The sequence below is a fragment of the Sphingobium fluminis genome (genome assembly GCF_037723805.1).
Lineage (GTDB): Bacteria > Pseudomonadota > Alphaproteobacteria > Sphingomonadales > Sphingomonadaceae > Sphingobium.
This window is the reverse complement of the sequence record NZ_JBBJUK010000001.1, coordinates 629,631-851,812: the sequence shown is the minus strand read 5'-3', so window position 1 is coordinate 851,812 and position 222,182 is coordinate 629,631. Positions and strand designations below refer to the sequence as shown.

The following is a 222,182-nucleotide window of genomic DNA, read 5'->3' as shown; positions in this document are numbered from 1 at the left end:
TTGAGCTTGCGCTCAAAGCACCGCTGGCGAGCCCCGCCTTTACCGGAACCCCGACTGGCATCACGAAGGCCCATGTCGGCCTGGCGAACGCCGACAATACGTCGGACGCGAATAAGCCGGTATCTACCGCCCAAGCTACTGCGCTGGCTCTAAAGGCCCCGCTTGCAAGCCCCGCATTCACGGGCACGCCCACGGGGATAACCAAGGGCCACGTCGGCCTCGGCAATGTTGATAATACAGCAGATGCGGATAAGCCGGTGTCCACCGCGCAGGCAGGCCAGTTCGCGCTCAAGGCACCGTATGCCAGTCCGGCCTTCACCGGCACACCCACAGCCCCGACGCCCACGGCCGGCGACAGCACCACAAAGATTTCGACCACTAGCTTTGTCGGCAATGCCATTGCGACGCTGGCGGCCTTGCTGGCTAGCATCACGTCTAGCCAGGGCGCCGCACTCGTCGGCAAGTATAAGGCGACGGCCTCTCAGGTCCCGTCCACGGTCGAAGCGGAGATAGCGAACTTCGTCTGGGCCACCACGCAATATGGTGCGGACCCTACCGGCGCTGTCGATTGCGTCGCAAGCATCCTTGCAGCAGCGACTGAGCGGCTGCCCTATGGCGGTGAAATCCGGTTCCCCGCTGGCGTCTTCAAGATCGCCACCAGCTTCACGCTGCCCGATGGCATCGTTATTGTCGGATCCGGCACGTATGCGACGGTGTTCGTGTTCGACGCCAACGCGGTCATCACCACCGGCGCGGCCAATACCTTCCGAAATATTCGTTTGCACGGCGGGGTCACGCGGACCCTGGGCAAGCCCTTCGTCAAGGCGATCAAGAATTTCCCGGTCTTTGAGCGGGTCAACTTCACGAACTACGCGGTCGGCGTCGAAATTGGCGACTACTCACAGCCAATAACTACCCTGCCGCGCTTTGACGGATGCCATTTCTCGCAGCCGCAGGCTGGAGCCGGCAACGGCGGGATCATCGCCCACAATTACGCCGGCTTCTCGTTCAAGAACGGGTCGATGACGGGTGCCTATGGCATCCCTCAACCCGACTTCGGTATCCGCCTGCGCAATGGCGACACAGCCCAGATCGCGGACAGCAATCTTACCGGCCATGGCAAGACATTGTGGGTCGATACGCCAGCCTCCCAGAACGCCTATGCGATCACCTGCACCAACGTCTATTTCGATAGCTCGGGCGCGATCAGCAGCGGCACGAACGTCTCCAATGTCGAGATCACCCCGGCAGGCGGCGTTCACAGCATCAACTTCATCGCGTGCTGGTTCGGTCTGTCGGCAAATGCGTCGGGCTGCGTCCTTGCTCCCACGGGCGCGGGCGTCATCAATGCGCCCAAGTTCATCGGCTGTGAGGCGCTGGACAATGCGGTTGACGGCATTCTGGTCAATGGCGCCGGGGTCAAGGACCTTCAGGTCGCAGCCTCGAACTTCGGCAGCAATGGCTATGGCATTCGCTTCGTCGGCGCGCCGACGAACATCAATGTCCGCAACAACACGATGGGCACGACCTCGGGTCGCGGCGCAAACTTGATCGCTATCGAGATCGTGGCGGGGGCAGCTCCGACCGGCGTCATCGATGGCAACAACCTGAAGAACAACACCCTGACCTCGATCGAGAACCTCGGGTCGAGTACGGGTGCCCAGCTCAGAATCACGAACAATGACGGCTATAACGACCAGTTGCCGATCGTCACGGCAACGGTCGGGGCCTCGCCCTGGACCTATACCGCCGGCTGCGAGCCCGTCGACCTGTACCTGATCGGCGGGACCATTTCTGACGTGACCCTCAATGCCAGCACGATCGCAAGTTCTTCCGTACCGCTGGTCCGTCTGAAACCCGGTCAGGCTGTCGCCATCACCTATTCCGTCGCCCCCGTGGCCCGTGCCGTAAGGAACTGATCCATGACCATTCCGCAAGACGCTGACCTTTGCGTCGAAATGACCAATATGATCGCGAATGCGCTGCGCATGGCTGCGGCCCGATACCCTCATCAGCAGACCATCGAAATCGATGCAGATGGCGTCGATCTCACTATTACACGCGGCGACGGAAAGCGCGTTCGCCTGACCGTGATCGAGATCGAGGCCGTCGATCCGATCGCCATGCCCACGCCCGAAGAGATGATGGCGGCGCTTCAGGAGCGCGCGGCGGCGATGGACGCGCAGTTGAGCGGTGAGGCGGCATGATGGCCGGCCTGTCAGCGACGTGGTTCGCGGTCCTGGGTTTGATCGGTACTTTAATCGGGGGAGCCGGCTTGGGCGGCATGTTGAAGACTTGGCTCGATCATGTTCGTGGCCGGCGCAAAGATACTGACGAGGTTGCCCTCACGCTGGTCAACCAACTGCAAACGCGGGTCACCAGCCTGGAGGACAGCAGCGATCGGGAGCGCAAGCTGTGCGACGCTCAACTGGCGGTGCAGCGGCACCGGATCAACAACCTGTCGGGTAATTTCGACGCCCTGCTTCTTCTGATCGAGATGGCACCAGACAAGGCTTCCGAGATGGTCGCCAAGATCAAAGAGCGCCGGTCTGCACAAGAGCAGGCTGAGGCGGTGGAAAAGGCGACGCTGGCGGCGATCGGGCTGCATGCGACGCGCACTGAGGGAGGCGAATGATGGATTGGAGAGAAAATCTACAAGGCCGCATTGGCGTGCCACAAGATGGAGCATTTGGCCGCGTCTCGTTCTCAGCGCTGTTCAAGAAAATGGGCGCCTCGCAGGATCGCGCCGACGAGTTGGCATTGGCGGCGGCGGTGCATCTGCCAGCCTATGGGATCATGGATACCGCGCTTCGGCTCGCCCACTTTCTCGCTCAGGTCGGGCACGAAAGCGGCTCGTTCAAATATATGGAAGAGATCGCCAGCGGGTCGGCCTATGAAGGCAACACCAGCCTCGGCAACACACAGCCCGGCGATGGAAAGCGGTTCAAGGGGCGTGGTCCGATCCAGATCACGGGCCGGAACAACTATCGCTCGTTCGGCCGGCAGATCGGCATCGATATCGAGCGCTATCCTGACCTCGCTGCCTATCCCGCGATCGGCCTCCATCTCGCCTGCGCGTTCTGGGGGAACCGCAATCTGAACGGCTTGGCCGACAAGGATCTGCTGGAGGATATCACGCGGCGGATCAACGGCGGCCTGAACGGTCTTGCCGATCGAAAGTCGCGTCTCGTCGCACTGAAAGGCCTTATCTCATGATCCCGCGCGTCACCATCAAGCCGCCGACCGATCATTTCAGCGAAATCCTGCTGCTCGGCCTTATCGCAGGCGGAATGATCATGTCGATCCGACAAGCCATCAGCATGAACCATGCGGCCGAAGCGTCAGCTTACACGGCGGTCCTGATGGCGATCATCAGTGCGATTAAGGAGCGGTGGACCCAGCGCAGCGTCGACCGGATGGGCCAGAGCCTTGCCAACGCGCCGCCGTCCGATCCTCCAGCCACGGAACCAAAGCCATGATCCCCTTCAAGCCCTCGCGCGCCGGGGCGTCGCTACCCAAAATCTATATCCAGTTACCAGCGGGGAGGTTCGTCGTAAGCGACAACATCTATCTGCCCGATAACGTGGTGCTGCTAGGGCGACGGGAAAATATTGTGGGCCGAGCACTTCGAGCATTTGCAAACCACGTTTTGCACCTGGTTCTCGTGCACATTCTTAAAAAGAATCCGTTTGCACGATCCGCACCGGAACGTGAGGTTTCCGCCCGACGAGATCACGGCGTCCCCGTCAAACTCCAGCACGGTCTGTTTAGCGGGGTCCGGCGCTGGGACCACGATCATATCAATTTGCGGCACGACTCGATCCCCCAGGCAGTGAGCGACGAACATCTTCCGTCTGCGACCGGCGCGCAAGCCGCTGAGCGGCCACGAAAGGAACAGCCATGAAGCGCTTCCTCCTCCTGCCCGTCCTGCTGCTGGCCGGCTGCGCGTCAGTCCCCGCCGTCAACTGCACCAACGCGGCGAAGGTCCGCGCCGCTGCCACGCTGGCGCTACAGGCGATCGATAGGGTGTGTCCGGGGCTTTAGAGCAGAAACCCGCCCACGATCGCAAACGCCAGCATCCAAAGCGGCACCCATATCCACAGGCTATCGGACTGGTAGTTCCAGAGGCGGGTGAGGAAGCGGATCATTTGGGCAGATACCCCGCCAGCCTGTCAGCCCACCCTATCGCCCCTTCGTCACGAAGTGCTTGCGACAGTTCCCATATCTCCATCGGATGCATTTTATGCCCAGCGTCGATCTGCTTCATCAAGGCGTTGAACTCTCTTGTGAGCGGATGAGTGTCGGGGAGATTGGGCATTCCCCATGTTCGCGCTTCGTTCGCGAGTCGGTCAAGGGGGGGGGGGGAAGTGCTTGCCCTTAAGACGGACGCTTGATGGCCACGCCGCATATCTTAGCGGCAACGTCCGGCTCCAAGGCGGCGGCTGGGTCAACAATCATAAATGTGTCGTCGAGTCGGACTGCCTGGAACCTATGAAAGTCGTCCAAATTCCCCAACGTGATTGCGCTAACCGGGCTGAACCCATGTTTTGCAAACGCTCGGTTTAGGTGGATAATAGCGTCTGCTAAATCGCGTATAACTTCGTCCATCTTCATTCTCCTGTGGCGACCAGCCTAGTAAAACCTACAGTGCCGAAATTCATACGTGCCGCTATCCACCATTATCCCATAGCCGGATTGCTGGACGTAAACAGGCGTCTGCACCACAACAGGCTGCGCCGCATCCCGCATCCAGAACGGCTCGAAACCCGGATCGCGGGGATTGTCGCGCGCGTCGCCAAGCCATGCTGGATAGTTCCAGAAGTCTAGCGGGGCGTCAGGCATCGCCCATCGCTTCCAGCATATAGGCTATAAAGGTAATGCAGGACCGATACAGGATAAACACTAAGAATGCGAAATGGATGCTCTGTTGCGGCGTCCCGGCATCAAGGTTATGCGTCATGACCACGAAGGCGGCGATAGAAGTGCGGCATGACCGCAGTTTTCGGGCGAACCTTACGATCTTTTTTGGCGTGGAACCCTCAAGAGCGCCTTTCGGCACCACGCGGATTGCGAAGTCTGGTTGTTCGGTCATGGCTGACCATCCCGTGCCTGTTTAAGATCGTCCGAGAACTTGCTCAATTCCTCGAAATCCTGGGCGCAGGCGTAGCTATGGGCGTTGCGCGCTCGCACCAAGATATCCTCTAGTTCCTTCCCGCTAAGCTGATTGAGTGACCGAACGGGTTGCTTCTGCCGGAGTATGAAAGTGGCGATTGCCCGGATTACCTCTCCCTTCTCATCCTTGTCCGCCCGACACACGCCGCTATGCCCCTCCAGCAAGACACACCGCGTCCCCTCGACCTCGTTTATGATGCGATCGCATATGGACTGGATCATGGCTGTTCCGTTTCGGCGGGAGGGGTGGATAGGGCTTTTGTGGCGGTGCTGTGAATTTCGTTCACCGCCTTAACGGGGCCGCACGATGTCTGGCATGACGAACATGCGTAAGCCGCCTCTTCATAGGCTAGGATGGTGTCGCTCAAAGCCTCCCTCACATCGCTGGCAGGGGCAGGATGGGCGTAGAGCGGGGTTTCGGTCCATTCCCCGTGTGGCGGTGACTGCCGCGCCATATATTCGCTGCGTGTCTTGTAAAAAGTGACAGCACCGCTTCCGGTGACAGCCTCATACATCCAAGCCACCGCCTCCCCCTCGACGGCAGGCAGCGCGTTTCGAACCGCCGTTTCGCCGTAAATATGGATCATTGACCGGACATCGGGCCTAGCTATCGTCCCGCGCAGCATATTGGCATGGACTGCTACCGGGTCAGCCAGGGCGGCCTTGATGCCATCATCCCCCGCAGGATGGGCGTAGAGCGGGATAACTACATCGCTCTCGCTTATGGTTTTTGCCCACATGCCAGCTTTCGGAATCCACCGCCCGTTAACGAGATAACCTCCGGGTTCTGAGCGCCTTGAACTCATCAGTGCAGCAGTTGCACGCCTCCCCTCTTCTTCGGTAGGTTGAGTGCCTTGCACCCAATGCTCCAACATCATGTCGAGCGCATCGACAACAGGTTCTGACTTGAACGTGCGCCCGTCTAGATCAGGCGGCACCAAACAGGCGGACGGGCCTGCCCCGGCGGCTGCTTTAAGGTTCAGCAGTGCGGAAAGCGGAAGCATCATGCACTGCCCTTGGTGCAAGGGGCGGTCAAAACCGTATTCCTTTTCAAGCCTGTCAATTTCGCGCAAAAACGGCTCCAGCGCTTCTCGCATCGCCTCACCCTCCCCCGCAGGATGGGCCTGCGCCGTGAGGGCTGCTAGTTCCTGTTTCGCAGCGTCAACGACCACCCTTTTTAAGCCCCATTGGCCCTTGTGGTAGTCAGCGATATTGTCGCCAGCCTCGAACAATATTTGCAGATTAGGTGGCAAAGCCTCAACACTTGCGGGGGCTGGCTGGGGGCGGGATAGTGCGGCGAGGCGAGCGTTTTCCCGTTCACGAATTACGATCTCGGCTAGAGGTGCCCAAGTAGCAAGGCGGTGACTGTCGAAATAATCGAGCATTTCGCCGACGACCCTATGAGCGTGGGTCAATTCGCTTTCCTGCTCGATCAGCGGGTTTTTGTGGTTGGTCATGATCGGGGTCCTTCCAGAAGAAACGGCATGGTTTTTCCGGACGCATATTCGAGTGCCAGGGGTTCACAGACGCGCTCCCAAATCGTCGATCCATCGCTCATCACGATGTTTGGCAGAAATGCTTCGTCAAAGGTCTCAACGCCGCTTTCAACGCTTTCCAGCTTAGCCTTTATGACGAGCAACAATGCTCGCGCGCGCTGTCGGCGGATCGCATCCGCCTTCTTTTGGCGGGCCGATAAAGGAATATCTGTATAGCGGTTGTTGCCGTTGTCACGGGTCGGCATCTGATCGGCAGTTGCGACGGGAACTCGGAACCGAAGCATGCGCTCCGTAAGGAAGAATTGCACCGCCAAAGCATCGGTATCATCCATCTGCGCGACCCGAGTGCCGCCAGCCTTTTTGATGACCGCGACAATATCAGCCATCGACTTTTCAGCCGGCACGGTAGTGTTTTCAGCGTAAGCCATCATTCCTCCCCTTTCAGGTGTGCGCGGACTGCGAGGCCGAGGGGGGTGAGACTAGAAAGGCAAGTAGTCAGGCCTTTACGCTCCAATGCTTTTAGGGTTGTCGTCATGCCTTGGGTCAACAAGCGTTGCCCGTAGGAGTGTCGAATGCAGCCGGTTATGGTGAACCGCTGCGCCTCCGTCAGCCCCGCCGCGATCTCTTCCACCCCGCTCATGGCTGCACCTGGGCGCGCCGCTGGAGCGCTTCGATAGCAGCTTGCAACGTGTCATCGGTCATCACGAAATCGGCGTCTTTACCCACCGCTTCTAAATCAGGATGCCGAACAAGCAGTGTGATTTTCGGGCGGCCCTTAAAGAGCATCGCGACTTCAGTTAGCAGGCCACCGACGATGTCTCTGGTTCGTTCGAGACGTGCCTCCGCCAGTTCCATCAAGTTCGTGTCAGTCATGGGTGGGGTCTCCTGTGGCTGCGTGTTCATCAAGCACCGATTGAGCGAGGCCACGCGCATCGTTATATCCGGCTGCTATCTGTATGATCGCAGCCAGTGCGGCCTCTCGAAGCCTTTGCAGGCGGCCAGATTCGGCGCGGCGGGCTTCCTCTAAATCCCATTTTGCGCGCCACTTCTCATCCCGCGCTTTTTTGCGAGCCGCCGCCCTGATAGGATCGTGCACTCCACAAAACTCGTGGATGCCTTCGCTTCGTCCCCATGAAGTAATGGAGCATTTCACCTTGGCGGGCTTGCCGCACATGTGCGAATAATAACCGCCCGAGGAAACGGACGCGTGGCATTTTCCCTCTGGGTGCTTCCATCCCGTACCCTGCTTAGGTCGCCAGACATTTGCGGAATAAACCCCCTCACCCACGGCCCGCCCCTTTTGGGTTAGGGGTGAGGCGTTCAACGATATCGCCGTTTTCAATCGCTCTCTGGAACTGCCCTTCGATCCGCCTGGTGATCGCGGCGCGGGTGGATTGCGGGATATAGCCGTGCAGGAATAGGAGCGATGCCGCCGCGTCTAGCCGCTGCGCCCACGTCTCGTCGGTCCAAGCTGGCGCGGCCGCAATAAGCCGTTCGATTGGCATGGTCATAGCTTTGGCCCCAGCAACACGCGAGCGTCGGCGGCGATCTCGCGGATATCATCCCAGCCATTGCGGCCGGTTGCCCGCTGCTCAGCATGCTCGCCGTTCAGATACGAAGCGTCATCCGCAGGGTCGTCGGCGCGCTCAAGCCATTGCGTGAATCGATGAAGCACATTGATTAGGCCGGAGATGCAAACCGGGTGCTCGGTGCCCGCTAGACCAAAATGGCTATTCGCTTCATCCTCATTGTGCGCGGTGAAGCCGCAATGCCAACAGCACCATATACTCGTTGCTGCTGCATATTGGCGAGCCAGTACAAGCGGATCATGATGGCAACCATCTTGAGAGGCGTGACCGCTATCGCCGCAGACATCGCAACCCATCATTTGGCCAGAGAGAAGCTGATGCTTGGCAGCCAATAAATCGGTGATCGCCTCGTTATAGTCTGCGGCGGTCGGCTTGCCGTCCCGATAGCAAACGCCGGGCAATATGGTATTGGTTTCACCAGTCATCCGAAGCTTATCCCTTCGCTTGATAGGGCCGGGTGCGTTGCGTAGGCGCATTCCGGCCCGAAAAGTTTTGCCTGCCGGAGCTATGATATTGATTCATATCGGGCAGGTTTTTCGGATCAGCGCGTGAAAATGCCCGCGCCGCCTGCCTTCTTGGTAAAGGTTTGGTAAGCCATCCGGTCTATACCCTGACCCCCATGATCGGGGAATATTTCAAGCTGGCGCTGATCTGCGCTCTGGGCGGACTGCTGATCACGGCAGCGATCACCGATTTGCGATCACGGATCATCTCGAACCGGCTCAATGTCATGATCGCGGTGCTGGCCCCCTTGTGGTGGCTTAGCTGCGGTCTGCCGGTGTGGCCGGGCATGGTGACGCAATTAGCGATCGGCCTGATCATCTTCGGGCTGTTCGCGGCGCTGTTCGCGCTTGGGTGGATGGGTGGTGGAGACGTCAAGCTGCTCGCGGCCCTGTCGCTGTGGTTCCCGTGGCAGGCAGTTGTCTCGCTGCTGGTGCTGATGGCGGTGCTCGGCGGGGTGGTGACGCTCGCCACCGTGATCCATCACCGAGTGACTAAACGCTTGGGACAACCGGAAATTCCTTACGGTGTAGCCATCTCGTTGGCGGCCCTTTGGTTGCTTGGCGAACGATATTTTAACCAATTTGCGTGATGAGTGGACGGCAGGGGGCTCTGCACCCGCTTAAGGGAGGCGAATTTCGTCATGGATGCAAAGAAAATCGTGCTGTTGGTAGGGGCGCTGATCATAGCGATCACGACAGCCCTGCTGGCGCGCAGCATGCTCAGCTCGTCAGGCGCACCGCAGGTGAACGCTGCGGCGATGCCGGACGCGGACCAGCCGCATGTGCTGGTCGCGACCAAGGCGTTGCCGGTCGGCACCATCCTTGACGCGGAAAGCTTCCGCTTCCAGCCATGGCCCAAAGATCTGATCGAACAGGTCTATTATCTCAAGGGTCAGGCCGATCCCGCCAAGCTCGCAGGCAGCGTCGTCCGCAACGACATTTCGGCCGGACAGCCCCTGACACAAGGATCGCTGATCAAGCCGGGCGATCGCGGTTTTCTTGCAGCAGCGCTTGGCGCAGGCATGCGCGCCGTGACGGTCCCGGTGTCCGCGCAAAGCTCGGTTGCAGGCTTCGTCTTCCCCGGCGATCGCGTCGACCTCGTGCTGACGCAGAGCGTGGCTGGCGGCGGCGACGGAGCGCCGCTCAAAGTATCCGAAACGATCCTGCGCAACCTGCGCGTGCTTGCAACCGATCAGCGCACCGATGCGATGGGTCCGGATGGCAAGCCGGTTGTCCAGACCTATTCGAACGTCACGATCGAAGTGACGCCCAAGATCGCCGAGAAGATCGCGGTCGCACAGACCGTAGGCTCGCTCTCGCTGTCGCTGCGTTCCATCGCCGACACCGCGTCCGATCTGGATGCGGCCATCGCCGGGAGCGACGTGGCCCTGCCCGACGGCAGCGATCCCAAGGCGGAAAAGTCGATCCTCGCCAAGCTGGCCGCGCGGCCGGTTGACCGTGGGTCGACCTTCTCCACCGGCGCCGACGTATCACGCTATCAGCGCAGCTCCGTCCCCGCCAAGGCGGACGCGGCCATGCCCCAGATGATGGGTGCCGCTGGCCCGGTCGTCGGAGCAGCCGTCCCAAGGGGACCAGTCATCCGCATCGCTCGCGGCACCAGCGTGACCGAAGTTCCGGTCGGGGGGAAATGAGATGAAGACCATAGGCACTCTCGCCCGGCGTTCGGCGGTCAAGCCGCTCATCCCGGCAATCGCACTCGGCCTGGCGGTTGCGCTGGCCGCAACCCCAACCACGGCGCTCAATGCTGCTCCTTCCTCGGGCCAGGACAATGCGATCCTGATGTCCGTGGGCGGCAGCCGCGTCATCAACCTGACAGCGAAGATGTCGGATGTGGTGATCGCCAATCCGGACGTGGTCGACGTTCATGTCCGCTCGCAGAACCAGCTTTACCTGATCGCTAAGAAGCCCGGTGAAACGACCGTCTTTGCCACGGCGACCAACGGCAAGGTGCTGTTTTCCGGCACGGTGCGCGTAGGCAACAACCTGACCAGCGTCGACGATATGCTGAGGCTGGCGATGCCGGGTGCAAACATCGCGGTCAACAAGATGAACGGCATGGTCCTGCTTACGGGCACGATCAAGGCACCCGAGGATGCCGCCGAAGCCGAGCGCCTGACGCAGGCGTTCGTCGGCAAGGATGTAACCGTGGTCAGCCGCCTGCTGATGGCGACGCCGCTTCAGGTCATGTTGCAGGTGAAGATTGCCGAGGTATCACGGGACGTTGGTCACAAAATCGGAACGAACATAGCGAGCGCGGATACATCCCCTGGCGGCATGGTCAGTGGGGGGAGCCGAAACTTCGCCAACTTCAATCGCGGTACATTAACACAAACATTAAACGCGGACGGCACGGTAACAGCGACTGGGACGCCCAGTTTCTGGACATTCAATAATGTCATCGATGGGGGTTATAGCTTAGGCGGCGTGGCCCGCTTGTTTGGCATGGATATCGCTGGCGCATTAGACTTGGCCGAGTCATCAGGCTTGGCAACAGTGTTGGCCCAACCGAACCTCACCTCGCTGTCCGGCGAGACCGCCAGTTTCCTTGCGGGCGGCGAATATCCCTATCAGGTGAACAACGGGCCGTCGTCGGGCAACAGCATCGAATTCAAGCAATATGGTGTGCAGCTCGCCTTCACGCCGACCGTGCTTGCCGATGGCCGCATTTCACTTCGGGTTCGTCCGACCGTGTCCAGCCTGGACTTTTCGGTGAGCTCCACGGTGCCGGCCCTGAAAAGCCGTACGGCGGAAACGACCGTCGAACTGGGGTCGGGCCAAGCGTTTATGATCGCGGGCCTGTTGAATAACGAGACCGGCAATACGATCAGCAAGGTCCCCGGCATCGGTAATATCCCGATCCTCGGCAGCCTGTTCAAGTCGCGCCAGTTCCAGCGCAACGAAACCGAACTGGTCATCGTCGTCACGCCCTATCTGGTAAAGCCGATGAACGCGTCCGACGTGCGCTTGCCGACCGATGGCTTCCGTAACGCCGATATCGGCCAGGGCCTGTTGCTTCAGCAGGGCGCGGACGGCGTCAGCGGCGCGCGCGGCGCAATGCCGACGCGAGCGCCTGGATCGCCCGTGCCGGTAGGCCCCGGGCCGCAGGCTTCCGCTGCGCTGCCCCCGGTCGCGTCACGCGATGCAGGCAAGCGCTCCGGCAAATCGGGCGGCGCGGCCCCCGGCTTCAGCTTCTGATCGAAGGACGAAAGACATGACTTTTATGTCCCGCAAGGCCCCCTTCCGCGTCGCTGTCCGCCTCAGCGCGATCGCTCTCCTCGCCCTCCCGCTCGCTGCCTGCGAAACGACGAGCAATCGGAGCTTGGAATCGATCCATCAGCCGGTGGTGAGCTACACCTCCTACACGTTCGACGTGCAGTCGAGCCGCGATGGAGGCCTGCCCAGCTATGAAGCCCGACGCCTCAACGACTGGTTCGCCTCTATCAATCTTTCCTACGGCGATCAGGTCGCGATCGTGACCGATGCGGGCTATTACAGCCCCAGCCTGCGTGAGGGCATTGCCGATCTGGTGGCCCGGCACGGGCTGCTTGTGGGCGAGGACAGCTCGGCTGCGGCGGGCGTCGCACCGGACGGCGCAGTTCGCCTGATCGTGCGTCGTGCGACCGCGAGCGTCCCTGGCTGCCCCGACTGGAGCACCAAGAGCGAAACCGATCCGCAGTTGGGCACGTCCTCCAACTTCGGCTGCGGCGTAAACAGCAATCTCGCCGCCATGATCGCCAACCCCGAGGATCTCGTGCGGGGCCAGACGAGCGACAGCGGCTTGCGCACGGCAACGTCGAACCGCGCCATCTCCACCTATCGAGAGAAAGCGCCGACCGGATCGGGCGATCTCAAGACACTCGACGGAGGCAAGTGAGATGAACGCTCCCTGGAAACCCGGCCATGCCGGCCCGCGTGATCCCTTCCATGCCTTCGTCTGCGACGAACATAGTTTCGATCTGCTGCGATCGGTCGCGGCCGATCTCGGCTGGGCGCCCGAAAAAGTGAACAAGGGCGGCATGCGCAATGCGGTGCAGAGCCTGTCGATCACGGCCAGCCCGCAAATCCTGTTCGTCGACATGTCTGAAAGCGGCGATCCGCTGAACGATATCAACAGCCTCGCCGAAGTATGCGAACCCGGCACGGTGGTGATCGCTGCGGGCCAGGTCAACGACGTACGGCTTTATCGCGATCTCGTAGCAAGCGGCATTCAGGATTATCTGCTAAAGCCCTTTGGGGCCGATCAGGTCCGCGACGCGCTGACGCAGGCGCAGGCCGTCTTCATGGCCCCGCGCGATGCAGCGCCGGAGCGACCGCACATGACCGTCGCCGTCATCGGCACCCGTGGGGGCACGGGTGCGTCGAGCATCGCCACGTCGCTGGCCTGGATGATGAGCGAGAAAAAGAAACGGCCCACCGCGCTGCTCGATCTGGATGTCCATTTCGGCACCAATGCGCTGGCCATGGACCTGGAACCGGGACGCGGCCTGACCGACGCGATTGAAAATCCGAGCCGCATCGACGGTCTGTTTATCGAGCGCGCCATGGTGCGGGCCAGCGAAACACTGGCGATCCTGTCCGCCGAAGCGCCGATCAGCCAGCCGATGCTGACGGACGGCGGGGCCTTCTATCAGTTGCTCGAAGAATTCCGGGCAGCGTTCGAATGCAGCGTCATCGATCTGCCGCGCGGCATGCTGATCCAGCACCCGCACCTTATGAACGACGTCAATGTGACGCTTGTTGTGACCGAGCTGACGCTGGCGGCGGCGCGCGATTCGATCCGCATCTTGTCATGGCTGAAAACGCACTCGCCGCAGTCCCGCGTGCTGGTGGTCGCCAACCGCGTCCATCCCGGCGCGCCCGAAATCACCCGCAAGGATTTCGAACAGTCGATCGAACGGAAGGTCGATGTCGTCATTCCGTTCGACCTGCGCATCGCTGCGCAGGCGGCGAAACTTGGCAAGACGCTCGCGGAAACTGCCAAGGGCAGCAAAGTGGGCGCGGCCTGCACGACGCTGTTCGATGCGGTGATCGGCGCGGCTCCCGACGACAGCGCGCCCGGCCCCGGCAAGGCCGCCCGGAAAAAGGGAGATTCCCTGCTCGGCAAGATCGGCGACTTCAGGGGAATGATCCCGTCGCGGCGTAAAGCGACCATATTGGAAGATTGATGCGACGCGCCACCCGGCTGGCGACGTGAATTCCTAAAGCGGAACAGGCGGAAATATGGACGGCAAGCTCATCCTGATGGCGATACTGCTGACCACCCTCATGGGTCTGGTCTATATGGCTGTCGCTGGTCCTTCACCGGAAGCGGCGCGCAAACGCCGGATCGCCCTGATCCGCGGCCGCCACAGTGATTCCGCCGAGGCTTTGCTGGAAGCGAGAATGCGCAAGGCAATTTCCAACCGGGCGACCGGTGCTGAAGCCACGATGCTCGTGTCGCTGATCCCTAATCCCGAAAATTTGACCAAACGCATCCGCATGACGGGCAAGAAGTGGACGCTCAGCCAATATATGGGCGTGAGTGCCGGCATTGTCCTGGCGATAGCGGCTCTGCTGATGATGCGTGGCTTTCCGCCTTTGTTCGCCGTGATGATCGGCCTGGCAGCCGGCCTCGGCCTGCCCCACTGGTGGATCGGGCGAATGATCGCCAAGCGGATTCAGAAATTCAACGCGAAATTCCCCGATGCCCTCGAACTGCTGGTGCGCGGCCTTCGTTCGGGCCTGCCGATCGCCGAGACACTGGGTATCGTGTCGAGCGAGGTGCCCGGCCCTCTGGGCGAAGAGTTCAAGCTCATCACCGAGCGGATCAAGATCGGCAGGACGATGGAGCAGGCGTTGCAGGAAACCGCCGACAGGCTGGGCACGGCCGAATTCCAGTTCTTCGTGATCACGCTGGCGATCCAGCGCGAAACCGGCGGCAACCTCGCTGAAACCCTGTCCAACCTCGCCACGGTGCTGCGCCAGCGCGCGCAGATGAAGCTCAAGATTCGCGCGATGTCATCGGAGTCCAAGGCGTCCGCTTATATTATCGGCGCGCTGCCTTTCCTGGTGTTCGGCATGATCAGCTACATCAACTTCAATTATATGAGCCCCTTCTACACGCCCGACCCGGCAGGCACTTTCGGGCTCAGCCTGATGCAGGTCGTCGGCATCGGCGGCATGTGCTGGATGGGCATCGGCGCCTTCATCATGGCGCAGATGATCAATTTCGAAATCTGACGGGGAGCGCAGCAATCATGGACGGCCCTACCCCTACCGGCACTTTGTTCGGTTTGACCGCGACCGATTTCGGTACGCTGCTCGCCGCCATGGCGACGCTCGCTATGCTGTTTGCGCTCTATGCCGTCATGACGGTGCGCGATCCGATGGCCAAGCGCGTCAAGGCGCTTAACGAGCGTCGCGAACAGCTCAAGGCGGGCATCACCGCGTCCACGGCCAAGCGCCGCGCGAAACTGGTTAGGAAGAACCAGACGACCGATAATATGCGGTCTTTCCTTTCCAGCCTCAAAGTGTTGCAGGACGACCAACTCAAGGACGCGCAAATTCGGCTGGCGCAGGCCGGCATCCGTTCGAAGGACTGGGCTGTCGCCGTCATCTTCGGCCGTATGATCCTGCCGATCGTGATCGGCGGCTTTGCAGCGATCATGCTCTATGGCGTGGGCGCGATGCCCGAATGGGGCGGCGGCAAGCGCTTCATGGCGTTCGCGGTGGCGCTATTGCTCGCCTACAAGGCTCCCGATATCTTCATCAACAACAAGGTGCAGAAGCGTTCGGCCCAGATCCGCAAGGGCCTGCCGGACGCGCTCGACCTGCTGGTGATCTGCGCGGAGGCGGGCCTGACCGTCGACGCCGCATTCAACCGCGTCGCGCGCGAACTGGGGAAAGCCTATCCCGAACTGGGCGACGAATTCCAACTGACCGCAATCGAATTGAGCTTCCTGACCGAACGCCGCATGGCGTTTGAAAATCTCGCCAACCGCGTCAAGCTTGACGCCGTCAAGGGCGTCGTCACGACGATGATCCAAACCGAGAAATATGGCACCCCGCTCGCGTCGGCCCTGCGCGTGCTTTCCGCCGAATTCCGGCACGAGCGTATGATGCGCGCGGAGGAAAAGGCCGCGCGCTTGCCTGCGATCATGACTGTGCCGCTGATCCTCTTCATCCTGCCGACGCTGTTCGTCGTCATCCTTGGCCCTGCAGCCTGTTCGATCAGTAAGGCCTTCTAAAAAACCGCTACTGACCGAGGATCAGGTCGACGCCCGCCTTTGCATGGATCGAGGTGCCGTCGTAGATCGGAAGGACATTGGCCTTGAGGTCGACGATCAGTTCCAGTTCGGTGCAGGCCAGCACGGCGGCCTGCACATCTTCCTTCGCAATATCCGTGAGTTCCGATTTCATATAGCGCTCGGACTCGCGGCTGACCTTGCCCACTGTGAGTTCGTCATAGACGATGCGGTCGATCCGGTCCGCCAGTTCCAGATCCGCCGGCAACAGGGAAATGCCGTGCGACACAAGCCGCTGGCGATAGAATTTTTCGGTCATCACGTTGCGCGTGCCGATCAGGGCGACTTTCTCCACGCCATCGGCTTTCATGCGCCGGCCAACGGTGTCGGCAATATGAATAACGGGTATGGCGATCGCACCCTGCACCAGATCATAGACCCGGTGCATGCTATTGGCACAGATAAGGATCGCCTCAGCGCCCGCCTGCTCCAGTCGCCGGGCCGAGCCGATCAGCACGTCTGCGGCATGCACCCAGTCCGCCTCGCTGCTTGACCGGCCGATCTCCGCGAAATCCAGGCTTTCGATGATGAGCGGAGCGCTATGCTGGCCGCCCCTCGCGCGATGCACCGCTTCGTTGATGAGTTGATAATAGCGTGCCGTAGACGTCCAGCTGAGACCGCCGATCAAACCTAATTTGTGCATCTTCCCGCTCAATCCTGTCACTATGGCGTCGCTCCGCCTGCGCTTCCAGCCGCGGTAGGGGATGGGAGGCTCGATGGGCAAGCTCTTCCTGCCACCTTGCCTGGCCGGGCGATCATCGCAGACAGGAATGCGATCGCCATAACCCCGGCGAGGATCATCACCCAATTTTCGAGTAACAGCCCCCCAGCGACGGCTCCCGCACCGGAACATAGCGACGGCAACGTCAGGCGCTTGCCGGGTGGGGTGTGTCGCCCTTTCAACAGCAGGACGACGACGCCGGTCGCGCCGATCGCGCCCAGCCCGACACAGACCGCTATCCCCACCCGGCCGGGAAAACCGGGCACGATGCCGAACGCATCCGGGTCGAGACCAAGGGCTACCCCGAACAATAGAACCGCAAGCCCAACGAGGCCCTGTAACCAGAGCATAAGAGGGACAAGCCCCCCCCTGCCCGTGCGCCGCGCCGCGAGCCAGCCGATCCCGCCGCCAGCCAGCATCGTGCCGATCATTTCCGGCAGGCTCAGGGCGTCGAGCGTGCAGACCGTCGTCGCGAGCGACAGCATCAGCCCGGCCAGGCCAATGCGGCCGGCGATCGGGCTCGGCGCCGGTGCCATGCTCCGCAGCAAAGCGGCGAGGAACAGGCATCCGGCCACCAGATAGCATAGGCCGACAAGCGGCGATGCGATCGCGGCCTCGCTCATTCGTCACGCTCTTCGGACGAGGCAGCCGCCATTCGCTCCATTGCGACGAAGCCGCCGACGAGGCTGGTCGATGCCAGCAGGACGGCGGCGAGGCCTAAGTAGCGCGCGATCATCCGCCCGGCCTCGGCCGAAGCGACCAGCGCCCCGATCAGGATGATGCAGGACAGGAGGCCGCACAGCATCACGAGCGGCGGAAAAGCCGGGACGGAAGCGCACCGCATGTCGCTAGGCCAAAGTCGGCAACGGGTGCAGCATCGCGAGGCGGGACGTCATGCCAGTCGCGAAGGATGCACAGCCACCGCCATCAGGAAATCAGCAGCACCACCAACGCGGCCAGCGCCACACTGACGATCGTGCCCCATTTCACCACCGACACGAAGCTGGAATAGGTCTGGGTCGCGCTCTTCATATTGCCGTCGGTCGCCATATCAAATCCCCTAAAAGCCGATGTCAGGCCGCCCTCTTATCGCCAAGGCGGCTGGCTCTCAACCCGTGAGCCCCAAGAAATTCCGTTTAGATTAAGGCGGTATTTACCCCCTTCGCGCTAGGGTTACGTCCTGGCCGAAACGAGGGGACCGATGGCGCGAGACGGCGTTCCGATGCTGATGCTGATCGACGACGAGCCCGCCCAGCGGCGGCTCGTCGCGGCGCTTGCGGCGCGTGCGGGATGGCGCACATTGCTGGCGAGCGACGGCGAAACAGCGATCGCCATGCTCGGCACGCAGGATGGCATGCGCCTGGATGCGATCGTGCTGGATCAATGGAGCCCGGATTATGAGCCATCCGGCCTGATCCGCGAAATCCGGGCGCGTCGACCAGCACTGCCGATCCTGATCCTAACCGCCCATAACAGCGTCGCCGTCGCCGTCGAAGCGATGCGCGCGGGGGCGACCGATTATCTTTCCAAGCCGATCGCGCCCGAACGGCTGCTCGCTGCGCTCAACGCGACGCTGGCCGATGACGTCAATGGCGAATTGCGCCCCCTGACCGAAAAGATCACCGCCCCCCTCTCGTTCGAGGATGTGGTCGGGTCCGCGCCCTTGTTCCGCACCGCACTGGCCATCGCCGCCAAGGCGGCCCGCGCGCGCATCCCCGTCCTGATCGAGGGCGAGAGCGGCGTTGGCAAGGATGTCATCGCCTGCGCCATTCATGCGGCCTCGCCGCGCCATAAACAGGCGATGGTCACGGTCAATTGCGGCGCGATCCCCGCGAACCTCGTCGAATCGGAACTGTTCGGTCATGAGCGTGGCGCGTTCACCGGCGCTTTCGAACGGCATATCGGCAAATTCCTGGCCGCCGACATGGGCACGCTCTTCCTGGACGAGGTGAGCGAGATGCCGCTCGACGCGCAGGTCAAACTGCTACGCGTGCTTCAGGACGGGGAGGTCCAGCCGATCGGCGCGCGTCGTCCGGTCCATGTCGACGTCCGCGTCATCGCAGCCACGAACCGGCGATTGCAGGACGAGGTCGAGGCGGGGCGTTTTCGCGAAGATCTCTATTATCGGCTCAACGTCGTGCAGTTGACCGTTCCGCCACTGCGCGAACGGATGGGCGATGTCCCCGCGCTCAGCCGCCATCTTCTGGCGCGAATCGCGGCGCAGCCGGGATTGCGGAGCCTTGGGCTGACCGGGGATGCGCTCAACCTGCTGATGCAGCATGACTGGCCGGGCAATGTCCGCCAGCTGCAAAATGCGCTGTTCCGCGCCGCCGTGCTGTGCGAGGGCGACGCGCTGACACCGCAGGATTTCCCGCAGATCGCCGCCCATATCGTGATGCGCGGACAGGGCGACCCGCACGGCGCGCGCAGCAAAGTGTCGCGCCAGTCACAGGAGGGCGCGGGCATCACCCTGTTCGAGGGCGACGGCCATGTTCGCCAGCTAGCGGAGATCGAGGCCGATGTCATCCGCCTCGCCATCGGCCATTATCGCGGACGAATGACCGAGGTTGCCCGGCGACTGGGCATCGGGCGTTCGACACTGTATCGCAAGCTGACCGAACTCGGCATCGACAGCGCGGCATAAACCGCGATTTGCCGCCGACCGGCATGACGGCGCATCGCAGCGGCGTTGAAAATGTCGGTCGCCTATGCTTTTGGTCGGGAATGAAAAGCGCTTCCCTCGCCCCGCTCCTTCCCTTCCTCCTGCTGGCCGCTTGTGGACGGGCGGAACCCGTCGAAAATATGCCGAGTCAGGACGAGTTGGCGGCCGCCGCCAATGCGGCTGCGGCGCACGCCCTTGCCACCGCAAAGACCGACGAGGTCGTAGACAGTCGCAACTATGTGAACCTGGCGCACGGCTTTTCCGTCACCCTGCCCGAAGGCTGGGCCAAGGATGCGGGATCGAGCACGGATGCGGGCGTCGTCTTTCAGGACCCGGGCGCGGGCGCGGATGTGCGCGTCTTCTGGCAGGCCAATGACAATGACAAGACGCTGCAGGAAATCGTCGAGGCGGTCAGCAGCGGGTCGGACACCGTCGATGGCGATTTCGTCGGCACGAACGAATATCGCGGCACCGCCAACGACGGCGAGGGCAATAATGTCGCCGTGCGGTTGCTCCGGCAGGCGGACGGGTCGATCGTTACCGCGACGTTCGTCTATCCCGAGATGCTGAGCGAGCAATATCGGTCGATCGCGCAAAAGGTGCTCGACAGCCTGCGCGTCTTTGCGCCCAAGGACGAGGCGACCGCCGAGAGCCCGGCCGAAAACAGCGCGGCGCCGGCCAAGGCGGACTGAGGTGCCCGGCCTCGAATTGGGGCGCCTGCCCCGATCAGGGTGACACAGGTTACACAACAGCGCGCACGGGCCAACAGGCGCGCGCCTGCGCGAAGCGATGCATTATCTCGACACGTCAAGAGCCGGGCGGACATACTGGATCGGACGGCGTGTAGGACAGCGCAGCGCAGGAATAGGATGTTTTTATCGCCGCCATGGCAATTGGGTCGCGGTGCCGTCCTGTCGGCTAACGACCATTTGCGGTCTTCAAAATGCGGCGCCATTGCTTGCAAGCGGCGCTTCCCCTTATCGTCACCCCAGCGAAAGCTGGGGTCTCAGGCGGTCAGAGGATGACGTCCGTCATATCGCGCCAGTCAGGATTTCTTTCTTCGACACGCCGGATTTTCCATTCGCGTTTCCAGGCTTTCAGTGCTTTCTCGCCGTGACGTCATCATGTGGCTCGATCAGAACAAGGCGGGATCAGCCGGTATTTTTTACACAAAGCCGAACCCGTGCCGTGTCGATGTTGTTCGGCGCGCACGGCCATGTCGGCTGTGACACCAACATAGAGAACGCCTGTGGGCTTGTTGGTCATGATGGAGGTGTAGCCGCCTCGCGCCATATCCAGCTGTAGCGCGTCGCCGCCTGAGACCCCAGCCTTCGCTGGGGTGACGGTGGGTTATACGACACGGCGCTTGCGACGTAAACCTGTCGGTCCCCTAACCACCCAAGCCAGAGTCCAAACACCCACATACCTAAGCCGTGTGCGTCCCTTCAGACTTCGCCGAACACCCGGCGGAAGATCGTGTCGACCTGTTTGAAATGATAGCCGAGGTCGAATTTCTCTTCGATCTGGCTCGCGGTCAGCGCGGCGGACACATCGGGATCGGCCTTGAGCAGTTCCAGCAGCGACAGCCGGCCGTCGGATTCCCAGACCTGCATCGCGTTGCGCTGGACGTAGAGATAGCTGTCCTCGCGCGAGACGCCGGCCTGGGTGAGCGCCAGCAGGACGCGCTGGGAGTGGACGAGGCCGCCCATCTTGTCGAGATTCTTCATCATCCGCTCGGGGTAAACGAGCAGCTTGTCGATGACGCCGGTCAGGCGGCCGAGCGCGAAGTCGAGCGTGATCGTGGCGTCGGGGCCGATATAGCGTTCGACCGACGAGTGACTGATATCGCGTTCATGCCACAGCGCGACATTTTCCATCGCCGGCATCGCATAGCTGCGCACCATGCGGGCAAGGCCGGTCAGATTTTCGGTCAGCACCGGGTTGCGCTTGTGCGGCATCGCCGACGAGCCTTTCTGGCCCGGCGAGAAATATTCTTCCGCCTCCAGCACTTCGGTGCGCTGGAGATGGCGGACTTCGACCGACAGGCGCTCGATCGAGCTGGCGATGACGCCCAGTGTCGCGAAGAACATGGCATGGCGATCGCGCGGGATGACCTGGGTCGAGACCGGCTCGATCGCAAGGCCGAGTTTCTCCGCGACATGCTCTTCGACCTGCGGGTCGATATTGGCGAAGGTGCCGACCGCGCCCGAGATCGCGCAGGTAGCGACTTCGGCGCGTGCGGCGATCAGGCGCGCCTTGCAGCGGGAAAATTCGGCATAGGCTTCGGCCATTTTCAGGCCAAATGTGACGGGCTCGGCGTGGATGCCGTGGCTGCGGCCGATGGTCGGGGTCAGCTTATGTTCGAAGGCGCGGCGCTTGATGACGGCCAGCAGCTTGTCGAGATCCTCGATCAGCAGGTCGGACGCGCGGGCCAGCTGCACCGCGAGGCAGGTGTCGAGCACGTCGCTCGACGTCATCCCCTGATGCATGAAGCGGGCTTCGTCGCCCACCTGTTCGGCAACCCAGGTGAGGAAGGCGATGACGTCGTGCTTAGTGACTGCTTCGATCGCGTCGATCGCGGCCACGTCGATATTGGGGTTCGTGCTCCACCAGTCCCACAAAGCTTTGGCGGCGGAGGGCGGCACGACGCCCAGTTCGCCCAGCTTCTCGGTCGCGTGCGCCTCGATTTCGAACCAGATGCGAAAACGCGCCTCCGGCTCCCACAGGGCGGTCATTTGCGGGCGGGCGTAGCGCGGAACCATGGCGAATCCTGACGATGAGTGAATGCTGTGGCGGGCCGCGTAGCAGCGTCGCCGCGCAGGGGCAAATCTCTCGAAGCGGGCAAAGACAGCCACGAACCGGCAACGGCTGGTCCCGGATTGGGCCATGTATCGGGTCCAGCCGACCCGCGCAGGCCGACGAAGCGTGGGGATGAACAGATGTTCATGCAACAAAGCTGGCTAACCGTCATTCTATCATCATAGTTTGCAGAAAGCGCCCTTATGACGCTTCAGATCATCCGCAGGAGACAGCCATGATCCGCACGATTTTATTCTCAACGGCGCTTGCCGTCACCGCGCCGGCGCTGGCGCAGGCCCCGACGACGCAGCCGGCCGCGACATCACAGGCGGGAGCGCCGCAGAGTCCGGCCGCTGCGGTCGCGTCGATCGTGGACACCGAGTTCCCGGCCTATGACGGCAATAAGGACGGTCAGCTCGACCAATCGGAATTTTCACGCTGGATGGTTGCACTGAAAGATCAGGAGATGAAGGCGACGGGCAAGACCCTGCCGGCCGATCAGGTTTCGGCCTGGGCCAGCGGCGCCTTTACGACCGCCGACAAGGATAAGAGCGTTTCGATCAGCAAGCCTGAACTGATCAGCTATCTGAGCGGCGGCGCTTAACCGATCCCCCAATATGTCTGCTTGTCACGAAGGCAGGACATAAGAGCCCGAACGGGTCGCATCAGAGGCGGTATGGAACGAAGGCCATACCGCCTCTTTTTATGCGCCCCTTTGCTCAGCGCTTGTTTCGCCCGGTATAGAGGAGCGCGGCGACGATCGCCGCCGAACCGATTCCGACAGCCGTGCCCATCCAGACCCGGCCGGTAGATTTGCGCGCCCCGGAAGCCGGATTGGGTGTGGATTGAGCCGCCGGAGCGTCGGTGAGGGTTGCACCGCTGACTGGTGCTTCGTCTTTGGTTTTGCTCATGATCCTGCCGTTATGGCGCAATCGGATTCTCCGTTAAAGGGGGAAGTCGCCCCAGGATGGCGATTTTGCCACTCTATTTTCATGAGTTTCCCGCATGATGCGAGAGTCGCCCGGGCTGCCGGCTAAATATCGGGCAGAAGCTGCTTGGCCTGCCCCCACCCGCGCAAGGCGCGCGATCCGGCGCGTTCGACCAGCACGTCCACGTCGGCGATGGTGAACATGCCGGCGCTCTTTATACCGTCAAGCTCATCCCAGGTCACCGGCGTGGAAACCGGCGCATTCTCCCGCGCGCGCACGACATAGGGGAGGACAGCCGTTGCCCCGCGCTGATTGCGCAGCCAGTCGATGAAGATGCGGCCCTTGCGCTTGGCCTTGCTCATCGTCGCGGTGAAGCGATCGGGCTCGGCCTGCGCCAGTGCGCGCGAGAAGCGATCGGCGAAATCCTTGACCTGCGGCCATTGCGCGTCGGGCGTGAGCGGCACGACGACGTGCACGCCCTTGCCGCCGGACAAAAGCGGAAAACTGACGAGGCCGATATCGTCGAGCATGCGACGAATGTCGCGCGCGGCTTTCTTGACGTCCTTGAAGTCCAGACCTTCATCGGGGTCGAGATCGAACACCATGCGGTCGGGGCGCTCGATATCGGCGATCAGCGCGCCCCAGCCGTGAAATTCGATCGTCCCCATCTGAACGCAGGCGAGCAGGCCGTCGATGCCCTCGACATAGAGATAGTCTTCGCTGCCTCCATCCTTTTCGAGAATGGGAATATGCTTCACATGATCGCCGAAGCTGCCGCTGTCATGCTTTTGAAAGAAGCATTTCTTGGCCCGTCCCTGCGGGCAGCGGACGAGGCTGATCGGTCGCGATGCGATCCATGGCAGCAGGCAGGCGCCTGCCACTTCGTAAAAGTCGGCAAGCTGCCCCTTCGTGATCTTCGCTTCGGGGAAGATCAGCCGGTCGCGGTTGCTGATGCGAACGTCGCTATGCGTATCGGGCGCAGCCATCGGTTCCTCCCTCGTGACATCGGCCGCCGCCTTGTCCTCGCGCAGGGCGAGGAAACTGGCGTGGCGCACGACCTTGTCGGCGGTGAATTCGGCAAAGGCGATTTCCGCCACCAGATCCGGCGCCACCCAACGCGCGCCCCTTGCGTCGGCGCGCGGGACGGCGACCGGCGCATCCTTGCGCGCGAGCCTGCTCAGTTCCTCCGTCAGTCTTTCGCTGTTGCCGGCGTTGAAGCCGGTGCCAACCTTGCCCGCATAAACGAAGCCGTCGCCCTCATATTGGGCGAGCAGCAGGTTGCGGATCGCGCGCCCGCTCGCGCTGCTGGGCGTCCAGCCGACGATCACGAACTCCTGCCGCCGGGTGCATTTGACCTTCAGCCAGTTTTTCGAGCGCGTTCCATAATAGGCGGCGTCCGCGCGCTTGGAAATGATCCCCTCCTGCCCCGCGCCGCACATCGCCGCGAACAGCTTCTCGCCGGCGCCGATGACATGGTCGGACGCATGGATATGCGGGCTGCCCGCGCCCAGCAGGCCGGCGAGCTTTTCCTTGCGGGCGATATTGGGCAGGCTCGTCAGATCCTCCCCGTCCAGTTCGAGCAGGTCGAAGGCGAACAGGTCTAGCGTGCCGGCATCCTCCCCCTTGAGCCGCTTTTGCAGGGTCGAAAAATCGGGATTTCCCTGCGCGTCCAGGGCGACGATCTCGCCATCGATCAGGGCTGGCGGCAAGTCCAGTTCCCCGGCCTCGGCCGCGAGGGTCGCGAAGCGATCGGTCCAGTCGAGGCCGGTCCGCGTGAAGATCTTCGCCTTGTCACCGGCAACGGCAAGCAGGCACCGATAGCCGTCATATTTGATCTCGTGCAGCCATCCGCTGCCGGTTGGCACCGCGTCGACCAGCGTGGCGAGTTGCGGCTTGCGGAAGGCAGGGAGTGCGCCGGCCCCCGCCTTCGCCCTTTTCGGCCGGACTGCCGGGATCGCTCCGTCGGCCTTCTTCATCGCGGCGTCGAAGGCCTTGCCCGTCTTGCCCTTGAGCGACACCGCGGGCGCATCTGCGGCTATCTCGCCCATGGTGCGGCCACTACGGATGCTCGTCAACTCGCGCGCGACCAGATCCTCCGCGCCGCCCGCATACGCATCGTCGATCTTGCGCAACAGCCAGTTTTCGCGTTTTTCGCCGCCCCGCGGCTTCAGGCGAATAAGCAGCCATTCGCCCTTCATCCGCTGGCCACGCAGGATGAAGTGGAGATGCCCTTTTTCAAGGTCTTTCGCGCTCTTGCCCGCTATGGGCTCCCATGTGCCCTCGTCCCACAACATGACGGTGCCGCCGCCATATTCGCCCTTGGGGATCGCGCCTTCGAACGTCGCATAGGAAAGGGGATGGTCCTCCGTCCGCACCGCGAGCCGCTTGTCGGCCGGGTCGGGACTGGGGCCGCGCGTCACCGCCCAGCTTTTGAGCACGCCATCTATTTCGAGCCGGAAATCATAGTGGAGGCGCGTGGCGTCATGCTTCTGCACGATGAAGCTGTTGCCTGGACCTTTGCCCCGCTTGCCCGCCGGCTCCTTCGTCCGCGCGAAGTCGCGCTTGCGATTATAGTCGCTGAGCAGATCGCGGGCCATCGATCATGCTCGCTTGCGCGGGGGGGATTTGACAGGTCGCTTGGCAGCAGGGTCCTTTTTTGGTGCGGCAGATTTCGGCGCGGCGGCGCGTTCCGCCCTGCCCCCGCCGCCGACCGATTTTTTCAGCGCGGCCATCAGATCGATGACATTGCCACCCGGCTTGGCCGGGGCATCGTCCGTATCTTCGAGGATTCGCCGGCCCTTGGCCTTTTTCTTCTTTTCGATCAGGCGCTGAAGCGCATCGACATAGCGATCGTGGAACTTGTCGGGATCGAATGTGGCGGTCTTCTTCTCGATCAGTGTCTCCGCCAGATCGAGCAGGTCGGTATCGGGCTTCACATCGTCGATTTCGCGGAAATAAGTTTGCGCACGGTTGACCTCGTCGGCGTAGCGCAGCGTTTCCAGCACCATGCCGCGCCCGCAGGGTTTGAGGGATACGACATATTCGCGGCCGCGCATGGCGAGCTGGCCCAGCCCCACTTTTTTAGTACGGCGCAACGCTTCGCGCAGCACGATGAAGGCTTCTTCGGCCAGATCGTCAGCCGGCACGACATAATAGGGGCGCTCATAATAGAGCACGTCGATCTCGCTGGCGTCGACGAACTGGGTGAGTTCGAGCGTCTTCTTGCTTTCCAGCTTCACCGCTTCGATTTCTTCTGGTTCGAGCAGGACATAGTCGCCCTTCGAAATCTCGAAGCCTTTGACGATATCCTCCGGCTTGATCGCGCCGAGGCCGGGTACGGTCTTTTCATAGCGGACCCGCTTGCCGCTCGGCTCGTGGATCTGATGGAAGGCGATCTGGGCGCCCGATTTGGTCGCGGCGTAGATTTCCACGGGAATCGAAACCAGGGCCAGCCTGATCTGCCCCTGCCAATATGCGCGCGCTGCCATGCCATGATACTCCCTCGCTACGTCAATGCGCGGCCGCATCGCGGGTTCCGTTATGGCCTCGCGCTCGCTTCGTCCGACGAAGCGCTTCCGCCTGCCGCTAAAATCGCCTAGGTTGTGCAAAATCAGCAGCTAGAGACCATGAGATGCAATTTTTGCGAACTGCCTTCTGGGTTGTCATGGCCGTCGCGGTCGCCCTGTTTTGCAAGGCGAACAACCGGCCCATGGAGATCAAGATCTGGGGCGACATCATCTGGGAGACCCGCATCTGGTTCCCGATGCTGATCGCTTTCCTGCTGGGTGCCATCCCCTTCTGGATCATGGCGCGCGCCACGCGCTGGCGGCTCAAGCGTCGCCTTGAAAGCGCGGAGCGTGCGCTGGCCGCCGTCACCACCGCCGCCGCGCCGCCTGTCGTGGTCTCGATCGAGGACGAACCCATCGTCACCCCGCCAATCGTGTCAGGACCAGCATGAGCAGCCCCCTCTATGTCGCCATCGACACGCCCGATCTCGTCAAAGCGCAGGATCTTGCCCGGCAGGTGCGGAACCATGTCGGCGGGCTGAAGCTGGGCCTCGAATTTTTCTGTGCGAACGGCCATCATGGCGTGCACGAGATGATGAAGTTCGGCCTGCCGATCTTCCTCGACCTCAAGCTGCACGACATCCCCAATACCGTGGCGAAAGCGGTGCAGGCGCTGCACATGCTGGAGCCTGCCATCCTGACCGTCCATGCCGCCGGCGGGCGAGCGATGCTGGAAGATGCCAAGGCGGCCGCCGGCGTCAGGACCAAAGTCGTCGCCGTGACCGTGCTGACCAGCCTCGATGATGGCGACCTGCTCGACATTGGCGTTGGCGGAAAGGCGCAGGACCAGGTCGCGCGCCTCGCCGATCTGGCACAAAGCGCCGGGCTCGACGGGATAGTCTGTTCGGGCGAAGAGGTCGCGCTGGCCAAAAAGGCGTGGCCCGATGGGTTTTTCGTCGTTCCCGGCGTTCGTCCGGCGGGCGGCGCGATGGGCGATCAGAAGCGAGCGGTGACCCCACGCGAGGCGCTCGATCGCGGCGCGTCGATCCTGGTGGTCGGGCGTCCGATCAGCCTGGCGGAAGACCCCGACATGGCGGCGCGGGCGATCGAGGCGACGCTTTAAATATTTGGTCCAAGCATGTGCTGGTATGCCTGGTTTGATTTCCAGAGTTGCTGGGCGGCCCCGTAGGGGGTAGCTTGCGATCGCTGTAGCTCGCCTCAAATGGCGTGCGTGGTCCTGGCTCTGCTGTTGAGCATCGCGTAGGCGGGCGCCGCCCGGCATATCCCGCCACGCCGGACTTTCGGCTCGGCCAATCTGCTGCGGTCGGCGGCAGACGGCTTTCGATTTGACTCTACCCGGCCGCATCCATATCCGTGCGCGAAAGCATAATTAAGGAGGATGCCTTATGGTCGAAGGATCTCGCCCCGTTGGTCCATTATTTGCGCCCTTTCGTCTGAAGGCTCTGGAACTGCGCAACCGGATAGTGTTGCCGCCGATGAGTTTCCATGCCGGTCTGGAGGGCGTTCCCGGCCAGGATGTGCTCGATTATTATCGCAAGCGAGCGGAAGGCGGCGCTGGGCTACTGTTGACAGAAGGGATTTACGTCGACCATCCGTCGGCCAGCGACAAGGGCCACGTCCTGCGCTTCCATACCGACGCTGCCTTGCAGGCCTGGGGCGAACTCGCCAGGCAGGTCCACGGCGTAGGCGGGCTGATCATGCCCCAGCTCTTCCACAACGGCCTGATGTACGATCAGGTCGAAATGGTGAAGGGACGCGAGGTCGGCTATGATCCCGCCAAGGGCGAGATCGGGCCGTCAGGCTATATCCATCCGGGCGTCAAGGTGAAGGACGAGATGACCCAGGCCGAGATCGATGGCGCGGTCGACGCCTTTGCGCGCGGCGGCGAAAATGCCAAGCGGATGGGTTTTGACGGTGTCGAAATCCATGGCGCGCATGGCTATCTGGTCGATCAGTTCTTTTGGGAAAAGACCAATATGCGCGAAGACCGCTATGGCGGCTCGATCCGGAATCGTGCCCGGTTCGCCGAGGAAATCGTGCGGGAAATCCGCCGTCGGGTCGGCCCCGACTTCCCTATCCTGATGCGCCTGTCACAATGGAAATTGCAGGATTACGGCGCAAAGGTCGCCAACAGCCCGCAGGAACTGGAAGAACTGCTCGCACCGCTGATCGACGCTGGCGTCGATATGTTCGACGGTTCGCAGCGCCGCTATTGGTTGCCCGAATTTCCGGATAGCGATCTGAACTTTGCCGGCTGGATCAAGAAGATTTCGGGCAAACCCGTCATTACCGTCGGCTCCGTCGGACTGAGCGCGGACATGACCCAGAGCTTTGAATCGGTGATGGATGCCGAAATCGTCAATCTGGATCGCTTGATGGAGAGGTTCGAGCGGGACGAATTCGATCTGGTGGCGGTAGGCCGCGCGCTGATTGCTGACGCCGAATGGCCCAACAAGATCCGCGATGGCCGAACCAGCGAATTGCGGAAATTTTCGGTGTCTATTCTGGCCGAATCGCCCGGCAACGCTGACGTCCTGCGCTAAGACGGATGGCGTGAACCTGACTATCCCCGGGCACGAGCGATGATGCAGGCGGGGTGTTGCGACCGGATGTTGTCCGGCCCCACTTCATGCTAGGCACGGTGCCAATATCGCGTGATGTCGGCTAGCTTCCGACGATAAACCCGCAACCGGACTGAAAGGCATTGATGCGCGCTCTCCAGGTCACTGCTTTATCATCCGATTTCAGCGGATGTTCGCTCAAAGAGGTGGCTACGCCGGAGATCGGCCCCGGCCAGATTCTCGTACGCGTCGAAGCCGCTTCGTTGAATTTTCCGGACTTGCTGATGGCGCAGGGGCTGTATCAGTTCAAACCCGAATTGCCCTTCATCCTTGGCATGGAGGTGGCTGGCACGGTCGAGCGCGTGGGATCGCCCTGCGCCTTCAAGGTCGGCGACGCGGTCGTTGGCACGACGAGAGTGGGCGGCTTTGCCCGTTATGTCGCGGTGGATGCGCATGTGTTGCGGCCCAAGCCGGCCAATGTCAGCTTCGCCCAGGCGGCAGCTTTCGGCATCGCTTACCTCACCGCCTATGTCGCGCTGGTCCGGTTGGGGAATCTTCAGCGCAATCAGTGGCTGCTCGTCCACGGCGCGAGCGGCGGGGTCGGGCTTGCCGCGGTCGATTTGGGGAAGGCGCTCGGCGCGCGGGTCATCGCGGCTTCGGGATCGCCAGAGAAGCTGGACGCGATTGCAGCCCGTTACGCGCCCGATGCGATACTCGATACCAGCAAGCCGTTCCGCGACGAGGTAAAGGCCCTGACCAACGGCGGGGCGGATTGCATTTACGATCCGGTGGGCGGCGACATTTTCGACGAAAGCACGCGCTGCATCGCCTTTGGCGGCAAATTGCTGGTCGTTGGATTTGCGTCAGGGCGCATTCCGGTCATCTCCGCCAATATGCCGCTTATCAAGGGATTTTCCGTGGTCGGCGTTCGGGCCGGAGAGTTTGGGCGAAGGTTCCCAGAACTTGGCCATGAAAATCTGGATGCGATATGGCAGATGGCGGCGGAGGGACGACTGACGCCCTATGTCCATTGCGAACTGCCACTTGGCGAATGGCGCGAGGCTCTTCGGCTGATGAGCGAGCGCAAGGTGACCGGCAAGATCGTCCTGAGACCGGAGTGATGCATCGGCCGCGATGGGTCACCTTTCCGGCGCTCGCATCAGGGCGACCTGAGTCCCATCATCTTTGGCGCAACGCCAGGCTGGGGTAGGAGACATGTCGAAATGAAGTCCGGGAGTTCTATTTTGCCCAACTGCGAGAGCATCGCCGGCCGGCGCGTCCTGTTCGTGATGGCGGCGGAAGCCGAATATGGCGCACAGCTTTCCCGCCGGTTTAAACCGCTGATGACCGGTGTCGGCCCGGTTGAAGCCGCGTTGGCGACGGGCATTGCCTTACGCGACCTTGAGCGGGCCGAAAGCCTCCCCGATCTCGTCGTCAGTCTCGGCTCGGCGGGTTCGCGCGTCTGTACATTGGGCGAGGTGTATCAGGTTGCGAGCGTATCATGGCGGGATATGGATGCATCACGGCTGGGATTCACCAAGGGGGTGACGCCGTTCGTCGACCATCCGGTCGACCTGCCCCTGTTCGTGCCGCTGGATATACCGGCCATGCGCCTGTCCACCGGTGCTAATATTATAGGCGGGGAGGATTACGCCGCGATCAATGCCGACATGGTGGACATGGAAAGCTTTGCAGTCGCGCGCGCATGCCAGCGCTTCGATGTGCCGTTAATGGGCCTGCGCGGCATATCGGACGGTCCGGGCGAACTTGCCGGGATGCTCGGCTGGACGCAGCTGCTGACGCTGCTGGACGAACGGCTCGCGATCGCGGTCGATAGGCTGGCCGACACGCTTTAGGGTTGATGCTCTAGAACGAAAGAAGGGGCCGCAAGGGGCGGCCCCTTCCCCTTCATTCAGAAGCGATAGCCGACGCTTGCCACCACCTGATGCCGGTCGGTGTCGACGTCGAACCGGCTGCTTGTCGCGCCGTTGCGGAAGTCGATATGGCCGTCATCATATTTGGAATAGCGATATTCCAGCTTGGCGAAGCTGTGCTCGCCGATCGCCCGTTCGGCGCCGCCGCCGATCCGCCAGCCGTCCAGCTTGAACGCCGTGTCGGTGCTTTGGTTGGTATCCCCTGCCAGCACGTTCAGTTTGGTATTGGTGTAACCGCCCTTTACGTAAAGCAGCGTCTGGGGATTGGCGAGGAAGCCGGCCCGTGCGCCGACATACAGATCCCGGCCCTGGCTCACCCGGCCAAATCCGAACGTGTCGGTCGGATCGCGGCGGTCGCTTTTGGCGGTCGAGTCGGTGAATTCGCCTTCCACGCCGACGACGGCGCTGCCGAGATTGACGTCATAGCCCGCACCGACACCATAAAGCAGGCCGTCGATCGACTGATCGTCCCGCCCATTATTATTATCGATCGAACTGCCTGCACCGATATGGTCATAGCCAAGGATCGCTTCGACCCGAGGACCGGTAAAGGTGGGGCCGGTTTCCTGCGCCATGGCGGGCGCCGTGGCGATGCCGGAGGCGAGCAGCGTTGCGACCATTATTTTACGCATAAGTTTAACTCCGTTGGTCATTCATCCCCGTGGGGAGTGACGCTGAAGTCCCGGATGCGCCGCGGGTTTCATGAACCTAAGATAAACACAGGTCTATGTGGCGAAAGTGTCACGATTTGGAGCCATTCGTCGCAAAGACGTGGCTGGATTTGGACGAGCCGAAATCATCGCCGGGAACGGCTGCTCAATAATCTTTCGAGACGCGGATGTTCGCGCTCTGACGGCCCAGGGTGGAAATCGCACCGAGCAGCGAGAGCCAGCGCGTGACCTGATATTCCATGCGGGTCGCGGAATAGCCCTGACCATCGGTGATGAGTTCGACATAGGTTTTGCGCGTTAGATATTTGCCCGCCGCGATCGCGGTGCCCTGCTGCTGCGTCGGATCGGCCGGAAGGATGCGCAGGCGATCGAGCCCGGCCGCCTTGCGCACCGCGTTGATCGGGTCGAGCCCGCCGCCGCCCTGCAACGACCCGACCGCCGACGCCAGCTGAAGCGCTTCGGGCGCCGACAGGCTGGTGATCGAGGTGCCGAACAGGATGCGCGACAAAAGTTCGTCCTGCGGCAGGGCGGGCACGCTGGTGAAGGTGATTTCGGGGGCAAGGCCGGTGCCGCCGACCTGAATCGTCGCCGTCAGATCATTGACGTCCGCTTCCGCCTGGATGTCGAGCGTGGGGTTGATCGGGCTCCTGCCATCGAACTGGATCTTGCCTTCGCGCAGATCGAACCGCCTGCCGGCAAATTCATAGCCGCCTCGCACTAGCTGGGCCGTGCCGGCGATCGCGGGACTGTTGACCGTACCGCCGATATCGAGATCGGCGCGCCATTCGCTGTCGAGGCCAAGGCCGGTCACCGTCAGCCGGTTGCGCGCCCGCGCCTTGATAGCGAGCGCCCAGGGGACGTTAGGGCGCAGGCGGTCGAAATCTTCGGCGCCGCGATTGACCTCGATCACCTTGAGCTCGGGAATTTGCGCGACGGCAGCGGCCCGGCCGAGGGTAAAGCGGCTCTTGGTGAGTTGCAGGTCTCCCGCGATGGTGCCGCCCACGCCGCTGGAGCGGAGGGTCAGCGGGCCGGTCACGGTAGCGGCGATGTCATCGCGCTCCAGCAAGGCCGCATTGTTCGCGTTGAACGACAGGTCCATGCCCACCCCGCCGATGCCGGCGAATGTGAAGCGCCCCGAGCCGCTGACCGACCCGCCATTTTGCGCCGTGCCGGAAAAGCCCGACATTACCAGTTGCGCGCCGGAAAAGCTGCCCCGCGCCTTTACCCCCGTGAGCCGCATGCCGGTGACCGGACTGGTGATCGCGGCATTATCGGTCGCGAGCTGGCCGGTGATGACCGGATCGCCCAGCGTACCGCGCGCATCCGCTGACACGGTGACGGGGCCCGATATGTCGACGATCTCGACACCCGTCAGCCGCCAGAGCGTGTCCGCCGTCCCGCTGAAGCGCACCTGCCCGAAAAACGTCGCCCGGTTTAGCCTGTCGACCAGACTTCCCTGATCGCCGAGCGGCGAGAGCAAGGCCTGACCACGGCCGATCGTCTGGCCGTCGGCAGCGAAAATCATCCGGGTCGCCAGCCGATCCTGAGTCAGGACGGCGTTGATGCCGACATCGACGGGGCGGGAGCTGAGCGAGAGCCCCGAACGGGACAGCCCCCGCATGCGCAGTTCCGCCGTGCCGGTCGGCATCCCCACCCGCGGTTGGGCGAAACTGAGCGAACCGGTCGCGACACCGCCCAGCCCCAGATCGTCCGAAGCGATGTCGAGAAGGCTGAGCGGCAGCTTGTCCAGTCGCGCCTCGATATTCGTCATATCATGCCCGCGCGCGCCCGACAGTTGCAGGGAACCCCCGGCATAGCTGATCGTCGCCGGCGACAGCCGCCAGCCATCGTCGGTGCGCAGGAACAGCGCCGGGCGCGTCAGGCGGATGGCCCGCTTGTCGATCGTGCCCGTGGCCGATACCCGCACGCGATCCTGCTCGACCAGCGCTTCGCCCTGAACATCGAACAGGCGACCACGCTGGCCCGACAGGCTGGCGCGCACCTTGCCCTTGCCGTCGAGAAGATCGGCGTTGAGCGCCATGCGACCGATCTGCACCGCGCCGATGCGAAGGCCCCGCGCCTGCGCGGTCGCGTTGATTGATGTCCCGGCGGGATCGAGCAACAGCGTCGCATCGAGTTTACCCCGCCGCACGGCGATGACGGTCGGTCCGTCGAAGCTGGCGTCGCTGGCGTCGAGTTTGAGCGTGACCTGCTGGACGCCCCTGACCGGGGTCAGTCCGACCGTGCCGGTCACCGGCCCCGTCACGTCGAGCCTGCCGTCGAGGCCATCGGCCAGCGGACGGATGTCGCCGCGCGCCGTGATGCCCGAAACGCCAAGCCGCGCGACCCGGATGATCGCCTGGGCATTGGGCGGGAGCAGGATAACGCCGTCGCCCTTGAACGGGCCAAGGGTCGAGCCGCCTTCCGCGGTGAACGCATAGCCAGCATCGTCGGGCACGAGATGCGCGCGGACGTCCGCCAGCCCCAGCGCATCCATCGGTCGCCGCAGCAGCAGGTCGACGGTCGGCCGCTCGATCTTGCCATTCAGCGTCAGGGTGAGCGGCCCATAGCGCCCGTGCCGTCCGGTCCCTTCGAGATGGAAGCTGCCATCGCGGCGACGATAGCCATTGGCCGCGAGCGTGAGCAGCGGCGCATCGAGCTTCATATCGGTCAGCGCGAGTTGCCCGCCCGGCTGGAGCGCCAGCGCGCTGCGCAGCGTCGGCAGTCCTCCGCCCAATGATCGCAGGAAACCATTATCGAGCCTGCGCATGCGGGCGAGCGCATTACCGCTGAGGCCGAATGCGCCGTTGGGGCCGGGAACGGCGCGCAGCTTCGAGTTGATATCTACGATGCCCAGGCCCCGGATCGCGAGACCCGTAATCTGCCCGTCTAAGCCGAAATCATAGCGGCCGGTCTTGAGGTCGGCGAGCATCACCAGCTTGCCGCGCAGCTTGTCGGATCGCACCGGCATCGGGTTGCTGACGATCTGCTGCCCCATGATCTGGAGCACGCCGTCGAGCGCGAAGTTGCGGACTATGCCTTCGACAAGCTGTCCCTGCCCCTGCAGCGTTCGCGCACGCAGCCGCAAGGGAATGAGTGCTGGCCCGCTCGCCGCGCGCCGGCCCTTGCCGTCGATCCGCACGTCGCTGATGACGGTCTTGTCGAAGGCGATCTGCCGGGCCGTCACCAGATATTCGAAGCCCGGCTGCGCCATAGGACCATCGAGGCGAATGCGCGCGGCGACATCGCGCCCACGCATATTGCGCAACAGGGCATCGGGCCGGACAAGCTTGAGGTCGACGAGCAGATTGTCGAGCGCATTGTTGCGCAGGTCGATCGCGCCCTTGGCGCTCACGTCCATCGCCTGTGACCGCAGCGAAACGCGCCCCGCAAGGATGCGGTCTGTCAGCGTGCCGTTCGCCCGCAGCGCGAGGCGCGGATCGGACAGGCGGCGGATCAGGCCATTGCCGGCGATCGCCGCGCCTTCGATGGACCCCACCGCAGAATAGGCGCCGCTGCGAACGGCCAGAGCGAGATCGGCGGCCGGCTGCGCATCGAGGGTCGCCGCAAGCCGTCCGTCCCAGCGCGTCCAGCTGCCCTTGCCCTGAATACGCAGATTGCCATCCTGCCTCAGCCCCGCCATCTTTGCCAAAACGCCACCGGCGGGCGCGTTGGCCGTAACGTCAAGGTCGAACCTGTCGGCATCGGGACGGCTATCCAGGGCAAGGTGCAGCGCATCTTCGCCACCCGCGACGCGCGCGGATAGATCGATGATCGCCCGCCCGCCCCTAATATCGGCATCGCCGGACAGGCTGGCCACCTGCACGCGCCCGGTAACGGCCTTGGCGATCGTCAGGCGGCCGACGGAAAATTCCATCAGGCGGATGTCGAAACCGGGCAGGATCGGCCCCTGTCGCGTGCTGGGGTTGAGTCTGGGCAGCCGGTGCAGGGTGGCGCTCGGGATCACCAGCCGGTCGATATCGAGACGATTGGAGAGCCAGGCGAACGGCCACCAGTCGAGTTCGACCCGAGGGGCATCGAAGAAGCGACCCTTCCCATCCGAAAGCGCCAGCCCCTGCAACACCGCCTTGCGGTAGATGCTGCCATCGATGCCGTCGACCGCGATGCGCAGCCCCGAAGGGGGCTGGAGCGCCACGATGCGCGAGACGAGGAAGCGATGGCCGGCCCCGCTATCGAGCCAGACGAGCGCGCCGACCATGATCAGTAGCAGCGCGCCCAGAAACGCGGCGAGCCGGCGTTGCCATGCCCCGTCCCAGACGCGACGGCGCGGCGGCGGGGCGCTTTGCTCCCGTTCCATCAAAACGCCTGCCCCAGCGAAACATAGACGGCGACGCGGGGATCGCCCGGCTGCGGATTGAGCGGCGTGCCGACATCGAGGCGAATGGGGCCGAAGCTGCTATAGTAACGGACGCCCACGCCCGCGCCGATGCGCAGGTCGCGAAAGCGCGGCACGAAACTGGTCGAGATATTGCCGGCGTCGACGAAGGGCACCACGCCGAAATTGCCGAGGCGAATGCGGGTTTCCAGCGAGAATTCGGCGAGGCTCTTGCCGCCGACCGGGTCATTGTCGACGTCGCGCGGCCCGATCCTCTGATAGCCATAGCCGCGCACCGACGCCCCGCCACCGGCGTAAAATCGCCGCGACGGCGCGATCCGATCGACCGTCGAGCTGAGAATGGTCCCGAAGCGGGTTCGCGCCGCTACGACGACGCGATCGCTCACCGGCTGATAGACGCTGCCGTCCACCTGCACCCGGGTATAGGCGAAGGTCGAATTCTGGAAGGACAGTTCAGGGCTCACCCTGCCGCCCAGCCGAAAGCCGGTGGTGGGGTTGAGTAGATCGTCGCTGCCGTCATAGGTCAGGCTGAGCGGCACGGCGGCGATCAGGAAGGTGCGCCGGTTGCCGCCGCTAAAGGCATCGGCCTCATCCGACGCGACCAGTTCGCCGCCGATCCGCCACACCCATTTTTTCTGGAACAGGATATTGGTCTGGCGCTCCAGCGCGCCCGACAGGGTGATGGTCCGCGCGTCATAGGCGTCGCGCTTGATGTTGCTGACCGACAATAGCCCGGTCAGCACATGATCGCGCTCGCGGAAATTATTGCGGCGATAGGTAGCCGAAGCGGTCTGTTCCTGCGTACCCAATACGCCGCGGAAGGTGACAGCGCCTTCGGGCGGGAAAAAGTTACGGTGCTGCCAGCTGATTTCGGCGCGATAGCCCTCGCCCGTGCCATAGCCCAGTTCGCCCGCGATCGTTCGCAATGGCGCCGGCCGGACATCGACGGCGAGATCGACATGCTCGCCATCGCCCGCATCCTTAGGCCTGAGCGAGACCGACGAGACGAGGCCGGTCGCGACGATTGCGCGGCGCAGATCCTCGACATCGGCGGCGTTATAGGCGTCGCCTTGCCGGAATCGCGCGATCCGGGCCAGATGACCGGCGCTGAACAAGGCGTCGTCGTTCAGTTCGATTGAGCCGAAAGTGCGATAGCCGCCCGCCGTCACGACGATGTCCAGATCGCCCTTGCGCTCTTCATGGTCGATCCGCACTTGCGGTTCGCCGACTTTCGCGAAGGGAAATCCGCCCTGGGCGAGCGCGCTCGACAGGGCGTCGCGTCCCGCCAATATGCGGTCGGCATCGACCGGATCGCCCGCCACCACCGGAAAGGCCGCCCGTAGCCGGGCCTCCCGGTCGCCGGTCGGTTCGAGTCCCTCGACCGCAACAGAGGAGAGCAGATATTGGATGCCGGGAATGATATCGAACGCCACGGCAAGCCGATCATTGCCGGCGGCAGGCGCCGTCACCCCACCCCGGATGCGCGCCGCATAATAGCCCTTGGCCCGCAGCAGCCGGTCGAGCACATCATTATCTTCTTTGATGCGCCGGTTGATCTGGGCGAGATTGGCGGGCTTTCCTTCGCCCTGATGCAGTGCCGACAGGGCATTGAACCGTTCCAGAAACTGGCTGTCGGCGATCGCATCCAGTCCGTCGAGCCTTACCCCATAGCGCCGCTCTTCCCCGGTGCCGGCGAAGGCGGCGGTTTCATCCGCCGGTTCGGGTGGACTGGAGACCGCGCTTTCCCCCGGGACGGCGTCGGCGGCTAGGTCGGCCTGCGGGTCGGGCGGCAGCGCGACGACCTTATCGGGCGACCCCATGTCCGGCCAGTCGATGCCGATGTTCGGCATCGCATCGAGCGGCTGTTCCGGCCGGGGGGGCTGCGCCACGGGATCGACCGGCTGCGCATGTGCGAGGCCCGGCGCCAGCAGAAGCGGCGGCAGAATCAGCCGGGCGGCGAGCGGAAAGCCTGAAGCGCGGCAAAGGGTCCGCAAACCGGTGGTCATGACTGCGGTCTAGACCAGTTTCCGTGCGCAACGCCAGCCAAGATGATGAAAAGCCGCGCTCAAAAAGCGGTGTACAGACGATCCATCAAAGCGCGCGCCGGACCCGTTTCGGTGATCCGCACCCGGCGCGCCATCATGTCCATCCGGTCTTGAAGCCGGGCGACCCTGCCGTACAGTTCCTGACTGGCTTCGACGAGCGCACGCGCCGCGAAAGGAAAGGACGTAGCCAGTTCCGGCTCCGTCGTCGTCGCCCGACCCAGCCGGTATTTCTCGTCGAGCAGTTCGGCATCGTCGATTTCGCCACGCTCCCACGCCCTCTGACTCAGCAGCCAGGCGATGACATGCATCAGCCGCGTCGTGACCTTGAGCGATTCACAGGTGAAGGCGACGCGACGCAACGGATCGTCCACGCCTTCCTCCGCGGCTTCGCTGGTGTCGAAGTAGGCGCGCGCCTCGTCCGCCATGATCATGGCTTCGAGATAAAGGCCATCCACCAGACGACGGTGGAGTCCACGATCAAGGAAAGGGGCAACCTGCATGGCTCTTGCTTGCACAAATCCGCGATCTTGTCAGGCCTGTTACGCATTTTTGCGCCCGTTGTCCCATTCAGGGTCGGTTATCAGGTCGTTAACCACTAAATGCAGGTCAGGCGATAATGTCGGGGACCAGCGCATCTTCCAGTTGGGCGATTTCGTCGCGGAGGCGCAGCTTGCGTTTTTTCAGACGCGCCAATTGCATCTGATCGGCGGACGCCGCAGCGATCAGCGCCGTGATCGCGCTGTCCAGATCCCGATGTTCCACGCGCAAAAGTTCGAGCCGGCGCATGATGTCTTCCTGACTCAATTCACACCCGCTTTCCAGAGCACCGCATTCATCCCTGCGTGATAACCGGAGCGCGAGGCGCGGACCATCGTAAATTTGCTTTAGATCGTCGCAAAGCCGCAATCATGGCGAGACAGGACGCACGATCCATGATCTATTCAGTCTTCCATCACCCTCTTGAGGAGAATGTCATGGAAAATAGCCATATTTCAGCTCTTTCGGCGAAGCATGCCGGCCTCGATGCCCGAATCAAGGCCGAGACGAGTCGGCCCATGCCCGACGCCATATTGGTAGCCTCCCTCAAGAAGCAGAAATTACGGCTCAAGGAAGAGATAGTCGAGCGGCACTGAGCCGCGCGATATCCGGAAATCCAGTCGGGACGGGCCAGCGATGGCCGTCCCGCGTTCCGTTCTGCTATCCGATCCTTTTCTCTGCCCGCCGGCAGCGGCACTTGGAAGGGATCCAGTTTTCCGGCATCGGCGTCGAACGCGATAAGGTCTGCGGCCAGGCGGACGATAGGCTCGTCCCGGCTACAAGCAGGCGATCGAAGGGCTCAGCCCGAACGGATGAGTGACGATCTGATTTGGGGCGCGATGCCCTACGCGTCTGAAATGCTGACGCCACGATGCGTCTGAGGTCGGTAAAAAGTTCAGCGGCGCCGAAGCTGCGTGCGCAGATAATCGGGCGTACCGGCACGGTCGCCGGCTGCGACCGGCTTGCGCGCCAGTTGCGGGTCGATATCTTCATCGAACGCGACACCGATCTTGTCCGCCCGCGCCCAGGCGATGACGCCCTTCACTTCGCCGATGCCGCGCAGTTCCAATATGATGCTGGTTCCGGCGGGGACGGCGCGTTCGCAATCGGCCATCAGGCCGGTGGCGGAAAGGTTACGGATGCGCGCTTTGCCAAGCGGCGCGCCCTCCGGCGTTCGCAGACTGGTCAACAGGAACAGGCTGTCGCGCGGCGCCGATCGCGCCGGTCCTCGATCGGAATTGTCCTGTCCGCCGTTCATAGATAAAAATCTCGCGCAATGCTGCTTATTCCACGGCGACCTTGTCACGACTTGGTGGAAAAACGGTTAATCGTCGCGCGAGATCTTTTCCTGCCGCTCATGGCGTTCCTGCGCCTCGACGGTCATGGTCGCGATCGGCCGGGCTTCGAGCCGGCCGAGCGAAATGGGTTCGCCGGTCACTTCACAATAGCCATATTCGCCATCTTCGATGCGGCGCAGGGCAGCGTCGATCTTGGAGATCAGCTTGCGTTGCCGATCGCGGGTGCGAAGCTCGATGGACCAGTCGGTCTCGCTCGATGCGCGGTCGTTGAGATCCGGTTCCCGCAAAGGCTCGTTCTGCAACACCGCCAGCGTGCCTTCGGCTTCGGTTAGTATCTGCTTTTTCCAGTCCCACAGCCGCTGCCGAAAATATTCGAGCTGTCGGATATTCATGAACTCCTCGTCCGGCGATGGGCGATAGTCCGCTGGCAGTGTAACGGCCGATTTGGGCGGGCTTTCGCCGTCCGCACCGGAATTCAGGAGCGATGCCATCTGGCTCTCCGACTCGATTGGCCCCGGCGCTAAACGTCCCGGGCGCAATGACTGGTGATTGAGGGCGCCTAATAGCCATCGTGGCGGACCGATACAAGCGCCCATCTCTTCACTCGCCATGCCGGGCCGGGCGCCGGGCGCGCCGCGACTCCGGCCCGGGCCGATCACGCGGGATATGCGAAGCTGGGACGGATGCGGCGGCTGGCTTCATCAATGACTCACGGCCCGTTCCATTATGGGACGTTAACCATATGGCTTGAGGATAGCGGTGGAATTCTATCGACTTGCACCCGTGTTTCAGGGTTAACAGTGTTGCAGTTAACGCTTTCTTTTGCGTTCCTGCGCATAGGCAATATCAGCTGATCATCTTCTGGATACTCCAGCGGCAGATCAGCGGTAACGAAATAAAGAGTGGATCCTATGTCGGTTCGAATGGCCCTGGCAAAATTGTGCGCCTGTACCTGCGGTGGCGCGATCATCGGCGGCGGTGCCGTCCATGTCGCCGAAAGCGCACGGCCGGCGGTGGTCCACAGCGTCAAGAGCGAGAAGGCTCAGCCGCGCAAGCGCTATGCCGTCCGGCAGGTGAAGCGGCGCGTGGTCAAGACGGTAACGGCCTGCGCACCATCGGTGGTGACCGTCACCAGCCAGGGCGCGCCCATTCCCCTTCCCGCCCCGCTGTTGCCGGCTGAAATGCCGATGATGTCGGGCGGCGGCGGCGCTGTCCCCATGGTGATGGGTGGCGGTGGCGGCTTTGGCGGCGGCGGCTTCATCGGCGGTTTCTTCGGCGGCGGCGGCGGTAGTGGCGGCGGCTCGGTCGTCATTTCCTCGACCAGCAGTTCCACAGGCGGCATCAGCAGCTCGACCAGCTCGACGACAGGCGGGGTTTCGACCTCGACGGGCGGCGTCAGCACGTCGACAGGCGGGGTGTCCACCTCCAGCGGCAATGTGACCAGCAGTTCGTCGTCGTCCAGCTCGTCCTCCTCGTCGAGCAGTTCGTCTTCGTCGTCGAGCAGCTCTGGCGGGTCGGGTGGCAAGGATCATGGCGGCAAGGATCACGGCCATGGCGGCCACGGATCGAGCAATGGGGGCAGCAGCGGAAGCTCTGGTAGTAGCGGAAGCTCCGGTAGTTCGGGGTCCAGCGGCAGCAGCGGATCGAGCTCGTCTTCGTCGAGCGGCAGTTCGTCCTCGTCCGGCGGATCGTCGAGCTTCGGCAGCACGGGGTCGACCGGAAGCACGGGGTCGACCGGCTCGACCGGCAGTTCGGGGTCCAGCAGCTCGTCCTCGTCGAGTTCCTCGTCGTCGAGCAGCAGTTCGTCGAGCGGCGGCAGCTCGGGAAGCAGCGGCGGCACCGATGTACCGGCACCGCCGATGGTCCTGCTGTTCGGCGCGGCTGCGGTGGCGCTGATCGCTCGCAAGCGCTTTGCCGACCGGAAAATTCAGAACGCAGCCTGATTGGACGGCTGCATGGGGCAGAAAGGGCGGACCCGCGAGGGCCCGCCCTTTTCATGTCCGGCGAAGGACGGTCTTAACTGCCGGCGATGATCCGCTCGATTTCAGGCAACGGATGATTGGCCAGGTCCTTGGCGATCTCACCCACGAGTCGGCTCGACACTTCCTTGTGATAATGTTTGCGCATCTCGCCGAGCGCCGTGGGCGGTGCGACGATTATCAGCTTTTCATAGTCGTGCGCCAATGCGCGCCGCTTGAGGATATCGGCAGCCTCGGCGGCGAAGCGCGCTTCTTCCAGATCATGAAAATTGGTTTGTTCGAACGATCCCTGGCGACCGCCGACGGGAGAGGATGACCGCCCGGCGGCATCCGACGCCTGATCGCGATCGGCGGGATTGTCCTGAACCTTGACCGACTCGGCTTCGAGCTGGGGGAATGCACTGTCGCCCTTGTTGCGGAAGAACAGCAGCTTGCGGCCATCCGCCACCAGCACCACCGTGTCGTGATCGATCTGCATCGTCTATCTCCTTGTCATGCGGGGGATCAACGGATGGACGGACGCGGGGTTGCATGGCGCAGGTCCGGGCGGCATAGGCAAGGCCATGCACGACATCCGTTTCATCCGCGAAAATCCTGCCGCTTTCGATGCGGGTCTCGCTCGCCGGGGGCTAGCGCCGCTTAGTGCAGACATCCTCGCGCTCGACGAAAAGAGTCGCGCCCTCAAGACGCAGTTGCAGCTGGGTCAGGCGCGCCGCAACGAAGCCAGCAAGGCGATCGGGCAGGCCATGGCGGCGAAGGATATGGACAAGGCGGAGGCGCTGAAGGCCGAAGTCGCGGCGCTGAAGGAAACGACGCCCGCGATCGAGGCACAGGATCGCGAGACGGGCGATGCCTTGCAGGCGATGCTCGCCGCCATTCCCAACCTGCCCGCCGATGACGTGCCGGAAGGTGAGGATGAGGCGGGCAATGTCGAGGTGAGCCGCTGGGGCATGCCCCGCGCGTTCGGTTTTCCGGCGCGCGACCATGCCGATTTCGGCCCGGCGCTGGGGCTGGATTTCGAGGGCGGCGCCGGCCTGTCCGGCGCGCGGTTCACGGCGCTGCGCGGTCCGATGGCGCGGCTGCATCGCGCGCTTGGCCAGTATATGATGGATCGCCAGACCAGCGACAATGGGTATGAGGAAGTGAACCCGCCCCTGCTCGTGCGTGACGAGGCGCTGTTCGGCACCGGGCAATTGCCCAAATTCGCCGACGACCTGTTTCGCACCACCGACGGGCGCTGGCTTATCCCCACGGCGGAAGTCAGCCTGACCAACCTCGTGCGCGAGCAGATCGTGGCGGCGAATGGCTTGCCGCTGCGGCTGACCGCGCTGACCCCCTGTTTCCGGTCCGAGGCAGGATCGGCCGGGCGCGACACGCGCGGTTTCATTCGCCAGCATCAGTTCGAGAAGGTCGAACTGGTCGCGATCTGCGCGCCCGAAGAGTCAGAAGCCGAACATGCGCGGATGAGCGCGGCAGCGGAGGGCATATTGCAGGCGCTGGACCTGCCCTATCGCAAGATGCTGCTGTGCACCGGCGACATGGGTTTCGGCGCGCGCAAGACCTGGGACCTCGAAGTCTGGCTACCGAGCCAGCAGACCTATCGCGAGATCAGTTCGATCTCCAACTGCGGCGACTTTCAGGCGCGGCGCATGAATGCGCGCTTCAAGCCCGAGGGTGAGAAGCAGACGCGCTTTCTGCATACGTTGAACGGATCGGGGCTGGCGGTCGGTCGGACGCTGGTGGCGGTGCTGGAAAATTACCAGCAGGCGGACGGTAGCGTGACGGTGCCGGACGTGCTTGCGCCCTATATGGGCGGCGTCACGACATTGACGCCGCGATAAATGCGCATCCTCCTTACCAATGACGATGGCGTCCATGCGCCTGGCCTCAAGGTGCTGGAGGCGATTGCCCGCGCCCTGTCGGACGATATCTGGATCGTCGCGCCGCATGAGGAACAGTCGGGCGCGGGACACAGCCTGACGCTGACCCGGCCGTTGCGCATCCGTGAGCATGGCGAGAAACAGTATAGCGTGACCGGCACGCCGACCGACGCGGTGATGATGGCGGTCGGCCACCTCATGAAGGACGAGAAGCCCGACCTCATCCTGTCGGGCGTTAATCGCGGCGCGAACCTAGCGGAGGACGTCACCTATTCGGGCACGGTCGCAGCGGCGATGGAAGGCGCGATATCGGGCATCCGCTCGATCGCGCTCAGCCAAGTCTATGCGCGCGAAGGGATGGGCGATACTGTGCCTTTCGCCGTGGCGCTGGCCTGGGGAGAGCGGGTCATCCGTCGCCTGATCACAATGCCCGCGAGCCGCCGGATGCTGTTCAACGTGAATTTCCCGGCGATCGATCCAGCCGCCGTCAAGGGCGTCAAGGTTGCGCGGCAGGGCTTTCACGATGTCGACCGCACCGCGATCATCGCGGGCACCGATCCGCGCGGCTATCCCTATTACTGGTTCGGGCTGGGGTCGAGCGACGCCGTGCCCGAAGGAAGCGACCTTGCGGCGATCGCGGACGGCTATGTCACGGTCACGCCGCTTCATTATGACCTGACGCAGGACAGCGCGATGGCGGCGACCCGCGCCGCAATCGAAGGCTAATCCCGGCGCGGGGATGACAATCGATAGGCGATAGGGTTAAGCATGGGCCGATGTCGCGTCCCCTCCTGAAGTCAGCCCTGATACTGACCCTCTTGTTGATCGCTGGGTGCATTCCCAATCGAGGGGGCAGCCCGCAGGAGACGCCACCACCCCGGCTGGACGCCGATGCCGCCGCCGTCGACGTGATTGAATCCGAACCCGTCTGGACGGCCCAGCAGGTGGTGGCGAGTGCCCGGACAGTGGCGGCGTCCATTTATGTCGTCCAGCCCGGCGACACGCTGCGCGGCATCGGCAACCGCACCGGCGCCGGATCGGAGATCATCGCCAGGGCGAACGGACTGACACCGCCCTATATGGTCCGGGCCGGCCAGAAACTGTCCATTCCCGCTGGCCGCTACCATCAGGTCGCCGAGGGCGAGACCGGCATCGCCATCGCCGCCGCCTACGGCGTCCAGTGGAGCCGGATGGTCGAGATCAACGGGCTGGACGAACCCTTCGTGCTGCGCCGGGGCCAGCGGCTGCTGCTGCCCGACGATGCACCACGCCGGCCGCCGACGATGGAACAGCGCGCCGCCGCTTTCCGCATCAATATCGATGACGTGCTGACCGGCGGGCAACCCGCTGCCGCAGAGAATGCGCCCGTTGCCACCGCATCGCGCAAGCCGCGCCCCCTGCCCTCCAACGTGCCGATCGCGACGCCCGATAGATTTGCCGGCCATTTCGCCTGGCCATTGCGCGGCGCTATCCTGTCACGCTTTGGCCCCGGCGAAAGCGGCGCTCGCAATAACGGCATCGACATCGCCGCTCCCGACGGGTCGGCGATCCGGGCTACCGCCGATGGCGTCGTCGCCTATGCGGGCGACAAGGTCGCGGTGTTCGGCGGGCTCGTCCTGATCGCGCATGGCGGCGGCTGGGTCAGCGCCTATGGCCATGCCAGCCGGGTCGACGTGGTGCGCGGGCAGAAAATCAGCCGGGGCCAGATTATCGGCCTTTCGGGCGACACCGGCTATGCGAGCCAGCCCAAGCTGCATTTCGAGTTGCGCAAGGACCGCGTGCCGGTGAACCCGCTCGGCCAGTTGCCCGCCGCGCCATGAGAATGGATCAGCGCCTGGCGGGATCGCCGCCGACGGGGTTCCTGCGCCGGCGATCCGCCATGCCGGTGTGGGCCGACCTGGTATGGCGAGTCGCGCTGGTATTCGGGCTGATCGGGCTGGTGCTGCTGATCCACTGGCTGGGGCGCGCCGGGCTTCACGACAATTTCGACAAGACGATCAGCTTCATCGACATCCTCTATTTCACGACCGTCACCGTGACGACGGTCGGATATGGCGACATCGTGCCCGTCAGCCCGGAAGCACGGCTGTTCGAGGCGATATTGGTGACGCCGATCCGGCTGTTCGTCTGGTTGATCTTCCTTGGCACCGCCTATCATCTCTTTTTCCGCAACATCCTCTACAGGTGGCGCATGGCACGCATTCAGGCCGATCTGCACAATCATATCGTCGTCACCGGCTTTGGCACCAGTGGGGCGGAGGCGGTGCGGGAATTGCTGGCGCGGGGAACCGATCCGCGCGCCATCGTGGTCGTGGAGATGAGCGAAAAGGCGCTGGGCGAGGCGGAGGCGCTGGGCTGCAACATATTATGTGGCGATTCGACCCGCGACCGCACCTTGAAGGATGTGGCGATCCACCGCGCCCGATCGATGATCGTGTCGGCCGGGCGCGACGACACGTCGATCCTCATCACCCTGACCGCCCGGCATCTGGCCGCGCGCTTGCCGATCAGCATCGTCGTGCGGAACGAGGATAATGAGCTGCCCGCGCGACAGGCCGGCGCGACCACCGTGATCAATCCCACGAGCTTCGCGGGACTGTTGCTGGCGGGCAGCACGAGCGGCCGGCATATCGCCGATTATATGGCGGACCTTGCGGCGTCCGGCGGGCGCGTGAAGCTGAACGAACGGCTCGCCCGGCCGGACGAGATCGGCGCGCCATTATCGGCGATCACGACCGGCATCGGCCTGCGCATCCATCGCGGCGACCAGACGATCGGATCGCGCGAAGAGGGCGCGCAACGGCTTCAATCGGGCGATCTGGTGATCGAGATTACAGAAGGCGATGCCCCCGGCTGACGCGCCTCGTGACAATGGCCGCGAAAATCCCTATGTGCGCGGCGATCATGGCAACCAAATTTCCGCAAGCCCCCAAGGTGGGCATGGTGTCGCTCGGCTGTCCCAAGGCCCTTGTCGACAGCGAACGCATCCTCACAAAGCTGCGTTCCGACGGCTATCAGATGTCCGCCGACTATGCCGGCGCCGACGTCGTGCTCGTGAACACCTGCGGTTTTCTGGATTCGGCCAAGGAAGAATCGCTCGAAGCCATCGGCGAGGCGATCGCGGAAAATGGCCGGGTCATCGTCACCGGATGCATGGGGAATGAGGCGGAGATGATTCGCGCGAAATTCCCGCAGGTGCTGGCCGTCACCGGCGCGCATCAATATGAGGCCGTGGTCAATGCTGTACATGAAGCATCGCCGCCCGTGCCCAACGCCTTTGTCGATCTGGTGCCCGAGGGCGGCCTGAAGCTGACGCCGCGCCATTACAGCTATCTCAAGATTTCCGAAGGTTGCAATCATCGCTGTTCCTTCTGCATCATTCCGTCGCTGCGCGGCGACCTCGTGTCGCGACGGATCGATGCAGTGCTGCGCGAAGCCGAAAAGCTGGTTCATGCCGGGACCAGAGAATTGCTGATCATCAGTCAGGATACATCCGCTTACGGCGTCGACACCCGCCATGAATCGCGGGTGTGGAAAGGCCGCGACGTGCGCGCGCACATGACCGATCTGGCGCGCGAACTGGGCCAGTTGCGCACCCCGGAGGGCGCGACGCCATGGGTGCGGCTGCACTATGTCTATCCCTATCCGCATGTGGATCAGGTCATCCCGCTGATGGCCGACGGGCTGCTGACCCCCTATCTCGATATTCCGTTCCAGCATGCCGCGCCCAATGTGCTCAGGGCGATGAAGCGTCCGGCCAACGAGGCTAAGGTGCTCGACCGGATCCACAAATGGCGCGGCATCTGCCCCGATATCGCGATCCGCTCCAGCTTCGTCGTCGGCTTTCCCGGCGAAACCGAGGCGGACTTTCAGTATCTGCTCGACTGGCTGGACGAGGCGCAACTCGATCGGGTGGGCGCGTTCCGGTTCGAACCGGTCGAGGGCGCGGCCGCCAATGATCTGCCCGGCGCCGTGCCCGAGGAGGTCAAGGAAGAACGCTACCAGCGGATCATGGCCAAGACCGCCGCGATCAGCGCTGCCAAGCTGGCCGCAAAGGTCGGCCGCGTGCTGCCGGTGATCCTCGACGAGGTGGGCGATCCCGACGAGGAGGATGGCTCCATCGGCGCGACCGCCCGAAGCCAGGCCGACGCGCCCGAGATCGATGGCAATGTTTTCCTGCGCGATGTCGGCGAAGGCCGTCAGCCGGGCGACATTTTCGACATATTGGTCGAGGATGCCGACGAGCATGACCTTTACGGCGTGCCCGTCGCGCCCTGACGATCAGCCGGCGGCGAAGCTGTCCTGATATTCGGTTTTGATCGCCTTGCGCATCGCCGCGTCGACGGGCAGCGCAATGCCGTAACTGCCTTCCGCATAGGGACCCGCGCTATAGGGGCCGACGACGACCTTGATACCGTCGATCAGCTTGCCGTCGCTGGACGTGGGCACCAGCACTTCCTTCATCGGATCGATGCATTTGGTGAAATCGTCATCACCGGGCACCACCGGCGCGCCGCGCTTTTCCGCACGCGCCTTGTCCAGCGCCTTGCAGAAGCGAGGCCCGATCGAGGCGGCGAATGCGGAGGGTGAGGTCATCATCGCGGGAAAACTCGTCTCCCGGCTCCGCTCGCGATCCCAGACCAGCGCGTCGAAGCCGGTCATGCCATGCGCGCCGCCGGTGAAGACATAGGTGCTTGCCTCCAGCACCAGCAGTCGCGGCGTGTCCGCCGCCACGGTCCAGCGGGTCCAGACTGTGGGCGTGAAACGGAAATCCGGATTGTTTGGCGGCGTCGCTGTCTTCTCGCGCCATTTTAAGTGCATCGGCGCGGGATACCGTCATGGCCTTGTCGAACCGCGCGACGAGCGCCGGCACAGACGCTGCCGGCGACGGATAGGCGTAGACGAATTCAAGCAAGTCGCTTTTTTCAGCCTTTTCAAAAGCCTTGGCCGGCGGCGTAGCGGCAGGCTTACCCGCCATCTGTTCGGCGAAATTGCGCGCCTGCGCGTTCGTCGCCGCGTTTCCGGCGGGGCTATCAGCGTCCTTCGCCGGGCCGCAGGCTGACAGTAAAAGGGCCGCCAAAGCCAGCGGCCCTTTGCATCCAATCGAGGTGCACAGTTGCATCAATGGACCTTGGCGGCCTGGCATCGTTCGCTGATCGCCTTGCGGGAATATTCGCTTTGAAGCGCCTCGGCGGCGTTGGGCCAGCCTTCGGCGATCAGAGCCTGTTCGACGGCATGGGCGCTGTCGAACTGTCCGGTTTCGGCAAGGCTGTAAGCGCGAGCGCGCAGCGCCTGAAGCGCCTCATTTTCAGCATGGATCACGATCTTGTCCCTTCCATGGTTTGATCGGGCGACGATACGCCTTCTCGGCACGATAGGCAAAGCGGCGGTCGACCGGGCGGGCCGCCAATGCGATGAGCAAATTGCACTTTCCATCGCGGGCGGCTTTCACCTACATCCGATGCATGACCGACTTTGCCGACCTGCTCAAACCCGATAACAACCAGAGCGCTCATTCGATCCATCTGCTCGATAGCAGGGGATTCGACGCATGGCTTGGGGGGCAGCCCGAACGAAATCGCGCCATCGTGGGCGCGCAGAAATTCCATGGACGGCCGAATGAGTTTGCGATCCTGCCGGGGGAGCATCCATCGCGATGGTCGGTGGTCGCGGGCGTGGCCGACGCCGAAACATTGGGGGCCTGGTGTCTGGCCAAACTCGCCGAAGCCCTGCCCGAAGGCAGCTACCGGCTGGACGATGCGATGCCGGGCGCAGCGGCGTTGGGCTGGTTGACGGCGCAGTATCGTTTCGACCGATATCGCAAGGAAGACCATTCAGCCGGCCCGCGCATCCTGTTCAGCCGCGACGCCGGCCGGATCGACGCGACGGTCAGGCTGGCCGAGGCCGTCGCGCTCGTGCGCGACCTCGTCAATACACCGGCCGCGGACATGGGACCGCCAGATCTGGAGGCTGCGGTGATGGACGTTGCCGCCGCCTTCGGCGCCGATGTGCTGGTCACGCGGGGCGACGACCTCGAACAGGGCTATCCCATGCTCCACGCTGTCGGCAAGGCGGCCGAACGCGTCTTTGCGCCGCGCCTGATCGAATTGTCATGGGGCGACCCCCAACACCCCCGCTTGGCCATCATCGGCAAGGGCATCTGCTTCGATTCGGGCGGGCTGGACATCAAGCCGTCGTCGGGCATGCGCCTGATGAAGAAGGATATGGGCGGCGCCGCCCACGCGCTTGCACTGGCCCGGCTGATCATGGGCGCGCGCTTGCCGGTGCGGCTGCACCTGCTGATCCCGGCGGCGGAAAACGCGATTGCGGGCAATGCCTTTCGGCCGGGCGACATTTTACGGAGCCGCCAGGGGCTCACCGTCGAAATCGGGAATACCGATGCGGAGGGGCGGCTCGTGCTGGCCGACGCGCTCACCAAAGCGATCGAATGCGGGCCAGAACTGATCATCGACTTCGCGACCCTGACCGGTGCGGCGCGCGTCGCGCTGGGGCCGGACCTGCCCGCCCTCTTCACCAATGACGATGCGCTCGCGGCCGAAATGGATGCGGCAGGATCGGCGGTTGAGGACCCGAGCTGGCGCCTGCCGCTCTGGGATGGCTATGCCGATATGCTGAAGTCGGACGTGGCGGACATTAACAATGCAGGCGAAGGCGGCTTTGCCGGCGCGATCACCGCCGCCCTGTTCCTGCGCCGGTTTGTCCCCGATGGCATGCCATGGCTTCATCTCGACACCTTCGCGTGGCGGCCGGCCGCCAGGCCGGGACGCCCCAAGGGGGGCGAGGCCCTGGGGCTGCGCGCCGCATTCCAGATGTTGCAAGGTCGCTACCCGCGACGCTAACGGAAAAAGCGAAAACACGCGTTACCCGTTACGCAACCGGATCAGCCATGGTGCGTTAGGGTGGACATGAGTGCGCAAGCCATCAAGGAAGAGGTTGCTCAGGTGAACGAACCGGGCAGAAAACCGCTAAACGAGTGGATGCGGACACTGGTCGACTATGTGCGATCGGGAAAACCCGATCTCACCAATCGCCAGATGGCGCTGATGATGACGGTCTATATGGGCGCGGGTCCGCATACAGTGCGCGGGCTGGCCGAAATACTCAATGTCTCCAAACCCGTCATTACGCGGGCGCTCAACAAGCTGTCGGCTCTGGGCTATCTCCGCCGGGAGCGCGACGCTGCAGACCGGCGGAATATTTTTATCGCCCGGACGCCCAAAGGGGCGGAATTTCTTGACGCCTTTCATAATTTCATCGCAGGAACCGGCCGCGATGAAAGGCTCAGTTTCTCCCACGCGTAACGCATCTGCGGTTAGGATCCATTTCCGGCTGGAAGGCCGGTCGGTCGCGCTCGATGGCCGCATACACGCTGCGCGCGGTGACCTTGCGGATATTTCGCTCGCTGGCACATTATTTTCCGCCCATTATGCACGCGCCGTAGAACTGACCTGCGTGGCTGGTGGCGCGCCGGTCTTGTCGGCTCCCTCGACGAGCGCGACGGCGGTCAGCGAATTGTTGCGGGGGGAAAGTTTTCACGCGCTCGATATCACGACCCGGTGGGCCTGGGGATTTTGCGGGCATGACGGCTATGTCGGCTATATCCGGCGGGATGCTCTGGACCGGCTGGAAACACCGACCCATCGCATAGTGGCCGATATGGCGCCCCTGTTCAGCACGCAGGATATAAAGGCCCCGATCGCGGACCATTGGCCCGCCGGAGCGCTGTTTTCGGGTCAGGCTTCCGACGATTTCATCGCCACCGGCGAAGGCTTTGTTCATGAACGGCACGCCCGCCCGATCGACGCGCCTGAACGGGATTGGGTCGCCGTAGCAGAGCGGTATCTGGGGCAACCCTATATCTGGGGCGGCCGCGGCCATCATGGCGTCGACTGTTCGGGACTGGTGCAGGTCGCGCTCGGCCGGTGCGGCATGGCGGTGCCCAGGGATACCGACCTGCAATGCGAAGGGATCGGCGCGCCGCTCGCAGCCCAGGCAAAACTGCGCCGGGGCGATCTTATATTCTTTGCCGGCCATGTCGGCATCATGATGGATGGGGAAAGGCTGTTGCATGCCAATGCCCACTGGATGGCCGTGGTGGTCGAGCCGCTCGCCGACGTCGTTGCGCGACTGGCAGTCGATCAAGCGGACCCCATCGTCGCGCGGCGGAGAATTGGGGCATGACGACGCAGATATTCATCGATGGGGCGGTCGGCACGACCGGACTTGAGATCGCCGAACGGCTGGCCGGTCGCCCTGAATTGTCGCTTATCGTGATCGACGAGAAGGACCGCAAGGATGCGCGCGCGCGCCGCGCCGCGCTCAACGATGCAGATGTGGTCATCCTGTGCCTGCCCGACGATGCCGCGCGGGAAGCGGTTGCTCTGATCGATAATGACCGCACCCGCATCATCGATGCGTCCACCGCGCATCGAGTCGCCGACGGCTGGACCTATGGCTTTCCCGAACTGGAACCGGGACAAGCCGAGAGGCTGGCCGGCGCGCGCTTCGTCACCAACCCCGGCTGCTGGCCGACCGGGTTCCTGGCGCTTGTCCGCCCGCTGGTGCTTGCCGGGCTGATCCCCGCCGACTGGCCGGTCACGGTGTCGGGCGCATCGGGCTATTCGGGCGGCGGTAAGGCGATGATCGCGGAATATGAGGGCGCTGGCAGCGCGCCTACCGGCTTCCGCGCTTATGGTCTGGGCCTCGCGCATAAGCATGCGCCGGAGATGCTGCGCTATTCGGGACTGTCGCTTCCGCCGCTGTTCGCGCCTGCGGTCGCCAATGCCTATCGCGGTATGCTGGTGGAGGTGCCGTTGCACCTGCGCGCCCTGCCCGGCGCGCCCGCTGTCGAGGACGTCCATGCGGCGCTTACGGCCGCCTATGCGCACTCACCGATCGTCAGCGTGGCACCCCTGGGCGAAAGCGACGCTTTGTCGCAGCTGCATATCGAACATGTCGGCGCGACCGACCGGCTCGCGCTGTTCGTGTTCGGCAATAGAGATACGGGTCAGGTCCGGCTGGTCGCCGCGCTGGACAATCTGGGCAAGGGCGCGGCCGGGGCAGCGGTGCAGAACCTGAACATCCTCGCGGGCCTGCCCGAAACGGCAGGTCTAAGGCTCTGACGCCCCGTCAGTGGACGGTCCCGAGCGGCTGGTCATAGGCAAGCAGCACGATGAGGCGCTCAATCTGTCGCCAGTGACAAAAATGGATGTGATTACCCAGGTCCCGGCTGCGATCGGCACGGGCGGCGGCTTCATAGCCGGCATCGGCGCCGAAATGCGCGATGAGATCCGCGGCATCGTCGAAGCTCTTGCGGTCCGAAAGATATGGCAATTGCATTCAACCCCCTGATTTTTGCGACCTTATTATTCGAAGCACCATCCAAGTCGCATGCCAGTTGTCAGGATGGCCGTCCACCGCCCGATACGAGGGTAAAGGACGCATTAGCCAAGTCCCATTCTGGCACGCGCGTCCTATCGAGGGACCTGCGGTCCGGATATGGAGCAGAACAAAGCGGCTGGCCTTGGAATGGCTGCCGTGGCAAGGCGCAAGCATGACCACTCCCCGACAATCGCCCCCCACCGGTGCCGGCGCCATCATCGCCTCCCTGATCCTGGCCGGTGCGATCGGCGGCGGCATGCTGGGCCAGCCGAGCGCCGGCCTGCTCGCGGGAGCGGGCCTTGGCATCCTGATCGCGCTTGTCCTGTGGTTACGCGAACGCGGCCGGTAAGTCCGCCGCCCGCCTTGCCGACCGCGTCGCCCAAGCATAAGTGAGGGACATGAAAAAGCATTTGATCGCCTTCAGCCTGATTATCCTCGTCCTTCTGGCCGGCGTGATCTTCTATCTCGCGCAGGGTGACACCGCCCAGTTGCCCCCTGGCGCGGATGTCGGGCGCGAACCGACATTCACGGCGGCGCGCAGTGAAATGGTTCCGACGATCAACGTAGCGGAGGCCAAGCCGTGGCATGCCGGCGAACATCCGACCGCTGCCCGGGGCCTGTCGGCCAGCCGGTTTGCCGATGGACTGGCGCATCCGCGCTCTCTGCTGCGCCTGCCCAATGGCGACATATTGGTGGCGGAGACGAATAGTCCGCCCCGACAGACCGGCGGCATCGTAAGCCGGGTGATGAATTATCTGATGGGCAAGGCCGGTGCCGGCGTTCCGTCCGCCAACCGCATCACCCTGTTGCGCGACGCGGACGGCGACGGCCGTGCAGAGGTGAAGACCGCCTTCCTCACGGGGCTGCATTCGCCCTATGGCATGGCGCTGATCGGCGACACGCTGTTCGTCGCCAATACCGATGCGCTGATGGCCTTTCCCTATAAGACCGGTGACACCCGGATCGTGGCGAAGGGCCGCAAGATCCTGAACCTGCCCGCGCAAGCGCCCAATATGCACTGGACTCGCAGCCTGGTCGCCGGGCCTTCCGGCCTGCTCTATGTGGGCGTCGGCGCCAACAGCAATATCGGTGAAAACGGGCTGGAACTGGAAGAAAACCGCGCCAATGTGCTGGAGGTCAATCCCAAGACGGGCGACTATCGCATCTTCGCCAGCGGCCTGCGCAATCCCGTCGGCCTCGCCTTCGAGCCGGAAAGCGGCGTGCTGTGGGGCGTCGTCAATGAACGCGACATGCTCGGCAGCGATCTTGTGCCCGATTATCTGACGCGCGTCGAATTTGGCGGCTTCTATGGCTGGCCATGGAATTATTGGGGCGGATATGAAGACCGGCGGGTCCAGCCGCAACGGCCCGAAGTGCGCGAATATACCAAGCGTCCCGATTATGCGCTGGGCAATCACGTCGCGCCGCTGGGCCTTAGCTTCGCGGCTGGCGCAAAGCTCGGCGACGCCTTCCGTAACGGCGCTTTCGTGGGCCTTCACGGCAGCTGGAACCGCAAGCCGGCGGCGGGCTATAAGGTAGTGTTCGTGCCGTTCGCCGACAATGGCGAAGTGGGCAAGGCCAAGCCAGTGGACGTGCTGACCGGCTTTCTGGACAGCGACGGGGACGCACGCGGTCGCCCGGTCGACGTGACGATCGACGCGGCGGGCACGCTGTTGGTCAGCGACGATGTGGGTGGCGTCGTCTGGCGCGTCGCGTCAGCGCGCTGACTTCGGCTTAGAGCGGCTTACAGGGGCAGCCCGTTCCGGCCGGCCAGTTCCACGACAAATTGCCACGCGACGCGCCCTGACCGGCTACCGCGCTGGGTCGCCCACCGGATGGCTTCGGCAGGATCGAACGAAAGGCCAAGGCTTTCGGCATAGCCCGTGACGATGGCGACATAGGCCTGCTGGTCCATGGCGTGAAAGCCAAGGCTGAGCCCGAAACGGTCCGAAAGCGCCATCTTGTCATCGACCACATCGCGCGGATTGACCGGGTCATCCTGCTCCGACAGGTGGCGAGGCACGATATGCCGGCGGTTCGAGGTGACGTAGAGCCGGACATTGGCCGGCCGCGCCGCGGTGCCCCCCTGAAGCAGGGACCGCAATGCACGGGCGTCGCCGACCCCCTCCTCAAACCCCAGATCGTCGAGGAACAGCACGAACGGCCTGTCGGTCTCGCCCAACAGCGCGAAAAGCCGGGGAAGGCTCGCCAGTTCGTCGATCGCACATTGCAGCAGCGCGATATCTGTTCCCTCGCTCTGCAGTTGGCCGACCACGGACGCGACGCTCGCCGACTTGCCCGTGCCCCGCGCACCCCATAGCAGCACGTCATGGGCGGCGTGGCCCGCCGCGTGCCGACGCGTATTTTCCAGCAGGACCGATTTCTGCATGTCGATGCCCGACAACAGGGCATAGTTCACCGGATCGAAAGCCGTGACCGCAGTGATCGCCGCCCCGTCCCACACATAGGCGGGCGCTAAGGCCAGATCGGCAGGCGTTGGCGGTGGCGGCGCTAGCCGTTCCAGCGCCTGGGCGATACGGGTCAGCACAGTGTCGGTCATCGGGCGCGCTTAGCCCCCACGTGCACCGGCGGCAAGCATGCCCTTTTGCGCAGCCGCGTTGCACGCTATAGCGCCGACGCCGTGACCCCGCTTCCCCCCGCCCTTTCGACCGGCATTTTTCCCTACGGTCCCGATGCCCTGCGCGAAGCGGCAGATCGCCTGCGCGCCGGGCAGCCGGTCGCGGTGCCGACGGAGACGGTCTATGGTCTCGCGGCCGACGCAACCGACAGCCGCGCTGTAGCTGCGATCTACGCGGCCAAGGGACGGCCGAGCTTCAACCCGCTGATCGTCCATGTTGCAGACCGTCCCATGGCGCGGCGACTGGCCATCTTCTCGCCGCTGGCGGCGAAGCTGGCCGATCATTTCTGGCCGGGACCGCTGACACTCGTCCTGCCGGTTCGCGCAGACAGCGGCTTGTCCCCGCTCGTGACCGCCGGCCTCGCGACGGTCGCGCTGCGCCTGCCGGCCCATCCGGTCATGCGCGCCCTCATCGAAGCGAGCGGCAGACCGCTTGCCGCACCATCAGCCAACCGCAGCGGTGCGATCAGCCCGACATGCGCAGAGCATGTGCGCGCCAGCCTGGCGGGGAGGCTCGGCATGATTTTGGATGGAGGCCCGGCCACGCAAGGCCTTGAATCGACGATCGTCGCGCCGGAGACGGATCATCTGCGCCTGCTTCGCCCCGGCCCGGTGACGGCCGCCATGCTGGAGGCGGCGACGTGCCTTCGCGTGATCGAAGTCTCACATTCAACGAGCATCGAAGCGCCCGGCCAACTCGAAAGCCATTATGCGCCGTCCAAGCCGATGCGCCTGAACGCGCTTGAGGGGGATGGGGCCGAATATATGATAGGCTTCGGGTCGGTGCATGGCGACATCAACCTGAGCCCGACCGCCGACCTGAATGAAGCGGCGGCGATGCTGTTCGCGGCGCTGCACATCGCCGACGCGAGCGACGCCAGCCAAATCGCGGTAGCCCCGATCCCGATCGAAGGGATCGGCGCGGCGATCAACGACCGGCTGAAGCGCGCGGCGGCCTGAGACTAGTCAGTCGCAGTCGCGGCAAGCGCGGCGGCGTTCCTGATCGGCTTTCTTTCGCTCCCTGCCTTCGCGCGCTTCCTGCTTGCGCATCTTGCGGCCATAATTGCGGTCTGCTTCGTCTTGGCTAGTGGTCGCCCAGTCCGCCGCCTGCGCGCCGGCGCGCACCGGCGCCGTCACGACACTGGCCACTGTCCGGACGCAGCCCGGCAAAACGAGCATCATTAACGGCGCTGCGATCAAATAGCTCTTCTTCACGTCCTGGTCCCCCGACTTTGCCAAATCCGCGCCCTCATCGCACGGCCGACATTAACCTCGCCCTAAGCCGGATGACATCAGCTTTCGACCCGTTCGGCAAAATTCTTGCGCAGTTTGGCGAGCTTGGGCGGAATGAGGGCCATGCAATAGGGATTACGATCGCCGACGCGGTCCCAATATTTCTGGTGATAATCTTCCGCCGGATACCAGGGGGCGTCAGCCTCTATCGTCGTCACGATCGGCCGGGCGTGATCGGGTGCCGAGCGCAAGATCGCCGCTTTCGCCTCCTGCTCCTGATCGGGTGAATGCGGAAAGATGGCGGAGCGATATTGGGTGCCGACATCATTGCCCTGACGATTGAGTGTCGTCGGATCGTGCGTCGCAAAGAAGATATCGAGCAGATTGCCATAGGAAATCACATCGGGGTCGAACGTTACCCGGACCGCCTCGGCATGGCCGGTCTTGCCCGAACACACCTGTTCATAGCTGGGATCGGGATTGGCGCCGCCAATATAGCCGCTTTCGACCGATGCGACGCCCTTGAGATTCTGATAGACCGCTTCGGTGCACCAGAAGCAGCCACCCGCTAGCGTCGCGATTTCCTGCGCCATTGATCGTTCCTCAATCTGCTGAGCGATCAAGATAGGAAAGGTCAGGCCGGCGTTCCAGTCTCCACTGCCGGCCTTTCCGCCTTGGCCCGCTCTTCCGCGACCAGTTCCTTGCGTGACAGCTTGCCGACCAGCGTTCTGGGCAGGTTCAGTCGCACCTCGACCTCGCACAGCTTTTCATGCTTTCCCAGTTGCGGATTGAGCCAGTCCTTGAGCGCCGGGCCGTCGACGACCGCGCCGTCCTGAAGCGTGACGAAAGCCTTTGGGCATTCGCCGCGATAATGATCGGGAATGCCGATGACGAGCGCTTCCTTGACCGCCGGGTGATGATAGAGGAGCGCCTCGATCTGGCTGGGAAAGACCTTGAAGCCGCCTACCGCGATCATGTCCTTCAGTCGATCGACGATCTTCACATAGCCGTCGGCGTCGATCAGGCCAACGTCGCCCGTGCGAAGCCAGCCATCGATAAAGACTTCGCGATCCGCATCCGGGCGCTGCCAATAGCCCTTCATGATCTGCGGCCCGGAAAAGATAAGTTCGCCGGGTTCGTCATCGGGGGGCGGCCGGGTCGGGTCCTCGCGATGGACCAGCCGGACCAGCGTGCCGGGCACTGGCTGGCCCACCGTGCCGGTCTTGTTCAGGCCCTCATAGGGATTGGAACAGACCACCGGGCTGCTTTCGGTCAAACCATAGCCTTCGACGAGTTTCGACCCCGTCACTGCTTCGAATCGCTGCTTGAGTTCTAGCGGCAGCGGCGCGCCGCCCGATATGCACAGGCGCAGTGACGAAAAATCTATATTGCCCGTCGCCGGATGGTCGAGCAGCGCCTGATACATGGTCGGTACGCCGGGAAGCGACGTCGCCTTCGTCCGCTGGATGGCTGCCAGGACCTGTACCGCTTCGAACCGGGGCAGCATCACCATCTCGCCCCCGTTCAGCACCGTCCGGTTGAGCGTACAGGTGTTGGCGAAGACGTGAAAAAAGGGCAGAACCGCGATGATCCGGTCATCCAGGTCGGTATGCGGGTCCATCATCCGGATCTGTCGCGCATTGGCGGTGAGATTCTGGTGGGAGAGCATGGCGCCCTTCGGCGTTCCTGTCGTTCCACCGGTATATTGCAGCAGCGCGATATCTTTGTCGGGATCGATCGCGACCGGATCGGGATCGTCGCCATGCTGGAGCAGCTTGGCGAAGCTCGTGATGCGCGGATCGTGGGGGACGGGCGCGGTCTCCGCTCGCTTGAACATCCGGAACAGCAGCGACTTTGCCGGTGACAGCGCTTGCGCGACGCTGCCCACGATCAACCGTTCCAGACTGCTGTTGTTCAGCACCTTGGTCGCCGTCGGCAAAAGGGCTTTGGCCGATAATGTGAAGAGGATCTTCGTTCCGCTATCCTCGACCTGATGCTCCAGTTCGGCGGCGGTATAGAGCGGCGAGAAATTGACGACCGTCGCCCCCGCCATCATCGCCCCATAATAGGCCGCGACATAGTGGGGGACGTTGGGCAGGAAAAGGCCGACCCGGTCGCCCTTGCGCACGCCCATGGCCTGAAGCCCCTTGGCAATGCGACGGATCGCCGGCAGCATTTCACCATAGCTGGTCTTGCGCCCCATGAAATCGATCATCACGGCGTCGGGCTTCGCCGTGGCGCTCTCCACTACCATATCGACGACCGACAAGGGCGGAAAATTCTGATCCCAGGCAACGGGGTGGCTATAATGGGCCACCCACGGCTTTGCTATGCTCTCCATGGGGAGAGTGTATGGGGCAGCCCTGCTTTACGCAAGCGTAAAGGGCGCGACATTAGCGGTAGGCCGGTTTACCCGCCAGCGCGCCGTCACCTGCGGGCAACGGCGCCATGAGATCAGACATGACCATTATTGTCGCTGAATGGATCGAGGATCTTGGCGGCCTCCGAAATCAGGTCGCTTTCCATCCTCAACGCCTCTTCGGCGCGACGCACGCCCTCGGCGCGCTCACGGCGCAGCTCCTCGATCAGGGCCGCGCGATCGCCGTCCAGACGCGAGTCCGTGGGTGCTTCGATACCGGCCTTCTTTGCCGCCTTGGCGACCAGCGCATCCAGTTCACGCTGCGAACACAGGCCCAGCGTCACCGGGTCCTTGGGCGTGATGTTGGAAATGTTCCAATGGCTGCGATCCCGGATCGCGGCGATGGTGGTCCGCGTGGTGCCGATCAGCTTGCCGATCGCGCCGTCCGAAATCTCCGGATGGTTGCGCAATATCCAGGCGATGCCATCCGGCTTGTCCTGCCGCTTGGAAACCGGCGTGTAGCGCGGCCCCTTGGTGCGGCGGACGGGCTCGGGCCCTTTGAGCATCTTGAGGCGATAATCCGGGTTCTGCTCGCCCTTGTGGATTTCCTCCATCGTGATTTCATGCGCGCGTACGGGATCGCGGCCGGTATATTTGGTCCCGGCGGTATCGTCGGCGATCGCCTGAACCTCCAATATGTGAAGCCCGCAGAATTCCGCGATCTGGTCGAAGCTCAAAGCGCTATTGTCGACCAGCCAGCTGGCGGTCGCGTGGGGCATCAGGGGCTGGGACACGAACATTCTCCGGCACGCAAAAATGATAAGGGCCGCCCAATCAGGGCGGCCACGATGCGTGAGGGATAGTGCATGATGCCCCATGGAGCAAGGAAAAGCGTCAGGCCGCGCTATCCAGGCATTGCGGGTCGATCGCATGCAGGCCCGCCAGGAACTCTTGCGCACTGCGTTCCCAGCTGAAGGTCCGGCCATAGGCGGCGCAGGCGGCACGGTCGCATCGCAATGCTGCTGCGATCGCATCTTCCAGTCGGTCCGACAGAGCGCCTGTTTCGGGCGTCAGAATGTCGACCGGCCCGGTTACAGGATAGGCCGCCACGGGGGTGCCGCAGGCCAGCGCCTCGATCATCACGAGACCGAACGTATCGGTCCGGCTCGGAAAGACGAACACGTCCGCCCCGGCATAAGCGCCCGCCAGCGCGGGTCCGAACATCGATCCCAGAAAATGCGCCTCGGGATAGGCGCGTTCCAATGCCGCGCGCGCGGGCCCGTCGCCGACCACGACCTTCGACCCGGCATGGCCGTTCGCCAGAAATGCTTCCAGATTTTTTTCGACCGCCACTCGTCCGACATAGAGCTGGATCGGATGTTCGAGCGTGGCGAAGATCGCGGGCGGCGTCGCTCCGGGCGTGAAAGCGTCCAGATCGACGCCCCTGCCCCATGGGCGCACCCGCACGATCCCGTGGGCGCGAAGCTGTGCCCTGACCGATCGCGTCGACACCAGCACAGCCTGCGCGGCACCATGGAACCAGCGTATATAGCGCCAGAACCACGCAGCAGGCAGCCCGGTCCGGCTGGCGACATATTCAGGGAAATGGGTATGATAGGCCGTAGTGAATGGCACGCCCATGCGCAGGCACCAGCGCCGCGCCGCAAGGCACAGCGGACCTTCGGTCGCCAGATGCACCGCATCGGGATGAAAGCCGGCGATCGCCGCTCCCACTACGGCGGGCCGGACCAGCGCCAGGCGAATCTCGGGATAGGTGGGACAGGGAATGGAGCCGTACAGATCGGGAGAGATCATCCTGACCTGGTGCCCCAGCTTTTCCAGTTCATCGCGCATCGTCAGCAACGTGCGGACCACGCCGTTGACCTGTGGCAGCCAGGCGTCGGTAACGATCGCGATGCGCATCGGTCCGCGCTGCCGTCAGGCCGCGATGCGCGCGGGTTCGGCCGGCGCGCGGGCCGCAATCTCGTCGGCCCAGTGCAGCACTTCCATCCGCCCGTCGAAATGTTCGACCAGCGCGGTGCATCCTTCGACCCAGTCGCCGTCATTATAATAGGTCACGCCGCCGATCTCGCGGATTTCGGCGTTGTGGATATGACCGCATACTACCCCGTCGACGCCGCGCGTTCCGGCTTCGTGCGCCACCACTTCCTCGAAGCGGGAAATGAAGGCGACGGCATTTTTGACCTTATGCTTGGCCATTTTGGACAGCGACCAATAGGACAGCCCCATTCGCTGCCGCACCGCGTTCACCATCACATTGAGCCGCATCAGCATGGAATAGGCCGCGTCGCCGACGAAGGCGAGCCAGCGATGGGCCAGCATGATCGTGTCGAACTCGTCGCCGTGTAGCACCAGCAGCTTCCGCCCATCGGCGGTCTGGTGAATCGCTTTGCGGCGAATTTCGACGCCACCAAAACTCATGCCGGTGAACTGGCGGAACATTTCGTCATGATTGCCAGGGATGTAGACGACCCGCGTTCCGCGACTGGCGCGCTTCATGACCCGCCAGACCACGTCATTATGCGTGGCGGGCCAGTAGAAACGCTTTTTGAGCCGCCAACCGTCGATAATGTCTCCGACCAGATACATGGTGTCGCTGTCCACGCTGTCGAGGAAATCGATCAGCATCCGGGCGTTGCATCCACGGGTGCCCAGATGAATGTCGGAAATCCAGATGGTGCGATAGCGACGACGCTCACCCTCGTTCCGCTCGGGGACATGGGGTCCGCTCCGGTACGCTTGCGCGATGTCCGATGCAAAAGGCAGGCGCGTGATGGCGTTCATGATGGAGCCTCGGGCTATTGTCCTTCGATGCCCGCTTTAGCGCCCCAATGTGACAAGTCCGCGCCGAACATGACGGAAATGCGTCACTCGGCATGGTGGTGCATGCTCAGGGGATCAGCACGATCTTTCCGAAATGCTCGCCGGCATCCATTCGCGCATGCGCCTTGGCGGCATCGCTCAATGCAAAGCGCTGGTCCATCGCCGGTCGCAGCCTGCCATCCTCGACGAACGCCCAGGCCGTCCGCATCAGTTCGTCCGCGACCAGCCCCTTGAAAGCGACCGAGCGCGGCCGCAGGGTCGATCCGGTCAGCGTCAGTCGTCGCGCCATCAGCGCCGGCAGAAAGATATCGGCCTTGGGACCGCCCAGGGTAGCGATCGATACATGCCGGCCGTCGTCGGCAAGGCATTCGATGTTGCGCGGCACATAATCGCCACCGACCATGTCGAGCACGGCCTGGCACCCGCGCCCGCCGGTGATCCGCTTCACTTCTTTCACGAAATCCTGGGTTCGATAATTGATCGCATGGGTCGCGCCCCAGCCTCTGGCAGCCTCGCATTTCTCGTCCGTGCCGCAAGTCACGATGATGGTGATATCGAAAAGCCGGCACAGGCTGATCGCCATGGTCGCGATGCCGCTCGTCCCGCCATGCACCAGCACGGTGTCCCCCTCGACCGCATAGGCGCGCTCGAACAGGTTGGTCCACACGGTAAAAAGCGTCTCGGGCAGCGCCGCCGCTTCGACTATGTCGTAATCGTCCGGCACCGGCAGGCAGAGCGCCGCCGCGGCCACCGCATATTCGGCATAGCCTCCCCCCGGCAGCAGCGCGCATACACGCTGGCCCACAAGCATATCGGCGCCCTGCCCCGCTGCCACGATAGTGCCGGACACTTCCAGCCCCGGAATGTCGGACGCCCCCGGCGGCGGCGGATATTTGCCCATGCGCTGCATTACGTCCGGCCGGTTCACCCCAGCGGCCGCCACCTGGATCAGCACCTCGTCGGCGCCGGGGATCGGCACCGGCCTCCGCTCGGGCACCAATGCGTCCGGGCCACCCGGCACCGGTACGCCGATCGCCACCATGTCGCGCGGCAATAAGTTGTCGTGACCCGTCATGCCCGCCCCCGGTCGTCATCATGCTGCACCGCACCGAAATCGACGGACGGAACACCCATCCTTATTGACAGACTGGAAAGCAGGGTCAACATTGCCATTATGGACATGGATAATGATCTGCCGCGCAAGGCCGATGATCCGCTGGCCCGGCTCATCCAGCAGGATCTGGGGCCATTATCCGTGGCCGATCTGGAAGCGCGCGTAACGGCGTTGGAAGGCGAAATATCTCGCACCAGAGCAAAATTGAAAAGCGCCGTTAACCATAAGGCAAGTGCCGAGGCGTTATTCAGGCGATGAACCCGCGCCTTGCCCCTTGCGGTCTGCAAACGGACTTCACCGGGCATGGGCAGTCTGGCAATTCCGGTGATCAGGGACGCGTCCTTGATCTGCCGTCGAGCAATGCCGACATATGGTTCCACACCGCCCCTCATCGGGGCCAGGAGTAGACGGACATGCCATCTTTCGCGACCGCCCTTGAAACCACCCTGCACAACGCGCTGACGCACGCGTCCGAGCGCCGCCATGAATATGCGACGCTCGAACATCTGCTGCTGGCGTTGATCGATGACGAACATGCGTCGAAGGTTATGCAGGCTTGCGGCGTGGAACTGGGCGAACTGTCCGATGCGGTAACCCAGTATCTCGATACCGAACTCGACAGCCTCAAGGTAGAGGGTGCGAGCGATCCTTCGCCCACCAGCGGCTTCCAGCGCGTCGTCCAGCGCGCCATCCTCCACGTCCAGTCGTCCGGCAAGGATGAGGTGACCGGCGCCAACGTGCTCGTCGCGCTCTTTTCCGAACGCGAAAGCTATGCCGTCTATTTCCTGCAACAGCAGGATATGAGCCGCCTCGATGCCGTCAGCTTCCTGAGCCACGGCGTCGGCAAGGGCACCCCCGCACCCGAACGTCAGGAGACCAAGGGCGCTGCCGAGGAGGAAAAGAAGGTGCAGGACGGCAAGGGGAAGAAGGACAGCGCGCTCGACCAGTTCACCGTCAACCTCAATGAGAAGGCGGCACGCGGCAAGGTTGATCCCCTGATCGGCCGTGCGGCCGAGGTGGATCGCACGATCCAGATCCTGTGCCGCCGGTCGAAGAACAACCCGCTTTACGTGGGCGATCCCGGCGTCGGCAAGACCGCGATTGCGGAAGGCCTCGCGCGCAAGATCATAGAGGGCGAGGTGCCCGACGTGCTCAAGGAAGCAGTCATCTATTCGCTCGACATGGGCGCGCTGTTGGCCGGCACCCGCTATCGCGGCGATTTCGAGGAGCGACTGAAGGCGGTCGTCACCGAACTGGAAAAAATGCCGCACGCCGTCCTCTTCATCGATGAGATTCATACCGTCATCGGCGCCGGTGCGACCAGCGGCGGGGCGATGGATGCCTCCAATCTGCTCAAGCCGGCTCTGTCGGGCGGGACGATCCGCTGCATCGGCTCGACCACCTACAAGGAATTCCGCAATCATTTCGAAAAGGACCGGGCTTTGCTCCGGCGTTTCCAGAAGATCGACGTCAACGAACCGACGGTCGAGGATACGATCAAGATCCTCGCTGGTCTCCGCTCGGCGTTCGAAGAGCATCATCACGTCAAATATACGCCCGACGCGATCAAGGCGGCGGTCGAGCTATCGGCGCGCTACATCAACGACCGCAAGCTTCCCGATAAGGCGATCGACGTGATCGATGAAGTCGGCGCGATGCAGATGCTGGTTGTGCCGTCCAAGCGGAAAAAGACGATCACCCCCAAGGAGATCGAACAGGTCATCGCGACCATGGCCCGCATCCCCCCCAAGACGGTATCGTCCGACGACAAGAGCGTGCTGGAATCGCTGACGACCGACCTCAAGCGCGTCGTGTTCGGCCAGGACAAGGCGATCGAGGTGCTGTCCAGCGCGATCAAACTGTCGCGCGCGGGCCTGCGCGATCCCGACAAGCCGATCGGCAACTATCTCTTCTCGGGCCCCACCGGCGTCGGCAAGACAGAGGTCGCGCGCCAGCTCGCCACCTTGCTCGGCATCCCGCTCCAGCGTTTCGACATGTCGGAATATATGGAACGCCATTCGGTCAGCCGCCTGATCGGCGCCCCTCCAGGCTATGTCGGCTATGACCAGGGTGGCCTGCTCACCGATGCCGTCGATCAGCAGCCGCACAGCGTCCTGCTGCTGGACGAAATCGAAAAGGCGCATCCCGACCTGTTCAACATCTTGTTGCAGGTGATGGATAATGGCCGCCTGACCGATCATCACGGCAAGACCGTCGATTTCCGCAACACCATCCTCATCATGACGACCAATGCCGGTGCGTCGGACATGGCAAAGGAAAGCATCGGTTTCGGCGAACTGACCCGCGAGGACGTACAGGAGGACGCGGTGAAGAAGCTCTTCACCCCCGAATTCCGCAACCGCCTCGATGCGATCGTGCCTTTCGGCTATCTGCCGCCCGAAATCGTCGCGCGCGTCATCGACAAGTTCGTGCTTCAGCTGGAGATCCAGCTTGCCGACCGGGACGTCCACATTACCCTGGACGAAGATGCGAAGGCATGGCTGACGAAGAAAGGCTATGACAAGCTGTACGGCGCGCGTCCCATGGGTCGGCTGATGCAGGAAAAGATCAAGCAACCGCTGGCGGAGGAGTTGCTGTTCGGCAAGCTGGTCCATGGCGGCGAGGTGCATGTCCGCATGAAGGATGAAGCGCTGGCCTTCGAAATTACCCCGGCCGCTCCGAAAAAGAGCAAGAAGGGTGGCAAGGCGAAGACCGACGAACAGGCGAAATAGGGCGCATCACTCTTGAAGCCCGCGCCACGGAATGGAGGAGAAGGATTGCCTGAAGGGGTCGTTCTCCTCCATGGTTTTGGTGGCATGCCTGTTCAAATGGCGCTACTGGGCCGGCGGCTGCGACGCACGGGTTATGCGATAATCAACCCGCATTATTCCTCCTGGCACTGGCCGGTAGAGCGGATCGTCGACGACCTGGCACCCCGGTTTGCACGCTTCGCCGATCAGGTCTCCACCATCCATTTCGTCGGCCACTCCATGGGCGGGCTGATTTTGCGCGCCGCCATCGCTCATCGGCGGCCGGACAATCTGGGGCGCGTCGTCACGCTGGGCACACCGCATGGCGGTAGCGAACTGGCCGATTTTCTTTACCGTTTGGGAATGCACGGTCCCTTCCTCAATCGCGCCGGACGGCTTTTGCGTTCGGCGCGCAGGCCGGGCGTCACGGCAATGCTTGGCGCGGTCGATTACCCCCTTGGCGTCATCGCGGGCAACCGGCCGCTCAGCCCGTCGCTCGCTGGTCTTCTCCTTCAGTCGCCGCACGACGGGCTCGTCAGCGTGGCGGCGACCCATATTGAAGGACAGACCGATCATCTCGTCCTGCCGGTTGACCATATGACGATGATTTATAGTGGCACCGTCGCTCGTCAGATCATTCATTTCCTCGCTGACAGACAGTTCCTTCGGGCCTGATCACAAGCCTATGGCGGCTCGGCACCTGGCCTGACTTCGTCCATGCGAACCTGCTAGAAGCACCTGACCCGACACCGGCGCAGGAGAACCGATCATGACCGACAGCATCATTTTCTACCATAATCCCATGTCGAGGGGGCAGATCGTACGCTGGATGCTGGAAGAGGTCGGGGCCGCCTATGAGACCGTCCTGCTCGACTACGAAGGTGGCATGAAAACGGCGGACTATCTCGCCGTCAACCCCATGGGTAAGGTGCCCGCGATCATCCACGAAGGACATATAGTCACCGAGTGCGCAGCAATCTGCGCCTATCTCGCCGACACCTTCCCCTCGGCGAACCTCGCACCCGCGCTCGACGACCGTGCCGACTATTATCGCTGGTTGTTTTTCGCCGCAGGCCCGGTCGAATCCGCCGTCACCAACAATGCGCTGGGTTTCGAAATTCCCGAGGGGCGCGAGCGCATGGCGGGCTATGGTTCGTTCGAGCAGGCGATAGCGACCCTGGAAAAGGCCGTATCGGGCGCAGCGTGGATTTGCGGCGACCAGTTCACCGCGGCAGACGTCTATGTCGGATCGCAGGTGGATTTTGGCCTGACCTTCAAGTCGATCCCCGCCACGCCTGTGCTGGAAGCCTATGCCAGCCGTCTGCGCGAGCGGCCGGCCTATAAGCGCCAGAAGGCATTTGATGCCGCACTCATCGAAGACATGCAGAAGCCGGCCTGACCGAAATAGAAAAGGGCCGGAGGATACTCCGGCCCTTTGTCTGCCTAATCTTGATTAGGGTATCAGTTGCGGCTGCTGCCCATGAAGCGCAGCAGGAACATGAACATGTTGATGAAATCGAGATAGAGGTTGAGCGCCCCCATCACCACCGACTTGCCCATCATGTCGGTGCCCGCAACATGCGCATAAATGCCTTTGATCTTCTGCGTGTCATAAGCGGTCAGCCCGGCGAACAGCAACACGCCGACGAAGCTGATGATCAGGTTCATCATGCTGGACTTGAGGAAAATATTGATGAGGCTGGCCACGAGCAGGCCCACCACGCCCATGATCAGGAAGGTGCCGAAACCCGAAAGATCCTTCTTCGTGGTATAGCCGAACAGGCTGAGGCCGGCGAAAGCCGCCGCCGTTGCAAAGAAGGTCTGCGCGATCGACGAACCTGTATAGACCAGAAAGATCGAGGACAGGGACAGCCCCATCACCGCTGCATAGGCCCAGAACAGCGCCTGAGCCGTGAATGTCGACATGCGCTGAATGCCAAAGCTCAGCGCCATAACGAAACCGAGCGGCGCGAACATGATCACATATTTGAGGATGCCGGGACCGGCGAGCAGCTGATAGGCAAGGCCACTCGACGCGAACAGCATCGCGACAAGGCCCGTCAGCAATACGCCGCTCGCCATATAATTATATACCGACAGCATATAGCTGCGCAGGCCCGCATCGAACGCCTCGCCGCGCGCGACGCTTGCGCCGCCGAAGCCGGCAATATCGGAACGGGGGTCAGACCAGTTGGCCATGGAATATCTCCTTCGTCGGCAATCTTCTGCCGGTCCGCTTATTATCGGCCACTACGGCCCGCAATTCAAGCATTGGTGTAAAAGACTTGCTGCCGGACGCTCCGGCTCTACCGCCGGTCATAACGACCAAATCGCTCGGTCGGCGGAACGAGCCAGAGCCATTTACTCAAGCGGCGTATCAGGCGCGCGATCAAATCGCAGGTCCGCTCTCCGCCCGCTGCGCTCCATCGCCGAAGCAGCCATCGTCGCCTGTACGCCCCAGCCTATTGAACTTTCAGCACGCCACAGGCGACCCGCCCGCCTGCGTTTCCGGCCGGATCGCTCACATTGTCGTCAGGCTTTGCGTGAACGACCACAGCCGCGCCGTCGGCATCCAGCAGGGGCGTGGCGCCAGCCGCCAGTTGACCGTCCGGGATCACATAGTCCAGGCGCCCCGTTCCGTCCACCGCAGCCAGCATATTGGGCATGTCGCCCATATGCATGCCAGCGGGATTATCCTTGCCATGCTTGTGCCCGGTCGGGTTCCAGTGCCCGCCCGCGCTGGCGAAATCGGGTGGGGAACACAGGCCGATCATATGCAGATGCACGGCGTGAACCCCGGGGGTCAGACCCGTCGCCATGACGGTGACATGCAAGCCATCCTCCGCCTGAACGATGGTCGCCGATCCGTGACTGGCGCCGTCGCTGCCGGACAATTGCGCGCTGGCGGACGGCCCGGCGGCGGGCTGCGCCGTCGTTGCGCAACCACCAGCAGCCAGGAGTAAGGGCAGGCTCAAAAATATCGGCGCGATTCTCATAAGCTGCTCCCACGTGGCGATGATATGCCGAACGTTATGACGGCATATTTGTTGCGAAGCCGATAATATTTGCGATGCCACTGACCCGCGTCCCGCGAGCGCCGCCAATCTGCAAAAGCGCACATCCACACATCCGCACATCCGCGAGTTGCACCTCAGTCCGCGGCTTGCGCAAAGAAAAAGGGCCGGTCTTTCGACCGGCCCTCTTCTGCTTCCTCCATTGCTGAAGGAAATCTGATTACTGACCCGAACCCGGACCGTAGGTGATTTCCACACGACGGTTCTGCAGTTCGCGAACACCATCGGCAGTCTCGACGCGGGGGTTCGATTCACCGAACGCCTGGGTCGTGATCACACCATCAGGGATGCCCTTCGACGCGATATATGCCTTAACAGCATCAGCGCGACGCTGCGACAGACCGACGTTGTACGATGCCGAACCCGAGCGATCCGCATAACCCGCCAGCATGACCTGGGCGCTGCCGCAGTTGCTGTAGGCCGAAACCGCGTTGTCCAGAATGGTGGCAGCGTCAGGCGTAACGTCCGACTTGTCCCATTCGAAGAACACGATGTACGGTCCGGGGCTGCATTCCGCGACTGGCGGAGGCGGCGGCGGAGGCGGCGGAGGCGGCGGGGGTGGCGGCGGGGGCGGCGGAGGTGCCGCCGGTTCGCCGAAGTTGTACGTCAGACCCAGCAGCAGGCTGTGCGTGCGCAGCTTGGTTTCCCCAGTCGAACCAGCGGCACCGTAGATGCTCTGATAAGCCGGGATGACCTTGATCTTGTTCTGGTTGAAGAAGCGATACTTCAACGACAGATCGACATGGCTGGTCAGCGGATAGCGAACGCCAGCCAAGCCCTGCCATGCGAAACCGGTGTCGGTGTCGTTCACGATATCGTTGGCAAGCTTGGCGCGCGAAACGCCCGCACCGCCGCCGACGAAGCCCTGAAGGCCATCATCCGAACCGAAGTCGAGCAGGCCGTTGACCATGAACGACAGGGCCGAAGCCGCACCGCCAAAACCGCCGCCGGTCTTGTCGAAATCGATCTTGGCGCGCTTGTAGGCCGCTTCGGCTTCCAGACGGAAACCACCGAAGTCGTAACCGATATTCGCGTCGAAATCATAACCCTTATGATAATCGATCGACGGAACGGCACGGGGGCCGAACGCGCTCGCCGGAGGCAGCGTGTCGAAGGTCAGGTTCTGGTCTTCAACCAGCATGACGCCGGCATCGACGCCGACATACCAGCTGTCGTCGCGCGCAAAGGCCGGTGAGGCCAGAACGCTGGTCGCAAGAGCAGCCGCGAGGGCAAGCTTCCGCATATGAATTCCCCTTTCAAAAGTGTCACGAAGGACTGCTGAAACCCTGTATATTCAAGAAGGTTTCATGGCAAGTCGACATTTGCGGGAACCGTTGCAAAAATGGCGCAGTGGCAGGCGTTTCAGGAGTATATATTCGCTATGATCATATAGGATGCAAAGAATCTGTAATATTAAATTCCTCTTAAGAAGCAATGAGGCCGTGATCGCGCAGCGCAGTCAAAATGGCGTCGATGGTCGTCCGCGCATTCTCATCAATAGTCGCGCCGCCGGCTGGCCCCGCTATGGCTGCCCTTTGTTCACCAACAACTCTGTGTCCGGCCAGATATAGTCCTTCCTCGCGCAGGCGTTCGTCCAGCCAGGCCGATCCGTCCCAGCTCATTCGGTGTCCCCTGTCGGCTACCAGCACCGACAATCCCTCGCAGGCAGCGAAAAAGCGCCATCCGCCGTCGGTCCAGCACGCCACACTGTTCGCCCGCCCTGCCCATGCGCCGCTCGCGCCGGGCGCCACGATCCAGCATTGTCCGACGATCGGCGATCCCGGCGGCGTCGCCAGATCAGCGCTCGCCGCCACCCCATGCAGCAGGGCATCGATAGCGGTCAGTGCTTCATTATGGAAAACTTCCTTCTGCGCCTGGCCCGCGAACAGCAGCGGCAGCGCCAAGCGGGCGGTGGCATCGGTCGTCATGGTCGAAATCCTCGGTCTGGAGAAAAGTTCACGCAATCACAGATTGATCATGATGGTCGCCGCCCGGCCCATGGCGCGCGCACCGATCTGGCGGATTTCCACGGTCACGGTGCCCGAAGCGCCGTCATCCGCAATCATCGCGGAGTCATAGCTCCAGACGGGCAAAACCGATTCCGCGCTTCGAATCGGCACCGCGCCATCCATTATCCGCAGCGCATAGCGCTCGCTTTCCTCGGCGAGCGGCACGTCGCTGCCGCTGCTCCAGCGCCAGCCGGCGCGGCTCCGCCTGGTCCAGCCGATCACCCAGCCGCCGCTTTGCGCCCGCGCGGTCAGATGCACCGGCGACGGCGGGATCAACGCTTCGCCGGTCAGCGTCACCGCCGCCTCCGCCGGTTCGACATCGCCGATGCCGATCGCCGCCAGTCGCACGGGTTCGCCGATGTCGCCGTCCATGCCCATCGCCGCGAGCGGGTCGATCACCCTGTCCTCCTCCAGCACCAGAAAGGCAGCGCCGGATGCCTGACCCATCGCCCATTCGGTCCCGCGCAACCCCCGGCGCAACCTGCTCAGGCGAAAGCGCGCGGGGCCAATCTGCACGGCATGGCCGAACTGGATAAGTTCCTTCCCGACCAGACACAGGTTTCGCCCCAGTGAAAGCGCTGCCTCGTCGGCCGGCAGCAACAGCATATCCTCGGCCAGCAAGGTGACGGTCATGCTATTTTTCTCGTCGACCAGCGTGATGCTGCCGGCGTCAAGCGCGGCATCCAACGTCCCCATGACGGCACGCAACGGGGTGCGTCCGATCGGTACGGCCTCACCGCTGGCGCTCGTGGCGAACAGTGCCGCACTCCGCCAGCCGGGCCCGCCGCTTGCCGCCGCCACGACGGCCGGCGCGCTCGCCACGCCGTCCTTAAGCGCCGGCAGGTCCGCCAGCATCAATGTCGTCTGCCCATGCGGCGCATCGGTCTGGCGCACGATCACCCCGGACGAGGCCCCTACAGGCACGCTGCCGCCGACGCCCCGCGTCCGGCGCAGCGCCAGCCGCACCGCCATCGCCTCCCATTCGCGCTCCTCGATCCGCCAAAGCCCGGACTCGCCCTCGACCGTCACGACCGTGCCGGGTTCGAACGCCAGCGCTTCCCACCCGCAGCGCAGCGTCATCGTCGCCCTGCCCGTCCACATTTCGCCCAGCCGCCGCCCGGTCAGCCCGCGCGCGGCATCGGCGGACAGCACGGCAGGCAAGTCGACGCCCCGCTCCGCCCGGCCCGGTCCCGGTCGTGTCGACCGTTGCACACCCGTGCGATAATCTCGCTCCGCGTCATAATAGCGCATCGAAAGCGCGACCGGCGCCGTTTCCGCCGCCTCGACCGATCGCTCGATAGCGTCGAGTGCCCGACCGTTCACCGCCCGGCACAATATTTCCCCGCCGATCTCGCCCTCGCCCGTCAGCGCCGCCGCTTCCAGCACAAGCCCATCCTCGCTCGCCAGCAGCGCCAGCCCCTGCGCCTCGATCAGCGGCGCGATCGCCTCGCCGATATCGCGCCCTTCCGCGGCATAGCCATCGACGCTCGCCAGTCCGGCGCCGGAAAGCGCGCCCTCGCTCAGCACGGACGCGATCTCCCCGATCGACATCGCGCCGTCATCGGCCTCCACCTCGAAGGTCAGCGACGGAATGCGATTGCCATAATCGGCCAGCGCCAGATCCTCGAACAATGCATAGGCGACCCCGCGATGCGCCGACGTCCGCGCCACCCCCTGCGCCGAAGCGATCAGCGGATCGACCGGCTGATCCTCGCCGCCATCATGCAGGCGGAATGCCCCCAGCTCGGTCTTGAAGTCCCCCGCCGCCCCGCGCAACAGATTGCCATCGGCCCAGATGCGCTTCACCGACCGCACCTGGCGCGCGGACAACGCCACCGCAAAGCTCGCCGAATAGGCATAGGTGGTGACACTCGGGCGCCCCTTGCCCCCGCCGCTCTTGCTCTTGGTCTCGCGCAGGTCGGTGGCCCAGACGACGGTGCCCGCGACCCGGATAGTCCCGAACAGCTTCGGTATCTGCGAGCCATAGGTCGATGTCTGCAATTGCAGGTCGTTGAGGCGCGGCCCCTCGCGGCCCTTGGGCTTGAACAGCACGGCATGATCGAACGCGTTGCCGATCAGCCCACCAAGAGCCGCCCCGATCGGCCCGAACACCGATCCCACGGCGGTAAGCACCAAAGTGGCCATTCCTTCACTCCTCGATTGCGCGCCAGATGCCGATCACCGGCCAGGGCGAAGCGCCGGGACATTCCACCACCCGGCCCAGTCCCGCATGGGCGTGGACAAAGCCGCCCGGCACGGCGATCATCAGATGCAGTTGCACCGGCCCCGGCCGCACCAGCGCCAGATCGCCGGGCCGCATCTCCGCGACCTCGGCCAGCCCCGCCGCAGCCAGCCACGCCCGGACCCGCGCGATATCGTTCAGCCGCAGCCCATAGGCCGGGGGCAATGCGCCGCGATGCCCGGCCCGCTCGAAGGCCAGCGCCGCAATCCCGACGCAATCCACGCCCCGCCGCTCGTCGCGGCCATGCAGGCGAAACGGCGCGCCGATCAGCCCGCGTGCCTGCGCAGCCACCGCCGCGCCCAATATGTCGCCCCTCACGCGCCGGGATAGCGCGTCAAAAGGTCTGTGCCCGGCAGATAGGGTTCGCCCCGGAAATTGAGCGCATTGGCAAAGCGCGTCGCGCAGGTCTCCATCTGCCGGTCGCAGCCTTCGGTCAGCAGCGCCAGCGTCCCCGCCTCGACCGCGTAGGGCGGCGGATCGACCAGCATCACGCTGTCCGCGCCATTATCGGCCACCCCCTGCACGATGCCGCCATTCGCCCCGCTCAGCCAGCGCAGCGTGCCAAAGGCATAATCGCCCGCCGTGAGGCCCGAGGCCGCCACATCCGCACCCTCGACCCCGGCGACGGTCACGATCCGCCGCCGCGCGGCCAGGTCCACCCGGCACTGCCGGTCCCCCAGCGCCGCCCGGCAGTCGGGCGAGGTCGACGGCGCGACCGCCTGCCCCAGCACCGCCGCCGCGCCCACCAGTTCGGCGGTGAACGCCCCGCCCCTGCGCCCCACCGCGCCCAGTTCGCCGCGCGCCAGCAACAGCCACAGCGCGCCGGGCGACTCCCACTCGGTCAGCCGCAATTCCAGCGCCGCCCCGTCCCAACGACCGGCGGTCAGGTCGGCCTCGTTGATCGCATCCGCCACCAGCGCGCCCTCGACATCGGTATCGCCACCCTCGGCCGTTATTCCGCCGCGCACCGCCGCCGGCCGCATCCCCGGCGCGGCGCGATAGCGCATCCCGCCGATCACGAGGTCGCGATCATGGCTGGTCAGCCCGATACAGACCCCGTCGCGCCGCTCCAGCCGCCAGCAAAAAGCCAGCGTGCACAAGGGCTTGCCCAGTATCGTTTCAATGCTCTCTTCCCCGCCGCTCATTCGCGGATCTCCACCAGCGGCACCGATGGCGCCTCGCCCGCCGCAAAGGTCGCGCGGTTAATATCCAGTCGGTCCTCGGCAAAGCGCACCGGTACGTCGAAGCGGAACCCGGCGGTCAGCACCGCGCCCACCGCCGGCGCATGGTCGAACGCGATGACGCCCAATGCGCCAAAGCTCCAGCCGGCCATCGCCTCGACGCCATCGACCGCCACCCTGACGCTCCCCGCCACCGGCCGGGTGACGATCCGGCTTTGCGCCTCTTCGCCTTCGCCATAATAGCGGGTCAGCTGGAAATGCGTCCGCACCCCGTCGCCGATCCCCAGCCGCTGGTCGATCGGCCCCGGCGCCTCGCCATGGCCGCAACTGCGGTCGTCATAGGGATCGGTAAAGCGAAATCCCCGCGCCGCCCCGCGCCGCGCCCGGAAAAAGGTGATCAGCGCGGCGATGTCCGCCTCCGATCGCACCCCCGGCCCGGCATCGAAGGACAGCCGCGCATCGGCCCAGTCGCTGCTCCGCCGCTCATGCCCGGACGGGCTTTCCACAATCTGCGTCGAAAAGGCCGGCGACAAGCTCGCCTCGCGCCCGATCGCCAGCGGAAACGCCACATCGTCAAAGGCTTGCATATCCTTGTCCCCACTCAATCTGAAACAGGTAAAGCCATCGCGCGCGACCTGCGGCAGCGCCCAGATGAAAGTCGCCGCCGTGCCTCGCTCCACCGACGCCTGCGCCGCCGCCGCGATTGCGCGCCACTGCGCCGTCTGGTCGGGCCGCAGCACGAAGCCGGAAAAATAATGCTGCTCCGCGATCGGATAGCCCAGCCGCGCCGTCGCCAGCGCCACGCCGCGCGCGGTCTGCCCCGGCCGCTCCTCCGTCACCCAGTCATAATCTTCCAGTTGCAGCACGTCGAAAGCCGGCGACGCCCAGCCGACCGGCATGTTCGCCCGCTTGGCCTCGGGCGCCAGCGGGTCGAGGATCGTCGGCAGATAGGCCAGAAGATGCGTCACCGCTTCGGGCGCCACCGCCTTCACCGCCGCGCACAGCGCCGCCGTCGACGCCGCCAGCATTGCCCCCGCCGCATCCAGCAACGCCAGTTGCGGGCCGCTCATCGCCTCCCGCACGTCCGGGATCGCCACCGGGCTGCCCCCGAACGCCGCGCGCGCCGCATCGTCATACAGGCAGATGCGCCCATCGCCCGGCATCACCCACCACCATGGCTCGCCGACCTGAAACAGAATCGGCAAATCCGCCGACAACCCGATGGAAACAAAGGCTCCGGCGACCGCCTGCAAATAACCCATCGCCCCGCCATGGGCCGGCGATAGCAAGGTCGATGGCGGCGACCAGCCGGTCAGCGCCGGGTCGCCATTCGCCGCCCGCTGCTTCCAATCGTTCCAGCAATGTGCGTCGAACAGCTCATAAGAGAGCGACCAGATCACCCCCAGCCCCAACGCCTTTGCCCGCTGCGCGAAGTCCGCATGCCACGCCGCGCAAGGCGCATTCAGCACGCCGCCTGTCAGGCTGACATACAGCCCGCCGCCTGCCCGTTCGAGCCGGAAATAATGGCTCATGCCGACATAATGATTGATCGCCCCGCGATAGCCGAGCGCATGGATCGCCGCGACGATCCGCTCGGGCGTCTGGTTGAACCCGTCATCATAGCCGGTCGCCATGCTGAGCCCATGTTCGGGCACCATCACATCGCCTACGCTCAGCACCGATCCCGCGCCGTCGCACCGCATCTGCGACAGTTCCGCCCAGCCCTCCGCACCCGCCGCAAAGGGCATGTCTCCCGCATCATAGCCCGGCGCGACCAGCGAAATGAACATGCGATCGACATCGCCCGCCCACACCGGATCGGCCTCGCCCGGCAACAGGAAGCCACCGTCCAGATCGGCGAAATCGATCGCAATCTCGGCATCTTCCGGCGATCCGTTCGCATAATTCCACAACCGCACATACCAGGCCCGCGGATTTCCCTCCACATCGCGCCCCTCGATCGTCAGCGTCGGCCCATGCGTCTCGTCCAGCCGCCGCAGCCCGCCGCTGCGCCAGCGGAACCGCAGCACGCATTGGCGAAAATCCCGCGCCGTCTCATAGGCCAGCAGCGGATGGCTCCATACATCCTCCGCCTCCCAGATCAGCCCCGCCAGATCCCCCGACCCGTAAAAGACGCAATCCACCCGCAATGCGTCCGCCGCGGTCGTGACGACGCTCGCCATCATCGGCCGGGGAAAATTGACGGTCCAGTGCGTCGGCGCGAACCGCTTGATAAAGCGCGTCTCCTGCCCCCGCCGCGCGTCCGCCAGCCAGTAATCGATGCCGCTCATCCGTTCAGTGCTCCCCTCACCGCCCGCGCCACCTGCCGCGCGCTGCGCGCCAGCAGTCTCGGCTCGCTGTCCCCGCCCCGCCCGCTGACGGCAATGCTCACCCGCACATCGCGCCCGCCGCCCGCGCCATGCGCCAGCACCTGTCCGCTCATCGTAGGTACGAACAGCTCCGGCCCGCGCTCGCCGACTATATAAGCGCGCCCCGGCGACACCGGCCCGCCGGTCGCCCGGCCCGGCAGCCCGAGCGCCGATCCCAGCAGCGACGACCCCATATTGAGCAGCCCCCCGCCACCGCCGACGCTGCCCATCGCCGTCTTGAGCGCGCTCGCCGCGATATCGTCCAGCACGCCGATCGCGATGCGCTTCAGGTCCTCGAACCCGAACTTGCCGGTGCGCGCCGCGCGCAGCAGCCCCTGTTCGATCCGCCGCCCCGCCCGCTCCGCCCCCGTCGCCAGCGGACCTTCCATATCCGCCCGCATCGCATCGACATCGCGGCTCAACCCCTGCGTGTCGGCGCGCACGCGCACGACCAGCGTCTCGATTTCCTCGTCCATCTCGCCCTCCCATCCAGATCAGTCCGGCATCCCCGCCATCAGCCGCGCCAGATCGCCGGCGTCCACGCCCTCGCCGGCGACATCCTCGCTCCGCGCCGCCAGCAATACGCTTTCCAGTTCCGCCGGGGTCGCCCGCCAAAATTCATGCGGCCGCCATCCGAGCAGCCACCCCGCGACGCCGGCCAGCCGCGCCGCGTCCTCGGCAAAGCGCTTCACTTGCCCGCCAATATCTTCTGCAAAATGGCCTTGAGCACCGGCGTCACCCGCGCCAGCCCCACCGCGACGATCGCCTCGCCCAGCCCCTCGCGCGTCAGCCCCCCGTCGCGCTCGACCAGACAGTGCCAGAACAGCCCGGCCATCTCGCCCAGCGTCAGCTTCCCGTCGGCCGCCCGCTCGACCAGCGCGAACAGCGGCCCCAGTTCCTCCTCCGCCGCCACCAGCGCGCCGAAGCTCGGCCGCAGCGTCAGCCGCGCCCCGCCGATCTCCAGCGCCACCTCGCCCCGCACCGGGTTGGCCCCGCTCACAGGCTCACCACCGCACCGGAGCTTTCCAGGCTCAGCGCATAATTGCGCTCGCCATTATAGTCCCCGGCATAGTCGAGCCGCGTGACCAGGAATTTCCCCCGCATCCGCTCGCCGCTCTCGAAGCTCAGTTCATAATCGTCGATCGTGCCCGACAGCGCATGATTGCGAATGCGCACTTCCGCCGCCGATCCGGTGAATATCCCCGCCGCTGATACGCTGACCGATCGCACGCCCGCGCCCGACAGCAATTCGCGCCAGCCCCCTGAATCCTTGCTGGTGATGTTCACCGCCTCGCCATTGACGGACAGTTGCGTGGTGCGCATCCCCGCCACCGTGGCATAGGCGACCGGCGACCCGCCATCGCCCACTTTCAACAGAAACGCGCTTCCTTTTTCGACGCCCATGGCGCATTCTCCTTCTCAGATAAACCGGTTCAGAATCGGGATGAGGAGAGGTTCAGATGTTGATTGCCGCACCGCTTGCGATGATGCTCGCCACCGCGCCTTCGGCTGATGCCGTGGGCGCCGGGCGCAAGGCCTTTTCGGCCTGCCTGGAAGCGCAGATCGAACCCTCGCTCAAGACGAAGCCGACGCTTGCCGACTTCACAGCCTTGCTCAAGGCCAAATGCGGCGACAAGGAAGCCGCCTTCCGCACCGCGATCCTCGCCGCCGACAAGGCGGACGGCATGTCGCTCAAGGACAGCCAGTCGGACGCGGACGATCAGGTCACCGAATATGTCGACAAGATCACCGCCGAATATGAGGATTATGCGAAGTCGCCCTGAGCGGCACTTCTCGCGCCCTTAAGCGGGATGCGTCACCTCAGATCGTCTTGTTCCCCGGCGCACGCCGGGGCCCATGAGTCCCGCAGAACGACACTTGTGCGACACCCAAAATCCCTCATACGTCCCGCACCACGCGCAGCCGATAATCCACCACCGCCTGCCACGCTTCCGCGCCGCTCTTTGCGACCCGCGATCGCAACAGCCGCGTGGCAACGATCCGCCATCCGTCCGCAGGGGCCTGCATCGCCCGCAGCACCGGATCGATCCGCGCCAGCAGCGGCGCGAGCCGCCCCGGCGCGGGTCCCGCATCATGCAGGCTGATCGACAGGCGCAACTCGCGCCCGTCCACATCCTTCGCCCCCCAGTCCGCGCCCAGACAGTCGCCGACCACGCCATAGGGCGCACTCGCCCGCACCGGCGCGCCGTCGAACAGGCCGTTGAGCCGGTCCATCAGCGCGGCGTCGCCCCGTAAAGCGTCGATCACCGCGCCCCGAATCGCCAGTTCCGCGCTCATCGCTCGCCCCTCCCCGCCCCGCGCAACGCAAGGTCATTCATCCACCGCCGCATCAGCCCACGCCCGGACAGGCGCACGCGCTCGTCCTCCACCGCCACCTGCTCGACCCCCTGCCCGATCATCGCGAGCGCGATTGCCTCGCGCAGGCGCGCCGCCCGCGCCTCTGCCAGACCCGCGATCCGCCGCACCAGCCCCGCCCTCATGCCAGTCGCATCCGCCGCCACGGCCGCCACAGCGCGCTCACCACCGCCGGCGGCGTACCGACATCGCCGTTGCGCGCCGAAAAATGCTCCGCCGCCAGCCGCACGATCCCCTGCCGGATCGGCTCGGGCAGGCCGTTCAGCTCCAGCGCCAATCCCGCGCGATAGCGCACCGTCAACAACCCGCTGCCCACCGGTCGCACCGCGCGCACCCACCCTTCGCCCAGCGCATCGATATCGACCGCATAGGCATCGACCGGCAGCACATCGCCCGCGCTCGCAACGGACAGGATTTCGACCACCGGACGCGCCGACAGCCGCCGCCACGCATCGGCCGCCACCGTTTCCTGGCCTTCGCGAATGATCAGCCACTGGCCGATAAACTGCTCGCACAGCGCCGTGGCGCCGCGCAGCAGCCCGGCCAGCACCGCATCCTCGTCCCCGGTTTCGATCCGCAGATAGGCTTTCAGTTCCGCCAGCGCCGCGCCCGGCGCGCCCTGCTCTGTTTCCGCCAGCATCAGCGCTCCTCCACGCGAAAATGGATCGACCGCTCGTCGATCTGCCCATCGGACAAGGTCACCTGGTTGGTGACGCGATACAGCCGCCCGGCCAGACCGCCGCTCATGCGGCCGCTGGTCCGGGTCGGCTCGAAAGCGTGGTCGATCACGGCAAGTCCGCCATCCTCATCCGGCGTGACCGACCAGCTGCTGGCGATAATCTCCTGCCCCGCCAGATAGGCGGACCAGTCGATCGCATGGTCGATCCGCCCGTGCGGGTCCTTGATATGCAGGCTCATCGGATCTTGCTCCCCTGTTCCGTCCCGACCATGTCGGTGCGGACGTCGCCGACGGCGCGCGTCTGCTGCGACGGCCGCACCCCGCTTCGCCACGGTCCGCTCCATCTGTCCTCGCCCCGAATGTCGCCCATCGGGCGCGCCCCTACCGGCTCACCCTGCGGCATCGTCACCTCCGGAAATCATCGCTTCGATGCGGTCCATTCGCCGCCGCTGCCACGCGGCCTCGACAGCGAAACATTCCTCATAACGCAGGCCCCACCGGTCGCCCGCCTCACGCGCGGGCTGAACCGTCGCGCCCAGCGCGTCGCATTCTTCCGGGATCGCCTCCCATGCGTCGTGGCACACCAGCCCCAGCCGCACCGCCGCGCCCGCGCCAAGCCGCCCGTCGATCGCGTCGCGCACCTGCTGGGCGACAAGCCCGAAATGCCATCGCGCTCCCTCGCCCTTCTGCTCGAACGCATCGCGAAAGCGGTAGCGCCGCCACTCCACCTCGCCCCACGCGTCCAGCAGCCCATCGTCCACCGCCCCGATGTCGCGCTTGTCACGCGCGTCGGACGTGTTGATCGTACTGGTGCCCGCATAGAGGACGGACCAGCGCTGGCTGCCGAGCCCCAGCGACCGGCTATTGTCCGTCGACGGATAGGCATGGCCTTCGAGCACGATATTGCCGCTCGCTCGGCCGACCGAAATCGCCGTGCCCAAAAATACGCCGCCATCGGAATAACGGTTTACGATCAGGTCGGACCCCGCATTGCTGCCGCTTTCCGCGCCGTTGGTGCGGCCGACCGACCAGCGGTTGAGGCTGCCCGTCTGGAAATTCAGTCCCACCGAATAGCCCGCATCGGCGGCCAGCGGAATCGCCACCGCACTTGCCGCGCCCGCGCGCGTCACGCCCAGCGACGCCAGTCCCGTAACCCCACCGCCGGTGATGGATATGCTGGCGCTCGCCTGCGTGGCGATGCTGCCCAGACCCAGCGTGCCGCGCGCCGTGGCCGCATCGGCATCGTCGATCAGGCTCCGGCCGAATCCCGTCAATGTCGCGAGCGCGGCCGTCCCGCCACCGGTCCAGTAGGCGATGCGATCCGCGACCGTCGTAAGGCCGGACAAGGCCGCCAGATTGGCGGACCAGCCTTGCACGTCGCTGCCGATCGCCAGCCCCAGATTGCCCCGCGCGCCCGCCGCGCTGACGGCGCCCGTGCCGCCGCTGCCGATCGCCAGCGTTCCTCCCAGCGTCAGCGAACCGCTGCCCGTCACCGGCCCGCCGGCCACGGTCAGACCAGTGGTTCCCCCGCCAATGCCGACGCTCGTGACGGTGCCGGCGGTGCTGCTGGTGCCAGCGCCGATATAGGCGCGCAGCCCCGCCGCGTCCGCCTGCGTCAATGCGCCCCGCCCAAAGGCCGTGGTCGGCAACGCCGCGATCGCCGCCAGATCCGTATCGAAAGCCTGCACGTCGCTGCCGATGACCAGTCCGATCGCCGCCCGCACCGCACCGGCGTCGACCGCGCCGATCATCGCGCGCCCCTGTGCGCTCACGGGCGTCAGTCCCGCCGTCCCCGCGCCGGTCCAATAGCTCATATGGTCGGCGGCGCTTGCCTGACCAGCGATCGCGCTCAGATTTGCGCTCGCGGCCTGCTTGCCCGCCAGCGCCGCAGGCAGGCCGACAATCTCGGCCATGGCGTGGCCATGCTCCTCGATCGCCCGCGCCCAGGCCGCATGCAACGCCAGCCCCACGCGTTTTTCGCCGGCCGTGAAATCCACCGCCATCCCGTCTGCGGATGACGCGGCGGGCAGGCGCACCAGTCGCCCGCCATCGTCCAGCACGCCCGTCCCCGCCTCCCATTGGGACGGATCGGCAATCCCCACGATCACATAGGGAAATTCCACGCCCTCGTTAACCGCATCGGCAAAGGCGCGATAGCCCGACAGCGGCCCGCCCAGCACCAGCGGGCCCGCGCCCATATCGTAACAGACCTCGCGCACCAGGTCCGCCATCTCAAGATCGGTGATCGCCACGCCCGTCCCCCACAAAAAAAAGGGGGAGCGCCCGTGGACGCTCCCCCCATCATTTCAACCAAGCCGCGTGGGGCCGATCAGGACGTGGCGAACTTCATCAGCTTGATCGCCTCGCTATTGGCGACCGCACCGCCGATTCGCTTGACCGCATAAAAATGCACGAACGGCTTGTTGCTGAACGGATCGCGCAGGATACTGGTCTCGCTTCGCTCAGCGATCACATAGCCGGCGTGGAAGTTGCCGAACGCGATCGACAGGCTGCCCGCCGCGATATCGGGCATGTCCTCCGCCTCGACCACCGGATAACCCAGCAGCGTCGTCGGCTGCCCCGCCGCCAGCGACGGCTGCCACAGGAATGCGCCGTCGCTCGTCTTCATCTTGCGGATGGTGGCGAGCGTCGCCGCATTCATGACGAAGCTCGCGCCCTGACGATAGGGTGCGCGCAGGCTCTGGACCAGGTCGACCAGCTTGTCCTGCGGCCCCGCGCCCGCAAACGCCCCGGATGCGCCCGACGCCACATATTGCAGCGATCCGAACGCCCGCACCCCGTCCCCCTCGCTGGTAGTGGTATAGGTCAAGAAGCCCTTGGGCTTGTTCGTGCCATTGCCATTGACGAAGGCCGATCCTTCCGCCGTGGCGAACTCGCGCGCGATCTCGCTGGCGAGCCACCCTTCGACATCGAACTGCGCATCGTCCAGCATCGCCTGGCTCGCCGCCGGATTGGCGTACAGCTCGCCCGATGGCGGCGCAATCTCGTTGAACACCGGCGTACCCGTTTCGGCCCGCGCGCCCGTCTCGCTCGCCCAACCCGATACGATCCCGCCCGCCGTCACCAGCTTGCGATAGCCGGCCGTACCGGTGCGCACGACATTGGCGATGGAACGGATCGGCGACATGCTCTTGAGCGTCGCATCGATCAGCTGGTCGATCTCGCGCGGCACGGCATAGCCCCCCGCCCCGCCGGAAGCGCCCGAAAAGCTCTTCAGCTCCACCCCCGCCTCATGCCCCTGCCGCACATAGCGATCGACAAAAGCCGCCCGCGCCGGATCGACGCGACCGCCCTTCACCCCGTCGAGCGCCGGCCGCTGCATCTGCACCCGCATCGCGGAAAGATCGGCCTCCAGCGCGGCAATCCTCTCCCCCTGAAGCACAGCGTCAAACGCCCCCTCCAGTCCGTCCAAAACGACATCCGTCATATGCGTCTCCTGCTTGTGAACATGAAAAAGGGCGGCCCCGGAAGGACCGCCCTGAAAATCCTCGACCGATGGCGGGCATCTAATCCTCCACGGCAATAACCCGCGCCGCATCCTGCATCGGATGCGTCACCAGACTCACCTCCACCAGCTCCAGCGCCAGCAATTCCCTGGGCCGCGCCCCTCGCGCCGCCCGTACCCGATAGCCGAAGCTCAACCCGTCGAGCGCCCCTGCCTTCAGCGCCGCCGCCGCCTCGCGCCCCGCCGCCGTCCGCGCCGACACCCGCCCGATCACGCGCAGGCCGCGCTTATCCTCCTCCAGTCGCTCGACCGTCCCGATCGCGCTTCCCGGCGCATGCTGCCACAACAGCGGCACGCCCCGCGCGCTCACGCCCGCGAACGCCCCCGCCCGCACCACGTCACCGCCCCGGTCGACCCGGTCGAACACCGCCGCATAGCCGGCAAAGCGCACCTCTCCCCCGCTCATGCGCGCACCAGCCCGAGCAGCCCCATCTTCACCGCGATCCCCAGCAGCACCAGCGCCAGCCCGATCCGCACGACCCAGCCGACCACCGCCCCGCGCGCCGCCTTCTTCGCGTCGCGCCAGGCGCCCAGCAGTTCGCGCAGTTCCCGCATATCGTCCTCGGCCCGCCGGTCGCTCAGCCCCAGCCGCTCCAGCGCCCGCCCTGCGCCCAGTTCGCTCGCCTCCTCGATCAGCGCCCGGATCATCACCATGTCGCCGGCGCCTGGCACGCCTTCCGCCTGCGCCACCAGCCGCGCCAGCATCTCGCCATCATATTTCATGCCCGCGCCCCTCCAATCCCCAGCATCGCCCTTTTCTCGTCCGCGCTCAGAAAGTCCGCACCCGCGACCCGCTCCCACAGCGCGACGCGTTCGTCCGACAGCGCCGGCACCGCATCCAGATCGACGCTCAGCCGCAACCCCGGCCACCATCCGCCCAGCCCCTGCGCCAGTCCCCCGCAAATCTTCCCCACCAGGGGCAAGATCGACTGCCGCCACAGCGCCTTGTTCGCCTCGCGATAATTGGCGTAACTATTGTCGCCCGGCAGCCCCATGAGCATCGGCGGCACGCCGAAGGCCAGCGCGATCTCGCGCGCCGCCGCAGCCTTCAGCCCCACGAAATCCATCTCGGCAGGAGTCAGGCTCATCGCCTTCCAGTCCAGCCCGCCCTCAAGCAGCATCGGCCGTCCCGCATTGGACGCACCCGAAAAAGCGACCTCCATCTCGCGCTTCACCCGGTCGAACTGCTCCGGGCTCATCACCGATCCGTCGCCCGGATCATAGACCATCGCCCCCGATGGCCGCGCAGCATTGTCGAGCAGCGCCTTGTTCCACACCGTCGCGGCATTGTGGATCGCCACCGCGCCCGCCGCCGCGCCGGCGCAGCCCAGCCCGTAATGATCGTCCAGCGGATGCAGCGCCTTAAGGTGCATCACGCCCGTCCGCCCTGCGCCGTCCTCCGAGCAGAGCCGGGTCGCGCTCTCGCCGACGCGATAGAGATAGGCCATCGGCCAGCCGCGCGCATCGGCCTCCACCGACACCCGCTCGGGCCGCAGCGCGAACAGTTCCGCCGGCATCCCGTCCGCCCCGGCGATGATCTGCACATAGGCATTGCCATGCAGCAGCAGATGCGTGGCCAGCGTCTCGACCAGTCCCTGCCCCGCCGACGCCCGGTTGACGATCGCGAGCACCTGCGCGCTTGCTTCACCCGCAACCCCGTCGGCCACCAGCGTACAAGCGCCCGCGCCCTCCGACACCAGCCGCCACGCCCGCTGCGCCACCGGATTGCCGATCACCCCGCTACGAAGCTGCGCCTCATAGCTCGCGGGCCACTCGCCCAGCGCCGCCGCGCCCGAACCCCATGCGCGCGCCAGCGCCGGCCGCGCGTCATCACGCGCCGCTTTCGTCCCGAACCATTTCATGAAAACCCCCGCGCACAAAAAATCCTCGCCCCGGTGGGACAGGATGTGGAAGTCGGCGGCGTCACCCGCCTATTAAAAGCTCAAACAAGGGGCCGCCTCGCGCGCCCGTCCTACCAAACGCCGCGCACCCGCGCCTCGCCCCGCCGCCCCAGCATCAGCTCGGTCAGCGCCCACACCAGCGCGTCGGCGCGATCGGGCGACCGTCCCGGCCCGACATAGCCGCCCCCCATGACGAGGCCGCACATTTCATCCTCAAGCTGCGGAAAGGCCCCGCGATGCGCGACCCGGCCGGCCTCATAGAGCGCCGCCACCGGCTCGGCCCGCGCCACCTTGCCCCGGCTCGCATGGACCAGCCGCACCGGCAGCCCGGCGTCGGCGGCGCGCAACACGCTCTCGACCATCGCCCCGCCATTATTCGCCTCGGCCACCACCTTGTCCGCGCCATGCGTCGCCGCCGCCACCGCCACTGCCCGCGCCCAGCCTTCGGGCGACTGACCCCCGATACTCGCATCGGCAATCACATAGGCGCGCCCGTCGCCACCCGTCCCCGCGACCACGATCCCGCACGCATCACCATGCGCCGATGCCGGCGGATCGACCGCCACCACCACCCGCGACAGCGCCAGCGCGTCCCCGCGACCCGGTACATGCGCCACCCGGCACCGCTCGATCAGGTCGCGCGTCCACAGCGCGCCCTCCACCTCCTCGATCAGCTCGCCGTCCAGCTCCTGCCGCCCCAGCCGCGTCCCGCCATAGCTTGCCATCATCGCTTCGACGAAACCGTCCGCCAGATGCGCGGCATTATCCGCCGTCCGCCCCCGCGTCACGATGGCGTCAAACCCCTCCCGCGCCACCAGCGCCCGCACCAGCGGCACCGGGCGCGGCGTCGTCGTCGCCAGCACGCGGGGTTTGCGCCCCAGCCGCAGGCCCATCATCATATTATCCCATGCCGTCACGCCGCCCGGCCATTTGGCGATTTCGTCGGCCCAGCCATGGCTGAACTGCGGCCCGCGCAACGCCTCGGGCTCCGCCGCGCCATAGAGCGTCGCCATCGCGCCATTGGGCCAGATCAGCCTGCGCAGCGCCGGCGCAAAGGCCGGCCGGTTCCACCAGGGCGCGATCGACAACAGGCCCGACGCGCCCTCCACCATCACGCTGCGCGCCTCGCCCAGCGTCGCGCCGACGATCGCGATCCGCGCGCGCGGATCGCCCTCCGCCACCTCGCGCACCCATTCCGCCCCGGCCCGCGTCTTGCCGAACCCGCGCCCCGCCATCATCAGCCAGATACGCCATTCGCCGTCCGGCGCGATCTGCTCGGGCCGCGCATGCCATCGCCAGTCGAGCGCCAGCCGTTCCGCCGCCGCTTCGTCCAGCCCCGCCAGCACGCGATCGCGCTCGACCTGTGGCAACAGCGCCAGCCGTTCGAAATCCGAAACCCCGCCCATAATGTGAGCGCCCCCCCTAGATGCGAAAGAAAATCACGGCTTGCGAACCCTCTCCGTTCCCCGGCGAAAGCCGGGGCCCAGGGGCCTAGCCACAACGCTCAGTGGCGCCCGCCTCCCAGCCCCAGACCCGAACGCCGCAATATGGCGAAAACCCTCGCCCTCACTCCTCCCGGTCCGGCGCCACCCGCGCCCGCACCTCCAGCAAGGCCGCGCGCAACCGATCCATCGCATCCTCGCCCTGCGGCTGGTCCCGCATCTCCTGCGCCCGCGCCGCTTCGGCCGAGCTCCGATGCGCCAGGAACAGGCGCACCGCGACGGCATGAGGATGACCGCGCCGGATCTTGCGGCTCTTCACCACGCCCTCGCCATCCAGCGTCACATCCTCCTGCTCGCTCCCGAACAGCGACTGGCGCAACAACAAGGCTTCCAGTTCGCCATAACCCACGCTCAGCGCCTGCCCCCATTCGCGAGCAAAGGCGGGATCGCGCCGCCGCTGATAATAGGCGCTCGACAGATTCTTGCCCGCGACCCGCGCCGCCTCGCTGACATTGCAGGTCGAGGCCAGCGTCTCCATGAACAGCTTGCGCCGCATCGGCGTCCACCCGTTTTTGCGGATCGCCTTCACCTGCGGCCCGTTGACGCCCCCGCTCCGCAGGCTGCCCGCCACCGTCAACGCCCGCTCGACCCCGCCGTCGCTCGCCTTGCCGGAAAAGCTGCGAATCCGTACCTTGCCATGCGCCCCGCCGTCCTTGCCATCCGCCATGCCATCCCCCGATCGCCTACACGCCCCACGCCAACGCAAAAGGGCCGACCCTTGCGGATCAGCCCCATACCGTCGCCGGCGAGTCACAATTTCTCAGTGTGCCCATAGCTGCCAGAACAGCGTGACGCTGTCAAGAGAAATGTTCCAAATAGGTTATTTTATATAGCATGCCCGGTACGTATTGCACGGCGATCGGGCCTATGGCAGCAAGGCGGGACGGGACGAGGCGACCTCCCGTTCAGGCGTTCCCCGCCCAAGCGTCGTAGCAATGGGCGGCATTCGTGCCGTTGGGGAACCTATGTCCGAACCTGATTTCCAGCAAATGACGCGCGTCTTCGGGCGCATCGGCCTGCTCAGCTTTGGCGGGCCCGCCGGCCAGATCGCACTTATGCACAAGGAACTGGTCGACGACCGCGACTGGATCAGCGAAGAGCGATTCCTTCAGGCGCTGAACTTCTGCCACCTGCTCCCCGGCCCCGAAGCCCAGCAGCTCGCCACCTATATCGGCTGGCGTCTCCATGGCGTGCGCGGCGGACTGGTCGGCGGCGGCTTGTTCGTTCTGCCGGGCGCGATCGTCATGCTCGGCCTGTCGATCCTCTATGTTTACGCTGCCCATCTCGGCTGGTTCGCCGCCCTGTTTCTCGGCATCAAGGCGGCGGTGCTGGCGCTCGTGGCGCAGGCGCTCCTGCGCATCGGCAAGCGGGCGCTCAACACCCCGTTCAAATATCTGCTCTCCGCCTTGTCGTTCGCGGCTCTGTTCCTTTTCGACCTGCCCTTCCCGCTCGTGGTGCTGGGCGCGGGCCTCATCGGCATGGGGGTCGCCGCGCTCGCGCCGCAATGGCTCAAGCTCAAAATGGACTCCCCGCCCCCGCCCGCGCGGTCGGCGCGATCCCTGCTCGTCGCGACCCTTGGCACCATCCTTCTTTGGGGGGCGATCTGGGCTGCGCCCATGCTGTTGGTGGCGATCTGGCTCAGCCCCCAACACCCGCTGTTCGAAATCGGCGCCTTCTTTTCCAAGCTCGGCGTCGTGACCTTCGGCGGCGCCTATGCGGTGCTTGCCTATATGGCGCAGGAGGCGGTTCAGGCGCACCACTGGCTGAGCGCGGGCGAAATGGCCGACGGCCTCGGCCTTGCCGAAACGACACCCGGACCGCTCATCATGGTGACGCAGTTCGTCGGCTTCCTCGGCGCCTATCGCGCGCCCGCGCCATTTTCACCGATGCTCGCCGGCATCCTCGGCGCGGCGGTCACGACATGGACCACCTTCGCACCCAGTTTCCTCGGCATTTTCGCCTGCGCTCCGTGGATCGAGCGCCTGTCCCACGCCCGCCGGTTGCAGGGCGGCCTCGCCGCGATCACCGCCGCCGTCGTCGGCGTGATCGCCAATCTCGCCGTCTGGTTCGCGCTCCATCTGCTGTTCCGCCGCGTGATCATGGTCGACGCCGGGCCATTCAAATCACAGCTTCCCGACCTGGGCAGCATCGATCCCCTTGCGCTCGGTCTGGCCGCGCTCGCCTGTCTCCTGCTGTTCAGGACAAGGCTCGGCGTCCCTGGCACGCTGGCCGTCTGCGCGACAGCCGCGATCCTCGCGCATCTAGGCCTCGGCACCCTCGTGCATTAAACACACCTTTCGCCCTGAGCGAACACATCCGAACCGTTCGCCCATAGCGAAAACTTCCAGCCGTTCGCCCTGAGCGAAGTCGAAGGGCTCTGCTGAGCGGAGGCGAAGCACGCTTCACCTCCGCTCAGCCCGACCAACGCATCACTGCCCGGCGTCGCCCCCGCCGTCCGCGCCACTATCACCCTCCCCGCCACCGGCGCGCGTCACCGTCTGCGAATAGTCGATCCTGATCCGCACCCAGCTTCCAACCTGCGGCTTGCCGTTGATGCGCGGCGGCAGGACGAGGAACTGCCACGCCGCCAGCCGGACCGCGCGCGCCAGTCCCGATCCCAGCGGGGATTCGCCCAATATCTGGCAATTCTCGACATGATAATGGTCGATTGTCTTGCAGGCGACCATGCCCCACCCACGTGGCGGCCCGTTGCCCGGCAGGAATGGCGACAGTTCCGCATTGGTGGGCCGGCGATACCATTCGGCATTGAACAATTGCACCCCGCCCGGCCCCTCGCCGGGGCCGGATACCGCGCCGCTGTTCCCGCTCGCGCCACCGCCCGCGCCCGCATCGGATTTGGCCATCTTGCCGATGTCCGCTGCCGCCATCTGCTTGCTGTCGAGCGTCATGAACGGAAAGGGCGATGGGGGCTGGTCCTCCTGCTTCTGAACAGGCTTTGGCTGAACGACCGGCTGCGCCGCGCTACGCGCCTCGCGCTCGTCGGCGCGCTTGGCCGACCTGGCCTTCTCCCGCTCCGCCTTTTGCGCCGGTGCCATCTCGAACGTCACCGGATTGCGATCCTCGACCGGCGGCGACTCCGAATGCGGGGCCAATGTGAACAAGGCCAGCAGCAGGAGCAGATTGAACACCAGCGCGAACGCGAGGCCGCCGATCCGCTCGCGCAGTTTCGTCCGGGAAATAGGAGACAGGATCACATAGTGCCGATCGGACAGGGTTTGGCAGGCAGGGGTCTTGCCCAGACGCCGCCGAAACGTCAACGCCGTCGCCCGGCCAGATGCCCAAAAGCGCTGGCGGCCCGAAACGATCTCGGCTAGTCCCGCGCCCGATGCTCACCCGGCTCTACCAATGGATGCTCGCCAAGGCGGCCCACCCCCATGCGGAACGCTGGCTGTTCGCCTTCAGCTTCTTGGAATCGAGTTTTTTCCCGATCCCGCCCCATCCCCTTCTCGGCCTGATGTGCCTCGCCCGCCCGGAACGCGCCCTCCGCTTCGGCATCATCTGCACGATCGCCTCCGTCCTCGGTGGCCTGCTCGGCTACGCCATCGGCCATTTCGTCTATGAGACGGTTGGCCAGCAGATTCTCGGCGCGCTCGGCCTTTCCGCGAAATTCCCGGTCGCCGCCTGCTATCTGCGCCAATATGGCGCGGAGATCATCCTGATCAAAGGCGCGACACCGATCCCGTTCAAGCTGATCACGATCACCGCGGGCTTCGTCGGCCTGTCGCTCTTCACCTTCCTGTGGGCCAGCATCGTCAGCCGGGCGTTCCAGTTCATGCTCGTGGGCTTGCTGTTCTGGAAATTCGGCGCAACCATAAAACCCTTCATTGAAAAATATCTCGCCCCCCTCTCGGCGCTGTTCATCGTGCTGATCGTCGGCGGTTTCATCGCCGCGTCGATGCTGTCGGGCGGCGGCAAGAAGGATGATCGGTGCAGCCACGCCACCTTGGCGACGCTGCGCTGAGCCGCGCCGCGATGCTGGCCATTCTCCTTCGTCATCCCAGATGCTCCGCGCTACTGGCAGGCTTTTTGTCCGCCGCCGGCTTCGCGCCGCTCTCGCTCTGGCCCGTTACGCTCGCCTGCTTTTTCGCTCTTTTGCTGCTCATCGAAGCCGCGCCAGATCGCCGCACAGTCTTCACTCGCGGCTGGCTGTTCGGCCTCGGCCACTTTACCCTCGGCCTGAACTGGATCGCCCACGCCTTCACCTTTCAGGACGCGATGCCGCACTGGTTCGGCTATGGCGCGGTCATCCTTCTGTCGCTTTATCTCGCCGTCTATCCCGGCCTCGCCGCGCTCACAGCCTGGTGGGCAAACCAAAGGATGCGATCAGGCGGGCCGCTTCCCCTCATCCTCTTGTTCGCCGCCTTCTGGATCGCCACGGAATATCTCCGCGCCGTGGCTTTCACCGGCTTCGCGTGGAACCCGCTCGGTGCGGTGCTTCTGCCGACAGGCGTCGCCATCGCCTCGACACTGATCGGCACATACGGGCTCGGCGCGCTGGTGGTGCTGGCGTCGGGCGCGCTGATGCTCGCCAGCCGTCGGCATTTCGCATCGGCACCCGCAATCCTCCTGCCGCTCTGTGTCATAGCGCTATGGGGCCAGATCGCCGCAGCGCCGCAAGCCCCTGCCGGTGCGCCCCGCATCCGCGTGGTACAGCCCAATATCGGTCAGGGCGAAAAATACTCGCCCACCCTGGAAGCCGAACATTTTCGCGCTTACGCCGCCCTGACCGGTGCGCCCCGCCCGGCCCCGCGCCTCATCTTCTGGCCCGAAGCCGCGGTCCCCGCCTATCTCGATATGGAACCCGAATGGCGCACGCGCCTCGCTGGCCTGCTTGGCCCCGGCGACCTGCTGATGACCGGCGGCGACAAGGTCTATTACAAGGAAATCGACAAGGGCCTCTATGTCGACCGCGTCCTGTCCGGCGCGAATAACAGCCTGTGGGTGGTCACGCCCGACGCCCGGATCGCCGCGCGCTATGACAAGGCGCATCTCGTCCCCTATGGCGAATATCTGCCGATGCGATCCATCCTCCAGCCGCTGGGCCTGTCACGCCTCGTTCCGGGCGATGCTGATTTCTGGCCCGGGCCGGGGGCCCGCAGCCTCGACCTGCCCGCCGCCCTTGGCCGTCCGGCGATGAAGATGGGCGTCCAGATCTGCTATGAGATCATCTTTTCGGGCCATGTCGTGGACCGGGCGAATCGGCCCGCTTTCCTGTTCAATCCCTCCAATGACGCCTGGTTCGGTAGCTGGGGACCGGTGCAGCATCTGGCTCAGGCGCGCCTCCGCGCGATCGAGGAAGGATTGCCTATCATCCGTTCCACCCCCACCGGGGTGTCGGCGGTCATCGACGCCCGCGGCCATGTGCGTCATGCATTGAGCCTCGGGCGGGCCGGCTTCCTCGACACCAGCCTTCCGCCTGCCCGTCCACCGACATTATTTTCACGGACGGGCAACTTGGCGCCCATGGCCTTTCTGATCTTGCTGATCGCGGTTGCCATTGCCACGCGCGAAAGCAGGCGCTAACAGGGCACATAAACAATTCTTTATATCGCTTTTCAGCCCCTTCATCTTGCGGGAGTCACATGCGCAGCAATTATCTCTTCACCTCGGAGTCTGTGTCCGAAGGTCATCCCGACAAGGTCGCCGACCAGATTTCCGACGCGATCGTCGATCTGTTCCTGTCCAAGGACCCCGAAGCGCGCATCGCTTGCGAGACGCTGACGACGACTCAACTCGTGGTGCTCGCCGGCGAAATCCGGTGCAAAGGCGTCTATGAAGACGGGCAATGGGCACCCGGCGCGCAGGAGGAAATCGAAAAGACGGTTCGCGAAACCGTCAGGCGCATTGGCTATGAGCAGGACGGTTTCCACTGGGAAAGCTTCCGCTTCGAAAATAATCTTCATGCCCAGTCGGCCCATATCGCGCAGGGCGTTGACGCCAGCGGCAACAAGGATGAAGGCGCGGGCGACCAGGGCATCATGTTCGGCTTCGCGTGCGACGAGACTCCCGACCTGATGCCGGCGACCCTCTATTACAGCCACCGCATCCTGCACCGGATGGCGCAGGACCGGCATTCGGGCGCGGCCGCCTTCCTTGAGCCGGACGCGAAAAGCCAGGTCACCCTGCGCTTCGAAAATGGCAAGCCGGTGGCCGCGACCGCGATCGTCGTCTCGACCCAGCACGGCAAGGGCTATGACGAGGGCGAGAAAGAGGCGGAACTGCACGCGTATGTCCGTCAGGTCGTCGCCGACCTGCTGCCCGCCGACCTGCTGGGCGACGAGACCGTCTATCACATCAATCCCACCGGCAGCTTCGAGATTGGCGGGCCTGATGGTGATGCCGGCCTTACTGGTCGCAAGATCATCGTCGACACTTATGGTGGCGCTGCGCCCCATGGCGGCGGCGCGTTCAGCGGCAAGGACCCGACCAAGGTGGACCGCTCGGCCGCCTACATCACCCGTTACCTCGCCAAGAATATCGTCGCCGCCGGCCTCGCGTCGCGCTGCACGATCCAGCTTGCCTATGCGATTGGCGTCGCCAAGCCATTATCGCTCTATGTCGATACCCATGGCACCGGCACTGTCGGCGACGACGCGATCGAAGCCGCGATCGGCAAAATCGAAAAGCTCGGCGGCATGACCCCGCGCGGCATCCGGACCCATCTGGGGCTCAACAAGCCGATTTATCAACGCACCGCCGCTTATGGCCATTTCGGCCGCGATCCCGAAGGCGATTTTTTCCCATGGGAAAAGACCGATCTCGTCGAAGATCTCAAGGCCGCTCTCGCCTGATCTGAAGCGGACAAATGCTGGAGGCGTCGGGGTGCAAGCTCCGGCGCCTTTTGTTGATCGCCAGGTTATCCCCTCTCAAACATGACGAAAAGTTCACTAGGATGGTCCGTCCGCTGCGCTCATAAGGCCCTTGTCGGGCTCGCACCCCTGTCGAGCCCGGCACCCCCGTTTTCGGGAATGCTGCCATGACCTGCCAGATCGCCACCCTCTTCCTCGGCCTGGCGTTGTTCGCGGGTGCGCCCTCACCCGCTCTTGCCGCGCCGTGCAAGGACGCCAGGGGCAAGTTCGTCAAATGCCTGCCCAAGCCCACACCGGCAAAACATGCGCCGTGCAAGGATACGAAGGGCAAATTCATCAGGTGCAAATGAACTGATGCTCTTGGCAGCGTCATGGCAGGCCGTTATCGGCCCGACATGACTGCTTTCAAATCAGGCGATCCCACCACGCTCAACCGCCTCTACGGCCGGCAGACGGGGCATAAATTGCGCCTCGGACAGCAGGAACTGGCCGATACCCTGCTTCCTGCCCTGTCGGTGCCGGACGAAGGTTCGGTTACCGCCGCATCGCTCTTCGGCTATGATCGCCCGCTTCATTTTGAGATAGGCTTCGGCGGCGGAGAGCATCTCGCATGGCGTGCCGACCTTCTCCCCGACCATGGTTTCATCGGATGCGAACCGTTCCTCAATGGGGTCGTCACCGCGCTCGGCCATATCCGTGAGGCCGGACTGGCCAATATCCGCCTCCACATGGGCAACGCGCTCGACGTGCTCGCGCGTATCCCCGACGGCAGCCTTAGCTTCGTCTACCTGCTCCACCCCGATCCCTGGCCCAAGGCGCGCCATGCCAAGCGCCGGATGATGAATCCCGGCCCCGTCGCCATGATCGCGAGGAAACTCAAACCGGGTGGCGAGTTCCGCTTTGGCACCGATCATCCCATCTATCTCCGTTGGGCGTTGATGGTGATGAACGGCCACCCCGATTTCGAGTGGCTGGCGAGCGAGCCGGCCAACTTCCTCACGCGCCCCGGCGGCTGGCCGGAGACCCGTTATGAAGCCAAGGCCCGCCGCCTCGGCCATGAGGTCTGGTATTTTCGGTACAGGCGGATTTAGATCAATAGCTTACCGCATAAAATGAATATTTTTCAGTAGGTTAAACCAAAATGCGCCGCCGCCTGTCGCCGTCCGTTTCCGTTCCGGTGATTCCCGGGTGATTACTTTTCTGGTACATGAGGTTCGTCATGGCCACGGGAAAAATCACCGAGCGAACCCTTGATGCTCTCCAAGCAGGTGCTGTTACCGGCTTCCTTTGGGATGACGAACTGAGGGGTTCGGACTCAAGATCACCGCGGGCGGCTCTGCATCCTATGTCGTCCAGTATCGGATGGGTGGCCGCGAGGCGAAGACGCGTCGCTACACGATCGGCGGTCATGGCTCGCCATGGACACCCTTCACCGCTGCGAGGAGGCGACGAGACTCCTCCGCCTAGTCGCACAAGGGATCGACCCCGTCGAGACGGAAGCAGCGACGGCGCGAGGCTGTCGATCTTGCCTTTTCCAACTACACCGATCGCTTTGCGGCAGATTGCAAAGGGAAAGGTTGATCGACGCTCGTAACGCGATCACTTAAAGCTACGCGTCAAGCCCGTCTTGCGGGACAAGGCGCTTCCTACAATTACGCGCATTGATGTGGTGGCCGTGTTCGATCGCATGCCGGCAGACCAGGCCGCCAATCGTCGCAACGTGTTTGCGGTGCTGAGGCGCCTATTTCGATGGGCTGTGAGCCGCGGCGACATCGACAGAAGTCCGATGGAAGGCATGGAAACGCCGAAAGCCGTCAAGCCTCGCGAGCGCTGGCTAAGCGATAGCGAGTTGGCGAGAGTTTGGGTTCAGGCCCCGGAATGCCATCGTTGCTTCGGTCCCATCGTTCGGCTCCTCATCGCTACTGGCCAGCGGCGAGAAGAAATCGGTGGTCTTCACTGGCACGAATTGAGCCGTTCGGAACGCGAGATGCGGTTGTCCGGCGATCGAACGAAGAATGGCGAGCCGACCACGATACCACTCAACGACCTCGTGATCTCCGAACTCGACACGGTCGCGGGTGGCGAAAAGTGGCCAAGTCGCGGCAGGGTGTTTCCAACGGCGACCGGCGCCGCTTTCACGGCCTATCACAAGGGCAAGACGAAACTCGACAAGCTGATGGCGGCAGTTCTATGCCGCCTTGGCGCCTCCACGACCTTAGGCGAACACTAGCGACCGGCTTTCAAAGGCTTGGAGTCCGATTCGAGGTAACTGAAGCGGTTCTCAATCACGTCGGCAGTTCGCGTTCTGGAGTGGCAGGCATCTATCAACGGCACGACTGGAAATCTGAAAAGCGTGAAGCACTAGCGATGTGGAATGATCACCTCTCCGGCGCCATCGAAGCGGCCCAAAATGCTCCCGCATGATCGATACGTCTCCGACCGATTACCGCCGCTATCTGTCCTCCGAGCAACGGCATCAGGTGAGTTGGCTGCCCTGCTACCGCTCCCGATAGAGCACCAATTCCTCATGGTAGAGCACGCCATTGATCACGTCGCCGGTCGCGGTGAAACCGGTATCGTCGATATAGTCGATATGGTTGCCGGTGACGGTGTAGCTGCCCTGATAGGCGCTCTTTTTTGTTCCACGCGCTTCGTCATAGCGGCCGTTGGACAATAGCTCCTGACGGATAGGGGCATCAGACAGGTTCCCGGAGCCAGACGTTCATTCATACACGCCGCGTGGCCAGCCTTATCCGCCGCCAAGGCGATGCGACCGATCGTGGGTGGGACAGACGGAAACGATAGGGCTTGCCGCCTGACACAGGATTTTTGAATCACGCCAACTGATCGCCGCACAACGAGGTGTTCCTTTTATGTTCTTGACGGATCAGGCACAGAAATGCACACTCTTACTCACTTGTGAGCAAGGAGTGGACTTGGTATGGCATCTTCCCTAAGTGCCGTCGGGGGACCGGCTATGACGAAGAATGCGCGCGTGCATGTGCTGTTGCCCGATGCGGAAGGCGATCGGTTTGAGGCCTATTGCAAGGTTAAGGGCTATAAGAAATCGACGCTGATCGCCCGGCTCATCCGGGAGCATCTCGATCGCGAGCGATTTGCCGTTCAGCAAGAGCTGTTTCGGGGATCGCAGGCATGAGGTCGCGTTATCTTCTGGCCCAGCCATACCCGCGCGGGAACCGGCTCACGGCCGTCGATTTGTTTTGCGGAGCGGGCGGCTTGACGCTCGGTCTGGCCAATGCGGGGTTCGACGTGGTGTTCGGCTCCGACATCGATCTGGCATGCGCTTTGACCCACGCACGCAATTTTCCGCATATTCCGTTTGTCCAGGCCGATGTCAGCAAACTGAGCGCACGGGAAATCATGGATCGCACCGGTCTTGAGGTCGGTGCACTCGATCTCTTGGTCGGCGGGCCGCCGTGCCAAGGGTTCAGTATCATCGGCCAGCGTGAAATCTGGGATCCCCGTAACGGCCTTTTCAAACATTTCCTCAACGTGGCGACCGACCTTCAACCGCGCGGCGTCGTCATCGAAAATGTCCCCGGGCTCGCCACCTTGAATGGCGGCGCTGTCCTGGGAGAGATTGGTCGGGCCTTTCGGGAAGCCGGCTACCGGGTCGAGTGCGCCGAGCTGTTGGCCGCGCAATATGGCGTGCCGCAGATGCGCTGGCGGATGTTCTTCATCGGCTGGCGCCTGGATCAGCCCATCGATGGCGGCTTCCCGCTCCCGACACATGGACGCCGTGGCATTGGCGAACTCGTGCCTAATCGGACGATCGCTCCGGCCGACACCGAAGGGTTCGTATCAATCGAGGCGGCAATCGCCGACCTACCGGCGATCGCGGCGGGAGGCTTCCAGTCAACCTACGACAGGAAGCCCAAGGGCCCCTACCAGCTTGCCATGCGCAGCGGATCGACGGGCTTGCACAATCACTATGCTGCGCGACTATCTGAAGCCAACATCGCGCGCATCAGCCTGCTGAAGCCCGGACAGGACTGGCGCGATCTGCCGCATGATCTGCTGCCGCCCGGCATGCAGCGCGCGCACCGCAAGGATCATACGCGCCGCTATCGCCGCATGCAGTGGGATGGTGTCGCACGCTCGATCATCACGCGTTTTCGTGATCCCAAGTCGGGCGAATATACGCATCCGGACCAGCACCGCACGATCAGCATCCGTGAAGCGGCCCGCATACAGAGTTTCCCGGACTGGTTCGTGTTCGAAGGCAATCATTCGCAGCAGTACGACCAGGTGGGGAATGCCGTTCCGCCGTTGCTAGGCAAGGCGGTTGGTGAATCGCTGCATGCGCTGCTGAGCGGTAACGCGCTCGATGGCACCGCACGCGTTCGCTCACGGTATCGCATTCCCGAGCTGGTGGCGGCTGAATAATGTCGGGGAAGCGGTCGGGCGCACCCGGGAATTTCGTCAGCGAATGGTTCGGCCACCGGGTTCATCCCACGGTGATCACGACCTCAGATTCTGTCGCCGATCAGCAAAGCGAGCGTTGCCGGTTTCTCAGCGACGCGACCAGCGAGATGCGCCAGTGCATCAAGGCCGACGCGGCGCGCGGCGTCTGTACGATCAGTAGCGTGAGCAACGGACCGCGCCAGGATTGGCTCGTCTGCCCGTACCGGGCGCTCAGCGACAACCTCGTCAAGCAGGCAACCCGCCAGTTGTTCGCGCTGTCGCCAGACATCGATCCCTATGTCACGCCGGCGCTCACGCTCCGACATAACGATGTGCGCGAAGATATTGCGACCCGCCTGAACGCCGGCCAGCCGGTTTTCATCTATTTCGACAAGAAGACGAGCGGTGAACTCTCTATCCCTGCGACCGACCAATCTCCGGAATTCTCATTCGACGTGACCATCGTCGAAATGACGATGGAGAATGGCCATCCGCACATCGGGCGGTTCGGTATCCTTGAGATACAGACGATGGATTTCCACGGCTCATACCGCGATGCCGTGCGTAACCTGCGCGAGGGGCTGCGCATGCACCCCACCAACTTCGGCAAGACCGTGCAGGAGAATCAATGGTGGCTGTCCGAGGGTGTCGAAGGGCCCAACATCGCCAATGTGTTCAAACGCACATTCTACCAGATGATGTTCAAGTTTCAGCTTGGCCATCACGAGCGCTGCGCCGGTTGCGTGCTCGCCATCCCGACTTCGGTCTGGGATAGCTGGCAATGCCATCTCGGATCGCCGGTGCTGGCCGATGCCGGCGATGGTACGGTGAGCCTGCTTGCGCCTGGCAGAAAGCGGCAAGATCCGTGTCCAGCTTGGATCTACGTCTTCGAACCCGATGTTGCGTCGGGTGCGACCCCATCGCCAATCATCACCCGCGCCATGATCGGCACGGACGCGGCGGCGATCTCGCACTGGGCGCTGGAGGTGGCACCCGCGGCGGCCTTGTCCAATATCGATTCCGAATTGGGCTTGCTTGCCGGGCTGTCGCGACGCCTAAAACGCTTTTGGCCGGAGCTTGCACGCACGGTGATGGCCGAGGTTGCTACCACGCCATCGGCGGTGCGCACGGCGAAGAAAGCCAGAACACCTGCCGATACCGAGATTCCCTTGACCGAGGCCGAACGGCTCTCCGACTATCGCGGCCCCAGCGAAGGCGCGGTTTCGGGCGACGCGTCAGACGTCTGATCGAAGCGAAGGGGCGACTTCATGGCGTAGCGCTCCCGCAATGGGGCGGAAAGATGGGAGGTTTCGATCACGAAGCGAACCGTTGCCGCCCTTATCTGACATCAGACAGTGCATGTGCGAGCGACGCCAGCGGACCTGCCGCCGATGGGCAGAGCGCTGCGGCCTTGTCGGAATCCAGCAGCGCGTTCGCGCCGCCTGCGGCTGCGCTCTTCAGCGCGGTCGTCGTCTCGATGACCTGTTGGAGGTCAATGCGGAACTCCGGCATGCACGCTACGCGCACGAGGCCCGCGCCCCACGGATCGGTGGTCAGCGACAAGAGGCAGAGCAGGTCCTTGATCTCGGGCCGTTCGAAGATGCTGCCAAGAAAGAGCACCGGAATTCCGAGCGCTTCGAGACCACGCCCGATGACGGCGAGGCGGTCGTTGCCGGTCACCAGCACACAATGGTCTCGGTAGCGTCCACCCGCCGCGACGTCGGCGAGGATTTCGTCCGCGATGACCGGCGCGAGGCACGCGTTTTCGCGGACCACGATCAACTCAGGCGTAACACCGGAAGGGCCGCGCACCGACTCCAGCGGCTCGAACGGCGGCGGCTCCGGATCGCCAACGCCCCGGACCGGCGTCATGCCTTGCCCGAGCTGCGTGAACAGTTGCACGACCTCCTCCGTCGAGCGGTAGTTCTCGATCAGGTCTCCATGCTCGGCACCGGTGAAGTCGCGAGCGAACAGCGCCATATTGCGAGAAGACGCACCGCGGAAGCGGTAGATCGACTGCCGCGCGTCACCGACGACCCAGAGTCCCTGGCCGTCGGGGTTCATGCACCAAATCGCAGGCCTCGTTGATCGCCAGCTATGAATTTCCGATCGGAACATGAAAGGCCAATGTTGCCGGTGCGGCGCTGAACCGTAGAGCGTTGATTCGCTTGGCGAAGTTATAAGCAGTCAGCCAGTCACGGACATGGCGTCCCAGTTCCTGAACCGAGGTATAGTGAACCGGGCCCGTCCGCACAGGGCTACGGTCGCGCCCTCTTCCATGGGCGAGAGCACGGTGCTGCAAAGCTCCTTTGGCCCCATCGGCAGATTATCCACCGACTGACGCGAGCGCCATTTGATCACCGTCTTTTGATCCCGGACCGCTTCGCGAGGTGCGTGACCGAAGCTTCCGATCACTGTAGCTCGTCTCGTATGGCGCGGGTTAGCCTTGGCACACCCATGGACAATCTGTCTCATAAAGCCCGCCGCAGGGATGACGACAATTCCACACCATCACATGCTGGGACTAAACACCTAGTCGCCCTCGAACGCGACGATCGCAGCGGCAGTGACGCCATCGGCTTCCAGCGCCTTCTTGCCTCCCAGATCCGGCAAATCGACTGCAAAGAGCGCCATCAGTACGCTCGCTCCCTGCTCTCGCAACAATTGTGCCGCCGCCAGCGCGGTCCCGCCGGTCGCGATCAGGTCGTCGACCAGAACGACCCTTGCGCCCTGCGGCACCTGCCCTTCATGCAGTTCGAGACGGTCGGTGCCATATTCCAGCACATAGTCGATGCCGACTGTCTTGCCCGGCAACTTTCCTGCCTTGCGGACGGGTACGAACCCCTTGCCCAGTGCCAGGGCGAGGGCAGCGCCCAGAATGAAGCCGCGCGCTTCGATGCCGACGATCAGATCAGGCTCCAACGGCCTCGCGATCGCCGCCATTCGCTCGACCAGTTCCGCAAGACCCGCGCCATCGGCCAACAATGTCGTTACATCGCGGAACTGGATGCCGGGCTTGGGGAAATCGGGAATGGTGCGGATCAGAGCGGAAAGACTGTCGGTGCTCATCTGGTGCCTCACAAGAAAAGGGGCGCGATCCTTGCGGACCACGCCCCCTGTTCACGCATTTGCCAATGCGCAGGACCTTCAGGCCGCCTTCTTCTTGTCCGCCCAGATATTCTGGTAGGACAGATAGGCCAGACCCGTCGCGATCAACAGGAAGATGAGGGTCGCGAGCCCAGCGCTGCGGCGATTTTCCAGCTTCGGCTCTGCGGTCCAGGTCAGGAAGGCCGCGACATCCTTCGACATCTGGTCGACGGTCGGCTTGGGCTGGCCCTCGCCATAGGTCACCTGACCATCGGTTGTCAGCGGCGGCGGCATCGCCAGGTTCAGGTTGGCGAAATAGGGGTTATAATGCAGCCCGGTGGGCGTCTTGGCATCCGGGAAGTGCTTCAGCAATTCCGCTGGCTGCGCCTGATAGCCGACGAGCAGCGAATAGACATAATCGGTGCCGTCATGCCGCGCCTTGGTCATCAGCGACAGGTCTGGCGGGATCGCATTGTTATTCGCCGCAGCCGCCGCGACATTGTTGGCGAAGGGATGCGGGAAATAATCCGCCGGGATCGGCGCGCGGGTCGATGCCTCGCCGGTCTTGGGATCGACGTCGGGGGTCTTGATCTTCCAGTTCTTCGCGATCGCCTTCACCTCGGCTTCGTTATAGCCGATCTCCTTGAGATCGCGGAAGGCCACGAATTTCAGGCTGTGGCAGGCCGAGCAGACTTCGGCGAACACCTGGAAGCCGCGCTGCAACTGCTGCCGGTCATATTTGCCGAGCGGGCCATTGAAGGAATAATCCACCTCCTTGGGATGGCGGTGGAACTCGTGCTCAGCCGTAGCGGCTGGCGGCTCGGAGACATAAGCCACCGCACCCACCAGGGCCGATATCACCAGCCAGCCCGCGAAAAAGAGGCCGACCAAAAATGCGCCGATGCGAACCATGATTGTCTTGTCCCCCTTAACCGGCGTTCGACGGCTGCGGATCGCTGCCCATGCCGGGAAGCGCGTCCTGTTCGCCCTTGATAGTGTAGCGATCCAGCACCGATTCCGTGATCGAGCCCGGCAGCGGCAACGGCTTTTCGAAGCGTGCGATCAGGGGCAGGATGATCAGGAAATGCGCGAAATAATAAGCGCCGGCAATCTGGCTGATCATCACATAAGGTTCCGCCGCCGGTGCGCCGCCGCAATAGCCCAGGATCACCACATCGACGATCAGAATCCAGAAGAACTTCTTGAACGTCGGACGATAATTGCCCGAACGGACGGGGGATGTATCGAGCCATGGCAACAGGAAGAGCAACAGGATCGATGCGAACATTGCCAGCACGCCCAGCAGCTTCGCCGGAATGAAGAAGAAGTCCACCGTGAATGCCCGCAGGATCGCGTAGAAGGGCCAGAAATACCATTCGGGTACGATATGCGCGGGCGTCGAAAGCGGATTGGCTTCGATATAATTGTCCGGATGACCCAGATAGTTAGGCGCAAAGAACAGCAGGATCGAGAAGAGGATCAGGAATACGCCGGCCCCAAAGCCGTCCTTCGCCGTGTAATAGGGATGGAACGGCACGGTGTCCTGCGGCCCCTTCACTTCCACGCCGGTCGGGTTCGAGGAACCTGGAATATGCAGCGCCCAGATGTGCAGGATGATGACCGCCGCGATCACGAAGGGCAGCAGGAAGTGGAGCGAGAAGAACCGATTGAGCGACGCGTTGCCGGGGGCAAAACCGCCCAGCAGCCAGGTCTGGATCGGTTCGCCCACCACCGGAATCGCGCCAAACAGGCCGGTGATCACCTTAGCGCCCCAATAGCTCATCTGGCCCCAGGGAAGCACATAGCCCATGAATGCCGTCGCCATCATCAGCAGGAAGATGACGAGGCCGAGCAGCCATACCATCTCGCGTGGCGCCTTGTACGATCCGTAGAAAAGGCCGCGAAAGATGTGGAGATAGACGACGATGAAGAAGAAGCTCGCGCCGTTGGCGTGTGCGTAGCGCATCAACCAACCCGAATTGACGTCACGCATCGTCTGTTCGACGCTGCTGAAAGCAACCAGCGTGTTCGCGCCATAGTGCATCGCCATGATGACGCCGGTCACGATCTGGATCACCAGCGCGAGGCCCGCCAGCACGCCGAAATTCCAGAAATAGTTGAGGTTGCGCGGCACTGGATAACCGGCGCCGATCGCATTGTAGACGAGACGCGGCAACGGCAGCTTCTCATCCACCCACTGCATCAGCGGATGTTTCGGCGAATAATGTTCAGCCCAGGGAAAGCTCATCGTTTCTTACCTCAGCCTACGAGAATGGCGGTGTCGGAAGTGAAGCTATACTTCGGCACTTCCAGATTCTTGGGCGCAGGTCCCTTACGAATGCGGGCCGCAGTGTCATAGGAGGACCCGTGGCATGGGCAGAAATAGCCGCCGAATTCTCCGCGATTCTCGCCTTCGCCCGCGCCAAGCGGCACGCAACCCAGATGGGTACAGACGCCCATGGTGACCAGCCACTGCTTCTTGCCGTCGACGGTACGCTCTTCCAGCGTCTGCGGATCGCGCAGAGTCGAAGGATCGACCTTGTCGGCCTCGGCGATTTCCTTGGGCGTCAACTGACGCACGAACAGCGGCTGCGCGCGAAATGTCGCCTTGATCGCCTGACCCGGCTTGATCGATGAAATATCGACCTCGGTCGACGCCAGCGCCAGCACGTCCGCGCTGGGATTCATCTGATTGATGAGCGGCAGCACCACGGCCACCGCGCCCACGCCGGCGAAACTCACCGCGGCGATGTTGATAAAATCGCGACGGCGCACACCGTCCTCGCCGGCACTACCAATGGACGCGGTGCCGCTGTCCGTATGTTCAACGCTCGCCATGCATCTTAACCCTTGCAAGAACGTCCCTGATCCCCCGCCGCATTGCCTTGAATGGCCCTGTTTATCAAGAGACAGAGGGCAACCCGTGCGAACGGAGCCCCGCTTTCCCCCGGCGTGGTTCGCGGGCCTGATAGCCGCAGGATACGCCTTTTGCCAACAGCAATTTGGCCAAGGCTATGACAATTTGCCGCAGTGCATTATGCGGCCCCCATGCGTATCGCCCTTTACCAGCCCGAGATTGCGGGCAATGTCGGCGCCATTTTGCGCCTCGCCGCCTGTTTTGGCGTACCCGTGGACATCATCATGCCGACCGGATTCGCCTTTTCCGATACGCGCCTCAGGCGCGCCGCCATGGATTATGGCGCAGCCGCAGACGTTACGCGCCACGCCAATTTCGACGCGTTCGATGCCGCCCGCCGGGCAGAGGGTCGCCGCCTGCTGCTGATGAGCAGCCATGCGTCGCAGCGTCTGCCGGACGTGGGCTTCCACGAGAATGACGTGCTGCTGATGGGGTCCGAAAGCGCCGGGGTGCCCGACGCGGTGCGGGACCTCGCCGATATTCGGGTCCGCATTCCAATGGCGCCGGGCTTTCGATCCTTGAACATCGCCGTATCTACGGGCATCGCGATTGCCGAAGCGCTGCGCCAGACCGGAAGATTTCCCCAATGAGCTTGACCCTCGATTCTCGTCAGCAGGCCGCGCGCGCGTGGTTCGAATCGCTGCGAACCCGCATCTGCGCCGCGTTCGAGGCGATCGAGCGCGAGGCAGGGTCGGCCGCGGCCTTCGTTTACACCTCCTGGGACCGCGAGGCCGACGGCTTGGCTCCGGGCGAAGGCGGCGGCGGTGTGCGCGGCGTGATGAAGGGGAAGATTTTCGAGAAAGTCGGCGTCAACGTGTCGACGGTCGGCGGCGCATTCGCTCCCGAATTCGCCAAGACCATGCATGGCGCGTCGGAAGACCCCGCCTTCTTCGCGACTGGCATCAGCCTGGTCGCGCATATGGCCAATCCGCATGTGCCCGCCGTGCATATGAATACGCGCTATCTGGTGACGGCGAAAAGCTGGTTCGGCGGCGGCGCGGATCTTAATCCTCCGCTGCCGCGCGAGGAAGATACGGCCTATTTCCATGCCGTGCTGAAAAATGCCTGCGACGCGCATGGCCCCGATCATTATCCGCGCTTCAAGGCCTGGGCCGACGACTATTTCTTCATTCCCCATCGCGGCGTCCATCGCGGCGTGGGCGGCATATTCTACGATCATCTGGAGGGCGATTTCGACGCCGATTTCGCCTTCACCCGCGCCGTGGGAGAGGCGTTTCTAGAAGCCTATCCGCCGATCGTGCGGCGGCGCATGGACGAAAGCTGGACGCAGGACGACTATGCGCGGATGCTCGAATGGCGCGGGCGCTATGCCGAATTCAACCTTGTGCATGACAGGGGTACGCTGTTCGGCCTCAAGACCGGAGGCAATATCGACGCGATCCTGATGAGCCTGCCGCCGATGGCGAGCTGGAGCTGATGAGTCTGACGCCCGTCCCCGATCACCAGATCGCGACCATCGTCACCCATCTGGAAATGCGGAACCGGCCCCGCCCCGCACCGCTACCGGATTCGCCGCTGCGGCTGGTGCCGTGGAAATCGCCGTCCCTCGCCGCCTATCGCGCGCTGTTTCGCCGCGTCGGGGAGCCATGGCTGTGGTTTTCGCGGCTCGTCATGCCCGATGAAAGCCTGACCGCGATTATTCACGACCCCGCCGTCGCGATCTATGCGGTAATCGATCCGAGGGGGATTGAGGTCGGCCTCCTGGAACTGGACTTTCGAATCGCACCGGACTGCGAATTGTCCTTTTTCGGGCTGGTCGCGGAACTGACTGGCCGGGGGAATGGCAAGTGGCTGTTGGCGCAGGCCAGGTCACTGGCGTGGCGCAAGGGCATCGAACGCTTCTGGGTCCACACCTGTACGCTAGACAGCCCGGCGGCGCTCGGCTTCTATATCAGGGGCGGCTTCACGCCGTTCGCGCGAGATGTCGAAATATTCGCCGACCCGCGCCTGACCGGCCATCTGCCACGAGACGCCGCTCCGCACGTGCCGCTGCTGGATCAGCCCGCCTCGGCCTGACGGTAGAGCCGCGCCAGCATCACCAGAAGATAGACCTGGATCACGGTCGAGGCGGCTGCGGCGGCGAGTCCACCTATGAATTTCGCCGCCGATGCGCCCCCGACGAGCCCCGCAAGAACGCCGAAGACGGCCTGCGCCGCCGATGCGGCGATCGCCGATATCAGCGTCAGGATTATGAGGAGGCCGAGCAGACGCCAGAAATGCCCTTTCGTCAGCTTCCATGCGTGACGAATCGATCCGGTCGCCCCCTCGGTCCCGTCGACCACGACCAGATTGAGCAGAATCAGCCGCGTTCCCATGAACCCCGCCACAAGGATGATCACCGCAAACGGAGCGGCCGGCCCGACCAGCAACATCAGCGGGATGGCCAGAAGCAGAACGGCCAGAAGGACGAACCCACCCGCAAGCAATGACGCCCCGAGCAGGACCGGCAGCCGCACGAGGCTGAGCCGAAGCGCTTCGGCAACGCTGATGCCCGGGCGCGACGCCAGCGCGAACAGCGCTAGCGATCCGAACCACATCAGGATGACGCTCAGCATCAGACCGATGGCGTAGCTGGGCGGCACGTTCGGCATCGTGCCCGCCTGGGGCGCGAGCGACCAGGCGGCCAGTTCGGGCGGCGTCAGTTCCTGAAGCACGAGCCCCGGCAGCGCGATGAACAGCAGTGCGACGGGGAATAGCAGCGCGGCTTCGCGGGAAATGAAGACGAGCGCCTCTTCCCATGCCTTGCCGATCGACATCGTCGTCATATGTTACTCTTGCCTCAGGTCCGGGAGTGCGACGAGACTTGATCGCTCGCCCCGGCCAAGTCAAGGAAGCGCCATGCCCGTTTCTTCCATCCCCCTCGCCGCAGCCACGGATGCCGGCTCGTTCGAGTGGCGCTCGCAGGACGCGCCGGTCGACTATCCCGCCGCGCTGGCCGACATGGAGGCGCGCGCCGCCGCCATTGTCGAGGGCGAAGCGCGCGAGCGGGTCTGGCTGCTCGAACATCCGCCGCTCTACACCGCCGGCACGAGCGCCGATCCGGCGGAACTGCTCGACCGCCGGTTTCCCGTCTTCGACGCCGGGCGTGGCGGGCGTTATACCTATCATGGTCCGGGGCAGCGGATCGGCTATCTCAATATCGATCTGCGCGCGCGCGGACGCGACGTGCGCAATTTCGTCCACCATCTCGAAGGCTGGATGATCGATGCGCTCGGCGCGCTGGATGTGCCGGCACGGCGGGCGGAGGGACGCATCGGCATATGGACCGACGATCCGGCCGGGCGCGAGGCGAAGATCGGCGCGCTCGGGATCCGGGTGCGGCGCTGGGTGACGCTGCACGGCTTTTCGATCAACGTCGCTCCCGACCTGTCGCATTTCGGCGGCATCGTGCCGTGCGGGATCGCCGAATATCCGGTGACCAGCATCGCCGCGCTGGGCAAGAAAGCCTCCATGGCCGCGCTCGATGCGGCACTGTTCGCCCATTTCCCCGCTTTTATCGGGCGATTACAACGATGCGGCTCGGGGGTTGAGCAATGCGAGACGGGCCGCTAGGGTCGCGCCTTCGCCGGGCGGGCTGCCGGGCATGCAAAAGCATATGAGGGACAGCCGAATGCGCCTTGATATCCGGACCATTATCACCGCCGCGACATTATGCGCGGCGCCGCTGGTCGCGGGGTGCGGCAGCAAGGACAAGGCGGGCGGCAATATTCAGATGAAGGATATGGAAGTCGTCGACGGCACGGCGACCGACGCGATGACCGATCTGGATGGCGTTCAGGGCGAAGGTACGGCGATTGCGCCATCCGCCGCCAACGCCAGCAATGCGGGAGAGGCGGCGCCTGCGCCACAGGACGCCAAGCCAAAGGCGGCAGCGGCTGGCGACGCGGAAATATTGTCGGATCAATAGGTTGGACATTCATTCGCGATACAGCGATGGCCATCGAATGTGAATGCGCGAGGGGGCGACGCGATGCACGCCCCGGTCGGAGAGGACGAAGTGAATATGGTTAGTCCAATGATGCGCCGGGCGTTGGCCGGTCTGGCGTTCGTCGCCCTGCCCCTGCTGCCCCAGCCGGCCGCTGCGCAATTTTTCTGGTCGCCGCCCGACCTGTCCGCTCCGGCGCTAAACGACACGACCGCAGCAACGGCGCTCGGCCTGCCAGGCGCTACGTCCGCCGAAATCCGCGCCGGGCTGGTCTGGAACCTGCGCGCCGCGCTCAATGTCGCCGCCTTGCAGTGCCAGTTCGAACCGACGCTGCTGGCGATCAGCAATTATAATGCGATGATCGCGCATCATGATGCCGAGCTCGACGCGGCGCAGGTAACGTTGCTGGGGTATTTCCAACGCACTTATGGCAAGGGCAAGCCGGGTCAAAACGCGTCCGACCAATATGGCACGCGCATTTATTCGGGCTATTCGACGGTGCAGGCGCAGCGCGGTTTCTGCCTCGCGGCGGCCGAAGTAGGGCGCAAGGCGATCTTCGCCGATCGCGGTTCCTTGCATGAGGTCGCGCGCGAAGGTCTGGGATCGATCAAGAAGTCGCTCGTCATGATGGGCGAGCAATATTATGGCGATCCGGGCCGCAGTTACGCGCTTGCTTTGCCGTCACTCGACAAGAAATGCTGGAAAAAGGGCCGGCTGACCGCCCCCTGCCAGCAGGCATGGGATCAGAAGACAGGATCGACCCAGCCCTGATAGCGGCTTAGCGCCGCTTCAGCGCAGGCCAAGATATTTATGCGCCTGAAGCGTCAGCCGCCAGCGCGGCCGGGCCATGACCAGATCGATCGCTGCCGCCTGATTGTCGGCGGCGTGGGCGTCGTCGAGCGGCTGGACGAGCAGATGTTCGAACGCCCAGCCCTCCATCGCCGCCACGTCGGCGATGCCATAACCGGGCGATGGCTGCGGCCAGACCAGCTTCAGTTCGTTGCCTGCCGTCTGCACGACCACGCCGCCCGCCTTGGGGCTGACGCAGACCCAGTCGATGCCGGGATGGACGGGCAAAGTCCCATTGGTTTCGATCGCGATCGTGAAACCCCGGCGATGGAACGCGTCGACCAGCGCGTCATCGACCTGAAGCATCGGTTCCCCGCCGGTCAGGACGATATAGCGGCCCTCCGCGCCTCCGCCCCAATGCGAGAGCACGGCGTCGGCCACCGCATCGGCGTCGGCGAATTTACCGCCTCCAAGGCCATTGGTGCCGACGAAATCGGTATCGCAAAAGCGGCAGACGGCACTGGACCGGTCCTGTTCGCGGCCGCTCCACAGATTGCAGCCGGCAAAGCGCAGGAACACCGCCCGGCGTCCGGCCTGCACGCCCTCACCCTGAAGCGTCAGGAACATTTCCTTGACGGCATAGCTCATCGCGAACGCCTCAGGGCTTGGCCGCATAGACGGTAGGGTCCGGCAGTCCGGCCTCGTCGAAGCCCTTGGCGCGCAGGCGACAGCTGTCACACAGGCCGCAATGGCGGTCGCCCGGCGCAGGATCATAGCAGGACCAACTCATCCCGGCGTCCAGCCCCAGCCGGTCGGCCTCGCGCACGATATCGGCCTTGCTCATGAACTGAAGCGGCGCGTTTACGCGCAGCGGATTGCCTTCGACGCCCGCCTTGGTGGCGAGCGCCGCCATCTTCTGAAACGCATCGATAAATTCGGGACGGCAATCGGGATAGCCGGAATAGTCGAGCGCATTGACGCCGATGAAAATGTCGTTCGCGCCGGCCACTTCTGCAAGGCCGAGCGTCAACGAAAGGAAAATGGCGTTCCGAGCAGGCACATAGGTGACGGGAATTTCGCTGCCGACGCCGCCCTTGGGCACGGCGATATCGGCGGTCAGCGCGGAGCCGCCAAAGGCCGACAGATCGAGCGGCAGGACGATGTGCGACATCGCGTTGAGCGCCTTCGCGACTCGGCTGGCGGCGCGCAGTTCGACCCGGTGCCGCTGGTTATAATCGATCGATAGCGCCAGCACGCGATAGCCGGCTTCGCGCGCCAGCCCGCCTGCGACCATCGAATCCAGCCCGCCCGACAGCAGGACGACGGCGAATTTTTTATTATTTGCGACCATGGCGACGCGCTAACCGTCCCCGCCATGCAGTGCAAGGGGGCGGACCGTTACCGGCAATCACCGACCCGTCGCCCCTCGAGCGCAAAGGAAAAGGGCGCGCCGCCGGCAACGCCCTGCGAATGAATCTGCACGAGGCGCGGGGTTTCGGTCCGCAATTCGGTGCGCCCGCCCCCCGCTGCGCCGCATTCATAGGTGACGATCAGCATGGCCGGGCTGTCGCTCAACACGAACGTCTTGCAGCTGTTTCGCGGGTGCTGGATCTGCAATAATTGCCGCCGGTCCATCACGCACAGCCTGCGCGATCCGGCATCTTCGCCACGCCCGCGCAATTCCCATTCGCCCGGTTCCAGCTGTCCCGATAGCTTCGATGGCGTCGCCGCCATAGCGGCGCCCGCCGCTAAAATCATCGCCGTTCCCGCGCCGAATGCGCGCAGCCACGTCGTCGTCATGATGCCCAGGACCTCGCTCAAGATGGACGTGCCCGGTGTCCGGTTAGCACGAGGTTATGCAGACCCACTTGCGTCCATGCCCGCCAATTACGGCAAATTGATAGCGTGAAATGCGTGATGCTGCCCAAATTATGAACAGGCCGCCGTGGTCCGCCTCTCAGGATTCCGCGAAACTGTCGAGCGCGAGCGGGAAGAGGCGCGAACAAAAGGCGCAATCGACGCTGATGATGCCGCTTTCGTCGGCCATGTCCGCGCGTTCGCTGATCGGAAAGCGGCCGATCACGTCGCGGATATGCGCCAGATCGCATCGACAGCCCTTGGCCAGCGGGGTCGGCTCGGTCACGCGGATCTCCTTTTCCTCGTGGAACAGCCGCCAGACGATATCGGTCAGCGACAGACCCTCGTCCGTCAGTTCCGCGTCGCTCAGCGTTGCGGTCAGCGCCTGCACATGTTCCCATTCAGGGTGATCGTGGCGGACATGGAGCCGCTCGCGGCCCACCTCGCCCTCCGGCAGATGTTGCAGCAGCATGCCCGCCGCCACGCACCCTTGCCCTGCATCATGGCGGGTCGCGATCTGGATGACGCTGGGGATTTGTTCGGATTGGAAGAAATAATGCTCCGCCGCCTGCGCCAGCGATTCGCCGTCGAGCGGCACGATCCCCTGATAGCGTTCGCCGGTCAGCGCCTGATCGAAGGTGATGGCGAGATAGCCCTTGCCGAACAGGCCGAACAAAGTCGGGTCAGGCCCGAGTTCGGCTAGCCGGTCGCCGTCGAATTTCGCATAGCCGCGCACTTCGCCATTCTTGTAATCGGCGACGAGCAGGCTGACGACGCCATGTTCGGTCTGCGCCTGAAGCGTCAGCTGCCCGCCAGCGCCCTTGAGCGTGCTGCCGAGCAAAGCCGCCAGCACCAACGCGGACGCGACCAGCCGTTCGATCGGCGGCGGATAGGCATGCGCCGCCAGCACCTCGTCCAGCAAGGGCCCAATCCGCACGACCCGCCCGCGCGCATGCCTGTCGGTGATGGTGAAGCCGATAGCCTGATCGAAAGTGGCGACAGAGTTCAAATCACATTTCCTTTGTCATTCCCGCAGCAGCGGACACCCATCCTTCGACCCGCAGCGGGGTCATAGCATCAGAGATGGATTGCGCCGACGTGGCGATGACGATGAGTTCGAAGCCGAATGTAGGTGCCGATCAAAGCTTTCCAAGCGCCCAGAGCAACACCGACTTTTGCGCATGGATACGATTTTCCGCCTCGTCCCAGATCAAAGATTGCGGCCCGTCGATCACTTCCGCGACTACCTCCTCGCCGCGATGGGCGGGCAGGCAATGGAGGAATTTAGCGCCCGGCTTCGCTCGTGCCATCAGGGCAGGCGTGACCTGATAGGGCATCATCGCCGCCAATTTTTCGTCCGCATGAGCCTGGCCCATCGAAATCCACGTGTCGGTAACGATGATGTCGGCGTCTGAGGCGGCGGCCAATGGATCACGAGTCAGGGTGATGCGTGCGCCCTGCGCTTGCGCGGCCGCAGCGAAGGCCGGGTCGGGTTCATACCCCTCCGGCACGGCGACCCGCACGTCGAAGCGCATCAGCCCCGCCGCCTCGACGATCGAATGCAGCACATTATTGCCATCGCCCAGCCATGCCCACTGACTGCCGGGCAGCGCCACGCCATGTTCGACCACGGTCAAAAGGTCGGCCACGATCTGACAGGGATGCGACAGGTCGGTTAGCCCGTTGATGACAGGGACCGTTGCATAATGCGCCATTTCCTCGATCTTGGCGTGATCGTCGGTGCGGATCATGATCGCGTCACTCATCCGGCTGAGCACGCGGGCGGTATCCGCGATGCTCTCGCCACGCCCGAGTTGGCTCGTTCCGCCGTCGAGGATCAGGGAGGAGCCACCGAGCTGCCGAATCGCCATGTCGAAGCTGACGCGCGTGCGGGTCGAGTTTTTCTCAAAGATCATTGCGAGCGCATGGCCTGCGAGCGGCGCATCGGCATCGACGCGACCCTTGGGCCAGGCCGCGCGCGCCGCCTTGCGATCGATGGCATCCGCGATCATCGCGGCGATCGCATCGCCGCCGGCATCGGATAGGTTCAGGAAATGTCTGGTCATGAAAATGATCCCATCATCTAAAACCGTTCCTGCTGAGTAGGAGCTGAGCCAGTCGAAGGCCCGTATCGAAGCATTCGTGCCGGCTGATCCTTCGATACGCCATTTCGACTGTGCTCAATGGCTACTCAGGACGAACGGATAGAAAAGCCGTCAGGCCGCCGCTTCCGCGGCGACGAAACTCCGCGCGCCGGCGGACATCCGCTCGATACATTCGGCGATATGGCTTTCCTCGATCACCAGCGGTGGCAGGATGCGCACGACATTCTGGCCGGCGGAGACCGTCAGCAGCCCATGATGATCGCGCAGATGGGCCACGAAGCTTCGCGCGTCATGGGCGTCCTTCATCTTGACGCCCAGCATCAGCCCCATGCCGCGCACATCCTCGAACATGCCGTCATGATTGGGGATGAGCTGTTCGAGCGCGGACCGCAGGCGCGCGCCCATGGAGCGTACATGCTCCATGAAGCCTTCGCTCTCGATCTCGTCCAACACCGCCATGCCCGCCGCCATGGCGAGCGGATTGCCGCCATAGGTGGAGCCATGGGTGCCAGGAACCATGCCCTTGGCGGCTTCCTCGGTCGCAAGGCAGGCGCCGAGCGGGAAGCCCGCGCCAATGCCCTTGGCAACTGCCATGATGTCGGGCTTCAGGCCATATTGCTCATGCGCGAAGAAGGTGCCGCTGCGGGCGTAACCGCATTGCACCTCATCCAGGATCAGCAGCGGGCCCTGCTCGTCGCACAGTTTGCGCAAGCCGGTCAGGAACGCGGCCGTCGCGGGCGTTACCCCGCCCTCGCCCTGCACCGGCTCCAGCAGGAAGCCGGCGGTATTCCCATCCACGGCCGCAGTGGCGGCGTCGAGATCGTTGAACGGCACCACGGTGAAACCGGGCAGCAGCGGTTCGAACCCGTCGCGCATCTTGGGCTGGCTGGTCGCCGAAATCGTGCCCAGCGTCCGGCCATGAAAGGCGTTGTCGAAGCTGATGATCTTGTGCCGGTGCGCCTGCCCATTAGCATAATGATAGCGGCGCGCGGTCTTGATCGCGCATTCGACCGCTTCCGCGCCGGAGTTGGTGAAGAACACGGTATCGGCGAAACTGCTGTCGACCAGCCGCTGCGCGAATTTTTCACCCAGCGGCATGCCGTAGAGATTGGACGTGTGCATCAAGGTCGCGGCCTGATCGGCAATCGCCTTCACCAGCCGCGGATGGCCGTGGCCAAGCAGGTTGACCGCGATACCGCTGGCAAAGTCGAGATAGCGCTCGCCGCGCTCCCCGATCAGGTAGCAGCCTTCGCCTCGAACGGGACGCACATCGCACCTGGGGTATACGGGCATGAGCGGCGTGATCGACATGGGCCTTCCCTTCCTGGGCTGATTGCAATGCGTCCAAAACGCAAAAAGGCGACCCCCGCCGGGCCGCCCTGATGCGAGCAATGCCTATAGTGAGGGGACGGAACCCGCGCAACCCCGGCCGCGGGGCCAGTTCAGCCGATTTGACTCCACGCTTCGGCGATCTCCGCGATCATGATGCGCGCCTGATCGACCGGCTCGGCGGCCCGCTCCTTCGCGCCGACCAGCAGCAGCCGGCGCGCCTCGCGATATATCTGCGCGAGGCCCATGGCGATGTCGCCGCCCTTGTGGAAATCGAGGCTGGATTCGAGCGCGAACAGGATCGACATGGCGCGCGCCTGCTTGTCCGACACTTTCAGCCGGTCGCCATTGCCCTCGGCCAGCGACGCCGCGTCGAGCGCGATCTGCAATTCGTCGAACAGGATCTTGACCAGTGCATGCGGCGTCGCGCCCTCGGTGCGGCTGCCCGAATGCACGGCCGCATAACGCCGCGCCGCCGTAGAACCTGCATAACCCTGATTATAGAACATGATACGTCCCGCTTAATTATTGTTGCTGTTGTTCCAGACTTCCATCTGCTGGGTCAGATAGCTTTGCGTCGCCTTGAGCGCGGACAGGCGCGTACTCATGGCGGAATAGAGAGATTTGAGCTGATCCTCGTAACTGGCCATCTGCTCGTCCAGCTTGGCGAGTTGCGACGTCAGGTTCGCGGTCTCCGCATCGTAGCGCTTTTGCGCGATCTTGAGCGGCCCATCGTCCTTTTCGATCGAGTCACGCACCGAATCCATCAGCTTGGACAGGCCGGGGCTGGTGGGGGTCGGCACGGCCGGGTTCAGCATTTTGGTGATGGCTTCGGGGTCCGCCGCCATCGCCTTGTCCAGCAGCTTGCTGTCGAGCGTCAGCGTGCCGTCGCGGTTCGTGCCGATGCCGATATCCGCCAGCGTCTTGTAACTGCCGGTGGAAGAAAGCTGCGTCGACGTCATCTGGCCAAGCTGCCGCTTCATGTCGCGAACGCTCGCCACGCCGTTCAGCACACCCGAGTTGGATTGATCGGTGCCAAGCGAGGTCGCCGTGTTCAGCGCCTTCATCAGCGTATTATAGGCATCGACATATTCCTTGAGCAGATCTTTCATCGTGCCCGTGGGCTGGGTCATCGACAGGGTGACGCTGCTATTTTCGTCCGCCTTGTTGAGGTCGATCCGCAGATAGGGGACCGCGTCGTCGATGCTGTTGGTCGCATATTCATGCTCGACGCCATCGAGAATGATTTTCGCATTTTTCGGATCGGATGATGAAGCGATGGTGCTGTTGTCCGTACCATTCCACGCCAGCCCACCAAGAACGCTCGCCGAATCGTCGGCCGCTACGCTTATGGCAAAGTCGCTGGCGACGCCGGTCTGCCCCTTGAACATCAGCCGCGTGCCGTTGGCGTCGGTCACCACGGTGGCGGTGACGCCCGCATCGGACGCGTTGATCGCGGCGGCGAGGCCCGCATAGCTGTTATTGGTGCCGTCGATCGTGATCGGCTTGCTGCCCGATGCAGTCGTAATCGTCAGCGTGCCGGTGCCGACGGGCGAGCCGCTGGTCGCGCCACTTGCGGAGGATGAGGCAAGGACGCGTGCGGAGGCAAGCGACTTGACGACCAGTTGCGCGGGCAGGCCGGTGGGCGTGCCGCCACTGCGCAGGCTGACCGAAGCGATCGCGCTGTTGTTGGACAGAGGCGCGGCCGAATAGCTGCTGTCGGCCAGGACATTGGTCAGCGCGTTGGCGAACGTATCGAGCGAGCTCACAGCCGATGCCAGCGCAGAAACGCGCGCGCTATTCAGCGACTGCTTGCTGGTGATGACCTGTTGCTTGGGATCGCGCGTCGCGCTCACCAGACTGGTCACGAGCGAGGCCGTGTCGATCGAGCCGGCGCCCAGCGCTGTCAGGATATTGCTGCCAACAGAGGTAGTCATCGACCGTCCTTTCAGGATGAGAGAACGGCGGTAGCGGGCAGACCTTTAGGAATGATTTTCGTGTCGGGATCGGCGGCGATTTTCTCTCAGTTCGCCGGTGACAGGAGCTGGTCTACGGTGCCGCGCTTCACATGGGCCTGTGCGGCGTGCGCATAGAAGGATTGCTGCACGAGCCGCCTGGCAAGGCTCGCCGCCTGCTCCACCGCCTCCTTGGAGGCCGGCGGCAGCGGCACGATGACCGACCGCTCGGGCAGCATCGACTGGACGGCCTGCGACGCCGCATCGATCGAGGGCGGCATGTCCGATCGCATGTCGGCGAGGATCATCGTGATACGGGCATGGACCCTGGCATATTCGGCCGCGCCCGCGACATTATCGTCGATCGCGGCGGCATCCTGCTCGGAGACCGGCGGAACATTAGTTGCGCGCGTGGCCCTGTCCGCGGCTTTGGCCAGCGCGCCCACGGGCTGAACGGCCGTCGGCCGGACCCCTGCCCGCTCGATCGGCGTCACCTCGTTTCGTGAAGCATAGTCGTTCATGACGCACCATCATAATGCGTCCCCATGAAGACATTACGGACAGATGCGGCTAAACTTTAATTCACCATCCGGTTTTGAGGTCGTGTCAAACCTTCTTGCCCTCGGCGTCGAAGCGCAGATCGTCGGGCACCTTGATGAACGGACGATCCATCTCGCTCGCCAAGCGATTTTCGACGCGGAACACGAAAGCCAGCACGGTCGCCACCGCCATGTAGAGGCCTTCATTGACGATCTGCCCCGCGCGCGACGTGAAGTAGATGGCGCGGGCGAGTTCGGGATATTGCAGCACCGGCACGCCGTTGCTGTCGGCCAGCTCGCGGATGGCGGCGGCGATCGCGTCGCAGCCGCGCGCCACGACGATAGGCGCGGCGTCCTGCCCCGGCTTGTAGCGTAGCGCGACCGCGAAATGCGTCGGGTTGGTGATGATGACGCTGGCTTCGGCCACCGCCTTGCGGCTGGAACCGCTCAGCACCTCGAACTGGCGGCGGCGAATCTGGCCCTTGAGTTCGGGCGAGCCTTCGCTCTCCTTATGCTCGTCCTTCACCTCCTGCTTGGACATGCCTAGGCGCTTGGATCGCTGCATGATCTGCGCCGGCACATCGATGCCGGCTATCACGAACAGTCCACCCGCCATGATGAGGCAGGTCATGATGAACATGTCGCCCAGCCCAGCCAGCGCGGACGCGTCCCCAGTCTTGCCCAGATTGACGATCGCCGTCAGCCGGTCCCAGATCACCCAGATACCGACCGCGCCGAGCAGGCCAACCTTGGCGACAGACTTCAGCAACTCGATCAGGCCCTGCGTGCCGAACATGCGCTTTAGGCCGGATGCCGGGTTCATTTTGGACGCCTTGGGCGCGAACGCGCCGGGGCGGAAGCCGAGCGATCCCAGCACGGCGGGCGCGGCGATCGCGGCGATGAGCGTCGCCAGCATGATCCCCGCCACCGGAAAGGCGACGCCCGACAGCAGATGAAGGCCACGCGCGGCCGGGGCGAAATCGACGATATCCTCGCGTCCAAAGCGCAGGCCCTGGACCAGCATGTTCGACATCGCCCGTACCAGCGACGGACCGCTGACCGCGATCATGCCGATGCCCGCCAGCACGACCAGCGCGGTGGCGAGGTCGCGCGACTGGAGGATGTCGCCATTTTTGGCGGCGTCCTGTAATTTTTTGGCTGTCGGTTTCTCGGTCTTTTCGCCGCCGCCGGTGGAGCCGCCCGCCATCGTTCAGCGCCCTTCCGAAATGAGCTGCGCCTGTTCCAGCCCGCTTTTGAGCGAAGCGGTGATGCCCTCGCCCATCACCGGCGCCGCGATGGCCAGCAGGATGAGGCCAGCCATCAGCGCAACCGGCATGCCCACCGCGAACAGGTTGAGCGACGGCGCGGTGCGCGCCAGCATGCCCATGACGATCTGGACCAGCACCAGCGCAAAGGCGACGGGCAGCGCGATGGTCACGCCAGCCCCCAGCAGCGATCCGCCGAAAGTGATAAGGTGCCAGACCGAGTCATTGCCCATCAGCGAACCGCCCGGCGGCATTGACTGATAGCTTTGCACGACGAAGCTGACGAGCAGCAGATGCCCGTCCATGCCGAGGAAAAGAAAGGTCGCGAGGATCGACAAAAACTGGCCGACCGCCTGCGTCGCGGTGCCCGATTGCGGGTCGACCATGGCGGCAAAACCCAGCCCCATCGCGTTGGCGACCGCCTCGCCCGCGACGAAGGCCGCCGCATAGCCGATCTGAACCGCGAAACCCATGGCGAGGCCCGCCAGCACTTCGCCGGCCACCAGCATGACGCCCTGAAAACTGGCGATGCCGTCATGCGGCAGTTGGATCGCGACGCTGTTGAGCGCCGCCATGCCGAGCGCGAGACTGAGGATGAGGCGCAACTGAAGCGGAACGGCGGGCGCACTGAAGATCGGCGCGGCGAGAAAGGCTGCGCCAGGCCGGATCATCGCGATCAGTAATATCCATAATTGCGTCTCGACGCCTGAAAAGCCCGGAGCGATCATGGTTGCGCAATCACTGGAGAAGGTCCGGGATGCGTTCGAAGATTTCGCGGGTAAAATCGGCGACCAGCACCATGATCGATCCGCCGAACAGCACTAGCATGCCGCCCACGACAAGGATCTTGGGGATGAAGCTCAATGTCTGTTCGTTGATCGAGGTCGCGGCTTGCACCATGCCGATGAGCACGCCCGCGATCAGCGCGGGAATGAGGATGGGCGCGGCGGCAAGCGCGGTGATCCACAACGCCTGCTGGGCGAGGCCCATGAAGAAATCGGCGTTTTCCATCTGTGGCGGCTCAGGTTGCGAAGGAGCCGGCGAGCGACCCCATCGTCAGCGCCCAGCCGTCGACCAGCACGAACAGCAACAGCTTGAACGGCATCGAGATGATGGTCGGCGACAGCATCATCATGCCGAGCGCCATCAGCGTGGAGGCCACAACCAGATCGATAATCAGGAACGGCAGGAAGATCATGAAGCCGATCTGGAATGCGGTCTTCAGTTCGCTGGTGACGAACGCCGGCAGCAGGATCGAAAAGGGCACGTCGGCGGGTGAGCGGAACGCAGGAGCCTTGGCCATATTGGCGAACAGTTTGAGGTCGCTCTCGCGCGTCTGCTTGGTCATGAAGCCGTGCAGCACCTTGCCGGACCGGCCGACCGCTTCCTCGATGCTGATCTGGCCCTTGCCATAGGGATCGAAAGCCTGCCCGTTGATCTGGTCGATCGCGGGCCGCATCACGAACAGCGAGAGAAACAGGGTCAGGCCGACCAGCACCTGGTTGGGCGGCGTCTGTTGCAGACCCAGCGCCTGGCGCAGTAGCGACAGCACGATGATGATCCGGGTGAAGCTGGTCATCATGAGGATCAGCGACGGCAGCACCGTCAGCAGGCTCATGAGGACGAGGATTTGGAGCGACAGGGACAGTGGCGCGCCATTGCCCGACAGCGCGCCCATCGCGCGCGTCAGTGCGCCGCCATTGTCGACAGGCGGCGACGCGGGCGGGGCGAGAGCCGGCACGGCCTGAGCCAAGGCAGGCTGCGCGATGATGAGGATCGCGGTGAGCGCGATCAGGCCCCAGAACGCCCATTTCGTGAAGGCGGCAAGCGCCGAAGCCATGCGTGACGTCGTGAAACCGGGGTTAGAAGCGCGCACGATGCTCGCCTTCCGCGATCTTCTCGATCTTGCCGCGCGTGATCGATAGGAGAATTTTCTTTCCCTCGAAATCCACGACCGCGAGCTTGCCGGACGTGCCCATCGGCAGTGCTTCGACGATCTTGAGGATGCGGTCGCCCTGCCCTGCACCGATCATGCCGGGCTGATATTTGCGCCACAGCCACAGCGCGGCAAAGGCCATGCCGCCGATCATCGGCAACAGGATGATGAGTTTCAGGAAATACCAGAACATGATCTGGATCACCCGCGCCGTTCGATACCGGCGAGCCGGGTCTCGGTGGCGGCGATGTCGACGATGCGGATGCCGTAGCGCCCATTGACGGTCACGACCTCGCCCTTGGCGATCAGCGCGCCATTGACCATGATGTCGAGCAGATCGTCGGCCTGGCGGTCGAGTTCGACGATGCTGCCTTCGGCCAGATCCATGACCTCGGCGAGGCGCAGCGATGTCGATCCTACCTCCACCGACATGCGGACCGGAATATCGGCGAGCAGCCGGAATTGTCGGTTGCCCGCCATACGGCTCGCGCCGTCTTCGCCCTTGCCGTCGATCTGCGGCGCTTCGCTCATATCGCTCATCATTATGATCCCTTATTGATCCTGTGCCTGGGCAAGCTTTTCTATCTGGAATGCGGCGCGGCCATCCTGTTCGCCGATGGTACCATGGGCGACGATGCGGTCGCCGACGATCAGCGGCAGGCTGCGGCCGATGGTGACCGGAATGACGTCCCCGGCCTTGAGCGCCATCAGTTCGGCCAGCGAGAGATTGGGGCGCGCCAATATAGTGCGCGCGGGCAGGCGGATGTCGCGCATCCGCCGCGCGATCCGGGTGCGCCAGACCGGATCGACCCGATCCTCGTCAGTGGGCATTTTCATGGCCGTAAGCCCTTCGACCGCACGCAAGGCGGACAAGGGGAATATGATGTCGATCGGCCAGGACTGGTCGCGGGTCAGCGTGACCGAAAATCGTTGCAGCACCATCTGGTCGGCGGCCTGGGCCGATGCAGTGAACCCGACGCCGGCTTCGCGGGCGATCAGCGCGGGTTCCAACGCGAGCACCTCCCCCCAGCATTCGACCAGTCGAGCGATGATGGTTTCGGACAGGCGGGCGATCAACCGGTCCTCGGTCGGCGTGAACTCGCCACGCGCGGGCAGCGGGCGATTACCGATGCCGCCATAGAAACAATCGACCAGCGTCGAGATCATCGCCGCGTCCAGGCGCAGCAATATCTGGCCCTTGAGCGGCAGGAGGCGATATATGCTGATGCTGGCGGCGGCAGGCACCTGGGCCGACCATGCGCCGAATTCGACCAACTGTGCGTCTTCGCTCGTCACATGCGGACGCACGCCGGAAATCGGCTCGACGATTGCCCGGATGCGCCGGCCCAGCTTATCGCCAAGCCGGTCGATCCCCGATAGCATCACCGGCGCTTGCGGTTCCCCACGACCAAAGGCGTAGGTCTGAACATCGTCCATGATAGTCCCCTGCCTGCGCGTCGGGGGGCTTCCCGGCATTCAGACAAGGCTATAAAATAACGAAATTGGTAAAAAACCGGTTAACGATACCGTAGCGACACGGCTGTCCCTGCGGTCACTGGATCACGAAATTGGTGAAATAGACATTGTCCACGCCGCCATAGCCGGTCTTTTGTTTGAGGATATCGTTGATGATCGTCCTGATCCTGCCCTGAAGCCGGCGCTTGCCCTCGGGCGTCGCCAACATCTCTTCGGGCTGCTGAGCGAGGAGCATCAAAACCTGGCTGCGGATCGCCATTTCATGCGTCTTGATCGCATCGATCACGCGCATATCATAATAGGTCGAAACGGCGACGGAAATCTGCGCGAACGCGTCCGTATCCGACATGTTCGACGTAAAAGGCGTCGTCATCTGGAAATAAGTGGCCTGATAATTGGCGGGATTAACGGGTGCCGGCAGGTCTATGCCCTTGCCCGGCCTGTGGCCGCCAGCGGCCGCGCCGCCCTCATGCCCTTCGCCGCCGCCGTGCGCCTTGGCGACATCCTCGGCCTTCTCGCCCGCCAGGACGAGCACCGGCTTATTCGGGTCCTCCTTCGGGCCTTCTTCCTTATGGCCGAAGAAACCGGCGGCGTAGAGTCCGCCGGCAGCCCCGGCGCCACCGATCAGCATGGCGACGACGAGCAGAAGGATCATCTTCATCCCCCCGCCCTTTTTTTTCCTGGCCTTGGCGTCGTCGCTCATGAATCATGTCCCCTGAAAGCTGCCGCGTCACGCATAGCGCGTGCCGCCCGCGTCCCGGCGCGCGCCATGGGCAGCCGATTCGCGTAATTCCGCATGGTTAAGAACGGCGACGTCCGCGCTCGCTTTATGGGCCGGCGCGAAATTCTCGCGCGTTTGCCATCGGCCCTGCCCAGCGGATTGACCCATGCCCTGCCCGGTGGCCTGCCATCCCGTTCCGTCCTGCGGCCCGCTCTGCTGGCTGGAGGGATCGGCGGCAGTGACCTTTTCCACTGGCGGCGCGCGTTCGATCCTGAGTTCGGTGATTCGGACGGTGCCAGGCCCAGCGTCGATTTGCAGCCGATCCCGGTCCTTGTGCAGCGCCAGTTCCGCCGCTTCCGTCGCGACGGTCAGGCTCACGGCCGCGCCATCGACGTCCCGCCGGATGTCCACCTGCACACTGCCCAACTGTTCGGTATTGATCTGGAACCGCCCCTGCGCGCCATTGGCCGACAGCCCGGCGATATCGCGCGCCAGCCCGTCGATCCACTGGCCCGATACGCCCATGTCGACCAGCTGCGTGCCGATGCTGGCGGACAGGTCGATCACCGGCGGGGCCGCCTGCAAGGGCGTCATCACGGGCGGGGCGTTAGGTGTCTGGACCAATGGCGGCGGCTGGGAAGATTGCGGCAGGCTGTCCGTTGCCACAGCGCTCGCGATCGTGGCGGCAACACCAACGCGCTTTGTCGCCGGATCTCTACCAACTTCATGATCGCCATTCAGTCGTCCCCGGAACTGGTCACGAACCAGTTGCAGCAGTGACAGCGCTTCGAATTTAACCGGTTTGTCCGTGCCTGATGTCAAATTCAGGGCTGGCGGCGGGACCACATCCGCGCTCGCAACGGGCGAGGGAAGCGCGACTTCGGCAAGGCCCTCGCTGTTCGCGTGCGCTGCCGTGCCACCAGCCGCACGGGCCTGAATGCTCGATGGCGCTGCCATGGCGGGCTGCGCGGTCTGTTCGGGCGCGGCCAAGCTGGTGGGAATTACCTGGATTGGGAGATCGGGCGCTTGCCGACCTGCATCCGCACTCGCCAATTGGGATGGTGCGGCTATCGTCAGCTGAGGTTTCGATGTGTGAGCCGGGAAGCTGGGGCCGGGACTCGCGGGCTGGTCTGTAACCGATGGAACAGGGATCGGCGCAAAAGAGGGCATATCCGAAACCGGCGCTGCGTGCGCGAGGGGTGGGGCAGCCGGAATGAAGGGCTGTGCCGGCGTACCCGACCTGATATTTCCGGTTGCTTGCGATAGCGCATTAGCGTCAGACACGTTCGGGCGCGGCGGCATCGCCGGTGGGACAACAGGGCTCGCCGCCAGCAATTTTTCCGGCGCGAACTGGCCCGGTGGGGGCACTGGCCCAGCGGGCTTCTCGAGAGCCTCGACCAATGAAAGGGGGATAGATGGAGCGACCAGCGCTGCATCAGCGACCGGCAGAGGTCCCCTCACAGCGGGCGAGGACGCAGGCGCTTCTGATCGAATAACTGGCGTTGCGACCGGTGGAGGGTCAAGCGCTTCGGTCGAGGTAGACGGCGCCGCCGCGTTCCGGGTAGCGATGGGCTCACGGATCGGGAGGACGCCATCATCCGACACCATGGCAGCCGGGCCCACTGCTGTATCGGGAGCAGATGCCGGCAAGGGCAAGGTTGCGCCCCCGACACCGTTCGAAGACAGCGAAGCAGCTACAGTGCGGGCAGGTGTAATGGAGGCTTGCGGCCCCACCGGAACGACAGGCGCCGCCACCATGAGGGGGAGCGGCTCCGAGCCCGGCACAGGCGCGCCCGGCGCATCCTTTGACTCCGGTCGTTTGACGTCCTCGTCGTCGAGCTTACGGACGGGTTCGTCTGCCGGAGCGGCCACCGGGGCCCGCGCCGGGAGGCCCGGCTGTTCGACGAGCGCGCGCGCGATGGTCCCGTCTGATGGCTGCACGATGGCATCGCCATCAAGCATCATGGAATGAATTTCCGGGGATGGCGAGCCTTCGATGGGCGTCGCCATCGCCTCGGCAGCGGCCGGTTCGCCCGCAGGGGAAGGTTCGGACGCCAGCGTCCGCTGGACGCTGGTCCTGCTTTGGCCGGGCATCCGCGCCGGGGTCTCCGTCCGGCTGTTGTCGACGGGCAGCTCAATCCGCTCCGGGGGCGTTGCAACCCGCCGCTGGATCGATCCGGCCGAAGCCGCGTCGGCATCGATGACGAAGGTGACGGCGGCGCGACTGGGCGTGACCTGCGCGGCCTCCTTTTCTGCTGCCGGGGGCGCAGCCGCATCGGTTCCCTTCAGCGCCCCAGGACGGCTAACGCGATCCTCCGCCCGGCCTGCGTTACCAACCGGACCGTCCGGCACGATGGGAGCCATAACCGGACCAGTGGTCGCCCCGACCGTTTCAGCCCGGGAAATCAGCGGCGGTCGGCTTGCGGCGTCGGTCAGAAAAGCTTCGGTCGAAACCCGTTGGTCTACAGTCGACGGGGTGATCTCTTGAGGCGCATCCATGGTCGCCGCGTCGGCTGCCGGGTCGGCGCTGTCCACCGGCGCGGCCGGCAATTGCATCATCGTTCCGCTCAGCAAAGCCGCAAAATCGCCACCGTCGCTCGCTGGCACGGCGACCGCGCGCGCCGGCATGACCGAAGGGAAGAGCAAAGCCTTAAGGCTGGTCAGCATGTTCACGTCAGGCATCCCCCGTCCGCTGCATCCGGCGATAGCGCGGCAGCGCCGCCAGCCTGTTTTCGCGCCATTCCTCCAGCGCCGCATGGGCGCGGTCCTTCAGGCGAACAGCGATTTCCTTTTCGCGATTGGTGGCGAGGCCGATCGCTTCCTTGGCCTCCACCTTTCGCCGGGCGTCATACAGCGCGCCGTCGAGTTGACGGCCCGCTTGTTCGAGCCGGCTGGCCAATTCCTGCATCGCGGCGAAGGATGCACCGGTCGCTGCGCCCTGCGTGCTGAACAGGTCACCGCGTACCCGGCGCAAACGGTCGGAGTTGCGAGCGATGCCGTCGGCCTCGTCGCGGGCCCGCGCCGTTTCGGCCACCGCCATCGCATGCTGCACATGGCGAACACGAAGGACGCGCTGCCGCCTTCCGAGCAGGCCCTTCACGCGCCGAACTCCGCGATCAGCGCGTCGGCGCTGGTCTCAAGGTCGATGCGCGTCTTCTGGTCCTGGCGAATGAAATCGAGGATCTCCTGTCGGCGCTGCACCGCTTCGTCGATCACGGGGTCGTTGCCAGGGCGATAGGCGCCCATCAGGATGAGGTCGCGATTTTCCTCATAGGCAGCCCACAGGCGGCGATAGGCGGCGGCGGCGGCTTTATGCTCGTCGCTCACCACATCGGCCATGACGCGCGACAAGGATTTGCCGACGTCGATCGCGGGAAAGATCGCCTGTTCGGACAGATGGCGCGACAGGACGAAATGGCCGTCCACGATCGCCCGGGCGGCGTCGACGATCGGATCGTCGGTATCGTCGCCATCGGCAAGGACGGTATAGAGCGCGGTGATCGAGCCGCCGGTGCGGCTGTCCACCCCGGCCCGCTCGACAAGACGCGGAATGAGCGCGAGCGCGGACGGCGGATAGCCCTTCATCGCCGGCGGTTCGCCGAGCGCGAGGCCGATCTCGCGCTGGGCATGGGCGCAGCGGGTGAGGCTGTCGAGCAGAAGCAGGACCTTCTTGCCCCGCGCGCGAAAATATTCGGCGATCGCGGTAGCACGTGCGGCCGCCCGGAGGCGCAGCACCGGCGGATGGTCGGCAGGCACGGCGACGACGATCGATTTGTGCATCGAGTTTTTGAGCTTGGTTTCGAGGAAGTCGCTGACCTCGCGCCCGCGCTCGCCGATCAGGCCTGCGACCACGATATCGGCTTCCGCGCCATTGATCATCTGGCCCATCAACACCGATTTGCCGACGCCTGAACCCGCGATGATGGCGATGCGCTGGCCACGCCCGGCGGTCAGCAGCGCATTGACGGCACGTACGCCAAGGTCGAACGGTTCGGTTACCCGGCCCCGGTCGAGGACATTGCCCTTGACGCCGTTCAGCGGCCAGCTGCCACCGGCGATGATCGGTCCCTTGCGGTCGAGCGGCTGGCCCATGGCGTCGATGACGCGGCCGATGAGGCCGTCGCCGACCTGCACCATATTGGCCTGGCTGTCGGGTTCGACCCGCGCGCCATTTTCGAGCGGCGCGTCGCTGTCGAGCGGCACCAGCATGGTGCGCCCGCCGCGAAACCCGGCCACCTCGGCCCGCGCGACCGTGCCGTCGCTGGCGATCACCCGCGCGCCCGCACCGATCGGGCGGCGAAAGCCGGTGACCTCCAGCATGCCGGCATCATGGCTGACGAGTCGCCCGACATGGCGCGGCTGGCGGTTCTGAACCTGAAGATGATCGAACAGGGTTTCGGCCTGAGCCAGCGATGCCCGGATCATGGCTTACCCTCCATATCGTCCAGCAGCGCGCGAAGGCGCGACAAGCGCACATCGGGTCCATCCTCGACCCAGCCGTCGGCGGTTTCGAGCCGCACGCAGCCACGGCGCATGGCGGCGTCGGGCACCAGCTTGACGGCGATATTCTCGCCCTCCAACAAAGTTATGTCGTCGGGATGAAGGTGCAAAGCCCCCTTCCCTTCGCTATCCTCGACAAAAGCCGACACGATGTCACAGCGCTGCACCAGCCGCTCGATGTCGATCTCCACCTCGCCCACAATCTGTTCGACCAGTCGAATGACCGTGGCCGACAGCATCGTGGAGAGCATGCCGCTCGGAACCGGCGCGAGCATCGTCAGCGCCTCGGCCAGCTGAATGCGCGCGGCGTCATCGGCGCTGGCGGCTTCCTGCGTCACGCGGCTGCCTTCATCGAAACCCATGGTGAAGGCTTCCATCTGCGCCTGTTCGACCGGGTCGAGTTCAGGTTCCGCATCGGCCAGGCCAGCGCCGCGCATCGCAGCGGTTTGCGCACCGGGGGGGGCGGTATAGAGGCTGCGAAATCCGCTGCCCACACCCTGCCCCGCACCCACGATCGATACGGCGTCGAAGGCAGGAAGGCTGGCGGCGTTCCAGACCTTAGACAAAATCATTCCCCTTGCCCCCAAGCATGATCGTCCCGGCATCGGCCATGCGCCGGGCGGTGGCGATAATGAGCTTCTGCGCGTCGATCACTTCAGCAAGGCGGATCGGCCCGCGCTCCTCGATCTCGTCGGCGATCGCCTGCGCGGCGCGGGCGGACATGCAGCTGAAGATCTTGGCCTTGAGCATGTCGTTCGCGCCCTTGAGCGCCACGACCAGCACCGCGCTGTCGACGGTGCGCATCAGCGTGCCCAGATTCTTGTCATCCATGTCGATCAGGTTATCGAAGACGAACATCTCTTCCTCGATCGTCTGCGCGATCATCTTGTCGCGCTTGGCCACGGCCTTCATGATCCGCTGCTCATTATCCTTGCGGACATTGTTCATGATCGCCGCCGCTTCGATCGTGCCGCCGCGCTGCGACGCCGCACCCTGTTTCTTGACCGGGCCGCGCAGCAGAAGCTGTTCCAGATCGTCGAGCGCTTCGTTCGACACCGGGCCGAGCGTGGCGATGCGATAGACGATTTCCTCCTGATATTCCGCCGGCAGCAGTTGGAGCACATCGGCCGCGACCGGCGCTTCCAGATGCGCCAGAACGATCGCCATGATCTGCGGATGCTCCATTTCGATGAGCGCCGCTATCTCCTTGGCGTCCATCCATTTGAGCATTTCGAGCTGGGTCGAGCGCGTCGGCGGGGTGATGCGCGCAAGGATCGTCTCGGCCCGCTCCTCGCCCAGCGCCTTGGTCATGGCGCCGCGAATGTGGCGGGTTGCGCCGTATCCAATGGTGGTGCGCTTCTTCGCCTTGGTCACGAAATGGTCGAGCGCCTCGTTCACCTCTTCAGGGTCGACGTCGGCGACATCATACATGGCGTAGCCGAGCTGACGCACTTCCTCGGGCTCCAGACGCGACAGGATCTGCGCCGCCTCATCTTCGTGGAACAGCATCAGCAGAACGGCGGCGGCGGCGCTGCCCTTGAGGGCTTCGGGTCTACCAGGAACGATCTCAGGCATTTTCCTTCTTCCCCTCCTTAAGGAGGTCGCGGACCACGAGCGCGGCGCGATCGGGGTCCTGCTTCACGAAATTGCGGATAAGGTCGGCGCGCTGGGCATAATCATAAGTGGACGAGATCATGTCGAGCGTGACCGGCCGGGCCGGATCGGGATTTTGCGTCACCTGCTTGTGCAGTTCGCCCGAAATTTCGCGGCCGATCTTCTGCCCCTGGACCGCGACATTGGCGACCTGGGCTTCCTGAGCTGCGGCGCGGCGCTTAAGCAGCGGGCGACCGATACCGAAGATCAGCAGCAGGGCGACGATCAGCGCAGACACGTTGCGCGCCAGCGGGGACACCCAGTCGGCTTCATACCATGGCGCCTTGACTTCCACCGCCTTGGCGAAGCCGCGCGAGGACAGGGCAACCACGTCGCCACGGCTCTGATCGAAACCGACCGCGCCCTTCACCAGCGCTTCGAGCGCGGCGATTTCCTGCGCGCTGCGCGGTTTGCCGTCCGCGCCGATGTCGAGGGCGACGGCGACCGACAGACGACGGACCGTGCCGATCGCATCCTTGGTAACGGAGACTTCACGGCCCAGCTCGAAGCTGCGGTTGAACGTCTCCTGCGTTTTCATCAGCGGGTTGGGCGGCGTGCCGGGAGCCGCGCCATCGGCCGCGGTCTGGGCCTGGCTCACCGCCTGCCCGTTGGGGTTGGTCTGGGTGACGGTCGGGTTCACCGGCGCCTGATTGCTGAGCGCGCCGGGAATACCGGAAGCCTCGCCGCCCTTCTGGCCCCGCTCGTCGGACGCCCAGGTCCCCTGTTCGGTACGCAGCCGCGCTTCGTCCTGCGGATAGGTTTCGCGGGTCGCCTGACGCTCGGCAAAGTTCAGTTCGGCATGGACTTCGGCCGAAAATTTGTCGGTGCCAAGGATCGGCGTCAGCAGCGCGACGACCGACTGGCGATAGCGATCCTCGATCCGCGTCTGGATCGCAAGCTGGCGGTCATCGGCCGCATTGCCGTCATTATGGCTGAGCAGCCGGCCATTCTGGTCGACCACCGAAATATCGTCGGGGTTGAGTTCCGGCACCGACGAGGCGACGAGGTGGACGATCGCGCTCACCTGTGCATCGGTCAGCGTCCGGCCGTTGGCGAGGCGCAGCATCACGGACGCGGACGGCTTGGCCCTGTCGCGCAGGAACACGCTGGGCGGTTCGACCGCAAGATGCACCTTCGCGGTCTCGACGCTGTCGATCGCCTCAATCGTACGGGCCAGATCCATTTCGCGGGCGGAGCGCAGCTTTTCGCCCTCCACCGCGCGCGATGCACCCATCGGCAGGCTGTCGATCATGCTGTTGCCGTCGGGCGCGCTCTTGGGCAGGCCCTGCGCGGCGAGCATCATCTTGGCCTTGAAATAATCGCTGTCGGAAACGGTCATGCCGCCGGCGCTGCTGAAGTCATAGGCGATGCCGTTCTGGTCGAGTACCTGCGCCACCGCCGACTTGTCGCTGTCGGGCAAGCCCCGGAACAGGTCGCGCTGCGGCGGCTCGCGCAGCGCCAGCCAAGCGAGGCCCGCAAGAGCCACGACGCCAAGAAGGCCGAGCAGCGGCAGGCTTTTGGCCACGGCGGGCTGCCTGAGCAATCCCATGAATCGGGCCTTGACCGCGTCGAAGCCCCTGGGGCCGCCATAGGAGGGTGAGGCCATGACCGGGAGGCCGGGCGAAACGGCGGGAGCGCCGTCAAGGGTGAGTGCGTTCTCGCTCATCGATTATACCGGCATGCTCATAATGTCCTTATAGGCGGACAGGAGTTTGTTGCGGACCTGAAGGGTCGCTTCGAAACTGATCGACGCCTGCTGCTTGGCGAGCATGACGCCGGCGATGTCGGTGGTCTCGCCGCGCTCGAACGAGGCGGCGGCTTCGCCGGCCTGATTCTGGAGGCCGTTGACCGATTGCAGGGCGGAATTGAGCGCCTCGGTAAAGCCGCCCGGTTGCGTAGCCCCACCAACGCCAGGCGCGCCGGACGCGCCGCCGGTCGAGGCGACATCGCGCAGCGCCGCATTTTTCTGAAGGATGGCGTTGCGGATCGCCATCACGCTGTCGGTCGGGGAAATGCCTGCCATGTCCTACGCTCCCTTCAAGCCGCTGCCAGCTCGCGCATCTCGGCGAGCCGATAGCGAAGCGTGCGTTCGGAAATGCCGAGCTTGCGCGCGGCGGCGGCGCGGTGGCCGTCTGTCTCGCGCAGCGCGAGGCGAATGGCCTCCAGCTTGGAATGATGCGCGACGTCGCGCAGCCGGACGGCCTCTGGCGCCGCCGGAACCGGCGAGACCATGCGCAAACGGGGTGCCGTCGCGATATGGAGATCGTGCCCATCGATCCGGTCGCCGTCCCGCAAAACGAGCGCGCGCTGAAGAACATTGCCCAGTTCGCGGGCATTGCCCGGCCAGGCATGATCGACGAGTTTGGCCACGGCCGCGGCGGTCGGCCAGATGAACGGGCCTTTCGCATTGTCATGATGGCGCAACAGGATGGCGGCGGCGATCGCGGCGATGTCGCCGGGGCGCTCGACCAGCGGGCGCATTTCCAGCGGCATCACATTCAGGCGCCAGTAAAGATCCTCGCGGAACCGGCCCGCTGCACATTCGTCGGCGAGATTGCGGTTGCACGCCGCGATCACGCGGACATTGACCGGCACCGGATGGCTCGCGCCGACTGGCAGGACTTCGCCTTCCTGAAGCGCGCGCAGCAGCTTGGCCTGAAGCGCCAGCGGCAGTTCGGCGATCTCGTCGAGGAACAGCGTGCCGCCGTCGGCCGCAAGGAACAGGCCCTCGGACGCGGCGGCCGCGCCGGTGAAGCTGCCCTTGCGATGGCCAAACAGCATCGCTTCCATCATCGTTTCGGGCAACGCCGCGCAATTGACCGCGATAAAGTCGCCGCTGGTGCGGCCCGACCGTGCGTGAAGGAAGCGCGCCATGCCCTCCTTGCCGGTGCCGGTATCGCCCTGGATCAGCACGGTGGCGTCGCTGCGCGCGACCCGGCTGGCGAGCGCCATCAGGCGGGCGCTGGCGCTGTCGCCGACGGCGGGCACGCCGGCGGGCCGGGCCAGTTCGGCGATCAACGCGAAGGCAAAGCCCATATCTTCAAGACCAAAGGCGACCCGGGCAGGCAGGCCGTTGGCGGCCGGCACCAGCGAGGGAGCGCCCTCGGCGATGGTGATTAATATGTCGCGATGAGTCGCATGGCCGATCTCGGTCGCCAGCAGGATGCGCCGGTCGTCCCGTTCGCGCGGCACAGCGGCGTCGATCGCTCGCACCGCGAAAAAGACATTTTCGAGCCAGTGCTGCAGGCCCGGAACGAGCGCGCATACTCCACGGCTCACGTCCACAGATGACATGGTCAGTCCCCAATAAATCGGCCGGTTAGTGCCCCCGCACGATCCTGACCCCTTCGATAGGGGCAATTTGCCGTCGCATGGTTATCATCTGGTTAACGATGTGCGTCCTTGCCGCTTGGGCGGCAATTTTATTCCGCCCGGCCGGCAAGCCGATCATACTCCTGTTCTACGCGCGCGCGTAGAGACCGGTCTTTTTTGGCGTCGTTCGGAGAAATTTCGATTTCTTCCTAAAGCCCTGCCCCACCCCGTCGTTATCCCCCCTGAGGCCGCAAGCGCCGCGTGGCAGCGACCTGATATTGAATGGAAAGGGAAACCCATGACTGTTATCGGAACCAACACTGCAGCGCTGCGCTCGGCCAACGCCTCGTCGATGGCCTCCAAATCGCTGCAAACCGCGATGGAGCGCCTGTCGACCGGCAAGCGCATCAACAGCGCGAAGGACGACGCCGCCGGCCTCGCCATCGCCTCCACCATGACCGCCTCGATCAAGGGCATGACCCAGGGCATCCGCAACGCCAATGACGGCATCAGCCTGGCGCAGACGGCGGAAGGTTCGCTCAACGAAGTCGCCAACATGCTCCAGCGCATGCGGGAACTGACCGTCCAGGCGCTGAACGGCACCAACGACACCAACGCCAAGACGAACATCACGTCGGAACTCGACCAGTTGTCGACGCAGATCAGCACGACGATGACCAACTCCAAGTTCAACGGCATCTCGCTGTTCCCCGCATCGGCCGCCACGGTCACGATCCAGGCCGGCGCGACCGCGAACGACACGGTCAGCCTGTCGCTGGGCGGCATCGGCCTCTCCGCCGTCGTTGGCGCCAGCACCGCGACCGTCAGCGCCGCATCCGCCACCACGTCGACCCTGGCGCTGTATGACACCGCCCTGTCGGACATCTCGACGGCGCAGGCCAAGCTCGGTGCGGCCCAGAACCGCCTGGAATCGACGGTCAACAACCTGACCACGAACGTCACCAACCTGACGGATGCCCGCAGCCGCATCGAAGACGCCGACTTCTCGGCCGAAACGACGGCGCTCGCCAAGCAGCAGATACTGAGCCAGGCGTCCACCGCGATGCTCGCCCAGGCGAACCAGAGCCAGCAGGGCGTGCTCAAGCTGATCGGCTAAGCCGACAAGAATTGACGGGTTGAGGTCTGGCCACCGCCAGCCCGTCAAGTCGCCCCGCCTATCAACAGTCCCCACCGGGCCGGACGCGACATCTTCGATCGAACGGTCACATCCGAAGCCTCCGTCCCCCCGGGCGGAGGCTTCATCGCGTTTGGGTGCCGCAATGGCTTGCAAAGCGGGCTCCAGCACCCATGATGGGGGCATGACCCTGATCGACCGACGCGCCATGATCGCCGCCTCCGGCGCGGCGCTGCTCCTGCCCCGCCCCCTTCTCGCACAAGACCGACCCGACATATTTTCATGGGACAGGCTGGTCGCCCGCGCGCAACGCCAGTCGCGAACTCCCTTCGAGGATATGCCGCCGCATCCGCGCGCGGCTTATGTGGATTATGACGCGATCAACCAGGCCCGCTTTCGTGACGAGCGGACGATCTGGGGCGATCTGCCCGGTGACACCGGCATCCGCCTGTTCCCCTTGAGCGCCACCGCGCCGCAGCCGGTGACGATCGCGCTCGTGGAGAACGGCCACGCCACGCCGCTTCGTTACGACCCCGCCCTGTTCGAAACACCCGGCGGCAATGCCGTGGCGGCGCTCGGCCCCGATGCGGGTTTTGCCGGCTTCCGCATCATGAACGCGGCGCGCGACGCCGACTGGCTTGCTTTTCTGGGTGCGAGCTATTTCCGCGCGGCCGGCGCGCAGAAGCAGTTCGGCCTGTCGGCTCGGGGGATCGCGATCAACACCAGCCTACCGGGCAAGGAAGAGTTTCCGCGCTTCACCCATTTCTGGCTTGAGCGCTCCGGCCCGACCAGCGTCACCGTTCATGCCTTGCTGGACGGCGCATCGATCACGGGAGCCTTCCGCTTCGTCAACAGCCTGACGCCGCAGGGCGTGCGGCAGGATGTGACGGCTGCGCTCTTTCCTCGCCGCGCGATCGAGGAACTGGGACTCATGCCCATGACCAGCATGTTCTGGCACGATCAGGCCAGTCGCGCGCAAGGCGCGTCCGACTGGCGACCCGAAGTGCATGATTCCGACATGCTCTCCATCCGTTCCGCAGATGGCACGGCGCATGCGCGACCGCTCGTCAACCCATCCCAGCCGCGCGCCAGCATCTTCGTCGAACCATCGAACCCCGGCTTCGGCCTGCTCCAGCGCGACCGGGATTTCGACCATTATCAGGACGACGGGGTCTTTTACGACCGCCGTCCCTCGCTGTGGGCAACCCCGGCCGCACCGAAAGGTGGCGGGCAGGTGCGCCTCTATGAATTCCCAACGACCAGCGAATATGTCGATAATGTCGCCGCCTACTGGACGCCTGCCGTTCCGCCGCGCGCCGGTGCGCGGATCGATGCCCGCTATCGGCTCGACTGGTCGTCGGCAACCGCGCCTGCGGCCGGTGGCATCGCACTGGTCGACGCGATCCGGCGAGGCGCGGCCGACGACCAGGGCGTTGAGCGGCTGGTCGTCGATTTTTCCGGCGTGCCGGACGGCGCGAAGCCGGATATCTGGACCGATGTAAACGGTGGCAGCCTGATGAAGCGCGCTGGCTATCCGATAGTGGGGAAGCGGGGTTTCTATCGTGTCGTTCTCGACGTCCGCCATGCGCAAGGCGGCACGGCGGATATTCGCCTTCAATTGCGGAGCGGACAGACCCCGTTCAGCGAATATGTGCATTATCCGCTCGGTGCGTAAACGGAACCCGCAGGCGGGCGATCGGTTTCGATATCGAATCAGTCATGAACGGAATCGCAATGAAAGCCACCGAAGGCCGAACCGCGGCGGAAATAGCGGTGGATAACAGCGCCCTTCCCCCGGCGTTCGAAAATGTGCCGGCGCCAGCCCCGATCGCGATGCCGGTGCAGGATTTTTCGGCGCGCCCCGCCCCCGGTCCCTCGCGTCCCGTCAATATCGACCTGTGGGCGCGGCGGATGCTGGTCGTACTGCTCGCCCTGCTGCCGGCGTCGATGGCTGCGCATGAAATGCGCCGCTCGATCGGCCTCGATGGCATTTCGCTGTGGGAGGGCGTCTATCTCGCGCTGTTCATTCCTTTGTTCGCGTGGATCGCTTTTGGTTTCGCGACCAGCCTGATCGGTTTCCTGTTGCTGACCATAGGCAAGGGTCGGGGGGTTCGCCCTTATTCGCCGCGTGTCACGACGCCGCTAGCGGGGCTGACCGCGATCCTGCTGCCGGTATGCAATGAGGATTTTCTGGGCGTGCTCGGGCGGCTGTCGATCATGGAGCGGTCGTTGACGCGGGTGATGGGGGGCGAACGGTTCGAGTTCTTCATCCTGTCCGATTCCAACCCGGAAAATGGCGCGGTCGAGCGCAAGGCCTATGAGGAAATGCGCGCCGCCTTCTCCCGCCCGGTCTATTATCGTCGCCGGGCGCTGAACATTGGGCGCAAGCCCGGCAATATCGCCGAGTGGGTGCAGCGGTTCGGCGGCGGTTATGACCATATGATCGTGCTGGATGCCGACAGCGTGATGAGCGGGCAGACGATGGCGCGGCTCGCCGTCGATATGGAGCGCCATCCGCATGTCGGCCTGATCCAGACGGTGCCGACCGTCATGGGGGCGACGACGCTGTTTGCACGCTGGCAGCAATTTGCGAGCCGTCTCTATGGCCCGACCTCCGCCGCCGGGATGATCTGGTGGGCGGGCAGCGAGGGCATGTTCTGGGGCCATAACGCCATCGTCCGGGTACGGGCTTTTGCGGAAAGCTGCGGGCTGCCCGAACTGCCGGGGCGCGCGCCGTTCGGCGGGCATATCATGAGCCACGACATGCTGGAGGCGGCGTTGCTGCGGCGGCGCGGCTGGGATGTGCATATGGTGAGCGCCGACGATAGTTTCGAAGAATTTCCGCCGGCGATGCCCGACCTGTTCACGCGCGACCGGCGCTGGTGCCAGGGCAATATCCAGCATGTGCCGCTGATCGGCAAGATCGCCGGTCTGCATCCGGTCAACCGGTTCCAGTTGCTGGTCGGGGCGTCCGCCTATTGTACATCGCCCTTGTGGCTGGCGCTGATGCTGGTCGTGCTGGGCGGGGCGGTCGCGGGGATGTGGCCCGCCGCCGCCGTGCTGCCATCGGGCGGGTTGCTGGCGCTGACCGCCATCCTGTTATTTGGTCCCAAGCTCTTCGCCATGATCTGGGCCGTGGCCGATCCCGCACGGCGCATCGGCTTTGGCGGGGCGGGGCGGATGGCGCGGGGGGTGATCGTCGATATCGCCCTGTCGATCCTGATGGCTCCGGTCGCGATGCTGACCCAGACGATCAACCTGTTCGGCATATTGCTGGGGCGCAAAAGCAGCTGGAACGGCCAAACCCGCGATCGCGACGGGATGGCCATCACCAGCGCGATCTGGCTGTTCAAATGGCATCTGATGCTGGGCGCCGGCCTGCTCGCGCTGGCGATCCGGGCGGATTCCGTCGGCTGGATCATGCCTGTGGTTGCGGGGCTGTTCGCAGCGCCCGTGCTGGCGGCGGTGACGGCACGTAAGGATATGGGCGCGCGCGCCGAACGCAGCGGACTGTTCCAGGTGGCCGACCCCTGGTGGCAATCGCAGGGCTATAAGCCGCTGCGGCATCGCTGGACTTTGGCGCGGCGGGTGTTCGCGCGGAAAAAGGATGAGGCGGCGCCGGCCAATGACGGGTGATCCGGGCTTAACTTCGCATATTTCCCGCACATCGTTGGCATTTATTGCTTGATCGCGTAATTTTCGAAAAGTCATCGACCGCCGGAAATAGGAGCGCGGCCGCCATCATTGCCGGACAATTTAAAGAACCGCATTCAGTTTACATGGTTCGGACGAAATAGGACAGCGCCGTGGTTAAGCCTAACGCTGTTCGACCTGGGGCAGTATTTCGGTCGCCACCAGGCGCGTTTGTTCGAGCAGGTCGGCCGGGTCGTGCGCGATCGGCAGGGCGACGAATTTCGAAATGCCCGCCTCCACGAAGCGGCGAAACAGGGCGACGACCTGCTCGGGACTGCCGGTGGCGAACAGATCGGCATCGGGTATGTCGTCGGCGATTTTCAGCCGCGCGCGCAGTTGCGCCGTGACCGCCGGGTCCTGCGCGCCGCCGATCCGGACCGGCACCGTCACGCCATAATGATCGGCGTCGATGCTGCGCCCCGTTTCCAACAGCGCCGCCCTGATCCGCGCGACCACATCGGCCGCCGTCGCGGGCGTGGTGAAGCCGCCGAGCCAGCCGTCGCCCATCGCCGCGCTGCGCTGGATCGCAGCCTCTGAATCGCCGCCGATCCAGAGCGGCAGCGGCTTGGCCGGCCGAGGCGAAACGCCCGCGCCCTCATAGCGGAAATGCGCGCCGGTAAAGGACACGTTTTCCTGTTCGAGCAGGGCGCGGATCAGGATGATCGCCTCGTTCGAGCGTTGGCCGCGAGTTTTGGGCGGCTGGCCGGTCGCGGCCCAATAGGGGTCGAACGGCCCGCCGACCCCGAACACCGGCAGGAGTCTGCCCGGCGCGAGGAAAGCGATCGTCGCGAACTGCTTGGCGACGACGAGGGGGTCGCGATAGGGCACCACCAGCGCGTTGGTGCCAAAGCGCAGCCTCTTCGTCCGCGCGGCAAGGGCGGCCAGCATCGCGATCGGCTCAACGCCCGGGCCGACAAGCTGGTCCGAATGCCAGATGCTGTCGATGCCCGCCTCCTCGCACAGATCGACCCAGCGCCAATAGTCGTCCGGCGAGTGGGGCGCCGTCAGGCCGCTGCTGATGCCGATCCTGATGCTCATAAGGGGCTTTCCGTTTGCTGGTTCGGGTCAAGAGGCGCGAGGTATTGCGCCAGCGCGCTATGTAGTGTTTGATTTGCGCTGGACCATAGACAGTGGCTGAAGATATAAAGTAAACATTGTGCGCAAGTATTCCTTGCCGGTCTGTCTAATACCCTTATTCCAGTCAGTGTGACTGCGAGGGATGAGAGGACAGACGATGGCGGACGGTGTTGTAGTCACAGACCTGGGTGGTTCCGACGAAGGGCTCAGCCTCGTCCGCCAGTCCGACGGAAAATTCCTGGCGGGGGGCAATTCCGACGGTAATTTCGCCCTTGTCCGCTATAATGCTGACGGAACGCTCGACACTTCCTTTGGCAATTCAGGCCGGGTCATAACCGCCATTGGCGGGCAAAATCATCTGAGCAGCATCGCCTTGCAGGGCGATGGCAAGATCGTGGCAGCGGGCGTCGCGGACGGTAATGTCGCGATCGTTCGCTATAATGTGGATGGGTCGCTAGACAGCAGCTTTGATGGCGACGGGCGGGTTACAACCGACCTGGGCGGCAACGAGCTGATCTACGACGTCACCCTCCAGGCTGACGGAAAAATTCTGACGGTCGGTCAGGGCGGCGGCACGACGGGCGTGATCTTGCGCTACAACAACGATGGCTCGCTCGACAGCAGCTTCGACAGCGATGGCATTTTGAGCCCCCCGTTACAGGGCACGCAGCCCTTCGTGCTTTATAACGTCACAGTGCAGGCAAATGGCCGCATCCTCACTGGTGGCATCACGAGCAGTTCCGACATCTTTGTTCTAGGGCTCACACCGGACGGTATAGCTGATACAAGCTGGAGTGGTGATGGCCGGGCCGATCCTGATGGCGGCGGCCCGCGATCATTCAGACATTATATCGGCGATCTTGAAACAGATGCACAGGGCCGTGTCACACTCGGCGGCACCTATATCAGCAATTCGTTTGGCTTTTCGACCAATTATGTTGCGCAATTCAACGCCGACGGGAGCAACTATGCGCGGTCGTTGGTGGGGACGCCAGAGTTTGATATTCGCGGTGATTCCGGACTGATCCTTCTGGGCGGATACTTGAGCGCGCTGAGCCCGAATTTCACCTACGACACCAATTTCGGCAATAATGGTACGGCGGTGTTTAATCAGGCCGTGCACGGCATCACAAGCGGTGCCGACATCGAAATATTGTCCAATGGGCAATTCATGGTGCTTGGCGGCTCGGGCAGCGATTTCGTGCTTGAGCGCTTCTATGCGAATGGCGCGCTCGACAGGAGTTTTGGTGGTGGGGTGATCGGCGGATCCCTTAATCAGTTGGTCGGAACTAATGGACCTGATCCAATTGTGGGCACGGACGGGGGCGACAAGATATCGGGCCTGGATGGCAACGACTATCTGGCTGGTGGCGGTGGTGACGATGTGCTGCTGGGCGGCGCGGGCGATGACATTCTGGCTGGCGGCGAAGGCAATGATTATCTGGACGGTGGCGACGGCAACGACACGGCCGACTACAGCATGACCGGATGGAGCATTGATATCAGATTGTCGAACGGCATGCCTTCCGATGCCAATTTAGGCAACACCAATGGCTTCGACGGACTGGCATCAATCGAGAACATCGTCGGCGGCATCGGCAATGACAAGCTGACCGGCAACGACCAGGCCAACATCCTGACCGGCGGGCGTGGCAATGATTATCTACTGGGCGGGGGCGGCGACGACATATTGATCGGCGGTAGCGACCAGAATATTCTTGACGGCGGCACAGGGGCCGACCTGCTCAACGGAGAAGGGGGATATTCCTACGCCGACTATACAAACGCAGCAACCGGCGTTCATGCCTACCTCACCTGGCTGGACGGCAATATGGGCGAGGCGGCGGGCGACAGATATGTCGGCATCGGCGGCCTGATCGGATCGAATTTCGGCGATATATTGAGTGGGGACGGCGCCGATAATACCATCATCGGTAATGCCGGTAACGACTGGTTGCTCGGGCAGGCGGGCGCTGATTATCTGGTAGGCGGCGCGGGTAACGACGTGCTGATTGGTGGCGCGGGCAACGATCTGATGGACGGCGGCGACGGTATGGACGTCGCCTATTATCGTGATGCAACCGCATCGGTTTATTCGGTCGCCGCGCATGGCGCGAAGGACAATATGGTCGATGGCCAAAACTACGGGATCGCGATCGACCTAAACAACATCAATAATAATTTCGGCGATGCATTGGTCGACGGGCTTGTGAACGTCGAAAGCATCTGGGGATCGGCGTTTGACGATGTCATCGGCGCTGACAATTCTGGCAGCCAGCTCGCTGGGTTCGAAGGAAATGACCATCTTGACGCACGCGGGGGTGATGACAGCCTCTATGGCGGTGCCGGGCAGGATATCTTGACGGGTGGTTCGGGGTTCGACGATTTCTACTACCTGTCCCATTATGATCATCTAAACGAGTTTGGCACGCCGGAACCTAATGAGGGCGGTGACATCATTACCGATTTTCTCTCGGGCGTCGATCACATCACCGTTAGCCGCTACTGGTTCGGCTTCGGCAATATCGCAGGCCCCGCGGCTGCGCTGACGATCGCCGAAACGGACTTCGTCACCAATGACCAGGCAAGTACGTCCAAACCCACTTTCCTGTGGAACGCAGCAACCCATGAACTGAATTTCGACGCTGATGGCAGCGGGGCTACATCGGCCGTGCTGTTGGCGACATTGTCATCAACATCGAGCCTGATCCTGAGCGATATTTGGACCGCCTAACATTATAATTAATTGCAGTCATCCAGCGACGTAAAAAACGCTGGTGCGCAATTGGTGGGTTCCTCGATCGTGCACCCGATAGTCGCCCGTCAGCTGAACCTCCTTCCCGTCATCTCCGTGCAGGCGGGGACTCAGCTTTCCTTGAGTGGAGCAGCTGTGGGGGCACCATGGATGCCCGCCTTCGCGGGATGACGGGTGGAGTTGGGGGGTGCTGGTCCTGTCCGGTGTTCAGTGGGCTGGACGGTTGGGAGATATTCAGACGGGGTGGCTTTTAATCGCGTGGGGACGCTAACGAGCCCCCTCAATCCCAGTCACGCAGCTTCTCGCGCAATTTGTCGAGCGCCGCCTTCTTGATCTGACATACGCGGGCCGCGCCGATGTCCAGCGTCTGGCCGATTTCCTCCAGGTTCAGTTCCTCGACGAAATAGAGTTGCAGCACCAGCGCCTCGCGCTGGGGGAGTTCGCCGATGCAGGCCGCCAGCGCCTTTTTCAGGGACTCGCGCTCCATAACGTCGTCGGCGCGGTCCTCGACGTCGGCGAACCACATCGACTGGTCGGAATAGACCTCGTCCATGCTGGTGTGCTGGATCATTTCGACGCCGTCGGCCATTTCGCGATAGTCGGACGGCTCCATTTCCATGGCGGCGGACATTTCCGCTTCGGTGGGCAAACGACCCAGCTTCTGTTCGAGCGCGTTGCGGGCGGACGCCAGTTGCTTGCGCTGCGCCATGGCGGAGCGGCTGAGCGTCGCCTGACGGCGCAGATGGTCGATCATGCCACCGCGCACGCGCAGTTGCGCATAGGCGGCAAAGCCAAGGCCGCGATCCTCGAAACTGTTGGCTGCCTCGACCAGCGCGACCATGCCGATCTGGAGCAAATCCTCGATCTCGATCGCGCTCGAAACCCGGCCATGGACGTGCCAGGCAATCTTGCGGACGAGCGGCATATATTGGCGCGCGAGCCGTTCGGGGCTGTTGTCGCCGGGCTTGCCATAGGTGTGGGCGCCAGCCGAAATCTTGTTCAAATACATAAGGCGGCTCCTCTTTACGCCACGCGTTCGCGGGTCGGCGCCGGATCATGGCGCGGCACGGGCCGCTGTTCCCCGCCGACGACGGCGACGACCTCCACGCCCTTGCCGTCGGGGATCTCGAGGAAGGACAGCACCGGCGTTTCGGGCAGGTGCGGCTTGAACAGGCGGGCGAGCGCACGACGCGCCACGGGCGAGGTGACGATGGCGAAGTTGCGCGCCTGCCCCAGGATGGGCCGCGCGGCGGTGATGACCGCTTCGATGATGCGGTTGGCGAGCGCGGGTTCGATCGGGTGGCGGGCGTCGCCCGCGATGCGCATCGCCTGCGCCAGCAGCGCTTCGAGATCGCCATCGAGGGTGATGACGGGGAGCGGCATCTTGACCGGCACGAGGCCCTGGATGATGAGCGCGCCGATCCGCTGGCGCACGGCTTCGACGAGCTGGTCGAGGTTCATGTCGGGCCGGGCGGCGTCGACCATCGCCTCACAGATGCGGCGGAAATCCTTGAGCGCGATCCCCTCGGCGAGGAGTGCGCGGCACAGCGCGCTGATCTGCGCTAGGCTGAGGATCGCGGGGGTCAGGCCGTCGACCAGTTGGGGCGCGGCGTCCTTGAGATTGTCGAGCAGCTTGCGGGTTTCGTCCAGGCCGAACATTTCGGCGGCGTTCATCGCAATCAGCTGGTTGAGATGGGTCGCGACCACCGTCGGCGGATCGACCACGGTATAGCCCGCGACCACCGCCTCGCTGCGCTTGGCCTGCGAAATCCACACGGCGTCGAGGCCGAAGGTCGGGTCCTTGGCGGCGCGGCCGGCGACGGTGCCGTCCAGCGCCCCGCTGTCGAGTGCGAGCAGGTCCTCGGGCCAGATTTCGTCCTCGCCGACGACCACGCCGGCAATGGTAATGCGATATTGATTGGGTTCGAGCGCGAGATTGTCCTTCACCCGGACCATCGGCACGACGAAGCCGAGTTCCTTCGACAATTGGCGGCGGATGCCGGTGATGCGCGCCATCAGCGGCGCGCCCTTGCGCTCGTCGACCAGGCCGATGAGGCCATAGCCGATCTCAAGGCCCAGGATCGCGCCGTCGGAGACGTCATTCCATTCGATCAGCGCGGGATTTTCGGCGGGCGGCGCGGGTGCGGGGGCGTTCGCCTTGGCTTTGGCGGTCTTGCGCAACTGCCAGGCGATGAAGCCGGCGAAGGCGGCGGCGGGCAGGATGATCATATGCGGCATGCCGGGCAGCACGCCGAGGAAACCCATGATCGCGGCCACCGGAATCCAGGCGCGGCTGGAGCCGAACTGGCCCGCGACCTGACCCGACAGATCCTGTTCGCTCTTGACGCGGGTGACGATGGAGGCGGCGGCGATCGACAGCAGAAGCGCGGGGATCTGCGCGACGAGGCCGTCGCCGATGGCGAGCAATATATAGGTCTGCGCGGCGTCGGCCATCGACAGGCCGTGGCTGACGACGCCAAGGATGATGCCGCCAAGAATGTTGATCGCCAGGATCAGGATGCCGGCGACCGCGTCGCCCTTCACGAATTTGCTGGCACCGTCCATCGAACCGTAGAAATCGGCTTCGGTCGCGACTTCGGCGCGGCGCAGCTTGGCTTCTTCGGGGGTCATCAGACCGGCGTTGAGATCGGCGTCGATCGCCATTTGCTTGCCCGGCAGGGCGTCGAGGGTGAAGCGCGCGCTGACTTCGGAGACGCGGCCCGCGCCCTTGGTGATGACGACCAGATTGATGATCATCAGGATCGCGAAGACGAAGATGCCGACGACATAGTCGCCGCCGATCAGGAAATGGCCGAACGCCTCGATCACATGACCCGCCGAATCGGTGCCTTCATGCCCGTTCACGAGCACGACGCGGGTCGAGGCGACGTTGAGCGCGAGGCGCAGCAGGGTCGCGAACAGCAATACCGTGGGAAAGCTGGAAAAATCGAGCGGCTTGGCGGCGTTCAAGGCCACCATCAGCACCGCAAGGCTGATCATGATGTTGGTGATGAAGCCGATATCCAGCATGACCGCGGGCACCGGGACCATCATGAACAGCACGACCATGAGCGTGGCGACCGGCAGCACCGCGCCCTTGGCGGCGCTCATCCAGATCTTCGCTTTGACTTGGGCAGGCGTCATATCGGGCCGTTACCTTCCGAGGGTGGCGAGCATGAGATAGGCGAGGCGCGCGGTGTGCGGCTGGGGCACGGCGGTCACGTCGGCGGCGCTGGCGAGGCGTTGGGTTTCGATGCGGACATAGTCGGCCGGTTGCACGGTCTTCGCGCCGTCGGGCAGCGATGCGTCGGCATATTGGATCGCGCCGCCGCCGATCGAATCGACGCCCTTTTGCAGCTTGGCGGCGAAACGGTCGCGAATGTCGGCGAAGCTCCGCGCGTTGCCGGCACGATCGTAGAAGATCGAGCGGTTGGCGCGCGCGGCGGCGGGGAAGATCGAGGCGGCGGTCGCGTTGGGCGACCGGTCGTTTACCGACAGGAATTTGGATGCGCCGCCCAGCCCGAGAAAATGGGCGAGATAAAGATCGACGGGCTGCGCTTCGCGGCCGAGGCGCGCTTCGAGATAATCCTTGTTGTCGGCGGCATGCTGCGCCGCCATGACCGAAGCGGTCTCGGGGTGCTTGCGCAGGTCGAGTATCTGCTGGCGCAGTTCGGGGTCGGCGACATAATAGCGGCCATTGGCCCCCCGGCTGATCGCATCTGCGGCCCAGCCCAGATTATAGTCGCTGCCATGTTTGTCGATGACGGCGAGCCAGCTCTGGTCCACGAACTGATAAAGGCCGGTCGCGGAGGATGTCGCGGCGCGGGCGTTGGGATTGAGGCTGCTCTCGATCTTGGCCTGCCCGAGCAGATAGGAAAAGTCGACGCCGGTGCGGCGCGACGCCATGGCGATCGCGTTGGTCACGCGGTTGCCTGTCGATGCCCCCGATACGGCCATGTCTGCAAATGCCGACAATTGAACAATCCCCACTTATTACGGGGATCATTAGAGCAAGGCTTGTGCCAAGATTTGGTTAACGCGCGCTTATTTATATTGGCGCGGCGCACGCGCGCGCGGCGAGGAGCGCGCTTTACAGCGCTTATAACGACCGAAATTAATTGGATTTAGCGGCGGTAGACGAGCGGCGCGGACTGGGCGCCATGGGCCGCGAGCAGGGCTAGCCGCTGGGCGGCATGGTCGTGCAGCAAGCTGGTGCGGATGCGCGCCGATTCGAGCAACGGCAAAAGCGTGCTCAGTCGTTCGAGAATAGCGGGGTCGGCGCGCCACGCGCCGATCGCGCGAACCGTGGCGGCGGCCTGGGACACGCGCGCGCTCGCGGCGTCGATGGCGGCGGCGTCGAACCCGTCGAGCACATCACGCAGATCTTCGAATGCGTGAAAAAGATCGTCGAGGGCGGCGAGGCCGAGCGACATGATCTTAGCCGGCTACCGGCAGATCGAGGGCGAGCATGCGGTCGGCGATCGCCGCCGCATCGACCGGATAATTGCCCGACGAGATCGCCGCCTTGATCGCGGCGATGCGGTCGAGGTCAACAGGCGCGCCTTGCGCCGCCATGCGGGCCGCCGGGCTGGCCGATTCGGTCGAGGAGGCCGTGGCCGATCCGGCCGGTGCAGCCGAGCGGGTCTTGCCGCTTTCGCGCAAGCGGGTCGCCTCGATGGCGGCGCTGATGCCCTGGCCGACTGACTTGATCATGCTTCTATCCTTCGTTCGTCCCATGCAGACTATATACGGATATGTTCAAAAATCATTAAATCCCGGAATGCGGACGATACCGGCGTCGACAACCTGCGCGGAAATGGGCGCGGATTTCTTGTCCTCGCGCACGCGGATCGTCTCGCCGATCGCGCCATCCTCATCCGCCAGCATGACGCGCGAGACGCTGAAGCTGCTGTTGCCGGCGGTGAGCTGGACCGGATCGCCGCGCCTGACCACCGCCTGTTTCGGCAGGGCGCGCGCGGCCGAAGCGTAACGGCCGACGGGTCCGGTTACGCCCGCTGCACCACCGGCTGCCAGCGGCACGCGGATGCGCCAGCCGAGCGCGTCGCATTTGACGATGGCCGCGCCGAAGACCGGCCCGTCGACAGCAGGCGTGGTCGGACAGGCCGCGAGGCGAAGACGGCGATCGACCGGCGCGATCGGCCCGCCCGGTTCGCCCATATTCGCGCCTACCGTCATCGCGACGAGGCCGTCCAACCGGTCGAGATTTTCGAATTTCTGTTGCGCCACGGCGGGCTGCGCGGCGATGGCGGCAAGCGTCACGGCAAGAATGGCGGTCAATCTGGTCACGGGCGGCTCCGATATGGGCACAGTCATGACATTGATACAGCAATATTCATGCCAGTTTATCGACGGACCCTGCCCGGCGCGATGCGAATGATCTGCCCCTCGCTGGCGCGCTCGCCGCCCTGATCAAGCCCCCGGATCAGCAGACGTTCGCCGGCAATGCCGTCGGCCTTCAGCGCGCGCGCGACGGCGCCCAGCCGGGCGGCGGCGAGATCCCAGTCGTCGAAACGCTGGTGCGCCGCGTCGGAGCCGTGGCTGCGCACTTCGAGGCCCCCCGGCTCGCGTGCGAACTGACTCGCCACTTGCCTGAGGCGCTGCTGGCCGGCGATCGTCAAAAAGGCTTCGCCGGGGGTAAACAGCTCCGCCGCGCGCAGTTCGACGCCCGCGCGCATCGCAGGTCCGCCAAATTGCCGGCTGAGGCCCGCGAGCATGGCGTCGCGCCGCTGACCGCTGGCCTGCAACAGCACGAAAAAGGCGAGCAGCAGCAGGGTCAGATCGGCGAAGCTGATCGACCAGCGATTGCGCCGGGCAAGCGAGGGGGCTGCGCTCATGCGACTTCGCGGATCGCGGCCCGGCGCACCGGCGCATGTTCGCGGCGCGCGATGGAGAGCATGCCGTCGATCACCTCCTGCTGCCAGGCCAGCTCGCGCTCCGACAGGTCGGCGAGGCGCGCGGCGACCGGCGCGGCGATGATGTTGGCGATGACGACGCCGTAGAAAGTGGTGAGCAGCGCCAGCCCCATGGCGGGGCCGAGCGCGGCGGGATCGTCCATCGCCGCGAACATGCCGACCAGACCGATGATCGTGCCCGCCATGCCCAGCGCCGGAGCGGCGTCGGCGATCGACAGCCAGGCGTTGCGCGCGCTGGCGTGGCGTTGTGCGCGATCGGCGAGCGATTGCGCCGCCCAGCGTTCGAACAGGTCGATACGATCGCTGTTGGCGAGCTTGCGCGCCGCCTGCGTCAGGAAGGGATTGGCGGTCTTGACCCGGTCGGTGCAGGACAGGCCGCGCAACTGCGCCACCTGATCGATCTTGAGCATCGCCGCGCGCGCCGCATCGCGATCGCGAGAGGGGTCGGCGGTGCAAAGCGGCCCGATCGCGAAGAAGGCGCGGCCGAGCGCCGCCAGCCCGTTCTGGAACAGCGCGACCAGCCCGATCCCGGCGACCATGGCCGCCAGCGTCAGGGGATCGAAGAGATGGCCCATGGTTTCGATCATCGAAAAACTCACCCCCGCTGCGCGCCATCGGCAAGGCGGCAAGCCGCTGCCGCCGACCGGCAAATTTCTGCCGCCCTTGCCGCCAGCAGCCGTGAAAGCCGCAGATTTGCGCGACATTCAACGTGCCGGGCCACGCCAGATCAAAACTGGCACGGCTCTTGCGGATATCAGGCTGGAACACCCTCGCCGGACGCCCTTGAGCATCAGAACGGCAGGAGTGGGCCAAGCTTTAGCGCCTGCGGGCAAAAGGGAACGGAAGTCGAAATGTCGTTGGATGACAATCTGTTCGGGATCCATGGAAAGGCGCTGGCGCTTCGCTCGCAACGCCTGTCCCTGCTCGCGTCGAACATCGCCAACGCCTCGACCCCCGGATACAAGGCGCGCGACATCGATTTCGACGCTGCGCTGAAGAAAGCGACCAGCGCCGCCGGCGGCACGGCCGCCAGCCTGTCCAAGGCGGCAGACGACAGCATGGGCTATCGCGTGCCGCTGCAGCCCAGCCTGGATGGCAATACGGTGGAACTGAGCACCGAGCAGACATTGTTCGCTGAGAACGCCGTCAAATATCGCACGACCCTCTCCTTCCTCGAAGGTCGCCTCAACACCATCACGCGCGCGCTGAAGGGAGAATGAGCATGAGCGGTTCGGGACCCATGAACGTGTTCGACATCGCCGGCCGGGCCATGAGCGCTCAGCTGATGCGGCTCAATACGACAGCGTCGAACATGGCCAATGCCGGCAATGTCACCGGCAGCGCGGCGACCGCCTATCGTGCGATCAAGCCGGTGTTCGAATCCGTGACCGACAGCCCCGGCGTTTCGACCGTCAAGGTCGCCAATGTCGTCACCACCAGCGCGCAGCCGACCAAGCGCCACGACCCCAATCATCCGCTCGCCGACAAGAATGGCGATGTCTGGGAAGCGGCGGTGGATAGCAATGCCGAGCTGATCGACATGATCGAGACCGCGCGGATGTACCAGAACAACGTGCAGGTGCTCAACACCGCCAAATCCCTGATGATGGAAACCATAAGGATCGGGAAATGACGACGACCTCCACCGTCACCGACAGCGCGGGCCTCAATGTCTATAATGGCAACAAGACCGTGGGCACCGGCAAGTCCGAAATGGGCCAGGCCGATTTCCTGCGCCTGTTGACCACGCAGATGCAGACGCAGGACCCGTTCCAGCCGGTCGACAATGCGCAGATGGTTTCGCAGATGGCGACCATCACCAATTCGAGCGGCATCGCCGAAATGAACGCCAACCTCGCCGCGATCAAGTCGCAGCTTGGCGGATCGCGCATCGGCGACGCGGCGAGCTGGATCGGCCGGTCGATGCTGGTCCAGAGCAATATCGCCGCGCCCGACGCCAACGGCCTGTACGCAGGCCAGATCACCCTGCCCGCCGCCACCAGCGGCGCGAGCGTCGATCTGGTCGATGCCAGCGGCAATGTCGTCAAGTCGATCGCGCTTGGCGACCGGCCGGCCGGCGACGCATCCTTCTATTGGGACGGCAAGGACGATAGCGGCCAGACCGTCGCTTCGTCCGCACTTCGGGTGCAGGTCAAGGGCGCGACGCCAAGCAAGGTCGCGACCTGGGCTACCGTCGCCGCCGTGCAGTCGCCGGCGGACGGTTCCGCCTCCAAACTCATCACCGCGCTCGGCACCTACAGCCCGTCCGACGCACTCAGCCTCAGCTAACTTCACCTAAGGAGCAACGCCATGTCCTTCTACATCTCGCTTTCCGGTCTCAAGGGTGCGCAGGCCGACCTGTCCACCATTTCCAACAATGTCGCCAACGTGAATTCGACCGCGTTCAAGAAGAGCAAGGCGCAGTTCGGCGATATCTTCGCCGCCGCGCCGATGCAGACCACCAACCAGGTCGCGGGCCAGGGCGTGCGCGTCCAGGGCATCACCCAGCAATTCACGCAAGGCACGCTCGAAACCACCGACAAGACGCTGGACATGGGCATCACCGGCGAAGGCTATTTCACCGTCAAGGGCGAAGATGGCACGATCAGCTATACCCGCAACGGCGCGTTTGCGGTCGATGACGACCGCTATGTCGTCGACACGACGGGTTCGCGCATTCAGGTGCTGGCGGTCGATCCCGCGACGGGCGCGCTGACCACGCCGCCGACCAATACGACGACCCCGGCCAGCCTGACCGATCTTCAGGTGCCCACCACCTATCTGGGTCAGGGCACTGTACAGCTGACCAGCGTCGGCGTGTCGAAGGAAGGCCTCGTCTCCGCCATCTACGCCGATGGCAGCACCGCCTATCTGGGTCAGGTCGCCATGGCATCCTTCAACAGCCAGGAAGGCTTGCGGCAGGAAGGCGATGCGCATTGGTCCGCAACCGTCGCCAGCGGCAACGCGATCATCGGCACGGCCAACACCGGCATGTTCGGCGCGGTTAACTCAGGCTCGCTGGAGCGCTCCAACGTCGACATCACCGACGAACTGGTCTCGCTGATTTCGGCGCAGCGCAACTTCCAGGCGAACGCGAAGGCCATCGAGGCCGCGAACACGCTGACCACGACCATCGTCAATATCCGCGGCTAAGGCGGACGGGACAGAAGGATAGCCCATGGACCGGCTCGTCAACACGGCACTTACGGCAATGCGCGGCGCGATGGCGCGGCAGGCGTCGATAGCGAACAATCTCGCCAACGCCAACACCATCGGCTTTCGCGCCGAAATCGCCAATGCCGAGACGCGCTGGATCAAGGGCGATTCGTTCGATACGCGGGCGCAAGCCTCCGAACAGGTGATCGCGGCCGACATGGCGCAGGGCGCGATCACCCAGACCGGCAACCCGCTGGACGTCGCCATGAACGGCGACGCGCTGCTGGGCGTGCAGGGCGCGGATGGCAACGAAGCCTATACGCGCCGGGGCGACCTCAAAGTTTCCGACAGCGGCCTTTTGACCACCGGCGACGGCCTGCCCGTGCTGGGCGACGGCGGTCCCATCACCCTGCCCGCACTCAGCAGCGTGTCGATCGCGCAGGATGGCAGCATCTGGGGCGTGCCGCTGGGCGGCGACCCGGCCAGCCCGCAGCAGGTCGACAAGCTCAAACTGGTCAGCCCGGTCGGTTCGTCCATCGCCAAGGGCAAGGACGGTCTGTTCCGCGAGGCCAATGGCGGCGCGTTGCCCGACGATCCACTCGCCACCGTCACCGCCGGCGCGGTCGAAGGATCGAACGTCAACGCCACGACAGCGCTGGTGCAGATGATCGAGGCGAGCCGCGCCTATGAAACGCAGGTCAAGATGATCGACACCGCCAAGCAGCTCGATGACGGCGGCGCATCGCTGATGCGCCTCGATTCCTAAGGGAGACATGAAATGAGCAACGCAGCCCTTCAGGTCGCCCGCACCGGGCTCGACGCGCAGAACACCAAGATGCGCGTGATCGCCAACAACCTGGCGAACGTGAACACTACCGGGTTCAAGCGCGACCGCGCCGATTTCGAAACGCTGGCCTATCAGCAGATCGTCGCGGCTGGCGCGAACAGCGACAGCGAGAACAAGTTCGCGACGGGCCTTAACCTTGGCTCGGGCGTGGCGCTTCAGGGCACCAGCAAGATCAACACGCAAGGGACGCTCCAGGAAACCGGCAACGCGCTCGACATGGCGATCGAGGGCGCAGGCTATTTTCAGGTGCAGCGGCCCGACGGATCGACCGCCTATACCCGCGCCGGCAATTTCAGCGTCACCGCAGAAGGCACGGTCGTCACCAGCGATGGCCTGCCGCTGATCCCCGCGATCACCGTGCCGCAGGGCGCGACATCGGTGTCGGTCGGCAATGACGGCACCATATCGGCGACATTGCAAGGGGAAGCGGCGCCCACCCAGCTTGGCCAGATCGAACTGGCGAGCTTCATGAATTCGGCCGGGCTGCAATCGATCGGCGGCAACCTTCTGGTCGAAACCGCCGCCAGCGGCACACCCCAGGTCGGCGTGGCCGGCCTTGAGGGGCGCGGCAATATCCGCTCGGGCAATCTCGAAACGTCCAACGTCAATGTCGTCGAGGAGCTGGTCGACATGATCGAGACGCAGCGCGCCTATGAGGTGAACAGCAAGATGATCAAGGCCACCGACGAGATGCTGCAATTTGTGAACCAGAATATATGAGCCGCCTGATCCGCCTCGCCCTTCACACCGTGTCGGCACTGTCGCTGATCGCGCTGGCCGCTTCCCCGGCGATCGCCGGCCGCAAGAAGCGCGACATCGAGCGCGACTTCTACGCGCCGGCCGTGGTCGCGCCGGCCGCCGCGCCGGTCGCGAACGGATCGATCTTTCAGGTGTCGATGGGCTATACCCCGCTGACCAGCGGCGCGCGCGCCACCAGCGTCGGCGATATCATCACCATCGTGCTGGTCGAACGGACGCAGGCGACCAAAAGCAACAGCGCCGACACCAGCCGCAGTGGTAGCCTGGGCCTGACCCCGCCGTCGACGGGGGTGCTGTCCAAACTGTTTTCCGCGAGCGACGTCGCGATGGGCGGCCAGAACGCCTTCACCGGCAAGGGCGCGGCGACCCAGTCCAACGCGCTGTCGGGCGAGATCACGGTCACGATCGCGCAGGTCTTCCCGAACGGCACCATGCTGGTGAAGGGCGAAAAGGCGCTGACGCTCAATCGCGGCGACGAGTTCATCCAGCTGAGCGGCCTCGTGCGGCAGGCGGATATCGGCCCCGACAACCGCATCGCCTCGACCCGCGTGGCCGACGCCAGGATCATCTACAAAGGCAAGGGCGAGATCGCCAATGCCAGCCGTCAGGGCTGGTTGCAGCGCTTCTTCTCCGCGATCAGCCCCTTTTGATGGGACACAACCGCATCATGACCCGCCTGCTCGCTTTTATGCTGCCGCTGATGGCACTGGTTGCCGCGCCCGCCCATGCCGAGCGCATCAAGGATCTGGGCACGTTCCAGGGCGTGCGTCCCAACCAGCTGACCGGCTATGGCATCGTCGTCGGTCTCGCGGGTACGGGCGACGACAGTCTCGACTATGCGACGCAAGGCATGAAGGGCGTGGTCTCGCGCTTTGGCCTGTCGCTGCCGCAGGGGGTCAATCCCGCGCTCAAAAATGCGGCCGCCGTGCTCGTCACCGCCGATCTGCCCGCCTTCGCCAAGCCCGGCCAGCGGCTCGACGTGACGGTATCGGCGCTGGGCAAGGCCAAGTCGCTGCGCGGCGGCACGCTGATCATGACGGCACTGCGCGGCGCGGATAACGAGATTTACGGCATGGCGCAGGGCAATCTCGCCGTGGGCGGTCTCGGCGTGTCGGGCGCAGACGGCAGCCAGGTGTCGGTCAACATTCCCTCGGCAGGGCGCATTCCGGGCGGAGCCACGGTCGAGCGCGCGGTCGCCACCGGCTTCGACACCGCGCCCACGCTGATCTTCAATCTCGCCGAAGCGGATCTGACCACCGCATTGCGCGTAGCCGACGGCGTCAACCGCGCGTTCGGCGATCGCCGCGCCCGCGCCACCGACGCGGTTTCGGTCGCGATCGACGCTGCGCCGGGGGCCGAGGACCGCATCATGATGATGGGGATGATCGAAAATATCGAGGTCAACCCCGCCGAAGCGCCCGCCAAGGTGATCGTCAACGCCCGTACCGGAACGGTAGTCATCAACGGCGCGGTCAAAATCCATCCGGCCGCCGTCGCCCACGGCAAACTGACCGTCAGCGTCAGCGAATCGCCGCAGATCGTCCAGCCGGCACCCTTCAGCCAGGGGCAGACCGCCGTGCAGCAATCGAGCAGCATCGCGATCGACGAACAGAAAAAACCGATGATCGCCTTTAAAGGCGGCGCGTCGCTGACCGATATAGTCAAGGCGGTGAACGCCATCGGCGCATCGCCGGCGGACATGGTCGCTATTCTGGAAGCGCTCAAGCAAGCGGGCGCGATGAAAGCCGAACTGGTGGTATTGTGATGCAGGTATCGACGGTTTCAGCAGGCGCGGCCCAGCCAAGCGCGGCGAACAAGGCCAGTCTTGAAAAGACGGCGCAGCAGTTCGAGGCGATCTTCCTGCGTCAGATGATCGGCGCGATGCGATCGTCGAGCATGGGCGAGGGCATTACGGATTCGAGCGCGACCGAGCAGTTTCGCGACATGGCCGACGCGCGCACCGCCGATTCGATGGCGACCAAGGGCAGCCTTGGCATCGCCGAGCTGCTGCTGAAACAATTTGGCGGCAAGGCGAGCGTGGCAACGCCACCCGCCGCCGCGACCGGGCACAAATGAGCGATCTCTTCATCATCGGTGCGTCGGGCACGAAAGCCTATCGCACGGCGATGGCGGCGGTCGCGGAAAATATCGCCAACGCCAGCACCGACGGCTATTCGCGCCGGTCGGTGACGACGGTCGAGTCCGGTTCGTCCACCGCGACCATGGCAGCCTATACCACCAAGGCCAATTTCGGCGGCACGCAGGTGTCGAGCGTCAATCGCGCGACCGACCCCTATCTCGACGCAACCGTCCGCATGACCGGCATGGCGCTCGGCGGTTCGACCGCGCGGCTGCGCTGGCTGGGCGATACGGAAACCGCGCTCAACGACACGGATACGGGCGTCGGCAAGTTGATGACGGGCATGTTCCAGAATATCGACAAGCTGGCCGCATCGCCGAGCGACACGTCGCTGCGGGTGACGACGCTCGACAGCGTGACCCGGGTCGCCGAAGCGTTTCGCCAGACCGCCGCCGACCTCGCCAATGTATCGAGCGGCATCCATACCGAGGCGCAGGCTGGCGTCCAGACCGCCAATCGCGCGCTGGCCAACCTCGCCGACATCAACAACAGCCTGTTGCGGGCGCAGCCGGGCACATCGGCCTATGCGCAACTGCTCGACGGTCGCGATGCGGCGCTGGGCGAACTGACCGACAATCTCAATGTCACGATCAGCTTCGGCGCGCATGATTCCGCGCAGGTGAGCTATAATGGCCAGCCGCTGGTGCAGGGCATCACCGCCACCTCGATCGCGGTCGCCGCCAATGCCGACGGCACGCTGGCCTTGACGACGAGCGACGGCACGGCGCTGGCCGCGCCGGCGAACGGCGCGCTGGGCGGGCTGTTTTCCACCGCCAGCACGGTGACCGGGCGGCGCGCGAGCCTCGATTCACTGGCGGGGCAGTTCACCGCCGATGTGAACGCCTGGCACGCGCAAGGGCGGACCGATGCGGGCGCGGCCGGCACGCCGCTTTTGTCCTTTGGCGGCAGCGCCGCCACCATCGCGGCGCTCGTCACCGACCCTAAGGATCTTGCGACCCGATCGGCCGATGGCACGCTCAACGGCAATCTGCTGACCGCAGGCTCCGCCCTGCGCGGCGCGGGCAGCGTGGAACAGGGCTGGACGTCGCTGATCGCGATGCACGGCAATCTGCTCGCCTCGACCAAGGCCGAACAGACGACCGCGCAGGGCCGCAGCGATCAGGCCGTGGCCTCGCGCGAAACGGTGAGCGGCGTCGACCTCGACATGGAGGCGGCCGATTTGCTGCGCATCCAGCAGGCCTATTCGGGCTGCGCCAAGATTTTGCAGATCGCCAAGGAGGCGGTCGATTCGATCCTCCAGATCATGAATTGAGAAGGCTAAAGCCATGGTAGGAATCACGGCCAAGACGGCGATTGCCGAAATCCGGCGGCAGCAGGCGCTCTCGCAGAGCATCATCGAAGGCCAGACCGCGATTTCGAGCGGCATCACGCTCAACAAGCCGTCGGACAATGCGCTCGCCTGGGTCCAGGTGTCGGACATCGGCCGCGCGCAGGCGCAGCAGGCCGCATGGCAGGCCAATGTCAGCTATGGCGCCGGGCGCGCCGCGACCGCCGAGGCCAATCTGGAAGAGGTCAATAATCTGATGGTCCGGGCGCAGGAGCTGATCACATCGGCCCGCAACGGCGCGCTCAACGATACCAGCGGCGTCGCCATCGGCGAGGAATTGAAGACCATCCGCGCAACGGTCGGCGAATTGCTGAACCAGAAGGATTATCAGGGCATACCGGTGTTCGACGATGGCCAGAGCGTGCTCGTGCCCGTCAGTCGCGGCCTCAATCTGGCCGTCGTGGGCACACGCCAGTCCGTGTCCGAAGGTATCGACGTGGGCGGTTCGCGCAAATCGCTCGACGATATCTTCGCGCAAGGCCTCGCCGCGCTCGGAGGCGGCTCCGATGCCGATCTGTCCTCCGCACTTGCCGCGATCCAGGCGGGGCAGAATCACATCGCGGTGGAACAGGCGAAACAAGGCGTGCGCGGCGACCGGCTCGACGTAATCGGCACGCGCCTGACCAGCGTCGATCTCGACCTGACCGATCGCCGGTCCGACCTTGAATCCACCGACCTGACGGAGGTCATCTCATCGGTGAAGAGCAAGCTGCTGCAACTCGACGCCGCGCAGTCGGCCTTCGCGCGGATCAACCAGAAGACGCTGTTCGACCTGATCAGCTGACGGGGTCGATCGGTTCGTCCTAAAGCGACGCCTGATCGAGCCGTATTAACCATCTGACAGCCTCTACATGCGATGCTGACGGAATTGACGCCCTTGGGGCAGATAACGGGGATTTTTCATGTTCGCAGTCATCGGACTGGTCATCCTGCTCGTCATGGTGTTCGGCGGTTTCGCCTTCACCGGCGGCGACCTCGGCCCGGTGCTCCACGCCCTGCCCCACGAGATGCTGATCATCGGCGGCGCCGCCGTGGGCGCGCTCGTCATCGGCAATTCAGGTGCCGACCTCAAGGCGCTGGGAGGTGGCCTGGCCAAGGTGTTCAAGGGCGCGAAATATAAGAAGCAGGATTTTCTCGACTGCATCTTCCTCGTGTCCAAGCTGATGAAGACGCTGCGGGTCGAAGGGCCGGTGGCGCTCGAACCGCATATCGAGGATCCGTCCAGCTCCACCATCTTCACCGAATATCCCAAGCTGATGAAGGACAAGGCGCTCATTCACCTGATCAGCGACACGCTGCGACTGGTGGTGATCTCGTCCGGCACGCTCGATCCGCATGCGGTCGAGGAGGTGATGGACAACAGCCTCAAGACCCATCATCACGAAGCGATCAAGCCGGCCGACAATCTGCAGGGCCTCGCCGACGCCCTGCCCGCGCTCGGCATCGTCGCGGCGGTGCTGGGCGTGGTCAAGACCATGGGGTCGATCGACCAGCCGCCCGCCATTTTGGGCGCGATGATCGGATCGGCGCTGGTCGGCACCTTCCTTGGCATTTTGCTCGCCTATGGCATGGTCAACCCGTTCGCCAACCGCTGCCGCAGCGTGATCGAGGCGGACGGCGCGATCTATCATGTCGTCAAGCAGATCATCATCGCCTCGCTCCACGGCCATCCCCAGCCGCTGGTGATCGAAGCCGCGCGATCGGGCCTGATCCACGCCAACCAGCCCGGCTTTGCCGAAGTGTTCGACGGCATGCGGGGCAAATAAGCCATGGCCGACAAGAAGCGCGGCGCGAACGAGCCCGAACCCCGGCCGATCATCGTCAAGAAGATCATCGTCGAAGGGCATGGCGGCCATCATGGCGGCGCGTGGAAGGTCGCCTATGCCGATTTCGTGACGGCGATGATGGCGTTTTTCCTGCTGATGTGGCTGCTGGGCGCGACCACCGAAAAGCAGCGCAAGGCGCTCGCCGATTATTTCACGCCGACGCTGGTGGAGCTTAAAATGGCCTCGGCCGGTTCGACCGGGCTGATGGGCGGCGACAGTATCATGGGCAAGGAAAATTACCCCACGACCGGCGGTCAGGGCAACCTGTCCATCACCATCCCACGCGACGCCACCGGCACCAAGGAAGAAGGCGGCAAGGCGATGCGCGCCGCCGACCGCCAGAAATTCGAATCGGTCAAGAAGGCGCTGGAAGCGCGCATGGCGCGCCGGCAGGGCATCAACAAATTGCGCAAGAATGTGCGCTTCACCGAAACCCGCGAAGGGCTGCGCATCGACCTGATCGACGAAGCCGATTTCGCGATGTTCGCGATGGGGACCGATACCCTCGTGCCACAGGCGCGGGCGCTGATCGGCGAGGTCGCGGGCGTGCTGGCGACGATGCCCAATCCGCTGATCGTGCGCGGGCATACCGATGGGCTGCCCTATGCGGCGGGCCGGTCGATGAACAACTGGATGCTCTCGTCCTCGCGCGCCGAAGCGACGCGCAAGGCGCTGGCGGAGAACGGCATTGGCAATGCCCGCTTCGCCCGGATCGAAGGCGTCGCCGACCGCGAGCCTTTCGCGAAAGGCAACGCCTATGATCCCCGCAACCGGCGCATGTCGATCATCCTGGGCTGGACCCGTGGCGGCGGCGATGGCGGCGATGATGTGGGGTTGGACGCGGAAACCAAGGCTGCGGTCAAGGAGCGCGACGACCCGGCGAACGTCGCCCGACGCGAGGTGCAGCGAATCGACATGGGCGGCACCGGCATGCCGACCGGCGCGCAATTCATCAACCCCACCGCGGCCGGGACATCGGCCAAGCCGGGGAAGCATTGAGGCGGGCACGGGCTCAACCGACCTTCACTCCTGCCATTTACATGCCCCGGCGCGCTGCCCTAGGCTGATTGCAAGAGACTGTTGGGACGATGGCATGAAGCGTGAATTTTTGTCTTTGGTCTCCATCTTCCTCTCGATGTTCGTGGCCGGCATAGCCGCGGCCCGTCCAGCGTCTGCGCCGCCATTATCGGTCTATGGCCGGCTTCCGGGTTTCGAGCGGGCTGCGCTCTCGCCTTCCGGTGAACGGGTGGCGATCATAGGCGTTCTCGACACGAAAAGACTGCTGATCGTCGTCGATAAGGATGCGAAAATGATTTTTTCGACGCCGCTCGATGACATGAAGATACGTTCGCTCAACTGGGGCGGCAATGACCGAATTCTTATCTACAAGTCCGATACGGTTTCGCTGGGCGCTGGTTTTTCCACGGACAAGACAGAACTGGCTTCGGTATTCGTCATTCCACTGGACGGGTCGAAGGCCTGGTCGATCTTCCAGGGCAAGGACGATATTTCCGGGGGTGTCAGGCAATTTTTCGGCGTCAATGAGCGGGATGGCAAGTGGTATGGCTATTTCAGCGGCATAACGCTTGACCGTGATACCGGTGGGGAACGCTTTCTAAAGTCTACCAACCCGGTCCCGTACGAAGTAGACCTGCAAACTCAGGCGGTGCGAAAAATTGGTTTGCGTGCCGGGGACGGCATCTTTCGAAGCTGGATCATCGGCGCAGGCGGTACAGTCGCAGCATCACTGGACTACCAGTCGAAGAGTGGCGACTGGCAGCTACGGGGTAGCGCGGCAGCGAAGATCAACTCTGGCAACACTAAGCTCGGCGGGATCGACCTTGTGGGCCTTGGCAACGCCGCCGGCACGATTATCTACAGTCAGACCGACGACGAAGATGGCGAAACGCGCTGGTTCGAACAACCACTGGCTGGCGGAAGTGCGAAGGAAATACTCGCCGACACTTATGTCGAACGACCCTTTTTCGATGACCGATCGCGCCAGTTGATAGGATATTCCATCGTCGGCGATACGCCATCCTATCGATTCTTTGACGCCCGCAGACAGAAGATCATGGATGCGACGCAAAGAGCCTTTCCGGGCCTCGCCGTAAACCTCGTCGATGGGAACGAGAGTTTCGACAGACTGCTTGTGCAGACCGAGGGGGGCGACGATCCGCAATCCTGGTGGCTTGTCGACATCAAAACTGGCGCCGCCGCTCCGATTGGCCAATCCTATGCCGTGCAGTCGGCTCAGGTCGCCACGACGCGTCTCGTTCACTATGTGGCAGCCGATGGCAAGAAAATCGCAGGCGTGCTGACCCTGCCGCCCGGCACAATTGCCAAGTCGCTGCCGGTAGTGGTTTTTCCCCATGGTGGCCCGGCGGCGCGAGATACTGTCGGATTCGACTGGTGGGCACAGGCGTTCTCGGCGCAGGGCTATGCCGTGCTGCAGCCGAATTTTCGCGGCTCCACCGGCTATGGCGCGGAGTTTCGACGCGCCGGTTATGGCGAATGGGGTCGCAAGATGCAGACCGATATTTCTGACGGGCTCGCCTATCTGGCGAAGGAAGGCATTGTCGATCCCAGCCGTGCATGCATCATGGGAGCTAGCTATGGCGGCTATGCCGCACTCGCTGGCGTGACGCTCCAGCAAGGGATCTACAGATGTGCCGTGTCGGTGGCTGGCATCGGCGACGTCGCCAAAATGGCGAGGACGGACCAGGCCCAAAGTGGCCACGATCCTACGCTCCGGCGCGCTTTGGCGCAGGAAATCGGCAGCGGCCGCGATCTGGCGGCAATTTCTCCGATACGCTTTGCCGACAAGGTGACCGTGCCCGTCATGCTCATCCACGGCAAGGACGACACGGTCGTGCGCTATGAGCAGAGCCGCGACATGGCCGGCGCGCTGCGGCGAGCCGGCAAAGCCGTCGAATTCGTCACTCTGGATGGCGAAGATCATTATCTATCGAGGGGAGACACGAGGCTTGCCATGCTGGAAGCGGCAGTGCGCTTCATCAGGACCCATAACCCGCCCGGCGCAGCGAGCGGCCAGGCGGCAGGCAGTGCTACAGCTGCGGCCGGAGCGAGATAAGGCGGAGATGCACTCCCCTACTCCACAGGAATCTCCAAACTAGCCTCCAGCCCGCCCCCTGCCCGGTTGGCGAGCCTGAGCGCGCCGCCATGTTCGGCCATGATCGCGCGGACCAGCGCGAGGCCCAGCCCCGCCCCGCCGGTGTCGCGGTTGCGCGAGCCTTCCAGGCGGGTGAAGGGCTCCATCATCTCCTCCATCCGGTCGTCCGCGATGCCCGGGCCGTTGTCCGTGACGATCAGGCGGATGACGCCCTCGCCGCGCGCGACGCTGACATGGGCATGGTCGCCATAGACGATGGCGTTTTCGATCAGGTTGCGGAGCGCCCTGCGGATCTGGCGGGGGCGGACATTGGCGACAGCGCGGTCGCTTTCCGCGAGGTCGACCGGCGATCCCAGCTCGATGAAATCCTCCACCACGGCGTCGGCGAGAGCGGACAGGTCGACCTTCTGCGGCGCTTCGGCCCCGCGCCCCGCGCGGGCGAGCGAGAGGATATCCTCCAGCATGCGGTTCATTTCCTCGATGGTTTCGGACATGCGGGCACGTTCGCCTTCATCCTCCACCGATTCGGTGCGGACGCGGAGCGAGGCCAGCGGGGTGCGCAGGTCATGGCCAATCGCGCCCAGCATCCGGTCCTTTTCATTGAGCATCGCAAAGATGCGGCCGCGCATCGCGTTGAACGCCATGGTGAGATCGCGCACGTCGCCGGGCCCGCGCTCGTCCACCGGATCGCCGGCACCCGTCCTGGCGAACTGCTCGGCGGACGACGTCAACTGTTTGAGCGGTCGCGCCAGCCGCCGCCCGATCCACAGCAGGGGCGCGAGGACGATGACGTACAGGATCAGCGTCTGGACCATCAGCCAGCCGCCAAAACGTGGTGGCCGGTCGCCCGAGCGGGCCTGCGTCACGACCCATTTGCCCGGCTGATATTCAGCGGCCATGACGAGGCGGCGGCGCGATGGCCCGTCCATTTCATGGCCCGGTCCTTGCGCGCGCTGGCGAATCTGCGCCCAGCGCCGATTGGGCCTGCGATCCTCATCCTCGACGACGCGCACAGAGCGGATGGCCAGGCCGATGTCCTGGAACATGGTTTCTGCCCGCCGTTCGATATCGGGGCGCGCCTGTCCGGCCAGAGCAGGCGCACCGGTGATGAACCGCGCGCGCGGCCGATCCCCGCCCCGGCGGTCCGGGCGATTGTCGAGCGCGTCGACAATGCGATAGACGGCCGGCGCGGTCTGGCCCGTGAGCTGCAACCGGTTACGTTCCTGCAGCAGCAGCGCGAAATTGATCGCCTGCGCGACGAACAGCGCGATGGCGACAAGGATGATGATCTGGCCAACGAGGCTGCGGGGCCAAAGTCGGAGGGCTTTCACAATCTGCGCACCTCGGCGGACAGGGTGTAGCCGCCACCCCAGACGGTCTTGATGAGCGTCGGGTTCTTGGCGTCGGGTTCGATCTTCTTGCGCAGGCGGCTGATCTGATTGTCGATCGCGCGATCGAACGCATTCGCCTCCCGCCCCTGGGTGATGTCGAGCAGTTGATCGCGGCTCAGCACCTGATTGGGCCGGGTGGCGAAGGCCAGCATCAGATTATATTCGGCGGTCGAAAGCGGCAGCGAGACCCCTTCGGCATCGACTAGCACCCGCTCTTGCGACTTGAGCAGCCAGCCGGCAAAGGCGTAGGTCGCGCCGTCGGGCGCGGTGACGCGCTGGCCGCCGGTCGCGACGCGGCGGAAGATCACCTTGATCCGGGCGACCAGTTCGCGCGGAGAAAAGGGCTTGAGCACATAATCGTCCGCGCCCATTTCCAGGCCGACGATCCGGTCGGTCTCCTCCGACTTCGCGGTTAGCAGGATGACGGGAATTTCGCTCGTTTCGCGAATATGACGGCACAGCGACAGCCCGTCCTCGCCCGGCATCATGATGTCGAGGATGACAAGGTCGATGGCGTTGGCGTTAAGGCGCAGACGTGCTTCCGACGCGTTTTCCACGGCGGTCACGCGAAAACCGTTGCGGCTAAGATATTGCGCCAGCGGCTCGCGGATCGATCGCTCGTCGTCGACGAGCAGGAGATGGGGTCGTTCGCTCATGGCCATCTGTCTGTCATGGGTTGAAGAAGGTTGGAAGGGCGAAGGCGTTAAAGGGGGAGGCCTTCGCCCTTCCCGCCGGCGGCGCGGTTCAGGGACAGGGGGATGTCTGGTCGCGCCGGCGACGATAGCGGATCAGCCTGCGGGCGGCGGCGGGCCTTTGCGGTCGTGCCACTTGCCGCGCATCTGACCGCGCATGGTTTCGCGAGCGGCCTTGAGTTCGTCGGCGCTCACCGTGCCGTCATGATTGGCGTCGGCCTTGTCGAACATGGCGAGCGGGCCGGCCATGAATTCCGCCTTGGTCACGACGCCATCCTTGCCGGCGTCGCGGCCGGGACCCATCATCATGCCGCCACCGGGGCCGCCATGATGACGGCCGCCCCAGCGGCGGCCTTCGGGACCACCGGGCCTGCCGTCCGCATTCTGCCGGTCATGGCGGGCCTGCGCCCCGGCGACGAATTCCGCCTTGCTGACCTGGCCGTTTCGGTCGGTGTCGAGCGCGGCAAAGCGCGCGTCGAGACGCTCGGCGCGGCGTGCTTCGCGGTCTTCCCTGGTCAGCTTGCCGTCCTTGTTGGCGTCGAGCTTGGCGAAGCGGGCTTCGAGTGCGGCGGTGAGTTCCGCCCTGGTGATGGCGCCATCCTTGTTCGCGTCGACCAGCGCCATCAGCCCGCCGCCGCGCGGCCCATGCGCGCCGTCGCGGCCATCGGGCTGCGCGAAGGCAAGGTGCGAGGCGGCGAGGCCGCCGACGAACAGCGAGCCAAGCGCCACCGTGCCAAAAAATCTGCGGATCATGCCAGTCTTCCTTTCGAGCATTTGTCTGGACGGCGTTGGCCATCCTTGACGATGCTTATCGGGGGAGATTGTCCGTAAACTTTGTCAGGTCATGCGCGATTATGTCGCAATTTGTAATGGCGACGCCCGCGTTACCGATCGCGCCGTCCCAGCAGCCGCAGTCGCAGCGCGTTCAATTTGATGAAACCCGCTGCGTCGCGCTGGTCGTAAGCGCCGGCGTCATCCTCGAACGTCACGACCTTTTCGCTGTAGAGCGAATAGGGCGATTTGCGGCCGACGACCTGGACGCTGCCCTTGTAAAGCTTGAGACGGACCGTGCCCGTGACCTTTTCCTGGCTGTGGTCGATCGCGGCCTGAAGCATTTCGCGTTCGGGGCTGAACCAGAAGCCGTTGTAGATCAGTTCGGCATATTTGGGCGCGAGTTCATCCTTGAGGTGCGCCGCGCCGCGATCCAGCGTGATCTGTTCGATGCCGCGATGGGCGAGATGATAGATGGTGCCGCCGGGCGTTTCATACATGCCGCGCGACTTCATGCCGACGAAGCGGTTTTCGACGAGGTCGAGCCGGCCGATGCCATGGTTGCGGCCATAGTCGTTCAGCGATTCGAGCAACGTCGCGGGCGACATGCCGACGCCGTTGATCGCGACACCGTCGCCCCGCTCGAAATCGATCGTGATATATTCGGGCATATCGGGCGCGTCTTCGGGGTTCACCGTGCGCGAATAGACATAGTCAGGGACTTCATCCCACGGGTCTTCCAGCACCTTGCCCTCCGACGAGGTGTGCAGCATGTTCGCGTCGGTCGAAAACGGGCTTTCGCCGCGCTTGTCCTTGGCGATCGGGATCTGATTCTGTTCAGCGAATTCGATCAGCTTTGTACGGCTGGTCAGATCCCATTCGCGCCAGGGGGCGATCACCTTGATGTCGGTCTGGAGCGCATAATAGCCAAGTTCGAAGCGGACCTGGTCATTGCCCTTGCCGGTCGCGCCATGGGACACGGCGTCGGCGCCGACCATTTTCGCGATCTCGATCTGGCGCTTGGCGATCAGCGGCCGGGCAATCGAGGTGCCGAGCAGATACAGGCCCTCATACAGCGCGTTGGAGCGCATCATCGGAAAGACATAGTCCTTCACGAATTCCTCGCGCAGATCGTCGATGAAGATATGCTCTTCCCTGACGCCCATCAGCCGCGCCTTGGCGCGCGCGGGTTCCAGTTCCTCGCCCTGCCCCAGATCGGCGGTGAAGGTGACGACCTCGCAATTATAGGTTTGTTGCAGCCATTTGAGGATCACGCTGGTGTCGAGTCCGCCCGAAAAGGCGAGGACGATTCGGTTGACGGACTCGGACATGCGGCGGCGACCCTTTTCATAATGGCGCGAATGACCGGCGGGCCGGTATCAGGCGCGACGCGCAAGCGCAACTATGGGGTGGGCGACCACAAGAAAGGGCGACGCACAGGCGCCGCCCTTTCCGCTTCGATGACGGTGCGGCCGGCCTAGCCGATGCCGGGCACCCAGCCCTTGCGGCGGCCATCGGCCTTGCCGAAGCTGAAGATGGTCTGCGAACGATCCGGCGCAGGGCCGGCCGCAGCGACGGGGCTCGTCGGCGATGCGGGCGGGATATCCGCCTGGCGCTCCTCACGTTCCTGAAGCAGCGCGATCGCTCTCCTTTTGCGCTTGGCGTGGGTGAGGAACGGATTTTCCGCACTCGGCGGTGCGGCGATCATCGCGTCAAGCGTCGTTGCAGGCACCGTATCCGCGTGCGCCATGGCTGGGCTCGCGGCGGGCGCGACAAGCGGGGCGCTGTAGGCCGGGGCCGGGGCGACCGAATCGACCGGCTCCAGCGACGCACTATCCTGATCGATCAGCGCGTCGTCGGTGCGACGACGACGGCGCATCATGATCGCCGTACCGGCCAGCCCGGCGAGCAACAGGGCTGCGCCACCCAGACCGACGGCCACGGCCTGGCCACTGTCGTTCGAGACAGGAGCCGCCGTTGGATCGGGCGAGACAATGGGCGACGGTTCCGCCCTATTGATGGGCGCGACGAGCTGCCCCGCAGCCACCGGGCGAGCCACTTCTATAGGTTGGGCAGGTTTTGCTGGCGCTGCCGCGCGATCGGCTTGAGCCAAGCGTGCAGGCTGCTCCCCTGTTTGCCGAGACACGGGCGAAGCGTTACGCCGGACCGGCACGGCTGATTTTTCAGCCTCCGACTTCGCGACGGCTTCGGCCAGACGGGCTTCGACCGAGGCGGTTTGCTGCACCACAGGAGCAGAGGGCGCCATTACGGGTGCGGCGGCTGGTGCAGCGGCCGGCGTCGGAGGTGCGACCGGGGTCGCCGCCAACGGCGCGACGCCTTGCGCGACAGGCGGGGCAGCGACCTCTTGCGCAAGCACAGCGGTTGAACTGAAGGCCAGAACAGCGGCAATCGCGGCCCTGGCGGGGCGGGTTGAAGACATATGTGCAGTCATAGCACAATAATTAACGGGCAAATGATCCATTCGACGCACTGATATCGTCATGTTCGGGACGAACGGTTGTCTCAGACCGTTAAATCGAGATTATGAACATGATTTATGAATATCCGTTCATGACGATCCCACGTTTCCGACAATAACGACTTTAACTTCTGCCATAGTCAGCTTCAATCTTCTTGAGCCTGGATATCTGTCGCCCCGTCTCGACGCGCGCCATCGATATGAGCGTTCAGCCGCGCGGCATCGGCCGCCTCAGCCTGTTTTTGCGCCTTGGTTCGCCCGAATTTAAGGCGATTGGCCTGAGCAACCGACAATCTATCCTGCCGCGCCTTCGCCTTGCGTGCCCGCCTGAGGTTTATAAGGTCACCCATTCACGCCCCTTCCGACTGGTTCTGATGGAATATAGCGATATGTCGGGATGAAATCACCCGGCAGCCTGCCGCCTTCACTAAGACATCTCGATACCATCCGCGCCCGGTACGCGCCGTCTGGTCCGAACCGGCTTCATGTCGTCGCGTCGGTAGGAAGCTGTTAACTTTCTGGCCCGATTTTGGGAGCATGGAGAGACGTGAATCCCGCATGCCGCGCCCTGCGCCTTCGACCAGCGGTCGGGCGAGGCTACCCGACGCTGTCTATCGCGATTTTATCGCGACCTTATTCACGATGACCGTACCGATCGTCGGGTTCGGCATCCTCTACGCGGCAGTCGGCGCTTTGATCTGTCTCAAATGGCGTGACCCGGTGATCGGCTTTCTGACCACGGCCGCGATTGCGGTGACGTGCGCACGCGTCCTCCTGATCCGCGGTTATCACCGGGCCGGAGGGGCTGCGCAAGCCATCCCGAAGCTCAGCCAGTGGGAGAAACGCTATGCCCTCATGACCTATGCGTTCGCAATACTGCTGGCCGGACTCAACGTCAGGGCGTTGACGGTGCATCAGCCGCTGATCCATCTCACCACGATCAGCCTCGTTTTCACCTTCGGCGCGGGCATCGTTTCGAGAAACGCCTCTCGCCCCCGGCTTTGCGTCGTCAGCCTTCTGCTGGCCGTCGTTCCTACCGCCGCCGCATTGTTGCTGCATGCATTCAGCCCCTATGACGAGTTGCTTCATGCGCAATTCTTCGCACTGGAAGCGATCCTCCTGCTGGCGGTTACGGGAATGAGCTTCGCCTCGGTGCGGCATCTCTACGATGCGTCGGTCGACCATCTGACCACCAAACATGATCTGGCCAAGCTGGCCCGTTTCGACGCCTTGACCGGACTGCCCAACCGGCTGCTGCTGCGCGAAGCCTTTCAGGCCAACCTGAAACTGGGCGCGTCGCCCGATCATCTTGCGGTTCATTATCTCGATCTCGATGGCTTCAAGGCGATCAACGACCGCTATGGCCATCCGGCCGGCGACCAGATGCTCGTAGAAGTGGCGCGCCGCCTGAAATCCGCTGTCCGGTCTACCGATACGGCATGTCGCCTGGGCGGTGATGAATTCCTGCTGCTTCAATCTCACGTCCAGCATGCCCATCATGCCGACTTGCTGGCGCGCCGGGTGATCAAACAGCTTGGCGAACCCTATCTGATCGACGGCATAGAGATGCGCATCTCGGCAAGCGCGGGCATCGCGATCGCCCCTGACCATGGCAGCGACCTGGAACGCCTGATCCGCTGCGCCGACGCGGCGTTGTATCGCTCGAAGGCGCGGGGAAAGGCGCAATTTCAATTTTATTCGATTGAAGATGATGAGGAAGTCGGGCGCGCGGTCGCCTGATAAATCCTGTTCTTCCAACCCACGGCCGTTCAAGCCGTCGTCGGAAAGCGCTGGCGGGCCCTATCTGCCCATGCCCTTATCCGCAATGCTCGCCACCGGCTCGACAAGCCTTTCCCATTCCTCGATGATCATTCGCGCGGATAGACCAGCGCCCGCTTCTCATCCTCCACCGCATCGCTGCTGATGCTTTCCACGCGTCCGGACACGACGCCGAAACGCGTGAAGGGAAAGGCGGCGATCTTTACCGCGACCTCCTGGCCCGCGCGGACGAAGCCGACATCCTTTGGCGCGCTAGCCCAGAATGGAAGGGCTTGGCCGCTAGCACGCGATCGGTTTGGGGCTTCGCATTCGACCTTATTGAAAGGCGATGGGGCGATAAGCCAATTTCGGTCTGGAACGACCCCCGGATGGTTGGAAAGGTGATGAAGTGGCGCGATGAACGCGCGGCCACCGCCCGCGCCCCCGACACGGGCATCACAGTCCTTCGGGAACTTCTAAAGTTCGGTCGCCTGCGCGGTCGCATCAATATCAATGTCACAGACGGTATTCCCCGCCTCTACAAGGGCGGCGACCGTGCGGCCATCATATGGACCCCGGAGGACATGGAAGCTTTCGGCGGCAGCAAGAGTTTCGGCATGGTCCGCGACAAAGCGAAAATCGTTCATTTCGAGGAGGGCGAGGACGGGGAGCCGGTGGAGCGAGCGAAACATCTGCACGACGTACGAGGAACGTTCTGCACCTATCTCCTGACCGATTGTGAGTTAACGGATGAACAAGCAGCTTTGATCATGGGATGGTCGTCTGCCCGTGTGGGCAAAATTCGCAGCACTTATGTCGACACCGCTGCTGTTGTAATTTCGCTCGCGGAGAGGATGCGAGCAAAGCACGGAGCAAAACAAACCGGGAGCGCAGCCTAGAAACGGCGGAAAAGCGTGGAGCGGGTAGCGGGGATCGAACCCGCATCACAAGCTTGGAAGGCTAGTGCTCTACCATTGAGCTATACCCGCTCGGCAGGCCAAGCGCCCTGCCATCAATCGGCCCCGCTCGTCAATATCGCATTATGGCGGCGCCAGCCAATATCGCCCTTAACCCGGCGCGGCATTTCCTCTATCTGATGGCCATGGCTTCCCCCTCCCTGCGTCAGTTCGACATCTTCGCGCAGATGGTGGCATCGGGAAGCATCATGGATTGCGCGCGGATGCTGGGATTATCGGCCGAAGAGGTCGAACGCGACATCACGTCCCTGGAAATGCGCCTAGGCTATCGCCTGTTCGACCGGACCGTCGCACCGGCGCGCCTGACCCCGGCGGGCCGCAAGACCGCGCAGGTTATGGCGCTGCTATCACAAGGCGATGCAGAGTCGTTCGCACGCGATGCCGCGACCATCGAATCTGCTATCCCCGATCCGCTACCTGCGGCCAAAGCCCCTTCTCATGGCCGCCAAATGATCACGCTGGCCGCGCCGGCCCCCGTCTTCGGTCATTTTCAGGATGCCCTCGCCGCGTTCGAGGAGGCCAATGAGGACATCGCCATCGCGCTCGACCTCAATGTTCAGTTTGCGGAAGACGCGGCGGCGGCTCTTTCCGGGGGCCGGGTCGACATCGCCTATTTTTATGCTCTTGTCGCGCCGGCGGCCTTTCCATCACGTTATGGCTGGTCCGAACAACTTAATCTCTATGTCGGGGAAGAGCATCCACTTGTCCGGTATGCCACCGTTTCGCGCGACGACCTCATGGCGACGTCCATGCTCGCGATGGATCGGCACAACGGCCTGCGCCATGTGATCGACGACGCCCTGGCAGGCGGGCGCATAATATTGGGTCGGGCCGTGCTGGAAACGGATAATATGTTCGACATCATCGCGGGGCTGCGGGACGGGCTTGGCTGTTTCGCCGCTTTTGGGCCGATGGCTCGGGATTTGGGGCGCATGTCGGGCATTCGTCGTCTGGCTCTGGATGCACCGCTCCCGGCGATCGAGGTGCGACAGGCAGTGAACGAGAGCGCGGCGGGCAAGGCCGGGGTTCAGGCGCTGGCGGACTATCTGTTCCTCTAACCTGCACCAATTGCGATATGTGACAATTTCGTTACAAGGCGCGGATGCGGGGCAAGGGACCAATGATCGGCGGGGCGGACGAGCCTCGATAATGCGCCAGATCGCCGCCCTGCCCTATGCGACCGATCCCGACGGGTCGATGCGCATCCTGCTCATCACGTCACGCGATACGCGGCGCTGGGTGATTCCCAAGGGCAACCGGATCAAGGGGCTGGCGGGCCATCGCGCCGCCGAGATCGAAGCCTATGAGGAAGCCGGCATCCACGGCATTGCCTGTCCCGCCCCGCTTGGCCGATATCGATATGAAAAGCGACGGCGCAACGGCGGGGCGCGCGAAGCGACGGTCGAGGTTTTTCCGCTAGCGGTCACCGGCCAGTTGAAGCAATGGCCCGAACAGGGCCAGCGCGAACTGCGCTGGTTCCCGGTGGCGGAGGCGGCGCGCGTCGTCGACGAACCCGACCTGCAATCGATCATCGCGGCGTTCCGCGAACCCCCGACCGATCCCGGATGGTTTTTCCGCATGCTGTTGTGGATCCGGGATAAACGAACCGAAAGGACTGGAATGCTGCGCTGGTTTCAGGCGTTGATGCCCAAACAGGGGCGCTTCTTCGATCAGTTCGAAGATCATGCGGCGATGCTGGTCGCGGGCGCCGACGCGCTCGCCCGCCTGCTCAAGGGCGGCCCGGATATGGACCGCCACATCCAGGAAATTTCGGACCGCGAGCATGAGGCGGACGACATCATCCGCGACGTGCTGCAGGATGTGCGCCGTATTTTCGTGACGCCGTTTGACCGGAGCGCCATTACCGGCCTGATCGGCGTGATGGACGACGCCATCGACCAGATGAACCAGACCGCCAAGGCGATCGCGCTGTTCGAGGTCAAGGCCTTCGCGCCGCAGATGCAGGATATGAGCGCGCTGATCGTCGAATGCGCGCGCATCACGTCGGAAGCGATGCCGCTGCTGCGATCGCTCAATATAAATTCGGCGCGGCTGCACGAACTGACCGAACGGCTGGTCAAGCTCGAAGGCCATGCCGACTCGCTGCACGAAGCGGGCCTCAAGGCGCTGTATCAACAGGCGCGCAAAGGCGACACGCTGGATTTCGTGGTGGGCAACGAGATTTATTCGCATCTCGAAAAAGTGACCGACCGGTTCGAGGATGTCGCCAACGAGATTTCCGGCCTCGTCATCGACCACGCCTGAGTCAGGACTGGTCATGGACGCTCATCTCGCTTTCCCGCTGCTCGTCGCGCTGATCGGAGTCGCGCTCGCCTTCGATTTCCTCAACGGCCTGCACGACGCCGCCAATTCGATCGCGACCATCGTGTCGACCCGCGTGCTCAAGCCGCAATATGCCGTCGCCTGGGCCGCCTTCTTCAACTTCATCGCGTTTCTGTTTTTTGGCCTGCATGTCGCGGAAACGGTCGGCAAGGGGATCGTCGACGCCAATATCATCGACCCGCAGGTGATTTTCGGTGCGCTGATGGGGGCGATCGCGTGGAACCTCATCACCTGGGCGCTCGGCATTCCTTCCAGCAGCAGCCATGCGCTGATCGGCGGGCTGCTGGGCGCCGGCACCGCGAAGGCCGGCTTTTCCGCGATCGTGTGGACCGGCGTGTTCAAGACCAGCGCGGCGATCGTGCTGTCGCCGGCCATCGGCCTGCTGCTCGCGCTATTGCTGGTGCTGATCATCAGCTGGATATTTCGCCGGTTCACGCCGCAGGGTGCGGACCGGGTGTTCCGCAAGCTTCAGTTGATTTCCGCCGCGTTCTATTCGCTTGGGCATGGCGGCAATGACGCGCAAAAGACGATGGGGATCATCGCCGTCCTGCTCTATTCGCAGGGCATTCTAACCGGCGACTTCCATGTGCCGCTGTGGGTCGTGATCTCCTGTCAGGCGGCGATGGGCCTGGGCACCTTGCTGGGCGGATGGAAGATCGTCCATACGATGGGGTCGAAGATCACGAGGCTGACGCCCGCGCAGGGCTTCTGCGCGGAAGCGGGCGGCGCGATCACATTGTTCCTTTTCACCCATCTGGGCGTGCCCGTATCGACGACCCATACGATCACCGGCGCGATCGTCGGCGTGGGCGCATCGCGGCGGCTGTCAGCCGTGCGGTGGAACGTGGCGTCGAGCATCATCGTCGCCTGGGTCGTGACGTTGCCCGCGGCTGCGCTGATCGGCGCAAGCTTTTATGGGCTGACCCGGCTGTTTTGAAGGGGCAAGCCGCTTCCTCATTGTGACTGAGGTAATATTGAAGTGCATTGAATGCGACTTGCGGCGGGATGTTTCCCCGGCGCATGCCGGAGAACGATATCGGCCCAAAGGAGCCATGCTCCGTGATTTGAACATCGGGGGCCGATCAACCTCTGTCACCCCGTGTTGAGCGGGCGTCGCGCGAGCGGAATATGCAGCGCACAAAAAAAGGGTCGCCGGGCAAGGCGACCCTTTTCCTATTCATTCGGCCTCCGACCAAGGCCGCGCCCGTCAGTCTGCCTTGGTTTGCAGATTGACGGCGGCATATTTACCGCGACGATCGACTTCCAGCTCGAAATCGAGGCGGTCGCCTTCGTTGAGCGCGCTCATGCCGGCGCGTTCGACGGCGCTGATGTGCACAAAGGCGTCGGGCTGCCCGTCATCGCGCTGAATGAAGCCGAAGCCCTTCATCGCGTTGAAGAATTTGACCGTACCACTGGAGCGTTCGCCGGTAAGCTGGCGCTGCGGGCCGCGATCGCCACCAGGGGCGGCGCCGAAACCACCAGCACGAGGCTCGCGCGCTTCACGCGGCGGACCGCGATCGGTGACGGGTAGCGGTTCGCCTTCGATCTTGAGGTCCGTCGCCGACACCTTGCCGCCGCGATCCACAAGCGTGAAGCCAAGCTGCTGTCCTTCGGCGAGGCCGGTCAGACCGGCTTGCTCGACCGCGCTGATGTGCACGAACACGTCCTCGGCACCGTCATCGCGAACGATGAAGCCGAAGCCCTTCTGGCCATTGAAGAATTTGACGACACCCGTGCCTTCGCCAACGACCTGGGCAGGCATGCCGCGACCACCGCCGCCGCCGCCGCCGAAACCACCGCCACCGCCGCCGCGGAAACCACCGCCCCCGCCAGCGCCGCCGCCAAAGCCGCCCCCACCGCCGAAGCGATCACCGCCGCCGCCGCCGCCGAAACGATCACCGCCACCGCCGAAACCACCACGATCACCGCCAAAGCCGCCGCCACCGCCGAAACGATCACCGCCGCCCGCGTTGCCACCACCGTAGAAATTATCCTCGCCGAAACCGTCGCGCTTGTCCTTGCCGCGACCGCCGCGGCGCCCTCTATCAAAACTCATGCCCTGTTAGTCACTTTCGCTTCGCCCAAGACAAAACCGGACAAACATGTCGGGCGAATGACATGCACAATCCACCGCAACTGTGCGGTTTGGGAATCACTATATCAAGTTTTCCGGGCAGCGCGAACGATTTTAGCCCGATTGTCGCCATATTCGTCACCCCGCCCTGGAACATCGGCGAAAGCGCGCATTGAGTATTGGCGGTTTTGCCCATAGAGGGACGGCATGACCGTATATTTCCACGAAGAAGACCTGCCCGAAGGCGTCCTCGCCGCCGGCCCCATCGCCATCGACACCGAAACAATGGGCCTTATCACGCCGCGCGACCGCCTGTGCGTCGTCCAGATCAGCGACGGTCAGGGTCATGAGCATCTGGTGCGATTCGGGCCGAAAAGCGATTATGCCGCGCCCCATCTCAAAGCTGTGCTGGCCGATCCCGAACGCCTTAAACTCTATCATTTCGGCCGGTTCGACATCGCCGCCATCCGCCATTATCTGGGCGTGGTCGCCGCGCCCGCCTATTGCACCAAGATCGCGTCCCGCCTTATCCGCACCTATACCGATCGCCATGGCCTTAAGGAACTGGTGCGCGAACTGCTGGGGCAGGAACTGAGCAAACAACAGCAAAGCTCCGACTGGGGCGGACCTGTGCTGTCGGATGCGCAGAAGGAATATGCCGCGTCCGACGTGCGCTATCTCCATGCCCTGCGGGAAGAGCTGAACCGGCGGCTGGTGCGCGAAGGCCGCATGGAATTGGCGCAGGCCTGTTTCGATTTCCTGCCGCATCGCGCCGAACTGGATCTGGCGGGCTGGCCCGAGATCGATATCTTCGCGCATATGTAAGGGACGGGAAGCGTCGTTCATGTCCATTCAGGCCGATCAGCAACGCCATGCGCGACGCCACTGGGCGCGGCCGGGCGGCAGGCATGACCGGCTGGTCCGGGCGCTCAAAAATTATCTGCCCATGGCTGTCGGCGCGCTGACGGCCTTGCTCGCGACCGCGCCCTTCACCGGCGGCGACAAGGTCAGCTTCGTCCTAGACAAGAACAAGGTCGAGGTCGCCAGGGAACGCATGCGCGTGTCGGAAGCGCTGTATCGCGGCCAGGACAGCAAGGGGCAGCCCTTTTCCCTGCGCGCCCGTTCGGCCGTGCAGAAAAGCTCGCGCGAGCCATTTGTGGATCTCAACGATATGACCGCCCGCATTTTGCTGAGCGACGGGCCCGCGGTGCTCAATGCGCAAAAGGGGCGCTACGCCATGGAAACGCAGCGCATGGCGATCGTGGGGCCGGTGCAGTTCGAATCGGCGGGCGGCTATCGGCTGACAACGCGCGACGTGGGCATCGACCTGCAATCGCGACGGATGCGCAGCGCCGGCCGGGTGGATGGACGCATGCCGATCGGCACGTTCAGCGGCGATCATCTGGAAGCCGACATGAACGCGCGCACCGTTACGCTGAATGGCCGGGCCAGCTTGCGCATCGAACAAAATGGCCTCAAAGGGCAGAAACGATGAAAAGCCCGTATCGCCTGATCGCCCCTGCCTCGCTCATTGTCGCCGCTGTTGCAGCGGCGATGGCCGCCGCGCAGGCCCAAGGGGTCAAAAATCACGACAGCAACGCCCCTGTGAACTTCACCGCCGACCGGATCGAGGTGCAGGATCGCGCCGATCGCGTGGTCGTGTCCGGCAATGTCGTCGTGAACCAGGCGGGTATGACGCTGACGGCGGCGCGCATGACGGTCGCCTACCGACAGCAACGCGGGGCGGGTGCCGGGGCCAACAATGTCGAGGTGGACCGGATCGACGCGTCCGGCAATGTCGTCGTGACCAAGGCCGATCAGCGGGCGCGCGGCAATGTCGGCATTTATGATCTCAACAGCCGGATCATCACCATGCTCGGCAATGTCGCGCTCGATCAAGGTGCGAACCATTTGACCGGCGGGCGGCTGATCATGGATCTGAACTCCGGCCGATCCACGGTGGACGGCCGTTCGTCGGGTGGCGGGAGCGGCGTTGCGGGCGGCGGCGGTGGCCGCGTGTCGGGCACCTTCTCCGTTCCCCAGCGTAATAATTAGGACAGCGGGCGCTCGTCCCAGCGGATCAGGCGAACCGTACCGCCGCCTTCTACGGACAACTCGCCGAACGCGCCTGTGCGCAGTTTGAGCGACACAAGCGGCAAGCCCAGCGCCAGCAGCGCGAATCGCGCCGCGCCATTGCTGGTCACGAGCAGGTCGCTGCCCTCCCCCGGCTCGGCGAAATAGGCGCGCCACGCGGCGATGCGCGACTCCGCGTCGACGCGCCAGCCCGAGGGCGCGATGCCCTTCTCGTCCCACGCAATCAGCGCCTGCGGACCGAGCCGGGCGAGTGTCTCGGCTTCGGAACGGCCTTCATCAGGGCCGTGATCGATCTCGTTCAGCCAGGACATCGCGCCATCTATCGAGTGGCCAATCGCCGCGCCGATCCGGTCGGCTGTTTCGCGCGCGCGCAGCAGCGGGCTGGAGAGCAAGCGGCGAACGGTCAATCCTTCCGCCGCAAACCACTTGCCGAGCCGATCGGCCTGGACTCGGCCGCTCGCTACCAGCGGAATGTCGGTGCCCGCGCCGATCCGGCGGGCGCTGGCGCTGCTTTCGAACGTATTGCCATGGCGGATGACGAAAACCCGACGGGTCATGGCAGTGGCGGCGTCGGATCGCCATGAGCTGCGATCAGTCTCTCGACGCGCGTGATATCGGCCTGGGTATCGATGCCGGAGCTGTCGAACGAGGGTGGATCGACGCGCACCGTCATAATGGAAATGCCCAGTTCAAGCAGGCGCAGCTGCTCCAGCCCTTCAAGCTGTTCCATCGCTGACGGCGGCTCCGCCTCGAACCGCTCCAGCGCGTCCAGGCGATAGCCATAAAGGCCCACATGGCGCAGCACCGGCGAAAGAGGCTGGCTTGTCCGCAGGGCGCTTTCGCCGCGAATGGCGGGGATGATCGCCTTGGAAAACCACAGCGCGCGACCGTCGGCGGCGCAGGCGCAGGTCGTCCCGCTGAAGGGCGAGCGCCGCTTATGATCGCGCAGGGCGTCGAGCGCCGGCCAGTCGAGCGCGATCACCGGGGTCGCGACATGAGCGCCAGCATCCAGCGCTGCGACGACCGCGCCCAGCGCGCCTTCCGGCTGGAAGGGCGAGTCGCCCTGCAGGTTGACGACGAACCGGGGAGGCTGCGCGCAGCCGCGAGCGGCGGCCAGCGCGCGGCCCGATCCGGTGGCGATACCATGGTCGGTCATTACCGCCTCGCACCCGGCCGCCCGGGCATGATCGGCGATCTCATCGTCATCGGTTGCCACGACCAGGTCGATATCGGACAGGCTCCGTGTCGCCGCCCGTGCCATGGCGATCGTCCGGTGCAACAAGCTACGACCCGCGATCATGGCCAGCGGCTTGCGCGGCAAGCGGGATGATCCCGCCCGCGCGGGGATGACGACCAGAGTGGTCAGGCGACCCCGGCGTGGAGCAGATCATGCATATGGACGGCGCCCACCACCTTGTCGCGCTCGCACACGAACAGCAGCGTGATATTACGCTCATGCATCAGCCGCAGCGCTTCGGATGCAAGATCGTCCGGCTCTATGGCGAGCGGCGTCACGGTCATGAACTGCTCGATCGGCTCATTGAGGTTCCGCTTGCCGGTGACGGTGCGGCGAAGGTCGCCATCGGTGAAGGCACCGATAAGCCTGGTCTCATGATCGACGACCGCTGTGCCGCCAAGCCGGGCGCGGGTCATCTCGATGGTCGCGTCGAGCAGCGAGGCATCGCCGCGCACCATCGGCACGGCGTCCCCATTGGCCATCAGTTCGCGCACCTTGATGAGTTGTGCGCCCAGTCGGCCATTGGGATGGAATTTGTGAAAATCGTCGGCCGAAAAGCCGCGCATTTCCATCAGCGAAATGGCCACCGCATCGCCAAAGGCCATCTGCACGGTGGTCGATGTCGTTGGCGCGAGCGAATTGAGGCATGCCTCGCGCACGGCGGGCAGGCGAATGCAAATATCCGCCGCCGCCGCCACGGTGCTGCGCGACTGTGCCGTCATCGCAAGCAAGGGGATCGCGAAGCGTTTGCAATAATGGATAATCGGACCCAGTTCGGTCGATTCGCCCGAATGGGACAGCATCAGCACGACGTCATCGGGCGTTATCATGCCCAGATCCCCATGACCCGCATCGGCGGGATGCAGGAAAATGGCAGGCGTTCCGGTAGAGGTGAGGGTCGCCGTCATCTTGCGGGCGACGATCCCGCTCTTCCCGATGCCCGTCACGATGACGCGGCCGCGAATTTTCATGAGGACGCCGATGAGGCGAACGAATGTAGCGGCAAATTCACTGTCGGCGAACTGCGCTTCGAGCGCGTTGAGTCCGCTCGCCGCGATGGACAGGCTGCGGCACGCCGTTTCCACAATGCGCCCCCCGGACCCTAGAGGCACGATCTTCGTTGCTGTCGACACGCATTTGCCCTTTTTTCCGCGCCATCACTGGCTTACGCCAGCCGAAGGACACGGGAACGGATTGCCGCATTCGGCCTGCCGTTCCTTCCCTTGTTCCGCGACCTGCGCATTCGTCTTTGGGAATGCTGTGGACCGTCTACGCCGTTTCAGAGACTTATGGCAATCTCTTTCGCAACTGCGAACACTCGCATCGCAACGGTTTTCCACCGTTAAGCCACAATTTTCAACGGCGAACCGTCCTGTTTCGAGGATCAGCCGCTTTGATTCCGGCTTCGTGCAGTTCTTCTATTTGGCTTATCGGGCATGATAATCGCGATACCAGGATACGAATCGGGGGACGCCCGTTTCGATGGATGTTCCCGCCGAAAAGCCGACGTCCCGGGCGATGGCGCTGATGTCGGCAAATGTCGCCGTGACGTCGCCAGGCTGCATCGGCTGAAAGTCTATATGCGCTTTGCGCCCACAGGCATTTTCGAGAACCTCGATGAGATGCATCAGCTCTTCAGGCCTGTTATTGCCGATATTGTAGAGCCGGTGGGGCGCGCGGCTGCCCCCGGCCTTTATCGCGCCATCATCCGCCGGAGCATGATCGAGGCAGCCGATGACGCCCCGCACAATATCGTCGATATAGGTGAAATCGCGCTGCATCCGCCCGTGGTTGAAAACCGGGATGGGCTCCCCCGACAGAATTTTGCCGGTAAATATCCACATTGCCATGTCTGGCCGGCCCCAGGGACCATAGACGGTGAAAAAGCGCAGGCCCGTCATCGGAATGCGGAACAGATGCGCGTAGGTCTCGCTCATCAATTCGTCGGCGCGCTTCGTCGCGGCATAGAGCGACACCGGATGATCGGCCCTGTCCTCCACACGAAACGGCAGCTCGTCATTGCCGCCATAAACCGATGAGGACGACGCATAGACCAGATGACGCACGCGCCGTTCGCGCGCCAGTTCCAGCATATTGACATGGCCCGCCAGATTGGACCGGACATAGGCATGCGGGTTGACCAGCGAATAGCGCACCCCCGCCTGGGCACCCAGATGGACGATCGCCTCCACGGCGTGGGCGGCGAGCGCGGCGCGCACCGCGTCCATGTCCGCAAAATCCAGCTCCAGGAAGGTGAACAGCTTCCCATGCCGCTGCTGGAGCGCGGCCACCCGGTCCTGCTTGAGCGAAACGGTGTAATAATCGTTCATATTGTCGATGCCGATCACCGCGCGGCCTTGCGCCAGCAGATGGTCGGCAACATGCATGCCGATGAACCCCGCCGCACCGGTAACAAGGATCGTCATGCGGGCGCTCCGTGGGCAATCATGGCCGGACGTTTCGTGATCGCCATGCGGAACATCCCCTGAGTTGCGGCCCGCGATGCGCGAACCTGACCGTGCGACTCACAGCCAATCCGGCGGGCAAAGTAAAGGGGTTATCCCCTTCTGCGCTCGCTCCTCCCCCCACAGGTGCGGTCGTTTAGGCATTCCCTAATCTTTCGGGGCTAAGGCGAGGCGATGGACATGGCATCCCACCCGTCGGCCTTCGCCGCGCGCCCGGCGCCGCCCGCCACCGCCCAACGCGCGCGCTGGGCCGACCTGGCGCTGGATGCCGCCGAACCCAACGCCTTTTACGCGCCCGACATGCTTGGTGCGGCCATCGATCATCTGGCACCGCATGGGGCGGTGCGCCTCATCGAGGTACAGGCGGACGAACGCACGATCGGACTGCTGCCGGTCACGATCGCCCCGCGTCACGGCAGGCTGCCCATCGCCTGCGTCACCAACTGGGTCCACGACCATATTTTTTTCGGTGCGCCGCTGATCCGCAACGGCCATGAAATAGCCGCCTGGCGCGGTATTTTGGCGCAACTCGACAGCGCAAGCTGGGCGCCCGGCTTCCTGCATCTTCAGGGGCTGGACGCCGCCGGGGCCAATGCCGCGGCGCTGGAAGCGCTCTGTGTCGAACAACGCCGAATGCGCCGCGAAATCCACCGTTATGACCGGGCGATGCTGCGATCCGACCTGCCGAGCGACGCCTATTGGGAAACCCATGTCCGGGCCAAGAAGCGCAAGGAAATTCGCCGGTTGCAAAACCGGCTGGCGGAGCTTGGAACGGTTGAAAGCCGGCGACTGGAAAACCCCGTCGACCTGCCGCAATGGTGCGCGGAGTTTCTGCGCCTGGAAGCGTCGGGATGGAAGGGACAGGAAGGCACTGCGCTCGACTGCAAACCAGCGGACGCCGCCTTTTTCCGCTCCGCCTGCGCCGCCGCGCTCGATGCCGGACGGCTTCATTTCCTGCGCATCGACCTTGATGGCCACGCGATCGCAATGCTCGTCAATTTCCGTCATGGCGTGGGCGCTTTTTCCTTCAAGATCGCCTTTGACGAGCAATATGGCCGCTTTTCGCCGGGCGTGCTGATCGAGATCGCCAATCTCCAGGCGGTGCAGGAGGATCCCGGCATTGAGTGGATGGACAGTTGCGCCGCGCCCGACCATCCGATGATCGACAGCCTGTGGGCCGAGCGCCGCACGATCGTCCAATATCGCATTGCCCTGCATGGCGGTGGGATCGCCCGGTTGCGCCGCACCGCCGCCTGCGCGCTCGCCAATGGCGTCGAACGGGCCGCCGCCCGGATGAAAGGACAGGAATGACCGTGCACAGCCCTATAGCCGTCACGCCCGGCCCCGTGTTCCCGAGCGAAGCGCGGACCGCTTTTGCGACTGCCTATCCCGACCGATCGACCAGACTGACCCACGATCTGGTGGGCCACCCCCTGCTGACCGTCGCCAGCCTTGCCGCGCTTGCCGAGCGGCTGCCCGCGTCGAGCGTGGAGTATAATCTGGGCAAGCTGCCCTTAGGGGTGCGGGCCGAAGATACGCCATCGAACGGGCTCAGCCTGCGCGATACGATCCTGACGATCGAAACCAACGGCAGCTGGGCGGTATTGAAAAATGTGGAGCAGGACCCCGCCTATCGGGCGCTGCTCGACGCGGCGCTCGCCGAACTGGAGCCGATCGTTCGCGCCGGCACCGGGGCGATGCTGAACCGGGAAGCCTTCATCTTCCTGTCGTCACCCGGCAGCATCACGCCGTTCCACATGGACCCCGAACATAATATCCTGCTCCAGATCATGGGTCGCAAGACGATGACGGTCTTCCCGGCGCGCGACGACATTCTGGTGCCGCCACAGCAAAGCGAATCCTTCCACAATGGTGGCCATCGCAACCTCGTCTGGCGCGAGGATTTCCGCGCGCAGGGCGAAGCGGTTGCGCTGGTGCCGGGCGATGCTGTTCATGTGCCGGTCAAGGCACCGCATTTCGTCGAAAACGGCCCCGCGGTGTCGATCAGCCTGTCAGTGACATGGCGATCGGAACGCAGCGTGGCCGAGGGCGAGTTGCACAGTTTCAACGCGCTCCTGAGGGGCCGGGGCCTGCCGATCGGCCGGGTCAGCGCGATCCCTGAGAAACAATGGCTGCGCCGTTTCGCCTATCGCGTTATGCGGAAGCTGGGCGCCTGAACAGGCGGCGAAGCAGCGCCTCGGCCTCCAGCCGGAGCTCGAACCGCTCGATCACCCACCATTCCAGCGATTCCTCGCCAGTGGCGAGGCTCTGCTTGTAACGATCCTTGCCTGCAAGCAACGAATAGAGCGCAAGGTCCCTGCCAGCGTAATGGCTTACGGCGGCGGCGTGGCAAAGCAACCCGGGCTTGTCCTTGGGCGAGACCGGGGCAGCGAAGGCGGACTGATAATTCAGCGCCTGCCCGCGATAGACGAAATTCACGAGCAGACCGACAAGACCCCCCGCGTCGGCAAAGCGCAGCAGTTCCACCTCCCCATTGTCGAGTCCGCGCAGACACAAGGCAGTGACAAAGCCACGGAAGGCGACGTCGTCCCACGCATTATCCGCATGCCTGCCGGCGTTGAGCGCGCGCATCTCTTCGATCCCCGCCGCCACCTCGGCCGGGGTCACGGCGCGCGTGATGGATGGCGACGCGCCCCCATGGTCTTTCATGGACCGTCGGATCTGGCTGCGGCTGTTGGCGCTGAGCAGGGCAAGATAATCGCCTCCGCCCGCACGGACCTGGCCAAGGTCGACCTGATAGACCGGCGACCGATCCACCCGGTAACTTCGGTGCGCCTGCAGGGCGAGCAGGGGTGAGGAAGACACGACACCGTTCAGCCGAAAAACGCGCCAGTCGCGCCGATTCGCGATCGCCGCCAGCGTGGCCTGTGCTGCCTCCTCTTCGCGGCCCCTTGCGATCAGCAGGCCATTATATTCAACGAACGGGCGATCGGCGGTGGGATCGCCCGACTGATTGAGACTGAGCGTGGCGGTGCGGCCGAGCAGACGGCGCGTCATCGCATGGCCGACCAGCGCGAGCGCGACATCCTGTCCGTCGCTATCGACCACGGCGAGTAGTTCGGGCGCGACCGGATAGCTGTCGAGCCAGGCGCCGGTCCAGGTCCAGCCAAGGAAGAAGGACCCATCCGCACGCGCTTCCAGCGCACCCCAGCGCGCCGCCAGCGCCAGCCGATCTGCAGCCAGTGAAAAATGCGCGTCGAAAGCCATCGGGCCTTTGTGGCAGAGGCTAGGGCGCGGTCAAGCGCGTCTCTCCATAGGTCGTAATATGGATCGTGCTCGACGAGTGGGCCAAAGCCGGTATCGGCGATCTACCTGATGCGGTCCGCCAGCCCGATGCGACCCGATGGGCGCGCGCCGGCCGTCGTGACCATCACGCCAGCGGCGAAAACGAGGAGCACAATCACGGCTGGCGACATGGGCGCGCCGGAAAATCGGGAATAAAGTGACGCCATGAGGATCGCCAGGCCTGCGACAACGATCGACGCACCGAGCAACAGGCGGAAAGTCTTGGCAGCGGAACCGTAGCGCATCTTTGATGCCCCTTTTGATGGACAGGCTTAAAAAGCGGCACGGCCGCTCGCGTTCCCGCGATTACGCCATCGGGCTAACCTGCTTTAAATATTGTCTGTCCAGTCCGATATTGCGGTTAGAGCGGTCATGTCGGCCTAGTGCTGGCGGCCCAGATAGTCCGCTACCGCTCCGACACTATGGCCGACCGCCTCCACTGCCTGTTCCAGCTGCATTCGGGACACGCTGAAACGATTGGTCCAATATTGAACCTCATAATCCTCCTTGAGCGAAATGCGTTTGGCGTCCGCCGGCGCAGTCCGGCTCTTGTCATCGCTCATCGGATCAACTCCCGGCATCCAGGGTGAGGGGCGGCGCCAATGGATTATATTTCGAGTCTTCGCCTTTGATCTTCTCTGAGGAAGTGGCGGCCCGCGGCGCACCTTCTGCGGGCTGGGGTCTCCGTTCGCCTTCGATAGATCCGGCGGGCGAAGTCGGGGCTGGGTCTTGCGACATGACAATCTCCTTCGATCACCAACGGCTTAATGCGCGGTTGGTGCCAGAGATGCAGGCAATTCATGTTAATGGAATATCCGCCGCCGCCAAAAACGGACCGCGACGCCGATCGGGGTTTTAATACGCCCCGACGGTGCCTAGGCGAGCGAGCCTTCGGCGGGCTGTCGCAGGAAATTGCTTTCCATCGCCTCGCGCAGACTGGGGTCGATCGGGCGTCGCCCTTCCGCGCCGTGGGTGACGACGGTGGTGTCGCAGGTCGCGACGCAAACGCCCTTTTGAAAGGCGGCGGAACTGACGGTCCAGCTTGTCCGCCCGATATGGCCGATCGCGCAGCGCACCTCGAACGGGTAGGGAAAATGGGATTCCTCGACGAAGTTCAGGGCAAGCCCGGCCACCAGCCAGCGAACGCCCTGCTCCTGAGGATGACGTCCCAGATGATGATGGAACCGGATCCGGGCCGTTTCGAAGATGCCCGAAATCGCCACATTGTTGATGTGGCCCATGGTGTCGATATCCTGGAACCGCGTGTCCATGCTCGTGGTGAAACTGTAAGCGTCCGGGTCTAGCCGCCAGGCTTCGGGTTTGGCCATGTCCTGTCTCCGATTGCCCAATGTCTCAATGTCTTACTCTTCGCGGTCGCCGATGCAATCGCAAGGGCAAAATTGGCGAGTATGCGACCTTTTTGGCACAGTGGCGAGGCAGAGACATGGTCGCCGGGTGCAATGTCGCGGCCAACATTCCGAACCACGCCATGGACTTCACGCGTACCGCGCCATAGCATCCGCGCACCAAATTCGGGGACTGCTAATGCCACAACGCTACAGCCTTGCCGCCATCGCCCTCCACTGGCTGATCGCCGCGCTTCTTGCGTTTCAGATCAGCGTGGGCTGGGCATTGGAGGATTTGGGCGCGCGCGGCTTCTCGCTGTTCCAGTTGCACAAGTCGGTAGGGATTTCGGTGCTGGCGCTGACCCTCCTGCGGGTCGCGATCCGATATTGGAAGCCGCGACCTGCCAGGCTGGAAGGCGGATGGCAGGGCATGCTGGCGAGCGCCGTCCATTTCGGCCTCTATATTTTCATGATCGGTGCGCCGCTTACCGGCTGGGCGCTGGTGTCCACCGCCAGGGTCAAGGTGCCGACCCTCATCTTCGGGGCCATTCCGCTGCCGCATCTGCCGCTGCCGATAGCAAGCCACGGCGCGGCGGAGAGCGCGCACGGCCTTTTGGCGTGGGTGGGAATCGCGCTGTTCCTGCTGCACGTCGCGGGAGCGCTGCGCCATCATCTGCTGATGCGCGACGGACTGATCTGGCGGATGATGCCTGCGCGCAATCCGGTGCTCTTGTTTGCACTGCCAGCGCTGATCGTCGTCGGACTGGTTATCGGCAAAGCGATTTTGCCCGCGCCAGCTAAAACACAAGCGCCCGCAACGGCGATAATGAATGAGGCGGAGGAAACGCTGGCCCCCGGCACGACGGAAAACACGGCTGTCAATGCAGCTGACCCGGCGGACAATGCGGCGGTCGCCGTCAAGGACGAACCGATCGGCCCGCCGCCCGCCTGGGCCGTGCAACCGGGGGGCCGAATCGGCTTTTCACTCGGCAATGGGGGCGAGGCGATCAGTGGGTCCTTCGGCAAATGGAGCGCGAAGATCGTGATGGACCCCGCGCATCCGCAGAGCGCGGACATAAAAGTCATGATCGACCTTGCCAGCGCGAGCGTCGGCGACGCCTATAAGGACGGGATGATCACGGGCGACGAGTTTTTCGCCGTGGCGACGCACCCTACCGCGACCTTCACCGCCAAGGGCGCGGAAAAGGCCGGGACGAACGCTTACCGTGCGGCCGGAACTTTGAACTTGAAGGGCCTGTCCAAACCGCAAACGATCCGCTTCACGCTGTCGGGCGTAGGCAAGACGCGCAAGGTCAGCGGATCGGCGACCGTCGCGCGCGGGGCATTCGGCGTCGGCAACGGGGACAGCAGCGCAGGGCTGGACGCTAAGGTCGCGGTGACATTCGTCTTTTCGGCCAAGACGGAATAACCGCTTGTCGACCATCGCCTGCGCACCATCTTACTATCAGTACGGCACAAGGAAGAGCGTTATGACGCAGGCACGATGGAATGGTGCGATCATCGCCCAGAGCGACCATACGGTGATCGTCGAGGGCAATCATTATTTCCCGGCGGAGTCGGTCGACCAGTCCGTGTTACGTCCGAGTGCCACGACGAGCGTCTGCCCGTGGAAAGGAACCGCTCATTATTATTCTCTGTCGGTCGATGGGGCCGAAAACAAGGACGCCGCCTGGTATTATCCCGAACCGAAGTCCGCCGCAGACGAGATAAGAGGACGGATCGCCTTCTGGAAGGGCGTCGAGATTAGCTGACGTTGCGGCCGGTCAGCCAGCTTCCAGCGCGGCCCCGGCCTCCATCCAAACTTGCTCCGCTGCGTCGAGCCTTTTCTCGACCGCGGCACGTTTCACCATCAGTTCCGACGTCTTCATTTTGGCTTCCGCGCCGGTCGCGGATTTGGGATCGAGCAGCGCCGCGTCGATGCGGCCGCGCTCTGTGGTCAGCGCCGTCATTTCCTTTTCAGCGCGCGATACAGCGTTTTTGAGAGCCTTCTGCTTTTCGCGCCATTCCGTCGCACTGCGCTTGTCGGCCTTGCGGTCGGCCTTGGGCGCGTCGCCGCCACCGGCCTGCCCGTCGGTCTTGCGCAGGACGATGTCGGTATAATCCTCCAGGCTGCCGTCGAACGGCTGCGCCGTCCCGCCATCGACCAGCACCAGCCGGTCGGCGACCAATTCGATCATGTGGCGGTCATGGCTGACGATCACCACCGCACCCGAATAATCGTTGAGCGCCTGCACCAGCGCCTCGCGGCTGTCGACGTCGAGATGGTTGGTCGGCTCGTCGAGGATGAGGAGGTGCGGCGCGTCACGGGTGATGAGCGCCAGCGCCAGCCGCGCGCGCTCGCCACCCGACATGGAGCCGACCTTCTGGACCGCCCGCTCGCCCGAAAAGCCGAAGCGGCCAAGCTGCGCCCGCACCGCGCCCGGCGTCGCGCCTTTCATGACGCGGGTCATATGTTCGAGCGGGGTGTCGGTGACGTCGAGTTCCTCGACCTGATATTGGGTGAAATAGCCGACATTCATCTTGGACGAGCTTTGCATCTCACCCTCCATCGGCGCGAGCTGCGCCGCGATCAGCCGGGCGAGCGTCGTCTTGCCATTGCCGTTACGACCGAGCAGGGCGACCCGATCGTCGGGATCGATGCGCAGATTGACGCGGCGCAGGATCGGCACGTCGCCATAGCCGACCGCCGCCATATCCATGGTGATGAGCGGCGGGCGTAGTTCCGGCGGGCTGGGAAAGCCGAAGTGCAGCGTCGGATCCTCGATCGCGGCGGCGATCGGCTGCATGCGGGCCAGCGCCTTCTGCCGAGACTGAGCCTGTTTGGCGGTCGAGGCGCGGGCCGAATTGCGGGCGACATATTCCTGGAGCTTTTCCCGTTCCGCCTGTTGTTTATTGCGAGCGGATTCAAGCTGGGCGAGCCGTTCGGCGCGCTGCCGCTCGAACGCGTCATAGCCGCCGGGATAGAGGGTGACCTTGCCGCCCTCCAGATGCAGGATATAGTCGACGACATTGTTGAGCAGGTCGCGCTCATGGCTGATGACGACCACCGTGCCGCGATAGGCTTTGAGGAAATTTTCCAGCCACATCGTCGCTTCGAGATCGAGATGGTTCGAGGGCTCGTCGAGCAACAGCAGGTCGGGATTGGAAAAGAGCAGCGAGGCCAGCGCCACCCGCATCTTCCAGCCGCCCGAATAGCTGTCGAGCGGGCGGCCCTGCATTTCCTCGTCGAAGCCGAGGCCGACGAGGATCCGGGCGGCGCGAGCCGGCGCGGTGTAGGCGTCTATCGCCGTCAGCCGCTCGTAAATATGGCCCAGGCGATCCGGGTCGTCCGTATGTTCGGCTTCTGCGGTCAGTGCGGCGCGTTCCTTGTCCGCCTCCAGCACGGTTTCGAACGGCGTTGCGGTGCCTGAAGGCGCTTCCTGCGCGATATAGCCCAGGCGCGTGTCACGCGGCATGTCGCAGCCGCCATCGTCGGGATCGAGCTGGCCGATCATCACCTTCATCAAGGTGGACTTGCCCGCGCCGTTACGACCGATCAGGCCGACGCGGCTGCGCGGCGGCAAGGTGGCGCTGGCGCGGTCGAGGATAGTGCGGCCGCCGAGGCGCACGGTGATATTATTGATATTGAGCATGCAGCGCCTTTAGCAGGAAGTCCTGCCAAGGAAAGGCTCGTCAGCCCTTCCCCTGTTCCTGCACATAGAGCGTGAACATGCCATGCAGGCCACCGACCGAGGATTGCCCCAGCCACAGGTCGAATTCGCCGGGCTCGGCGATACGCTGATTGCCCGCGCCGACAAATTCCAGGTCCACGCGTGAAAGGGAGAAGCGCACGGTCCTGCTTTCGCCGGGCTTGAGCGTAACCCGTTCGATCCGCTTGAGCTCCCGGATCGGCCGGGTGCGGCTGGCCACGCGGTCGCGGATATAGAGCTGGACCACTTCGCTGCCTGCGCGGTCGCCACTGTTGGTGAGTTTAGCCGTCACCTCGATCGCCCTGTCCCATCGAAGCGCCGCGTCGGACAATTTGAGGTCGCTCATGGTAAAGCGGGTGAAGGACAGGCCGTGGCCGAAGGGATAGCGCGCGCTGTTGTCGGTGGTGGCGAAGCGGGCCTTATATTCGGTCTGATGCTCGTCGGTCACCGGGCGGCCGGTCGACTTGCGATCGTAGAAGAATGGCTCCTGCCCCGATTCCCATGGGAAGCTGACCGGCAGCTTGGCCGATGGGTCGGCTTTGCCGAAAAGGATGTCGGCAATGGCGTGGCCGGTCTCGCTGCCCAGAAACCATGTCGCGAGCACCGCCTGTGCATTCGCGACCGCGTCGTGCAGCGCCAGCGCACGGCCGTGACGCAGCAGCACGACTACCGGCTTGCCGATCGCTGCGATGGCTTCCGCGAGCTTCTGTTGCGCCGGGGGGAGTTCGATCACGGTGCGCGACTGCGCCTCGCCCGACATATCCTGCGATTCGCCGATCGCGAGCAGAACGATGTCGGCGGCCGTCGCGGCGACGACGGCGCTGGCGATCCCGTCCTCAATATGGTCGCGCACACCGCACCCTTGCACCACGGTCAGCAGCGCCGGATCGGCCATCGCCGCCCGGAGCCCGGTGGCGATATCGACGCCCTGATCTGGGTCGCCGTAAAAGGCCCAGGGACCGTATAGATTGGCCCGGTCGGCACCGAATGGGCCGATCAGTGCGATTTTTTGGCGCTTGCCCGGATCGAGCGGCAGGACGCCGCTATTCTGGAGCAGCACGATCGAGCGGGTTGCCGATTCACGGGCCAGCGCGCGATGCGCCGGCGTCGCGATGCGGGTCGTTTCCGCCTGTGCGTCCAGCGATCGAAAAGGATTGTCGAGCAGGCCGATCGCCGTCTTCACATAGAGGATGCGGCGGACGGCGACGTCGATCGTCGCCTCCGGCAAGGCGCCGCTTTTCACCAGTTCGGGGATGTAGCGCACGAACAGGCCGCTCTGCATGGACATGTCGACGCCAGCGAGAATGGCGAGGCGTGCCGCATCGCGATCATCCTTGGCAAAGCCGTGTGCAACCAGTTCCTCGTCGGCAGTATAGTCTGAAAAGACGAAGCCACGAAAATGCATCTCGCCACGCAGAAGGTCGGTCAGCAATTCGCGATCGGCGGTGGCAGGCACGCCGTTGATCTCGCTGAACGCCGCCATGGTGGTGAGCGCGCCAGCGGCGAAGGCCGCGCCGAACGGCGGCAAGTGGGTCTCACGCAACGTCTCGTCGCTGATGTCGACGCTGCCATATTCGAGGCCGGCCGACACCGCGCCATAGGCGGCGAAATGTTTGGGGCAGGCGAGCAGCGAATCGTCGCGGCGCAGGTCCCGTCCCTGAAAACCGCGCACGCGGGCGGCGGCGAACAGGCTGGTCAGCACCACATCCTCCCCCGCCCCTTCGACCACCCGGCCCCAGCGCTGGTCGCGCGCGATGTCGACCATCGGCGCAAAGGTCAGGTGCAGGCCGGCGGCCGTCGCCTCCAGCGCCATCGCTCGCGCCGTGCGCTGGGCCATTGCAGGATCGAAGCTGGCCGCTTCCGCCAGCGGCACCGGGAAAATCGTTTTGAGGCCATGGATCACATCGCCGGCGAACAGCAATGGGATGCCAAGCCGGCTGTCCTTGACCGCCATCTCCTGTGTCCTACGCGCGCCGGCCACGCCGATGCCGTTGAACAGGCATCCGACGCGACCTTTGCGGATTTCTTCGGCCAGCCGCTTTTCGTCCTGAATGCCCGCCTGCGGGTTGGGTGGATTAAATGGGCGGAAGCTGTCGGCAAGACAGGTCATCTGCCCCGCCTTTTCCTCCAGCGTCATGCGCGCGATCAACGCATCGACGCGCGCGACCTCGTCAGCGGCAAAAGCGCGGCGGGGAGAAGGAAGGGCAAGAGCGCCGATGGCTCCGGCCAGAACGGCGCGACGATCGAATGGCATCATGACGACCGTAGCAGCGACCAGATGAACGCAACTTGTCCGGCATGACGCCCGCGCGGCAGCCATGCAGTCAGCCGGGAGGTGCTGGCCATACTGCTGAAATTAGTTCAGTCTGTCGGCATGCCTGGCACCACCGAGGATGTTCCCACCAGCATGGCGAATCAGAAGCCCGCACTTCGCACCGGCCCACGTGCGGTCATTTGCGCCGGCATATTCAGCAGCGGATCGACCTGGATCTTCAACGCCGTGCAGGAGATTCTCCGTCATGCCGCCCCCGGCATGCCCGTGACGCCAATTTACATGGACTCGCTGGATGACGCGAATGGCAGCGATTTATGGCAGTCCAGCCGGGCCGTCATCAAAACCCACGCACCTGGCGCATTCCTGCGGCGATTCGCCGCGACAGAGGCGGTCCCCGTCATTCTGAGCGTGCGCGACCCCCGCGATGCGGTCTCCTCCCTCATGCAGCGCTTTTTCCTGTCTTTCGACCAGGCAAGCGACTTCGTTCTTCGGGCAAGCCACGGCCTGCCCTTGCTGATCGAGGGTGTCGTGCCCGACGATATCCTCGTCCTGCGATATGAAGACGGCTTTACGCGGCGGCGGTCGACGCTGGCGGACATTGCAGAACATATTGGCGTCATGCTGCCCAAAGCGGCGATCGCGCCTATCGCAGCGGCGCTCGCGCCGGGCGCCGTGAAGGCGGAGATCGCGGCGTTGCACGATCAGGGGGTTTTCGATGATCGTCCGCCTTTGACGCAGTTCGACCCCAATACCCATTGGCATCCGCGCCATCTGGGCGACGGCAAAAGCGGTAAGTGGCAATCTGCGATGACTGAAGCCCAAGCCGGAGCATTGATCGAGCGCTCCGGCTTTCTGCGACCGATTTACGGCCTCGAGCCGCCCCATCCGGTTGCATCGGGCAAGACTGTCCGGTTCGGCCCAAACGGCGATGGTGTGCAATATCTGGGCGAGGGATTTTATTATGACGAAGGATATAAGGCCTGGGCCGTAAAATCCCGCGCCGACATGATCCTGCCACTGGCGCGCCCGATAGCCGGCGCACTGTCTTTGATAATCGCGTGTCGCTCCGACGTGCCGATAATGCCACATGACGCATCGCCGCTACATGTTCGCGTCAATGGAATGGATGCCGTCCTGACACAGGTCGGACCAGCCAAGGTTGGCGGCCGCATAACGCTCACGGCACAGGTTAAGGCGCTGCCGGTCACGGCGCGACTGACCCTGGCATTCAGCCTTCCTCCACCAGAAGCCGGCAACGCGCCAGTGCCGAGGTCCGATCGCCCTAGCGCCACCATCTCCATGATGTCGATACGACTGGCCAGTGCTGGCCGTCCGCCAAAGATCTGAGTCTTTAACGACCATGCCCTGAAAACCTTCGCCGCTTTCAAGCAGTTATTCGACTCAGGCGGTCCAGATATCAGCAAGCGCCAGGCTGCTGGTTCCCGACAAAGTAGCCAGCAGAACGGGCGCGTAGCCGGCGGCGTCGCCATCACCGTCGAACGCGAGTTCGCGCGTCGCGGTGTTCCACAAGAAAGTGGGTCGCGCCGAAGCTGGCGTACCGTTCGTCACGAAATCTGCATTGTCCGTGGTGAGAGCAGCAGCCGGGCCAGCAATATTGCCAAATCCAAACCAGTACCGACTGACGGTGATATGATCGACGCCAGTGAGAAAATCGGTGATCGTGTCGCCGCCCTCATTAGGCTCGGAACCTCCGAATGCGTTCACATGGTCGTAGAAAGACAGGTAGAAAAAATCGTCCACCCCTGATCCGCCAGTCATCACGTCGAGGCCAGCACCGCCATAAATGCTGTCGTTGCCACCACGTCCATCAAGAAAATCGTCACCTTCAAATCCGTAAACCTGCCCTCCTACATTGCCAGCCCGAATGACATCATTATGGGCAGAGCCCCATATATTTTCGATTTCGAGAATAGTATCATTGGCAGCGTCTCCGAAACTGTTGGCGATGTCGTTAAGGTCAAGCGCGATCCCATAGGTGCGGCCGTCGACCAGATTCTGCTTCTGGCCAAACTGCGCCACCGTGAACAGCGACGCCCCGGCATCGCGATAGTAAGCGACATCGATGCCAGCGCTACCTACCAGATAGTCGGCTCCCGCGCCGCCAATCAGTACATCGTTTCCCGATCCGCCGACCATATTGTCATTCCCGCCCTGCCCCAACAGCCAGTCATTGCCGTTGCCGCCCTGGATATTGTTGGTCTGTTCGTCGCCCGACAAAATGTCGTCGAAATTGGAGCCGCCCAAGGCTTTAATATTAATATATCGATCTCCGGCGGCCTCGCCGGCGTTGCCATCCATCCAGGTCAGATAAGCGGCGACGTTTCCGGTAGCCTCGGTATAGTCCGCGAACGTAAATGTCCCGCCAGTGCCATCAAGAATGTCGGCGCCAGCGCCACCGTTCAGAAAATCATTGTCCACGCCACCAATCAAAATGTCATCACCGCCGCCGCCAAACAGCACATCACTTCCTTTGCCGCCTGACAATATGTTCGCTTGTGCATCGCCCCTGAGCCTGTCGTTCGCCTGCCCGCCGACGACGTTTTCAATCGATATCAGCGTATCCAGACCAGCACCCCCGCTCTCCACGAGCCCGAGGCCCAGGTCCACGGTTACCGGGTAGAGACTATTGGCATAATAGGCGGTGTCGCTTCCGGCACCGCCGTCCAGGATATCGTTGCCGAGATGCCCGTTTAGCGTGTCATCGCCGTCACCACCGAACAGCAGATCATCTCCGTCGCCGCCGCCCAAACCGTCGTTGCCGCCAAGACCATGAATCTCGTCGCCCGCGACCGTGCCTGTCAGCATGTCGGGGCCTTCCGTGCCCGTGATGAGATTATGCTGATACGGCGCTATGCCGAAATGGGCGTCCAAAGAACCATTGGCGTTCAACCGCACCAGGGTGAAGTCGTTATTATTGTAGCCCGAGCCAAGCACAACCACCTGACCGTCTTTCTGATAGACGATATCGGTTGCACTGATCGATAAAAAGGTGAGGGGATAAAAACCATAGCCGTTGAACTGGGTGTCTACATTCAGATCCGAATCGAACTTGTAAACGGAATTAGGGGTGGTCGCCGCCAGCTTGCCGTCAGGAAAGAAAGCAATGCCGCCCGGTAGCGTAATGCCCGCCCCATTAACCTGCGCGTAGGTCGTCGAATCCGTGATTATACCTGCGCCGTCCAAAGAATAAAGTGAGTACGAAGCACCGAACCCAGACCCTTGTACCACCGACAGCAACAGATTATTCGCGGCATCGGCACGAATTTCCTGAACCGCACCACTTGCATTAGGGTCTACAATTAAAATCCCGTCGCTGCTAAAATCGGTATCGAACGCTCCATCCTGAGCAATACTTGAAACGTAGAGCGCATTCGGATTAAAAAAAGTTGGTCCAGGTCCAGTGATACCGGCAACATAAATAGAGCCGTCATTGGCCTGGATCACTCTCTGCGCCGTACTCACCTTATTGACTTCGATCAGTTTGATCGAAACCCCATTGTCACCGAAGCTGCTGTCAAGCGATCCATCCACATTATACCGAACGATGGCCGTCTGAATCCCGTTAGTGCCGACGGCAAGGATTTTACCGTCGGCCTGAATTGTTATATCGTTGAGCTGATCTGATCCGCCCAGATCAGTCATCGCCCGGCCGTCGCTGTCGAAACTGGTATCGAGCGACCCGTCTGGATTGAACCGGATGAGGCCAAAATTACCGTCGACCGTGCCGCCGGCCACGATTTTACCATCGGATTGAAGGGCAAGACCGCTCAGCACCTGCGACGCGCCGACCGCCGCTATTACCTTGCCATTCACGCCGAAGTTCGAATCAATCGTACCATTGGCGTTATAGCGGGCGATAGCAAAACTGCCGTCGGACGTACCAGCGGCCAAGAGCTTGCCATCCGCCTGCAGTAAAAGATCCGTACCCTTTTCGACACCGCCTAGATCAGTGGTCACAATACCGTTGGCCATCTTGATGCCTCCATATACCGCGCATCGAACGCGCGGTGCCGTCAAGCTTCATAGCTTTGCTATGTGCCCTCAAAATTCAAGCAAATAGTAGTTACGGCTGGCCACTTCGCTGATAGCGACACGACATTATGCGCGACATGGCCATCATTTGACGAGCGCGATAAAAGTCTGATTTTCGGAAGGGTGGTGGACAGGGTTGGGTTCGAACCAACGTAGGGCGTAGCCCGGCAGATTTACAGTCTGCTGCCTTTAACCACTCGGCCACCTGTCCAGCGCCACACGCAGTAGAGGCAAGCCCTTTACCGCGCCGGAGGGGCGCTCAATGGCGAAAGGAGGCTTGCCTGTCAATGCTTCCCGTGAAATGAGCGGCTTCATGAAAAGAGGCCATCGCACCAGCAAGCTCAAGGGCGCATTCCCCCGTTTTTACGGGCGTCACGCCGTCACCGCAGCCCTCGCCAACGAACAGCGAGTCGTCCGCAAGATCTGGGGAACGCGCGAAGCCATCGGTGCGCTCGAACTGCCCCCGATCCTGCCGATCGTCTATGCCGACGTCGCCGACCTGGGCAAGATGGTGCCGTCCGACGCGCCGCATCAGGGGATCGTGGCGGAGGTCGAGCCGCTCGACGATGTGTGGCTCGGCGATGTGCTGGAGGATGGACAGGACGACAAGCGGCCGGTGCTGGTGCTGGACCAGGTGACGGACCCGCATAATGTCGGTGCGATCCTGCGATCGGCGGCCGCCTTCGACGCGCTGTGCATCGTCACGCAGGATCGGCATGCGCCACCCGAATCGGGCGTGCTGGCGCGAGCCGCCTCGGGCGCCCTGGAGATCATGCCCTGGGTCCGTGTGGTCAACCTGGCCCGCGCGCTCGACGAGATTGCGGAGGCCGGCTATTGGCGCATCGGCCTCGACGGGGAAGCCAATACCGATCTGGCCACGGCGATCGGCGAATCACGGGTTGCGCTCGTGCTCGGCGCGGAGGGCGAGGGCCTGCGTCACAACAGCATGGCGCATTGCGATATATTGGCTAAACTGCCCATCAGTCCTCGCATGGAGAGCCTGAACGTCTCCAATGCGGCGGCGATCGCGCTGTACGCCGCCGCCATCCGGTAGCGGTCCGCCGGCGCGGCATTCGAACGGGGGTTCGTCATGGCTATTTTCTGGCGTTCGGGCGGCGCGCTTGCCGCAGCGATGCTGCTCTCCGGCTGCCTGGTGACGCCGGGCAGGTTCGAATCGGCGCTCGACATCCGGGCCGACCGCAGCTTCACGTTCAGCTACAAAGGCGAGATCATCGCATCGGACGTTGGGAAGGATGCGATGACAAGCGGCGCGGTCGAGCCCACGGCGGACGACGGCTCAGCCAAAAGTCTCGAAAGCGCTTATGACGATGCGCAGATGTTCAGGATCGCCGATGCAGACCGCCAAGAGACATTCGGCGACGCCAAGACGCAGGATGATTCGGCGCAGATGCAGGCTATCGCCGCCGCGCTGGTGAAGGAAAAGGGCTTCCGATCGGCGCGCTATCTCGGACAGCATAAGTTCGCGATCGACTATGCGATCTCGGGCCGGCTGACCCACGCCTTCCTGTTTCCGTTCAACATCGACGCACAGATCATATTGCCCTTCATCGCGGTCGAGCTAAGGGGCGACGACAAGGTGCGCGTCAAGGCGCCCGGCTTTTCCAACGGCTTCGACAAGAGCCAGGGGCCGGCGATGGGCGCGGGCGGGCCGGGCGAGGATGCGGCCAAGGCGCTCGATGGCGTCTTCACGCTCACCACCGACGCAGAAATCATCAGCCAGAACCAAGAGGATGGCGCGTCGTCGATCCCCGCTGGTCAGGCGCAGACCGGCAAGCAGATCCGCTGGCGGATCACCCCACTGACCAGCGACGCCCCCACCGCGACATTGCGCCTGCGGTAGGAGCGCCGTTCTATATCAGTCTTCGGGGGCGATCGTGACTCGCAGGCCATCCAGCCCATCTTCCAGCACGAGCTGGCAGGACAAGCGGCTGGTTTCGTTACGATATTCCGAACTGTCGAGCAGATCGCTCTCATCTTCGCTGATCGCCGGCAGGGCGTCTGCGAAAGCCGGATCGACATAGACGTGGCAGGTCGCGCAAGAGCAGCACCCGCCGCACAGTGCCAGCAGCTCGTCAAAGCCACTGTCGCGGATCACTTCCATCACCGACAGGCCATTTTGGCCGTCGACGGTTTGCTCTTCACCTGAACGGTTGACCACAATCAGCTTAGGCATGTACCCAAATCCTATAAAACTCTGTCTCGCCGCTCATACGGGCGGTCGCGGGGAAATCAAGGCCGGGCGGAATATTGATGGTAAGCACGGCAGAACAATTGCGTGAAAGTCTGGACGCGATCGCCGCGATGGAGCCGGGCTTCGCCGCCGCGATCGCACGCGCGGGCTATCCCGAACCGCGCGTGCGATCACCGGGCTATGAAACCTTGCTGCGCACGATCGTAGGCCAGCAGGTGAGCGTCGCCGCGGCCGCCGCGGTGTGGCGAAAACTGGAAGCGGAACTGGGGGCGGGATGTGCGCCGGAGGTCCTGTTGGCGCGCGACTATGATGCGTTGCGCGCCTGCGGCCTGTCGCGCCAGAAACAGGGCTATGCGCGCAGCCTCGCCGAGCTGGTGACGACGGGCGCGCTCGACCTGCATGCCTTGCCCCTCGACGATGAAGAAGCCATTGCCCAGCTCGTACGGATCAAGGGCGTCGGCCGCTGGTCGGCGGAAATTTATCTGTTGTTCGCGGAAGGACGACCCGATATCTGGCCCGCCGGCGACCTGGCCGTCCAGATCGAGGTCGGGCGGCTGCTCGGCCTGCCGGAACGTCCGACCGAAAAAGCGACCCGCGATCTCGCCGAGCGCTGGCGCCCGCATCGCGGCGCGGCGGCGATCATGGCCTGGCACCATTATAATATCGAGGTTTTGTAGAGCCGATGCCCCTGCCCCATGCCCGTTATATCATCGTCCACCATGAGGGCGTCTGGAAGATCAACCTCGACAATCGCTATTATGGCCCGTTCGAAACCCAAGCGGCAGCGCAAGCCAGCGCCACCGAAACGGCCCGCAAGGCGAGCGAAGCGGGCTATCCGGCCAGCGTGCTGCTGATGCAAGGCGCCGCATTCGAGACCTTATGGCAGGGCCAGCCCGATCAACGCGACGCTTAAACTTTCGCAAGTGCTAAGGAACATAGATTAAGCTGGAGCATTGTCAGGCTTCAGTTAGGTGAGCGTGGATGAGCAAGAAAGTTCTGATCGTCGAGGACGAAATATTCGTCGCCCTGGAAATCGAGGACATTGTCCAGGATGCGGGTTTTGGCGTTCGCGCGATCGCGGCGGACCGCGAAACGGCCCTGCAAGCTGCTCAGGATTGCGACATCGCGCTCGTCGATCTCAATCTGCGCGACGGATTCACCGGGCCTGACATCGGGATGGAGCTGGCCGAGCGCCACGGCATTCGCGTGATTTACGTCACGGCCAATCCGGCGCAGATCGGCCACGCCGCCGCCGCCGCGCTTGGCGTCATCACAAAGCCGTTTCGCGCGCAGAGTATTGCAGCAGCGCTGCATCTGGCCGCTGCGGACGACCCCTTGCCCGACATGGACATTGCGGGCTTTATCCCTTTCCGGCCAGGCCCCGACGCATGGACCGGAGCGGAATCCAGAGGCTGATACTCAGACCCTCGGCCGCCCATTCCCTGCGCATCCGACCACCCAATTGCCGTTCCACGCTCAGCGACATCAGCTGGCTGCCAAAGCCTGTGCTTTCGGGTGTGGATACCGATGGACCGCCTGCTTCGCGCCAGTCCATCCGTATATCGTCGTTTTCGGTGGATATGTGCAGGTCGACACGGCCCTCTGCCGTCGACAAGGCGCCATATTTAGCGGCATTGGTAGCCAATTCGTGAAACAGCAGCGCCAGCGGCGTAGCGGATCGGTCATCGACCGCCGGATTATCGCCGGCAATCCGCACACGCGGGCCATCGGGCCCCTGATAAGGCGCGAAAATCTGATCCAGCACGCCGCGCAGCGTGCCCTGCCCATCTGGTGTCGTGGAATCGGCGCTGTGCGGACGCACGAAATCATGCGCGCGCCCGAGCGACAGGATGCGGTCGCGCAACTCGTCGGCGGCATCGCGCATTTCGGGCCGGGTGCGAGCCGACAGGCCGATGAGCCCCGCAATGACGGCAAAGATATTCTTGATCCGATGCGACAGTTCATGCGCGATCATCTCGCGCTCTTCCATCATCAGCTTTTGTTCGTGGATGTCGGTGCAGGTGCCGATCCACCGGGTTATCACGCCCGCCGCGTCCCGGATCGGCAGCGCGCGGCCCAGCGTCCAGCGATATTCGCCGCTATGATGGCGAAGCCGATATTCGACTTCATAGGGATCGCCGGTCTCGAGACTGTGCCGCCAGCGCGACCACGACAGTTGCTGCTCGTCCGGGTGGAACATATCGTTCCAGCCCTCGCCATCGGTGGATCCCACCGGCATACCGGTATATTCATACCAGCGCGCATTATAATAATCATGATAGCCGTCCGGCAGCGTCGACCAGACCATCTGGGGCATCGTGTCCGCCAGGGTACGAAACATGCGATCGCTGTTGGCGATGGCGAGCGCGTCCTCACGCTGTTGGGCGATGATGTCCTGATCGCGGCGACGCCCTTCAAGCGTGGCCATCACCTGCCGCGCGAGCAGGGCCAGCCCCTGCCGCTGGAGCGGGGTCAGGTCGGACCGTGGCGCGGCATCAATGACGCAAAGCGCGCCCAGCGGTACACCGTCGCTATCGACCAAGGGCGCACCCGCGTAGAAACGGATATATGGTGGCCCTGTCACGAGCCCGTTCCCGCTAAAACGCTGGTCTTCGCGCGCGTCCGACACGACGAAAATCTCGGCCCCCAGCATCGCATGGGCGCAAAAAGAAACATCGCGCGGCGTTTCGGTCGCATCGATGCCAGTGCGGGCCAGGAAGCGCTGGCGGGTGCTTTCGACGATGCTGACCAGCGCGATCGGTGCTTCGCACAAGGCGGCGGCGAAATCGGTAATGCCGTCAAGCGCGCTGAAACCGCCGGCGTCCAGATCGTACAGCGCAAGCATGGCCGCGCGGTCCGTTTCGAGACCGCACCATTCAGCCATCGCTGACGCGCTCGATATCCGCGCCGACTGCCGAAAGCTTTTCTTCCAGCCGTTCATAGCCGCGATCGAGATGATAGACGCGGTTGACCTGCGTCTCCCCCTGCGCGGCAAGCCCGGCAAGGATAAGGCTCATCGACGCGCGCAGATCCGTTGCCATCACCGGCGCGCCGACCAGCCCCGATACCCCCCGCACGACGGCTGTGCGGCCGTTGACGCCGATATCCGCGCCCATGCGCGCCAGTTCGGGCACGTGCATATAGCGGTTTTCGAAAATCGTTTCGGTCAGCACGGATGCACCATCGGCCAGCGTCAGCATCGCCATGAACTGCGCCTGCATATCCGTGGGGAAGGCCGGGAACGGCGCGGTCGAAAGCGTCAGCGGCCGCAGCTTGCCATCGGACGAAACGCGGATGCCGTCCTTATGTTCGTCCACCTGCACACCCGCTTCACGCAGAGCGGCGAGGATGGCGTGCATATCGTCGGCATTGGCGCCCACCAGGTCCAGCGAGCCACCCGTGATCGCCGCCGCGCAGGCATAGCTGCCCGCCTCGATCCGGTCGGGCATCACGCGATAGGTCGCGCCATGGAGCCGCTCGCGGCCGGTAATCACCAGCCTGTCGGTGCCCACGCCCTCGATATCCGCCCCCATCGCCAGCAACAGGCGGCACAGATCGACGATCTCAGGCTCGCGCGCGGCGTTCTGAAGAATGCAGGTGCCCTTGGCCAGCACCGCGGCCATCAGCGCATTTTCGGTTGCGCCGACCGAGACCACTGGGAAGGTATAAAGACCACCAGGCAAACCGCCATCGGGCAGGCTGGCGCGGACATAGCCCGCCGCGATCTCGATGATCGCGCCGAAAGCTTCCAACGCCTTCAAGTGCAGGTCGATCGGGCGGTTGCCGATAGCGCACCCGCCCGGCAGTGAGACCCGCGCTTCGCCGGCTCGGGCAAGCAATGGCCCCAGCACCAGAATGGACGCGCGCATCTTGCGCACGATGTCATAGGGTGCTTCGGTCGAAGTAACGCGACCGGCGCGCATCGTCATGACTCGGCCGAAATCCTCGGGCCGCGCGCCTTCGATCATGGTCGAAACGCCAAGCTGGTTAAGCAGGTGGCCAAAGCTGTCGACATCGGCGAGACGCGGCAGATTGCGCAGCGTGACCGGCTCATCGGTCAGCAGCGCGCAAGGCAACAGCGTCAATGCCGCATTCTTCGCGCCGGAAATGGGAAGGCGGCCGTTGAGCGCTTTGCCGCCGCGAATGTGAATGCGGTCCATCGCGCCGGTTCATAGCGCCAAATGCGGCGCGCGCAAGGCGATCGGCGGCGACGTTGGGCCGCCATTGACGCGCCGCCGCCATCCGCGCGGAACTTTTGCAATAAAAAGCCCGCGGTTGATCGAGTTTAGTGCGCCAACCGCAGATGCAGCCAAAAGGCATGAAGGGCGTTTTGCCATCGTAACGACAATTGAAAAAAGAAGGCGCATTGAGTGGCAACTAGCTGTTTTTCGGACAGACTGGAAAAGCATGTACCCCTGTCCGATGCGGAAAAGAAGGCCCTTACCAAGCTGGAGGAAAATCCCCGTAAAGTAAAGCGCGGCGCGATCATCCAGCGGGTCAATGATACAGTAACCGAATTATTCGTTCTTCGCGAAGGACGCGTGATGAGTTTCGTCATCCTGCCCGATGGCAGCCGGCAAATATTGCGGGTTTATTTTCCCGGCGATTTTATCGGCTTTGCCAGCACCATCTACAGCAAAGCGCCCGAATCGCTTGTCGCATTGTCGGATGCGATCATCTGCCCGTTCGACAAGCATGCGCTGCGCCGCCTGCTGGAAGAACATTCTCGCGTGGCAGCACTTTTGTTCCTGTTATCGAATGCAGAGCGGGTCGCGCTGACCGACCGGCTCGCGTCGCTGGGCCGCACGTCGGCAAAGGCGCGGGTCGCGTCTTTCCTGCTCGACATGTTCGACCGGCTGCGCGTGACCGACGATACGATCATCGACAGTTTCGAGCTCAAGCTGACGCAGGAGGAGATTGGCGACGCCATCGGCCTCACCTCGGTCCATGTGAACCGGATGATCCGGCAGATGGAACAGGAAAATCTTATCAGCCGCGCGCACGGCCGAATCCGGTTGATCGACATGGCGCGACTGGAGGAAATCGGCCATTATACCAATCGTCACAAGGACATGGACCTGGAGTGGCTGCCCGCAATGTCCTGAATAACGTTCAGGCCAGCAGTTCGACATCCCAATATAACCAGTCACGCCAGCTTGCGTGCAGATAGCCGGGCGGAAAAGCGCGGCCATGTTCCTGAAGTTGCCAACTGGTCGGCCGGATCGGCTGGACATAGAGCCGCATGCCGGCTTCGCGCGGGTTGCGTCCGCCTTTTTTAAGGTTGCAGGGCGAGCATGCCGTTGCGACATTTTCCCAGGTCGTCCGCCCGCCAGCACGGCGCGGGATGACATGATCGAACGTCAGGTCGCTGGTCGATCCGCAATATTGGCAGGCGAACTTGTCGCGCAGGAACAGGTTGAACCGGGTGAAGGCAGGATGCTCCGATGGCCGCACATATTGTTTGAGCGCGATCACCGAGGGGATCTTCATCTGACGGCTGGGACTGTGGACTTCGCGATCATAGCTGTCGACAATGTCCACACGGTCGAGGAATACCGCCTTGATGGCGGTCTGCCACGGCCACAGGCTCAGCGGATAATAGCTGAGCGGCGTATAGTCTGCATTCAAAACCAGCGCCGGGCAATTTTCCGGATGCCGTATCAGGTCGGGATGGTACATAAAAACCTCTAACCCCTAGCCGCCGCCCTGATCGACCAGAAACGTGACGCAGACATGACAGCATTAACCGGCACAGGCCGTCAAGGGGCAGTATGAACGGTCCCGCCGCACCGCAGCATCTTGTAACCCGCTTCGCGCCAAGTCCCACCGGTCGCCTGCACATCGGCCATGGGTGGTCGGCGCTGATGGCGATGGACCTCGCCCGGGGCAGCAGCGGATCGTTGCGACTGCGAATCGAGGATATCGACGGCGCGCGCAGTCGTGCCGAGCATGTGGATGGCATAATCGAGGATCTGCGCTGGCTTGGCATAGTCTGGGATGGTCCAGTCGTCTTTCAGTCGCAGCGGCTCGACCTGTATATGACGGCGCTGGACCGGTTGCGCGGCATGGGACTGCTCTACCCTTGTTTCTGCACTCGCGCCGACATTGCAGCCAGCACAACGGCGCCGCACGGACCGGAGGGGCCGGTCTATCCGGGAATCTGTCGCCAACTGCCCGAGCCGGAACGCGAAAGACAGATGGCGGCGGGGCAAGCGCATGCCTGGCGAATCGACATGAAGGCAGCGGTTAAAAAAGCCGGTGGGGTAACATGGTCGTCCTTCTCTCCCCCCTCCGTGGTGGCGGCCGACCCCCTCGCCCATGGCGATGTCGTGCTCGCCCGCAAGGATGCCCCCGCGAGCTATCATCTGTCCTGCACGCTTGACGATGCTGCGATGGGCATTACACATGTGCTGCGCGGCAACGACCTGCGCGCCGCAACCGACATCCACTGCTTGTTGCAGGCGTTGCTCGGCCTGCCCTCGCCTGCCTATCTTCACCATCCCCTTCTGCTCGGGCCGGATGGCAAGCGGCTGGCCAAGCGGGCCGAGTCGATCGCGCTCGCCGATCTGCGCGATCAGGGCGTCGATCCCGCCAGGCTCGCTGCCGATCTGCGCGCCGGGGTGTTTCCGGTTGGCATCTCGCTGGCCGACGCCTAGAGTGCGGCCATGAACGTCATCCTCGTCATCGCCCTCGTCCTCGCCATGGCCGCGACCCTGTTCGCGCTGATCCGGGGGATCATCGCCTTCCTGCAAACCACCAAGGAAGAGTTGAACCTGCCCGAAGGAGCGGTTCGCCCGTCGAGCCTCAAACAGAATAAGATGATGTTCAACCGCATCCTGTTTCAGGCGGTGGCGGTGATCATCGTCGCCATCCTGCTGCTCATGAAGGGCAGCGGCAACTAAAGGTGGTCAAGCTCAACAAAATCTACACCCGCACTGGCGACGCCGGCACGACGGGCCTCGTCGACGGCTCGCGCCTGCCCAAGCATGCGCCCCGCATGCAGGCGGTGGGCGATGTCGACGAGGCGAACAGCGCCATCGGCCTCGCCGTGCTGGCGATCGGCGACGCGCCCGAGGCGACGTGGCTGACGGTGATTCAGAATGATCTGTTCGACCTTGGCGCTGACCTCGCGACCCCGATCCCGGAAGGTGCGGACGAGCCTTGGGCGTTGCGCATCATCGCGGGCCAGGTCGAACGTCTCGAAGCGCAGATCGACATGATGAACGCCGATCTCCTGCCGCTCGACAGCTTCATCCTGCCCGGCGGGTCGGCCGCCGCCGCTGCCGTGCATCTGGCGCGGGCAATCACGCGTCGCGCCGAGCGCAGCGCCACGGCTGCGGCTGCGGTGATAGCGCTCAACCCCCAGGCGCTCACCTATATTAATCGCCTGTCGGACCTGCTTTTCGTCCTCGCCCGGCGGCTGAACGGCAATGGCGCGGGCGATGTCAAATGGGTGCCGGGCGCTTCGCGCTGAAAATCCTGTGCGCACTTCCGCGCTCGTCGGGCACGGTCCGTCTTGTCACGCGACATTAACTGCATTCCTTCAAAGACCATTTACGCGTCCAGACGAAGTGCATGGCCATCGCAACATCGAGGCAACGCATGCAATTCTATCTCCTGACCTCATTCCTGTTCCCGCGCAGCCTGCGCATGCGTCTTTTCGCGCTATGTTTCATCGCTACGCATCTGCCGCTTCTGGGCTATATCGGCTGGGGCATGGCGACGGGCCGGATAGCGCTGGCCGAATTCATCCTGCTGACGCTCGCTACTATCGGCGGTACGGCTTTGGCGCTCATGGGGATCGGCGCGCTGCTGCACCCGATTCACGCGCTGGCCGATACGCTGCATCGCGACGATGCGAAGTCTCCGGCCCTGCCCGAGGTCGGCGACGTCATCCACACCCTGTATAGCGGGGTCCATCGCGCCGCGAGCGCCACCCGCTCACAGATCGACGGCCTGCTTGCCGCCGCGCATGAAGATCCGCTGACCGGGATCGCCAACCGGCGTGGCTTTCTCGCGCAACTCGATGCGCTGCCGGTATCGCGGCGCACGGGATGTCTGGCGATCGTCGACATCGATCATTTCAAGCAGGTCAATGATCAGCTTGGCCATGATGCCGGCGATCGCCTGCTCGTCGATTTCGCCTCACGCCTCTCGGCACAGGTCCGACGTGTCGACCTCGTGGCGCGATGGGGCGGCGAGGAATTCGCGATTTTTTTCGAAGATTGCATCGAGGATGAAGCCTGCTGGTCGCTTGCCCGCATTGCCGGGCGGATGCGCGACCGGCCGATCGGCACAGGGAGCGAACGCGCCCTGACCTTCTCGGCTGGTGTCGCCCGGTGGACCGGCGCGTCGATCGACGAATCGCTGCGCCAGGCCGATGAAGCGCTGTACCAGGCCAAGCAGGCGGGCCGCGACCAGGTCCGGCGCGCAGGGCTGGGGTTACCCGGCGTAAGCGATCGGCCTCTTGTCGGAACCTAATCGGCATGTCATGCGATTTTCCCTGACGAGAGCGGCGCAACCGTATCGAAGGGGGCATGCATGGCAAATGGTCGAACCGTCGCGCGACAGGATGATCTTGCCGTCCGCTATCAAGAGGTCCGCCAGCTGAGCGAAGCCTTGGCCGGTCCACTTTCCGATGCGGATGCCACGGTCCAGTCCATGCCCGACGCCTCGCCCGCGAAATGGCATCTGGCCCATAGTAGCTGGTTCTTCGAAACCTTCATCTTGCGTGATCATGTGGCAGGCTACGCATCCTTCGATCCGCGCTTCGCCTTTTTGTTCAACAGCTATTATGAAGCAGAAGGCGCGCGCCACGCGCGGCCGATGCGGGGAATGCTCACGCGACCGGCACTTGACGAAATACTGGCCTATCGCGCGCATGTCGATCAGGCGATGCTGCGTGCCCTGCCTTATCTCGACGAACAGGCGCGCGCTCTGGTCACGCTCGGCCTGCATCACGAACAGCAGCATCAGGAGTTGCTGCTGACCGACCTCCTACACCTTTTCTCGCTCAACCCGCTGGAACCGGCGCTGTTTTCCGTGCCCAGCGCGATGCCCGCTCCGGTGCCCGGACCGCTGCACTGGATCGAAGGGCATCAGGGTCCAGTCGAAATCGGCGATGACGGCAAGGGCGATTTCGCCTTCGATTGCGAGGGACCCCGGCATATAGCCTGGCTGCGCCCGCACGCGCTTGCCCATCGGCCAGTCACGAATGGCGAATGGATCGCCTTTATCGAAGCGGACGGTTATCGGTCGCCGGATCACTGGCTGTCGGACGGCTGGGCATGGGTTCAGGAACAGAGCATCGAGGCCCCGCTCTACTGGCGGCGTGGCGAGGAGAGCTGGACGCGTTTCGGCCTCGACGGTCGCCAGCCCGTCAACCCGGCAGCACCCGTCACCCATATCAGCCTGTATGAAGCGGACGCCTATGCCAGTTGGGCCGGCGCGCGGCTGCCGACGGAGGCGGAATGGGAAAGCGCGGCGCAGAATATCGCGCCAGCCGGCGGCACGCAGCTGGACGGCGCGACCTGCCCCCGACCCCGAGCCGCCGAGGAGGCGGCAGGGCTGACCCAGATGTTCGGCGATGTTTGGGAATGGACCGGCAGCGCCTATCGCCCCCATCCCGGCTTCCAGCCGGCCAAAGGAGCGGTGGGCGAATATAATGGCAAGTTCATGTCAGGGCAGTTCGTGCTGAAGGGCGGCAGCTGCGCCACCCCGCGCGGCCACCTACGGCCAAGCTACCGCAATTTCTTCTACCCCCATCAACGCTGGCAGTTCACGGGACTGCGGCTGGCGAAAGATTTGTAAGGATGCTGCTGACCGACGACGCCCCGCTGGTGACGCCCGCGGCCGATCCCGCCTTTCTCCGCGACATCCTTCATGGCCTGTCCCAGCAGCCGAAGGCGACCCCGCCGATCTGGTTTTACGACCGGCGCGGATCGGAGCTGTTCGAGGCGATCACGCAATTGCCCGAATATTATCCTACCCAAACGGAGACGGCGCTGCTCGCCAGCCATGGCGCGGATTTCGCCACCGCCGTGGGACGGGGCCGCGCCGTAGTGGAATTCGGCGCCGGGAGCGCGCGCAAGACGCCGCACCTGCTGCGCGCGATCGATCCCTGCGCCTATGTGCCGATCGATATCAGCGGCGATTATCTGCTCGCCAGCAGCGCTGCGCTGGAAATGGCCTTTCCCGGCTTGACGGTACTGCCCTTGGTCGGCGATTTCAATGCTGCCCTCACATTGCCCACAGCGATTGGCGGCATGGCGCGGCTCGGCTTTTTCCCCGGTTCGACCATCGGCAATCTGGAGCCTGACGGCGCGGTCGACCTGTTGCGGGCGATGCGCCGCCTGCTCGGCGACGACGCCATGCTGATGATCGGTATGGACCGGGTCAAGGACAGCGACCGGATGATTGCCGCCTATGACGACGCCGCGGGCGTCACCGCCGCCTTCAACCGCAATCTGCTGGCGCGGATCAACCATGAGCTGGAAGGCGACATTCCGCTCGACGCATTCGTGCATAGAGCGGTGTGGAACGATGACAAGGCGCGGATCGAAATGCATCTGGAAGCAGTCAAACCGCTGCGTTTCAAGGTGGCGGGTCAGGACTTTTCCATGGAAGCGGGCGAAACCATCCATACCGAAAGCAGCCATAAATACGGGCCGCGTGACAGCCGGCTGCTGTTGCGTTCGGGACATTGGGAACCCGTCCGCGAATGGACCGACGATGAGGGGCTGTTTTCCCTGATCCTTGCGCAGGCGGCCTGACAGCCTATTCGACGACCCGCGCCGACCAGGTCGTGATCCAGCGCCACGCACCGCGACATTCCCCCATCGCGCTCGCCTCGATCAGGCGGAATCTCGTGCCATCCCACACATAGGTCTCGCTGCCGCCGCAATCGCCGAGGCCCCGGCCTTTGGCGAAGCTTTCGAGCCGGGATTTTTCGGGTGTGAAACCGGCATTGACCAGCATCGGATGGCGCGGGTCCTCGCTCCATCCGGGCTGATAGTCGAAGGCGGCGAGGCGATAGGCGCGATGGCCGGCAATGCCCGTCGCAATCACCGGGATCGACGTAAAATTATAGGCGCCCGCGCCACAGGGCACGAAAATGAGGGTTTCCGCCTTCGACAATCGATATTGACCGGGCGGCTGCGCGCCCTTCATCTCGTCCGCGCAGTTTGTGAATTTGCCGAGCGCGGCCAGTTCCTCACGCCGCAGCGGCGCAAGCGGAGGCCCGGAGGGAACAGGCGCGCGCTTGACGACGACAACCGCCGGAGCGGGACGCACGGCGGTCGCGCCCAGCGGCCCGGTCGCGATCAGCGCCGTGATGGTGCCAGCGCGACCCTGCCGCGCGTCCATATAGCGCAATGCCGCCGCCGATCCCGCGAGCGAAGGGCTGCCGACGACCTTCTGTCCGGCACGGATTTCCATTGCGCCCCCGCGCGCCATGGCGATCGCCAGCGCCGCCGCCTGTGGCCCTTCGATACGGGCCTCGCCATCGTTGCTAAGGGCACTGGCGATCTTGCGGCCGTCGATGAAGATGCTCAGATCCGAGCGACCCTTGGCATCGCGGCTGATCCAGACCTGCGCGCCTGCATCGGCTCCGGCCGCGCGCGATACGCCCAGCATCACCGGCGCGTCAGGGGACGCCGCCGCTTCAGGCAGCAACGAAACCGCCTCGCATCGGTTGCGATTGTCGCAGCCGATCGTCCAGTCCCTGTAGGTTTCCAGCGTGCCGGGCCTTGGCCCCAGCCCCGCCGGCTGAGCGAACGCTGCGCCAGCCGTCATCATGGCGGCCAGCGTGACCGCGATATTCATTCTTGCCCCCATGGGTTAACCATAGCGGCTTTTGCACGCTCGCGGTAGGCTTTCCGTTATCCCGCCGAAATGATCGCCGGAAACACCGGGACGACGCTGGCAGCCTTTTCCAAGAGCGATTACGCCCCTTTTTTCGCCTTATGCGCGGCCAGCAGCCCGTCCAGTTCGATGATGCGCAGGCGCTGCGGCGAATCCTTCGCCAGGCCCTTGAGCCGGCACTCGGCCCACAGGCTGCGCCGTTCGGATTCCAGCGCCTTGAGATAGAGGTCGGCCATGCGTGTCTCCTGGCAGGGGCGCAAAGAAAAAGGGCCAGCGCCCTGCGGCGGCGGCCCCCTCATAACAGATTTGAAGCCTGATCAGGCGGCCTTCGACCGGCTCATCCGCTTACGTTCGTTGGGATCGAGCCAGCGCTTGCGCAGGCGAATGGTCTTGGGCGTCACCTCGACCAGTTCATCATCGTCGATATAGGCAATCGCCTGTTCCAGCGTCAGTTTCCATGGCGGCGTCAGGCGGACAGCGTCGTCCTTGCCAGATGCGCGGAAGTTGGTGAGCGCTTTGGACTTCATCGGGTTGACCTCGAGATCGTCAGGCTTGGCGTTTTCGCCGATGATCATGCCTTCGTAAAGCGCCTCGCCCACGCCGACCATCAGGATGCCGCGCTCTTCCAGCGGCCCCAGCGCATAGGCATTGGCCTCGCCCGAACCGTTCGAGATCAGCACGCCATTCTTGCGGCCTTCGATCTTGCCCTTGTGGGGGCCGTATTTTTCGAACAGCCGGTTCATGATGCCGGTGCCGCGCGTGTCGGACAGGAATTCGCCATGATAGCCGATCAGCCCGCGCGATGGCGCAGAGAAAGTGATGCGGGTCTTGCCACCGCCCGAAGGGCGCATGTCAGTCATTTCGGCTTTGCGCAGATTCATCTTCTCGACGACGGTGCCGGAAAATTCATCGTCGACGTCGATCATGACGGTTTCATAAGGCTCGGTCTTGTTGCCTTCCTCGTCCTCGCCGAACAGCACGCGCGGACGCGAAATGCCAAGTTCGAAGCCTTCGCGGCGCATCGTCTCAATGAGGACGCCCAGCTGAAGCTCGCCTCGGCCGGCGACTTCGAAACTGTCCTTGTCCGCGCTCTCGGTAACCTTGACCGCGACGTTGGATTCCGCTTCGCGAGCGAGACGGTCGCGGATCATGCGGCTGGTGACTTTGGTCCCCTCGCGACCGGCCATCGGAGAATCATTGACGGCAAAACGCATCGACAGCGTCGGCGGATCGATCGGCTGCGCCTGAATCGGCTCGGTGACCGAGATATCGCAGATCGTGTTGGAAACGGTGGCGACGGTCAGACCGGCGAGCGAAATGATATCGCCTGCCTGAGCGGTTTCCACCGGCACGCGGTCCAGGCCCTGGAACGACATGATCTTGGACGCGCGACCGGTCTCTATGACCTTGCCCTCCATGTCGAGCGCATGAATCGCCTGGTTCACCTTGACCGTGCCGCTGGTCACGCGACCGGTCAGGATGCGACCCAGGAAATTGTCGCGATCGAGCAGGGTCACAAGGAAGGTGAAGGGCGCATCGACATCCAGCGCCGGCGGCGGCACATGCTCGACGATCTTTTCGAACATGGGGATCAGCGTGCCCGAGCGCGCCGATGGATCGTCGCTGGCGTAGCCGTTGCGGCCCGAAGCGTAGAGGACGGGGAAATCAAGCTGTTCGTCGGACGCTTCCAGGCTGACGAACAGGTCGAACACTTCGTCCAGCACTTCCTGGATGCGCTCGTCGGGGCGATCGACCTTGTTGACGACGACGATCGGACGGAGGCCTAGCGCGAGCGCCTTGCCGGTCACGAATTTGGTCTGCGGCATCGCGCCTTCCGACGAATCGACCAGCAGGATCACGCCGTCGACCATCGAGAGGATACGCTCCACCTCGCCGCCGAAATCGGCGTGGCCGGGCGTATCGACGATGTTGATGCGCACGGATTCGCCGCCGCCCGGAGGCGCCCACTCGACCGAGGTCGGCTTCGCCAGAATGGTGATGCCACGTTCTTTTTCGAGATCGTTGCTGTCCATCGCGCGCTCTTCGACGCGCTGGTTGTCGCGGAAGGTGCCGGACTGGCGGAAAAGCTGATCGACGAGGGTGGTCTTGCCGTGATCGACGTGCGCGATGATCGCGATATTACGCAGGGACATAATTTGCCTTTGGGATATGTGCTCCCCTGGCCGACACTAAGGCCGCGCAGAGGCTTCGGGCGCGCCCCTACAGGAATTGACGCGATGCGGCAAGGCTTGCGCTGGCGAGTCCGCAAACTCTCCCGGTCGTTGGCCGCCGATTGCAATCGCGGGACGGCCTGCCAATATCGGGCTGGAGCTTGGCGACCGACTGTCCTATATGGACATGACAGTCCGCCTGAACCCGAACGGGAGAAGATATGGCCTCCAGCGCACCCATGACGACCGCGACCGCAGACGCCTTCAACCTGACGCCGCCCGATCCGGTGCCCGTGGTCGCACCCGAAAAGGCGGCGGGGCTGGTGCCGATCGACGATGACAAGAAATCGAAGCTGGACGAGAAAGTCGATGCGTTCATCGACGATCTGGTCGCGCAGGACGCCAACTCGCCCGCATTCGGCGCGCGCGTCGATCAACTCACCAATATGGGTCGCAAGGAGATCGCGGAGGCGGCGGGGCACAGCAACCGCTTTCTCGACCGGCCGGTGCGGGCGATGGACAGCGATAACAAGGTCGGCGCGGACCTCGCCGAACTGCGCCGCACGGTCGAGGATCTCGACCCCGGCAAGCGCGGCAGCCTGACCGCGCCCAAAAAGCTGTTCGGGCTTATCCCGTTCGGCAACAGGATGCGCGACTATTTCGACAGTTATAAAAGCGCGCAAAGTCACATCAACGCCATTCTGGGCAGCCTCGCGAGCGGCAAGGACGTGCTGGTCAAGGACAATGCGGCGATCGATGTCGAGCGGCAGAATATGTGGGCGACGATGGGCCGTCTTGAACAGATGATCCATATCAGCAAGACGATGGACGCCGGACTGGAAGCGAAGGCGCTCGAACTGGACGCGACCGACCCGTCCAAGGCCAAGGCAATTCGCGAAAGCGCGCTTTTCTACATCCGCCAGCGCACGCAGGACCTGCTGACCCAGATGGCGGTGACGGTGCAGGGCTATCTCGCGCTCGATCTGGTCAAGAAGAACAATGTCGAGCTGGTCAAAGGCGTCGACCGCGCCAGCACGACAACGGTCGCGGCGTTGCGCACGGCGGTGACGGTCGCGCAGGCGCTTGCCGGACAGCGGCTGGTGCTGGAACAGATCAGCGCGCTCAACACCACGACGGCCAACATGATCGATTCGACCGGCGAGCTGCTCAAGAGCCAGACCGCGCTGATCCACGAGCAGGCGGCGTCCAGCACGATCCCCATAGAGACGCTCCAGCGCGCATTCCAGAATATCTACGATACGATGGACAATATCGACGCCTTCAAGCTCAAGGCGCTGGAAAATATGAAGACGACGGTGAACAGCCTGTCGCACGAGGTGGAAAAATCGAAGGGCTATATCGCGCGTTCCGAGGGGCAAGCGCAGGCGGCCAACGAGGCGCGGAGCGCCAATCCCCTGCTGAGCGCGATCGAGGGATGAAGGTAATCATGCGTCCCTCTGGAGGCCGAGCGTGAGCCGGTCCGACCGTGTCCTGGCCGATGCCGAGGCGGTGCTCCGCCGCCATAGCGAGCGCAGGCAGAGCCTGTCGACGCGGGCGCGGCAGCGGCGCGGGGCGGGCCTGATGCGCAAGGCGAAGCATGCTGCCTGGGCGATCCTCGCCGTGCTGGTTGCGAGCGCGGTGGCGGGCTTCGTGATCCCGCTCGGAACGACCGGCGTCATGGTCGCGCTGGCGGCGATGATCGCGGCCGTCCTGCTGATCGGCTTGCTGCCGTCCGAACCGCGCGTGCGCACCGAGGCGCTGGCCGAGAGCGAATTGTCCGCCCTCCCCCTCAAGACAGAAATCTGGCTGGAGAACCAGCGCAAGGCGCTGCCCGCGCCCGCCGTCACGCTGGTGGACAGCATCGGCGTCAGGCTCGAATCGCTCGGGCCCCAGCTCGAACGGCTGAACCCGCAGGAACCGGCCGCGCGGGAAATCCGCAAGCTGCTGGCGGATCATCTGCCCGAACTCGTCACGGGCTATCAGTCGATCCCGCCTGCCCTGCGGCGCGAGGAACGCAATGGCCGCGTGCCTGAGAAGCAACTAGTCGAGGGCCTGTCGGTCATCGATGCGGAAATCGAGCGGATGAGCGAGCAGCTGGCGAGCGGCGACCTCGACAAGCTGGCGGTCCAGAACAGGTTTCTCGAACTTAAATATCAGGAGGCGAAGGAACTGGGGCAGTAACGCCCCGTCCTTCACCCATGATTCACCTCACCCTCATCATTGTCGATTTCCTGACCGGGCTGCTGGCGGCCGGCGCATGGGCGCTCGCCTCGGCAGGCGGCGCGATCGCGGCGATGGTCGGTGGTGGCGCGCTGGGGGTCACGCTGTTCCGGCGATGGCGGCGGCGCGACGGATCATAGCTGGCGCAGCGCGCGCGCGGGGCGCACCGCCATCAGGGGCAGCGATCCTGCAAGGCCGATACCCAGCGTCACGATCGCGCCGCCGCCCAGCGTCGCCAGCACCACGCCCCAGTCGGGCGACCAGGCGAAATCGAACAGCTGCACGATCACGAACCACGCAGCTAATGTTCCCAAAGCCAGCGAAACCAGCGACAGCATTGCGGCGAGCAGGCCATATTCGATGCCCTGCGCCCCCAATATCTGCCAGCGGGTCGCGCCCAACGTCTTGAGGATCACGCTGTCATAGCTGCGCGCCTGACGCGAAGCCGCGATCGCGCCGACCAGCACCGCGATGCCGGCAAGGATGGTGATCGAAGCGGCGGCGAGGATCGCACTTACCATCTGGTCGAGCAGGCCGCTGACCTGAGCGATGAGATCGCCGACCGCGATCACCGACGCACCGGGAAAGACGGCGAGCAGCGCGCGCGTCACCGCCCCGTCGCGCGCGGGCGGCATCGTGATCGTCGCGGTCAGGCTGTGCGGTGCGGCCGCGAGCGAATTGGGTGAAAAGACGAGGACATAATTGAACCCCATCGAATCCCAGCTGATCTTGCGCAGCGATGCGATCCGCGCCTCGATCTCGCGTCCGAGAATGCTGACGGTCATGCTGTCGCCGACATGCAGGCCAAGCTTGCCGGCCTGGTCGGCATCCATCGAAAGCAACGGCGGGCCGTTGTAATATGCGGGCCACCACTGACCCGCGACCAGTTCGCTCCCCTCCGGCAAAGTCGCGCTATAGGTGACGCCCCGCTCGCCGCGCAGTACCCAGGCGCCGTCCGGCGTCCCGGCCATGTCGGCGACGCGTTTGCCCGCATAGCCGACGATCGTGCCGCGCAGCGCTGGCACGATATTGAGCTTGGCGTCCCCGGCCTGCTGATCGACCACATCGCGGAAACGGCCCTCCTGCGCGGATGGGACATCCAGAACGAAAAGGTTGGGCGCGCGACTTGGCACTGTATGCGCGATTTCGGCATTCAGACTGGTCTGAATGCCCGCCATCGTCACGAACAGGGTCAGCGCAAGGCCCAGCGCCACGACGAGCGCCGCGGTCTGCGCGCCCGGCCGGTGGAGATTGGCGAGCGCGAGGCGCAGCAGCGGGCGGCGCGGGCGCGGCAGGCGACGCGCGATCCGGCTGACCAGATGCCCGAGCAGCAACAGGAGCAGAATCACGCCGCCGGTCGCGCCAAGGACCGACGCCGCGAACAAAGGCTCGCGCGCCATAAGCAGCACGAGCGCGATCAGCACCGCCGCCGCGCCTGCAACGCGGGCGATGGTTCGCATGTCCCGTTTATGGCGCGGATCGACCAGCGCGCGAAATATCGCGGCGGCAGGCTCGGTCCGGGCGCGGGCGAGCGGCGGCAAGGTGAAAATATAGCCGATCAGCAGACCATAGATGGCGCTGGTGGCGAGCGGCATGGCGTGAAGACGAAGGCCCGGCTGTACCGGCAGCACATCGCCGGCCAGCGCGATGATCAGCGACGGGGCCAATGCGCCGATGAAAAGCCCGCAGCCGATCGCCAGCGCGGCCACTGCGCCAATCTGAAGCAGATAGATGCGCTCGATATCGGCGGCGGTAGCCCCCAGCACCTTGAGCGTCGCGATGCCGCCGCGCTTGAGCGCGAGATAGGAGGCCACGCCGCTGCTTACCCCGATGCCCGCGATTACCAGTGCGGTAAGGCCGATCAGCGACAGAAACTGCCCCATCCGTTCGATGAAACGATTGGCGCCCGGCGCGGCGCGATCTCTGTCCTTATACTGCCAGCCTTGCGATGCATGGCGTTTTTCCAGCGTCGCGCGCAGCGCCTGCGCGTCCACGCCGGGGGGCAGGCGAAGGCGATATTTGGCGGTAAACAGACTGCCGGGCTGGATCAGCCCGGTGCGGCGAAAACCGTCCAGCGAGACGATCGCCACCGGCCCGAGGGTGAACCCCTCCCCCACCCGGTCGGGCTCGTCGGCAATGACGCCGGCCACGGTGAAGTCCGCCTGCCCGTAACGCAGCCGATCGCCGGGCCGCAGCCGCAGCCGTTCGACCAGCGCCTGACCGATCAGGATACGGTCGGACGCCAGGGGCCGGCGATAGACCCCCTCCTTCAGCGTCAGCGCGCCATAAAGCGGATAGGCATTGTCGACGCCCTTAAGCTCGGTCAGCACGGCGGCCGGGCCGTCGCCCGCACCGCCGACGCGCTGCGCCATGGCGCGGGTGCGGAGCGACTCGCTGAACCGACCCAATCGCCGTAGTGCCTGTTTTTCGGCCGCGCTCGCCTCGCGCTGGGTCATCGCGACCTCGACATCGCCGCCGAGCAGGGTCTGGCCGCGCGCCGATAGATCGCCGGTAATCGCTTCGGTGAGGCTGCCGATCGCCGCCAATGTTCCAACGCCCAGCAGCAGGCAGACGAACAGCAGCCGCAACCCGCGAAAACCCGCATGCAAATCCCGCCGCGCGATCCGCCAGCTCTGTGCCCAGGGAAGGGTGCTCAAGGCCGGCGCTCGCCAACTACGCGGCCGTCGCGCATCTCGATGATCCGGTCGCACCGCTCGGCAAGCGCGGTATCATGGGTGATGATGATCAGCGTCGCGCCCGTCGCCTGACGCCGCGTGAAGAGGAGGTCGATCACGGCCGTACCCGTCGTCGCATCGAGATTGCCGGTCGGCTCGTCGGCAAAGAGAATGGCAGGGCCGGGCGCGGTCGCTCGGGCGATCGCCACTCGCTGTTGTTCGCCGCCCGAAAGCTGGGCCGGATAATGATCGAGCCGATGCCCCAGGCCCACCGCCTCCAGTTCCACGGCCGCGCGCGCGAAGGCCTGCGCTTCGCCCGTCAGTTCCAGCGGCACCGCGACATTTTCCAGCGCCGTCATCGTCGGCAGCAAGTGAAACGACTGGAGGATGATGCCGATCCGCCCGCGCCGCGCCCGCGCCAGCCCGTCCTCGTCGAGCGCACCATGATCGACCCCGCCGACCACGACCGAACCGCCGCTTGCCCGCTCCAGCCCCGAAAGCACCGCCATCAGCGAGGATTTGCCCGATCCCGAAGCGCCCAATATGGCCAGGCTTTCGCCCGTGGCCACGTCGATATCGACGCCCTTGAGGATCTCCACGGGGGACTGGCGAGTTCCGAGGGAAAGAGTGACATTGCGCGCGCGGACCGCGATAGTGGGGACATCGACGGGTGCATGCATGAAGAAAGGAACCTCCTTGGGCCACGGCATGAAGGCATATGGGGCGTTGGCGCTGCTTCTCCAACTCGCGTCGGCCTGCTCACCGTCGGCGCCGCAGCAACAGGATGCACGAAAGGGGACGAACGCGGCGGCGGCATCCGCCATGCCGAAGCCATCGACTGCCCCTGCGGCCGACCAGAAACTGATCGTGGCCTTTGGCGACAGCCTGTTCGCGGGCTATGGACTGGCGCAAGGTGAAGGCTTTGCGCCGGCGCTCGAACGCGCGCTGGTAGCGCAAGGGCTCAAAGCCCGCGTGTTCAATGCCGGCGTGTCCGGCGACACCAGCGGGGCGGCGCGCGAACGACTCGCTTTCACGCTGGGCGGCCTGCCGCGCAAGCCCGACCTGATGATCGTGGGCCTTGGCGGCAACGATCTGCTTCGCGGTCTCGACCCCGGCTCGACCCGCGCCAATCTGGATGCGATCCTCAGGGAACTGAAAAAGCGCGACATCCCCGTCATGCTGACCGGCATGGTCGCCGCGCCCAATATGGGCCCCGATTATGCAAAGGCGTTCAACCCGATCTATCCCGATCTGGCGAAGCGGTACGACGCGCCGCTTTATCCCTTTATTCTCGACGGCGTGATCGGTCATCGCGCCCTGTTGCTGCCCGATGGCATGCACCCTAACCCCTCAGGGGTTGGCGTGATGATCGGCCATGTCGCGCCGATCGTCGCGGCGCAGCTCAAGGGCTGAACAGGATGCCGCCAGCGTCCCTCGCCGACATCCACCAGCATTTTGCCCGGCTGACGCCCGACGGCGCGATGCACATAATGTCCCGCGCCGTCGCGGTCGAAACGCCGGTGGCGCTGGAATTTAACGGTATCGGCTATGCCGTGCTGATGGCCAGCCCCGGGGACCTTGGCGATCTGCTGACCGGCTTTGCGCTGTCTGAACGGCTGATCGACGGGCCGCAGGATATCATCGGCCATGATGTCCATGAAAGCGACCATGGCCTGCTGGTCCGCGCCCAGTTGGTGGATGAGCGCAGCGAACGGTTGCTGGCCCGCGTGCGGCACAGGATTTCGGATTCTTCCTGCGGCCTGTGCGGCATCGAAAATCTGGAACAGGCGGTGAGGCCACTACCGCGCGTGACGGCGGATTCGCAGGCTGGCCGCGACGCGATCTTCCGCGCGCTCGACCTGCTGCAAGGCGCGCAGCCGGGCAACGACCGCACCGGCGCGATGCATGCCGCCGCGCTCTGCGCTGCCGACGGACTGCCGCTGCTGGTACGCGAGGATGTCGGCCGCCATAATGCGTTCGACAAGCTGATCGGCGCAATGGCGCGCGGCGGCATTAGCTGGGACGGCGGCTTCGCGCTGCTGTCGTCGCGCTGTTCCTACGAACTGGTCGAGAAGGCGGCGCTCGCCAACTGCCCCCTGCTGGTCACGATGTCCGCGCCGACGAGCCTCGCGCTGAAGCGAGCGGAAGCGGCCGGGCTTCGGCTGTTCGCGCTGGCGCGGAAAGACTCTTTTATCGTTCCGGCGGGTTCGTGATCGTCAGCCCAGAAAATGGCTCAACGCGGTCGGATCGAATGGGAGCGCGGTAAAGCCGCACACCCCCATCGCGATGCCCATGGCGCCAAAGCCCCAGGCGAAGGCGAGCGGAACGAAGGCCTCGGTCAGGGCGGCCACGGCTGAGAGAGAGACCGCCGTGGAAATCAGCGCCTCGCTGGCGTCGAACTGGTCATCATGCACGTTCAGCGCATCATATTGCCGACCGAAGCCTTTGGCCTGCGTGGCAAGTATCGGCGATTCCGCCGCATAATGGACGCTCTGCCGCACGAATTCGGCCTGCGCGGCCACAAGAGCGGGGTCGCCCCGCCTGCCGGTCGCCGCCAGCTCCACTTGCGCGGTGTGGACGATATGCGCCTTGGTCCGGGTCGCCTGATATTCGCCCCAACGGTCGACGGCGTTCGATTGCGCCTGCTGCATGGCCTGCACGATATTGCCGTCCTTGATATTGCACAGCGCCATGAATACCGACAGCAGGACGACGGTAACGGCGACCAGCCGGTTGAGCCGCCTGTCCTTCGCCTCCGCGCTCAGTTCGATTTCCATCTTCGCCTCTCGCTCATGCCCGCGGCCAGTATCGAAGAAGCGCGGCTGGGCGCCAGTTACTTTTTATCCATGCGCAGGGGTGACCGGCGCAGCACAAGGAAGCCAAGCAGCGCAGACGCCACCGACCCCGACAGGATGCCGATCTTGGCCGCGTCGGCATGGTGCGATCCTTCGCCAAAGGCGAGCCCGCCTATGAACAGGCTCATCGTAAAACCGATCCCGCATAACAGCGCGACGCCGTAAATCTGGCGCCAGCCGGCATCACGCGGCCGATCGGCCCAGCCCAGGCGCACCAGCAGCCAGACCGATCCGAAAATGCCGATTTGCTTGCCGAGCAGCAGGCCCAGCGCGATCCCGAGCGGCAGGGGATCGAGCAGGTCGAACAGACCGAAGCCCGCCAGCGAGACGCCCGCATTGGCAAATCCAAAAAGCGGAACGATGCCATAGGCCACAAAGGGGTGCAGCCGATGTTCGAGCCGGACAAGCGGGGCGGATTGCGAAACGGGTTGGCCATGACGCGGCCTGAGCGGGATCGTCATCGCGACGGCGACGCCCGCCAGCGTCGCGTGGATGCCTGAGTGGAGGACCATCGCCCATACGCCAAAACCGACCAGCAGATAGGGCCAGAGCGCCGCCACGCCCCCCCGATTGAGCAGGATCAGGATCGACAGGCCCACACCCGCCCCCGCCAGCGCTGGCAGGTTCAGCCCATCGGTGTAGAAAAAGGCGATGATCAGCACCGCGATCAGATCGTCGATGATCGCGACCGCCGTCAGGAATATCTTGAGCGACACGGGAATGCGACGGCCTAGCAGCGCCAGCACGCCGAGCGCGAAGGCGATGTCAGTCGCCGCCGGGATCGCCCAGCCGCGCAGGCTTGCCGACGAATCCCGATTGATGACGACATAGATCAGGGCCGGCAGTGCCACCCCCGCCACGGCGGCGACGCCCGGCAATGATCGGTCGGACCAGCGGGCGAGCTGACCGCCCAGCACCTCCCGCTTGATCTCCAGCCCGACGAGCAGGAAAAACAGCGCCATCAGCCCGTCATTGATCCAGTGCAGCAGGCTAAGACCTCCAGCCTGCGCATCCAGTCCGCCAAAATACAGGGGCGCAAGCCGCGAATTGGCGAGCATGATGGCGGCGAACGCGGCGAGAATGAGTACGATGCCGCCCGCCGCTTCATGGGCAAGGAAGGCGCGCGCCGTGGAGAAGGGTCGCGTTAGGATGACGGCTGGAGACATGGACCACATTGGTAGCGGCGCAAGCACGGGACGGCCAGCGGCGGCTTGCCCCCGCTCCATTATCCGAATGACCAAATATTAATGCGGCGATCAGCCTCGCCTCACCTGGCCACGCCTAACAGCGCGAGCTTGACGACCATTCAGGGGCCACCGGCAATGCGCAACATCCTTCAACCGCGTCCACCTGCGCGCATCCGGTCGGAACGGCGCTGAGCCATGGCCACACCCGTCTTTTTCGATCCGAGCGGCCGCCGTGGCACCTGGGCGCTGCGGCTGGTCGCCACTTTGCTGGGCCTGCTGATTTTGGCCGCCATTGCTTTTGCAACCACGCTGGTGGCTGTGCCGCGCGGGCGGGATCTGGCCCTGCCCTTGCCGCAGCCCCATGCGACGAAACTTGTCACCGGGCGCGGCGGGCGGCATAGCCTGACCAGCTGGCTGCCGCTGCATGGCGGAAAAGACCCGCATAGCCCGCTCAGCATCGGTTTCTATCTGCCCCATGACGGTGCCAGCATCGCGTCGCTCCGCCGCCACGTGCGGTCGCTCGACTGGGTCGTGCCAGCAACCATCGACATCAGCGGTCCGCGTCACGCCCTGACGATCGAACGGGACGATGATTTCGATCATATGATCGCGGCGATGAAGCACCCCCCCAAAATCGTGCCCATGGTGCAGAATCTCTCGGAAACCCAATGGGATGGCGTGAACGCGGCCGCACTGCTCCACGACCCGGTCGCGCGCGCCGCACTGGCAAAACGGCTTTCCGCGCAGGTGGCGAACGCGCATGAAGCCGGACTGGTCATGGATTTCGAGGCGCTTCCGCCCGCCGCGATGCGCGATTATCTGCATTTCCTGGCGCAGCTTCGCCATGCCTTGCCAGCCGGATCGACGCTGGCAGTCACTGCGCCGGCGGACGATGTCGACTGGCCGCTCGCCGCACTCGGCAAGGTGGCCGACCGGGTCATGCTGATGGCCTATGACCAGCACTGGCAGGGCGGCGATGCGGGACCGATCGCTGCCCAGGGCTGGTTCGTACATGAAGTCAGCGCGGCCCTTCGCGCGGTGGGGCGCGACCGGCTGATCGTGGCGCTCGGCAGCTATGCCTATGACTGGCATGGCGGCGGTGCCGACGCGCTGTCGGTCGAGGACGGCTGGCTAGCCGCGCATGACAGCGATGCCCAGATCATGTTCGACCCCGCCAGCGGCAATGCGGGCTTTGGCTATGACGAGGCGGAACAGCGTCATCAGCTCTGGCTGCTCGATGCGGCGGCGAGCTGGAACCAGCTGCTGGCGCTCAAGCAGATGGGCATTGACGATGTCGCGCTGTGGCGGCTGGGTAGCGAGGACCCCGGTTTCTGGACCGATCTGACCGCCTATCGCGCGGGCGGGCGGCCCGACATCCGGGCGCTGCACGCGCTGCTGACCACCGATGTCGAGGGGTCGGGCGAAATCCTGCGCATCACCGCGACCCCCACGCCGGGCTTTCGCGAGCCCCGGTTCGACCCGCAGGGGATTATCAGGGACGAACGCTATCGCAGACTGCCCACGCCCTATGTCGTACAACGGGCTGGCGCGCAGCCCAAGACGGTGGCGCTGACCTTCGACGACGGGCCGGACGGCACATGGACGCCCAAGGTCCTTTCGATCCTCGAACATTATCATGTTGCCGGCACCTTTTTCGTCATCGGCGAAAATGCGCTGGAACATCCGCAGTTGCTCAACCGCATCATCGCCGATGGCGGCGAGATCGGCAACCACACCTATACTCATCCCAATCTCGCTTCCGCCTCGCCGGCCGAAACGCGACTGGAACTCAACGCCACGCAGCGGATGGTGGAGGCTTATACCGGCCGCGCCATGCGCCTGTTCCGCGCGCCCTATTTCGGCGATGCCGAACCGACCACCGCCGACGAACTGGAGCCGGCGCTCGACGCGCAGCGAGCCGGCTATACTGTCGTCGGACTGCATGTCGACCCCAACGACTGGCAACGGCCGGGCGTCGACACGATCGTGCGCGAGGTGATCGATCAGGTCCATGGGGGCACGCCGGAGCGGTCGGCTAACATCGTCCTGCTCCATGATGGCGGCGGCGACCGGGCGCAGACCGTGGCCGCGCTGCCCCGCATCATCTCGACGCTTCAGGCGGAAGGATACAGATTCGTGCCGGCCTCGCGTCTCGTCGGCCTGTCTCAGGCGGCCGCGATGCCGGCGGTGGAGGCCAGCGACCTGCTCGCGGTCCGCACCGACGTGGCGATGTTCGTCCTGATCGCCGCCGCATCGACGACGATGGCCTGGATTTTCTACGTCGCCATTTCGCTGGGCATCGGCAGGGCGCTGCTGATGACCGGTCTCGCGACGATCCAGTCCTGGCGTCGGCGGCCGACCCCGCCGATCTTCCAGCCTACCGTATCGGTTATCATCCCGGCTTATAATGAGGAACGGGTGATCGAGACCGCGGTGCGCGGCGTGCTGGCCAGCGACTATCCCGGCCTGACCATCATCGTCGCCGACGATGGATCGAAGGACGGCACTAGCGCCGTCGTCGCCAGCGCTTTCGCCAACGATCCGCAGGTCACGCTGCTCACATTGGACAATGGCGGCAAGGCTCGCGCGCTGAACCGGGCATTGCTGATGGCTAAGGGCGAGGTCGTGATCGCGCTGGATGCCGACACCCAGTTCGAGCCATTGACGATCGGCCGTCTCGCCCGCTGGTTCGCCGACCCCCGGATCGGCGCGGTTGCCGGGGACGCCCGCGTCGGCAATCGCGTCAATCTGGTCACGCGCTGGCAGGCGGTCGAATATATCACCGCGCAAAATCTGGAGCGGCGCGCGCTGGCGGGGTTCGACGCAATGACCGTGGTGCCGGGCGCGGTGGGCGCATGGCGGCGCGCGGCGCTCGACGCGGTCGGCGGCTATCCCGAAGATACGCTGGCCGAGGATCAGGACCTGACGATCGCGATCCAGCGCGCGGGCTGGCGCGTGACCTATGATCCCATGGCCGTCGCCTGGACCGAAGCGCCCGAAAGCTTCCGGACGCTCGCCAGGCAGCGCTATCGCTGGGCGTTCGGCACGCTGCAATGCCTTTGGAAGCATCGCGCGGTCATCCGCCGGCGCGATCCTGCGGGACTCGCCTTGATCGGCTTGCCGCAGGCCTGGGCGTTTCAGATCCTCTTTGCCGCCATATCGCCGCTGATCGATCTCGCCCTCATCCTGTCGCTCGTCGCCACGGCGCTGCGCGTGGTCCAGCACGGATGGGCGCAGACGCGGGGCGATGTGGGGCAAATGGGCATGTACTGGCTGGCATTCACCGCGATAGACATCCTGTGTGGCTGGGTCGCCTATCGCCTGGATACGCGACGCGTGCGGTATCCCGCGCATCTGCTGGTGGCGCAGCGCCTCGTCTACCGCCAGATCATGTACTGGGTCGTCATCCGCGCCATCGCCTCGGCGATCGGCGGCTGGGTCGTGGGCTGGGGCAAGCTGGAACGCAGCGGTCGCGTCGATGCGGAGAGCGCAACCGTCTAGCGCGGCAGGGACAGGCGCACGCGCAGTCCCGGCGCAGCGTCCTCCAGCGCGATCGTCCCGCCATGCAGCCGCGCAACCGCGCCGGCCAGCGTCAGGCCAAGCCCCGATCCCGGTGCCTGCCGCGCGGGATCGAGCCGGCCGAAGCGGCGCAGCGCGTCGGCATGGCGATCGGCGGGGATGCCCGGCCCGTCATCGCTGACGCTGAAATCGACCCGGTCATGACCTGCGTCGACCGCGAGCCTGATCCAGTGCCCGCCCGTCCCATATTTAAGAGCGTTTTCGATGAGGTTGCCGATCGCCTGACTCATCAATTCGCGGTGAAGCGGCATGACCAGCCCCTCCGGCGCGATCACGCCGATCTCAAAACCCTGATCCTCGACAAGGGGACCATAAACTTCCGCCAGATCCGCCAGCAGCCGGCGCACGTCTGCATCGGCGAAATGGACGCGCCCGATGCCGGCATCCGCGCGGGCGATCTGCAAGGCGACGGACAACATCGACAACAATGTCTCCGCTTCGTCGGCCACCCGATCCAGCGCGGCGAGCGCCAGCGGGTCATGCACATCGAGGATTGCGCGTTCCAGCACCGATTTCAGCCGCGTCACCGGCGAACGCAGGTCGTGGGCCAGCCCATCGGTCATCAGCCGCAATTGCGACACCAGCGCCTCGATCCGCTCCAGCATCGCATTAATGGCCTGCCCGAGCGCATCGAACGCATCGCCGCTGCCGTCGACCGGCACCCGATGCGTGAACTGGCCGTCGCCAACTGCCACCGACGTGGCGACGATATGTTTGATGCGGCGTGACAATGTCTGCCCAAGGACGAGCGCGCACGCCAGGCTCAGCACGATGCCAAGCGCCAGCGCAACGATCACGGCATCGCGATTGACGCGCGCGAGCGTGACCCCCGCGTCGATGACA

At 64.0% G+C, this 222,182-nt stretch carries 240 protein-coding genes, 2 tRNA genes and 2 pseudogenes (2 of these 244 cut by a window edge); 105 read left to right on the top strand and 139 right to left on the bottom strand.

Going from position 1 to position 222,182, the window contains the following annotated elements:
• The 7 genes in view from WG907_RS04300 to WG907_RS04270 are tightly spaced (at most 35 nt apart) and all read left to right on the top strand, a layout consistent with a single transcriptional unit that may run on beyond the window.
• A protein-coding gene (locus WG907_RS04300; RefSeq protein ID WP_340231375.1) for a pectate lyase family protein crosses the window boundary here: on the top strand, positions 1-1,919 show its 3' portion. 121 nt of this gene lie to the left of the window's left edge; 1,919 of the gene's 2,040 nt are visible here — the last part of the coding sequence; its start codon lies off the left edge, out of view; the stop codon is at positions 1,917-1,919.
• Positions 1,920-1,922: 3 nt separating this feature from the next.
• A complete protein-coding gene (locus WG907_RS04295) occupies positions 1,923-2,207 on the top strand; it encodes a hypothetical protein (RefSeq protein ID WP_340231374.1) in 285 nt (94 codons plus the stop codon).
• A complete protein-coding gene (locus WG907_RS04290) occupies positions 2,204-2,635 on the top strand; it encodes a hypothetical protein (protein WP_340231373.1) in 432 nt (143 codons plus the stop codon). Before WG907_RS04295 ends, WG907_RS04290 begins: the two co-directional genes overlap by 4 nt.
• A 35-nt stretch (positions 2,636-2,670) precedes the next feature.
• Positions 2,671-3,216, top strand: coding sequence for a glycoside hydrolase family 19 protein (locus WG907_RS04285; RefSeq protein WP_340231372.1), 546 nt, complete (start codon positions 2,671-2,673; stop codon positions 3,214-3,216).
• Positions 3,213-3,479 (top strand): hypothetical protein, encoded by a 267-nt coding sequence (locus tag WG907_RS04280; protein WP_340231371.1) that lies wholly within the window; start codon positions 3,213-3,215, stop codon positions 3,477-3,479. Before WG907_RS04285 ends, WG907_RS04280 begins: the two co-directional genes overlap by 4 nt.
• The gene (locus tag WG907_RS04275; RefSeq protein ID WP_340231370.1) at positions 3,476-3,904 is read left to right on the top strand and encodes a hypothetical protein; all 429 of its coding nucleotides are present in this window, start codon (positions 3,476-3,478) and stop codon (positions 3,902-3,904) included. Before WG907_RS04280 ends, WG907_RS04275 begins: the two co-directional genes overlap by 4 nt.
• Positions 3,901-4,044 (top strand): hypothetical protein, encoded by a 144-nt coding sequence (locus WG907_RS04270; RefSeq protein ID WP_340231369.1) that lies wholly within the window; start codon positions 3,901-3,903, stop codon positions 4,042-4,044. The genes WG907_RS04275 and WG907_RS04270 overlap by 4 nt, the downstream gene beginning before the upstream one ends.
• 588 nt (positions 4,045-4,632) lie before the next feature.
• On the opposite strand, the gene WG907_RS04265 is transcribed toward WG907_RS04270, so the two are convergent.
• The 9 genes from WG907_RS04265 to WG907_RS04225 all read right to left on the bottom strand — a co-directional run bounded on the left by WG907_RS04265 (position 4,633) and on the right by WG907_RS04225 (position 8,682).
• On the bottom strand, positions 4,633-4,842 hold the full coding sequence (locus tag WG907_RS04265; protein ID WP_340231367.1) for a hypothetical protein: 210 nt from the start codon (positions 4,840-4,842) through the stop codon (positions 4,633-4,635).
• Positions 4,835-5,092, bottom strand: a complete 258-nt coding sequence (locus WG907_RS04260; RefSeq protein WP_340231365.1) for a hypothetical protein — start codon at positions 5,090-5,092, stop codon at positions 4,835-4,837. Before WG907_RS04260 ends, WG907_RS04265 begins: the two co-directional genes overlap by 8 nt.
• The gene (locus WG907_RS04255) at positions 5,089-5,394 is read right to left on the bottom strand and encodes a hypothetical protein (protein WP_340231364.1); all 306 of its coding nucleotides are present in this window, start codon (positions 5,392-5,394) and stop codon (positions 5,089-5,091) included. Before WG907_RS04255 ends, WG907_RS04260 begins: the two co-directional genes overlap by 4 nt.
• Entirely contained in the window at positions 5,391-6,629 is a 1,239-nt protein-coding gene (locus WG907_RS04250) for a hypothetical protein (RefSeq protein ID WP_340231363.1), read from the bottom strand. Before WG907_RS04250 ends, WG907_RS04255 begins: the two co-directional genes overlap by 4 nt.
• Complete coding sequence (locus tag WG907_RS04245) at positions 6,626-7,096, bottom strand: hypothetical protein (protein ID WP_340231362.1); 471 nt, start codon at positions 7,094-7,096, stop codon at positions 6,626-6,628. Before WG907_RS04245 ends, WG907_RS04250 begins: the two co-directional genes overlap by 4 nt.
• Positions 7,097-7,304: 208 nt before the next feature.
• Entirely contained in the window at positions 7,305-7,541 is a 237-nt protein-coding gene (locus WG907_RS04240; protein WP_340231360.1) for a hypothetical protein, read from the bottom strand.
• Positions 7,534-7,956 carry a hypothetical protein gene (locus WG907_RS04235; protein WP_340231359.1) on the bottom strand — a complete coding sequence of 141 codons (423 nt, stop codon included), beginning with the start codon at positions 7,954-7,956 and terminating at the stop codon, positions 7,534-7,536. Before WG907_RS04235 ends, WG907_RS04240 begins: the two co-directional genes overlap by 8 nt.
• Positions 7,949-8,179, bottom strand: a complete 231-nt coding sequence (locus WG907_RS04230; protein WP_340231358.1) for a hypothetical protein — start codon at positions 8,177-8,179, stop codon at positions 7,949-7,951. The genes WG907_RS04235 and WG907_RS04230 overlap by 8 nt, the downstream gene beginning before the upstream one ends.
• On the bottom strand, positions 8,176-8,682 hold the full coding sequence (locus tag WG907_RS04225; protein ID WP_340231357.1) for a hypothetical protein: 507 nt from the start codon (positions 8,680-8,682) through the stop codon (positions 8,176-8,178). The genes WG907_RS04230 and WG907_RS04225 overlap by 4 nt, the downstream gene beginning before the upstream one ends.
• A 194-nt stretch (positions 8,683-8,876) precedes the next feature.
• Between WG907_RS04225 and WG907_RS04220 the strand changes: the two genes are divergently transcribed.
• From WG907_RS04220 to WG907_RS04190, 7 genes are read left to right on the top strand one after another with little or no spacing between them, the layout of a single operon-like run.
• Entirely contained in the window at positions 8,877-9,350 is a 474-nt protein-coding gene (locus WG907_RS04220; protein WP_340231356.1) for an A24 family peptidase, read from the top strand.
• Between the two features lie 51 nt (positions 9,351-9,401).
• Positions 9,402-10,412 carry a Flp pilus assembly protein CpaB gene (gene cpaB / locus WG907_RS04215; protein WP_340231355.1) on the top strand — a complete coding sequence of 337 codons (1,011 nt, stop codon included), beginning with the start codon at positions 9,402-9,404 and terminating at the stop codon, positions 10,410-10,412.
• Between the two features lies 1 nt (position 10,413).
• Positions 10,414-11,976 (top strand): type II and III secretion system protein family protein, encoded by a 1,563-nt coding sequence (locus WG907_RS04210; protein ID WP_340231354.1) that lies wholly within the window; start codon positions 10,414-10,416, stop codon positions 11,974-11,976.
• Between the two features lie 16 nt (positions 11,977-11,992).
• Complete coding sequence (locus tag WG907_RS04205) at positions 11,993-12,655, top strand: CpaD family pilus assembly protein (RefSeq protein WP_340231353.1); 663 nt, start codon at positions 11,993-11,995, stop codon at positions 12,653-12,655.
• Position 12,656: 1 nt separating this feature from the next.
• The gene (locus tag WG907_RS04200; protein ID WP_340231352.1) at positions 12,657-13,946 is read left to right on the top strand and encodes a pilus assembly protein CpaE; all 1,290 of its coding nucleotides are present in this window, start codon (positions 12,657-12,659) and stop codon (positions 13,944-13,946) included.
• A 55-nt stretch (positions 13,947-14,001) separates the two neighbouring features.
• Positions 14,002-15,000, top strand: coding sequence for a type II secretion system F family protein (locus tag WG907_RS04195; RefSeq protein ID WP_340231351.1), 999 nt, complete (start codon positions 14,002-14,004; stop codon positions 14,998-15,000).
• A 17-nt stretch (positions 15,001-15,017) separates the two neighbouring features.
• Positions 15,018-16,007, top strand: coding sequence for a type II secretion system F family protein (locus WG907_RS04190; protein WP_340231350.1), 990 nt, complete (start codon positions 15,018-15,020; stop codon positions 16,005-16,007).
• 7 nt (positions 16,008-16,014) lie between these two features.
• Here the strand turns inward: WG907_RS04190 and WG907_RS04185 are convergent, their stop codons facing one another.
• From WG907_RS04185 to WG907_RS04170, 4 genes are all read right to left on the bottom strand, one after another.
• Complete coding sequence (locus WG907_RS04185) at positions 16,015-16,707, bottom strand: aspartate/glutamate racemase family protein (RefSeq protein WP_340231349.1); 693 nt, start codon at positions 16,705-16,707, stop codon at positions 16,015-16,017.
• Between the two features lie 20 nt (positions 16,708-16,727).
• A complete protein-coding gene (locus WG907_RS04180; protein ID WP_340231348.1) occupies positions 16,728-17,408 on the bottom strand; it encodes a Re/Si-specific NAD(P)(+) transhydrogenase subunit beta in 681 nt (226 codons plus the stop codon).
• Complete coding sequence (locus WG907_RS04175; protein WP_340231347.1) at positions 17,405-17,629, bottom strand: proton-translocating transhydrogenase family protein; 225 nt, start codon at positions 17,627-17,629, stop codon at positions 17,405-17,407. Before WG907_RS04175 ends, WG907_RS04180 begins: the two co-directional genes overlap by 4 nt.
• Positions 17,630-17,712: 83 nt before the next feature.
• On the bottom strand, positions 17,713-17,835 hold the full coding sequence (locus WG907_RS04170) for an aa3-type cytochrome c oxidase subunit IV (protein WP_340231346.1): 123 nt from the start codon (positions 17,833-17,835) through the stop codon (positions 17,713-17,715).
• A 151-nt stretch (positions 17,836-17,986) separates the two neighbouring features.
• On the opposite strand from WG907_RS04170, the gene WG907_RS04165 reads away from it, so the two are divergent.
• Together WG907_RS04165 and WG907_RS04160 are read left to right on the top strand one after the other, a co-directional pair.
• Positions 17,987-19,429 carry a sigma-54-dependent transcriptional regulator gene (locus WG907_RS04165; protein WP_340231345.1) on the top strand — a complete coding sequence of 481 codons (1,443 nt, stop codon included), beginning with the start codon at positions 17,987-17,989 and terminating at the stop codon, positions 19,427-19,429.
• 80 nt (positions 19,430-19,509) lie between these two features.
• Positions 19,510-20,139, top strand: a complete 630-nt coding sequence (locus WG907_RS04160; protein WP_340231344.1) for a hypothetical protein — start codon at positions 19,510-19,512, stop codon at positions 20,137-20,139.
• Positions 20,140-20,461: 322 nt separating this feature from the next.
• Here WG907_RS04160 and WG907_RS18175 read toward each other — a convergent pair.
• Positions 20,462-20,740 (bottom strand): annotated as a pseudogene (locus WG907_RS18175) (GIY-YIG nuclease family protein).
• Between the two features lie 152 nt (positions 20,741-20,892).
• Positions 20,893-22,209, bottom strand: coding sequence for an adenylosuccinate lyase (gene purB, locus WG907_RS04155; RefSeq protein ID WP_340231342.1), 1,317 nt, complete (start codon positions 22,207-22,209; stop codon positions 20,893-20,895).
• 272 nt (positions 22,210-22,481) lie between these two features.
• Between purB and WG907_RS04150 the strand changes: the two genes are divergently transcribed.
• The gene (locus WG907_RS04150; RefSeq protein WP_340231341.1) at positions 22,482-22,850 is read left to right on the top strand and encodes an EF-hand domain-containing protein; all 369 of its coding nucleotides are present in this window, start codon (positions 22,482-22,484) and stop codon (positions 22,848-22,850) included.
• A 115-nt stretch (positions 22,851-22,965) separates the two neighbouring features.
• Here WG907_RS04150 and WG907_RS04145 read toward each other — a convergent pair whose 3' ends face one another.
• The 3 genes from WG907_RS04145 to ku all read right to left on the bottom strand — a co-directional run bounded on the left by WG907_RS04145 (position 22,966) and on the right by ku (position 26,663).
• Complete coding sequence (locus WG907_RS04145) at positions 22,966-23,157, bottom strand: hypothetical protein (protein WP_340231340.1); 192 nt, start codon at positions 23,155-23,157, stop codon at positions 22,966-22,968.
• A gap of 122 nt (positions 23,158-23,279) precedes the next feature.
• Positions 23,280-25,772 (bottom strand): DNA ligase D, encoded by a 2,493-nt coding sequence (gene ligD, locus WG907_RS04140; protein WP_340231339.1) that lies wholly within the window; start codon positions 25,770-25,772, stop codon positions 23,280-23,282.
• Positions 25,773-25,775: 3 nt separating this feature from the next.
• Positions 25,776-26,663, bottom strand: coding sequence for a non-homologous end joining protein Ku (gene ku, locus WG907_RS04135; RefSeq protein WP_340231338.1), 888 nt, complete (start codon positions 26,661-26,663; stop codon positions 25,776-25,778).
• Positions 26,664-26,806: 143 nt separating this feature from the next.
• On the opposite strand from ku, the gene WG907_RS04130 reads away from it, so the two are divergent.
• The 5 genes from WG907_RS04130 (at position 26,807) to WG907_RS04110 (ending at position 31,119) form a co-directional block, all read left to right on the top strand.
• Positions 26,807-27,133, top strand: coding sequence for a lipopolysaccharide assembly protein LapA domain-containing protein (locus WG907_RS04130; RefSeq protein ID WP_340231337.1), 327 nt, complete (start codon positions 26,807-26,809; stop codon positions 27,131-27,133).
• Positions 27,130-27,804 carry an orotidine-5'-phosphate decarboxylase gene (gene pyrF / locus WG907_RS04125; RefSeq protein WP_340231336.1) on the top strand — a complete coding sequence of 225 codons (675 nt, stop codon included), beginning with the start codon at positions 27,130-27,132 and terminating at the stop codon, positions 27,802-27,804. The genes WG907_RS04130 and pyrF overlap by 4 nt, the downstream gene beginning before the upstream one ends.
• A gap of 283 nt (positions 27,805-28,087) precedes the next feature.
• The gene (locus WG907_RS04120; protein WP_340231335.1) at positions 28,088-29,245 is read left to right on the top strand and encodes an NADH:flavin oxidoreductase; all 1,158 of its coding nucleotides are present in this window, start codon (positions 28,088-28,090) and stop codon (positions 29,243-29,245) included.
• Positions 29,246-29,409: 164 nt separating this feature from the next.
• Positions 29,410-30,384 (top strand): NADPH:quinone oxidoreductase family protein, encoded by a 975-nt coding sequence (locus tag WG907_RS04115; RefSeq protein WP_340231334.1) that lies wholly within the window; start codon positions 29,410-29,412, stop codon positions 30,382-30,384.
• A 102-nt stretch (positions 30,385-30,486) separates the two neighbouring features.
• Positions 30,487-31,119, top strand: a complete 633-nt coding sequence (locus WG907_RS04110; RefSeq protein WP_340231333.1) for a 5'-methylthioadenosine/S-adenosylhomocysteine nucleosidase — start codon at positions 30,487-30,489, stop codon at positions 31,117-31,119.
• A 56-nt stretch (positions 31,120-31,175) separates the two neighbouring features.
• Here the strand turns inward: WG907_RS04110 and WG907_RS04105 are convergent, their stop codons facing one another.
• The 5 genes from WG907_RS04105 to WG907_RS04085 all read right to left on the bottom strand — a co-directional run bounded on the left by WG907_RS04105 (position 31,176) and on the right by WG907_RS04085 (position 39,056).
• Entirely contained in the window at positions 31,176-31,829 is a 654-nt protein-coding gene (locus WG907_RS04105; protein WP_340231332.1) for an outer membrane protein, read from the bottom strand.
• Positions 31,830-32,013: 184 nt separating this feature from the next.
• Entirely contained in the window at positions 32,014-36,186 is a 4,173-nt protein-coding gene (locus WG907_RS04100) for a translocation/assembly module TamB domain-containing protein (RefSeq protein ID WP_340231331.1), read from the bottom strand.
• Positions 36,186-38,231, bottom strand: a complete 2,046-nt coding sequence (locus WG907_RS04095; RefSeq protein WP_340231330.1) for an autotransporter assembly complex protein TamA — start codon at positions 38,229-38,231, stop codon at positions 36,186-36,188. The genes WG907_RS04100 and WG907_RS04095 overlap by 1 nt, the downstream gene beginning before the upstream one ends.
• Positions 38,232-38,290: 59 nt before the next feature.
• A complete protein-coding gene (locus WG907_RS04090; protein WP_340231329.1) occupies positions 38,291-38,770 on the bottom strand; it encodes a DUF1465 family protein in 480 nt (159 codons plus the stop codon).
• A gap of 106 nt (positions 38,771-38,876) precedes the next feature.
• Positions 38,877-39,056 carry a YdcH family protein gene (locus WG907_RS04085; protein WP_340231328.1) on the bottom strand — a complete coding sequence of 60 codons (180 nt, stop codon included), beginning with the start codon at positions 39,054-39,056 and terminating at the stop codon, positions 38,877-38,879.
• A 188-nt stretch (positions 39,057-39,244) separates the two neighbouring features.
• On the opposite strand from WG907_RS04085, the gene WG907_RS04080 reads away from it, so the two are divergent.
• Positions 39,245-39,403, top strand: coding sequence for a YdcH family protein (locus WG907_RS04080; protein WP_340231833.1), 159 nt, complete (start codon positions 39,245-39,247; stop codon positions 39,401-39,403).
• Positions 39,404-39,702: 299 nt separating this feature from the next.
• On the opposite strand, the gene WG907_RS04075 is transcribed toward WG907_RS04080, so the two are convergent.
• From WG907_RS04075 to WG907_RS04055, 5 genes are all read right to left on the bottom strand, one after another.
• Positions 39,703-40,065 (bottom strand): PilZ domain-containing protein, encoded by a 363-nt coding sequence (locus WG907_RS04075; protein WP_340231327.1) that lies wholly within the window; start codon positions 40,063-40,065, stop codon positions 39,703-39,705.
• 66 nt (positions 40,066-40,131) lie between these two features.
• The gene (dksA, locus tag WG907_RS04070; RefSeq protein WP_340231326.1) at positions 40,132-40,596 is read right to left on the bottom strand and encodes an RNA polymerase-binding protein DksA; all 465 of its coding nucleotides are present in this window, start codon (positions 40,594-40,596) and stop codon (positions 40,132-40,134) included.
• 566 nt (positions 40,597-41,162) lie between these two features.
• Positions 41,163-41,630 (bottom strand): hypothetical protein, encoded by a 468-nt coding sequence (locus tag WG907_RS04065; RefSeq protein ID WP_340231325.1) that lies wholly within the window; start codon positions 41,628-41,630, stop codon positions 41,163-41,165.
• 18 nt (positions 41,631-41,648) lie between these two features.
• Complete coding sequence (locus tag WG907_RS04060; protein WP_340231324.1) at positions 41,649-42,011, bottom strand: hypothetical protein; 363 nt, start codon at positions 42,009-42,011, stop codon at positions 41,649-41,651.
• A 110-nt stretch (positions 42,012-42,121) separates the two neighbouring features.
• Positions 42,122-42,562 carry a host attachment family protein gene (locus tag WG907_RS04055; RefSeq protein WP_340231323.1) on the bottom strand — a complete coding sequence of 147 codons (441 nt, stop codon included), beginning with the start codon at positions 42,560-42,562 and terminating at the stop codon, positions 42,122-42,124.
• Positions 42,563-42,647: 85 nt separating this feature from the next.
• Between WG907_RS04055 and serS the strand changes: the two genes are divergently transcribed.
• From serS to rimO, 5 genes are read left to right on the top strand one after another with little or no spacing between them, the layout of a single operon-like run.
• A complete protein-coding gene (gene serS / locus WG907_RS04050; protein ID WP_340231322.1) occupies positions 42,648-43,925 on the top strand; it encodes a serine--tRNA ligase in 1,278 nt (425 codons plus the stop codon).
• Positions 43,926-44,690, top strand: a complete 765-nt coding sequence (gene surE, locus WG907_RS04045; RefSeq protein ID WP_340231321.1) for a 5'/3'-nucleotidase SurE — start codon at positions 43,926-43,928, stop codon at positions 44,688-44,690.
• 50 nt (positions 44,691-44,740) lie between these two features.
• On the top strand, positions 44,741-45,784 hold the full coding sequence (locus WG907_RS04040) for a peptidoglycan DD-metalloendopeptidase family protein (RefSeq protein ID WP_340231320.1): 1,044 nt from the start codon (positions 44,741-44,743) through the stop codon (positions 45,782-45,784).
• 2 nt (positions 45,785-45,786) lie between these two features.
• Entirely contained in the window at positions 45,787-46,821 is a 1,035-nt protein-coding gene (locus WG907_RS04035; protein WP_445326774.1) for a potassium channel family protein, read from the top strand.
• Between the two features lie 32 nt (positions 46,822-46,853).
• Positions 46,854-48,242: a 30S ribosomal protein S12 methylthiotransferase RimO gene (rimO, locus tag WG907_RS04030; protein WP_340231832.1), complete on the top strand. Its 1,389-nt coding sequence runs from the start codon at positions 46,854-46,856 to the stop codon at positions 48,240-48,242.
• Positions 48,243-48,245: 3 nt separating this feature from the next.
• On the opposite strand, the gene WG907_RS04025 is transcribed toward rimO, so the two are convergent.
• Positions 48,246-48,785, bottom strand: a complete 540-nt coding sequence (locus tag WG907_RS04025) for a polysaccharide deacetylase family protein (protein ID WP_340231317.1) — start codon at positions 48,783-48,785, stop codon at positions 48,246-48,248.
• A 300-nt stretch (positions 48,786-49,085) separates the two neighbouring features.
• Entirely contained in the window at positions 49,086-49,286 is a 201-nt protein-coding gene (locus tag WG907_RS04020; RefSeq protein WP_340231316.1) for a hypothetical protein, read from the bottom strand.
• Between the two features lie 143 nt (positions 49,287-49,429).
• On the opposite strand from WG907_RS04020, the gene WG907_RS04015 reads away from it, so the two are divergent.
• From WG907_RS04015 to argC, 4 genes are all read left to right on the top strand, one after another.
• The gene (locus tag WG907_RS04015; RefSeq protein ID WP_340231315.1) at positions 49,430-50,824 is read left to right on the top strand and encodes a leucyl aminopeptidase family protein; all 1,395 of its coding nucleotides are present in this window, start codon (positions 49,430-49,432) and stop codon (positions 50,822-50,824) included.
• Between the two features lie 66 nt (positions 50,825-50,890).
• Positions 50,891-51,286, top strand: a complete 396-nt coding sequence (locus WG907_RS04010) for a MarR family transcriptional regulator (protein ID WP_340231314.1) — start codon at positions 50,891-50,893, stop codon at positions 51,284-51,286.
• Entirely contained in the window at positions 51,258-52,166 is a 909-nt protein-coding gene (locus WG907_RS04005) for a C40 family peptidase (protein WP_340231313.1), read from the top strand. The genes WG907_RS04010 and WG907_RS04005 overlap by 29 nt, the downstream gene beginning before the upstream one ends.
• Positions 52,163-53,107: an N-acetyl-gamma-glutamyl-phosphate reductase gene (gene argC / locus WG907_RS04000; RefSeq protein ID WP_340231312.1), complete on the top strand. Its 945-nt coding sequence runs from the start codon at positions 52,163-52,165 to the stop codon at positions 53,105-53,107. The genes WG907_RS04005 and argC overlap by 4 nt, the downstream gene beginning before the upstream one ends.
• Positions 53,108-53,114: 7 nt before the next feature.
• On the opposite strand, the gene WG907_RS03995 is transcribed toward argC, so the two are convergent.
• Complete coding sequence (locus tag WG907_RS03995; protein WP_340231311.1) at positions 53,115-53,324, bottom strand: hypothetical protein; 210 nt, start codon at positions 53,322-53,324, stop codon at positions 53,115-53,117.
• A gap of 214 nt (positions 53,325-53,538) precedes the next feature.
• Between WG907_RS03995 and WG907_RS03990 the strand changes: the two genes are divergently transcribed.
• Entirely contained in the window at positions 53,539-53,715 is a 177-nt protein-coding gene (locus WG907_RS03990) for a hypothetical protein (RefSeq protein ID WP_340231309.1), read from the top strand.
• A 49-nt stretch (positions 53,716-53,764) separates the two neighbouring features.
• On the top strand, positions 53,765-55,093 hold the full coding sequence (locus WG907_RS03985) for a PQQ-dependent sugar dehydrogenase (protein WP_340231307.1): 1,329 nt from the start codon (positions 53,765-53,767) through the stop codon (positions 55,091-55,093).
• 17 nt (positions 55,094-55,110) lie between these two features.
• Here WG907_RS03985 and WG907_RS03980 read toward each other — a convergent pair whose 3' ends face one another.
• The gene (locus WG907_RS03980; RefSeq protein WP_340231306.1) at positions 55,111-55,926 is read right to left on the bottom strand and encodes an ATP-binding protein; all 816 of its coding nucleotides are present in this window, start codon (positions 55,924-55,926) and stop codon (positions 55,111-55,113) included.
• A gap of 81 nt (positions 55,927-56,007) precedes the next feature.
• Here WG907_RS03980 and WG907_RS03975 point away from each other — a divergent pair, with 81 nt between their 5' ends.
• On the top strand, positions 56,008-56,964 hold the full coding sequence (locus WG907_RS03975) for an L-threonylcarbamoyladenylate synthase (RefSeq protein ID WP_340231305.1): 957 nt from the start codon (positions 56,008-56,010) through the stop codon (positions 56,962-56,964).
• 6 nt (positions 56,965-56,970) lie between these two features.
• On the opposite strand, the gene WG907_RS03970 is transcribed toward WG907_RS03975, so the two are convergent.
• The 7 genes from WG907_RS03970 to WG907_RS03940 all read right to left on the bottom strand — a co-directional run bounded on the left by WG907_RS03970 (position 56,971) and on the right by WG907_RS03940 (position 63,515).
• Positions 56,971-57,186: a hypothetical protein gene (locus tag WG907_RS03970; RefSeq protein WP_445326773.1), complete on the bottom strand. Its 216-nt coding sequence runs from the start codon at positions 57,184-57,186 to the stop codon at positions 56,971-56,973.
• A 110-nt stretch (positions 57,187-57,296) separates the two neighbouring features.
• Positions 57,297-57,830, bottom strand: a complete 534-nt coding sequence (gene msrA, locus WG907_RS03965) for a peptide-methionine (S)-S-oxide reductase MsrA (protein WP_340231303.1) — start codon at positions 57,828-57,830, stop codon at positions 57,297-57,299.
• Between the two features lie 41 nt (positions 57,831-57,871).
• Positions 57,872-59,578 carry a long-chain-fatty-acid--CoA ligase gene (locus WG907_RS03960; protein ID WP_340231302.1) on the bottom strand — a complete coding sequence of 569 codons (1,707 nt, stop codon included), beginning with the start codon at positions 59,576-59,578 and terminating at the stop codon, positions 57,872-57,874.
• Positions 59,579-59,691: 113 nt separating this feature from the next.
• On the bottom strand, positions 59,692-60,375 hold the full coding sequence (locus WG907_RS03955; protein ID WP_340231831.1) for a cell cycle transcriptional regulator TrcR: 684 nt from the start codon (positions 60,373-60,375) through the stop codon (positions 59,692-59,694).
• 115 nt (positions 60,376-60,490) lie between these two features.
• Positions 60,491-61,519, bottom strand: a complete 1,029-nt coding sequence (locus WG907_RS03950; RefSeq protein ID WP_340231301.1) for a glycosyltransferase family 4 protein — start codon at positions 61,517-61,519, stop codon at positions 60,491-60,493.
• Positions 61,520-61,534: 15 nt separating this feature from the next.
• Positions 61,535-62,401: a UDP-2,3-diacylglucosamine diphosphatase gene (locus WG907_RS03945; RefSeq protein WP_340231300.1), complete on the bottom strand. Its 867-nt coding sequence runs from the start codon at positions 62,399-62,401 to the stop codon at positions 61,535-61,537.
• Positions 62,402-62,507: 106 nt separating this feature from the next.
• Positions 62,508-63,515 carry an NAD(P)H-quinone oxidoreductase gene (locus WG907_RS03940; RefSeq protein WP_340231298.1) on the bottom strand — a complete coding sequence of 336 codons (1,008 nt, stop codon included), beginning with the start codon at positions 63,513-63,515 and terminating at the stop codon, positions 62,508-62,510.
• A 99-nt stretch (positions 63,516-63,614) separates the two neighbouring features.
• Here WG907_RS03940 and WG907_RS03935 point away from each other — a divergent pair, with 99 nt between their 5' ends.
• From WG907_RS03935 to WG907_RS03920, 4 genes are all read left to right on the top strand, one after another.
• Positions 63,615-63,812 (top strand): DUF1192 domain-containing protein, encoded by a 198-nt coding sequence (locus WG907_RS03935; RefSeq protein WP_340231830.1) that lies wholly within the window; start codon positions 63,615-63,617, stop codon positions 63,810-63,812.
• 155 nt (positions 63,813-63,967) lie between these two features.
• Positions 63,968-66,286, top strand: a complete 2,319-nt coding sequence (gene clpA / locus WG907_RS03930; RefSeq protein ID WP_340231297.1) for an ATP-dependent Clp protease ATP-binding subunit ClpA — start codon at positions 63,968-63,970, stop codon at positions 66,284-66,286.
• 45 nt (positions 66,287-66,331) lie between these two features.
• Positions 66,332-66,979: an alpha/beta fold hydrolase gene (locus WG907_RS03925; RefSeq protein ID WP_340231296.1), complete on the top strand. Its 648-nt coding sequence runs from the start codon at positions 66,332-66,334 to the stop codon at positions 66,977-66,979.
• A 94-nt stretch (positions 66,980-67,073) separates the two neighbouring features.
• Complete coding sequence (locus tag WG907_RS03920) at positions 67,074-67,703, top strand: glutathione S-transferase family protein (protein ID WP_340231294.1); 630 nt, start codon at positions 67,074-67,076, stop codon at positions 67,701-67,703.
• A gap of 62 nt (positions 67,704-67,765) precedes the next feature.
• On the opposite strand, the gene WG907_RS03915 is transcribed toward WG907_RS03920, so the two are convergent.
• The 12 genes from WG907_RS03915 to WG907_RS03860 form a co-directional block, all read right to left on the bottom strand.
• A complete protein-coding gene (locus WG907_RS03915; RefSeq protein WP_340231292.1) occupies positions 67,766-68,503 on the bottom strand; it encodes a Bax inhibitor-1/YccA family protein in 738 nt (245 codons plus the stop codon).
• 263 nt (positions 68,504-68,766) lie between these two features.
• On the bottom strand, positions 68,767-69,300 hold the full coding sequence (locus WG907_RS03910; protein WP_340231291.1) for a superoxide dismutase family protein: 534 nt from the start codon (positions 69,298-69,300) through the stop codon (positions 68,767-68,769).
• A gap of 238 nt (positions 69,301-69,538) precedes the next feature.
• On the bottom strand, positions 69,539-70,621 hold the full coding sequence (locus tag WG907_RS03905; protein WP_340231290.1) for an OmpA family protein: 1,083 nt from the start codon (positions 70,619-70,621) through the stop codon (positions 69,539-69,541).
• A 181-nt stretch (positions 70,622-70,802) separates the two neighbouring features.
• Positions 70,803-71,306, bottom strand: coding sequence for a DUF2793 domain-containing protein (locus tag WG907_RS03900; protein ID WP_340231288.1), 504 nt, complete (start codon positions 71,304-71,306; stop codon positions 70,803-70,805).
• Between the two features lie 36 nt (positions 71,307-71,342).
• Positions 71,343-73,532, bottom strand: coding sequence for a phage tail protein (locus WG907_RS03895; protein ID WP_340231287.1), 2,190 nt, complete (start codon positions 73,530-73,532; stop codon positions 71,343-71,345).
• Between the two features lie 4 nt (positions 73,533-73,536).
• The gene (locus tag WG907_RS03890) at positions 73,537-73,947 is read right to left on the bottom strand and encodes a peptidoglycan endopeptidase (protein WP_340231286.1); all 411 of its coding nucleotides are present in this window, start codon (positions 73,945-73,947) and stop codon (positions 73,537-73,539) included.
• A complete protein-coding gene (locus tag WG907_RS03885; protein WP_340231285.1) occupies positions 73,944-74,774 on the bottom strand; it encodes a phage/gene transfer agent baseplate hub protein in 831 nt (276 codons plus the stop codon). The genes WG907_RS03890 and WG907_RS03885 overlap by 4 nt, the downstream gene beginning before the upstream one ends.
• Positions 74,771-77,101: a DUF2460 domain-containing protein gene (locus WG907_RS03880; RefSeq protein WP_340231284.1), complete on the bottom strand. Its 2,331-nt coding sequence runs from the start codon at positions 77,099-77,101 to the stop codon at positions 74,771-74,773. The genes WG907_RS03885 and WG907_RS03880 overlap by 4 nt, the downstream gene beginning before the upstream one ends.
• The gene (locus tag WG907_RS03875) at positions 77,098-77,655 is read right to left on the bottom strand and encodes a tail tape measure protein (protein WP_340231282.1); all 558 of its coding nucleotides are present in this window, start codon (positions 77,653-77,655) and stop codon (positions 77,098-77,100) included. The genes WG907_RS03880 and WG907_RS03875 overlap by 4 nt, the downstream gene beginning before the upstream one ends.
• Positions 77,656-77,673: 18 nt before the next feature.
• Positions 77,674-77,871 carry a phage tail assembly chaperone gene (locus tag WG907_RS03870; RefSeq protein ID WP_340231281.1) on the bottom strand — a complete coding sequence of 66 codons (198 nt, stop codon included), beginning with the start codon at positions 77,869-77,871 and terminating at the stop codon, positions 77,674-77,676.
• Positions 77,868-78,179, bottom strand: a complete 312-nt coding sequence (locus tag WG907_RS03865; protein WP_340231280.1) for a gene transfer agent family protein — start codon at positions 78,177-78,179, stop codon at positions 77,868-77,870. The genes WG907_RS03870 and WG907_RS03865 overlap by 4 nt, the downstream gene beginning before the upstream one ends.
• The gene (locus WG907_RS03860; RefSeq protein WP_340231279.1) at positions 78,176-78,583 is read right to left on the bottom strand and encodes a phage tail tube protein; all 408 of its coding nucleotides are present in this window, start codon (positions 78,581-78,583) and stop codon (positions 78,176-78,178) included. The genes WG907_RS03865 and WG907_RS03860 overlap by 4 nt, the downstream gene beginning before the upstream one ends.
• Before the next feature lie 56 nt (positions 78,584-78,639).
• Here WG907_RS03860 and WG907_RS03855 point away from each other — a divergent pair, with 56 nt between their 5' ends.
• A complete protein-coding gene (locus WG907_RS03855; RefSeq protein ID WP_340231278.1) occupies positions 78,640-78,963 on the top strand; it encodes a hypothetical protein in 324 nt (107 codons plus the stop codon).
• Positions 78,964-79,078: 115 nt separating this feature from the next.
• Here WG907_RS03855 and gp17 read toward each other — a convergent pair whose 3' ends face one another.
• The 12 genes from gp17 to WG907_RS03795 form a co-directional block, all read right to left on the bottom strand.
• Entirely contained in the window at positions 79,079-79,477 is a 399-nt protein-coding gene (gene gp17 / locus WG907_RS03850) for a tail completion protein gp17 (protein ID WP_340231277.1), read from the bottom strand.
• Entirely contained in the window at positions 79,474-79,680 is a 207-nt protein-coding gene (locus WG907_RS03845) for a hypothetical protein (protein ID WP_340231276.1), read from the bottom strand. The genes gp17 and WG907_RS03845 overlap by 4 nt, the downstream gene beginning before the upstream one ends.
• Positions 79,677-80,195 carry a head-tail connector protein gene (locus WG907_RS03840; protein ID WP_340231275.1) on the bottom strand — a complete coding sequence of 173 codons (519 nt, stop codon included), beginning with the start codon at positions 80,193-80,195 and terminating at the stop codon, positions 79,677-79,679. The genes WG907_RS03845 and WG907_RS03840 overlap by 4 nt, the downstream gene beginning before the upstream one ends.
• Positions 80,195-80,473, bottom strand: coding sequence for a phage fiber-tail adaptor protein (locus WG907_RS03835; protein WP_340231274.1), 279 nt, complete (start codon positions 80,471-80,473; stop codon positions 80,195-80,197). The genes WG907_RS03840 and WG907_RS03835 overlap by 1 nt, the downstream gene beginning before the upstream one ends.
• Entirely contained in the window at positions 80,470-80,637 is a 168-nt protein-coding gene (locus WG907_RS03830) for a hypothetical protein (protein WP_340231273.1), read from the bottom strand. Before WG907_RS03830 ends, WG907_RS03835 begins: the two co-directional genes overlap by 4 nt.
• Positions 80,624-82,486, bottom strand: coding sequence for a tail fiber domain-containing protein (locus tag WG907_RS03825; RefSeq protein ID WP_340231272.1), 1,863 nt, complete (start codon positions 82,484-82,486; stop codon positions 80,624-80,626). The genes WG907_RS03830 and WG907_RS03825 overlap by 14 nt, the downstream gene beginning before the upstream one ends.
• A gap of 77 nt (positions 82,487-82,563) precedes the next feature.
• Positions 82,564-83,682, bottom strand: coding sequence for a phage major capsid protein (locus WG907_RS03820; protein ID WP_340231271.1), 1,119 nt, complete (start codon positions 83,680-83,682; stop codon positions 82,564-82,566).
• 79 nt (positions 83,683-83,761) lie between these two features.
• Positions 83,762-84,166: an HK97 family phage prohead protease gene (locus tag WG907_RS03815; protein WP_340231270.1), complete on the bottom strand. Its 405-nt coding sequence runs from the start codon at positions 84,164-84,166 to the stop codon at positions 83,762-83,764.
• Entirely contained in the window at positions 84,163-84,483 is a 321-nt protein-coding gene (locus tag WG907_RS03810; protein WP_340231269.1) for a DUF6127 family protein, read from the bottom strand. Before WG907_RS03810 ends, WG907_RS03815 begins: the two co-directional genes overlap by 4 nt.
• Positions 84,480-85,622 carry a phage portal protein gene (locus tag WG907_RS03805; protein WP_340231268.1) on the bottom strand — a complete coding sequence of 381 codons (1,143 nt, stop codon included), beginning with the start codon at positions 85,620-85,622 and terminating at the stop codon, positions 84,480-84,482. Before WG907_RS03805 ends, WG907_RS03810 begins: the two co-directional genes overlap by 4 nt.
• Before the next feature lie 110 nt (positions 85,623-85,732).
• A complete protein-coding gene (locus WG907_RS03800) occupies positions 85,733-87,067 on the bottom strand; it encodes a DNA-packaging protein (RefSeq protein WP_340231267.1) in 1,335 nt (444 codons plus the stop codon).
• A 160-nt stretch (positions 87,068-87,227) separates the two neighbouring features.
• The gene (locus tag WG907_RS03795; protein WP_340231266.1) at positions 87,228-87,830 is read right to left on the bottom strand and encodes a hypothetical protein; all 603 of its coding nucleotides are present in this window, start codon (positions 87,828-87,830) and stop codon (positions 87,228-87,230) included.
• Positions 87,831-88,128: 298 nt separating this feature from the next.
• Here WG907_RS03795 and chrA point away from each other — a divergent pair, with 298 nt between their 5' ends.
• A complete protein-coding gene (chrA, locus tag WG907_RS03790) occupies positions 88,129-89,451 on the top strand; it encodes a chromate efflux transporter (protein WP_340231265.1) in 1,323 nt (440 codons plus the stop codon).
• Positions 89,452-89,592: 141 nt separating this feature from the next.
• On the opposite strand, the gene WG907_RS03785 is transcribed toward chrA, so the two are convergent.
• Positions 89,593-90,378 carry a hypothetical protein gene (locus WG907_RS03785; protein WP_340231829.1) on the bottom strand — a complete coding sequence of 262 codons (786 nt, stop codon included), beginning with the start codon at positions 90,376-90,378 and terminating at the stop codon, positions 89,593-89,595.
• A gap of 131 nt (positions 90,379-90,509) precedes the next feature.
• Between WG907_RS03785 and WG907_RS03780 the strand changes: the two genes are divergently transcribed.
• The 6 genes from WG907_RS03780 (at position 90,510) to WG907_RS03755 (ending at position 96,223) form a co-directional block, all read left to right on the top strand.
• Positions 90,510-91,145 carry a YqaA family protein gene (locus WG907_RS03780; RefSeq protein WP_340231264.1) on the top strand — a complete coding sequence of 212 codons (636 nt, stop codon included), beginning with the start codon at positions 90,510-90,512 and terminating at the stop codon, positions 91,143-91,145.
• Between the two features lie 11 nt (positions 91,146-91,156).
• Complete coding sequence (gene lnt, locus WG907_RS03775; protein ID WP_340231828.1) at positions 91,157-92,707, top strand: apolipoprotein N-acyltransferase; 1,551 nt, start codon at positions 91,157-91,159, stop codon at positions 92,705-92,707.
• A 59-nt stretch (positions 92,708-92,766) separates the two neighbouring features.
• A complete protein-coding gene (gene metK / locus WG907_RS03770; RefSeq protein WP_340231263.1) occupies positions 92,767-93,975 on the top strand; it encodes a methionine adenosyltransferase in 1,209 nt (402 codons plus the stop codon).
• 185 nt (positions 93,976-94,160) lie between these two features.
• A complete protein-coding gene (locus tag WG907_RS03765; protein WP_340231262.1) occupies positions 94,161-94,343 on the top strand; it encodes a hypothetical protein in 183 nt (60 codons plus the stop codon).
• Positions 94,344-94,388: 45 nt separating this feature from the next.
• Positions 94,389-95,084 carry a tRNA (guanine(46)-N(7))-methyltransferase TrmB gene (gene trmB, locus WG907_RS03760; protein ID WP_340231827.1) on the top strand — a complete coding sequence of 232 codons (696 nt, stop codon included), beginning with the start codon at positions 94,389-94,391 and terminating at the stop codon, positions 95,082-95,084.
• 584 nt (positions 95,085-95,668) lie between these two features.
• Complete coding sequence (locus tag WG907_RS03755; RefSeq protein ID WP_340231261.1) at positions 95,669-96,223, top strand: tyrosine-type recombinase/integrase; 555 nt, start codon at positions 95,669-95,671, stop codon at positions 96,221-96,223.
• A 267-nt stretch (positions 96,224-96,490) separates the two neighbouring features.
• Here WG907_RS03755 and WG907_RS03750 read toward each other — a convergent pair whose 3' ends face one another.
• Complete coding sequence (locus tag WG907_RS03750) at positions 96,491-96,682, bottom strand: Atu4866 domain-containing protein (protein WP_340231826.1); 192 nt, start codon at positions 96,680-96,682, stop codon at positions 96,491-96,493.
• Positions 96,683-96,970: 288 nt separating this feature from the next.
• Between WG907_RS03750 and WG907_RS03745 the strand changes: the two genes are divergently transcribed.
• Genes WG907_RS03745 through WG907_RS03735 form a run of 3 tightly spaced genes read left to right on the top strand, consistent with a single transcriptional unit; the run spans position 96,971 to position 99,665 of the window.
• Positions 96,971-97,150: a hypothetical protein gene (locus WG907_RS03745; protein WP_340231260.1), complete on the top strand. Its 180-nt coding sequence runs from the start codon at positions 96,971-96,973 to the stop codon at positions 97,148-97,150.
• Positions 97,147-98,400: a DNA cytosine methyltransferase gene (locus WG907_RS03740; RefSeq protein WP_340231259.1), complete on the top strand. Its 1,254-nt coding sequence runs from the start codon at positions 97,147-97,149 to the stop codon at positions 98,398-98,400. Before WG907_RS03745 ends, WG907_RS03740 begins: the two co-directional genes overlap by 4 nt.
• Positions 98,400-99,665 carry a PDDEXK family nuclease gene (locus WG907_RS03735; RefSeq protein ID WP_340231257.1) on the top strand — a complete coding sequence of 422 codons (1,266 nt, stop codon included), beginning with the start codon at positions 98,400-98,402 and terminating at the stop codon, positions 99,663-99,665. Before WG907_RS03740 ends, WG907_RS03735 begins: the two co-directional genes overlap by 1 nt.
• A 91-nt stretch (positions 99,666-99,756) precedes the next feature.
• Here WG907_RS03735 and WG907_RS03730 read toward each other — a convergent pair whose 3' ends face one another.
• The 6 genes and pseudogenes from WG907_RS03730 to petA all read right to left on the bottom strand — a co-directional run bounded on the left by WG907_RS03730 (position 99,757) and on the right by petA (position 104,343).
• A complete protein-coding gene (locus WG907_RS03730) occupies positions 99,757-100,482 on the bottom strand; it encodes a 3'-5' exonuclease (protein WP_340231255.1) in 726 nt (241 codons plus the stop codon).
• A gap of 165 nt (positions 100,483-100,647) precedes the next feature.
• Positions 100,648-100,893, bottom strand: a pseudogene (locus tag WG907_RS03725) (IS481 family transposase); the annotation flags it as partial.
• Between the two features lie 57 nt (positions 100,894-100,950).
• Entirely contained in the window at positions 100,951-101,487 is a 537-nt protein-coding gene (locus WG907_RS03720) for an adenine phosphoribosyltransferase (RefSeq protein WP_340231253.1), read from the bottom strand.
• A gap of 78 nt (positions 101,488-101,565) precedes the next feature.
• A complete protein-coding gene (locus WG907_RS03715; protein ID WP_340231252.1) occupies positions 101,566-102,417 on the bottom strand; it encodes a cytochrome c1 in 852 nt (283 codons plus the stop codon).
• A 16-nt stretch (positions 102,418-102,433) separates the two neighbouring features.
• The gene (locus WG907_RS03710) at positions 102,434-103,753 is read right to left on the bottom strand and encodes a cytochrome b (RefSeq protein ID WP_340231251.1); all 1,320 of its coding nucleotides are present in this window, start codon (positions 103,751-103,753) and stop codon (positions 102,434-102,436) included.
• 11 nt (positions 103,754-103,764) lie between these two features.
• On the bottom strand, positions 103,765-104,343 hold the full coding sequence (gene petA, locus WG907_RS03705; protein ID WP_340231250.1) for a ubiquinol-cytochrome c reductase iron-sulfur subunit: 579 nt from the start codon (positions 104,341-104,343) through the stop codon (positions 103,765-103,767).
• Positions 104,344-104,553: 210 nt separating this feature from the next.
• Between petA and WG907_RS03700 the strand changes: the two genes are divergently transcribed.
• Genes WG907_RS03700 through WG907_RS03690 form a run of 3 tightly spaced genes read left to right on the top strand, consistent with a single transcriptional unit; the run spans position 104,554 to position 106,459 of the window.
• Positions 104,554-105,012, top strand: a complete 459-nt coding sequence (locus tag WG907_RS03700; protein ID WP_340231249.1) for a tRNA (cytidine(34)-2'-O)-methyltransferase — start codon at positions 104,554-104,556, stop codon at positions 105,010-105,012.
• Positions 105,009-105,860 (top strand): oxygen-dependent coproporphyrinogen oxidase, encoded by an 852-nt coding sequence (gene hemF / locus WG907_RS03695; protein WP_340231248.1) that lies wholly within the window; start codon positions 105,009-105,011, stop codon positions 105,858-105,860. The genes WG907_RS03700 and hemF overlap by 4 nt, the downstream gene beginning before the upstream one ends.
• Complete coding sequence (locus tag WG907_RS03690; RefSeq protein ID WP_340231247.1) at positions 105,860-106,459, top strand: GNAT family N-acetyltransferase; 600 nt, start codon at positions 105,860-105,862, stop codon at positions 106,457-106,459. The genes hemF and WG907_RS03690 overlap by 1 nt, the downstream gene beginning before the upstream one ends.
• On the opposite strand, the gene WG907_RS03685 is transcribed toward WG907_RS03690, so the two are convergent.
• A complete protein-coding gene (locus WG907_RS03685; RefSeq protein ID WP_340231246.1) occupies positions 106,441-107,208 on the bottom strand; it encodes a hypothetical protein in 768 nt (255 codons plus the stop codon). The genes WG907_RS03690 and WG907_RS03685 overlap by 19 nt on opposite strands.
• A gap of 73 nt (positions 107,209-107,281) precedes the next feature.
• Between WG907_RS03685 and lipB the strand changes: the two genes are divergently transcribed.
• The 3 genes from lipB to WG907_RS03670 all read left to right on the top strand — a co-directional run bounded on the left by lipB (position 107,282) and on the right by WG907_RS03670 (position 109,139).
• On the top strand, positions 107,282-107,995 hold the full coding sequence (lipB, locus tag WG907_RS03680; RefSeq protein WP_340231245.1) for a lipoyl(octanoyl) transferase LipB: 714 nt from the start codon (positions 107,282-107,284) through the stop codon (positions 107,993-107,995).
• Between the two features lie 58 nt (positions 107,996-108,053).
• On the top strand, positions 108,054-108,350 hold the full coding sequence (locus WG907_RS03675) for a hypothetical protein (protein WP_340231244.1): 297 nt from the start codon (positions 108,054-108,056) through the stop codon (positions 108,348-108,350).
• Positions 108,351-108,446: 96 nt separating this feature from the next.
• Positions 108,447-109,139, top strand: coding sequence for a hypothetical protein (locus WG907_RS03670; protein ID WP_445326759.1), 693 nt, complete (start codon positions 108,447-108,449; stop codon positions 109,137-109,139).
• A gap of 18 nt (positions 109,140-109,157) precedes the next feature.
• On the opposite strand, the gene queE is transcribed toward WG907_RS03670, so the two are convergent.
• From queE to WG907_RS03545, 25 genes are all read right to left on the bottom strand, one after another.
• Positions 109,158-109,805: a 7-carboxy-7-deazaguanine synthase gene (gene queE / locus WG907_RS03665; RefSeq protein WP_340231243.1), complete on the bottom strand. Its 648-nt coding sequence runs from the start codon at positions 109,803-109,805 to the stop codon at positions 109,158-109,160.
• A 10-nt stretch (positions 109,806-109,815) separates the two neighbouring features.
• Positions 109,816-110,508 (bottom strand): 7-cyano-7-deazaguanine synthase QueC, encoded by a 693-nt coding sequence (gene queC / locus WG907_RS03660; protein ID WP_340231241.1) that lies wholly within the window; start codon positions 110,506-110,508, stop codon positions 109,816-109,818.
• A 47-nt stretch (positions 110,509-110,555) separates the two neighbouring features.
• Positions 110,556-110,978 carry a DUF3617 domain-containing protein gene (locus WG907_RS03655; RefSeq protein WP_340231240.1) on the bottom strand — a complete coding sequence of 141 codons (423 nt, stop codon included), beginning with the start codon at positions 110,976-110,978 and terminating at the stop codon, positions 110,556-110,558.
• A 136-nt stretch (positions 110,979-111,114) separates the two neighbouring features.
• Positions 111,115-112,023 carry an Hsp33 family molecular chaperone HslO gene (gene hslO / locus WG907_RS03650; protein ID WP_340231239.1) on the bottom strand — a complete coding sequence of 303 codons (909 nt, stop codon included), beginning with the start codon at positions 112,021-112,023 and terminating at the stop codon, positions 111,115-111,117.
• 130 nt (positions 112,024-112,153) lie between these two features.
• A complete protein-coding gene (argF, locus tag WG907_RS03645) occupies positions 112,154-113,080 on the bottom strand; it encodes an ornithine carbamoyltransferase (protein ID WP_340231238.1) in 927 nt (308 codons plus the stop codon).
• A gap of 150 nt (positions 113,081-113,230) precedes the next feature.
• A complete protein-coding gene (locus WG907_RS03640; RefSeq protein ID WP_340231237.1) occupies positions 113,231-114,430 on the bottom strand; it encodes an aspartate aminotransferase family protein in 1,200 nt (399 codons plus the stop codon).
• Between the two features lie 131 nt (positions 114,431-114,561).
• Complete coding sequence (locus tag WG907_RS03635; protein ID WP_340231236.1) at positions 114,562-114,957, bottom strand: flagellar export chaperone FliS; 396 nt, start codon at positions 114,955-114,957, stop codon at positions 114,562-114,564.
• Positions 114,958-114,969: 12 nt separating this feature from the next.
• Positions 114,970-116,385, bottom strand: coding sequence for a flagellar filament capping protein FliD (gene fliD, locus WG907_RS03630; RefSeq protein ID WP_340231235.1), 1,416 nt, complete (start codon positions 116,383-116,385; stop codon positions 114,970-114,972).
• An 86-nt stretch (positions 116,386-116,471) separates the two neighbouring features.
• Entirely contained in the window at positions 116,472-116,924 is a 453-nt protein-coding gene (locus WG907_RS03625; RefSeq protein ID WP_340231234.1) for a hypothetical protein, read from the bottom strand.
• Positions 116,925-117,009: 85 nt separating this feature from the next.
• Positions 117,010-118,149, bottom strand: a complete 1,140-nt coding sequence (gene flhB, locus WG907_RS03620) for a flagellar type III secretion system protein FlhB (protein ID WP_340231233.1) — start codon at positions 118,147-118,149, stop codon at positions 117,010-117,012.
• A 3-nt stretch (positions 118,150-118,152) separates the two neighbouring features.
• On the bottom strand, positions 118,153-118,935 hold the full coding sequence (gene fliR / locus WG907_RS03615; protein ID WP_340231232.1) for a flagellar biosynthetic protein FliR: 783 nt from the start codon (positions 118,933-118,935) through the stop codon (positions 118,153-118,155).
• Positions 118,936-118,945: 10 nt separating this feature from the next.
• Positions 118,946-119,218 (bottom strand): flagellar biosynthesis protein FliQ, encoded by a 273-nt coding sequence (fliQ, locus tag WG907_RS03610; protein ID WP_340231231.1) that lies wholly within the window; start codon positions 119,216-119,218, stop codon positions 118,946-118,948.
• Between the two features lie 10 nt (positions 119,219-119,228).
• Complete coding sequence (gene fliP, locus WG907_RS03605; RefSeq protein WP_340231824.1) at positions 119,229-120,047, bottom strand: flagellar type III secretion system pore protein FliP; 819 nt, start codon at positions 120,045-120,047, stop codon at positions 119,229-119,231.
• A 22-nt stretch (positions 120,048-120,069) separates the two neighbouring features.
• On the bottom strand, positions 120,070-120,336 hold the full coding sequence (locus tag WG907_RS03600; protein WP_340231823.1) for a FliO/MopB family protein: 267 nt from the start codon (positions 120,334-120,336) through the stop codon (positions 120,070-120,072).
• Positions 120,337-120,344: 8 nt separating this feature from the next.
• Positions 120,345-120,683 (bottom strand): flagellar motor switch protein FliN, encoded by a 339-nt coding sequence (gene fliN, locus WG907_RS03595; RefSeq protein WP_340231230.1) that lies wholly within the window; start codon positions 120,681-120,683, stop codon positions 120,345-120,347.
• A 12-nt stretch (positions 120,684-120,695) separates the two neighbouring features.
• The gene (locus tag WG907_RS03590; RefSeq protein ID WP_340231229.1) at positions 120,696-121,580 is read right to left on the bottom strand and encodes a flagellar motor switch protein FliM; all 885 of its coding nucleotides are present in this window, start codon (positions 121,578-121,580) and stop codon (positions 120,696-120,698) included.
• Positions 121,581-121,695: 115 nt separating this feature from the next.
• Positions 121,696-122,322, bottom strand: coding sequence for a flagellar basal body-associated FliL family protein (locus WG907_RS03585; protein ID WP_340231228.1), 627 nt, complete (start codon positions 122,320-122,322; stop codon positions 121,696-121,698).
• A 27-nt stretch (positions 122,323-122,349) separates the two neighbouring features.
• A complete protein-coding gene (locus tag WG907_RS03580) occupies positions 122,350-125,022 on the bottom strand; it encodes a hypothetical protein (protein ID WP_340231227.1) in 2,673 nt (890 codons plus the stop codon).
• Positions 125,015-125,440: a hypothetical protein gene (locus WG907_RS03575; RefSeq protein WP_340231225.1), complete on the bottom strand. Its 426-nt coding sequence runs from the start codon at positions 125,438-125,440 to the stop codon at positions 125,015-125,017. The genes WG907_RS03580 and WG907_RS03575 overlap by 8 nt, the downstream gene beginning before the upstream one ends.
• Positions 125,437-126,765 (bottom strand): FliI/YscN family ATPase, encoded by a 1,329-nt coding sequence (locus tag WG907_RS03570; RefSeq protein ID WP_340231223.1) that lies wholly within the window; start codon positions 126,763-126,765, stop codon positions 125,437-125,439. Before WG907_RS03570 ends, WG907_RS03575 begins: the two co-directional genes overlap by 4 nt.
• Positions 126,762-127,412, bottom strand: coding sequence for a FliH/SctL family protein (locus tag WG907_RS03565; protein ID WP_340231222.1), 651 nt, complete (start codon positions 127,410-127,412; stop codon positions 126,762-126,764). Before WG907_RS03565 ends, WG907_RS03570 begins: the two co-directional genes overlap by 4 nt.
• The gene (fliG, locus tag WG907_RS03560; RefSeq protein ID WP_340231221.1) at positions 127,399-128,415 is read right to left on the bottom strand and encodes a flagellar motor switch protein FliG; all 1,017 of its coding nucleotides are present in this window, start codon (positions 128,413-128,415) and stop codon (positions 127,399-127,401) included. Before fliG ends, WG907_RS03565 begins: the two co-directional genes overlap by 14 nt.
• Entirely contained in the window at positions 128,408-130,159 is a 1,752-nt protein-coding gene (fliF, locus tag WG907_RS03555; protein WP_340231220.1) for a flagellar basal-body MS-ring/collar protein FliF, read from the bottom strand. Before fliF ends, fliG begins: the two co-directional genes overlap by 8 nt.
• A gap of 3 nt (positions 130,160-130,162) precedes the next feature.
• Positions 130,163-130,516 carry a flagellar hook-basal body complex protein FliE gene (gene fliE, locus WG907_RS03550; protein ID WP_340231219.1) on the bottom strand — a complete coding sequence of 118 codons (354 nt, stop codon included), beginning with the start codon at positions 130,514-130,516 and terminating at the stop codon, positions 130,163-130,165.
• Between the two features lie 14 nt (positions 130,517-130,530).
• Positions 130,531-131,787 (bottom strand): sigma 54-interacting transcriptional regulator, encoded by a 1,257-nt coding sequence (locus tag WG907_RS03545; protein WP_340231217.1) that lies wholly within the window; start codon positions 131,785-131,787, stop codon positions 130,531-130,533.
• 316 nt (positions 131,788-132,103) lie between these two features.
• Here WG907_RS03545 and WG907_RS03540 point away from each other — a divergent pair, with 316 nt between their 5' ends.
• The 3 genes from WG907_RS03540 (at position 132,104) to mdoH (ending at position 136,576) form a co-directional block, all read left to right on the top strand.
• Positions 132,104-132,922, top strand: coding sequence for a flagellin N-terminal helical domain-containing protein (locus tag WG907_RS03540; protein ID WP_340231216.1), 819 nt, complete (start codon positions 132,104-132,106; stop codon positions 132,920-132,922).
• Between the two features lie 202 nt (positions 132,923-133,124).
• Positions 133,125-134,615 carry an OpgD/OpgG family glucan biosynthesis protein gene (locus WG907_RS03535; protein WP_340231215.1) on the top strand — a complete coding sequence of 497 codons (1,491 nt, stop codon included), beginning with the start codon at positions 133,125-133,127 and terminating at the stop codon, positions 134,613-134,615.
• A gap of 59 nt (positions 134,616-134,674) precedes the next feature.
• Complete coding sequence (gene mdoH / locus WG907_RS03530) at positions 134,675-136,576, top strand: glucans biosynthesis glucosyltransferase MdoH (RefSeq protein ID WP_340231214.1); 1,902 nt, start codon at positions 134,675-134,677, stop codon at positions 136,574-136,576.
• Between the two features lie 180 nt (positions 136,577-136,756).
• On the opposite strand, the gene WG907_RS03525 is transcribed toward mdoH, so the two are convergent.
• Positions 136,757-137,671, bottom strand: coding sequence for an LLM class flavin-dependent oxidoreductase (locus tag WG907_RS03525; protein ID WP_340231213.1), 915 nt, complete (start codon positions 137,669-137,671; stop codon positions 136,757-136,759).
• Between the two features lie 196 nt (positions 137,672-137,867).
• On the opposite strand from WG907_RS03525, the gene WG907_RS03520 reads away from it, so the two are divergent.
• Entirely contained in the window at positions 137,868-140,444 is a 2,577-nt protein-coding gene (locus tag WG907_RS03520) for a delta-60 repeat-containing protein (protein ID WP_340231212.1), read from the top strand.
• 301 nt (positions 140,445-140,745) lie between these two features.
• Here the strand turns inward: WG907_RS03520 and WG907_RS03515 are convergent, their stop codons facing one another.
• From WG907_RS03515 to WG907_RS03480, 8 genes are all read right to left on the bottom strand, one after another.
• A complete protein-coding gene (locus tag WG907_RS03515) occupies positions 140,746-141,474 on the bottom strand; it encodes a FliA/WhiG family RNA polymerase sigma factor (protein ID WP_340231211.1) in 729 nt (242 codons plus the stop codon).
• Positions 141,475-141,488: 14 nt separating this feature from the next.
• Positions 141,489-143,609: a flagellar biosynthesis protein FlhA gene (flhA, locus tag WG907_RS03510; protein ID WP_340231210.1), complete on the bottom strand. Its 2,121-nt coding sequence runs from the start codon at positions 143,607-143,609 to the stop codon at positions 141,489-141,491.
• Between the two features lie 9 nt (positions 143,610-143,618).
• Positions 143,619-144,422 carry a lysozyme family protein gene (locus tag WG907_RS03505; RefSeq protein WP_445326772.1) on the bottom strand — a complete coding sequence of 268 codons (804 nt, stop codon included), beginning with the start codon at positions 144,420-144,422 and terminating at the stop codon, positions 143,619-143,621.
• 167 nt (positions 144,423-144,589) lie between these two features.
• Positions 144,590-144,898, bottom strand: coding sequence for a hypothetical protein (locus tag WG907_RS03500; RefSeq protein WP_340231208.1), 309 nt, complete (start codon positions 144,896-144,898; stop codon positions 144,590-144,592).
• A 4-nt stretch (positions 144,899-144,902) separates the two neighbouring features.
• Positions 144,903-145,178 carry a flagellar biosynthesis anti-sigma factor FlgM gene (gene flgM, locus WG907_RS03495; protein ID WP_340231207.1) on the bottom strand — a complete coding sequence of 92 codons (276 nt, stop codon included), beginning with the start codon at positions 145,176-145,178 and terminating at the stop codon, positions 144,903-144,905.
• Positions 145,179-145,223: 45 nt separating this feature from the next.
• Complete coding sequence (locus WG907_RS03490) at positions 145,224-145,772, bottom strand: flagella basal body P-ring formation protein FlgA (protein ID WP_340231206.1); 549 nt, start codon at positions 145,770-145,772, stop codon at positions 145,224-145,226.
• Positions 145,773-145,828: 56 nt separating this feature from the next.
• Entirely contained in the window at positions 145,829-146,320 is a 492-nt protein-coding gene (locus WG907_RS03485) for a flagellar motor protein MotB (RefSeq protein WP_340231205.1), read from the bottom strand.
• Positions 146,317-146,985: a motility protein A gene (locus WG907_RS03480; protein WP_340231822.1), complete on the bottom strand. Its 669-nt coding sequence runs from the start codon at positions 146,983-146,985 to the stop codon at positions 146,317-146,319. The genes WG907_RS03485 and WG907_RS03480 overlap by 4 nt, the downstream gene beginning before the upstream one ends.
• Positions 146,986-147,249: 264 nt before the next feature.
• Between WG907_RS03480 and flgB the strand changes: the two genes are divergently transcribed.
• The 14 genes from flgB (at position 147,250) to WG907_RS03410 (ending at position 159,568) form a co-directional block, all read left to right on the top strand.
• Positions 147,250-147,618 carry a flagellar basal body rod protein FlgB gene (gene flgB / locus WG907_RS03475; RefSeq protein ID WP_340231204.1) on the top strand — a complete coding sequence of 123 codons (369 nt, stop codon included), beginning with the start codon at positions 147,250-147,252 and terminating at the stop codon, positions 147,616-147,618.
• Positions 147,619-147,620: 2 nt separating this feature from the next.
• The gene (gene flgC / locus WG907_RS03470) at positions 147,621-148,031 is read left to right on the top strand and encodes a flagellar basal body rod protein FlgC (RefSeq protein WP_340231203.1); all 411 of its coding nucleotides are present in this window, start codon (positions 147,621-147,623) and stop codon (positions 148,029-148,031) included.
• On the top strand, positions 148,028-148,687 hold the full coding sequence (locus WG907_RS03465; protein WP_340231202.1) for a flagellar hook assembly protein FlgD: 660 nt from the start codon (positions 148,028-148,030) through the stop codon (positions 148,685-148,687). The genes flgC and WG907_RS03465 overlap by 4 nt, the downstream gene beginning before the upstream one ends.
• Before the next feature lie 21 nt (positions 148,688-148,708).
• A complete protein-coding gene (locus tag WG907_RS03460) occupies positions 148,709-149,551 on the top strand; it encodes a flagellar hook-basal body complex protein (RefSeq protein WP_340231201.1) in 843 nt (280 codons plus the stop codon).
• Positions 149,552-149,576: 25 nt separating this feature from the next.
• Entirely contained in the window at positions 149,577-150,320 is a 744-nt protein-coding gene (locus tag WG907_RS03455) for a flagellar basal-body rod protein FlgF (protein ID WP_340231199.1), read from the top strand.
• Between the two features lie 12 nt (positions 150,321-150,332).
• Positions 150,333-151,121, top strand: coding sequence for a flagellar basal-body rod protein FlgG (gene flgG / locus WG907_RS03450; RefSeq protein WP_340231197.1), 789 nt, complete (start codon positions 150,333-150,335; stop codon positions 151,119-151,121).
• The gene (locus WG907_RS03445) at positions 151,118-151,810 is read left to right on the top strand and encodes a flagellar basal body L-ring protein FlgH (RefSeq protein ID WP_340231196.1); all 693 of its coding nucleotides are present in this window, start codon (positions 151,118-151,120) and stop codon (positions 151,808-151,810) included. The genes flgG and WG907_RS03445 overlap by 4 nt, the downstream gene beginning before the upstream one ends.
• A 17-nt stretch (positions 151,811-151,827) precedes the next feature.
• Positions 151,828-152,925 carry a flagellar basal body P-ring protein FlgI gene (locus tag WG907_RS03440; RefSeq protein ID WP_340231195.1) on the top strand — a complete coding sequence of 366 codons (1,098 nt, stop codon included), beginning with the start codon at positions 151,828-151,830 and terminating at the stop codon, positions 152,923-152,925.
• Positions 152,925-153,236 (top strand): rod-binding protein, encoded by a 312-nt coding sequence (locus WG907_RS03435; protein WP_340231821.1) that lies wholly within the window; start codon positions 152,925-152,927, stop codon positions 153,234-153,236. The genes WG907_RS03440 and WG907_RS03435 overlap by 1 nt, the downstream gene beginning before the upstream one ends.
• Complete coding sequence (gene flgK / locus WG907_RS03430; protein WP_340231194.1) at positions 153,233-154,573, top strand: flagellar hook-associated protein FlgK; 1,341 nt, start codon at positions 153,233-153,235, stop codon at positions 154,571-154,573. Before WG907_RS03435 ends, flgK begins: the two co-directional genes overlap by 4 nt.
• A gap of 13 nt (positions 154,574-154,586) precedes the next feature.
• Positions 154,587-155,432 (top strand): flagellin, encoded by an 846-nt coding sequence (locus tag WG907_RS03425; RefSeq protein ID WP_340231192.1) that lies wholly within the window; start codon positions 154,587-154,589, stop codon positions 155,430-155,432.
• 118 nt (positions 155,433-155,550) lie between these two features.
• Entirely contained in the window at positions 155,551-156,414 is an 864-nt protein-coding gene (gene motA, locus WG907_RS03420) for a flagellar motor stator protein MotA (RefSeq protein ID WP_340231191.1), read from the top strand.
• 3 nt (positions 156,415-156,417) lie between these two features.
• Positions 156,418-157,473, top strand: a complete 1,056-nt coding sequence (locus WG907_RS03415; protein WP_340231189.1) for a flagellar motor protein MotB — start codon at positions 156,418-156,420, stop codon at positions 157,471-157,473.
• 94 nt (positions 157,474-157,567) lie between these two features.
• Positions 157,568-159,568: an alpha/beta hydrolase family protein gene (locus WG907_RS03410; protein ID WP_340231188.1), complete on the top strand. Its 2,001-nt coding sequence runs from the start codon at positions 157,568-157,570 to the stop codon at positions 159,566-159,568.
• A 17-nt stretch (positions 159,569-159,585) separates the two neighbouring features.
• Here WG907_RS03410 and WG907_RS03405 read toward each other — a convergent pair whose 3' ends face one another.
• The 6 genes from WG907_RS03405 to WG907_RS03380 all read right to left on the bottom strand — a co-directional run bounded on the left by WG907_RS03405 (position 159,586) and on the right by WG907_RS03380 (position 165,290).
• The gene (locus WG907_RS03405) at positions 159,586-160,938 is read right to left on the bottom strand and encodes an ATP-binding protein (protein ID WP_340231187.1); all 1,353 of its coding nucleotides are present in this window, start codon (positions 160,936-160,938) and stop codon (positions 159,586-159,588) included.
• Entirely contained in the window at positions 160,935-161,654 is a 720-nt protein-coding gene (locus tag WG907_RS03400) for a response regulator (RefSeq protein ID WP_340231186.1), read from the bottom strand. The genes WG907_RS03405 and WG907_RS03400 overlap by 4 nt, the downstream gene beginning before the upstream one ends.
• A gap of 132 nt (positions 161,655-161,786) precedes the next feature.
• Entirely contained in the window at positions 161,787-162,443 is a 657-nt protein-coding gene (locus tag WG907_RS03395) for an EF-hand domain-containing protein (RefSeq protein WP_340231185.1), read from the bottom strand.
• Positions 162,444-162,574: 131 nt separating this feature from the next.
• A complete protein-coding gene (locus WG907_RS03390) occupies positions 162,575-163,792 on the bottom strand; it encodes an argininosuccinate synthase (protein WP_340231184.1) in 1,218 nt (405 codons plus the stop codon).
• 146 nt (positions 163,793-163,938) lie between these two features.
• The gene (locus WG907_RS03385; RefSeq protein ID WP_340231183.1) at positions 163,939-164,901 is read right to left on the bottom strand and encodes a hypothetical protein; all 963 of its coding nucleotides are present in this window, start codon (positions 164,899-164,901) and stop codon (positions 163,939-163,941) included.
• A gap of 185 nt (positions 164,902-165,086) precedes the next feature.
• Entirely contained in the window at positions 165,087-165,290 is a 204-nt protein-coding gene (locus WG907_RS03380) for a DUF4169 family protein (RefSeq protein WP_340231181.1), read from the bottom strand.
• A gap of 208 nt (positions 165,291-165,498) precedes the next feature.
• Between WG907_RS03380 and WG907_RS03375 the strand changes: the two genes are divergently transcribed.
• Positions 165,499-166,680, top strand: coding sequence for a diguanylate cyclase domain-containing protein (locus WG907_RS03375; protein WP_340231180.1), 1,182 nt, complete (start codon positions 165,499-165,501; stop codon positions 166,678-166,680).
• A gap of 128 nt (positions 166,681-166,808) precedes the next feature.
• On the opposite strand, the gene WG907_RS18290 is transcribed toward WG907_RS03375, so the two are convergent.
• Positions 166,809-167,057 carry a beta-barrel domain-containing protein gene (locus WG907_RS18290; protein ID WP_340231820.1) on the bottom strand — a complete coding sequence of 83 codons (249 nt, stop codon included), beginning with the start codon at positions 167,055-167,057 and terminating at the stop codon, positions 166,809-166,811.
• A 45-nt stretch (positions 167,058-167,102) separates the two neighbouring features.
• On the opposite strand from WG907_RS18290, the gene WG907_RS03365 reads away from it, so the two are divergent.
• Positions 167,103-167,597, top strand: a complete 495-nt coding sequence (locus tag WG907_RS03365; RefSeq protein WP_340231179.1) for a hypothetical protein — start codon at positions 167,103-167,105, stop codon at positions 167,595-167,597.
• A gap of 16 nt (positions 167,598-167,613) precedes the next feature.
• Here the strand turns inward: WG907_RS03365 and WG907_RS03360 are convergent.
• A tRNA-Gly gene (locus WG907_RS03360) sits at positions 167,614-167,687 on the bottom strand.
• Positions 167,688-167,800: 113 nt separating this feature from the next.
• On the opposite strand from WG907_RS03360, the gene WG907_RS03355 reads away from it, so the two are divergent.
• The 3 genes from WG907_RS03355 (at position 167,801) to WG907_RS03345 (ending at position 170,955) form a co-directional block, all read left to right on the top strand.
• Positions 167,801-168,733 (top strand): LysR substrate-binding domain-containing protein, encoded by a 933-nt coding sequence (locus WG907_RS03355; protein ID WP_340231819.1) that lies wholly within the window; start codon positions 167,801-167,803, stop codon positions 168,731-168,733.
• A 91-nt stretch (positions 168,734-168,824) separates the two neighbouring features.
• Entirely contained in the window at positions 168,825-169,940 is a 1,116-nt protein-coding gene (locus WG907_RS03350; protein WP_340231178.1) for a DUF47 family protein, read from the top strand.
• Between the two features lie 13 nt (positions 169,941-169,953).
• Positions 169,954-170,955: an inorganic phosphate transporter gene (locus WG907_RS03345; RefSeq protein WP_340231177.1), complete on the top strand. Its 1,002-nt coding sequence runs from the start codon at positions 169,954-169,956 to the stop codon at positions 170,953-170,955.
• Positions 170,956-171,225: 270 nt separating this feature from the next.
• Here the strand turns inward: WG907_RS03345 and WG907_RS03340 are convergent, their stop codons facing one another.
• A complete protein-coding gene (locus WG907_RS03340) occupies positions 171,226-172,074 on the bottom strand; it encodes a cold-shock protein (RefSeq protein ID WP_340231175.1) in 849 nt (282 codons plus the stop codon).
• Between the two features lie 225 nt (positions 172,075-172,299).
• Here WG907_RS03340 and WG907_RS03335 point away from each other — a divergent pair, with 225 nt between their 5' ends.
• The 3 genes from WG907_RS03335 to WG907_RS03325 are packed head-to-tail and all read left to right on the top strand — an operon-like array spanning position 172,300 to position 174,147.
• The gene (locus WG907_RS03335) at positions 172,300-172,917 is read left to right on the top strand and encodes a ribonuclease D (protein WP_340231174.1); all 618 of its coding nucleotides are present in this window, start codon (positions 172,300-172,302) and stop codon (positions 172,915-172,917) included.
• Between the two features lie 19 nt (positions 172,918-172,936).
• A complete protein-coding gene (locus WG907_RS03330; RefSeq protein ID WP_340231173.1) occupies positions 172,937-173,587 on the top strand; it encodes an LPS export ABC transporter periplasmic protein LptC in 651 nt (216 codons plus the stop codon).
• A gap of 59 nt (positions 173,588-173,646) precedes the next feature.
• Entirely contained in the window at positions 173,647-174,147 is a 501-nt protein-coding gene (locus WG907_RS03325; protein ID WP_340231817.1) for an LptA/OstA family protein, read from the top strand.
• Here the strand turns inward: WG907_RS03325 and WG907_RS03320 are convergent.
• The 4 genes from WG907_RS03320 to WG907_RS03305 form a co-directional block, all read right to left on the bottom strand.
• The gene (locus WG907_RS03320; RefSeq protein WP_340231171.1) at positions 174,144-174,743 is read right to left on the bottom strand and encodes a histidine phosphatase family protein; all 600 of its coding nucleotides are present in this window, start codon (positions 174,741-174,743) and stop codon (positions 174,144-174,146) included. The genes WG907_RS03325 and WG907_RS03320 overlap by 4 nt on opposite strands.
• On the bottom strand, positions 174,740-175,543 hold the full coding sequence (locus tag WG907_RS03315; protein WP_340231816.1) for a 3-deoxy-manno-octulosonate cytidylyltransferase: 804 nt from the start codon (positions 175,541-175,543) through the stop codon (positions 174,740-174,742). The genes WG907_RS03320 and WG907_RS03315 overlap by 4 nt, the downstream gene beginning before the upstream one ends.
• 5 nt (positions 175,544-175,548) lie before the next feature.
• On the bottom strand, positions 175,549-176,556 hold the full coding sequence (locus tag WG907_RS03310) for a KpsF/GutQ family sugar-phosphate isomerase (RefSeq protein WP_340231170.1): 1,008 nt from the start codon (positions 176,554-176,556) through the stop codon (positions 175,549-175,551).
• 294 nt (positions 176,557-176,850) lie between these two features.
• Positions 176,851-177,849: an NAD-dependent epimerase/dehydratase family protein gene (locus tag WG907_RS03305; RefSeq protein WP_340231169.1), complete on the bottom strand. Its 999-nt coding sequence runs from the start codon at positions 177,847-177,849 to the stop codon at positions 176,851-176,853.
• Positions 177,850-178,062: 213 nt separating this feature from the next.
• On the opposite strand from WG907_RS03305, the gene WG907_RS03300 reads away from it, so the two are divergent.
• Positions 178,063-179,199 (top strand): GNAT family N-acetyltransferase, encoded by a 1,137-nt coding sequence (locus tag WG907_RS03300; protein WP_340231167.1) that lies wholly within the window; start codon positions 178,063-178,065, stop codon positions 179,197-179,199.
• Positions 179,196-180,065 carry a cupin-like domain-containing protein gene (locus WG907_RS03295; RefSeq protein ID WP_340231166.1) on the top strand — a complete coding sequence of 290 codons (870 nt, stop codon included), beginning with the start codon at positions 179,196-179,198 and terminating at the stop codon, positions 180,063-180,065. The genes WG907_RS03300 and WG907_RS03295 overlap by 4 nt, the downstream gene beginning before the upstream one ends.
• On the opposite strand, the gene WG907_RS03290 is transcribed toward WG907_RS03295, so the two are convergent.
• The 4 genes from WG907_RS03290 to WG907_RS03275 all read right to left on the bottom strand — a co-directional run bounded on the left by WG907_RS03290 (position 180,043) and on the right by WG907_RS03275 (position 182,522).
• Positions 180,043-181,116 carry a GNAT family N-acetyltransferase gene (locus WG907_RS03290; RefSeq protein ID WP_340231165.1) on the bottom strand — a complete coding sequence of 358 codons (1,074 nt, stop codon included), beginning with the start codon at positions 181,114-181,116 and terminating at the stop codon, positions 180,043-180,045. The two genes, WG907_RS03295 and WG907_RS03290, sit on opposite strands and share 23 nt — an antisense overlap.
• 101 nt (positions 181,117-181,217) lie before the next feature.
• Positions 181,218-181,439 carry a hypothetical protein gene (locus WG907_RS03285; protein WP_340231164.1) on the bottom strand — a complete coding sequence of 74 codons (222 nt, stop codon included), beginning with the start codon at positions 181,437-181,439 and terminating at the stop codon, positions 181,218-181,220.
• Positions 181,440-181,574: 135 nt separating this feature from the next.
• The gene (locus WG907_RS03280) at positions 181,575-181,757 is read right to left on the bottom strand and encodes a DUF3606 domain-containing protein (RefSeq protein WP_340231163.1); all 183 of its coding nucleotides are present in this window, start codon (positions 181,755-181,757) and stop codon (positions 181,575-181,577) included.
• A gap of 312 nt (positions 181,758-182,069) precedes the next feature.
• On the bottom strand, positions 182,070-182,522 hold the full coding sequence (locus WG907_RS03275) for an acyl-CoA thioesterase (protein WP_340231162.1): 453 nt from the start codon (positions 182,520-182,522) through the stop codon (positions 182,070-182,072).
• A gap of 217 nt (positions 182,523-182,739) precedes the next feature.
• Here WG907_RS03275 and WG907_RS03270 point away from each other — a divergent pair, with 217 nt between their 5' ends.
• Positions 182,740-183,969 carry a YceI family protein gene (locus WG907_RS03270; RefSeq protein ID WP_340231160.1) on the top strand — a complete coding sequence of 410 codons (1,230 nt, stop codon included), beginning with the start codon at positions 182,740-182,742 and terminating at the stop codon, positions 183,967-183,969.
• 61 nt (positions 183,970-184,030) lie between these two features.
• Positions 184,031-184,312 carry a DUF427 domain-containing protein gene (locus WG907_RS03265; RefSeq protein WP_340231158.1) on the top strand — a complete coding sequence of 94 codons (282 nt, stop codon included), beginning with the start codon at positions 184,031-184,033 and terminating at the stop codon, positions 184,310-184,312.
• Positions 184,313-184,324: 12 nt separating this feature from the next.
• Here the strand turns inward: WG907_RS03265 and WG907_RS03260 are convergent, their stop codons facing one another.
• Positions 184,325-186,193 (bottom strand): ABC-F family ATP-binding cassette domain-containing protein, encoded by a 1,869-nt coding sequence (locus WG907_RS03260; protein WP_340231156.1) that lies wholly within the window; start codon positions 186,191-186,193, stop codon positions 184,325-184,327.
• A 40-nt stretch (positions 186,194-186,233) separates the two neighbouring features.
• The gene (locus tag WG907_RS03255; RefSeq protein ID WP_340231155.1) at positions 186,234-188,504 is read right to left on the bottom strand and encodes a glycoside hydrolase family 3 N-terminal domain-containing protein; all 2,271 of its coding nucleotides are present in this window, start codon (positions 188,502-188,504) and stop codon (positions 186,234-186,236) included.
• 153 nt (positions 188,505-188,657) lie between these two features.
• On the opposite strand from WG907_RS03255, the gene WG907_RS03250 reads away from it, so the two are divergent.
• Positions 188,658-189,872 carry a hypothetical protein gene (locus WG907_RS03250; RefSeq protein ID WP_340231154.1) on the top strand — a complete coding sequence of 405 codons (1,215 nt, stop codon included), beginning with the start codon at positions 188,658-188,660 and terminating at the stop codon, positions 189,870-189,872.
• Positions 189,873-189,926: 54 nt separating this feature from the next.
• Here the strand turns inward: WG907_RS03250 and WG907_RS03245 are convergent, their stop codons facing one another.
• The gene (locus WG907_RS03245) at positions 189,927-192,518 is read right to left on the bottom strand and encodes a delta-60 repeat-containing protein (RefSeq protein ID WP_340231153.1); all 2,592 of its coding nucleotides are present in this window, start codon (positions 192,516-192,518) and stop codon (positions 189,927-189,929) included.
• A gap of 184 nt (positions 192,519-192,702) precedes the next feature.
• Positions 192,703-192,789, bottom strand: a tRNA-Tyr gene (locus WG907_RS03240).
• A gap of 102 nt (positions 192,790-192,891) precedes the next feature.
• On the opposite strand from WG907_RS03240, the gene rlmB reads away from it, so the two are divergent.
• On the top strand, positions 192,892-193,632 hold the full coding sequence (gene rlmB, locus WG907_RS03235; protein ID WP_340231152.1) for a 23S rRNA (guanosine(2251)-2'-O)-methyltransferase RlmB: 741 nt from the start codon (positions 192,892-192,894) through the stop codon (positions 193,630-193,632).
• Positions 193,633-193,668: 36 nt separating this feature from the next.
• A complete protein-coding gene (locus WG907_RS03230) occupies positions 193,669-194,439 on the top strand; it encodes a hypothetical protein (RefSeq protein ID WP_340231151.1) in 771 nt (256 codons plus the stop codon).
• A gap of 15 nt (positions 194,440-194,454) precedes the next feature.
• On the opposite strand, the gene WG907_RS03225 is transcribed toward WG907_RS03230, so the two are convergent.
• A complete protein-coding gene (locus WG907_RS03225; RefSeq protein ID WP_340231150.1) occupies positions 194,455-194,772 on the bottom strand; it encodes a 2Fe-2S iron-sulfur cluster-binding protein in 318 nt (105 codons plus the stop codon).
• Between the two features lie 77 nt (positions 194,773-194,849).
• Between WG907_RS03225 and WG907_RS03220 the strand changes: the two genes are divergently transcribed.
• The 3 genes from WG907_RS03220 (at position 194,850) to WG907_RS03210 (ending at position 196,206) form a co-directional block, all read left to right on the top strand.
• A complete protein-coding gene (locus WG907_RS03220; protein WP_340231149.1) occupies positions 194,850-195,467 on the top strand; it encodes a DNA-3-methyladenine glycosylase family protein in 618 nt (205 codons plus the stop codon).
• A gap of 5 nt (positions 195,468-195,472) precedes the next feature.
• Positions 195,473-195,703 carry a DUF2188 domain-containing protein gene (locus tag WG907_RS03215; RefSeq protein WP_340231148.1) on the top strand — a complete coding sequence of 77 codons (231 nt, stop codon included), beginning with the start codon at positions 195,473-195,475 and terminating at the stop codon, positions 195,701-195,703.
• Between the two features lie 68 nt (positions 195,704-195,771).
• On the top strand, positions 195,772-196,206 hold the full coding sequence (locus WG907_RS03210) for a response regulator (RefSeq protein WP_340231147.1): 435 nt from the start codon (positions 195,772-195,774) through the stop codon (positions 196,204-196,206).
• Here WG907_RS03210 and WG907_RS03205 read toward each other — a convergent pair.
• Entirely contained in the window at positions 196,151-197,674 is a 1,524-nt protein-coding gene (locus WG907_RS03205) for a sensor histidine kinase (protein WP_340231146.1), read from the bottom strand. The two genes, WG907_RS03210 and WG907_RS03205, sit on opposite strands and share 56 nt — an antisense overlap.
• On the bottom strand, positions 197,667-198,950 hold the full coding sequence (murA, locus tag WG907_RS03200) for a UDP-N-acetylglucosamine 1-carboxyvinyltransferase (RefSeq protein WP_340231145.1): 1,284 nt from the start codon (positions 198,948-198,950) through the stop codon (positions 197,667-197,669). The genes WG907_RS03205 and murA overlap by 8 nt, the downstream gene beginning before the upstream one ends.
• 210 nt (positions 198,951-199,160) lie before the next feature.
• On the opposite strand from murA, the gene WG907_RS03195 reads away from it, so the two are divergent.
• Complete coding sequence (locus tag WG907_RS03195) at positions 199,161-199,895, top strand: Crp/Fnr family transcriptional regulator (protein ID WP_340231144.1); 735 nt, start codon at positions 199,161-199,163, stop codon at positions 199,893-199,895.
• A gap of 7 nt (positions 199,896-199,902) precedes the next feature.
• Here WG907_RS03195 and WG907_RS03190 read toward each other — a convergent pair whose 3' ends face one another.
• Entirely contained in the window at positions 199,903-200,469 is a 567-nt protein-coding gene (locus WG907_RS03190) for an HNH endonuclease (RefSeq protein WP_340231143.1), read from the bottom strand.
• Between the two features lie 92 nt (positions 200,470-200,561).
• Between WG907_RS03190 and gluQRS the strand changes: the two genes are divergently transcribed.
• From gluQRS to egtD, 6 genes are all read left to right on the top strand, one after another.
• Positions 200,562-201,446: a tRNA glutamyl-Q(34) synthetase GluQRS gene (gene gluQRS, locus WG907_RS03185; RefSeq protein WP_340231141.1), complete on the top strand. Its 885-nt coding sequence runs from the start codon at positions 200,562-200,564 to the stop codon at positions 201,444-201,446.
• A gap of 9 nt (positions 201,447-201,455) precedes the next feature.
• On the top strand, positions 201,456-201,692 hold the full coding sequence (locus WG907_RS03180; protein WP_340231140.1) for a twin transmembrane helix small protein: 237 nt from the start codon (positions 201,456-201,458) through the stop codon (positions 201,690-201,692).
• Between the two features lie 2 nt (positions 201,693-201,694).
• On the top strand, positions 201,695-202,264 hold the full coding sequence (locus tag WG907_RS03175) for a cob(I)yrinic acid a,c-diamide adenosyltransferase (protein ID WP_340231139.1): 570 nt from the start codon (positions 201,695-201,697) through the stop codon (positions 202,262-202,264).
• 128 nt (positions 202,265-202,392) lie between these two features.
• Positions 202,393-203,271 carry a GGDEF domain-containing protein gene (locus WG907_RS03170; RefSeq protein ID WP_340231138.1) on the top strand — a complete coding sequence of 293 codons (879 nt, stop codon included), beginning with the start codon at positions 202,393-202,395 and terminating at the stop codon, positions 203,269-203,271.
• Positions 203,272-203,331: 60 nt separating this feature from the next.
• On the top strand, positions 203,332-204,600 hold the full coding sequence (egtB, locus tag WG907_RS03165) for an ergothioneine biosynthesis protein EgtB (RefSeq protein WP_340231137.1): 1,269 nt from the start codon (positions 203,332-203,334) through the stop codon (positions 204,598-204,600).
• A gap of 2 nt (positions 204,601-204,602) precedes the next feature.
• Positions 204,603-205,562 (top strand): L-histidine N(alpha)-methyltransferase, encoded by a 960-nt coding sequence (egtD, locus tag WG907_RS03160; protein WP_340231136.1) that lies wholly within the window; start codon positions 204,603-204,605, stop codon positions 205,560-205,562.
• 4 nt (positions 205,563-205,566) lie between these two features.
• On the opposite strand, the gene WG907_RS03155 is transcribed toward egtD, so the two are convergent.
• The 3 genes from WG907_RS03155 to typA form a co-directional block, all read right to left on the bottom strand.
• Positions 205,567-206,625 carry a DUF1176 domain-containing protein gene (locus tag WG907_RS03155; RefSeq protein ID WP_445326758.1) on the bottom strand — a complete coding sequence of 353 codons (1,059 nt, stop codon included), beginning with the start codon at positions 206,623-206,625 and terminating at the stop codon, positions 205,567-205,569.
• A gap of 107 nt (positions 206,626-206,732) precedes the next feature.
• On the bottom strand, positions 206,733-206,888 hold the full coding sequence (locus WG907_RS03150) for a hypothetical protein (protein WP_340231135.1): 156 nt from the start codon (positions 206,886-206,888) through the stop codon (positions 206,733-206,735).
• Positions 206,889-206,969: 81 nt separating this feature from the next.
• Entirely contained in the window at positions 206,970-208,805 is a 1,836-nt protein-coding gene (gene typA, locus WG907_RS03145) for a translational GTPase TypA (RefSeq protein ID WP_340231134.1), read from the bottom strand.
• Positions 208,806-209,044: 239 nt separating this feature from the next.
• Here typA and WG907_RS03140 point away from each other — a divergent pair, with 239 nt between their 5' ends.
• From WG907_RS03140 to WG907_RS03130, 3 genes are read left to right on the top strand one after another with little or no spacing between them, the layout of a single operon-like run.
• Positions 209,045-210,262, top strand: a complete 1,218-nt coding sequence (locus WG907_RS03140; RefSeq protein ID WP_340231133.1) for a toxic anion resistance protein — start codon at positions 209,045-209,047, stop codon at positions 210,260-210,262.
• 31 nt (positions 210,263-210,293) lie between these two features.
• Positions 210,294-211,004 (top strand): hypothetical protein, encoded by a 711-nt coding sequence (locus WG907_RS03135; protein WP_340231131.1) that lies wholly within the window; start codon positions 210,294-210,296, stop codon positions 211,002-211,004.
• Positions 211,005-211,021: 17 nt separating this feature from the next.
• Positions 211,022-211,183, top strand: a complete 162-nt coding sequence (locus WG907_RS03130; protein WP_340231130.1) for a hypothetical protein — start codon at positions 211,022-211,024, stop codon at positions 211,181-211,183.
• Here the strand turns inward: WG907_RS03130 and WG907_RS03125 are convergent.
• Both WG907_RS03125 and WG907_RS03120 read right to left on the bottom strand, forming a co-directional pair.
• Entirely contained in the window at positions 211,178-213,700 is a 2,523-nt protein-coding gene (locus tag WG907_RS03125; RefSeq protein WP_340231129.1) for an ABC transporter permease, read from the bottom strand. The two genes, WG907_RS03130 and WG907_RS03125, sit on opposite strands and share 6 nt — an antisense overlap.
• Positions 213,697-214,398, bottom strand: coding sequence for an ABC transporter ATP-binding protein (locus WG907_RS03120; protein ID WP_340231128.1), 702 nt, complete (start codon positions 214,396-214,398; stop codon positions 213,697-213,699). The genes WG907_RS03125 and WG907_RS03120 overlap by 4 nt, the downstream gene beginning before the upstream one ends.
• Here WG907_RS03120 and WG907_RS03115 point away from each other — a divergent pair.
• Positions 214,397-215,131 (top strand): arylesterase, encoded by a 735-nt coding sequence (locus WG907_RS03115; RefSeq protein ID WP_340231127.1) that lies wholly within the window; start codon positions 214,397-214,399, stop codon positions 215,129-215,131. The genes WG907_RS03120 and WG907_RS03115 overlap by 2 nt on opposite strands.
• Positions 215,132-215,136: 5 nt before the next feature.
• On the top strand, positions 215,137-215,931 hold the full coding sequence (gene fdhD, locus WG907_RS03110; RefSeq protein WP_340231126.1) for a formate dehydrogenase accessory sulfurtransferase FdhD: 795 nt from the start codon (positions 215,137-215,139) through the stop codon (positions 215,929-215,931).
• A 3-nt stretch (positions 215,932-215,934) separates the two neighbouring features.
• Here the strand turns inward: fdhD and WG907_RS03105 are convergent, their stop codons facing one another.
• Positions 215,935-216,495: a DUF4337 domain-containing protein gene (locus WG907_RS03105; protein ID WP_340231125.1), complete on the bottom strand. Its 561-nt coding sequence runs from the start codon at positions 216,493-216,495 to the stop codon at positions 215,935-215,937.
• Positions 216,496-216,551: 56 nt separating this feature from the next.
• Entirely contained in the window at positions 216,552-217,739 is a 1,188-nt protein-coding gene (gene nhaA / locus WG907_RS03100; RefSeq protein WP_340231124.1) for a Na+/H+ antiporter NhaA, read from the bottom strand.
• A 216-nt stretch (positions 217,740-217,955) separates the two neighbouring features.
• Between nhaA and WG907_RS03095 the strand changes: the two genes are divergently transcribed.
• Positions 217,956-221,261, top strand: coding sequence for a trifunctional glycoside hydrolase family 18/polysaccharide deacetylase/glycosyltransferase family 2 protein (locus WG907_RS03095; protein ID WP_340231123.1), 3,306 nt, complete (start codon positions 217,956-217,958; stop codon positions 221,259-221,261).
• Here the strand turns inward: WG907_RS03095 and WG907_RS03090 are convergent.
• On the bottom strand, positions 221,258-222,182 hold the 3' portion of the coding sequence (locus tag WG907_RS03090; protein ID WP_340231122.1) for a sensor histidine kinase. The gene runs 443 nt beyond the window's last position; only the last 925 of its 1,368 coding nucleotides appear in the window; the start codon falls outside the window, past its right edge; it ends in the stop codon at positions 221,258-221,260. The genes WG907_RS03095 and WG907_RS03090 overlap by 4 nt on opposite strands.

Excerpts from the sequence above, each read along its gene's own strand:
- WG907_RS04170 (WP_340231346.1), bottom strand. The coding sequence starts at position 17,835 with ATGGCGACCGACGGCAATATGAAGAGCGCGACCCAGACCTATTCCAGC.
- fliF (WP_340231220.1), bottom strand. The coding sequence starts at position 130,159 with ATGAGCGAGAACGCACTCACCCTTGACGGCGCTCCCGCCGTTTCGCCC.
- WG907_RS04115 (WP_340231334.1), top strand. The coding sequence starts at position 29,410 with ATGCGCGCTCTCCAGGTCACTGCTTTATCATCCGATTTCAGCGGATGT.
- flgM (WP_340231207.1), bottom strand. The coding sequence starts at position 145,178 with ATGATCAAGTCAGTCGGCCAGGGCATCAGCGCCGCCATCGAGGCGACC.
- WG907_RS04190 (WP_340231350.1), top strand. The coding sequence starts at position 15,018 with ATGGACGGCCCTACCCCTACCGGCACTTTGTTCGGTTTGACCGCGACC.
- WG907_RS03875 (WP_340231282.1), bottom strand. The coding sequence starts at position 77,655 with ATGGACGAGGAAATCGAGACGCTGGTCGTGCGCGTGCGCGCCGACACG.
- WG907_RS03540 (WP_340231216.1), top strand. The coding sequence starts at position 132,104 with ATGACTGTTATCGGAACCAACACTGCAGCGCTGCGCTCGGCCAACGCC.
- WG907_RS03425 (WP_340231192.1), top strand. The coding sequence starts at position 154,587 with ATGGTAGGAATCACGGCCAAGACGGCGATTGCCGAAATCCGGCGGCAG.
- WG907_RS03900 (WP_340231288.1), bottom strand. The coding sequence starts at position 71,306 with ATGACGACCGATGCCACCGCCCGCTTGGCGCTGCCGCTGCTGTTCGCG.
- WG907_RS03435 (WP_340231821.1), top strand. The coding sequence starts at position 152,925 with ATGCAGGTATCGACGGTTTCAGCAGGCGCGGCCCAGCCAAGCGCGGCG.
- WG907_RS04130 (WP_340231337.1), top strand. The coding sequence starts at position 26,807 with ATGCAATTTTTGCGAACTGCCTTCTGGGTTGTCATGGCCGTCGCGGTC.
- WG907_RS03500 (WP_340231208.1), bottom strand. The coding sequence starts at position 144,898 with ATGTCGCTCGGCCTCGCCGCCCTCGACGATCTTTTTCACGCATTCGAA.
- WG907_RS04080 (WP_340231833.1), top strand. The coding sequence starts at position 39,245 with ATGGAAAATAGCCATATTTCAGCTCTTTCGGCGAAGCATGCCGGCCTC.
- WG907_RS03940 (WP_340231298.1), bottom strand. The coding sequence starts at position 63,515 with ATGACGGGTCACGACAACTTATTGCCGCGCGACATGGTGGCGATCGGC.
- typA (WP_340231134.1), bottom strand. The coding sequence starts at position 208,805 with ATGTCCCTGCGTAATATCGCGATCATCGCGCACGTCGATCACGGCAAG.
- WG907_RS03685 (WP_340231246.1), bottom strand. The coding sequence starts at position 107,208 with ATGACGACGATGTCGATCGGCAAGGCATGGGAAGAGGCGCTCGTCTTC.
- WG907_RS03885 (WP_340231285.1), bottom strand. The coding sequence starts at position 74,774 with ATGAGCGGCGGGGAAGAGAGCATTGAAACGATACTGGGCAAGCCCTTG.
- WG907_RS03835 (WP_340231274.1), bottom strand. The coding sequence starts at position 80,473 with ATGAGCCTGCATATCAAGGACCCGCACGGGCGGATCGACCATGCGATC.
- WG907_RS04265 (WP_340231367.1), bottom strand. The coding sequence starts at position 4,842 with ATGCCTGACGCCCCGCTAGACTTCTGGAACTATCCAGCATGGCTTGGC.
- WG907_RS03740 (WP_340231259.1), top strand. The coding sequence starts at position 97,147 with ATGAGGTCGCGTTATCTTCTGGCCCAGCCATACCCGCGCGGGAACCGG.
- WG907_RS03985 (WP_340231307.1), top strand. The coding sequence starts at position 53,765 with ATGAAAAAGCATTTGATCGCCTTCAGCCTGATTATCCTCGTCCTTCTG.
- WG907_RS04085 (WP_340231328.1), bottom strand. The coding sequence starts at position 39,056 with ATGCGCCGGCTCGAACTTTTGCGCGTGGAACATCGGGATCTGGACAGC.
- WG907_RS03535 (WP_340231215.1), top strand. The coding sequence starts at position 133,125 with ATGACCCTGATCGACCGACGCGCCATGATCGCCGCCTCCGGCGCGGCG.
- WG907_RS04160 (WP_340231344.1), top strand. The coding sequence starts at position 19,510 with ATGAAAAGCGCTTCCCTCGCCCCGCTCCTTCCCTTCCTCCTGCTGGCC.
- WG907_RS04005 (WP_340231313.1), top strand. The coding sequence starts at position 51,258 with ATGAAAGGCTCAGTTTCTCCCACGCGTAACGCATCTGCGGTTAGGATC.
- WG907_RS04150 (WP_340231341.1), top strand. The coding sequence starts at position 22,482 with ATGATCCGCACGATTTTATTCTCAACGGCGCTTGCCGTCACCGCGCCG.
- WG907_RS03150 (WP_340231135.1), bottom strand. The coding sequence starts at position 206,888 with ATGGCCGACCTCTATCTCAAGGCGCTGGAATCCGAACGGCGCAGCCTG.
- WG907_RS03120 (WP_340231128.1), bottom strand. The coding sequence starts at position 214,398 with ATGCATGCACCCGTCGATGTCCCCACTATCGCGGTCCGCGCGCGCAAT.
- WG907_RS04095 (WP_340231330.1), bottom strand. The coding sequence starts at position 38,231 with ATGACCACCGGTTTGCGGACCCTTTGCCGCGCTTCAGGCTTTCCGCTC.
- WG907_RS03255 (WP_340231155.1), bottom strand. The coding sequence starts at position 188,504 with ATGCCATTCGATCGTCGCGCCGTTCTGGCCGGAGCCATCGGCGCTCTT.
- fliP (WP_340231824.1), bottom strand. The coding sequence starts at position 120,047 with ATGGCTTCGGCGCTTGCCGCCTTCACGAAATGGGCGTTCTGGGGCCTG.
- WG907_RS04245 (WP_340231362.1), bottom strand. The coding sequence starts at position 7,096 with ATGGCTTACGCTGAAAACACTACCGTGCCGGCTGAAAAGTCGATGGCT.
- WG907_RS03780 (WP_340231264.1), top strand. The coding sequence starts at position 90,510 with ATGCTCACCCGGCTCTACCAATGGATGCTCGCCAAGGCGGCCCACCCC.
- lnt (WP_340231828.1), top strand. The coding sequence starts at position 91,157 with ATGCTGGCCATTCTCCTTCGTCATCCCAGATGCTCCGCGCTACTGGCA.
- fliD (WP_340231235.1), bottom strand. The coding sequence starts at position 116,385 with ATGACTACCTCTGTTGGCAGCAATATCCTGACAGCGCTGGGCGCCGGC.
- WG907_RS03170 (WP_340231138.1), top strand. The coding sequence starts at position 202,393 with ATGCAATTCTATCTCCTGACCTCATTCCTGTTCCCGCGCAGCCTGCGC.
- WG907_RS04145 (WP_340231340.1), bottom strand. The coding sequence starts at position 23,157 with ATGAGCAAAACCAAAGACGAAGCACCAGTCAGCGGTGCAACCCTCACC.
- WG907_RS03700 (WP_340231249.1), top strand. The coding sequence starts at position 104,554 with ATGCGTATCGCCCTTTACCAGCCCGAGATTGCGGGCAATGTCGGCGCC.
- WG907_RS03115 (WP_340231127.1), top strand. The coding sequence starts at position 214,397 with ATGAAGAAAGGAACCTCCTTGGGCCACGGCATGAAGGCATATGGGGCG.
- metK (WP_340231263.1), top strand. The coding sequence starts at position 92,767 with ATGCGCAGCAATTATCTCTTCACCTCGGAGTCTGTGTCCGAAGGTCAT.
- WG907_RS04220 (WP_340231356.1), top strand. The coding sequence starts at position 8,877 with ATGATCGGGGAATATTTCAAGCTGGCGCTGATCTGCGCTCTGGGCGGA.
- WG907_RS03955 (WP_340231831.1), bottom strand. The coding sequence starts at position 60,375 with ATGCCCCACGCGACCGCCAGCTGGCTGGTCGACAATAGCGCTTTGAGC.
- WG907_RS03690 (WP_340231247.1), top strand. The coding sequence starts at position 105,860 with ATGAGTCTGACGCCCGTCCCCGATCACCAGATCGCGACCATCGTCACC.
- WG907_RS03245 (WP_340231153.1), bottom strand. The coding sequence starts at position 192,518 with ATGGCCAACGGTATTGTGACCACTGATCTAGGCGGTGTCGAAAAGGGT.
- WG907_RS03625 (WP_340231234.1), bottom strand. The coding sequence starts at position 116,924 with ATGAACGACTATGCTTCACGAAACGAGGTGACGCCGATCGAGCGGGCA.
- WG907_RS04250 (WP_340231363.1), bottom strand. The coding sequence starts at position 6,629 with ATGACCAACCACAAAAACCCGCTGATCGAGCAGGAAAGCGAATTGACC.
- WG907_RS03205 (WP_340231146.1), bottom strand. The coding sequence starts at position 197,674 with ATGGCTGAATGGTGCGGTCTCGAAACGGACCGCGCGGCCATGCTTGCG.
- WG907_RS03710 (WP_340231251.1), bottom strand. The coding sequence starts at position 103,753 with ATGAGCTTTCCCTGGGCTGAACATTATTCGCCGAAACATCCGCTGATG.
- WG907_RS04280 (WP_340231371.1), top strand. The coding sequence starts at position 3,213 with ATGATCCCGCGCGTCACCATCAAGCCGCCGACCGATCATTTCAGCGAA.
- WG907_RS03805 (WP_340231268.1), bottom strand. The coding sequence starts at position 85,622 with ATGAAATGGTTCGGGACGAAAGCGGCGCGTGATGACGCGCGGCCGGCG.
- WG907_RS03485 (WP_340231205.1), bottom strand. The coding sequence starts at position 146,320 with ATGAGCGCAGCCCCCTCGCTTGCCCGGCGCAATCGCTGGTCGATCAGC.
- lipB (WP_340231245.1), top strand. The coding sequence starts at position 107,282 with ATGCCCGTTTCTTCCATCCCCCTCGCCGCAGCCACGGATGCCGGCTCG.
- flgC (WP_340231203.1), top strand. The coding sequence starts at position 147,621 with ATGAGCGGTTCGGGACCCATGAACGTGTTCGACATCGCCGGCCGGGCC.
- WG907_RS03340 (WP_340231175.1), bottom strand. The coding sequence starts at position 172,074 with ATGAGTTTTGATAGAGGGCGCCGCGGCGGTCGCGGCAAGGACAAGCGC.
- WG907_RS03735 (WP_340231257.1), top strand. The coding sequence starts at position 98,400 with ATGTCGGGGAAGCGGTCGGGCGCACCCGGGAATTTCGTCAGCGAATGG.
- WG907_RS03260 (WP_340231156.1), bottom strand. The coding sequence starts at position 186,193 with ATGCTCAATATCAATAATATCACCGTGCGCCTCGGCGGCCGCACTATC.
- WG907_RS03290 (WP_340231165.1), bottom strand. The coding sequence starts at position 181,116 with ATGGCTTTCGACGCGCATTTTTCACTGGCTGCAGATCGGCTGGCGCTG.
- flgK (WP_340231194.1), top strand. The coding sequence starts at position 153,233 with ATGAGCGATCTCTTCATCATCGGTGCGTCGGGCACGAAAGCCTATCGC.
- rimO (WP_340231832.1), top strand. The coding sequence starts at position 46,854 with ATGTGCGCGGCGATCATGGCAACCAAATTTCCGCAAGCCCCCAAGGTG.
- WG907_RS03520 (WP_340231212.1), top strand. The coding sequence starts at position 137,868 with ATGGCGGACGGTGTTGTAGTCACAGACCTGGGTGGTTCCGACGAAGGG.
- WG907_RS03265 (WP_340231158.1), top strand. The coding sequence starts at position 184,031 with ATGACGCAGGCACGATGGAATGGTGCGATCATCGCCCAGAGCGACCAT.
- WG907_RS03105 (WP_340231125.1), bottom strand. The coding sequence starts at position 216,495 with ATGGAAATCGAACTGAGCGCGGAGGCGAAGGACAGGCGGCTCAACCGG.
- WG907_RS03600 (WP_340231823.1), bottom strand. The coding sequence starts at position 120,336 with ATGTTCTGGTATTTCCTGAAACTCATCATCCTGTTGCCGATGATCGGC.
- WG907_RS04240 (WP_340231360.1), bottom strand. The coding sequence starts at position 7,541 with ATGACTGACACGAACTTGATGGAACTGGCGGAGGCACGTCTCGAACGA.
- ku (WP_340231338.1), bottom strand. The coding sequence starts at position 26,663 with ATGGCAGCGCGCGCATATTGGCAGGGGCAGATCAGGCTGGCCCTGGTT.
- WG907_RS03810 (WP_340231269.1), bottom strand. The coding sequence starts at position 84,483 with ATGAAATATGATGGCGAGATGCTGGCGCGGCTGGTGGCGCAGGCGGAA.
- WG907_RS03720 (WP_340231253.1), bottom strand. The coding sequence starts at position 101,487 with ATGAGCACCGACAGTCTTTCCGCTCTGATCCGCACCATTCCCGATTTC.
- WG907_RS03635 (WP_340231236.1), bottom strand. The coding sequence starts at position 114,957 with ATGTTCTATAATCAGGGTTATGCAGGTTCTACGGCGGCGCGGCGTTAT.
- WG907_RS04175 (WP_340231347.1), bottom strand. The coding sequence starts at position 17,629 with ATGCGGTGCGCTTCCGTCCCGGCTTTTCCGCCGCTCGTGATGCTGTGC.
- flgB (WP_340231204.1), top strand. The coding sequence starts at position 147,250 with ATGTCGTTGGATGACAATCTGTTCGGGATCCATGGAAAGGCGCTGGCG.
- WG907_RS03730 (WP_340231255.1), bottom strand. The coding sequence starts at position 100,482 with ATGAACCCCGACGGCCAGGGACTCTGGGTCGTCGGTGACGCGCGGCAG.
- cpaB (WP_340231355.1), top strand. The coding sequence starts at position 9,402 with ATGGATGCAAAGAAAATCGTGCTGTTGGTAGGGGCGCTGATCATAGCG.
- msrA (WP_340231303.1), bottom strand. The coding sequence starts at position 57,830 with ATGGCGCAGGAAATCGCGACGCTAGCGGGTGGCTGCTTCTGGTGCACC.
- WG907_RS04205 (WP_340231353.1), top strand. The coding sequence starts at position 11,993 with ATGACTTTTATGTCCCGCAAGGCCCCCTTCCGCGTCGCTGTCCGCCTC.
- WG907_RS03285 (WP_340231164.1), bottom strand. The coding sequence starts at position 181,439 with ATGCGCTACGGTTCCGCTGCCAAGACTTTCCGCCTGTTGCTCGGTGCG.
- motA (WP_340231191.1), top strand. The coding sequence starts at position 155,551 with ATGTTCGCAGTCATCGGACTGGTCATCCTGCTCGTCATGGTGTTCGGC.
- WG907_RS04180 (WP_340231348.1), bottom strand. The coding sequence starts at position 17,408 with ATGAGCGAGGCCGCGATCGCATCGCCGCTTGTCGGCCTATGCTATCTG.
- WG907_RS04185 (WP_340231349.1), bottom strand. The coding sequence starts at position 16,707 with ATGCACAAATTAGGTTTGATCGGCGGTCTCAGCTGGACGTCTACGGCA.
- WG907_RS04200 (WP_340231352.1), top strand. The coding sequence starts at position 12,657 with ATGAACGCTCCCTGGAAACCCGGCCATGCCGGCCCGCGTGATCCCTTC.
- WG907_RS03220 (WP_340231149.1), top strand. The coding sequence starts at position 194,850 with ATGGTAAGCACGGCAGAACAATTGCGTGAAAGTCTGGACGCGATCGCC.
- WG907_RS03830 (WP_340231273.1), bottom strand. The coding sequence starts at position 80,637 with ATGCCGCAGGGTGAGCCGGTAGGGGCGCGCCCGATGGGCGACATTCGG.
- WG907_RS03445 (WP_340231196.1), top strand. The coding sequence starts at position 151,118 with ATGAGCCGCCTGATCCGCCTCGCCCTTCACACCGTGTCGGCACTGTCG.
- WG907_RS03525 (WP_340231213.1), bottom strand. The coding sequence starts at position 137,671 with ATGAGCATCAGGATCGGCATCAGCAGCGGCCTGACGGCGCCCCACTCG.
- WG907_RS03795 (WP_340231266.1), bottom strand. The coding sequence starts at position 87,830 with ATGGCGGATGGCAAGGACGGCGGGGCGCATGGCAAGGTACGGATTCGC.
- WG907_RS03215 (WP_340231148.1), top strand. The coding sequence starts at position 195,473 with ATGCCCCTGCCCCATGCCCGTTATATCATCGTCCACCATGAGGGCGTC.
- WG907_RS04075 (WP_340231327.1), bottom strand. The coding sequence starts at position 40,065 with ATGAACGGCGGACAGGACAATTCCGATCGAGGACCGGCGCGATCGGCG.
- WG907_RS03455 (WP_340231199.1), top strand. The coding sequence starts at position 149,577 with ATGGACCGGCTCGTCAACACGGCACTTACGGCAATGCGCGGCGCGATG.
- WG907_RS03895 (WP_340231287.1), bottom strand. The coding sequence starts at position 73,532 with ATGGCCACTTTGGTGCTTACCGCCGTGGGATCGGTGTTCGGGCCGATC.
- fliG (WP_340231221.1), bottom strand. The coding sequence starts at position 128,415 with ATGCCTGAGATCGTTCCTGGTAGACCCGAAGCCCTCAAGGGCAGCGCC.
- WG907_RS03910 (WP_340231291.1), bottom strand. The coding sequence starts at position 69,300 with ATGAGAATCGCGCCGATATTTTTGAGCCTGCCCTTACTCCTGGCTGCT.
- WG907_RS03210 (WP_340231147.1), top strand. The coding sequence starts at position 195,772 with ATGAGCAAGAAAGTTCTGATCGTCGAGGACGAAATATTCGTCGCCCTG.
- hemF (WP_340231248.1), top strand. The coding sequence starts at position 105,009 with ATGAGCTTGACCCTCGATTCTCGTCAGCAGGCCGCGCGCGCGTGGTTC.
- WG907_RS03905 (WP_340231290.1), bottom strand. The coding sequence starts at position 70,621 with ATGCGGAAGCTTGCCCTCGCGGCTGCTCTTGCGACCAGCGTTCTGGCC.
- WG907_RS03415 (WP_340231189.1), top strand. The coding sequence starts at position 156,418 with ATGGCCGACAAGAAGCGCGGCGCGAACGAGCCCGAACCCCGGCCGATC.
- WG907_RS03320 (WP_340231171.1), bottom strand. The coding sequence starts at position 174,743 with ATGACCCGTCGGGTTTTCGTCATCCGCCATGGCAATACGTTCGAAAGC.
- WG907_RS03460 (WP_340231201.1), top strand. The coding sequence starts at position 148,709 with ATGTCCTTCTACATCTCGCTTTCCGGTCTCAAGGGTGCGCAGGCCGAC.
- WG907_RS03820 (WP_340231271.1), bottom strand. The coding sequence starts at position 83,682 with ATGACGGATGTCGTTTTGGACGGACTGGAGGGGGCGTTTGACGCTGTG.
- fliR (WP_340231232.1), bottom strand. The coding sequence starts at position 118,935 with ATGATCGCTCCGGGCTTTTCAGGCGTCGAGACGCAATTATGGATATTA.
- egtD (WP_340231136.1), top strand. The coding sequence starts at position 204,603 with ATGCTGCTGACCGACGACGCCCCGCTGGTGACGCCCGCGGCCGATCCC.
- fdhD (WP_340231126.1), top strand. The coding sequence starts at position 215,137 with ATGCCGCCAGCGTCCCTCGCCGACATCCACCAGCATTTTGCCCGGCTG.
- WG907_RS04100 (WP_340231331.1), bottom strand. The coding sequence starts at position 36,186 with ATGGAACGGGAGCAAAGCGCCCCGCCGCCGCGCCGTCGCGTCTGGGAC.
- WG907_RS04110 (WP_340231333.1), top strand. The coding sequence starts at position 30,487 with ATGAAGTCCGGGAGTTCTATTTTGCCCAACTGCGAGAGCATCGCCGGC.
- WG907_RS03570 (WP_340231223.1), bottom strand. The coding sequence starts at position 126,765 with ATGATCCGGGCATCGCTGGCTCAGGCCGAAACCCTGTTCGATCATCTT.
- WG907_RS03960 (WP_340231302.1), bottom strand. The coding sequence starts at position 59,578 with ATGGAGAGCATAGCAAAGCCGTGGGTGGCCCATTATAGCCACCCCGTT.
- WG907_RS03190 (WP_340231143.1), bottom strand. The coding sequence starts at position 200,469 with ATGTACCATCCCGACCTGATACGGCATCCGGAAAATTGCCCGGCGCTG.
- fliN (WP_340231230.1), bottom strand. The coding sequence starts at position 120,683 with ATGAGCGATATGAGCGAAGCGCCGCAGATCGACGGCAAGGGCGAAGAC.
- WG907_RS03140 (WP_340231133.1), top strand. The coding sequence starts at position 209,045 with ATGGCCTCCAGCGCACCCATGACGACCGCGACCGCAGACGCCTTCAAC.
- WG907_RS03330 (WP_340231173.1), top strand. The coding sequence starts at position 172,937 with ATGTCCATTCAGGCCGATCAGCAACGCCATGCGCGACGCCACTGGGCG.
- WG907_RS03275 (WP_340231162.1), bottom strand. The coding sequence starts at position 182,522 with ATGGCCAAACCCGAAGCCTGGCGGCTAGACCCGGACGCTTACAGTTTC.
- WG907_RS03585 (WP_340231228.1), bottom strand. The coding sequence starts at position 122,322 with ATGAGCGACGACGCCAAGGCCAGGAAAAAAAAGGGCGGGGGGATGAAG.
- WG907_RS03715 (WP_340231252.1), bottom strand. The coding sequence starts at position 102,417 with ATGGTTCGCATCGGCGCATTTTTGGTCGGCCTCTTTTTCGCGGGCTGG.
- WG907_RS03675 (WP_340231244.1), top strand. The coding sequence starts at position 108,054 with ATGCGCCTTGATATCCGGACCATTATCACCGCCGCGACATTATGCGCG.
- WG907_RS04225 (WP_340231357.1), bottom strand. The coding sequence starts at position 8,682 with ATGACTGGTGAAACCAATACCATATTGCCCGGCGTTTGCTATCGGGAC.
- WG907_RS03385 (WP_340231183.1), bottom strand. The coding sequence starts at position 164,901 with ATGTCTTCAACCCGCCCCGCCAGGGCCGCGATTGCCGCTGTTCTGGCC.
- WG907_RS03920 (WP_340231294.1), top strand. The coding sequence starts at position 67,074 with ATGACCGACAGCATCATTTTCTACCATAATCCCATGTCGAGGGGGCAG.
- rlmB (WP_340231152.1), top strand. The coding sequence starts at position 192,892 with ATGAAAAGAGGCCATCGCACCAGCAAGCTCAAGGGCGCATTCCCCCGT.
- fliQ (WP_340231231.1), bottom strand. The coding sequence starts at position 119,218 with ATGGAAAACGCCGATTTCTTCATGGGCCTCGCCCAGCAGGCGTTGTGG.
- trmB (WP_340231827.1), top strand. The coding sequence starts at position 94,389 with ATGACTGCTTTCAAATCAGGCGATCCCACCACGCTCAACCGCCTCTAC.
- WG907_RS04120 (WP_340231335.1), top strand. The coding sequence starts at position 28,088 with ATGGTCGAAGGATCTCGCCCCGTTGGTCCATTATTTGCGCCCTTTCGT.
- flgG (WP_340231197.1), top strand. The coding sequence starts at position 150,333 with ATGAGCAACGCAGCCCTTCAGGTCGCCCGCACCGGGCTCGACGCGCAG.
- WG907_RS04210 (WP_340231354.1), top strand. The coding sequence starts at position 10,414 with ATGAAGACCATAGGCACTCTCGCCCGGCGTTCGGCGGTCAAGCCGCTC.
- WG907_RS03395 (WP_340231185.1), bottom strand. The coding sequence starts at position 162,443 with ATGATCCGCAGATTTTTTGGCACGGTGGCGCTTGGCTCGCTGTTCGTC.
- WG907_RS03355 (WP_340231819.1), top strand. The coding sequence starts at position 167,801 with ATGGCTTCCCCCTCCCTGCGTCAGTTCGACATCTTCGCGCAGATGGTG.
- chrA (WP_340231265.1), top strand. The coding sequence starts at position 88,129 with ATGTCCGAACCTGATTTCCAGCAAATGACGCGCGTCTTCGGGCGCATC.
- WG907_RS03815 (WP_340231270.1), bottom strand. The coding sequence starts at position 84,166 with ATGAGCGGGGGAGAGGTGCGCTTTGCCGGCTATGCGGCGGTGTTCGAC.
- clpA (WP_340231297.1), top strand. The coding sequence starts at position 63,968 with ATGCCATCTTTCGCGACCGCCCTTGAAACCACCCTGCACAACGCGCTG.
- WG907_RS03935 (WP_340231830.1), top strand. The coding sequence starts at position 63,615 with ATGGACATGGATAATGATCTGCCGCGCAAGGCCGATGATCCGCTGGCC.
- WG907_RS04260 (WP_340231365.1), bottom strand. The coding sequence starts at position 5,092 with ATGACCGAACAACCAGACTTCGCAATCCGCGTGGTGCCGAAAGGCGCT.
- WG907_RS03325 (WP_340231817.1), top strand. The coding sequence starts at position 173,647 with ATGGCCGCCGCGCAGGCCCAAGGGGTCAAAAATCACGACAGCAACGCC.
- purB (WP_340231342.1), bottom strand. The coding sequence starts at position 22,209 with ATGGTTCCGCGCTACGCCCGCCCGCAAATGACCGCCCTGTGGGAGCCG.
- WG907_RS03950 (WP_340231301.1), bottom strand. The coding sequence starts at position 61,519 with ATGCGCATCGCGATCGTTACCGACGCCTGGCTGCCACAGGTCAACGGC.
- WG907_RS03400 (WP_340231186.1), bottom strand. The coding sequence starts at position 161,654 with ATGAGCGAACGACCCCATCTCCTGCTCGTCGACGACGAGCGATCGATC.
- WG907_RS03295 (WP_340231166.1), top strand. The coding sequence starts at position 179,196 with ATGACCGTGCACAGCCCTATAGCCGTCACGCCCGGCCCCGTGTTCCCG.
- WG907_RS04230 (WP_340231358.1), bottom strand. The coding sequence starts at position 8,179 with ATGACCATGCCAATCGAACGGCTTATTGCGGCCGCGCCAGCTTGGACC.
- WG907_RS03305 (WP_340231169.1), bottom strand. The coding sequence starts at position 177,849 with ATGACGATCCTTGTTACCGGTGCGGCGGGGTTCATCGGCATGCATGTT.
- WG907_RS03880 (WP_340231284.1), bottom strand. The coding sequence starts at position 77,101 with ATGAGCGGCATCGATTACTGGCTGGCGGACGCGCGGCGGGGGCAGGAG.
- WG907_RS03390 (WP_340231184.1), bottom strand. The coding sequence starts at position 163,792 with ATGTCCGAGTCCGTCAACCGAATCGTCCTCGCCTTTTCGGGCGGACTC.
- WG907_RS03480 (WP_340231822.1), bottom strand. The coding sequence starts at position 146,985 with ATGATCGAAACCATGGGCCATCTCTTCGATCCCCTGACGCTGGCGGCC.
- WG907_RS03300 (WP_340231167.1), top strand. The coding sequence starts at position 178,063 with ATGGACATGGCATCCCACCCGTCGGCCTTCGCCGCGCGCCCGGCGCCG.
- WG907_RS03250 (WP_340231154.1), top strand. The coding sequence starts at position 188,658 with ATGGCGAATCAGAAGCCCGCACTTCGCACCGGCCCACGTGCGGTCATT.
- WG907_RS03095 (WP_340231123.1), top strand. The coding sequence starts at position 217,956 with ATGGCCACACCCGTCTTTTTCGATCCGAGCGGCCGCCGTGGCACCTGG.
- WG907_RS04055 (WP_340231323.1), bottom strand. The coding sequence starts at position 42,562 with ATGCAGATCGATCACGACACGGTGGTGCTGGTGGCGGATGGCCGCAAG.
- WG907_RS04295 (WP_340231374.1), top strand. The coding sequence starts at position 1,923 with ATGACCATTCCGCAAGACGCTGACCTTTGCGTCGAAATGACCAATATG.
- argF (WP_340231238.1), bottom strand. The coding sequence starts at position 113,080 with ATGACCAGACATTTCCTGAACCTATCCGATGCCGGCGGCGATGCGATC.
- WG907_RS03995 (WP_340231311.1), bottom strand. The coding sequence starts at position 53,324 with ATGCAATTGCCATATCTTTCGGACCGCAAGAGCTTCGACGATGCCGCG.
- WG907_RS03155 (WP_445326758.1), bottom strand. The coding sequence starts at position 206,625 with ATGGGGGCAAGAATGAATATCGCGGTCACGCTGGCCGCCATGATGACG.
- WG907_RS04290 (WP_340231373.1), top strand. The coding sequence starts at position 2,204 with ATGATGGCCGGCCTGTCAGCGACGTGGTTCGCGGTCCTGGGTTTGATC.
- WG907_RS03380 (WP_340231181.1), bottom strand. The coding sequence starts at position 165,290 with ATGGGTGACCTTATAAACCTCAGGCGGGCACGCAAGGCGAAGGCGCGG.
- WG907_RS03840 (WP_340231275.1), bottom strand. The coding sequence starts at position 80,195 with ATGCTGGCGGAAACAGAGCAGGGCGCGCCGGGCGCGGCGCTGGCGGAA.
- gluQRS (WP_340231141.1), top strand. The coding sequence starts at position 200,562 with ATGAACGGTCCCGCCGCACCGCAGCATCTTGTAACCCGCTTCGCGCCA.
- WG907_RS03280 (WP_340231163.1), bottom strand. The coding sequence starts at position 181,757 with ATGAGCGATGACAAGAGCCGGACTGCGCCGGCGGACGCCAAACGCATT.
- WG907_RS04090 (WP_340231329.1), bottom strand. The coding sequence starts at position 38,770 with ATGCAGGTTGCCCCTTTCCTTGATCGTGGACTCCACCGTCGTCTGGTG.
- flhA (WP_340231210.1), bottom strand. The coding sequence starts at position 143,609 with ATGACGCCTGCCCAAGTCAAAGCGAAGATCTGGATGAGCGCCGCCAAG.
- WG907_RS03465 (WP_340231202.1), top strand. The coding sequence starts at position 148,028 with ATGACGACGACCTCCACCGTCACCGACAGCGCGGGCCTCAATGTCTAT.
- ligD (WP_340231339.1), bottom strand. The coding sequence starts at position 25,772 with ATGGCCCGCGATCTGCTCAGCGACTATAATCGCAAGCGCGACTTCGCG.
- dksA (WP_340231326.1), bottom strand. The coding sequence starts at position 40,596 with ATGGCATCGCTCCTGAATTCCGGTGCGGACGGCGAAAGCCCGCCCAAA.
- WG907_RS03375 (WP_340231180.1), top strand. The coding sequence starts at position 165,499 with ATGCCGCGCCCTGCGCCTTCGACCAGCGGTCGGGCGAGGCTACCCGAC.
- WG907_RS03410 (WP_340231188.1), top strand. The coding sequence starts at position 157,568 with ATGAAGCGTGAATTTTTGTCTTTGGTCTCCATCTTCCTCTCGATGTTC.
- WG907_RS04165 (WP_340231345.1), top strand. The coding sequence starts at position 17,987 with ATGGCGCGAGACGGCGTTCCGATGCTGATGCTGATCGACGACGAGCCC.
- queC (WP_340231241.1), bottom strand. The coding sequence starts at position 110,508 with ATGGTCGCAAATAATAAAAAATTCGCCGTCGTCCTGCTGTCGGGCGGG.
- WG907_RS04040 (WP_340231320.1), top strand. The coding sequence starts at position 44,741 with ATGTCGCGTCCCCTCCTGAAGTCAGCCCTGATACTGACCCTCTTGTTG.
- WG907_RS03980 (WP_340231306.1), bottom strand. The coding sequence starts at position 55,926 with ATGACCGACACTGTGCTGACCCGTATCGCCCAGGCGCTGGAACGGCTA.
- WG907_RS03505 (WP_445326772.1), bottom strand. The coding sequence starts at position 144,422 with ATGGCCGTATCGGGGGCATCGACAGGCAACCGCGTGACCAACGCGATC.
- nhaA (WP_340231124.1), bottom strand. The coding sequence starts at position 217,739 with ATGTCTCCAGCCGTCATCCTAACGCGACCCTTCTCCACGGCGCGCGCC.
- WG907_RS03545 (WP_340231217.1), bottom strand. The coding sequence starts at position 131,787 with ATGTCATCTGTGGACGTGAGCCGTGGAGTATGCGCGCTCGTTCCGGGC.
- WG907_RS04275 (WP_340231370.1), top strand. The coding sequence starts at position 3,476 with ATGATCCCCTTCAAGCCCTCGCGCGCCGGGGCGTCGCTACCCAAAATC.
- WG907_RS03230 (WP_340231151.1), top strand. The coding sequence starts at position 193,669 with ATGGCTATTTTCTGGCGTTCGGGCGGCGCGCTTGCCGCAGCGATGCTG.
- WG907_RS04255 (WP_340231364.1), bottom strand. The coding sequence starts at position 5,394 with ATGATCCAGTCCATATGCGATCGCATCATAAACGAGGTCGAGGGGACG.
- WG907_RS03745 (WP_340231260.1), top strand. The coding sequence starts at position 96,971 with ATGACGAAGAATGCGCGCGTGCATGTGCTGTTGCCCGATGCGGAAGGC.
- WG907_RS03915 (WP_340231292.1), bottom strand. The coding sequence starts at position 68,503 with ATGGCCAACTGGTCTGACCCCCGTTCCGATATTGCCGGCTTCGGCGGC.
- WG907_RS03860 (WP_340231279.1), bottom strand. The coding sequence starts at position 78,583 with ATGGGCGTCGAAAAAGGAAGCGCGTTTCTGTTGAAAGTGGGCGATGGC.
- WG907_RS03440 (WP_340231195.1), top strand. The coding sequence starts at position 151,828 with ATGACCCGCCTGCTCGCTTTTATGCTGCCGCTGATGGCACTGGTTGCC.
- WG907_RS03800 (WP_340231267.1), bottom strand. The coding sequence starts at position 87,067 with ATGGGCGGGGTTTCGGATTTCGAACGGCTGGCGCTGTTGCCACAGGTC.
- pyrF (WP_340231336.1), top strand. The coding sequence starts at position 27,130 with ATGAGCAGCCCCCTCTATGTCGCCATCGACACGCCCGATCTCGTCAAA.
- queE (WP_340231243.1), bottom strand. The coding sequence starts at position 109,805 with ATGAGCTATGCCGTCAAGGAAATGTTCCTGACGCTTCAGGGTGAGGGC.
- WG907_RS03845 (WP_340231276.1), bottom strand. The coding sequence starts at position 79,680 with ATGAGGGCGGGGCTGGTGCGGCGGATCGCGGGTCTGGCAGAGGCGCGG.
- WG907_RS03335 (WP_340231174.1), top strand. The coding sequence starts at position 172,300 with ATGACCGTATATTTCCACGAAGAAGACCTGCCCGAAGGCGTCCTCGCC.
- WG907_RS03855 (WP_340231278.1), top strand. The coding sequence starts at position 78,640 with ATGTTGATTGCCGCACCGCTTGCGATGATGCTCGCCACCGCGCCTTCG.
- WG907_RS04010 (WP_340231314.1), top strand. The coding sequence starts at position 50,891 with ATGAGTGCGCAAGCCATCAAGGAAGAGGTTGCTCAGGTGAACGAACCG.
- gp17 (WP_340231277.1), bottom strand. The coding sequence starts at position 79,477 with ATGAGCGCGGAACTGGCGATTCGGGGCGCGGTGATCGACGCTTTACGG.
- WG907_RS03345 (WP_340231177.1), top strand. The coding sequence starts at position 169,954 with ATGGACGCTCATCTCGCTTTCCCGCTGCTCGTCGCGCTGATCGGAGTC.
- WG907_RS03670 (WP_445326759.1), top strand. The coding sequence starts at position 108,447 with ATGGTTAGTCCAATGATGCGCCGGGCGTTGGCCGGTCTGGCGTTCGTC.
- WG907_RS03270 (WP_340231160.1), top strand. The coding sequence starts at position 182,740 with ATGCCACAACGCTACAGCCTTGCCGCCATCGCCCTCCACTGGCTGATC.
- WG907_RS04025 (WP_340231317.1), bottom strand. The coding sequence starts at position 48,785 with ATGCACTTAAAATGGCGCGAGAAGACAGCGACGCCGCCAAACAATCCG.
- surE (WP_340231321.1), top strand. The coding sequence starts at position 43,926 with ATGCGCATCCTCCTTACCAATGACGATGGCGTCCATGCGCCTGGCCTC.
- mdoH (WP_340231214.1), top strand. The coding sequence starts at position 134,675 with ATGAAAGCCACCGAAGGCCGAACCGCGGCGGAAATAGCGGTGGATAAC.
- WG907_RS03990 (WP_340231309.1), top strand. The coding sequence starts at position 53,539 with ATGACCACTCCCCGACAATCGCCCCCCACCGGTGCCGGCGCCATCATC.
- WG907_RS03225 (WP_340231150.1), bottom strand. The coding sequence starts at position 194,772 with ATGCCTAAGCTGATTGTGGTCAACCGTTCAGGTGAAGAGCAAACCGTC.
- WG907_RS03350 (WP_340231178.1), top strand. The coding sequence starts at position 168,825 with ATGCGCCAGATCGCCGCCCTGCCCTATGCGACCGATCCCGACGGGTCG.
- WG907_RS03580 (WP_340231227.1), bottom strand. The coding sequence starts at position 125,022 with ATGCCTGACGTGAACATGCTGACCAGCCTTAAGGCTTTGCTCTTCCCT.
- fliE (WP_340231219.1), bottom strand. The coding sequence starts at position 130,516 with ATGGCAGGCATTTCCCCGACCGACAGCGTGATGGCGATCCGCAACGCC.
- WG907_RS03515 (WP_340231211.1), bottom strand. The coding sequence starts at position 141,474 with ATGTATTTGAACAAGATTTCGGCTGGCGCCCACACCTATGGCAAGCCC.
- WG907_RS04015 (WP_340231315.1), top strand. The coding sequence starts at position 49,430 with ATGACCGACTTTGCCGACCTGCTCAAACCCGATAACAACCAGAGCGCT.
- WG907_RS03180 (WP_340231140.1), top strand. The coding sequence starts at position 201,456 with ATGAACGTCATCCTCGTCATCGCCCTCGTCCTCGCCATGGCCGCGACC.
- egtB (WP_340231137.1), top strand. The coding sequence starts at position 203,332 with ATGGCAAATGGTCGAACCGTCGCGCGACAGGATGATCTTGCCGTCCGC.
- argC (WP_340231312.1), top strand. The coding sequence starts at position 52,163 with ATGACGACGCAGATATTCATCGATGGGGCGGTCGGCACGACCGGACTT.
- serS (WP_340231322.1), top strand. The coding sequence starts at position 42,648 with ATGCACGACATCCGTTTCATCCGCGAAAATCCTGCCGCTTTCGATGCG.
- WG907_RS03365 (WP_340231179.1), top strand. The coding sequence starts at position 167,103 with ATGAAGTGGCGCGATGAACGCGCGGCCACCGCCCGCGCCCCCGACACG.
- WG907_RS03130 (WP_340231130.1), top strand. The coding sequence starts at position 211,022 with ATGATTCACCTCACCCTCATCATTGTCGATTTCCTGACCGGGCTGCTG.
- WG907_RS03565 (WP_340231222.1), bottom strand. The coding sequence starts at position 127,412 with ATGATTTTGTCTAAGGTCTGGAACGCCGCCAGCCTTCCTGCCTTCGAC.
- murA (WP_340231145.1), bottom strand. The coding sequence starts at position 198,950 with ATGGACCGCATTCACATTCGCGGCGGCAAAGCGCTCAACGGCCGCCTT.
- WG907_RS04270 (WP_340231369.1), top strand. The coding sequence starts at position 3,901 with ATGAAGCGCTTCCTCCTCCTGCCCGTCCTGCTGCTGGCCGGCTGCGCG.
- WG907_RS04195 (WP_340231351.1), top strand. The coding sequence starts at position 14,002 with ATGGACGGCAAGCTCATCCTGATGGCGATACTGCTGACCACCCTCATG.
- WG907_RS03970 (WP_445326773.1), bottom strand. The coding sequence starts at position 57,186 with ATGATGCTCGTTTTGCCGGGCTGCGTCCGGACAGTGGCCAGTGTCGTG.
- WG907_RS04035 (WP_445326774.1), top strand. The coding sequence starts at position 45,787 with ATGGATCAGCGCCTGGCGGGATCGCCGCCGACGGGGTTCCTGCGCCGG.
- WG907_RS04105 (WP_340231332.1), bottom strand. The coding sequence starts at position 31,829 with ATGCGTAAAATAATGGTCGCAACGCTGCTCGCCTCCGGCATCGCCACG.
- WG907_RS03765 (WP_340231262.1), top strand. The coding sequence starts at position 94,161 with ATGACCTGCCAGATCGCCACCCTCTTCCTCGGCCTGGCGTTGTTCGCG.
- WG907_RS03590 (WP_340231229.1), bottom strand. The coding sequence starts at position 121,580 with ATGGACGATGTTCAGACCTACGCCTTTGGTCGTGGGGAACCGCAAGCG.
- petA (WP_340231250.1), bottom strand. The coding sequence starts at position 104,343 with ATGGCGAGCGTTGAACATACGGACAGCGGCACCGCGTCCATTGGTAGT.
- WG907_RS03945 (WP_340231300.1), bottom strand. The coding sequence starts at position 62,401 with ATGAACGCCATCACGCGCCTGCCTTTTGCATCGGACATCGCGCAAGCG.
- WG907_RS03640 (WP_340231237.1), bottom strand. The coding sequence starts at position 114,430 with ATGTCGATCACGCCGCTCATGCCCGTATACCCCAGGTGCGATGTGCGT.
- flhB (WP_340231233.1), bottom strand. The coding sequence starts at position 118,149 with ATGGCGGGCGGCTCCACCGGCGGCGGCGAAAAGACCGAGAAACCGACA.